Annotated in this window: 216 protein-coding genes, 1 tRNA gene and 1 pseudogene (2 of these 218 cut by a window edge); 104 read left to right on the forward strand and 114 right to left on the reverse strand. The window is 63.8% G+C overall.

The window, feature by feature from the left end:
- Positions 1–382, reverse strand: the 5' portion of a protein-coding gene (locus F3W81_RS13325; protein WP_193079629.1) for a hypothetical protein. 314 nt of this gene lie to the left of the window's left edge; 382 of the gene's 696 nt are visible here — the first part of the coding sequence; its start codon is at positions 380–382; the stop codon falls past the left edge of the window.
- Positions 369–2126: a dihydroxy-acid dehydratase gene (ilvD, locus tag F3W81_RS13330; protein WP_193079630.1), complete on the reverse strand. Its 1758-nt coding sequence runs from the start codon at positions 2124–2126 to the stop codon at positions 369–371. Before ilvD ends, F3W81_RS13325 begins: the two co-directional genes overlap by 14 nt.
- A 103-nt stretch (positions 2127–2229) precedes the next feature.
- Here ilvD and F3W81_RS13335 point away from each other — a divergent pair, with 103 nt between their 5' ends.
- From F3W81_RS13335 to F3W81_RS13350, 4 genes are all read left to right on the forward strand, one after another.
- Positions 2230–3099, forward strand: a complete 870-nt coding sequence (locus tag F3W81_RS13335) for a CPBP family intramembrane glutamic endopeptidase (protein ID WP_193079631.1) — start codon at positions 2230–2232, stop codon at positions 3097–3099.
- Entirely contained in the window at positions 3096–4010 is a 915-nt protein-coding gene (locus F3W81_RS13340) for a CPBP family intramembrane glutamic endopeptidase (protein ID WP_193079632.1), read from the forward strand. Before F3W81_RS13335 ends, F3W81_RS13340 begins: the two co-directional genes overlap by 4 nt.
- Before the next feature lie 63 nt (positions 4011–4073).
- A complete protein-coding gene (accD, locus tag F3W81_RS13345) occupies positions 4074–5084 on the forward strand; it encodes an acetyl-CoA carboxylase, carboxyltransferase subunit beta (RefSeq protein WP_193083865.1) in 1011 nt (336 codons plus the stop codon).
- Positions 5081–6355 (forward strand): bifunctional folylpolyglutamate synthase/dihydrofolate synthase, encoded by a 1275-nt coding sequence (locus F3W81_RS13350; protein ID WP_226941679.1) that lies wholly within the window; start codon positions 5081–5083, stop codon positions 6353–6355. Before accD ends, F3W81_RS13350 begins: the two co-directional genes overlap by 4 nt.
- A 345-nt stretch (positions 6356–6700) precedes the next feature.
- Here the strand turns inward: F3W81_RS13350 and zapE are convergent, their stop codons facing one another.
- Positions 6701–7762 carry a cell division protein ZapE gene (gene zapE, locus F3W81_RS13355; protein ID WP_193079633.1) on the reverse strand — a complete coding sequence of 354 codons (1062 nt, stop codon included), beginning with the start codon at positions 7760–7762 and terminating at the stop codon, positions 6701–6703.
- Positions 7763–7901: 139 nt separating this feature from the next.
- On the opposite strand from zapE, the gene F3W81_RS13360 reads away from it, so the two are divergent.
- Positions 7902–9146, forward strand: coding sequence for an MFS transporter (locus F3W81_RS13360; RefSeq protein WP_193079634.1), 1245 nt, complete (start codon positions 7902–7904; stop codon positions 9144–9146).
- A 48-nt stretch (positions 9147–9194) separates the two neighbouring features.
- Here F3W81_RS13360 and F3W81_RS13365 read toward each other — a convergent pair whose 3' ends face one another.
- Both F3W81_RS13365 and F3W81_RS13370 read right to left on the reverse strand, forming a co-directional pair.
- Complete coding sequence (locus F3W81_RS13365) at positions 9195–9824, reverse strand: HAD family hydrolase (RefSeq protein WP_193079635.1); 630 nt, start codon at positions 9822–9824, stop codon at positions 9195–9197.
- Positions 9825–9857: 33 nt separating this feature from the next.
- Entirely contained in the window at positions 9858–10322 is a 465-nt protein-coding gene (locus F3W81_RS13370; RefSeq protein ID WP_193079636.1) for a YaiI/YqxD family protein, read from the reverse strand.
- A gap of 280 nt (positions 10323–10602) precedes the next feature.
- Between F3W81_RS13370 and F3W81_RS13375 the strand changes: the two genes are divergently transcribed.
- Together F3W81_RS13375 and F3W81_RS13380 are read left to right on the forward strand one after the other, a co-directional pair.
- Positions 10603–11229: a TetR/AcrR family transcriptional regulator gene (locus tag F3W81_RS13375; protein WP_193079637.1), complete on the forward strand. Its 627-nt coding sequence runs from the start codon at positions 10603–10605 to the stop codon at positions 11227–11229.
- 99 nt (positions 11230–11328) lie between these two features.
- Positions 11329–11634, forward strand: a complete 306-nt coding sequence (locus F3W81_RS13380) for an I78 family peptidase inhibitor (protein ID WP_193079638.1) — start codon at positions 11329–11331, stop codon at positions 11632–11634.
- A 68-nt stretch (positions 11635–11702) separates the two neighbouring features.
- Here the strand turns inward: F3W81_RS13380 and F3W81_RS13385 are convergent, their stop codons facing one another.
- Positions 11703–12140 carry a c-type cytochrome gene (locus F3W81_RS13385; protein WP_193079639.1) on the reverse strand — a complete coding sequence of 146 codons (438 nt, stop codon included), beginning with the start codon at positions 12138–12140 and terminating at the stop codon, positions 11703–11705.
- Between the two features lie 346 nt (positions 12141–12486).
- On the opposite strand from F3W81_RS13385, the gene F3W81_RS13390 reads away from it, so the two are divergent.
- Positions 12487–12864: a DUF2794 domain-containing protein gene (locus tag F3W81_RS13390; RefSeq protein ID WP_193079640.1), complete on the forward strand. Its 378-nt coding sequence runs from the start codon at positions 12487–12489 to the stop codon at positions 12862–12864.
- Here the strand turns inward: F3W81_RS13390 and F3W81_RS13395 are convergent.
- From F3W81_RS13395 to F3W81_RS13405, 3 genes are all read right to left on the reverse strand, one after another.
- Positions 12833–13672 (reverse strand): C40 family peptidase, encoded by an 840-nt coding sequence (locus F3W81_RS13395; RefSeq protein WP_193079641.1) that lies wholly within the window; start codon positions 13670–13672, stop codon positions 12833–12835. The genes F3W81_RS13390 and F3W81_RS13395 overlap by 32 nt on opposite strands.
- 2 nt (positions 13673–13674) lie before the next feature.
- Positions 13675–15090: a leucyl aminopeptidase family protein gene (locus F3W81_RS13400; protein WP_193079642.1), complete on the reverse strand. Its 1416-nt coding sequence runs from the start codon at positions 15088–15090 to the stop codon at positions 13675–13677.
- Positions 15091–15162: 72 nt separating this feature from the next.
- The gene (locus F3W81_RS13405) at positions 15163–15543 is read right to left on the reverse strand and encodes a hypothetical protein (protein WP_193079643.1); all 381 of its coding nucleotides are present in this window, start codon (positions 15541–15543) and stop codon (positions 15163–15165) included.
- Positions 15544–15750: 207 nt separating this feature from the next.
- On the opposite strand from F3W81_RS13405, the gene F3W81_RS13410 reads away from it, so the two are divergent.
- Positions 15751–16401 carry a carbonic anhydrase gene (locus F3W81_RS13410; protein ID WP_193079644.1) on the forward strand — a complete coding sequence of 217 codons (651 nt, stop codon included), beginning with the start codon at positions 15751–15753 and terminating at the stop codon, positions 16399–16401.
- A 128-nt stretch (positions 16402–16529) separates the two neighbouring features.
- Here F3W81_RS13410 and F3W81_RS13415 read toward each other — a convergent pair whose 3' ends face one another.
- The 9 genes from F3W81_RS13415 to F3W81_RS13455 form a co-directional block, all read right to left on the reverse strand.
- Positions 16530–18167 (reverse strand): DUF4139 domain-containing protein, encoded by a 1638-nt coding sequence (locus F3W81_RS13415; protein ID WP_193079645.1) that lies wholly within the window; start codon positions 18165–18167, stop codon positions 16530–16532.
- A gap of 169 nt (positions 18168–18336) precedes the next feature.
- Positions 18337–19359 carry an aspartate-semialdehyde dehydrogenase gene (locus F3W81_RS13420; protein ID WP_193079646.1) on the reverse strand — a complete coding sequence of 341 codons (1023 nt, stop codon included), beginning with the start codon at positions 19357–19359 and terminating at the stop codon, positions 18337–18339.
- Between the two features lie 157 nt (positions 19360–19516).
- Entirely contained in the window at positions 19517–20257 is a 741-nt protein-coding gene (locus F3W81_RS13425; RefSeq protein ID WP_193079647.1) for an SDR family oxidoreductase, read from the reverse strand.
- 27 nt (positions 20258–20284) lie between these two features.
- Positions 20285–21736 (reverse strand): aldehyde dehydrogenase family protein, encoded by a 1452-nt coding sequence (locus tag F3W81_RS13430; RefSeq protein ID WP_193079648.1) that lies wholly within the window; start codon positions 21734–21736, stop codon positions 20285–20287.
- 66 nt (positions 21737–21802) lie between these two features.
- On the reverse strand, positions 21803–23389 hold the full coding sequence (locus F3W81_RS13435) for an ABC transporter ATP-binding protein (protein ID WP_193079649.1): 1587 nt from the start codon (positions 23387–23389) through the stop codon (positions 21803–21805).
- An 11-nt stretch (positions 23390–23400) separates the two neighbouring features.
- The gene (locus F3W81_RS13440) at positions 23401–24273 is read right to left on the reverse strand and encodes an ABC transporter permease (RefSeq protein ID WP_193079650.1); all 873 of its coding nucleotides are present in this window, start codon (positions 24271–24273) and stop codon (positions 23401–23403) included.
- Positions 24270–25217: an ABC transporter permease gene (locus tag F3W81_RS13445; protein WP_193079651.1), complete on the reverse strand. Its 948-nt coding sequence runs from the start codon at positions 25215–25217 to the stop codon at positions 24270–24272. The genes F3W81_RS13440 and F3W81_RS13445 overlap by 4 nt, the downstream gene beginning before the upstream one ends.
- A 246-nt stretch (positions 25218–25463) precedes the next feature.
- Entirely contained in the window at positions 25464–26954 is a 1491-nt protein-coding gene (locus F3W81_RS13450) for an ABC transporter substrate-binding protein (RefSeq protein ID WP_193079652.1), read from the reverse strand.
- Between the two features lie 174 nt (positions 26955–27128).
- Positions 27129–28418, reverse strand: coding sequence for an acetylornithine deacetylase/succinyl-diaminopimelate desuccinylase family protein (locus F3W81_RS13455; RefSeq protein WP_193079653.1), 1290 nt, complete (start codon positions 28416–28418; stop codon positions 27129–27131).
- Positions 28419–28482: 64 nt separating this feature from the next.
- Here F3W81_RS13455 and F3W81_RS13460 point away from each other — a divergent pair, with 64 nt between their 5' ends.
- Positions 28483–29025: a PAS and helix-turn-helix domain-containing protein gene (locus F3W81_RS13460; RefSeq protein ID WP_193079654.1), complete on the forward strand. Its 543-nt coding sequence runs from the start codon at positions 28483–28485 to the stop codon at positions 29023–29025.
- A gap of 176 nt (positions 29026–29201) precedes the next feature.
- Complete coding sequence (locus F3W81_RS13465; protein WP_193079655.1) at positions 29202–30338, forward strand: histidine kinase dimerization/phosphoacceptor domain -containing protein; 1137 nt, start codon at positions 29202–29204, stop codon at positions 30336–30338.
- Between the two features lie 36 nt (positions 30339–30374).
- On the opposite strand, the gene rpe is transcribed toward F3W81_RS13465, so the two are convergent.
- The 3 genes from rpe to F3W81_RS13480 all read right to left on the reverse strand — a co-directional run bounded on the left by rpe (position 30375) and on the right by F3W81_RS13480 (position 33638).
- Positions 30375–31064, reverse strand: a complete 690-nt coding sequence (gene rpe, locus F3W81_RS13470) for a ribulose-phosphate 3-epimerase (RefSeq protein WP_193079656.1) — start codon at positions 31062–31064, stop codon at positions 30375–30377.
- Positions 31065–31211: 147 nt separating this feature from the next.
- Positions 31212–32153, reverse strand: a complete 942-nt coding sequence (locus F3W81_RS13475; RefSeq protein WP_193079657.1) for a class 1 fructose-bisphosphatase — start codon at positions 32151–32153, stop codon at positions 31212–31214.
- A gap of 264 nt (positions 32154–32417) precedes the next feature.
- Positions 32418–33638: an acyl-CoA dehydrogenase family protein gene (locus F3W81_RS13480; RefSeq protein WP_193079658.1), complete on the reverse strand. Its 1221-nt coding sequence runs from the start codon at positions 33636–33638 to the stop codon at positions 32418–32420.
- Between the two features lie 156 nt (positions 33639–33794).
- Here F3W81_RS13480 and F3W81_RS13485 point away from each other — a divergent pair, with 156 nt between their 5' ends.
- The 4 genes from F3W81_RS13485 to F3W81_RS13500 all read left to right on the forward strand — a co-directional run bounded on the left by F3W81_RS13485 (position 33795) and on the right by F3W81_RS13500 (position 38705).
- Positions 33795–35330: a class I adenylate-forming enzyme family protein gene (locus F3W81_RS13485; RefSeq protein ID WP_193079659.1), complete on the forward strand. Its 1536-nt coding sequence runs from the start codon at positions 33795–33797 to the stop codon at positions 35328–35330.
- Positions 35327–36100, forward strand: a complete 774-nt coding sequence (locus tag F3W81_RS13490; protein ID WP_193079660.1) for an SDR family NAD(P)-dependent oxidoreductase — start codon at positions 35327–35329, stop codon at positions 36098–36100. Before F3W81_RS13485 ends, F3W81_RS13490 begins: the two co-directional genes overlap by 4 nt.
- Entirely contained in the window at positions 36100–37791 is a 1692-nt protein-coding gene (locus F3W81_RS13495; protein ID WP_193079661.1) for a long-chain-fatty-acid--CoA ligase, read from the forward strand. Before F3W81_RS13490 ends, F3W81_RS13495 begins: the two co-directional genes overlap by 1 nt.
- 95 nt (positions 37792–37886) lie before the next feature.
- A complete protein-coding gene (locus F3W81_RS13500; protein WP_193079662.1) occupies positions 37887–38705 on the forward strand; it encodes an IclR family transcriptional regulator in 819 nt (272 codons plus the stop codon).
- Positions 38706–38886: 181 nt separating this feature from the next.
- Here F3W81_RS13500 and F3W81_RS13505 read toward each other — a convergent pair whose 3' ends face one another.
- On the reverse strand, positions 38887–39855 hold the full coding sequence (locus F3W81_RS13505; RefSeq protein WP_193079663.1) for an NADPH:quinone oxidoreductase family protein: 969 nt from the start codon (positions 39853–39855) through the stop codon (positions 38887–38889).
- A gap of 267 nt (positions 39856–40122) precedes the next feature.
- Here F3W81_RS13505 and F3W81_RS13510 point away from each other — a divergent pair, with 267 nt between their 5' ends.
- Complete coding sequence (locus tag F3W81_RS13510; RefSeq protein ID WP_193079664.1) at positions 40123–41763, forward strand: long-chain fatty acid--CoA ligase; 1641 nt, start codon at positions 40123–40125, stop codon at positions 41761–41763.
- Between the two features lie 87 nt (positions 41764–41850).
- Here F3W81_RS13510 and F3W81_RS13515 read toward each other — a convergent pair whose 3' ends face one another.
- The 6 genes from F3W81_RS13515 to F3W81_RS13540 form a co-directional block, all read right to left on the reverse strand.
- On the reverse strand, positions 41851–42663 hold the full coding sequence (locus tag F3W81_RS13515) for a hypothetical protein (protein ID WP_193079665.1): 813 nt from the start codon (positions 42661–42663) through the stop codon (positions 41851–41853).
- A gap of 246 nt (positions 42664–42909) precedes the next feature.
- On the reverse strand, positions 42910–43632 hold the full coding sequence (locus tag F3W81_RS13520; RefSeq protein WP_226941680.1) for an ABC transporter ATP-binding protein: 723 nt from the start codon (positions 43630–43632) through the stop codon (positions 42910–42912).
- Positions 43629–44396, reverse strand: coding sequence for an ABC transporter ATP-binding protein (locus F3W81_RS13525; protein WP_193079666.1), 768 nt, complete (start codon positions 44394–44396; stop codon positions 43629–43631). Before F3W81_RS13525 ends, F3W81_RS13520 begins: the two co-directional genes overlap by 4 nt.
- Positions 44393–45661 (reverse strand): branched-chain amino acid ABC transporter permease, encoded by a 1269-nt coding sequence (locus F3W81_RS13530; RefSeq protein WP_193079667.1) that lies wholly within the window; start codon positions 45659–45661, stop codon positions 44393–44395. Before F3W81_RS13530 ends, F3W81_RS13525 begins: the two co-directional genes overlap by 4 nt.
- A complete protein-coding gene (locus tag F3W81_RS13535) occupies positions 45658–46590 on the reverse strand; it encodes a branched-chain amino acid ABC transporter permease (RefSeq protein ID WP_193079668.1) in 933 nt (310 codons plus the stop codon). The genes F3W81_RS13530 and F3W81_RS13535 overlap by 4 nt, the downstream gene beginning before the upstream one ends.
- A 99-nt stretch (positions 46591–46689) precedes the next feature.
- Positions 46690–47925 carry a branched-chain amino acid ABC transporter substrate-binding protein gene (locus F3W81_RS13540; protein ID WP_193079669.1) on the reverse strand — a complete coding sequence of 412 codons (1236 nt, stop codon included), beginning with the start codon at positions 47923–47925 and terminating at the stop codon, positions 46690–46692.
- Between the two features lie 142 nt (positions 47926–48067).
- Between F3W81_RS13540 and F3W81_RS13545 the strand changes: the two genes are divergently transcribed.
- From F3W81_RS13545 to F3W81_RS13585, 9 genes and pseudogenes are all read left to right on the forward strand, one after another.
- The gene (locus F3W81_RS13545) at positions 48068–49261 is read left to right on the forward strand and encodes an acyl-CoA dehydrogenase family protein (protein ID WP_193079670.1); all 1194 of its coding nucleotides are present in this window, start codon (positions 48068–48070) and stop codon (positions 49259–49261) included.
- 9 nt (positions 49262–49270) lie between these two features.
- The gene (locus F3W81_RS13550) at positions 49271–50395 is read left to right on the forward strand and encodes an acyl-CoA dehydrogenase family protein (RefSeq protein ID WP_226941681.1); all 1125 of its coding nucleotides are present in this window, start codon (positions 49271–49273) and stop codon (positions 50393–50395) included.
- A gap of 7 nt (positions 50396–50402) precedes the next feature.
- A complete protein-coding gene (locus F3W81_RS13555) occupies positions 50403–51224 on the forward strand; it encodes an SDR family NAD(P)-dependent oxidoreductase (RefSeq protein WP_193083873.1) in 822 nt (273 codons plus the stop codon).
- Positions 51221–51685 carry a MaoC family dehydratase gene (locus F3W81_RS13560; protein WP_193079671.1) on the forward strand — a complete coding sequence of 155 codons (465 nt, stop codon included), beginning with the start codon at positions 51221–51223 and terminating at the stop codon, positions 51683–51685. The genes F3W81_RS13555 and F3W81_RS13560 overlap by 4 nt, the downstream gene beginning before the upstream one ends.
- A pseudogene (locus F3W81_RS13565) lies at positions 51682–52599 on the forward strand (SDR family NAD(P)-dependent oxidoreductase); the annotation flags it as partial. The gene F3W81_RS13560 and the pseudogene F3W81_RS13565, both read left to right, overlap by 4 nt.
- A 39-nt stretch (positions 52600–52638) precedes the next feature.
- Entirely contained in the window at positions 52639–53841 is a 1203-nt protein-coding gene (locus tag F3W81_RS13570) for an acetyl-CoA C-acyltransferase (RefSeq protein ID WP_193083875.1), read from the forward strand.
- 2 nt (positions 53842–53843) lie between these two features.
- Complete coding sequence (locus F3W81_RS13575) at positions 53844–54506, forward strand: histidine phosphatase family protein (RefSeq protein ID WP_193079672.1); 663 nt, start codon at positions 53844–53846, stop codon at positions 54504–54506.
- Between the two features lie 8 nt (positions 54507–54514).
- A complete protein-coding gene (locus tag F3W81_RS13580; RefSeq protein ID WP_193079673.1) occupies positions 54515–55546 on the forward strand; it encodes a phosphotransferase in 1032 nt (343 codons plus the stop codon).
- A gap of 10 nt (positions 55547–55556) precedes the next feature.
- Positions 55557–55988 (forward strand): PaaI family thioesterase, encoded by a 432-nt coding sequence (locus tag F3W81_RS13585; protein WP_193079674.1) that lies wholly within the window; start codon positions 55557–55559, stop codon positions 55986–55988.
- A gap of 169 nt (positions 55989–56157) precedes the next feature.
- On the opposite strand, the gene F3W81_RS13590 is transcribed toward F3W81_RS13585, so the two are convergent.
- Complete coding sequence (locus F3W81_RS13590) at positions 56158–57192, reverse strand: NAD(P)/FAD-dependent oxidoreductase (RefSeq protein WP_193079675.1); 1035 nt, start codon at positions 57190–57192, stop codon at positions 56158–56160.
- A 73-nt stretch (positions 57193–57265) separates the two neighbouring features.
- Between F3W81_RS13590 and mnmD the strand changes: the two genes are divergently transcribed.
- Positions 57266–57931 (forward strand): tRNA (5-methylaminomethyl-2-thiouridine)(34)-methyltransferase MnmD, encoded by a 666-nt coding sequence (gene mnmD / locus F3W81_RS13595; RefSeq protein WP_193079676.1) that lies wholly within the window; start codon positions 57266–57268, stop codon positions 57929–57931.
- Complete coding sequence (locus F3W81_RS13600) at positions 57928–58794, forward strand: DMT family transporter (RefSeq protein ID WP_193079677.1); 867 nt, start codon at positions 57928–57930, stop codon at positions 58792–58794. Before mnmD ends, F3W81_RS13600 begins: the two co-directional genes overlap by 4 nt.
- On the opposite strand, the gene F3W81_RS13605 is transcribed toward F3W81_RS13600, so the two are convergent.
- Positions 58759–60870, reverse strand: a complete 2112-nt coding sequence (locus F3W81_RS13605; protein ID WP_193079678.1) for a lytic transglycosylase domain-containing protein — start codon at positions 60868–60870, stop codon at positions 58759–58761. The genes F3W81_RS13600 and F3W81_RS13605 overlap by 36 nt on opposite strands.
- Positions 60871–61011: 141 nt before the next feature.
- Here F3W81_RS13605 and dapA point away from each other — a divergent pair, with 141 nt between their 5' ends.
- The 4 genes from dapA (at position 61012) to F3W81_RS13625 (ending at position 64682) form a co-directional block, all read left to right on the forward strand.
- The gene (dapA, locus tag F3W81_RS13610; RefSeq protein ID WP_193079679.1) at positions 61012–61887 is read left to right on the forward strand and encodes a 4-hydroxy-tetrahydrodipicolinate synthase; all 876 of its coding nucleotides are present in this window, start codon (positions 61012–61014) and stop codon (positions 61885–61887) included.
- A 113-nt stretch (positions 61888–62000) separates the two neighbouring features.
- Positions 62001–62471: a transferrin-binding protein-like solute binding protein gene (locus F3W81_RS13615; protein ID WP_193079680.1), complete on the forward strand. Its 471-nt coding sequence runs from the start codon at positions 62001–62003 to the stop codon at positions 62469–62471.
- A gap of 77 nt (positions 62472–62548) precedes the next feature.
- Positions 62549–63409, forward strand: coding sequence for a transferrin-binding protein-like solute binding protein (locus tag F3W81_RS13620; RefSeq protein WP_193079681.1), 861 nt, complete (start codon positions 62549–62551; stop codon positions 63407–63409).
- Positions 63396–64682 carry a tetratricopeptide repeat protein gene (locus tag F3W81_RS13625; RefSeq protein ID WP_193079682.1) on the forward strand — a complete coding sequence of 429 codons (1287 nt, stop codon included), beginning with the start codon at positions 63396–63398 and terminating at the stop codon, positions 64680–64682. Before F3W81_RS13620 ends, F3W81_RS13625 begins: the two co-directional genes overlap by 14 nt.
- A 4-nt stretch (positions 64683–64686) precedes the next feature.
- On the opposite strand, the gene mntR is transcribed toward F3W81_RS13625, so the two are convergent.
- A complete protein-coding gene (mntR, locus tag F3W81_RS13630) occupies positions 64687–65115 on the reverse strand; it encodes a manganese-binding transcriptional regulator MntR (RefSeq protein ID WP_193079683.1) in 429 nt (142 codons plus the stop codon).
- A 160-nt stretch (positions 65116–65275) separates the two neighbouring features.
- Here mntR and F3W81_RS13635 point away from each other — a divergent pair, with 160 nt between their 5' ends.
- Positions 65276–66565, forward strand: coding sequence for an Nramp family divalent metal transporter (locus F3W81_RS13635; RefSeq protein ID WP_193079684.1), 1290 nt, complete (start codon positions 65276–65278; stop codon positions 66563–66565).
- Between the two features lie 121 nt (positions 66566–66686).
- On the opposite strand, the gene F3W81_RS13640 is transcribed toward F3W81_RS13635, so the two are convergent.
- The 4 genes from F3W81_RS13640 to smpB all read right to left on the reverse strand — a co-directional run bounded on the left by F3W81_RS13640 (position 66687) and on the right by smpB (position 69965).
- Positions 66687–67274 (reverse strand): VOC family protein, encoded by a 588-nt coding sequence (locus F3W81_RS13640; RefSeq protein WP_193079685.1) that lies wholly within the window; start codon positions 67272–67274, stop codon positions 66687–66689.
- Positions 67275–67376: 102 nt separating this feature from the next.
- Positions 67377–68561 (reverse strand): amino acid aminotransferase, encoded by a 1185-nt coding sequence (locus F3W81_RS13645; RefSeq protein ID WP_193079686.1) that lies wholly within the window; start codon positions 68559–68561, stop codon positions 67377–67379.
- Positions 68562–68568: 7 nt separating this feature from the next.
- Positions 68569–69420 (reverse strand): 3-mercaptopyruvate sulfurtransferase, encoded by an 852-nt coding sequence (gene sseA, locus F3W81_RS13650; RefSeq protein ID WP_193079687.1) that lies wholly within the window; start codon positions 69418–69420, stop codon positions 68569–68571.
- A gap of 71 nt (positions 69421–69491) precedes the next feature.
- Positions 69492–69965 (reverse strand): SsrA-binding protein SmpB, encoded by a 474-nt coding sequence (gene smpB, locus F3W81_RS13655; RefSeq protein ID WP_193079688.1) that lies wholly within the window; start codon positions 69963–69965, stop codon positions 69492–69494.
- A gap of 129 nt (positions 69966–70094) precedes the next feature.
- On the opposite strand from smpB, the gene F3W81_RS13660 reads away from it, so the two are divergent.
- A complete protein-coding gene (locus F3W81_RS13660) occupies positions 70095–71120 on the forward strand; it encodes an NADP-dependent oxidoreductase (protein WP_193079689.1) in 1026 nt (341 codons plus the stop codon).
- Positions 71121–71183: 63 nt separating this feature from the next.
- Here the strand turns inward: F3W81_RS13660 and F3W81_RS13665 are convergent, their stop codons facing one another.
- A complete protein-coding gene (locus F3W81_RS13665) occupies positions 71184–71861 on the reverse strand; it encodes a DsbA family protein (RefSeq protein ID WP_193079690.1) in 678 nt (225 codons plus the stop codon).
- A gap of 17 nt (positions 71862–71878) precedes the next feature.
- Entirely contained in the window at positions 71879–72388 is a 510-nt protein-coding gene (locus F3W81_RS13670; RefSeq protein ID WP_193079691.1) for a DUF721 domain-containing protein, read from the reverse strand.
- Between the two features lie 181 nt (positions 72389–72569).
- On the opposite strand from F3W81_RS13670, the gene F3W81_RS13675 reads away from it, so the two are divergent.
- Complete coding sequence (locus tag F3W81_RS13675; protein ID WP_193083877.1) at positions 72570–73574, forward strand: A/G-specific adenine glycosylase; 1005 nt, start codon at positions 72570–72572, stop codon at positions 73572–73574.
- Between the two features lie 17 nt (positions 73575–73591).
- Positions 73592–74713: an alkane 1-monooxygenase gene (locus tag F3W81_RS13680; protein ID WP_193079692.1), complete on the forward strand. Its 1122-nt coding sequence runs from the start codon at positions 73592–73594 to the stop codon at positions 74711–74713.
- A gap of 229 nt (positions 74714–74942) precedes the next feature.
- Here the strand turns inward: F3W81_RS13680 and F3W81_RS13685 are convergent, their stop codons facing one another.
- The 4 genes from F3W81_RS13685 to ade all read right to left on the reverse strand — a co-directional run bounded on the left by F3W81_RS13685 (position 74943) and on the right by ade (position 81146).
- A complete protein-coding gene (locus F3W81_RS13685; RefSeq protein WP_193079693.1) occupies positions 74943–76004 on the reverse strand; it encodes an acyl-CoA dehydrogenase family protein in 1062 nt (353 codons plus the stop codon).
- A gap of 3 nt (positions 76005–76007) precedes the next feature.
- Entirely contained in the window at positions 76008–77192 is a 1185-nt protein-coding gene (locus F3W81_RS13690) for an acyl-CoA dehydrogenase family protein (protein WP_193079694.1), read from the reverse strand.
- Between the two features lie 4 nt (positions 77193–77196).
- A complete protein-coding gene (locus F3W81_RS13695; RefSeq protein WP_193079695.1) occupies positions 77197–79308 on the reverse strand; it encodes a 3-hydroxyacyl-CoA dehydrogenase NAD-binding domain-containing protein in 2112 nt (703 codons plus the stop codon).
- A gap of 137 nt (positions 79309–79445) precedes the next feature.
- A complete protein-coding gene (ade, locus tag F3W81_RS13700; RefSeq protein WP_193079696.1) occupies positions 79446–81146 on the reverse strand; it encodes an adenine deaminase in 1701 nt (566 codons plus the stop codon).
- A 105-nt stretch (positions 81147–81251) separates the two neighbouring features.
- On the opposite strand from ade, the gene F3W81_RS13705 reads away from it, so the two are divergent.
- The 3 genes from F3W81_RS13705 (at position 81252) to F3W81_RS13715 (ending at position 83035) form a co-directional block, all read left to right on the forward strand.
- Positions 81252–81941 carry a fumarylacetoacetate hydrolase family protein gene (locus F3W81_RS13705; protein WP_193079697.1) on the forward strand — a complete coding sequence of 230 codons (690 nt, stop codon included), beginning with the start codon at positions 81252–81254 and terminating at the stop codon, positions 81939–81941.
- A gap of 141 nt (positions 81942–82082) precedes the next feature.
- Positions 82083–82616 (forward strand): TetR/AcrR family transcriptional regulator, encoded by a 534-nt coding sequence (locus F3W81_RS13710; protein ID WP_193079698.1) that lies wholly within the window; start codon positions 82083–82085, stop codon positions 82614–82616.
- Positions 82613–83035: an META domain-containing protein gene (locus F3W81_RS13715; protein ID WP_193079699.1), complete on the forward strand. Its 423-nt coding sequence runs from the start codon at positions 82613–82615 to the stop codon at positions 83033–83035. The genes F3W81_RS13710 and F3W81_RS13715 overlap by 4 nt, the downstream gene beginning before the upstream one ends.
- On the opposite strand, the gene recO is transcribed toward F3W81_RS13715, so the two are convergent.
- A complete protein-coding gene (gene recO / locus F3W81_RS13720) occupies positions 83010–83744 on the reverse strand; it encodes a DNA repair protein RecO (RefSeq protein WP_193079700.1) in 735 nt (244 codons plus the stop codon). The genes F3W81_RS13715 and recO overlap by 26 nt on opposite strands.
- Before the next feature lie 36 nt (positions 83745–83780).
- Between recO and F3W81_RS13725 the strand changes: the two genes are divergently transcribed.
- A complete protein-coding gene (locus F3W81_RS13725; protein WP_193079701.1) occupies positions 83781–84416 on the forward strand; it encodes a Pr6Pr family membrane protein in 636 nt (211 codons plus the stop codon).
- 5 nt (positions 84417–84421) lie between these two features.
- On the opposite strand, the gene F3W81_RS13730 is transcribed toward F3W81_RS13725, so the two are convergent.
- Positions 84422–84751 (reverse strand): DUF1491 family protein, encoded by a 330-nt coding sequence (locus F3W81_RS13730; protein WP_193079702.1) that lies wholly within the window; start codon positions 84749–84751, stop codon positions 84422–84424.
- 76 nt (positions 84752–84827) lie between these two features.
- Between F3W81_RS13730 and F3W81_RS13735 the strand changes: the two genes are divergently transcribed.
- On the forward strand, positions 84828–84998 hold the full coding sequence (locus tag F3W81_RS13735) for a hypothetical protein (RefSeq protein ID WP_193079703.1): 171 nt from the start codon (positions 84828–84830) through the stop codon (positions 84996–84998).
- A gap of 6 nt (positions 84999–85004) precedes the next feature.
- Here F3W81_RS13735 and era read toward each other — a convergent pair whose 3' ends face one another.
- From era to folK, 10 genes are all read right to left on the reverse strand, one after another.
- Complete coding sequence (era, locus tag F3W81_RS13740; protein ID WP_193079704.1) at positions 85005–85910, reverse strand: GTPase Era; 906 nt, start codon at positions 85908–85910, stop codon at positions 85005–85007.
- A gap of 75 nt (positions 85911–85985) precedes the next feature.
- Positions 85986–86864 carry a DMT family transporter gene (locus F3W81_RS13745; protein WP_226941683.1) on the reverse strand — a complete coding sequence of 293 codons (879 nt, stop codon included), beginning with the start codon at positions 86862–86864 and terminating at the stop codon, positions 85986–85988.
- Positions 86861–87553 (reverse strand): ribonuclease III, encoded by a 693-nt coding sequence (rnc, locus tag F3W81_RS13750; protein WP_193079705.1) that lies wholly within the window; start codon positions 87551–87553, stop codon positions 86861–86863. Before rnc ends, F3W81_RS13745 begins: the two co-directional genes overlap by 4 nt.
- Before the next feature lie 91 nt (positions 87554–87644).
- Entirely contained in the window at positions 87645–88493 is an 849-nt protein-coding gene (gene lepB / locus F3W81_RS13755; RefSeq protein ID WP_193079706.1) for a signal peptidase I, read from the reverse strand.
- Positions 88494–88636: 143 nt separating this feature from the next.
- Positions 88637–89089 (reverse strand): holo-ACP synthase, encoded by a 453-nt coding sequence (gene acpS / locus F3W81_RS13760; protein WP_193079707.1) that lies wholly within the window; start codon positions 89087–89089, stop codon positions 88637–88639.
- Between the two features lie 48 nt (positions 89090–89137).
- Positions 89138–89890, reverse strand: a complete 753-nt coding sequence (locus F3W81_RS13765) for a pyridoxine 5'-phosphate synthase (RefSeq protein ID WP_193079708.1) — start codon at positions 89888–89890, stop codon at positions 89138–89140.
- A 144-nt stretch (positions 89891–90034) separates the two neighbouring features.
- On the reverse strand, positions 90035–90730 hold the full coding sequence (locus F3W81_RS13770) for a DUF2062 domain-containing protein (RefSeq protein WP_193079709.1): 696 nt from the start codon (positions 90728–90730) through the stop codon (positions 90035–90037).
- Positions 90720–92885, reverse strand: a complete 2166-nt coding sequence (locus tag F3W81_RS13775) for a RelA/SpoT family protein (protein WP_193083881.1) — start codon at positions 92883–92885, stop codon at positions 90720–90722. Before F3W81_RS13775 ends, F3W81_RS13770 begins: the two co-directional genes overlap by 11 nt.
- Positions 92886–93037: 152 nt before the next feature.
- A complete protein-coding gene (gene rpoZ, locus F3W81_RS13780) occupies positions 93038–93394 on the reverse strand; it encodes a DNA-directed RNA polymerase subunit omega (protein ID WP_193079710.1) in 357 nt (118 codons plus the stop codon).
- A 65-nt stretch (positions 93395–93459) separates the two neighbouring features.
- On the reverse strand, positions 93460–94050 hold the full coding sequence (gene folK / locus F3W81_RS13785; RefSeq protein WP_226941684.1) for a 2-amino-4-hydroxy-6-hydroxymethyldihydropteridine diphosphokinase: 591 nt from the start codon (positions 94048–94050) through the stop codon (positions 93460–93462).
- Between the two features lie 127 nt (positions 94051–94177).
- On the opposite strand from folK, the gene F3W81_RS13790 reads away from it, so the two are divergent.
- From F3W81_RS13790 to cydB, 6 genes are all read left to right on the forward strand, one after another.
- Positions 94178–94750, forward strand: a complete 573-nt coding sequence (locus F3W81_RS13790) for a LabA-like NYN domain-containing protein (RefSeq protein WP_193079711.1) — start codon at positions 94178–94180, stop codon at positions 94748–94750.
- Between the two features lie 133 nt (positions 94751–94883).
- Positions 94884–95834 carry a 4-hydroxy-3-methylbut-2-enyl diphosphate reductase gene (ispH, locus tag F3W81_RS13795; RefSeq protein ID WP_193079712.1) on the forward strand — a complete coding sequence of 317 codons (951 nt, stop codon included), beginning with the start codon at positions 94884–94886 and terminating at the stop codon, positions 95832–95834.
- A gap of 249 nt (positions 95835–96083) precedes the next feature.
- Positions 96084–97325 carry an aminopeptidase gene (locus F3W81_RS13800; protein WP_193079713.1) on the forward strand — a complete coding sequence of 414 codons (1242 nt, stop codon included), beginning with the start codon at positions 96084–96086 and terminating at the stop codon, positions 97323–97325.
- 90 nt (positions 97326–97415) lie between these two features.
- Positions 97416–97865 carry a ribonuclease HI gene (gene rnhA, locus F3W81_RS13805; RefSeq protein ID WP_193079714.1) on the forward strand — a complete coding sequence of 150 codons (450 nt, stop codon included), beginning with the start codon at positions 97416–97418 and terminating at the stop codon, positions 97863–97865.
- A 215-nt stretch (positions 97866–98080) separates the two neighbouring features.
- Positions 98081–99517 (forward strand): cytochrome ubiquinol oxidase subunit I, encoded by a 1437-nt coding sequence (locus F3W81_RS13810; RefSeq protein WP_193079715.1) that lies wholly within the window; start codon positions 98081–98083, stop codon positions 99515–99517.
- Positions 99518–99522: 5 nt separating this feature from the next.
- Positions 99523–100536 (forward strand): cytochrome d ubiquinol oxidase subunit II, encoded by a 1014-nt coding sequence (gene cydB / locus F3W81_RS13815; protein ID WP_193083883.1) that lies wholly within the window; start codon positions 99523–99525, stop codon positions 100534–100536.
- A gap of 126 nt (positions 100537–100662) precedes the next feature.
- Here cydB and fmt read toward each other — a convergent pair whose 3' ends face one another.
- The 4 genes from fmt to def (F3W81_RS13835) are packed head-to-tail and all read right to left on the reverse strand — an operon-like array spanning position 100663 to position 103160.
- Positions 100663–101571: a methionyl-tRNA formyltransferase gene (fmt, locus tag F3W81_RS13820; RefSeq protein WP_193079716.1), complete on the reverse strand. Its 909-nt coding sequence runs from the start codon at positions 101569–101571 to the stop codon at positions 100663–100665.
- 59 nt (positions 101572–101630) lie between these two features.
- Positions 101631–102125, reverse strand: coding sequence for a peptide deformylase (def, locus tag F3W81_RS13825; RefSeq protein WP_193079717.1), 495 nt, complete (start codon positions 102123–102125; stop codon positions 101631–101633).
- Positions 102122–102619: a peptide deformylase gene (def, locus tag F3W81_RS13830; RefSeq protein WP_193079718.1), complete on the reverse strand. Its 498-nt coding sequence runs from the start codon at positions 102617–102619 to the stop codon at positions 102122–102124. The genes def (F3W81_RS13825) and def (F3W81_RS13830) overlap by 4 nt, the downstream gene beginning before the upstream one ends.
- Before the next feature lie 22 nt (positions 102620–102641).
- Positions 102642–103160 carry a peptide deformylase gene (gene def / locus F3W81_RS13835; protein ID WP_193083885.1) on the reverse strand — a complete coding sequence of 173 codons (519 nt, stop codon included), beginning with the start codon at positions 103158–103160 and terminating at the stop codon, positions 102642–102644.
- A 122-nt stretch (positions 103161–103282) separates the two neighbouring features.
- On the opposite strand from def (F3W81_RS13835), the gene F3W81_RS13840 reads away from it, so the two are divergent.
- Together F3W81_RS13840 and F3W81_RS13845 are read left to right on the forward strand one after the other, a co-directional pair.
- On the forward strand, positions 103283–104455 hold the full coding sequence (locus F3W81_RS13840; RefSeq protein WP_193079719.1) for a MalY/PatB family protein: 1173 nt from the start codon (positions 103283–103285) through the stop codon (positions 104453–104455).
- Positions 104456–104618: 163 nt separating this feature from the next.
- Positions 104619–105248 carry a VOC family protein gene (locus F3W81_RS13845; protein WP_193079720.1) on the forward strand — a complete coding sequence of 210 codons (630 nt, stop codon included), beginning with the start codon at positions 104619–104621 and terminating at the stop codon, positions 105246–105248.
- 57 nt (positions 105249–105305) lie between these two features.
- Here the strand turns inward: F3W81_RS13845 and F3W81_RS13850 are convergent, their stop codons facing one another.
- The 5 genes from F3W81_RS13850 to F3W81_RS13870 all read right to left on the reverse strand — a co-directional run bounded on the left by F3W81_RS13850 (position 105306) and on the right by F3W81_RS13870 (position 110746).
- A complete protein-coding gene (locus F3W81_RS13850) occupies positions 105306–105782 on the reverse strand; it encodes an Hsp20 family protein (protein ID WP_193079721.1) in 477 nt (158 codons plus the stop codon).
- 138 nt (positions 105783–105920) lie between these two features.
- A complete protein-coding gene (locus F3W81_RS13855; protein WP_193079722.1) occupies positions 105921–106718 on the reverse strand; it encodes a trypsin-like serine peptidase in 798 nt (265 codons plus the stop codon).
- A gap of 63 nt (positions 106719–106781) precedes the next feature.
- On the reverse strand, positions 106782–108110 hold the full coding sequence (gene glcF / locus F3W81_RS13860; protein WP_193079723.1) for a glycolate oxidase subunit GlcF: 1329 nt from the start codon (positions 108108–108110) through the stop codon (positions 106782–106784).
- 36 nt (positions 108111–108146) lie between these two features.
- Positions 108147–109319 (reverse strand): glycolate oxidase subunit GlcE, encoded by a 1173-nt coding sequence (gene glcE / locus F3W81_RS13865; protein ID WP_193079724.1) that lies wholly within the window; start codon positions 109317–109319, stop codon positions 108147–108149.
- Positions 109316–110746, reverse strand: coding sequence for an FAD-linked oxidase C-terminal domain-containing protein (locus tag F3W81_RS13870; RefSeq protein ID WP_193079725.1), 1431 nt, complete (start codon positions 110744–110746; stop codon positions 109316–109318). Before F3W81_RS13870 ends, glcE begins: the two co-directional genes overlap by 4 nt.
- Before the next feature lie 112 nt (positions 110747–110858).
- Between F3W81_RS13870 and F3W81_RS13875 the strand changes: the two genes are divergently transcribed.
- Positions 110859–111572 (forward strand): DUF599 domain-containing protein, encoded by a 714-nt coding sequence (locus F3W81_RS13875; protein WP_193079726.1) that lies wholly within the window; start codon positions 110859–110861, stop codon positions 111570–111572.
- Positions 111573–111632: 60 nt separating this feature from the next.
- On the opposite strand, the gene F3W81_RS13880 is transcribed toward F3W81_RS13875, so the two are convergent.
- From F3W81_RS13880 to F3W81_RS13895, 4 genes are read right to left on the reverse strand one after another with little or no spacing between them, the layout of a single operon-like run.
- Positions 111633–113684, reverse strand: a complete 2052-nt coding sequence (locus F3W81_RS13880; RefSeq protein ID WP_193079727.1) for a hypothetical protein — start codon at positions 113682–113684, stop codon at positions 111633–111635.
- Complete coding sequence (locus F3W81_RS13885) at positions 113684–116473, reverse strand: DUF4159 domain-containing protein (RefSeq protein ID WP_193079728.1); 2790 nt, start codon at positions 116471–116473, stop codon at positions 113684–113686. Before F3W81_RS13885 ends, F3W81_RS13880 begins: the two co-directional genes overlap by 1 nt.
- A complete protein-coding gene (locus F3W81_RS13890; protein WP_193079729.1) occupies positions 116473–117348 on the reverse strand; it encodes a DUF58 domain-containing protein in 876 nt (291 codons plus the stop codon). Before F3W81_RS13890 ends, F3W81_RS13885 begins: the two co-directional genes overlap by 1 nt.
- Positions 117345–118352 (reverse strand): AAA family ATPase, encoded by a 1008-nt coding sequence (locus tag F3W81_RS13895; RefSeq protein WP_193079730.1) that lies wholly within the window; start codon positions 118350–118352, stop codon positions 117345–117347. The genes F3W81_RS13890 and F3W81_RS13895 overlap by 4 nt, the downstream gene beginning before the upstream one ends.
- Positions 118353–118422: 70 nt before the next feature.
- Here F3W81_RS13895 and F3W81_RS13900 point away from each other — a divergent pair, with 70 nt between their 5' ends.
- The 4 genes from F3W81_RS13900 to F3W81_RS13915 all read left to right on the forward strand — a co-directional run bounded on the left by F3W81_RS13900 (position 118423) and on the right by F3W81_RS13915 (position 121098).
- Positions 118423–119016, forward strand: coding sequence for a DUF1285 domain-containing protein (locus tag F3W81_RS13900; protein WP_193079731.1), 594 nt, complete (start codon positions 118423–118425; stop codon positions 119014–119016).
- A 40-nt stretch (positions 119017–119056) separates the two neighbouring features.
- Positions 119057–119845: a hydroxypyruvate isomerase family protein gene (locus tag F3W81_RS13905; protein ID WP_193079732.1), complete on the forward strand. Its 789-nt coding sequence runs from the start codon at positions 119057–119059 to the stop codon at positions 119843–119845.
- A gap of 78 nt (positions 119846–119923) precedes the next feature.
- Positions 119924–120295: a VOC family protein gene (locus F3W81_RS13910; RefSeq protein ID WP_193079733.1), complete on the forward strand. Its 372-nt coding sequence runs from the start codon at positions 119924–119926 to the stop codon at positions 120293–120295.
- The gene (locus tag F3W81_RS13915) at positions 120295–121098 is read left to right on the forward strand and encodes a helix-turn-helix transcriptional regulator (protein WP_193079734.1); all 804 of its coding nucleotides are present in this window, start codon (positions 120295–120297) and stop codon (positions 121096–121098) included. The genes F3W81_RS13910 and F3W81_RS13915 overlap by 1 nt, the downstream gene beginning before the upstream one ends.
- A gap of 34 nt (positions 121099–121132) precedes the next feature.
- Here F3W81_RS13915 and F3W81_RS13920 read toward each other — a convergent pair whose 3' ends face one another.
- A complete protein-coding gene (locus tag F3W81_RS13920; RefSeq protein WP_193079735.1) occupies positions 121133–122071 on the reverse strand; it encodes a cation diffusion facilitator family transporter in 939 nt (312 codons plus the stop codon).
- Positions 122072–122164: 93 nt separating this feature from the next.
- On the opposite strand from F3W81_RS13920, the gene F3W81_RS13925 reads away from it, so the two are divergent.
- Both F3W81_RS13925 and F3W81_RS13930 read left to right on the forward strand, forming a co-directional pair.
- Complete coding sequence (locus F3W81_RS13925) at positions 122165–122575, forward strand: MerR family transcriptional regulator (protein WP_193079736.1); 411 nt, start codon at positions 122165–122167, stop codon at positions 122573–122575.
- A gap of 69 nt (positions 122576–122644) precedes the next feature.
- Positions 122645–123904 carry a SulP family inorganic anion transporter gene (locus F3W81_RS13930; protein WP_193079737.1) on the forward strand — a complete coding sequence of 420 codons (1260 nt, stop codon included), beginning with the start codon at positions 122645–122647 and terminating at the stop codon, positions 123902–123904.
- Positions 123905–123906: 2 nt separating this feature from the next.
- Here the strand turns inward: F3W81_RS13930 and polA are convergent, their stop codons facing one another.
- Positions 123907–126711 carry a DNA polymerase I gene (gene polA, locus F3W81_RS13935; protein WP_193079738.1) on the reverse strand — a complete coding sequence of 935 codons (2805 nt, stop codon included), beginning with the start codon at positions 126709–126711 and terminating at the stop codon, positions 123907–123909.
- Positions 126712–126861: 150 nt separating this feature from the next.
- Between polA and F3W81_RS13940 the strand changes: the two genes are divergently transcribed.
- Positions 126862–127632: an SDR family NAD(P)-dependent oxidoreductase gene (locus F3W81_RS13940; RefSeq protein WP_193079739.1), complete on the forward strand. Its 771-nt coding sequence runs from the start codon at positions 126862–126864 to the stop codon at positions 127630–127632.
- 95 nt (positions 127633–127727) lie between these two features.
- Here the strand turns inward: F3W81_RS13940 and F3W81_RS13945 are convergent, their stop codons facing one another.
- The 3 genes from F3W81_RS13945 to F3W81_RS13955 form a co-directional block, all read right to left on the reverse strand.
- Positions 127728–127919 (reverse strand): zinc-finger domain-containing protein, encoded by a 192-nt coding sequence (locus F3W81_RS13945; protein WP_193079740.1) that lies wholly within the window; start codon positions 127917–127919, stop codon positions 127728–127730.
- Positions 127920–128001: 82 nt separating this feature from the next.
- On the reverse strand, positions 128002–128376 hold the full coding sequence (locus F3W81_RS13950) for an HIT domain-containing protein (RefSeq protein ID WP_193079741.1): 375 nt from the start codon (positions 128374–128376) through the stop codon (positions 128002–128004).
- Between the two features lie 27 nt (positions 128377–128403).
- Positions 128404–129981 (reverse strand): DUF5928 domain-containing protein, encoded by a 1578-nt coding sequence (locus F3W81_RS13955; protein ID WP_193079742.1) that lies wholly within the window; start codon positions 129979–129981, stop codon positions 128404–128406.
- 143 nt (positions 129982–130124) lie between these two features.
- Between F3W81_RS13955 and F3W81_RS13960 the strand changes: the two genes are divergently transcribed.
- Entirely contained in the window at positions 130125–130943 is an 819-nt protein-coding gene (locus F3W81_RS13960; RefSeq protein ID WP_193079743.1) for a sulfotransferase family protein, read from the forward strand.
- Between the two features lie 22 nt (positions 130944–130965).
- Here the strand turns inward: F3W81_RS13960 and F3W81_RS13965 are convergent, their stop codons facing one another.
- The 4 genes from F3W81_RS13965 to F3W81_RS13980 form a co-directional block, all read right to left on the reverse strand.
- The gene (locus tag F3W81_RS13965) at positions 130966–131463 is read right to left on the reverse strand and encodes a GNAT family N-acetyltransferase (protein ID WP_193079744.1); all 498 of its coding nucleotides are present in this window, start codon (positions 131461–131463) and stop codon (positions 130966–130968) included.
- Positions 131464–131679: 216 nt separating this feature from the next.
- The gene (locus F3W81_RS13970; protein ID WP_407692447.1) at positions 131680–132777 is read right to left on the reverse strand and encodes a site-specific DNA-methyltransferase; all 1098 of its coding nucleotides are present in this window, start codon (positions 132775–132777) and stop codon (positions 131680–131682) included.
- 108 nt (positions 132778–132885) lie between these two features.
- Positions 132886–133515: a ribonuclease HII gene (locus F3W81_RS13975; RefSeq protein WP_193079746.1), complete on the reverse strand. Its 630-nt coding sequence runs from the start codon at positions 133513–133515 to the stop codon at positions 132886–132888.
- A gap of 226 nt (positions 133516–133741) precedes the next feature.
- Positions 133742–134323, reverse strand: a complete 582-nt coding sequence (locus tag F3W81_RS13980; RefSeq protein ID WP_193079747.1) for a hypothetical protein — start codon at positions 134321–134323, stop codon at positions 133742–133744.
- Positions 134324–134542: 219 nt separating this feature from the next.
- On the opposite strand from F3W81_RS13980, the gene F3W81_RS13985 reads away from it, so the two are divergent.
- From F3W81_RS13985 to F3W81_RS13995, 3 genes are read left to right on the forward strand one after another with little or no spacing between them, the layout of a single operon-like run.
- Positions 134543–134857 (forward strand): hypothetical protein, encoded by a 315-nt coding sequence (locus F3W81_RS13985; RefSeq protein ID WP_193079748.1) that lies wholly within the window; start codon positions 134543–134545, stop codon positions 134855–134857.
- Positions 134829–135530 (forward strand): hypothetical protein, encoded by a 702-nt coding sequence (locus F3W81_RS13990; RefSeq protein WP_193079749.1) that lies wholly within the window; start codon positions 134829–134831, stop codon positions 135528–135530. Before F3W81_RS13985 ends, F3W81_RS13990 begins: the two co-directional genes overlap by 29 nt.
- Positions 135531–135554: 24 nt before the next feature.
- Positions 135555–136313, forward strand: coding sequence for a LamB/YcsF family protein (locus F3W81_RS13995; protein ID WP_193079750.1), 759 nt, complete (start codon positions 135555–135557; stop codon positions 136311–136313).
- Positions 136314–136426: 113 nt separating this feature from the next.
- Here the strand turns inward: F3W81_RS13995 and F3W81_RS14000 are convergent, their stop codons facing one another.
- The 4 genes from F3W81_RS14000 to F3W81_RS14015 all read right to left on the reverse strand — a co-directional run bounded on the left by F3W81_RS14000 (position 136427) and on the right by F3W81_RS14015 (position 141744).
- Positions 136427–137605: an ABC transporter permease gene (locus F3W81_RS14000; RefSeq protein WP_193079751.1), complete on the reverse strand. Its 1179-nt coding sequence runs from the start codon at positions 137603–137605 to the stop codon at positions 136427–136429.
- 4 nt (positions 137606–137609) lie between these two features.
- Positions 137610–139319 (reverse strand): ABC transporter permease, encoded by a 1710-nt coding sequence (locus tag F3W81_RS14005; protein ID WP_407692448.1) that lies wholly within the window; start codon positions 139317–139319, stop codon positions 137610–137612.
- Between the two features lie 115 nt (positions 139320–139434).
- The gene (locus tag F3W81_RS14010) at positions 139435–140529 is read right to left on the reverse strand and encodes an extracellular solute-binding protein (RefSeq protein WP_193079752.1); all 1095 of its coding nucleotides are present in this window, start codon (positions 140527–140529) and stop codon (positions 139435–139437) included.
- Positions 140530–140643: 114 nt separating this feature from the next.
- Positions 140644–141744: an ABC transporter ATP-binding protein gene (locus F3W81_RS14015; protein ID WP_193079753.1), complete on the reverse strand. Its 1101-nt coding sequence runs from the start codon at positions 141742–141744 to the stop codon at positions 140644–140646.
- A 415-nt stretch (positions 141745–142159) separates the two neighbouring features.
- On the opposite strand from F3W81_RS14015, the gene F3W81_RS14020 reads away from it, so the two are divergent.
- Entirely contained in the window at positions 142160–142837 is a 678-nt protein-coding gene (locus tag F3W81_RS14020) for a TetR/AcrR family transcriptional regulator (RefSeq protein ID WP_193079754.1), read from the forward strand.
- Positions 142838–142889: 52 nt separating this feature from the next.
- Here the strand turns inward: F3W81_RS14020 and F3W81_RS14025 are convergent, their stop codons facing one another.
- On the reverse strand, positions 142890–144194 hold the full coding sequence (locus tag F3W81_RS14025; protein ID WP_193079755.1) for an NAD(P)/FAD-dependent oxidoreductase: 1305 nt from the start codon (positions 144192–144194) through the stop codon (positions 142890–142892).
- Between the two features lie 57 nt (positions 144195–144251).
- The gene (locus tag F3W81_RS14030; RefSeq protein ID WP_193079756.1) at positions 144252–145049 is read right to left on the reverse strand and encodes an IclR family transcriptional regulator; all 798 of its coding nucleotides are present in this window, start codon (positions 145047–145049) and stop codon (positions 144252–144254) included.
- Between the two features lie 254 nt (positions 145050–145303).
- Here F3W81_RS14030 and F3W81_RS14035 point away from each other — a divergent pair, with 254 nt between their 5' ends.
- From F3W81_RS14035 to F3W81_RS14045, 3 genes are all read left to right on the forward strand, one after another.
- Positions 145304–146320: a taurine ABC transporter substrate-binding protein gene (locus F3W81_RS14035; RefSeq protein WP_193079757.1), complete on the forward strand. Its 1017-nt coding sequence runs from the start codon at positions 145304–145306 to the stop codon at positions 146318–146320.
- An 82-nt stretch (positions 146321–146402) separates the two neighbouring features.
- On the forward strand, positions 146403–147209 hold the full coding sequence (locus F3W81_RS14040; protein ID WP_193079758.1) for a taurine ABC transporter ATP-binding protein: 807 nt from the start codon (positions 146403–146405) through the stop codon (positions 147207–147209).
- Complete coding sequence (locus F3W81_RS14045) at positions 147206–148474, forward strand: ABC transporter permease (protein WP_193079759.1); 1269 nt, start codon at positions 147206–147208, stop codon at positions 148472–148474. The genes F3W81_RS14040 and F3W81_RS14045 overlap by 4 nt, the downstream gene beginning before the upstream one ends.
- Positions 148475–148662: 188 nt before the next feature.
- Here the strand turns inward: F3W81_RS14045 and F3W81_RS14050 are convergent, their stop codons facing one another.
- Complete coding sequence (locus tag F3W81_RS14050; RefSeq protein WP_193079760.1) at positions 148663–149982, reverse strand: GH1 family beta-glucosidase; 1320 nt, start codon at positions 149980–149982, stop codon at positions 148663–148665.
- Positions 149982–151013: a LacI family DNA-binding transcriptional regulator gene (locus tag F3W81_RS14055; RefSeq protein ID WP_193079761.1), complete on the reverse strand. Its 1032-nt coding sequence runs from the start codon at positions 151011–151013 to the stop codon at positions 149982–149984. Before F3W81_RS14055 ends, F3W81_RS14050 begins: the two co-directional genes overlap by 1 nt.
- A 242-nt stretch (positions 151014–151255) precedes the next feature.
- On the opposite strand from F3W81_RS14055, the gene F3W81_RS14060 reads away from it, so the two are divergent.
- The 5 genes from F3W81_RS14060 (at position 151256) to F3W81_RS14080 (ending at position 157575) form a co-directional block, all read left to right on the forward strand.
- Positions 151256–152527, forward strand: a complete 1272-nt coding sequence (locus tag F3W81_RS14060; RefSeq protein ID WP_193079762.1) for an ABC transporter substrate-binding protein — start codon at positions 151256–151258, stop codon at positions 152525–152527.
- 114 nt (positions 152528–152641) lie between these two features.
- A complete protein-coding gene (locus tag F3W81_RS14065; protein WP_193079763.1) occupies positions 152642–153649 on the forward strand; it encodes a carbohydrate ABC transporter permease in 1008 nt (335 codons plus the stop codon).
- A 9-nt stretch (positions 153650–153658) separates the two neighbouring features.
- The gene (locus F3W81_RS14070) at positions 153659–154819 is read left to right on the forward strand and encodes a carbohydrate ABC transporter permease (protein ID WP_193079764.1); all 1161 of its coding nucleotides are present in this window, start codon (positions 153659–153661) and stop codon (positions 154817–154819) included.
- An 8-nt stretch (positions 154820–154827) separates the two neighbouring features.
- The gene (locus tag F3W81_RS14075; RefSeq protein ID WP_193079765.1) at positions 154828–156486 is read left to right on the forward strand and encodes an alpha-glucosidase; all 1659 of its coding nucleotides are present in this window, start codon (positions 154828–154830) and stop codon (positions 156484–156486) included.
- 3 nt (positions 156487–156489) lie between these two features.
- Entirely contained in the window at positions 156490–157575 is a 1086-nt protein-coding gene (locus F3W81_RS14080; RefSeq protein WP_193079766.1) for an ABC transporter ATP-binding protein, read from the forward strand.
- A gap of 18 nt (positions 157576–157593) precedes the next feature.
- On the opposite strand, the gene F3W81_RS14085 is transcribed toward F3W81_RS14080, so the two are convergent.
- Positions 157594–158439: an SDR family NAD(P)-dependent oxidoreductase gene (locus tag F3W81_RS14085; RefSeq protein ID WP_193079767.1), complete on the reverse strand. Its 846-nt coding sequence runs from the start codon at positions 158437–158439 to the stop codon at positions 157594–157596.
- Between the two features lie 259 nt (positions 158440–158698).
- On the opposite strand from F3W81_RS14085, the gene F3W81_RS14090 reads away from it, so the two are divergent.
- Entirely contained in the window at positions 158699–159796 is a 1098-nt protein-coding gene (locus F3W81_RS14090; protein WP_193079768.1) for a DUF475 domain-containing protein, read from the forward strand.
- A 267-nt stretch (positions 159797–160063) separates the two neighbouring features.
- On the opposite strand, the gene F3W81_RS14095 is transcribed toward F3W81_RS14090, so the two are convergent.
- A tRNA-Lys gene (locus tag F3W81_RS14095) sits at positions 160064–160139 on the reverse strand.
- Positions 160140–160277: 138 nt separating this feature from the next.
- On the opposite strand from F3W81_RS14095, the gene dapF reads away from it, so the two are divergent.
- From dapF to F3W81_RS14115, 4 genes are all read left to right on the forward strand, one after another.
- Positions 160278–161105 (forward strand): diaminopimelate epimerase, encoded by an 828-nt coding sequence (gene dapF / locus F3W81_RS14100; RefSeq protein WP_193079769.1) that lies wholly within the window; start codon positions 160278–160280, stop codon positions 161103–161105.
- A gap of 3 nt (positions 161106–161108) precedes the next feature.
- Positions 161109–162365 carry a tRNA (N(6)-L-threonylcarbamoyladenosine(37)-C(2))-methylthiotransferase MtaB gene (mtaB, locus tag F3W81_RS14105; protein ID WP_193079770.1) on the forward strand — a complete coding sequence of 419 codons (1257 nt, stop codon included), beginning with the start codon at positions 161109–161111 and terminating at the stop codon, positions 162363–162365.
- A 264-nt stretch (positions 162366–162629) separates the two neighbouring features.
- Positions 162630–163256 (forward strand): FMN-binding negative transcriptional regulator, encoded by a 627-nt coding sequence (locus F3W81_RS14110; protein ID WP_193079771.1) that lies wholly within the window; start codon positions 162630–162632, stop codon positions 163254–163256.
- Positions 163257–163345: 89 nt separating this feature from the next.
- Positions 163346–163948, forward strand: coding sequence for a glutathione S-transferase family protein (locus F3W81_RS14115; RefSeq protein ID WP_193083888.1), 603 nt, complete (start codon positions 163346–163348; stop codon positions 163946–163948).
- A gap of 79 nt (positions 163949–164027) precedes the next feature.
- On the opposite strand, the gene F3W81_RS14120 is transcribed toward F3W81_RS14115, so the two are convergent.
- Positions 164028–164717, reverse strand: coding sequence for an outer membrane protein (locus tag F3W81_RS14120; RefSeq protein WP_226941685.1), 690 nt, complete (start codon positions 164715–164717; stop codon positions 164028–164030).
- A gap of 220 nt (positions 164718–164937) precedes the next feature.
- Here F3W81_RS14120 and petA point away from each other — a divergent pair, with 220 nt between their 5' ends.
- The 3 genes from petA to F3W81_RS14135 are packed head-to-tail and all read left to right on the forward strand — an operon-like array spanning position 164938 to position 167665.
- Positions 164938–165519, forward strand: coding sequence for a ubiquinol-cytochrome c reductase iron-sulfur subunit (gene petA / locus F3W81_RS14125; RefSeq protein ID WP_193079772.1), 582 nt, complete (start codon positions 164938–164940; stop codon positions 165517–165519).
- Positions 165520–165530: 11 nt separating this feature from the next.
- Complete coding sequence (gene petB, locus F3W81_RS14130) at positions 165531–166853, forward strand: cytochrome b (RefSeq protein ID WP_193079773.1); 1323 nt, start codon at positions 165531–165533, stop codon at positions 166851–166853.
- Between the two features lie 17 nt (positions 166854–166870).
- Positions 166871–167665: a cytochrome c1 gene (locus tag F3W81_RS14135; protein WP_193079774.1), complete on the forward strand. Its 795-nt coding sequence runs from the start codon at positions 166871–166873 to the stop codon at positions 167663–167665.
- A 209-nt stretch (positions 167666–167874) separates the two neighbouring features.
- On the opposite strand, the gene pbpC is transcribed toward F3W81_RS14135, so the two are convergent.
- Both pbpC and F3W81_RS14145 read right to left on the reverse strand, forming a co-directional pair.
- Positions 167875–169917, reverse strand: coding sequence for a penicillin-binding protein 1C (gene pbpC, locus F3W81_RS14140; RefSeq protein ID WP_226941686.1), 2043 nt, complete (start codon positions 169915–169917; stop codon positions 167875–167877).
- Positions 169914–175358 (reverse strand): alpha-2-macroglobulin family protein, encoded by a 5445-nt coding sequence (locus F3W81_RS14145; RefSeq protein WP_193083893.1) that lies wholly within the window; start codon positions 175356–175358, stop codon positions 169914–169916. The genes pbpC and F3W81_RS14145 overlap by 4 nt, the downstream gene beginning before the upstream one ends.
- A 165-nt stretch (positions 175359–175523) precedes the next feature.
- Between F3W81_RS14145 and F3W81_RS14150 the strand changes: the two genes are divergently transcribed.
- Positions 175524–177941 carry a response regulator gene (locus F3W81_RS14150; protein ID WP_193079775.1) on the forward strand — a complete coding sequence of 806 codons (2418 nt, stop codon included), beginning with the start codon at positions 175524–175526 and terminating at the stop codon, positions 177939–177941.
- 12 nt (positions 177942–177953) lie between these two features.
- Here the strand turns inward: F3W81_RS14150 and yaaA are convergent, their stop codons facing one another.
- The 3 genes from yaaA to F3W81_RS14165 all read right to left on the reverse strand — a co-directional run bounded on the left by yaaA (position 177954) and on the right by F3W81_RS14165 (position 181225).
- Positions 177954–178727 carry a peroxide stress protein YaaA gene (gene yaaA / locus F3W81_RS14155; RefSeq protein WP_193079776.1) on the reverse strand — a complete coding sequence of 258 codons (774 nt, stop codon included), beginning with the start codon at positions 178725–178727 and terminating at the stop codon, positions 177954–177956.
- A gap of 51 nt (positions 178728–178778) precedes the next feature.
- Positions 178779–180824 carry a DNA helicase RecQ gene (gene recQ, locus F3W81_RS14160; protein WP_193079777.1) on the reverse strand — a complete coding sequence of 682 codons (2046 nt, stop codon included), beginning with the start codon at positions 180822–180824 and terminating at the stop codon, positions 178779–178781.
- A 113-nt stretch (positions 180825–180937) separates the two neighbouring features.
- Positions 180938–181225 carry a YggT family protein gene (locus F3W81_RS14165; protein ID WP_193079778.1) on the reverse strand — a complete coding sequence of 96 codons (288 nt, stop codon included), beginning with the start codon at positions 181223–181225 and terminating at the stop codon, positions 180938–180940.
- A 127-nt stretch (positions 181226–181352) separates the two neighbouring features.
- Here F3W81_RS14165 and F3W81_RS14170 point away from each other — a divergent pair, with 127 nt between their 5' ends.
- From F3W81_RS14170 to F3W81_RS14200, 7 genes are all read left to right on the forward strand, one after another.
- Complete coding sequence (locus F3W81_RS14170; protein WP_193079779.1) at positions 181353–181886, forward strand: acyl-CoA thioesterase; 534 nt, start codon at positions 181353–181355, stop codon at positions 181884–181886.
- Between the two features lie 77 nt (positions 181887–181963).
- Positions 181964–183286: an MFS transporter gene (locus tag F3W81_RS14175; RefSeq protein WP_193079780.1), complete on the forward strand. Its 1323-nt coding sequence runs from the start codon at positions 181964–181966 to the stop codon at positions 183284–183286.
- Complete coding sequence (gene mepA, locus F3W81_RS14180; protein ID WP_193079781.1) at positions 183286–184212, forward strand: penicillin-insensitive murein endopeptidase; 927 nt, start codon at positions 183286–183288, stop codon at positions 184210–184212. The genes F3W81_RS14175 and mepA overlap by 1 nt, the downstream gene beginning before the upstream one ends.
- 137 nt (positions 184213–184349) lie before the next feature.
- Positions 184350–185090 carry an esterase-like activity of phytase family protein gene (locus F3W81_RS14185; RefSeq protein ID WP_193079782.1) on the forward strand — a complete coding sequence of 247 codons (741 nt, stop codon included), beginning with the start codon at positions 184350–184352 and terminating at the stop codon, positions 185088–185090.
- A gap of 63 nt (positions 185091–185153) precedes the next feature.
- Positions 185154–185798, forward strand: a complete 645-nt coding sequence (locus F3W81_RS14190) for a queuosine precursor transporter (protein WP_193079783.1) — start codon at positions 185154–185156, stop codon at positions 185796–185798.
- A gap of 489 nt (positions 185799–186287) precedes the next feature.
- Positions 186288–186701, forward strand: a complete 414-nt coding sequence (gene arfB / locus F3W81_RS14195; RefSeq protein ID WP_193079784.1) for an alternative ribosome rescue aminoacyl-tRNA hydrolase ArfB — start codon at positions 186288–186290, stop codon at positions 186699–186701.
- A 611-nt stretch (positions 186702–187312) separates the two neighbouring features.
- Positions 187313–188041, forward strand: a complete 729-nt coding sequence (locus F3W81_RS14200) for a hypothetical protein (RefSeq protein WP_193079785.1) — start codon at positions 187313–187315, stop codon at positions 188039–188041.
- Here the strand turns inward: F3W81_RS14200 and pncB are convergent.
- Together pncB and pncA are read right to left on the reverse strand one after the other, a co-directional pair.
- Positions 188038–189330: a nicotinate phosphoribosyltransferase gene (gene pncB / locus F3W81_RS14205; protein WP_193079786.1), complete on the reverse strand. Its 1293-nt coding sequence runs from the start codon at positions 189328–189330 to the stop codon at positions 188038–188040. The genes F3W81_RS14200 and pncB overlap by 4 nt on opposite strands.
- Before the next feature lie 245 nt (positions 189331–189575).
- Positions 189576–190169 (reverse strand): bifunctional nicotinamidase/pyrazinamidase, encoded by a 594-nt coding sequence (pncA, locus tag F3W81_RS14210; protein WP_193079787.1) that lies wholly within the window; start codon positions 190167–190169, stop codon positions 189576–189578.
- Positions 190170–190319: 150 nt separating this feature from the next.
- Between pncA and F3W81_RS14215 the strand changes: the two genes are divergently transcribed.
- Positions 190320–190871, forward strand: coding sequence for an NADPH-dependent FMN reductase (locus tag F3W81_RS14215; protein ID WP_193079788.1), 552 nt, complete (start codon positions 190320–190322; stop codon positions 190869–190871).
- Positions 190872–190924: 53 nt separating this feature from the next.
- The gene (gene trhO, locus F3W81_RS14220; protein WP_193079789.1) at positions 190925–191839 is read left to right on the forward strand and encodes an oxygen-dependent tRNA uridine(34) hydroxylase TrhO; all 915 of its coding nucleotides are present in this window, start codon (positions 190925–190927) and stop codon (positions 191837–191839) included.
- A 109-nt stretch (positions 191840–191948) separates the two neighbouring features.
- Here the strand turns inward: trhO and fliP are convergent, their stop codons facing one another.
- Genes fliP through fliF form a run of 4 tightly spaced genes read right to left on the reverse strand, consistent with a single transcriptional unit; the run spans position 191949 to position 195103 of the window.
- Complete coding sequence (fliP, locus tag F3W81_RS14225; protein ID WP_407692481.1) at positions 191949–192635, reverse strand: flagellar type III secretion system pore protein FliP; 687 nt, start codon at positions 192633–192635, stop codon at positions 191949–191951.
- A 59-nt stretch (positions 192636–192694) separates the two neighbouring features.
- On the reverse strand, positions 192695–192982 hold the full coding sequence (locus tag F3W81_RS14230) for a FliM/FliN family flagellar motor switch protein (protein ID WP_193079790.1): 288 nt from the start codon (positions 192980–192982) through the stop codon (positions 192695–192697).
- Positions 192975–193571, reverse strand: a complete 597-nt coding sequence (locus F3W81_RS14235) for a FliH/SctL family protein (RefSeq protein ID WP_193079791.1) — start codon at positions 193569–193571, stop codon at positions 192975–192977. Before F3W81_RS14235 ends, F3W81_RS14230 begins: the two co-directional genes overlap by 8 nt.
- Positions 193568–195103 carry a flagellar basal-body MS-ring/collar protein FliF gene (fliF, locus tag F3W81_RS14240; RefSeq protein ID WP_264298871.1) on the reverse strand — a complete coding sequence of 512 codons (1536 nt, stop codon included), beginning with the start codon at positions 195101–195103 and terminating at the stop codon, positions 193568–193570. The genes F3W81_RS14235 and fliF overlap by 4 nt, the downstream gene beginning before the upstream one ends.
- Before the next feature lie 176 nt (positions 195104–195279).
- Here fliF and F3W81_RS14245 point away from each other — a divergent pair, with 176 nt between their 5' ends.
- From F3W81_RS14245 to F3W81_RS14285, 9 genes are all read left to right on the forward strand, one after another.
- Positions 195280–195774 carry a flagellar basal body-associated FliL family protein gene (locus F3W81_RS14245; protein WP_193079792.1) on the forward strand — a complete coding sequence of 165 codons (495 nt, stop codon included), beginning with the start codon at positions 195280–195282 and terminating at the stop codon, positions 195772–195774.
- Positions 195775–195784: 10 nt separating this feature from the next.
- Positions 195785–196207: a hypothetical protein gene (locus F3W81_RS14250; RefSeq protein ID WP_226941689.1), complete on the forward strand. Its 423-nt coding sequence runs from the start codon at positions 195785–195787 to the stop codon at positions 196205–196207.
- 100 nt (positions 196208–196307) lie between these two features.
- Positions 196308–196871 (forward strand): MotE family protein, encoded by a 564-nt coding sequence (locus F3W81_RS14255; protein ID WP_226941690.1) that lies wholly within the window; start codon positions 196308–196310, stop codon positions 196869–196871.
- A gap of 49 nt (positions 196872–196920) precedes the next feature.
- Positions 196921–197790, forward strand: a complete 870-nt coding sequence (motA, locus tag F3W81_RS14260) for a flagellar motor stator protein MotA (RefSeq protein ID WP_193079793.1) — start codon at positions 196921–196923, stop codon at positions 197788–197790.
- The gene (locus tag F3W81_RS14265; RefSeq protein WP_226941691.1) at positions 197787–200069 is read left to right on the forward strand and encodes a hypothetical protein; all 2283 of its coding nucleotides are present in this window, start codon (positions 197787–197789) and stop codon (positions 200067–200069) included. Before motA ends, F3W81_RS14265 begins: the two co-directional genes overlap by 4 nt.
- Before the next feature lie 126 nt (positions 200070–200195).
- Positions 200196–202286 (forward strand): flagellar biosynthesis protein FlhA, encoded by a 2091-nt coding sequence (gene flhA, locus F3W81_RS14270; protein ID WP_193079795.1) that lies wholly within the window; start codon positions 200196–200198, stop codon positions 202284–202286.
- Positions 202279–203046, forward strand: coding sequence for a flagellar biosynthetic protein FliR (locus F3W81_RS14275; protein WP_193079796.1), 768 nt, complete (start codon positions 202279–202281; stop codon positions 203044–203046). The genes flhA and F3W81_RS14275 overlap by 8 nt, the downstream gene beginning before the upstream one ends.
- Before the next feature lie 10 nt (positions 203047–203056).
- Positions 203057–204145 (forward strand): EscU/YscU/HrcU family type III secretion system export apparatus switch protein, encoded by a 1089-nt coding sequence (locus F3W81_RS14280; protein WP_193079797.1) that lies wholly within the window; start codon positions 203057–203059, stop codon positions 204143–204145.
- Positions 204142–204591 (forward strand): hypothetical protein, encoded by a 450-nt coding sequence (locus F3W81_RS14285; RefSeq protein ID WP_193079798.1) that lies wholly within the window; start codon positions 204142–204144, stop codon positions 204589–204591. Before F3W81_RS14280 ends, F3W81_RS14285 begins: the two co-directional genes overlap by 4 nt.
- Before the next feature lie 4 nt (positions 204592–204595).
- On the opposite strand, the gene F3W81_RS14290 is transcribed toward F3W81_RS14285, so the two are convergent.
- From F3W81_RS14290 to F3W81_RS14330, 9 genes are all read right to left on the reverse strand, one after another.
- Positions 204596–205102 carry a flagellar basal body-associated FliL family protein gene (locus F3W81_RS14290; RefSeq protein WP_193079799.1) on the reverse strand — a complete coding sequence of 169 codons (507 nt, stop codon included), beginning with the start codon at positions 205100–205102 and terminating at the stop codon, positions 204596–204598.
- 9 nt (positions 205103–205111) lie between these two features.
- Positions 205112–205849 carry a flagellar basal body L-ring protein FlgH gene (flgH, locus tag F3W81_RS14295; protein ID WP_193079800.1) on the reverse strand — a complete coding sequence of 246 codons (738 nt, stop codon included), beginning with the start codon at positions 205847–205849 and terminating at the stop codon, positions 205112–205114.
- The gene (gene flgA / locus F3W81_RS14300) at positions 205846–206265 is read right to left on the reverse strand and encodes a flagellar basal body P-ring formation chaperone FlgA (RefSeq protein WP_193079801.1); all 420 of its coding nucleotides are present in this window, start codon (positions 206263–206265) and stop codon (positions 205846–205848) included. Before flgA ends, flgH begins: the two co-directional genes overlap by 4 nt.
- A complete protein-coding gene (gene flgG / locus F3W81_RS14305; protein WP_193079802.1) occupies positions 206265–207050 on the reverse strand; it encodes a flagellar basal-body rod protein FlgG in 786 nt (261 codons plus the stop codon). Before flgG ends, flgA begins: the two co-directional genes overlap by 1 nt.
- A 9-nt stretch (positions 207051–207059) precedes the next feature.
- Positions 207060–207773, reverse strand: coding sequence for a flagellar hook-basal body complex protein (locus F3W81_RS14310; RefSeq protein WP_193079803.1), 714 nt, complete (start codon positions 207771–207773; stop codon positions 207060–207062).
- Between the two features lie 2 nt (positions 207774–207775).
- On the reverse strand, positions 207776–208042 hold the full coding sequence (locus F3W81_RS14315; RefSeq protein ID WP_193079804.1) for a flagellar biosynthetic protein FliQ: 267 nt from the start codon (positions 208040–208042) through the stop codon (positions 207776–207778).
- A 64-nt stretch (positions 208043–208106) separates the two neighbouring features.
- Entirely contained in the window at positions 208107–208400 is a 294-nt protein-coding gene (gene fliE / locus F3W81_RS14320) for a flagellar hook-basal body complex protein FliE (RefSeq protein ID WP_119397468.1), read from the reverse strand.
- A gap of 12 nt (positions 208401–208412) precedes the next feature.
- Positions 208413–208805, reverse strand: a complete 393-nt coding sequence (gene flgC, locus F3W81_RS14325; protein WP_193079805.1) for a flagellar basal body rod protein FlgC — start codon at positions 208803–208805, stop codon at positions 208413–208415.
- A gap of 28 nt (positions 208806–208833) precedes the next feature.
- Positions 208834–209226 carry a FlgB family protein gene (locus F3W81_RS14330; protein ID WP_193079806.1) on the reverse strand — a complete coding sequence of 131 codons (393 nt, stop codon included), beginning with the start codon at positions 209224–209226 and terminating at the stop codon, positions 208834–208836.
- An 85-nt stretch (positions 209227–209311) separates the two neighbouring features.
- Between F3W81_RS14330 and F3W81_RS14335 the strand changes: the two genes are divergently transcribed.
- Positions 209312–210745, forward strand: a complete 1434-nt coding sequence (locus F3W81_RS14335) for a FliI/YscN family ATPase (protein ID WP_193079807.1) — start codon at positions 209312–209314, stop codon at positions 210743–210745.
- Between the two features lie 204 nt (positions 210746–210949).
- Here F3W81_RS14335 and flbT read toward each other — a convergent pair whose 3' ends face one another.
- From flbT to F3W81_RS14360, 5 genes are all read right to left on the reverse strand, one after another.
- Positions 210950–211354, reverse strand: coding sequence for a flagellar biosynthesis repressor FlbT (gene flbT / locus F3W81_RS14340; RefSeq protein ID WP_193079808.1), 405 nt, complete (start codon positions 211352–211354; stop codon positions 210950–210952).
- Positions 211351–211731 (reverse strand): flagellar biosynthesis regulator FlaF, encoded by a 381-nt coding sequence (gene flaF / locus F3W81_RS14345; RefSeq protein WP_193079809.1) that lies wholly within the window; start codon positions 211729–211731, stop codon positions 211351–211353. Before flaF ends, flbT begins: the two co-directional genes overlap by 4 nt.
- A gap of 83 nt (positions 211732–211814) precedes the next feature.
- Positions 211815–213092 carry a flagellin gene (locus F3W81_RS14350; RefSeq protein WP_193079810.1) on the reverse strand — a complete coding sequence of 426 codons (1278 nt, stop codon included), beginning with the start codon at positions 213090–213092 and terminating at the stop codon, positions 211815–211817.
- Positions 213093–213306: 214 nt separating this feature from the next.
- Positions 213307–213666 carry a flagellar export chaperone FlgN gene (locus tag F3W81_RS14355; RefSeq protein WP_193079811.1) on the reverse strand — a complete coding sequence of 120 codons (360 nt, stop codon included), beginning with the start codon at positions 213664–213666 and terminating at the stop codon, positions 213307–213309.
- Entirely contained in the window at positions 213663–214019 is a 357-nt protein-coding gene (locus F3W81_RS14360) for a rod-binding protein (RefSeq protein ID WP_407692449.1), read from the reverse strand. Before F3W81_RS14360 ends, F3W81_RS14355 begins: the two co-directional genes overlap by 4 nt.
- 36 nt (positions 214020–214055) lie before the next feature.
- On the opposite strand from F3W81_RS14360, the gene F3W81_RS14365 reads away from it, so the two are divergent.
- From F3W81_RS14365 to F3W81_RS14375, 3 genes are all read left to right on the forward strand, one after another.
- A complete protein-coding gene (locus F3W81_RS14365; RefSeq protein WP_193079812.1) occupies positions 214056–216119 on the forward strand; it encodes a flagellar hook-length control protein FliK in 2064 nt (687 codons plus the stop codon).
- Between the two features lie 18 nt (positions 216120–216137).
- A complete protein-coding gene (locus F3W81_RS14370; protein ID WP_193079813.1) occupies positions 216138–216815 on the forward strand; it encodes a flagellar hook capping FlgD N-terminal domain-containing protein in 678 nt (225 codons plus the stop codon).
- Positions 216816–216877: 62 nt separating this feature from the next.
- On the forward strand, positions 216878–217750 hold the full coding sequence (locus F3W81_RS14375; RefSeq protein WP_193079814.1) for a phosphotransferase: 873 nt from the start codon (positions 216878–216880) through the stop codon (positions 217748–217750).
- Here F3W81_RS14375 and ubiB read toward each other — a convergent pair whose 3' ends face one another.
- Together ubiB and ubiE are read right to left on the reverse strand one after the other, a co-directional pair.
- Positions 217751–219280, reverse strand: coding sequence for a 2-polyprenylphenol 6-hydroxylase (ubiB, locus tag F3W81_RS14380; protein WP_193079815.1), 1530 nt, complete (start codon positions 219278–219280; stop codon positions 217751–217753).
- A 3-nt stretch (positions 219281–219283) separates the two neighbouring features.
- On the reverse strand, positions 219284–220027 hold the full coding sequence (gene ubiE, locus F3W81_RS14385) for a bifunctional demethylmenaquinone methyltransferase/2-methoxy-6-polyprenyl-1,4-benzoquinol methylase UbiE (RefSeq protein WP_193079816.1): 744 nt from the start codon (positions 220025–220027) through the stop codon (positions 219284–219286).
- Between the two features lie 217 nt (positions 220028–220244).
- Here ubiE and mutM point away from each other — a divergent pair, with 217 nt between their 5' ends.
- Both mutM and F3W81_RS14395 read left to right on the forward strand, forming a co-directional pair.
- Positions 220245–221096, forward strand: coding sequence for a bifunctional DNA-formamidopyrimidine glycosylase/DNA-(apurinic or apyrimidinic site) lyase (gene mutM, locus F3W81_RS14390; RefSeq protein ID WP_193079817.1), 852 nt, complete (start codon positions 220245–220247; stop codon positions 221094–221096).
- An 87-nt stretch (positions 221097–221183) separates the two neighbouring features.
- Positions 221184–221960 (forward strand): enoyl-CoA hydratase, encoded by a 777-nt coding sequence (locus F3W81_RS14395; protein ID WP_193079818.1) that lies wholly within the window; start codon positions 221184–221186, stop codon positions 221958–221960.
- A gap of 4 nt (positions 221961–221964) precedes the next feature.
- Here the strand turns inward: F3W81_RS14395 and F3W81_RS14400 are convergent, their stop codons facing one another.
- Entirely contained in the window at positions 221965–223098 is a 1134-nt protein-coding gene (locus tag F3W81_RS14400; RefSeq protein ID WP_193079819.1) for an NAD(P)/FAD-dependent oxidoreductase, read from the reverse strand.
- Between the two features lie 365 nt (positions 223099–223463).
- On the opposite strand from F3W81_RS14400, the gene rpsT reads away from it, so the two are divergent.
- Positions 223464–223733 carry a 30S ribosomal protein S20 gene (gene rpsT / locus F3W81_RS14405; RefSeq protein ID WP_193083900.1) on the forward strand — a complete coding sequence of 90 codons (270 nt, stop codon included), beginning with the start codon at positions 223464–223466 and terminating at the stop codon, positions 223731–223733.
- 495 nt (positions 223734–224228) lie between these two features.
- Positions 224229–225416, forward strand: partial view of a chromosomal replication initiator protein DnaA gene (gene dnaA / locus F3W81_RS14410; RefSeq protein ID WP_193079820.1) — the 5' portion only. The gene runs 252 nt beyond the window's last position; 1188 of the gene's 1440 nt are visible here — the first part of the coding sequence; it begins with the start codon at positions 224229–224231; the stop codon falls past the right edge of the window.

Here is a 225416-nt window from a genome sequence, read left to right on the forward strand (position 1 = left end):
CGCCGGGGCCCTCAAAGGGGGTGACAGTCACGGTCATCAGAGCCAGCGCGACAGGCGTGCCGATCTGACCACCGCTGAGGATATCGCAGCGCGCCAGCAGGGCAAAGCCGTAGCGGCTGCGTTTCTTGAGGCTGCGTCCTTCGATGCAATAGCCCGCCGGACCATGGATCGCGACATCGCCGCCCGCCACTTCGGCGCTGCCGAGCACGGAGCCGGAGTTGCGGTTCACACTGGACAGAAAGCCGAGCGCCTGACCGTTGTCTTCGCGCGCAATCGCACCGGAGGTGCCGGGGGCTTCGCAGCCCGCCAGCAGCGCCAGCGTCATCAGCAGAGCGGCCGGGCGAAAGATTCGCCCGGCGTTTATCCGATCAAAGATCGGCATAGATATGTTTCTCGGCCTTGCCACCGGGGTGCGTCACGGCCCCAAGGTAGGTGCTGCCGACCAGCTGAGCGTATTTCCACAGCGCGCCCGAGGCATAGATCGTCTCGCGCGGGCCAGCCCATTCGGCTTTGCGCTTGGCGAACTCTTCGTCCGACAGGTCAACGTCGATGGTGCCCTTGATGGCGTCCAGCGTGATCATGTCGCCGTCTTTCAGCAGGGCGATGGGGCCGCAATGTGCCGCCTCAGGGCCGACGTGACCGACGCAGAAACCGCGTGTTGCGCCCGAGAAGCGGCCGTCGGTGATCAGCGCGACCTTCTTGCCCATGCCCTGACCGGACAGCGCCGCCGTGGTCGCCAGCATTTCCCGCATCCCCGGACCGCCCGAGGGGCCCTCGTTGCGGATGACGATGACGTCGCCGACCGCGTAGGAGCGGTTCTGCACGGCTTCAAAGGCGTCTTCTTCGCATTCGAACACGCGCGCCGGGCCGGTGAAGACCTGCTCTTCGGGGGTCATGCCCGCGACCTTCACGATGGCGCCTTCGGGGGCGATGTTGCCCTTGAGGCCGACAACGCCGCCGGTCTTGGTGATCGGGGTCGCGATGGAGTGGATGACCTTGCCGTCGGCTTCGCGGGTGACCTTGTCGATCTCCTCGCCGATGGAATAACCCGAGGCGGTCATGCAATCGCGGTAGATCAGGCCAGCTTTGTCGAGCTCTTTCAGCACGACGGGCACGCCGCCGGCCTCGTAGAGGTCTTTTGCCACGTAATCGCCACCCGGTTTCAGGTTCACGAAATAGGGGGTGTCGCGGAAGATGTCGCAGACGTCGGTCAGGTCGAAATCGATCCCGGCCTCATGCGCGATGGCGGGCAGGTGCAGACCGCCGTTGGTCGACCCGCCGGTGCAGGCGACGACGCGGGCGGCGTTGATCAGCGATTCCTTGGTGACGATGTCACGGGCGCGGATGTTCAGCTCAAGCAGGCGCATGACGGCACGGCCCGAGGCCTCGCCGTACTGATCGCGGCTCTCATAGGGGGCGGGCATGCCGGAGGAGTTGAACAGCGCGAGGCCGATCGCCTCAGAGACACACGCCATGGTGTTGGCGGTGAACTGGCCACCGCAGGCGCCCGACGACGGGCAGGCGACGCGTTCCAGCATGTCGAGCGCGGCCGAAGAGAGCTCGTGGTTCTGGTGGCGACCGACGGCTTCGAACATGTCCTGCACGGTCAGATCGCGCGAGCGGAAGTCGGCGGGGATCTCTTCGACCTGCGGCGCTTTGCCGGGCAGGATCGAGCCACCATAGATGAAGACGGACGGCACGTTCAGACGCACCATGGCCATCATCATGCCCGGCAGCGATTTGTCGCAGCCCGCAAGGCCGACGATGGCGTCATAGCAGTGGCCGCGCATCGTCAGCTCGACCGTGTCGGCGATGGCTTCGCGCGAGGCGAGCGAGGAGCGCATGCCCTCGTGGCCCATGGCGATGCCGTCGGTGACGGTGATGGTGGTGAATTCGCGGGGCGTGCCCTCGGCGGCCTTCACACCCAGTTTCACCGCCTGAGCCTGACGGCTGAGCGCGATATTGCAGGGCGCGGCTTCGTTCCAGCAGGTGGCGACGCCAACCAGGGGCTGGTGAATCTCTTCTTCCGAAATCCCCATCGCGTAGAGATACGAACGGTGCGGCGCACGGGCCGGACCTTCGGTCACGTGGCGGCTGGGCAATTTGGATTTATCAAACTTTGTCATGGACGCGGCTCCCCCGGAAACTTGGCTGGCTTGGGGATAAATGACCACCGCCGTGCGCACAAGGGCGATTGCGGGCACGAAATCGTGGCGATAGTTTCGCGCCATGAGCAGAAATGGACAGCGGCACGCACCGCAATGGCAGGATGACCCGGTGGCGCTGTGGCGCACGGTGGCCGGATTCGGGATGTTCGCGGTGCTCTATGCGGTGCTGCTGACGCTGTGGTTTGTCGGGGCGGCGTCGCTGTTTGGCATGGCCGATCCGGCCCGGCTGGAGCAGGGCACGAGCGCGGGGGCGACGCTGCTGTTCCTGGGGTCGTTCACCGCGGCGGTGGTCGCGCTGGTGCTGATGCTGCAGGTGCTGCATGGGCGGGGATTGGCCGGTCTGATCGGGCCATGGCCCATGGCTGGCGTGCAGTTTTTCCGTGTCGCGGGGCATGTGGCGCTGTTGCAGGCCATCGTCTGGATCCTGCCGATGCCCGCCGATCTGCGCCCCGAACGCTACCTTGGCTTCGGGCCCTGGCTGAGCCTGCTGCCCGTCGCCCTGCCCGCCATCTTCATCCAGATCGCCGCAGAGGAGCTGCTGTTTCGTGGCTATCTGCAATCGCGTCTGTCAGCACGGTTTTCCCATCCGATGATCTGGATGGGGCTGCCCTCAGTCCTGTTCGGGCTGCTGCATTATCAGGGCGCGGCGGGCAGTAACGGGCTGTGGTTCGTGGCGAGTGCGACGCTGTTTGCGCTGGCGGCGGCGGATCTAACGGCGCGTTCGGGCACGCTGGGGCCGGCGCTGGCGCTGCATTTCATCAACAACGTCCTCGCCATTTTGGTCGTCGGCTTCGGGGATGAGCTGGGCGGGCTGGCGCTGTATCATCTGCCGGTGACGGCGGCGGACCCGGCGCTGACACCGCTGATGCCGCTGGACCTTGCGACGACGGTGGTGCTGTGGCTGGCGGCGCGTCTGGCGCTGCGCCGATGACGCGTGTGCCTGTGGCCTATGCGCCGCATGCCGCCTTTGCCGCGCCTGCGCGCGCTTCGGCGCAGCTGGGGCGGGTCGTGCTGGGGCTGGTGCTGGTCGAGCTGCTGTTCGACGCCGGGATCTGGGCCTTTGACGGGCTGCTGGGGCGGCTTGCCCCCGATCTGGCGGAGGCGCTGTTTTTCGGCGACACGGCGCTGGGGCTGGTGGTGCAGCTGGCCTCTTACGGGTTGCTGGCGGCGGCGGTCTGGCTGGTCGCGTGGCGACTGCATGATCGCGGCTTTGCCAGCCTGATCGGCCCTGTCGGCGATGTGCGTCGGATGCTGCCTGCCGCCTTCGCGGCCTCGGGGGCGGTGTTCATGGCGATCCAGCTGTTGCCACCGTGGCTCGACTTTCGCGCGGCCGAGAGCGCCCGCGACATGGGCGGCTGGCTGGTGGCGCTGCCCTTCGCGCTGGCGGCGCTGCTGGTGCAGACCGGGGCCGAGGAGGTGCTCTATCGCGGCTATGTCCAGCAACAGCTGGCGGCGCGATTCCGCGCGCCCCTCGTCTGGATGGTGGTGCCGAACCTGTTGTTTGCCGCTGTGCACTGGCAAGACGGTGCGCTGCCCATCGACAACTGGCAGTATGTCATCTGGGCCTTCTGCTTTGGTCTGGCGGCGTCCGATCTGACGGCGCGCAGTGGCAACCTCGGGCCGGCGATCGGGTTTCACCTGGCCAATAATGCCTATGCTTTTCTGTGCTTTGGCGAGGCGGGCGGCCCCGATTCAGGGCTGGCACTGTTTCTGTTTCCAGCCTCCTCGGGGCTGCCCGATCCGATCGTGACCGACGCCCCGCTGATCAGTCTGCAACTGGGGATCGAGCTGGCGACCATCGGTCTTGCATGGCTGGCGGTACGCATTGCCATAAGGCGTTGATTGCAATCTGTCGCCGAGCCGCTTATTTCAGGCTCGACTGGCAACCCCGGGGGCAAATCGCCGATGAACTGGATCAACAACTACGTCCGGCCGCGCATCAACTCTATCTTTTCGCGGCGGGAAACGCCCGAGAACCTTTGGACGAAATGCGACAGCTGCGGCACGATGCTGTTCCACAGAGAGTTGAGCGACAATCTGAATGTCTGCACCTCCTGTGGGCATCACATGGCGATTTCGCCGCGCGACCGTTTCAAGGCGCTGTTCGACGGTGGCATCTTCACCGAAGTCGACGTGCCCGAGCCGGTCAGTGACCCGCTGCACTTTCGCGACCAGAAGAAATACCCCGACCGTATGCGTGAGGCCCGCCGCAAGACCGGCGAGGACGAAGCGATGCTGGTCGCTCAGGGCGAGATCGGGCGCACGCCCATCGTCGCCACCGCGCAGGACTTTTCCTTCATGGGCGGGTCGATGGGCATGTATGTCGGCAACTCGATCGTTGCCGCCGCCGAACGCGCGGTACAGCGTAAATGCCCGCTGGTACTGTTTTCCGCCGCCGGCGGCGCGCGCATGCAGGAAGGCATCCTGAGCCTGATGCAGATGCCGCGCACCACGGTTGCGGTGCAGATGCTGAAAGAGGCGGGGCTGCCCTATATCGTCGTGCTGACCCACCCGACCACGGGCGGCGTCACGGCCAGCTACGCGATGCTGGGCGATGTGCATATTGCCGAGCCGAACGCGCTGATCTGCTTTGCCGGGCCGCGCGTGATCGAACAGACGATCCGCGAAAAGCTGCCCGAAGGCTTCCAGCGCGCCGAATATCTGCTGGACCACGGCATGCTGGACCGCGTCACCCCGCGCACCGAGATGCGTGAAGAGCTGATCCAGATCACCCGGATGCTGATGGGCCTGCCGCCCGCCGTGCGCGGTGAGCTCCCCGCGCCGGACCAGACCGAGGCGCTGCCCGAGCCTGTCGCCGCGGCCCCTGCCCCGGCACCGGCCAAGGAGGCCGCACCGGCGAAAGCCCCGGCACCTGCCAAGGATGCCCCGAAGGACAAGGCGAAAGACAAGAAGTGAGCGCCCCTTCTTCGGACGCCCTGCTGGAACGGATGATGCGGCTGCACCCCAAGGTCATCGACCTTGTGCTGGACCGCGTCTGGCGCCTGCTGGCCGCACTGGATCATCCTGAACAAAAGCTGCCGCCCGTCATTCATCTGGCGGGCACCAACGGCAAGGGCTCGACCCAGGCGATGCTGCGCGCCGGGTTCGAGGGGGCGGGGCAATCGGTGCATGCCTATACCTCGCCGCATCTGGTGCGGTTCCACGAACGCATCCGCCTCAACGGTACGCTGATTTCCGAAGCGGCGCTGAGTGCGCTGCTGGATGAATGTCTGGCCGCCAATGGCCCCGATCCGATCACCTATTTCGAGATCACCACCTGCGCCGCCATGCTGGGCTTTGCCCGCGCCCCGGCGGACTGGTGCCTGCTGGAAACCGGGCTCGGCGGGCGTCTGGATGCCACCAATGTGGTGGAGCGTCCGGCGATGACGGTGCTGACCCCGATCTCGATGGATCATGAGAGCTTTCTGGGCGACACGATCGAGAAGATCGCCGGCGAGAAGGCCGGTATCCTCAAGCGCGGTGTGCCCTGTGTCGTCGCGCCCCAGACCGAGGCCGCGCTGGAGGTCATCGAGGCCCGCGCCGCGCGTCTTGGCGTGCCGCTGTTCGTGCATGGCCAGCACTGGCATGTCTGGGAAGAACGCGGACGGCTGGTGTTTCAGGACGAGACCGGGCTGCTCGATCTGCCGCTGCCGCGCCTGCTGGGCGCGCATCAGGTGGCCAACGCCGGGGCCGCCATCGCCGTGCTGCGCCAGCTGGGACAGACCGAGGCCGCCTGCGAAGCCGCCGTGCTGAACGCCGAATGGCCCGCGCGCCTGCAACGGCTTCGCAAGGGCCCCCTGGCCGAGATCGCGCCGTTGGCGGAGATCTGGCTGGACGGTGGCCACAATCCCGCTGCGGGCGAGGCACTGGCCCTGCATCTGAGCGGGCTGGCCAAACGTCCGACGCATATGATCTGCGGCATGCTGAACACCAAGGACGTGCGCGGCTATCTGCGCCCGCTGGCGCCGCATGTCGAAACGATGACCGCCGTGTCGATCCCCGGTGAGGCCAACACGCTGAGCGCCGAGGACACCGCCACCGCCGCGCGCGACAGCGGCCTTGAGGCCTTTACCGCCGAAAGCGTCGAGAGCGCGATGCGCCGCATCACCGCGACCTGCCCCGATGCGCGAGTTCTGATCGGTGGATCGCTGTATCTGGCGGGAAGGGTGCTGCAAACCAACGCCTGACACAGGGCGCCTTGCACCCGTTCCGACAATTGCGATCTTTTTTTGACATGAGCTGCTGCGGCTAAGCGCCTGTTCCGACTCGGTATTGACGAATCACCCCGGTGAACTGTGGCGAAACTGCGTCGAAATCGATTCGTGCGCTCTTGACCGATTCGCGAAATATCGCCTAATGTCCCTTTAGATACAGGCATTCTCAGACATCTTACCCATCGCATCGGCAGCCTATCACCGCGATTCGCAAGATGTCACTCAGGCTTGGGACCAACGGGCAAAAACAGGGGGTCGGTTCAACGACCCCCGCTCCGTTTCCCGGCCCCGCCTATCGGTTCGCAGAGAGTGGCAAACCTACTTCCCTTCACCCCAGCGCTTGTCCTGCATTTCGCGCAGACGGCTGGCGGTGCGTTCAAATTCAAACACCCCCTCGCCTTCGAGATAGAGCGTTTCCGGCTCTGACGCGGCAGAACAGATCAGGCGCACATGGGCCTCGTACAGCGCGTCGATCAGGGTGACGAAGCGCTTGGCTTCGTTGAAGTTGGAGCGTGACAGCGAGGGAATATTCTCAAGGATCAGCACCTTGACCGCATCCGCCACGGCGAGGTAATCGCCCGGCCCCAGCATCGCCCCGCAGAGATCATGAAACCGTGCGCGCCCGACGCCGTTGCGATAGGCGGGGATCACGACCTCGCGGCCCTTGACCTTGAGCACCAGCGGTTTCGCATCGCCCCCCGTCAGATCCTGCCAGATCGCCTCGATCGCGGCGCGGGCCTCGGCATTCACCGGCGTGAAATAGACCGGCGAGCCGGAGAGACGGTTCTGGCGATAATCGTTCGGGCTGGCGAGTTCGTGGACCACCAGCCGGTCCTTGATCTGGGCGATGAAGGGCAGGAAGAGCTGACGGTTCAGGCCGTTTTTATACAGATCATCGGGCACCCGGTTGGAGGTGGTGACGATGACGACTCCGGCGGCGAACAGCGCCTCGAACAGGCGTCCGACGATCATCGCATCGGTGATATCGGTGATCTGCATCTCGTCAAAGGCCAGCACCTTGACCTCGGCGGCAACCTTGGCGGCGACGGGGGCGAGGGAGTCTTCGGTATTGGCCTGACGCGCGGCATGCAGGCCTTCGTGGATTTCCTGCATGAAGGCGTGGAAGTGTACCCGGCGGACCGGCACATCGAGGGTTTCGACAAACAGGTCCATCAGCATGGATTTGCCACGCCCGACCCCGCCCCAGAGATAGAGGCCCTTCGGCGGCTCAGGCTCTTTCGCGCGACGAAAGAAGCCGCGCTTCTGCGGTTCGGCCTGCAGGCCTTCGCAGATGCGGTCGAATTCGGGCAGCACGGCCTGCTGGGCATCATCAGGCTTGATGGTGCCATCGGCCACGCGGGCGGCGTAAAGTTCGGACATAAAGACGCTCATACCTCGGGTGATACCCCGGCCCGCGCGGCGGGGAAAGGTCACGATTGCGAATGGTGCAGGCCACAAACGCTGAATTGACGGTTTCGTGAGGACGGCTAATGTCGCGCGGTCTGACCGGAGGACCGACATGCCCGTTTCCGCCCGCCTTTTCACCCCTGTCCTGATCGCCGGGTGCTGCATTATCGTGGTGAACTTCGCCATTCGCGCGTCCTTCGGGGTGTTCCAGATCCCCATCGCGTCCGAATTCGGCTGGCTGCGCGCCGACTTCTCGCTGGCCATTGCGATCCAGAACCTGGCCTGGGGGATCGGGCAGCCGATCTTTGGCGCGCTGGCCGAACGCATGGGCGACCGGCTGGCCGTGGTGCTGGGGGCGCTGACCTATGCGGCGGGGCTGGTGCTGTCGTCCTTTGCCGTGACGCCCGAGGCGCATTGGGCGATGGAGGTGCTGGTGGGCTTTGGCATCGCCGGCACCGGCTTTGGCGTGATCCTGGCCGTCGTGGGGCGCACCGCAGCGCCCGAGAACCGGTCGATGGCGCTGGCAGTCGTCACGGCGGCGGGCAGCGCGGGGCAGGTCTTTGGCGCGCCCGTGGCCGAATGGCTGCTCGGGCTGATGCCATGGCAGTCGGTCTTCTTGGTCTTTGCCGGCGCGATCCTGTGCACGCTGGTGCTGCTGCCCTTCCTGAAGTCCGAAGCCTCGCCCGCGACAAAGGCCGAGCTGGAGGAGAGCCTTGGCCATATCCTGACACGCGCCGCGAAGGATCCGAGCTTCACCCTGATTTTCCTCGGCTTTTTCTCCTGCGGGTATCAGCTGGCGTTCATCACGGCGCACTTTCCGGCCTTCGTGACCGAGCTGTGCGGGCCGATTGCGACGGGAGGCATTCTGGCGGGGCTGGGGATCACGACGACCTCGGCGCTCGGAGCGATCTCGATCTCGCTGATTGGCGTGATGAATATCGTCGGCACACTGTTCGCGGGCTGGCTGGGCAAGCGGTATCAGCGGAAATACCTGCTGGCGGGGATCTATACGCTGCGCACCATCGTGGCAGGGACGTTCATCCTGATGCCGATCACCCCGGCTTCGGTGCTGCTGTTTTCGGCGCTGATGGGGGGGCTGTGGCTGGCGACGGTGCCGCTGACCAGCGGGCTGATCGCGCATCTTTACGGGATGCGCTACATGGGCACGCTCTACGGGATCGTGTTCCTGAGCCACCAGATCGGTGGCTTCATGGGCGTCTGGCTGGGCGGCCGGATGTACGATATCTACGGCAATTACACGCTGGTCTGGTGGATCGGCGTCGGCGTCGGGGCGTTCAGCGCATTGGTGCATCTGCCGATCAGAGAGCGGCGTGCCGCCCCCGCCCTCCCCGCCTGAGAACCGGGGGCGAGGCCGCCGTGGCCTCGCCCAGCTCAGCAAAGGGGCCTAGGCCGCTTCCTCGGCCGTCAGATAGCCATCTGCGACAAGGCGCTCGGCCCAGCCCTCAGGCCCGGTGAAAGTATGCGTCTGCCAGCCACGGGCGGCCGCGGCCTCGATATTGTTGGTACGATCGTCAGTGAAGATCAGCTCGGCACCGGAGAGGCCCGAGTCCTCCTCAAGCATCTGATAAATCTGGGCATCGGGCTTGATCACCTGCATGTGCCCCGAGACATACTTGCGGTCGAATTCGGTCAGCACCGGATAGGCCTGACAGGCAATGTCAAAGGTGCCGATGCCGAAGTTGCTCAGGGCAAAGACGGGGATGCCCTTGGCGCGCAGCGCGCGCAGCAGACGCGCCGAATGCGGGATCGCAGGTGCCGCCATCTTGAGCCAGTCGCTGTGCCACATCAGGATCTCGTCGCGCCACTGCGGCGTCGCCTCGGCCAGCTCTGATGTCAGCGCGGCCATGTCGCCGCCAAGATCGACCTGATCGTTCATGGCGTGCAGATCAACCTCGGCAAACAGCGCCTTGCGCCGGTCCGCGCCGATCACCGCGTCATAGTGCTGCTCAGGGTTCCATCCAATCAGCACGTTGCCGATGTCGAAGACGACGGCCTTGGCCAGTTCTGTCTGCATATTCTCTGCCTATGTCCTGTTCTGGAGGGCGGCCTATTCCTTGGGTGGCCGGCTTTTCGCTGTGCGCAGGGCCCGCTCAAGCGCATCCAGAAAACGGGAGCGGTCGGCCTTTGTAAAGCCCTTGCCGCCGCCCTGACGAAAAGGATCGGCGGCGCGCAGATCGGTCATCAGATCGCGCATCGCCAGCTGCTGGCCGATGTTGGCAGCGGTAAAGCGGTCGCCGTTGTGACGCAGGGTTTCAGCCCCTGCCGCGACGCATTTCGCCGCCAGAGGGATATCCCCGGTGATCACAACATCCTGCGGGCCGCAGCGGTCGGCAATCCACATGTCAGCCTCATCCGGGCCGGCAGAGACGATGACATGTTCGACATAGGGGTTGGGCGAGGGGCGCAAGCCGCCGTTCGACACCATGATGACGGGCAGTTTGTGCCGCGTCGCCACCTTTTCCGCCTCGTCCTTGACGGGGCAGGCATCGGCGTCGACGTAGATCGTGGTCATGGGCTGTTCCTGTCTGTGGGGTCGGCTGGTCTGGCAGAGCGCGGATCCTGCCCTGTGCGGATCATCGCAGAGTGGCGGGGGCCGTCAACCGGGGGGGTGCCGTGCAGTTAGCGGCCCCTGTTGCCAATTGGCGTCTGGACATTGCCGCCTTAGGGCAGTTTGTTTGGGCCGCGCCTGCGGGTCAGGAGACACAGGCGCATGCTGGGGTAGGGAGAACCACGGGATCACTGCGCAATGTCGGCACATTCCGGCAGCGCGATCCTATCGGGACGGGCAAAACATGAATGATTTGACGCCAAAAGTGCGCAAGGGACGCAAGTATGACCAGGTTCTGGAGGGCGCGCGTCAGGCGTTTCTGCAGGACGGGTTCGACGGGGCCGGTGTCGACGACATCGCCCGGAATGCTGGTGTGTCGAAGGCGACCCTCTATAGCTATTTTCCCGACAAGCGCCTGCTTTTCATCGAGATTGCCCGGCTGGAATGCCATCGTCAGGCCGATGAGGCCGAACGCATCATGCCGCAGGACCTGCCGGTGCGCGATATGCTGAGCTTTATTGCGACGCGGATGGTGACCTTCTTCAACTCTTCGCTGTCGCTGTCGATCTTCCGTCTGTGCGTCGCCGAGGCCGAGCGGTTTCCCGATCTGGCCGAGGAATTCTATCGAAATGGCCCGTTGCTGGCGCAGACCAAGATGAGCGCCTATCTGCGCGAGGCCAACGAAAACGGCGAGCTGGACGTTGCGCATCCCGAATTGGCCGCGAACCAGTTTGCCGAGCTCTGCAAGGCGGGGATTTTCGCACGGCTGGTCTTCGGCATCGAGAAACGCATCCCGCAGGAAGAGCTGAATTTCGTGGCCAGCGAAGCAGTTGAGATGTTTTTGGCCCGCTATGGTGTCAAGCAGGTCTGATTGGTTTGCGATAGTGCGAAGGGGTGTATTGAAACCGCGCCGCCCGTGCTTAGGTTCGCGGAAACGAGCGCTCCGGTGCTCCTCAACCGGAGATGCGTCATGCCCCGTCACGCCCTGTTTACCCTGATCTCTGTCGCGGCGCTGAGCGCCTCATCCGCGCTGGCCGGGGGTGCCCCCGAGCCGGAGAAGACGCGGCCCCTGCCGCCTGTGACAGACACCGCCTGTGGCGCAGAGACCCATCAATCGCTGATCGGAAAGATCTGGTCCTCGGATCTGCTGGCCGGATTCGAGGGCAAGGTCCGCGTGCTGGAGAAGGATTCCGTGGCGACGATGGATTACCTGTTCAACCGGCTGAACGTCCTGCTGGACGAGGACGGCCGTGTCGAGGCGCTGACCTGCGGCTGAGGGCGGATCACCGGCGGCGCGGGTCAAAGGGCTGACGCGCCGCCGGATTTATCAACGTTGGCAGCGCCTTACTTGGTGCGATACGCCTGATGGCAGCCACCGCAGGACGCACCGATCGGGCCAACACCGGCCTTGATCGTGTCGAGCGAGGACGGGTCGAGCGCGTCTGCCGCACCTTCCAGCGCCGTGGCGTGGATGACGAAATCATCCCAGTTGTCCCAGATCGCCGGCAGCGCCTTGGACTCGGGGTCCATCTCGTTCGGCTCAAAAGCGGCGGGGATCTTTGCCGCAGCCTCGACCAGAGTCGCCTGCGCCGCAGAAGCCTTTTCGGCGTCGAAATCGACCTTGCCCTGCGCCATGCCGCCAAGGGTCGCGAAACTGCCGCGAATCGTGTCCATCAGCTCCATACGGTCTTTCACCACCGGATTGCTGACCTCGGCGTGGGCGAAAGCCACGCCCGCAAGGCTCAGAGCGCCGATCGTCGTCGTCAGGATGAAATGCTTCATCGTCTTCTCCCAATTGTCATTGCGACCACATTACCTGCATCCTTGCCTGCGCCAAGATGCCGCGAGTCATGATCACGAAAAGGTCAGAGGGATGAAAATTTCGTGAACCCGAGGAGGCTTAACCGCCCAGCAAATCGCCACACGCCGCGCATGGTTAACATGGGTCGGGGCGCAAAACGGCATGTCGGTATCTGGTCGGTATCTGAACGGTATCCGGGCGGTGGCGCTGGCGCAAAAAACAACAGGTTAACGCAGCCTGCACAGCCAGACTGCAAACGGCGGAACTGCACACAATGTGATGCGAATGCCGCTTGATTTTGACGGCAGGCGGGCGCAGGATTCGGGGATGACGCTTCAAGGCCCTCCCCCCGTTCCGGCACATGCGCCCCCTCAGGTGGCCTTTCAGAGGAGCGAGATGAACGTGATCCTGTCGCTGTATGGCAGAATGGTCGCAGCGGGTGAGTGGCGCGATTACGGCATCTCGAACCTGAGCGAGGTCGCGGTCTTCTCGATCTTTCGCCGCACCGCCGAAAACCCGCTCTACCGGATCGAGAAGCGCCCCAAGCTGCGCGCCAAGCAGGGGATGTACACCGTGCATGGCATGGACGGTCAGGTTCTGCGGCGCGGCCACGATCTGAAGACCGTGCTGCGGGTGCTGGAGCGTAAGCTGATCCGCGCCGTAGATTGCCCCCTTACAGATAGGGCAGACGCCGCCGCGCGATGATCGGACCATCGCCTGCAGTGGAAATGCGGGCAATCGCGCCCTGCAGATCCTCGAAAGCGGTGCTCATCGAGCCGGCATTGGCGTGCAGGATGCGGGTGGCGTCCGCCACCCAGGCCACGTGGCCCTTCCAGAACAGCAGATCGCCGCGTTGCAGGGGCGCGTCCTCGCTCAGCGGATCGCCAAGCTCGGCCGCCTGCATGTCGCTGTCGCCGGGGCAGTCGTGGCCAAGCATCTGCAGCGGCCCTTGCACGAGGCCCGAACAATCAATGCCAAAGCCCGAATTGCCGCCCCAGAGATAGGGCGTGCCGAGCAGGCCTTCGGCCAGCGTCACCGGATCGCGCGCGACGGCCCCGAGCGGCGTGACATGCTGCGAGGGGACGAAGCCATGGGCGGTTTCGGCAAAGCCGTTGTGAACCCTCGTGACGGTGAGGCGGCTGCCGATCGACAGCGCCATGAGGTCAGGGGTTTTCAGGTTCGCCGCCTGGTAGGCCTGCGTGAAGCGGTTGGTGACGATATGCGTCGCGGGCGTCACGGGGCCGAGCGCGTCGGCCACGACATAGCCGGTGTAGCCATCGGCCTGCGCCTCGACAAAGGACCAGCCGTCGCGGGTATCAAAAACGGTGACCTCGGCCCCCAGCAGCAGCTGGCGGTCGCGCGCGCCGCCGGGGCTGGCGCAGAGGTTGGCGACGGGCGTGACCAGCTGCGCCGGGGTGCCGTCGCTGTAGGTTTCGGCCTGCGCGCGGTCGCGCAGGCGGGTGGCGGCGACATGGGCGTTGGCGGGCCAGCGGCGGCGGTCAGGGGTGCTCATCCTCACAACCCCAGCAGCAGCGGCAGGGCCGAGAACAGCGCCCGAGCGCCCTGCCCCGTGCCGCCCTTGGTCCGGGCGGGCGCGGCGGCGGGGTTCCAGCCGTATATGTCGAAGTGGGTGTAGCGGCTGTCGGTCCCGGCAAAGCGGCGCAAGAACAGCGCCGCGGTGATCGAGCCTGCGAACCCGCCCGAGGGGGCGTTGTCGAGGTCGGCGATGCCGGGCTCGATCATGCTCTCGTAGGGCTCCCAGAAGGGCATGCGCCAGACCGGGTCGGCGACGACACCGCCGGTGTTCTGAAGGGCGGTCGCGATCTCGGAATCGTCGGTGAAGAAGGGGGCGAGGTCGGGGCCGACGGCGACCCGCGCGGCGCCGGTCAGCGTCGCCATGGAGATCATAAGGTCGGGGTTTTCCTCGGCCCCGAGGGCCAGCGCGTCGGCCAGCACGAGGCGGCCTTCGGCGTCGGTATTGTTGATCTCGACCGTCAGGCCGTTGCGCGCGGTCAGGATGTCCTGCGGGCGGAAGGCATCGCCGGAAATGGCGTTTTCCACCGCCGGGATCAGCACGCGCAGCCGCACCGGCAGGTCGCGCGCCATGATCATATGGGCGAGGCCGAGCACGGTGGCCGCGCCGCCCATGTCCTTTTTCATCAGGCCCATGGAAGACCCGGGCTTGATGTTCAGCCCGCCGGTGTCAAAGCAGACGCCCTTGCCAACCAGCGTCAGCGTCGGGCCATTGCCGCCCCAGCGGATGTCGATCAGGCGCGGCGCGCGGTGTGGTGCGGCGGCGCGGCCAACCGCGTGGATCATCGGAAAGTTCTGCGCCAGCAGGTCGTCGCCGGTGATGACGGTGGTCTCGGCCCCGAAACGATCCGCGAGGGTGCGCGCGGCGGCCTCAAGCTCGGCCGGGCCCATGTCGGAGGCGGGAGTGTTGATGAGGTCGCGGGTCAGCGCCTCGCCCGCGGCAATCGCTTCAAGCCGGGCGATGTGCAGGCCCTCGGGAGCGACGAGGCGCGCAAGGAGAGGCGATTGCGCTTTGTAGCGGTCAAAGCGGTAACCGGCGAACAGCCAGCCAAGCGCCTCGACCTCGGCGGTGTCGTCGTGCAGGCCGGAGGCGATGCGATAGGTGGCTTTGGGCAGTTTCTCGGCGGCGGCGGCCAGCCAGAAGCGGCCACGGGCGCGGGTGGCGGCACTGCCATAGCCCGCCAGCGCCATGACCGGCGCGCCATCGGTCCCGGGCACAACGCAGGCCTGACGCAGCGCGCCGGTGAAGCCGGAGGCGGCGACCCAGGTGCCGACGTTTTCCGGCTGATCGGCGAGGAAGGCCGCAAGCGCGGCGCTTTCCACGATGTGCAGCGGCAGCGCATCCGGCGTGTCAGGGGCGAAGGTCAGGGCGTTTGGTTGGGCGTTAGTCTCGGGCATGGGGGCATTCCTGCTGTGGTCTGACCCATAGGGTAGACCTGTGCCGCCCAGCCGCAAGCCCCGGAGTGGAGCCTATACGGTCACATCCTGTAAATCCCACACGGCGGTGAGAGAGCGTTCGCCGACGCGCAGCAGCCGCGCCAGCGTCGCGGCCAGCGCCACCGGGTCGCCCGTGTCGATGCAGCGCGTCACATCCCCCGAAACCCGCGCCAGAGCGTTCATGCCGATCTGATCGGCAATCGCCACCAGTGAGCGCGCCGATTTGCGCATGTCGCCCATCCGGTCCTGCCGGTAGAGGCGTTCAGTATGGCTGAGACGCACGGCGACCTCCTCCATCGCGCGACAGACCACGTCTTCGGCCCCGGACTCGCCCAGTTGCAGATACAGCGCTTCAAGCCGGTCAGGGTCCAGACGGACGACCTCTTGCTGCGCCAGAACCAATACATGTTCCACGATACACTCACCCTTGTTTCATAGCCCCCACGGCCAACAGAGAAGATGCACCCTCGACCTTCCCAAATCCTTGCGGAAACAGCGGAACAGCGCGGCAAACTAATGTGTATTTGCAAAGGTTTTTCAGGCAATTCGCTGTTAATACGTTTCACCAACCGCGACACAGGCCTATAAGACCTTGAGCCTGACGCATCCGAGGAGCCTTCAATGGACAGAGCCAAGCCACTCCCCTCCCTTCTGGTGCAACGCTATCACGGGTGGAAGGCCACGGCCTTTGCCGAAAACCGAGCGTGGTACAAACGCCTTGCCGACGAGGGCCAGCGCCCCAAGACGATGGTCATTTCCTGCTGTGACAGCCGCGTGCATGTCACCGGCATCTTCGGAGCCGATCAGGGTGAATTCTTCATTCACCGCAATATCGCCAACCTGATTCCGCCCTATCTGCCCGACGGCCAGCAGCACGGCACATCCGCCGCGCTGGAATATGCCGTGACCGCGCTGAAGGTCGCCCATGTCGTCATCATGGGGCATTCGGGCTGCGGCGGCGTGCAGGGGTGTCTGGACATGTGTTCGGGACGCGCGCCCGAGCTGGAGGAAAAGTCCAGCTTTGTCGGCCGCTGGATGGATCTGCTGCGCCCCGGCTATGACCGGATCAAGGATCTGGACGGCTATGACGCACAGCGCAACGCGCTGGAGCGTGAGGCCGTGCTGGTGTCGCTGGAAAATCTGATGACCTTCCCCTTTGTCGAGGAACGCGTCGCCTCGGGGGATCTGTCGGTGCACGGTCTCTGGCACGACATCGGCAATGGCACGGTCGAACAGTACCTGCCGTCGTCGAAGGTATTCGAGCCGATCTGAGGGTCTGGTCCGAAGGCAAGAGCCGACCCATAAAAAAAGCCAGCCCCGGCCAATGGCACGGGGCTGGCGGACTGAGACGGGGGCGCGGCGGGGATGTCCGGCACCCGGCTCAGATCACTCAAATATGATCAGTTGAGGAATTTTCCCTCGGGCCAGGTGATCTTGTGGTCGAGTGCCACCTCGCGGCTTTCACCGGCGGCCAGCGGCAGGCGCCATTCCAGAATGCCGCGTTTGCCATCGACATCGGTGACTTCGGGCATCGGCTCGGCACTCCATTCGATCTTGAGGTCTTCCTGTTCGGAATAGGGCACGCGGTCGGTCAGACGCACATCCCAATCGCGCGAGGTCAGGTTGTCGAGCGTGATCGTGACCGCTTCGCTGCGTTCGTTGGTGCGCGAGATGATGCCACGGTCGCCCTCGATCCGGTCATTGACCCGGCGCTCAAGGCGCAGGCCGTCGATGGGACCGAAGGCATATTCGGCCTCCTCGCCATCGGGCAGCAGGGCGATGCTGCGGCGGCCAACAAAGGTGCCGTCCAGGAACAGCTGCACAGCGTCGGTCGGCAGCAGCATTTCGCCCGTATCATTGGTGAAGCTGGCGACGAGGTAGGCAGTCGGGTCCAGCATCGGCACGGCGCGCGCGAACACCTGCGGTTTGACGTCCAGCGTGCCGAGGTCGAGCTTGACCGCCTCGGCGGCGCTGGCGACCGAGACCTTGCGCGGATAGTCATAGGTGAAGGTGACACCGTTCAGCGTGCCGGTGCTGGCGGTGATCGGCGCAGGCGCATCCATCAGCATCGCACCTTCCATATCCGTCTCGATCTTGGCGCTGCTGAGGCCACGGGCCATCGGCATCGGGCGCGGCGCTTCGTCGAGCATCTGGCGGAAGTCGGGCCAGAGATCGCTGGGCTGCACCTGCCCCGAGGGGCGCGCAGTCGACAGCGTCAGCGCCACATCGGTCCAGTTTTCGCCGGTCGACTGGTGGATATAGGCGGCACGCTCAACGCTGAGCGCAGGCGCGTCGCCGGTGGTGGTCAGCGACATGTCGTAGGCGGGCTGCCAGCCGGCGTCGTAGCTGGTGTAGGTCAGATCCAGCGTGCCGGTGGCCGCGGCGTCGGATTCAACCTCGATCGTCAGGTAGCTGCGCTGCTTGTTCTCGTTCTGCACGGATTTCAGCGCCGCTTCGGCGAGGTCGAGGTCATCGTTCAGCGGCTTGGCCTGCTTGCGGATCTCGGCGGCGCGGTCCATCGCGGCGGCGGCATCCTTGCGGGCCTGCAGGCCTTCGGTGCCGACCAGCGCCAGCAGATCGCGCAGACGCGCAGGATCGGAGGCGCCGGTGCCGTCGGAGCGGCCCAGCTGCACGAGGAAGTCGATGCGGGCATTGGCGGCATCGGCCTCAAGCTCGGCGTCGCGGGCGCGGCGCTCAACTTCGGCGATCTGCTCCTTGATGGAGTCGATGCGCGCCTTGGCGGCCTCGATCGCGGCGGTCTCGGCATCCGAGCGGGGCGGCACGAAATCATCGCGATAGGCGACGGCCCCGATGCTGGCCGCCGAGGTCGACAGGCGCAGGCTGGAGGGGTCGACGAAGGGCATGTCGGTCAGAATCAGGCGGTGCGATCCGGCGGGGATGGCGTAGCTGGCACTGCGGTGCACCGAAGCCCCGTCGGGAAACACGGTGACATCGCTGACAGCACTGGAAACAACAACGTCCTCGGCCAGAAGCGCATTCGGCGCGAGCAGGCAGAGGGCGATAAAAGCGGAGCGCATGGGAAACCTCGTCTGAACAATTTCCCCATGATGCTCATGTCGGCAGGGCGGGGCCAAGAGGCGACGCAAAACCGCACCGCAATCGGCGGGTTTCGGCAGTTCGCAGCGCCGAAAATGCAAAACGGGCGCCCCCTGAGGGACGCCCGCTTGTCGCTTAACCGACTGAAGATCAGCCTTTTTTCAGAACCTTCTGGCCCAGGACTTCGGCGATCTGAACGGCGTTCAGGGCCGCGCCTTTGCGCAGGTTGTCAGACACGACCCAGATGTTCAGGCCGTTGTCGATGGTGCTGTCCTGGCGGATGCGGCTGATGAAGGTCGCATAGTCGCCGACGCATTCGATCGGGGTGACGTAGCCACCGTCTTCGCGCTTGTCGATGACCATGCAGCCGGGCGCTTCGCGCAGGATGTCACGGGCTTCGTCTTCATCGAGGAAATCCTCGAATTCGATGTTGATCGCTTCGGAGTGGCCGACGAACACAGGCACGCGCACGCAGGTCGCGGTGACCTTGATCTTGGGGTCGATGATCTTTTTCGTCTCGGCGACCATCTTCCATTCTTCCTTGGTCGAGCCGTCTTCCATGAAGACGTCGATATGCGGAATCACGTTGAAAGCGATCTGCTTGGGATAGGTTTCGGACGAATAGTTGTCGGTCGGGTTGTAGATCGCCTTGGTCTCGTCCCAGAGCGTGTCGATGCCCGCCTTGCCCGAGCCGGACACCGACTGGTAGGTCGAGACGACAACGCGCTTGATGCGGGCGCGGTCATGCAGCGGCTTCAGCGCCACGACCATCTGCGCGGTCGAGCAGTTGGGGTTCGCGATGATGTTCTTCTTGTGATAGCCGAGGACCGCGTCCGCGTTCACTTCCGGCACCACCAGCGGCACATCCGGGTCGTAGCGGTAGAGCGAGGAGTTATCGATCACGATACAGCCCGTTGCAGCCGCTTTCGGCGCATATTCCTTGGTCGCGGTCGAGCCGACGGCGAACAGGGCGATATCCCAGCCGGTGAAATCGAAGGTGTCGAGGTCCTTGGTCTTCAGGGTCTTGTCGCCAAAGCTGATCTCGGTTCCCAGCGACTTGCGCGATGCCAGTGCGGCGATCTCGTCAATCGGGAACTCGCGTTCAGCCAGAATGTTCAGCATTTCGCGGCCCACGTTACCTGTGGCACCTACGACGACGACTTTGTAACCCATAGTGGAAGACTCCTATCAATCGGGACGTGGGTGCATACCCTATGTCCGGTCCGGTTGAAAGGGGGTGTGCTGTGATGCCCCATATCAACCAAAATCATGGAACAGCGGCTGGAGGCGTCCCGGCGGGGTCGCCGGAACGCGGATCCTGACGTGCAGATCAGATGCAGCGGCCGCCGTCGACGGTCATGCACAGGCCCGTGACCATCCCCGCCTCGTCCGAGCAGAGATAGAGCGCGGCATCGGCGATGTCTTTCGGCGTGGTGAACCGGCCCATCGGGATCGAGGATAGGAACTTGGCGCGCACCTCGGGGGTATCCTCGCCCATGAAGCTTTGCAGCAGGGGGGTTTCACCCGCGACGGGGTTCACCGCGTTGACGCGGATGCCGAAGGGGGCAAGCTCAACCGCCATGGAGCGTGTCGCCGTGTTCACCCAGCCTTTCGAGGCATTGTACCACGTCAGGTTCGGACGCGGGCTGATCCCGGCGGTGGACGAGATGTTGAGGATCGCGCCGCTGCCCTGCTGCTTCATGCGCGGCACAAGGATCTTGGCGGCGCGGTAGATGGCCTTGACGTTGACGGCATAGATCAGGTCGAAGTCTTCCTCCGAAACGTCCTCCATCCGCTGCGGCAGATGGGTGACGCCCGCGTTGTTGACGAGGATGTCGATCGGCCCAAGCTCGGCTTCGGCGCGGTCGAACATGGTCAGCAGGCTGTCGGGATCGGTGATGTCGATGCCATGCCCGAGGCCGCCGATCTCAGACGCGACGTTATGCGCCAGCTCGCCCTTGAGGTCGGCGACCATGACGTGCGCGCCCTCTTCGGCAAAGCGGCGTGCGATGCCTTCGCCAAAACCCTGTGCGGCGCCGGTGACGATGGCGGTCTTGCCCTGAAGTCTCATGTGGTATTCTCCGATAATATCAGCGTGTCAGCCGTGAAAGGCCGCGACGGTCTTGAGCGTGGTAAAGCCATAGAGGGCCTCGAAGCCCTTTTCGCGGCCATGACCGGATTTGCCAATACCGCCAAAGGGCAGTTCGACCCCGCCACCGGCACCGTAGTTGTTCAGGAACACCTGACCGGCGCGGATTGCCTTGGCCAGACGCATCTGACGTGCGCCGCTGTCGGTCCAGACAGAGGCGACAAGGCCGTAGTCGGTGCCGTTGGCGATGGCGATGGCCTCGGCCTCGTCCTCGAACGGGATGACGACCTGCACGGGGCCAAAGACCTCGTTCTGGGCCAGCGTGTGATCGGGCGAAACCCCGGCGAAGAGGGTCGGCGGCACGTAATAGCCGCCCGAGGGCAGATCGCCCAAGGTCGCCTGGCCTGCCAGTTGCAGGTCATGCCCCTGTTCGATGAAGCCCGAGACCAGCCCCTTTTGCTTGGCCGAGATCAGCGGCCCGACGTCGAGGTCATCGACCGCAGGGCCGACCCGCAGCGCGCCGTAACGGGCGGCCATCTTCTCGACCACCTCATCGTAGCGGGCGCGCTGCACAAGGATGCGCGAGGAGGCAGAGCAGGTCTGGCCCGCGTTCTGAATGCCCGCGTTGACCAGAAACGGCAGCGCCGCGTCGAGGTCGGCATCGTCAAACACCACCTGAGGGCTCTTGCCGCCAAGCTCCAGCGTGACCGGGATGACATTGGCCCCAGCGGCGATCTGCACCGCAGCGCCCGTCGCCACCGAGCCGGTGAACGAGATGTGGTGCAAGCCGGGATGGGCGGTCAGTGCGGCACCGGCTTCGGCGCCGAGGCCCGGCACCACGTTCAGCACGCCATCGGGCAGACCGGCCTGCTTGGCGAGGTCGGCAAAGGCCAGCGCAGTCAGGCAGGCATCCTCGGCCGGTTTCAGCACGCAGGCATTGCCCGCCGCCAGAGCCGCGCCGACAGAGCGCCCGATGATCTGCATCGGATAGTTCCAGGGCACGATATGGCCCGTCACGCCATGCGGTTCGCGCAGGGTGTAGACGGTGTAGCCATCCATATAGGGAATGGTCTGGCCCAGCAGCTTGTCCGCCGCGCCGCCGTAGAATTCCATGTAGCGGGCAAGGGCCACGGCATCGGCGCGGGCCTGCTTGTAGGGCTTGCCGACATCGCGGGCCTCGATCATCGCCAGCGCCTCGACACGCTCCAGCACCAGCTGGCCGAGACGGGTCAGGATGCGGCCACGCTCGACTGCCGGGGTGCGGTGCCAGACGCCGTGAAAGGCCTCGGTCGCGGCCGTGACGGCGGCGTCGATTTCGGTCGCGCCCCCACGGGCGATGGCGCCGATTTCGGCCCCGGTCGAGGGATCATAGAGCGGCAGCGTGCCGGCGGCGGCTTTCACCCATTCGCCGGCAATCAGGCAACGGGACGGGTCGAACCAGAGTTCGGGGATCGCGGTCATCATATTCCTCCGGGCCCCAGCGGGGGCCTCTCTTTCTCAGACGTATTCTCTTAGGGCGTTTTCGGCTCAGACGTTCTCGGGCAGGCGCGGCGCGGCTGCAACAAGTTGCTGTGTATAGGGATGCTGCGGCGCATCAAGCACCTGTTCGGTCTGCCCCTGCTCGACAATCTCGCCCAGCTTCATCACCAGCACCCGGTCGGTGATCGAGCGCACGACCGACAGATCGTGGCTGATGAACAGATAGGTCAGCCCGAAACGTTCCGACAGATCCGCCAGCAGGTCGAGGATCTGGGCCCGCACCTGCACGTCGAGGGCACTGACGGCCTCGTCCAGAATAATCAGATCGGGCCGGGTGATCAGGGCGCGGGCAATGGCGATCCGCTGCCGCTGGCCACCGCTGAATTCGTGGATGTACTTGTGCTGATCCTCGGGGCTCAGACCCACGGCGGTCAGCGCCTCGGCAATCGCGGCGGCGCGGGCGGCGCCTTGGGGCGGGTTTTCCGACAGATGGAACGGCTCGGTCACAAGGCGCGCGACCCGGTGGCGGGGGTTGAAGCTGCCATAGGGGTCCTGGAAGACCACCTGAAGGCGGCGGCGCACCTCGGGGTTGGGCCTGTGGCCGGTAAAGACCGGCTGGCCGCCCAAAGTGATCTCGCCCGACTGGACCTTTTCCAGCCCCAGAATGGCGCGGGTCAGGGTGGATTTGCCACAGCCGGACTCCCCCACCAGCCCGAGGCTTTCGCCGCGCCGGATCTGGAATGACACGCCGCGCACCGCCTGAATGACACGCGGCGCGCCGAACAGCGATTTGCGCGGCAGGGTATAGCTGCGCACCACATCCTGCACGACCAGCAGAGCGTCGTCGTTGATGCCGGGCGTGCGGTCGGGCGCATGGGTCGAAGCCGCCAGCAGCGCGCGCGAATAGGGGTGCTGCATGGTCTGGAACAGGGTCTTGGCAGGGCCACGTTCGACCACGCGGCCGCGTTGCATGATCGCGATCTCATCCGCCATATCGGCCACAACGGCGAGGTCGTGGCTGATGATCAGCAGGCCCATGCCATCCTCACGCACCAGCCGCGTCAGCAGCTTGAGGATCTGCGCCTGCGTGGTCACATCCAGCGCCGTCGTCGGCTCATCCGCGATCAGCAGCGCCGGGCGCAGGGCGATGGCCATGGCGATGACGACCCGCTGGCGCTGGCCGCCCGACAGCTCATGCGGATAGCGCGTCATGGGAAAGCGGTCTTCGGGCAACTCAGCGCGGGCAAGGGCGTCGCGGGCCCGGGTCATAGCGTCGCGACGGGAGATCTTCTCGTGCATGAGGATCGTCTCGGCCACCTGATCGCCGATGGTCTTCAGCGGGTTCAGCGCCGTCATAGGCTCCTGAAACACCATGCCGACGGCCTTGCCGCGCAGACCACACATCTGCGCCTCCGTGAGGCTCAGCACCTCATGCCCGGCGAGAGAGATGCGCCCGGTGCAACGCGCACCCTCGGGCAGCAACTGCATCGAGGCGAAGGCCGTCATCGACTTGCCCGAGCCGCTTTCGCCAATGACACCAAGGATTTGCCCCGGCGCGACGCTGAGCGAGACATCATGCAGGATCGCCGTGCCGTGGATCGACAGCGACAGGTTCTCGATGGTCAGCAAGCTCATGTCTGTTTCCGTCATGTCCGGCCCCTGCGCAGTTTGGGATCAAAGAGGTCGCGCAGGCCGTCGCCCATCAGGTTCAGCCCCAGCACGGTCAGCAGGATGGCAAGGCCGGGAAACAGCGCCATATGCGGCGCGAAGGAGATGAAAGTCTGACTGTCCGCCAGCATCCGCCCCCAGCTGGCCGTGGGCGGCTGCGCGCCCAGACCGACATAGCTCAGCCCCGCCTCGGCCAGAATGCCGAGCGAGAACTGGATGGTGCCCTGCACGATCATCATGTTGGTGATATTGGGCAGGATATGTTCCCAGCTGATCCGCGCCGCGCCCTTGCCCGCCACCCGCGCCGCCAGAATATAGTCGCGCTGCCACAGGCTCAGCGCGCTTGAGCGGGTCAGCCGGGCAAAGACGGGGATGTTGAAGATGCCGATGGCAATGATCGCATTGGTCGCGGAAGGGCCAAAGGCCGAGGTGATCATCACCGCAATGAGCAGCGACGGAAAGGCGAAGACCAGATCGTTGGTCCGCATGATGACCTCGTCCAGCAGGCTGCCCCGCCGCGCGGCCGCCCAAAGGCCCAGAGGCACGCCGATCAGCATCCCGATGCCGACCGCCAGCACCGCCACGGCGATCGAGGTGCGCGCACCCTGCATGATCATCGACAGGATATCGCGGCCATAGTGATCGGTGCCGAGCCAATGCAGCGCGCTCGGCCCCTTGATCTTGTTGGCAATATCCAAGGTCGTGATGTCATAGGGCACCCAGACAAAGCTGATCAGCGCGGCGGCGACAAAGGTCAGCGTCAGCACCAGCCCGAGGATCAGACTGCGCGAGCGCAGGGCAATCCAAAGGGTCGATGACGCTTGCACAGGGGACAGGGATTGGTCGCTCATCTGCGCACCCTCAGTCTGGGGTCAACGAAGGCATAGGCCAGCTCGACCATGAAATTGACCATGACGACGGCAAAGACCAGCAGCATGACGACGCTCTCCACCACGATCAGATCGCGGGCCGAGATCGCCTGAAAGATCAGCCGGCCAAGACCGGGCAGATAGAAGACGTTCTCGATGATGATGCCGCCTGCCAGCAGAAAGGAAAACTGCATGCCGATGATGGTCAGCACCGGGATCATCGCATTGCGCAACGCATGCCGCCACAGCGCCTGCCGCCGTGTCAGCCCCTTGGCACGGGCTGTGCGGATGAAGTCCTCAGACAACGTGTCCAGCAAGGCCGAGCGCATGACTCGCGCCAGGATCGACGCCTGCGGCAGTGCCAGCGCAATCGCCGGCAGTGTCAGAGACTTGATCGCCAGCAGAGGCCCCTCGCCCCAGCCAGTAAAGCCCCCGGCGGAAAACCACTGCAGATTGATGGCAAAGACCAGCACCATCAGCATGGCAAACCAGAAGTTCGGAATAGCGACGCCCAGCTGCGTCAGCCCCATGACAGAGACATCCGCAAAAGACCCCCTCCGAGATGCCGCCCAGATCCCGACCGGAAACGCGATCAGCACCGTCAGCGCCAGCGCATAAAGCGCCAGCGGCAGAGAGACCTGCAAACGATCCACGATCATCTGCGCGACAGGTGTACGATAGGTATAGGAGACCCCGAAATCCCCATGCACCATGCCCGAAACCCAGGTCAGGTAGCGCTCGACCGGCGCCTGATCCAGCCCCAGTTCGGTGCGCAGCGCCGCCAGCGTGTCTTCCTGAGCGTTCACCCCCAGCATGACCGAGGCCGGATCGCCCGGCAGCACCTCGATCGCGGCAAAGATCACGACCGAGGCCGCCACCAGGCTGAGGATCAGCGATGTCAGTCGTGTCAGTGTGTAACGAATCATAAATGTCTGTCCTGACCCAGTGTCATCTCGATCTCAGCGCCCTCTGGCACCTTCGGAAGGGGGCTCTGCCCCCGCCGCGCGTGCCGCGCGACTCCCCCGGGATATTTCCAACAGGGAAACGAATTGGGGCGCCGCTCTTTGTCATCTTGCCAAAAATACTTCCGCCGGAGGCACCCGGACGCGCCAGAAGCACGCCCCCTGACAAGCGAAGCCCGCCGGAGCCATTCGCTCCGGCAGGCGGTGGTTTTAGTCGACCCAGTGCACTGCCGTCAGATCGGCGGCCTGTGTCGGCTGGTTGACCCAGAGGCCTTCGATCTTGGCGTTGGCCACCGTCTGCATCGGCAGCTCGAACATGAACCCGCTGACATAGTCCTCAGCAAGGATAGTCTGGGCCTGTTTCAGCATCTCCGAACGCTTTGCTGCATCCGTGGTCAGGTTGAGGTCGGCCATCAGCTTCTGGAAGTCGGGGTTGTTGTACTGAAAGTAGTACTCCGGGTTGGCGTAGATGCCGATGTCCATCGGTTCGGTATGCGAGATGATGGTCAGGTCATAGTCGTGGGCGCCCTTGAACGTCGTCTCAAGCCACTGCGACCATTCGACGTTTTCGATCTGGGCCTCGATGCCGACGGCGCGCAGTTCGGCCGCGACAATCTCGCCGCCGCGACGGGCGTAGGAGGGTGGCGGCAGGGTCATTTTGACGCGCAATGGCAGGGTGACGCCAGCTTCTTCCAGCAGGGCCTTGGCTTTCTCGGGGTCGTACTCCGACAGGCCGGTCAGATCGACATAGTCGGGGTTGTGCGGCGCGAAGAAGGTGCCGATCGGCGTGCCGTAGCCGAACATTGCGCCGTCGATGATTTCCTGGCGGTTGATGGCATGGGCGACAGCTTCGCGCACCAGCTTGTTGTCGAAGGGTGGGCGGCCGTTGTTCATTGCCAGGATCGTCTCGCCCTCGGTCGAGCCGATCAGCACCTTGAAGCGGGGATCGGCCTCGAACTGCGGCAGGTTTTCCGGCGCGGGGAAGGCACCAAAGGCGTCGACGTCCCCGGCCATCACCGCCGCGAAAGCGGCCGTCGGATCGGAGATGAACTTGATCGTCGCACTGTCGAGCTCGGCCGGCGTGCCCCAGTAGTCGGGGTTCTTCACCATGGTGACCGAATCGCCCTGCACCCATTTGGAGAACTTGAAGGCACCGGTGCCGACGGGGGTGTTGGCGATGCCGTCGATGCTTTCAGGCGCCACGATCACCGCATCGCCCCAGGCCATCTTGAACGGGAAGGCGCCATCGGGCGCGGAGAGCGTCACCTTGACGGTCGCCGGGTCCACCACATCGACCGACGCGATCCCGGCGAACAGCGGTTTCTGCGCATTGGTGCTGTCGTCGGCGCGGGCACGGTCGAGCGAGAACTTGACGTCCGTTGCCTCGAAATCCGTGCCGTCGTGGAACTTGGCGCCCTCGACCAGGTGGAAGGTGTAGGTCAGACCATCGTCCGAGATGTCCCAGCTTTTCGCCAGACCCGGATTGATCGATCCATCGGGGCCAAAGCGGGTCAGGCCCTCGAAGATGTTGGAATAGACCACCTGATCGATCGCCCCGGCGGCCGAGGAGGTAGGGTCGAGGTTTGGCGGCTCAAGCTGCAGGCCGAGGGTCAGGTCCGTCTTTTGCGCAAAGGCCGCCCCGGTGGTCAGCGTCAGTGCCAGCACTGAGGCCAGACCGGCGGCAGAAATCTTGGCAATCATGTCGTTCTCCCTGTTTTTGCCCACGTTGGGGCTATTGCCGGTGCGGTACATCGGGCCGTGGCCCGCCGCAAAGCCGGGATCATCATCACTGGAAACTCCGCGCCCGTCCAGATGTCGCACGCGCAGCATACCGGGACAGTTGGCCCCCATATCGCAGGGGGCGCAAGGGCGGCCTCAGCGATCCACCAGCAGTTCCGCCAGCGACAGCGCCATGACTTCGGCGGACTGCATCATTTCCTCGACCCCGACGTATTCGTCGGGCTTGTGGGCAAGGTCCAGAATGCCGGGGCCATAGGCGATACAGTTCTTCAGCTTGCCGATCCGGTCGATGTGCTTCTGGTCATAAGTGCCGGGCGAGACAACATATTGCGGATCGCGGCCCAGCGTATCGCTGATGGCGCGCGATACGGTCTGCACCACGGGCGAATTCTGGTCGGTCATGCTGGGCAGCACGCGCATCATCTCGCGCATGTCGTAGCTGAAGGTCGGGCGGCGGGCCGAGACGCGGTCGAGCACGCCTTGGATCTCGCCCATGACCTCTTCGATGCTTTCCTCGATCAGGAAGCGGCGGTCGAGCACCATGCGGGCGCTGTCGGGCACGCAGGGGCTGGGCAGGCCGGTTTCGGCGCGCGAAATCTCAGCCTGACCGCCGTGCAGCGAGTTGATGTTCAGCGTCGACTGCTTGGCGCCTTCGGGCACCACGGGCATGGCGGTGTGTTTCAGCGCCAGCGCCGGGAACAGCGTCTCTTCCATCTCGTGCATCACGGCGCCCATGTGGCGCACGGCGCAGTCGCCGAGGAAGGGCATGGAGCCATGGGCGATTTCGCCGTGAGTCTCGATCTCGGCCCACCAGACGCCGCGGTGACCGAGGCAGATGCGGTCTACGTTCAGCGGTTCGGGGATGATGACGTGGTGCACATTGGCGAAATGGCCCTTTTCGGCGAGGTAGGCCACGCCCCCAAAGCCGCCCGACTCCTCGTCCGCGGTGCCGGAAATCTCGATCGCGCCGGCCCAGTCGGGCACCACGGCGAGGAAGGCTTCGGCGGCGATGATGCTGGCGGCGAGGCCACCTTTCATGTCGCAGGCCCCCCGGCCATAGATCTTGCCGTCCTTCAGCTCTCCGCCGAAGGGGTCCGTCGTCCAGCCTTTGCCGACATCGACCACGTCGATATGGCTGTTGAAGTGGACGCATTCACCGGTGCGCGCCCCGTCACGCCGCGCGACGATGTTCCAGCGCGGGTACTTGTCGCTGTCGCCCGGCGCGCCAAACGCCCGGATCAGCTGCGTGTCAAACCCTGAGGCCGACAGACGCCGGTCGAGGTAGTCGCAGATCTCACGGTAGTTGTCGCCCGGCGGGTTCAGCGTCGGGATACGGATCAGATCCTGGGTCAGCGCGATCAGGTCATCGCGCCGATCGGCAATGGCGGCGTGCAGCGAAACGTGCAGGGGGGTGCGTTCTTTCATCCTTTTATGCTGCGCGCGTCGGCACTACGGTGCCAATACCGTATGATTACGGTATGAGGGGCCGATGGACAATATGGAACAGATCGCCTGGGATCAGGCACCGGTGGGACTTGTCCTTTCAGAACAAAGGGTTATCCGCGCCTGCAACGCCACATTCGCCACTATGGTGGGGCGGGTGCGCGAGACGATGATCGGGCAGTCTTTCCGCGTGCTCTATGCCAGCGATCAGGAATTCGACACTTTGCGCGACGTCGGCATGACCGCGCTGCGCGACCACGGCGTCTATAGCGACGAACGGATGATGCACCGGGCGGGCGGCGGCACCTTCTGGGTCCGCTTTCGCGCCCGCACCCTGACGCCCGAGGCGCCGCTGGCACGTGTGGTGATGAGCTACGCCCCGCTGGGGCGCGCCGAAACCAGCCGCCTGACGCCGCGGGAACGCGATGTCGTCGCGGGGCTGGCGCGCGGTCTGACCAGCAAGGAAATCGCCCGCTCGCTCGGCCTGTCGCCCCGCAGCATCGAGGACGTCCGCGCCCGCCTGCTGCGCAAACATCAGGTGCGCAATGCGGCCGAGCTGATCCGCAGACTGGCCGGCCCGGGTCTTTGACTCTGCGGTTAATTAACTTGCTGAATTTTAAAGATTTTGACTCAAGTTAACCATACTTTCGAAAGATGGCGCGGGCCGCCTGTTCGTATTTGCAACGGCAGGTTTGCATGTCTATACCCCTGCCATTGCATCGCCGGCCTGCCCTGCGACCTCCGTCTCTTCTCGAAAGCACGATCATGAAAGCGCCCCAGCACCCTGACGAGGCCAAACGTCTGGCCGAACTGAACTCCTTCGAGGTGCTCGACACCGACCCCGAGGAACCGTTTGACGATGTGGTCAAGCTGGCCTCAGCGCTCTGCGGCATGCCGATTTCGCTGATCTCTCTGGTCGACGGCGACCGCCAGTGGTTCAAGGCCAAGACCGGGCTTGAGAATGCGCAGACCTCGCTTGAGGAATCCATCTGCGCCCATGCGATTCTGGCGGAAGAGGGCTTTCTTGAGGTGACCGATGCCTCCATAGACCCGAGAACAAAGGACAATCCCCTCGTCACCGGTGAGATGAACCTGCGCTATTACGCCGGGGCCGTGCTGAAAACCGAGGATGGCTTTCCCATTGGCTCGCTCTGCGTGCTCGACACCCAGCCCAACAAGCTGACGCCGCTGCAGCGCGATGCGCTGAAGGTGCTGGCCAAGCAGATCATCGTCCAGATGGAGCTGAAACGCGCCCTGCGTCAGGCCGAGCTGATGCGCCGCGAAGTCGATCACCGGGTGAAGAATTCGCTGCAGTCGGTCTCCGCTCTGACCCGGATGCAGGCCCGCGACGTCAAGGGAGAGGAGGCCCGCGCCGCCCTCGAACACGTCCGGCGGCGAATCGAGACTGTGGCTGCCCTGCACGAACAGCTCTACCGCGCGGAACAGAGCGAAACGATCAATCTGAATCACTTTGGAACCAGCGTTTGCCGTCTGATCGGTGGCTCTGCGCCCCATAACGTGCGCATCGAATCAAGCTGGCCGGTGGTCGATGTCGATGCAAATGTCGCGGCGGCCCTCGGGGTGATCCTGAACGAATTCGCCGCCAATGCCTTCAAGCACGCTTTCCCCGACGGCCGCGATGGCGTCGTCAGCTGCCTCGTACAGACCGAGGTCAATGGTCGCTGTGAATTGCAGCTCTCGGACAATGGCGTCGGCCTGCCGGGCGGCGTGACGGCGCAGCAGGGCCTCGGCATGCAGGTGATCGAAGCCTCAGCGCGTCAGCTCGGCGGCGCCTTCTCGCTGGAATCGGGGCCCTCGGGCACCCGGATCACGCTGGATTTCCCGCTGCAGGACGCCGACTACGACGGCCCGGACGAAAACGGCGCCCTCGCCCGCATGTAAGCGCGCGGCGCGCGGTACCCCGCGCGCCAAAAGCCTTCAGACCAACGTATCGCAGGCCGTGCGAAGGGCGCGGATATTCTCGCCATAGGGCGCGGGCGTGCTGACACTCCCGCCCTTGAACACGGCCGAGCCCGCCACCAGCACATCCGCCCCCGCCGCGCGCACCAGAGGCGCGGTTTCCGGCGTCACGCCACCATCAATCTCGATATGGATAGGCCGGTCGCCGATCATCGCGCGCAGGCGTTTCACCTTGTCGATCTGGCTGTGAATGAACTTCTGCCCGCCGAAACCGGGGTTCACCGTCATCACGCAGACCAGATCCACCATATCCAGCAGAGTGTCCACCGCCTCGACCGGCGTGCCGGGGTTCAGCGCCACGCCGGCCTTGCAGCCCGCAGCGCGAATCGCCTGCATGGTGCGATGGCTGTGCGGCCCCGCCTCGACATGCGCGGTCAGGATATCCGCCCCCGCCGCCGCATAGGCCTCGATATAGGCATCGACGGGCGAGATCATCAGATGCACATCCATCACCGTCTTGATGTGCTTGCGGATCCCGGCACAGAGCGGCGGCCCGAAGGTCAGGTTGGGCACGAAATGCCCATCCATCACATCGACATGGACCCAGTCCGCGCCCTGCGCCTCGATGGCCTCGATCTCGGCACCGAAATTGGCAAAATCCGCCGACAGGATCGACGGAGCTATCTTCAGCTCACGGGAAAACGACATGATGCAGACTCCTCAAGGATCACTTGCCCGCCGATATAGGCGCAGGCGCGGCGCAGCAAAAGCACGCAGTTCACCGCACCCGCCTTCTTCTTGCCCCATATTCCCGCCGGAGGCTCCCCCGGCCCCCAGACAGAGGGCCGCGCGCCCCTAGCCGTGCAACGCCGCAATCCGCGCCACTTCCTCGGCCGAGCCGAACACCAGCGGGCAGCGCTCATGCAGCGCGCCGGCCTGCAACGACAGGATCGGCGTCTTGCCATCCGTCGCCTGACCGCCGGCCTGCTCGACCAGGAACGCCATCGGCGCAACCTCGTAGACCATCCGCAACCGGCCCTTCTCATAGCCCTTGCGCGCATCCGAAGGGTAAAGGAACGTCCCGCCCCGCGTCAGGATCCGGTGCGTCTCCGCCACCAGCGACCCGACCCAGCGAAAGTTCATGGTCTTGCCCTTGGCGCCGGTCTCTCCCGCCTCGCATTCCTCGACATAGGCCAGCACGGGGGCCGTCCAGTGCCGCCGGTTCGAGGCATTGATCGAGTATTCCTTGGCCGCGACAGGCAGCACCATCGCCTCGCTCGCCAGCACAAAACGCCCGGTTTCCGGATCCAGCACATACAGCAGGGTCCCGGCACCAAAGGTCACGGCCAGCAGGGTCTGAGGACCATAGGCAATATAGCCAGCGGCAATCTGCTCTGACGCCGGGCGCAGGAAACTCGCCGTCGGATCTGCAACAGCGTCAAAGATCGAAAAGATTGTACCGATGGTGACATTGACGTCGATATTCGACGACCCGTCCAACGGATCAATCGCCAGCGCATAGGGCCCGGCCGCGTCCAGAGTCAGCACGACCTCCTGCTCTTCCGAGGCGTAATGGCGCACACCAGCAGGCTTCAGCGCCGCTTCGAACATCTCGTCAGCCATGACATCCAGCGCCTTCTGCTGGTCGCCATCAGAGTTCTCGCCCACGCCTGCACCAAGCGATTGCCCCAAAGGCCCCCGCGCGATCACAGCCGAAAGCTGCGCGCCCGTGGCACAGAGCGCGTCGATGACAGGAAAAAGGTCTGCGGGAATGAGATCGGGATCAATGGCGGGCATGAAATACTCCTGAGGTTTGATCCGAGTTATTCCACAGTCCGCGTCACAGCAAAACGCCTTTCGGCGGTCCCGTGACATTGTGAGCGTTAACACCCCCGGAGATCCCCGAATGGGGCGCTGCCCCCGTCTCCCTGCGGGAGCCTCCCCCGGAGTATAAAAGCAAGAAGAAGCCCGATGACCTCGACCGCCAGCTCTTTCATCTTGCCAGAAATACTTCGGGGGAGTCGGCGCCAGCCGACGGGGGCAGAGCCCCCGCCTGGTGCCTCAGTTGCGATATTGCTTCAGTTCCAGTTTCGCGATGGTTTCGCGGTGCACCTCATCGGGGCCGTCCACCAGACGCATGGTGCGGGCATTGGCGAAGGCCGCGGCGAGGAAGGTGTCCTGACTGACACCCTGCGCCCCATGGAACTGGATCGCGCGATCGACGACGCGCTGCACCATGTTGGCGCCCACGACCTTGATCATCGCAATCTCCTTGCGGGCCGCCTTGTTGCCCACGGTGTCCATCATGTAGGCGGCATGCATCGTCAGCAGGCGGGCCTGTTCGATCTCGCAGCGGCTTTCGGCGATCCAGTGTTTGTTCACGCCCATCTCGGCAATCGGCTGACCGAAGGCGGTGCGTTGCAGCCCGCGTTCGCACATGGATTGCAGGGCACGCTCCGCCTGACCAATGGAGCGCATGCAGTGGTGGATGCGGCCAGGCCCCAGGCGGCCTTGGGCGATTTCAAATCCACGGCCTTCGCCGAGCAGGATGTTGGAGGCCGGCACGCGCACATTGTCATAGCGGATCTCGGCATGGCCGTGCGGCGCGTGGTCATAGCCGATCACATGCAGCGGGCGCACGATGGTGACGCCCGGAGTGTCCAGCGGCACCAGAATCATGCTCTGCTGGCGGTGTTTTTCCGCGGTCTTGTCGGTCTTGCCCATGACGATCGCGATCTTGCAGGCCTTGTCCATCGCGCCCGAGGACCACCATTTTACGCCGTTGATCACGTAGTCATCGCCGTCGCGGCGAATCTCTGTCTGGATGTTGGTCGCATCGGACGAGGCCACATCGGGCTCGGTCATCGAAAAGCACGACCGGATCTCGCCATCCATCAGGGGGCGCAGCCATTTGGCGCGCTGATCGGCATCCCCATAGAGAAACAGCGTCTCCATGTTGCCGGTGTCGGGGGCGGAGCAGTTGAACGGCTCGGACCCGATGAAGGATTTGCCCATCTGTTCGCAGAGCATGCCATATTCGACGTTGCTCAGCCCCATGCCCTCGTAGCCCTCTTTCGAGTGCGGCAGGAACATGTTCCACAGGCCGGCCTCGCGCGCCTTGACCTTCAGCTCTTCCATGATCGGCGGATGGGTCCAGCGGTCACCCGCAGCGTGCTGTTCGGCAAAGACTTTCTCGTTCGGAAAGATATTCTCTTCCATGAACGCGATCAGCTTTGAGCGCAGCTCCCGCGCCCGGTCCGATATCGGGAAATGGTCGTACATTGGCATCCTCCTCATCATCCTCCCCCACTTGATGCCCGGCGAAAGCCGAACGGTCAATAGTGTGGAAGACTTTTCCGTTAAGCGGAATATTGACGAGGCCTTCCGCTTCGTGGCAGGCTATTCCGCAAGTACACCCCTTTGGGAGGAGGGTCAGCCATGGCGAAAAACGAGCTTCGCCTGCGCGCGCCGCAGGTGGAAGATGAACAGTTCAATGATTTCGGGCAGATGATCCGGGAGGTGGCACAGCGCACCCCCGACAGCACCGCCGTCATCGACGAGCACGGCAGCCTCAGCTGGCGCGACTTTGCCGCCCTCGTGGCGTGCATTGCCGGGCGGCTGGCCGAACGCGGCATCGGCCCCGGCGCGCGCGTCATGTCGCTGTCGGAAAACTCGGCGGCGCATCTCGCGCTTTATGCCGGGGTGCTGAGTAGCGGGGCCTGCATGGTGCCCCTGCCCTGGTCCGCCAGCCCCGAGGCGCTGGTCAAGATGCGCGCCGATTGTGGTGCCGAGCTGCTGTTTGCCAGCAAGACCCACCGCGCCGTCGCCGATACGCTGGGGGCCGAGGTCATTGCGCTGGAAGACCTCGATGCCTTCGCGGAAGGCCCTGAGGGCGCGCCTGTCAGCGTCAGCCCGGATGATTTCTTCGACATCATCTATTCGTCGGGCACCACCGGCACGCCCAAGGGAATCGTGCACGAACACCGCTTCCGCTCGCGTCAGTTTGGCCGCTTCGGCGATCTGGGGCTTGATGGCGACGCGGTACAGATCATGTCGACGCCGCTCTATTCCAACACCACGCTGGTCGCGGTGCTGTCGGGGCTGGCGGGCGGCGGCTGCATCGTCAGCATGGCCAAGTTCAACACCATCGGCTTTCTCGACCTGTCGCAGCGCCACCGTGCCACCCATGCCATGCTGGTGCCGGTGCAATACATGCGCCTGATGGCCGAGCCGACGTTCGATGACTACGACCTGTCGTCCTACGCGTGCAAATTCTCCACCTCCGCGCCGCTGCCCGGGCCGCTGATCGCCAAGATCATGGACCGCTGGCCCGGCAATCTGGTGGAGTTCTACGGCATGACCGAGGGGGGCGTTTCCACCGTGCTGAACTGCGCCGCCAACCCGACAAAATGGGACACCGCCGGCAGTATCTCCGAAGGCAGTGAGGTCAAGATCATCGGCGAGGACGGTCAGGAGCTGCCCCCCGGCAGCTATGGCGAGATCGCCGGGCGCTCCGGCTCGATGATGCCGGGCTACCTCAACGCCCCCGACAAGACGGCCGAGGCGATGTGGCGCGACGCCAACGGGAATGACTTCATCCGCACCGGCGACATGGGGCGGCTGGACGAGGACGGCTTTCTGCATCTGCTCGACCGCAAGAAGGACATGATCATCACCGGCGGCTTCAACGTCTATGCCGCTGATCTTGAGGCCGTGTTGCGCGCCCATCCCGCCGTCGCCGACGTCGCCGTCATCGCCGTGCCCAGCGCCGACTGGGGCGAGACTCCTCTGGCGCTGGTGGTCCCGCAAACCCCGACCGAAGCCGAAGAGCTCCGCCTCTGGGCCAACGAACGTCTGGGCAAATTGCAACGCCTCAGCGCGGTGGAATTCCGCGAAGACCTGCCACGCAGCGAGATCGGCAAGATCCTGAAACGAGAGCTGCGCGCCCCCTACTGGAACAAGGAAACGGCATGAAACGCTATGATGGAAAGGTCGCCGTGGTCACCGGCGCCGCCAGCGGCATTGGCCGCGCCACGGCGCATCGCCTCGCAGCCGAGGGCGCGCGCGTCTGCCTGATCGACCTGAACGAAGACGCCCTGCGCGCCGCCGCGCCTGCGGGCGATCACATGATCCACCCCTGCGATATCGCGGACGAGGCGCAGGTCGAGGCCGCCGTCGCCGCCGTTGTCGCCCGCTTCGGTCGCATCGACGCGCTGGCCAACAATGCCGGCGTGATCTGCGACAAGGAACCGATCACCAACAATTCCATCGAGATGTGGCACAAGGTGCTGGGCGTCAACCTGATCGGCCTGGCGATGATGCTCAAGCACACCGCCCGCGTCATGGTCGGGCAAGGCAGCGGCGCCATCGTCAACACCGCCTCGGTTGCGGGCATCCGCTCCGGTGCCGGGGGCAATGCCTATTCCGCCTCCAAGGCCGGGGTCATCAACCTGACGATGACGGCGGCCTGTGACCTTGGCGGGCATGGCGTGCGCGTCAACGCCGTCTGCCCAGGGCTGATCGAAACCGGCATGACCAAGTTCGTCTTTGACTACGCCCGCGAGGCCGGGAAAGAGGCAAAGCTCGGTTCGCGCTGCGAGCTGCGCCGCTATGGCCGCCCCGAAGAGATCGCCGCCGCCATCGCCTTCCTCGCCTCTGACGATGCCAGCTATATCACCGGGCAGGCCCTGCCGGTGGATGGCGGCAACACCGCCTCGCTGAACCTGCCGGGGATGAAGGTCTGATGCCCAACACACCCAACCACATGCTGCACATGAAATACTGGCCTCCGGGCCTGCCGACCGACCTGCACCTGCCGACGCACTCCGTCGCGCAGAACCTGATCGACAGCGCCACCCGCGTCCCCGATCAGATCGCCATCCGCTTTCACGGGGTCACCCTGACCTATGCCGAGATGCTGTCTCAGGTCGAACGCCTTGCCGGGTGGCTGCAGGCGCGCGGCGTGGTGCGCGGTGACCGGGTGCTGCTCTACATGCAGAACGCGCCGCAGTGCATGATCGCCTACTACGCCATCCTGCGCGCCGATGCCGCCGTCATCCCCGTCAACCCGATGAACCGCCACGCCGAGCTGGAGCACCTTGCCCGCGACACCGGCGCCCGCATCGTGATGTGCGGCACCGAGCTGGTCGAGCATCTGACCCCGCTGGTCACCGAAGGCCTGCTCGACCACATCGTCGCTGCCGCCTATGCCGACATGACCGACCCCGCCTATGACATCCCCCTGTTTGAAGCCCTGCAAGGCCAGAGCGATGTGCTCTGCGATGGTCCCGGTGTCACGCCGTTCCGCGCCGCGCTGGCCGAGGGGCACACCCCCGGTCCGATCACCGCAGGGGCCGAGGATCTGGCCGTCATCCCCTACAGCTCCGGTACCACAGGCAATCCCAAAGGCTGCGTGCACACCCATGCCAGCGTGCAGGCCACGATCCACGGCGGCGCCGCCTGGAACCCCTCGGGGGAGCCGAACGCCGTGCACCTCGTCTCGCTGCCGCTGTTTCACGTCACGGGCATGCAAAGCTCCATGTCGATCCCGATCCTGCTGGGGCAGGAGATGGTGATCCTGACCCGCTGGAACCGCGAAACCGCCTGCCAGCTGATCGAGCGCCACCGCGTCACCCGCTGGCGCAATATCGCGACCATGGCGATCGACCTGCTGAACACCCCGGGGATCGAGGGCTACGACCTCTCCAGCCTGCGCGGCATCGGCGGCGGTGGCGCTGCCATGCCCGAAGCGGTGGCCGACCGCCTGCACACCCTCACCGGCCTCGACTATATCGAAGGCTACGGGCTGTCCGAGACCATGGGCGGCAGCCACATCAACCCGGTGCACCGCCCCAAGCGGCAATGCCTCGGCATCCCCGTGATCAACGTCGACTCGCGCATCCTCGACCTGCAAACGGGCGCCGAGCTTGGGCCCAACCAGCCCGGCGAAGTCATCATCCACGCCCCGCAGGTGTTTCGCGGCTACTGGCAGCGCCCCGAGGAGACGGCCGAGGCCTTCGTGCAGATCGACGGCAAGGCGTTCTTTCGCACCGGCGACATCGCGCAGTATGACGAAGATGGCTATTTCTTCATGGTCGACCGGGTCAAGCGCATGATCAACGCCTCCGGCTTCAAGGTCTGGCCGGCCGAGGTCGAAGCCCTGATGCACCGCCACCCCGAGCTGACCGAGGTCTGCATCATCGGCACCTCCGACCCCCGCCGCGGCGAGAGCGTCAAGGCCATCGCCGTGCGCCGCGCCGGATCGCAGGTGACCGAGGCCGAGGTGATCGAGTGGTGCAAATCCGAAATGGCCGCCTACAAATGCCCGAAAGAGGTCGAGTTCACCGACAGCCTGCCGAAATCCGGTGCCGGCAAGGTGATGTGGCGGGCGCTGGCGGAAAATGAGGCGAAGCGCACCCGCGCCGAGACCGTGTGACAGGAGGGGCCGGCCACAAGCTTGACCGGCCCCTCCCCAATAGGTAGCTGCGCGGAAACCAGACGCCCGCAAGGCGCGGAATAAGGAATAAACATTTGCGCAAAAGAGCAAGCGAACCAGCGACAGACCTCGACCGGGGCGACAGCGACCGCCAGTTCGTCACAGCGCTGCACCGGGGCCTTGAAATCCTGCGCGCCTTCCGCCCCTCCGACAAGGCGGGCCTCGGCAATTCCGAACTGGCCGAGCGAACCGGCCTGCCCAATTCCACCGTCTCCCGCCTCACCTTCACGCTGCTGAAATCGGGCTACCTCGTCTATGACGACGGCACCGGACGCTACCGTATGGGCGTGCCGGTCCTGTCGCTCGGCTATGCCTGCCTCGCCGGCATGCAGGTGCGCGAAACAGCGCAAGTCTACATGCAGAAACTGGCCGATGACTGCGGCGACGGCGTGCTTGTGGCCTTGGGCGGGCGCGACGACATGGCGATCACCTATATCGCGGCCGCCCGCTCCGAAGGGGTGATCTCGCTGCAACTCAACGTCGGCTCACGCATCTCGCTGGCCCGCTCGGCCATGGGCCGCGCCTATATCGCCGGCACGACCGAGACCGAACGCGCCGAAATCATCGAGCGCATCCGCGACCGCTACCCGGCTGAGCGCGTCAACGAAGTGCTCGAAGGCATCCACGACGCCCAGGAACAGATCGCGGCCAAGGGCTTTTACGCCAATATCGGCGGCTGGCAGAAAGACGTCCACGCCGTGGCAGTCCCCTACGCCAGTCAACAGCCCAACACCCCGATGCTGGCCTTCAACCTCGGTGGCTACGCATTTTCGCTGACGAAAGAACGTATGGAAAATGAACTCGGCCCCAAACTGGTCGAGCTTGCCCGTATGGTCAGCCGCGTCGGCTACTAAGCCGGGCTTCTTCTTGCCCTGAATACTCCGGGGGAATTGAGGCCGCAGGCCTCAAGGGGGCAGCGCCCCACTGCGACCTCACCCACCCTTGAGAGGTCAGAGGGGGGCTGTCTGCCCCCCACCGCGCGTGCCGCGCGCCTCCCCCCGAGAATATGTCAGCAAGAAGAAGGCGTAGCCCGACTTAGGGCACCAGGGCGATCTTGCCGGTTGCGCCGCGTCCCAGAACCCGGCTCAGAACTTCGGCGGCTTTCCCCAGTCCGTAGCGGCCTTCGATGTAGGGGCGGACCGCGCCGGACTGATGCCAGGCGAACAGCTCTTTCATGTTCTCCTGGTAGGCGTCCGGTTCGTGCCGGGTCCAGTTGCCCCAGAAGACGCCAACGACCGAGTATTCCTTGACCAGTGTCAGGTTCACCGACAACTTCGGGATCTCGCCACTGGCAAAACCGATCACCAGCAGGCGCCCGTTGCGCGCCATGAAGCGCGAGGCCGCCGCGAAGGCGTCGCCGCCGACGCTGTCATAGACCACATCCGCGCCATGGCCTTCGGTCAGCCGCTTGATATCGTCCTTCAGCGTGTCGTAGCCGATGGCGTGATCCGCACCGTTTTCCAAGGCAATGGCGCGCTTTTCCTCGGTCGAGCAGACGGCGATCACCTTGGCGCCCATCGTCTTGCCGATCTGGATCGCGGCGATTCCGGTGGCGCCCGCCGCGCCGAAGATCACCAGCCACTCGCCTGCTTTCAACGCCGCGCGTTGCTTGAGCGCATGGTGCGAGGTGCCATAGGCGACCAGCAGCGCACAGGCTTCGGCCGCGTCCATCCCCTCCGGCAGGGCGAAACAGCGCTCGGCGGCGCAGATCGCCAGCTCCGCGTAGCCGCCGCCCGAGACCGCCGCCAGCACCCGGTCGCCGATGGCAAAGCGCGTCACGCCCGCGCCGAGCGCCACGATCTCGCCCGCGACTTCATTGCCCGGCGTAAAGGGCCGGTCGGGTTTCGCCTGGTAGAGCCCCTGGACCAGCAGGCCGTCGGGATAATTCACCCCTGCGGCCTGCATGCGGATCAGGACTTCGCCGTCGGCGGGGGTGGGATCGGGCAGATCCTCCAGTGACAAATCCTCCAACGGGCCGAATTCATGGCAGACAATGGCTTTCACCTGGGGCTCCTCCTCATCGATTCGCGGGGCGATTTTGCCGCGCGTGCTTGGTCCTGCCCAGACTAGGGAAAATGCGCATTTACGCTAGGGAAATCAGTCTGTTAAGCCCATTTCCGCCACTCATTTAAACGCCGCAGCGCAGCATCTCCCGACGCCTTCCGACCTGCGGAATTTCAACGGAAAAATATTCCGCAGATCAGCGGATTCCCTTGGGTCCGCGCGCAATCGGGACTATCTTTCGAACAGGAGAATTTGGGAGGAGACGACATGGACGGCATGATGATGCACCGGCCATTGCTGGTGAAGGAAATCCTAGAATACGGCATTGGCGCCCACCGCCGCAGCGAGATCATCTCGCAGCGCACCGAGGGCGACATTCACCGCTACACCTACCCCGAAGCGGGCAAGCGAATCGCGCAGCTGGCCCATGCGCTGACCGCCCACGGCGTCGAGATGGGCGACCGCGTCGCGACTCTGGCCTGGAACGGCTATCGCCACTTTGAGCTGTATTACGCGATTTCCTGCATGGGTGCGGTCTGCCACACGATCAACCCGCGTCTGGCCGCCGAGCAGCTGATCTATATCGTCAACCATGCCGAGGATAAGCTGATCTTCCTCGACACCACCTTCGTGCCGGTGATCGCCGCCGTGCAGGACCAGCTGCCCGCCGATGTGACCTATGTGATCATGACCGATCGCGCGCATATGCCCGAAACCCCCTTTCCCGCGCTCTGCTATGAAGAGCTGATCGAGGGTCAGCCGGAGCAGTTCGCCTGGCCGGACTTCCACGAAGATACCGCCTGCAGCCTCTGCTACACCTCCGGCACCACGGGCAATCCCAAGGGCACGCTCTATTCGCACCGCTCGACCGTGCTGCATGCGATGATCAGCGCGCTGATGCTGAACGGCAGCTTTGGCGAGGGCAAGAAAGTGCTGCCGGTCGTACCTTTGTTCCACGTCAACGCCTGGGGCCTGCCCTATTCGGCGTTGCTGGCGGGCGTGTCGCTGGTGATGCCGGGTGCCGCGCTCGACGGGCCCAGCCTGTTCCGCCTGATGGACGCCGAAGCGGTGCATTCCGCTTGGGGTGTGCCGACCGTCTGGATGGGTCTGCTGGCCGAAATCCGCGCCCAGGGCCGCAAGCCTGAAGGCTTTGTCGAGGTGGTCATCGGCGGCTCTGCCGCGCCGAAGTCCATGATCGAGGCGTTTGAGCGTATGGGCACCACCGTCAGCCACGCCTGGGGCATGACCGAGATGTCGCCCGTTGGCACCCATGGCGCGCTGCCCTTCTGGATGAACACCCTGCCGTTCGAGGACAAGCTGGCGCAAAAAGCCAAGCAGGGCCGTCGCTGCTTTGGCGTCGACCTCAAGATCGTGGACGAGGCCGGCGCCCGCCTGCCCCATGATGGCAAGGCCGTGGGCGAGCTGTTCGTGCGCGGCAATACCGTCGCCGCCGGTTACTTCCGCAACGAGGAGGCCAGCGCCAAGGCTCTCGACGCTGAGGGCTGGTTCGGCACCGGCGATGTGGCCAGCATCTGCCCCGAAGGCTTTCTGACCGTGCAGGACCGCGCCAAGGATCTGATCAAGTCGGGCGGCGAATGGATCTCCTCCATCGACCTTGAAAACGCCTGCCTGTCGCATCCCGGCATCGCCAATTGCGCCGCCATCGGTGTGGCGCATCCGCGCTGGGATGAACGCCCGGTGCTGGTCGCCGTCGCCTCGGGCGAGGCGCGGCCCTCGCTGGACGAGATCAACGCCCATATCGCCGAGCATTTTGCCAAATGGCAATTGCCCGACGACGTGATCTGGGTCGATGCGCTGCCGATGACCGCCACCGGCAAGGTGTCGAAGCTGAAGCTGCGCCAGCAACTGGGCGAGTATAAGCACCCCGAGCTGCGCGAAGCCGTCTGACACGACTCGGGGCGCTGGATCGGCGCCCCGACCGCCACGTCTCCTCGTGCTTTGTCAAGCATCCAGAGCCGTCCAAAGGCGGCACTGTCACCGGATGTGGATCTGCTGGGACTCCTCGCGCACCTCCAATGGATCGCCAAGGCAGTGCCCGCTGAGGTCGGTCGCGACATAAAGTGTGCCAAGCGCCGATTGCAGAACATGCTGGCGCTGCAAGGTTCCCAACAGCTCTGGCCTCTCCTTGTATTGCGACAGCAGATACAGTTGCACCGGCGCATCGCGCTCATTGATCAGGGTAACCTCGGCCTCAGCGCCATACCCCGGCTCATAGTCTGTCAAATCAGGGCAATCGGCCGCAAGGCTCGGCACCGGAGACGGCGCGGGGTCGGGCATTCGGCCCGATGCCCCCTCACAGAGCGCAACCATCTTCATCGCCGCGACGGACTGGTGCAGCGAAAACGCCCCGGTCTGCGCCTGCGGGGCAAAGCTGATATAGCTGCCCTCGGTCTGCAGCGCCTCTGTCACGCTGGCGTCCGCAGCAAATTGCGGCAAACCCTGGTCCTGCGCAAAGCGCACCACCTGCTGGAGTCCGTTCAGCACAATCGCATGCGACCCGGACACCCCGAACAGCGCATCCGTGCCCAACCGCCACCCGCCGTCCTGCACCGACAGATAGAGCGAGACACCCCATTCCTGACGCACCGCCGTGCAGCCCGGCGGATCATGCCCGGGGTTTCGCGCATAGACGAACCAGTCGCCGACCGTGGCCGCGAAATCCGCACGATAGCCGGTCGCTTCGCGATCCTCCTCCGCCAGACCCGCGCGCACCTCGCCAATCTCTGCCACGGCTGGCGCACAGATCAGCAAAAGTCCGAACACCCCTGAGAGGAGTCTGAAAAGCATCGCAGCTGTACCCCGGTTCCGGTCAGGCACCAAACCTGACCGCTGACTGAGGCGCAGCCTATCGCGGCGCGCGTTAACAACCGGTTCCCGGGCAAAAGGCGCACCGTTCAGATACCGACCGGATACCGGCGCAATACCGACAGGCCGTTTCGGGCCGTTTCGGCGATTAACCTTTCGCGCCCGGCAGACATGCAAACCCCGCCCGGATGTCTCACCGGACGGGGGCATGCGGGCCGAAAGAGGCGTTCAGACCTCCAGCCACTCCTTGCGGATGTCGTCACGGGTGGCGAAATCCTCGGGCGTGCCGCCATAGACAATCTCGCCGTGGCCCATCACGTAGACCCGGTCGGCAATCCTCAGCGCGATCGACAGCTTCTGTTCCACCAACAGGATCGAGACCCCGGCCTTGGCGATTTCCGCAATCATATCACCGACTTGCTGGACGATCAGCGGGGCGAGGCCCTCGGTCGGCTCGTCGATGATGATGAGGTCGGGGTCGCCCATCAGCGTCCGGCACATCGTCAGCATCTGCTTTTCGCCGCCCGACAGCACCCCCGCCGGGTTGTCCGCACGCCGCGCCAGGTTGGGGAACATGTCGAGCATTTGCTGAATGGTCCACTTGCCCGGCCGCCGCATGTCCTTGATCCCCAGCAGCAGGTTCTGGCGCACCGTCATCGCCGGGAAAATATCCCTGCTTTCAGGCACATAGCCCAGACCCAGCCGCGCGATCTTGTGGTTGGGCATGCCGGAAATCTCTTGCCCCTTGAACCGGATCGAGCCGACTGGCGCGACCTCGCCCATGATCGCCTTGGCGGTGGTCGAGCGTCCGACCCCGTTGCGCCCGAGCAGCGCAATCACCTCACCCGGCATGATCTCCATGTTTACACCGTTGAGAACATGGGACTTTCCGTAGTAGGCGTGCAAGTCCTTGATCGCCAGCATCGGCTCGATCGTCGTCGCCATGTTCATGCCGGAACTCCCTCTTCGACTTCTTCACCCAGATAGGCTTCACGCACCTTCGGATCGCCGCGAATTTCCTCCGGCGTGCCGGTCGCGATGATCTCGCCATAGACCAGAACACTGATCCGGTCGGCGAGGTTGAAGACCACGCCCATGTCATGTTCGACAATCAGCAAGGTCTTGCCATGGCTGGCTTTTTCGATCAGCGCCACGGCGCGATCCGTCTCCGAATGGCTCATGCCCGCGGTCGGTTCATCCAGCAGGATAACCTCTGCCCCACCCGCGATGGTGATCGCGATTTCCAGCGTGCGCTGGTCGGCATAGGGCAGCAGCGTCGCGGGCAAATGCGCCTTGTCGATCAGCCCGACGTCCTCAAGAATTGCGGCTGTCTTTTCAGACACTTCGCGCAGGTTGCCGATATTGCGCCAGAAGGAATAGCCGTAGCCCATCGAATAGAGCACACCACACCGCACGTTCTCGCGCACCGTCATATTGGTGAAGATGTTGGAGACCTGAAAGCTGCGCGACAGTCCCATACGGTTGATCTCGAACGGTTTTTTCCCCGAGATCTTGTCGCCATTCAGCCAGATTTCCCCCGAGGTCGGCAGGAACCGCCCCGAGATCAGGTTGAACAGCGTCGACTTGCCCGCGCCATTCGGCCCGATGATCGCGTGGCGTTCGCCTTTTTCGATCTGCAGATTAACGCCCTGAATGATCTTGGCAGGCCCGAAAGACTTTTTCAGATCAATCAGTTGCAGTGCTTCCCCGGTCATGTCGTCACCTCGTTTTCTGCCCGTGCCGCCTGGCGCAGCAACAGCGCGCCAAGGGCAAAGGGCACCACAACCACGATCCATGTCAGCAGCGAGCCGTGATGCAACGCCAGCCCGAACGGTTCAAACACCTCGCCGTAGCCATCCGACCAGCGGAAGGCGACTTCGACCAGCGTGATGGTTGAGACGGCCATCAGCGCCAGCCCCAGCAGACGGATTGCCCAACTGCCTGCAACTTCACGGAATTTTCCGCCACTGATGATGTCCCAGGTGCCATAGACCACACCCGCGATGCCATCCGGCACAAACATCACCACACCAACGAACATCAGGCCGAGGTACAGCAGCCAGCCCGCCGTATAGTCGCTGAGGTTGCTGCCCATGTAGGTCATCACTATGGCCCCCATGATCGGCCCGGTGAAGTAGCGGATGCCGCCCACGTAAGCCGCGATCAGGATCGCACCTGAAGGCACCAGCGACAGGTTCTCCGGCGTGAAGATCTCGTCCTGCACGGCGGACATGCCCCCAGCAAGGCCCGCGAAAGCCCCGGCGAAGATGAACACCAGATAGCGCACACGCTGCGGATTATAGCCAACGAACTCAACACGTTCGGGATTGTCACGCGTCGCCTCGCTCAGCTTTCCCAGTGGTGTGCGGGTGAAGGCGTACATGCCGACGACGCCGACAAAGGTCCAGAAGGCGATGTACCAATAGACGTCCTCCAACGGGCCCAGCGTCAGGCCCAGGAACTCATGTCCGCCCATGCGGTCGGCCGAGATCCCCATTTCGCCGCCGAACAGGCTGTCGAACATGAAGCCCGCCGCCGCCACCAGCTCGGCCACGCCGAGCGAGATCATTGCAAACGGTGTCCCCGCCCGGCGGCACGACGGCCAGCCGATGACGGCCCCCGCCAGCGCACCAGCCGCAAAGCCGAAGGCGGGCATCGAGAAGACAGGCACCGCGCCCCAGATCCCCGACCCGGCGGCGATCCAGTTCATCACGTGCACACAGAAGTAGCCGCCAAGCCCAAGGTAGACCGCATGCCCAAAGGACAGCATCCCCGCGCGCCCCAGCAACATGTTGAACGACAAGGCGAAAACAATGTTGATGCCCATGTGGTTCATCAGCGTCAGCGTCGTGCGCGACGGCCCGAACAGCGGGATCACCGCCAGCGCCAGCGCGAACAGGATCATCGGCAGAACGCGCTGACGGAATTTCTCGGCCCGGCTGGGCGCGAGGTTGACGTAAGTTGTTGTCATGTCGGTCATACCTCACGGTCTCCCATCAATCCGGTCGGTCGCACCATCAGCACCAGCACCAGCAACAGGAATGGCAGCATCGGCGCCATTGAGGCGATGGTGATTCCACCAACCTCGGATGTGCCTGCGAGCCCCAGAAAGCCGAAGATATCCGCCAGAGAGGCGTTGATCGACACGGCCGAGGTCTGCAGCAGGCCAATCAGCATCGCGGCGATAAAGGCGCCCTCAAGGCTGCCAAGCCCGCCGACGACCACGACCACGAAGACAATCGGCCCCATCTGCACCGCCATCGCCGGATCGGTGATGAAGTAGTTGCCCCCGATAACCCCCGCGAGTCCCGCCAGCGCACAACCGGCGCCAAAGACCATCATGAAGATCATCGGCACGTTATGCCCCAGGTGTCCGACCATATGCGGATGCGTCAGCGCCGCCTGAATGATCAGCCCGGCGCGGGTGCGACGCAGCAGATACCACAGCGCCACCAGCATCAGGATGGCCACCAGCAGGATAAAGATCCGATACGCCGGATATTGCGCACCGTAGAGGGTGAACAGCGGAAAATCCAGCAATTCCGGCACCTTGTAGTTCACGGCAGTGCGGCCCCAGAAGATCTTGACGACTTCGTCGATCAGATAGGCCAGCCCGAAGGTGAACAGCAGCTCGGCGACATGGCCACGGGCGTGGACCTTGCGCAGCCCATACCGCTCGACCACCATGCCCGCCAGTCCGACAAGAACCGGGGCAATGAACAGCGCGATCCAGAAGTTGGACCCCTCCATGAGCGTATAGGCGAAATAGGCGCCCAGCATGTAAAAACTGGCATGGGCGAAGTTCAGAACCCCCATCATCGAAAAGATGAGCGTCAGCCCACTGGACAGCATGAAGAGCAGAAGCCCGTAAATCACACCATTCAGCAAGGCAAAGACAACCGTTTCCATGGTGTCCCCCCTGGTCTGAGCCGCCCCGATCAGGGGACGGAGGGCGTCACACCCCGAAAGGAGTGACGCCCGGATTGCGGTGAAGAGAGGAGCCCGAGGTTACTCGGGCCGTTCCATTTTGCAGGTCGTCGGCGTCGAGGCGGCCTCGGCGGAAATCGCGCCGCCATCCACCAGGCGCCAGCCCAGATCGGTGTTGTCCACACCATATTTCTGGTCTTTCGCGACCGTGGTCACGAACAGGTTCTGCTGCAGCTGGTGATCTTCTGCACGCATGGTCGCAGGACCATAGGCGGCCTGAACTTCAAGGCCTTCCATGGCTTTTGCCACGGCGATCGGCTCGACGCTGCCGGCTTTTTCGGCTGCGGCATCGAACATTTCCAGCGTCGTGAAGGCGCGGTCGTAGTAATAGTCGTACTGCGGGAACCGCTGCTTGTACTCTTCGATCATCGCGTACTGCTCGGGCGAGGCGTCGAGGTTCGTGACCCCTTCGCTGACCTGATACAGCGTGTCGATGGCCCCTTCACCCAGCGCGGCAACCGCGCCGTTCGAGCCGCCGTAGAAAGTCAGGTATGGAATCTTCTGCCCGGCGTCTGCTGCGGCTTTCACCAGCAGCGTCATGTCCTGACCCCAGTTGCCGGTGATCACGGCATCGGCCCCGGACGAGATGATCTTCTGCACGTAGGGGGTGAAATCCTTCACCTTGGCCAGCGGGTGCAGCTCGTTCCCGACGATCTCGATGTCGGGGCGTTTTTCCTTCAGCTGCGCCACGGCGGCGGCAGCAACGGCCTCGCCATGCACATAGTCCTGGCCGATGATGTAGACCTTCTTGATGTCATCCCGCTTGGCAACCCAGTCGGTGATGGCATTCATTTTCATGTCCGTATGGGCATCAAAACGGAAGTGCCAGAAGGAACAGGCTTCGTTCGTGAAAGCGGGTGTAACGGCGGCATAGTTGAAGAAAAGGACTTCTTCGCCGGGGTTACGGGCGTTGTGCTTGCTGACCGCCTCGATGATGGCCGAGGCCACGGACGACCCGTTGCCCTGCAGGATGTAGCGCGCGCCGCTGTCGATCGCCTTCTGCAACTGGACCAGCGATTCTTTCGGGCTGACCTTGTTGTCGTAGGGCACGATTTCGATGTCGTCGCCATTCACGCCGCCGTTGGCATTGATATGCTCGGCTGCCAGCATGAAGGATTGCAGGGCGGGTTCGCCCGATGACGCCATCGCACCCGAAAGCGGGTCGATGAAGGCCATCTTGATCGTATCCGCATGCGCCGCCGTTACGGCAATCGCAGAAACGGCAGCCGCGAGAACGGCAGTCCTAGTTGATCGCATCGTTGTCTCCTCCCAAAGATGGAAAACAGGGTATGCTGTTCCCGTCCTCCTGCCTAGATGAAAAGGTTTCCGTCGCGGGTTGTCAAGCAAACTGTGAAATTCTATTCTGCAATGCAAAACATCAACCGTAGGGGAGGACGGGATGCTTGACTTTTCTGAGGAACCGGAGCGTTTCCGCGCAGGAATCACAGCCTGGATCGAGGCGCATTGCGCCGCTGAGCTGCGCAACCCCGCATCTGGCGAGGCTGAAATCTGCTGGGGCGGCAAGCGCTGGACCTTTTCCAGCGACGCACAGCGCGACTGGATGCAGGCCGCCGCCGCTGAAGGGATGACCGCCCCGCGCTGGCCGGTCGAGTATGGCGGCGCCGGTCTGACCCGCGCCCAGGACAAAATCTACCGCGAGGAGCTTGCCCGCCTGAACGCCCCGACCCCGCTGGAGAGCTTCGGCCTCTGGATGCTCGGCCCCGCTCTGCTGGCCTTCGGCACCCACGCGCAAAAACTCCACTACCTGCCCCAGATCACCCGAGGAGAGATTCGCTGGTGTCAGGGCTATTCCGAACCCGGCGCTGGCAGTGACCTCGCCTCCGTCCAGACGCGGGCCGAGGACAAGGGCGATCACTGGGTTGTCACCGGCTCCAAGATCTGGACCTCCTACGCCGACCGCGCCGACTGGATTTTCGCCCTCGTGCGCACCGACCGCGACGCGCCCAAGCACAAGGGCATCTCCTTCATGCTGATCGACATGGAGGCGGCGGGCGTCACGACCCGCCCCATCCGTCTGATCTCCGGTGCCTCGCCCTTCTGCGAGACCTTCTTTGACGGTGTGATCGTCCCCAAGGTGGATGAAAACGGCAATTCCCGCATCGTGGGAGAGCTCAATCGCGGCTGGGATGTCGCCAAACACCTGCTGACGCACGAGCGTGAGATGATCGGCGGCGGTGCGCGTGGCCTGCTCGGCGGGCGCTCCCTCGGGGCGTTTCTTGAGTCGCAGGAGCCCGGCATCATGGCCGATCCGATCCTGCGGGCCGAGGCGATGACGCTGGAAATCGACAGCCTCGCCACTGCCATGACGCTGGAACGCTACGGCGATATGGCCAAGCAGGGCGGCGTCGGTGATGCCAGCGCCATGCTGAAATACGCCGGAACCGAGCTGAACAAGCGCCGGTACGAATTGCTGATGTCGATCACAGGCAGCGATGGCGTCGCATGGGACGGCCCTCAGGGGGCGCTGGCCCCCGACTGGCTGCGCACCAAGGCGAACTCGATCGAGGGCGGCACCAGCGAGGTGATGCTCGACATCCTGTCCAAGCGCGTCCTGCAACTGCCGACTCAATAGGAATTTCCCATGACGCAAAGTCTGATCCCCACGCCGGACGAAGTGATGCTGCGCGACGCGGCCCGGGGCTTTCTGGCCGACGCCAGCCCCGTCTCTGCCCTGCGCGCCAACCGCGCCGCGGGTCGCCCCTATGACCCCGGCCTCTGGCGCGACATGGCGCAGATGGGCTGGGCCGGTGTGCTGGTGCCTGAGGAGGCAGGCGGCTCCGATATGGGTCACCGCGCCGCCGGCATCCTGGCCGAGGAAATGGGCGAAGTCCTCGCCGCCTCGCCCTATCTCTCCACCGCCGTGATTGCCGCCACCGCCCTGCGCGCCGCCGCGCACGCGCGCCTGTCCGACATTGCGGGCGGCGATGTCACCTATGCTCTGGCGGTCGATGAGGGCACCAAGCACGCCCCCGAAGCCACCGCCCTGCGCGCCGAGGCCAGCGGCAACGGCTTTCGCCTGACCGGCCAGAAACGCTTTGTTGCCGATGGCGCCAGCGCGACCCGCCTGCTGGTCCTCGCCCGCACCTCTGGCAATCCGGGTGATGCGCAGGGCCTGACCCTGTTCGACCTCGGGGCCGAGCGCGACGGCCTGACCCGCACCGCCCGCGCCACCATCGACAGCCGCGACCACGCGCATCTTGACCTGCACGATGTCGCCGCCACCGGCGCGGATGTGGTGGGCGAGGTCGACGATGCCATGACCATCCTGCGCCCCGCCCTCAACGCAGGGCAAGCAGCTCTGGCGGGCGAGATGCTCGGCCTTTCGGCAGGCGCGTTCGGCATGACCGCCGCCTACCTGAAAGAGCGCAAGCAGTTCGGCCGCACCATCGGCAGCTTTCAGGCCCTGCAACATCGCGCCGCCCACCTGTGGAGCGAGATCGAGATCACCGCCAGCGCCATCGCCAACGCAGGCCGCGTGCTGGACGAGACCCCGAGCGAGGCCGCGCTTGCCGTCTCCGTCGCCAAGGCCCGTGCCACGGCGACCGCGAAACTGGCGGTCAGCGAAGGCGTACAGATGCATGGCGGCATCGGCATGACCGATGATTTCGACATGGGATTTTTCATGAAACGCGCCCGCGTCGGCGCGGAATGGCTGGGCGATTACGGCTATCACGCCGCCCGCGTCGCAGCCGCAAGGGGCTTTTGATATGCAGATGACACCACAGACCCTCAACGACCTCTCGGGCAAGGTCGCCCTTGTCACCGGCGGGGCCACCGGCATCGGGCGCATGGCCGCCGAGGGCCTCGTCGCCGCTGGCGCCCGCGTCCTGATCGCCTCGCGCAAGGGCGAAGCCTGTGAGGCCGTGGCCGACGAGCTCAACGCCCTCGGCCTGCCCGGCACCGCCGAAGGATTCGGCGCCGATGTCGGCACAGAGGACGGCATCAAAGCCCTCTCCGAGGCCCTGCGTGCCCGCACCGACAAGCTGCACATCCTGATGAACAACGCAGGCCGCACCTGGGGCGCGCCGATGGGGAATTTCCCTTACGAGGCATGGGGTAAGGTCCTCGGCCTCAACGTCACGGGAATGTTCCACGTGACACAAACCCTGCTCGACCTGCTGCGTGCTGCGGCCACCGATGACGATCCGGCGCGCATCGTCAACGTAGGCTCGGTCATGGGCGAAATCCCGAAAGGCCAAGGTGCCTATTCCTACGCCGTATCGAAAAGCGCCGTGCACCACATGACCCGCGTGCTGGCCAATGAACTGGCCGCCGACCGCATCACCGTCAACGCCATCGCACCGGGGCCGTTCATGTCCAAGATGATGGCCTTTGCGATCGGTCATGAGGAAGGGCGTCGCAAGACCGCCGCCTCGGTCCCGCTGGGCCGGGTCGGGCGCGAAGAGGACATCGCCGGCACCCTGCAATTCCTCTGCGGGCGCGGCGGCAGCTATATCACCGGCGCAATCATCCCGCTCTCGGGCGGCATGCAGGTCGCCACCGCGCAGGCAGCTTTTCTGGAGGACGACGCATGACCACCCTGACCCGCGAAGAATATCAGGCCAAGCTCGGTCAGCCCATCGGCACCAGCCGCTGGTACGAGATCACGCAGGACCGCATCGACCAGTTCGCCGGTTGCACCGAGGATCACCAGTATATCCACATTGATCCCGCGCGTGCGGCGGACAGCCCCTTTGGCGGCACCATTGCGCATGGCTTCCTGACCCTCTCGATGCTCTCGGCGATGGTCTATGAAATGCCCAGCATCGAGGGCGTCGTGATGGGCGTGAACTATGGCCTGAACAAGGTGCGCTTCATCAGCCCGGTGCGTTCCGGCGCGCGCATCCGGGGGCATTTCACCCTGACCCAGATCGACGACATCCGCCCGACCGAAATCCAGACCACGATGACCGTCACGGTCGAAATCGAGGGACAGGAAAAACCGGCCCTTGTCGCCGAATGGCTGGGACGGCGCTATTTTGGAGAGACTGCATGACGATCAGATTTGACGGCCGCGTGGCCATTGTCACCGGCGCAGGCGTTGGCCTTGGCCGCAGCCATGCCCTCGGCCTTGCCGCGCGTGGGGCAAAGGTCGTGGTCAACGACCTCGGTGTCGCCACCGACGGCACCGGCACCTCCTCCGCTCAGGCCGACGCGGTGGTTGAGGAGATCCGCGCCGCAGGTGGCGAGGCCATCGCCCATGGCGCCAACGTGACCGACGCCGGGCAGGTGCAGGACATGGTCGACACCGCCATCGCCACATGGGGAAAGGTCGACATCCTCGTCTGCAACGCCGGTATCCTGCGCGACAAGACCTTCGCCAAGATGGAGCTGTCGGACTTCGCCAAGGTCGTCGATGTGCACCTCATGGGCTCGGTCGTGCCGACCAAGGCGCTCTGGGATCATTTCCGCGAAAACCAATACGGGCGCATCGTCTACACCACCTCCGCCTCCGGGCTCTACGGCAACTTCGGCCAGTCGAACTATGGCGCGGCCAAGGCCTCGCTGCTCGGGCTGATGAACGTGCTGTCTCAGGAAGGCGCCAAGTTCAACATCCGCGCCAACCTGCTGGCCCCCACCGCCGCGACCCGGATGACCGAAGGCCTGCTGCCCGAACAGGTGCTGGCGCTGCTGCGCCCGGAAACCATCACCCCCGGCCTGCTGGCCCTGCTGCATGAGGACGCGCCGAGCCGCATGATCCTCGGTGCAGGTGGCGGCTGCTTTGCCGAGACCCGCGTCTATGAAACCGAAGGCGTCGCCTTCGCGGACGCTAACCTCGACCCCGACACGATCTTCGCCGCGATGGAGCAGATCCGCGCGACAGACGGCCAGCAGATCATGCCCGGCGCCTTCGCCCAGACCCGCAAATACGCCCAGATGGCCGCCAAAAAGCGCGGCATCGACCTGCCTGAATCCCGATTTTCCCGAACATTACCAAGGAATACCCCCATGCGTGACGCAGTCATCGTCTCCACCGCCCGCACCCCCATCGGCAAGGCCTTTCGCGGCGCTTTCAACAACACTCAGGCGCAGGAACTGATCGGCCATGCCGTGAAACACGCCGTCAGCCGCGCCGGTCTCGACGGCTCTGAAATTCAGGACTGCCTGATCGGCGCCGCCCTGCAACAGGGCTCGACCGGCGGCAATATCGGGCGGCAGGCGGTGATCCGCGCCGGGCTTCCCAACACCATCGCGGGCATGTCGATGGACCGCCAGTGCGCCTCGGGCATGATGGCCATCGCCACGGCGGCGAAACAGGTGATCCACGACGGCATGCAGATCGCCATTGGCGGCGGCGTCGAATCGATCTCGCTCGTGCAGAACCAGAACATGCGCACCGACCGCGCCCGCGATCCTTGGATCAACGAACACATGCCCTCGCTCTACATGTCGATGCTCGAAACGGCCGAGATCGTGGCCGAGCGGTACAACGTCAGCCGTGACGATCAGGACGCCTACGCCCTGCGCAGCCAGCAACGCACCGCCGCCGCACAAGAGGCCGGCAAGTTCGATGACGAGATCGTGCCCCTGACCACCACCATGGGCGTGATGGACAAGGAAACCAAAGAGATCTCCTTCAAGGAAGTCACGCTGAGCAAGGACGAAGGCAACCGCCCCTCCACCACGCTGGAAAGCCTGCAAAGCCTCGCGCCCGTGTTCAAGGACGGCCAGCAGGTCGCCCAGGGCAAGTTCATCACCGCAGGCAACGCCAGCCAGCTCTCTGATGGGGCCTCGGCCTGTGTCATCATGGAGGGCAAAGAGGCCGAAAAACGCGGCCTCGCGCCGCTGGGCCGCTACATCGGCGTCATGGCTGCGGGTCTGAACCCGGACGAAATGGGCATCGGCCCGATCTATGCGGTTCCGAAACTGCTGGAGGCACACGGCCTGAAGGTCGACGACATCGGCCTCTGGGAACTGAACGAGGCCTTCGCCTGCCAGGTCCTGCAATCGGCCCGCGTCCTCGGCATCCCGGACGAGATCCTCAACGTCAACGGCGGCGCCATCTCGGTCGGCCACCCCTATGGCATGTCCGGCGCCCGCATGGTCGGCCACGCCCTGATCGAGGGCAAGCGGCGCGGCGCGAAATACGTCGTCTGCACCATGTGCGTCGGCGGCGGCATGGGCGCGGCTGGCCTGTTCGAGGTGCTCTGAGGTTGGGCATTCTCTACCTTATCCGTCACGGCCAGGCCTCTTTTGGCGCTGCGGACTATGACGTGCTCTCCGACATCGGGCACGAACAGTCCCAAGCCCTCGGGGCCTGGTTCGCGGCGCAAGGCGTGCGGCCCGATCGCACCGTCCACGGCGGGCTGCGCCGGCAGCGCGAAACGCTGGAGGGCATCCTGCGCGGCATGGGGCAAAGCGCCGAGCCCGAAATCCACCCCGGCCTGTCGGAGTTCGACTTCAAGGCCCTGCTCGACGCCCGTTTTGCGGGCGGCGACGCGCCAGAAGGCCTGCACGACGACCGCAAGAGCCACTTTCGCACCCTGCGCGACACCGTCGACCTCTGGCAGCGGGGCGAGATCGCCGACGCCCCCGAACCCTGGCCGGATTTCGTGGCAAGGGTCGAGGCCGCCCGCGCCCACCTGATGCGCGACGACGCGACGGTCTTCGCCGTCTCCTCGGGCGGGGCGATTGGCCAGATGACCGCCGCCGTCCTCGGCGCGCCGCCCCAGACCCAGACGGCGCTGCAACTGCAAACCAAGAACTGCGCTGTCACCCGCTTTGTCTTCTCGCCGCGCCGCTGCGCCCTGCACGGCTTCAACGACACCCCCTTCATCACGGCGGCCAACGCAGACCGCCTGCTGACCTACAGCTAGAGGCCGCCATGACCCAAGATGCCAACCAGCTGGACCTGCCCGCCGTCGAACGCTGGCTGAGCGAGCATTTGCCCGGCTTCCAGGGTCCGGTCCGGGCCGAAAAGTTCGATGTCGGCCAGTCCAACCCGACCTACCGGCTGACCACACCGACGCACCGCTACGTGCTGCGCCGCAAACCGCCGGGCGTGCTGCTGAAGTCCGCCCACGCGGTCGAGCGTGAATTTCGCGTGCAAAAGGCGCTCGCCGGCACCGACGTGCCGGTCGCGAAGATGCATGTGCTCTGCGAGGATGACAGCGTCATCGGCTCGCCCTTCTACATCATGGACGAGGTGCCGGGCCGCCACTTCAACCTGCCCGACCTGCCCGAACTGGCAATCGAGGACCGTCGCCCCATCCACCTCGAAATGGCCCGCGTCCTCGCCGCCATCCATGGCGCCGACCTCGACGCGACGGGCCTTTCGGACTACGGCCCCACCGGCAACTACTACCGTCGCCAGATCGACCGCTGGATCAAGCAATACCGCGCGTCCGAGACCGACCGCATCGACGCGATGGAGGAGCTGATCCCCTGGCTCGACACCAACATCCCCGCCGATGACGGCCGCCGTACGCTGGCGCATGGCGACTACCGCATCGACAACATGCTGTTCGAAAAAGAGCGCCCCCGCATCGCCGCCGTGCTGGATTGGGAGCTCTCGACCATCGGCCACCCCTTCGCCGATGTCGCCGCCGTCATCATGCAATGGAACATGCCTGCAGGCCCCGACGGGCGCGGCCTCGCCGGTCTGGACCGCGACGCGCAAGGCCTGATGAGCGACGCCGAGTTCATCGAGACCTACTGCCGCCACGCCGATATTCCCGGCATCGAAGGCTTCGGCTTCTATCAGGCCTTCACCCTGTTCCGCATGGCGGGCATCATCCAGGGCGTTTACAAACGCGCGCTCGACGGCAACGCCTCGAACCCGGAACGTGCCCTGAAAATGGGCGAGCTCGTCCCCCGCTTCGCCAAAGCCGGCCTCGATGCCGCACGCACCGTCTGAAAGAGGCCCCATGACGAACTCAAAGATCGACCCCGCCCAAAAGATCGACCCAGACCTGATCGAAAGCCCCTACCCGCTGCAAAAGCACATCGGCTTCTACATCACCGACTGGCGCGAGGGCTACGCCCGCTTCGAACTGCCGATGGAGCACTTCCTGATGAACCGCTACGGCATCCTGCATGGCGGCGTGCACTCCCTGATGTGCGACACCGCCATGGGCTACGCCGGCGCCTATACGGGCGATCCGCAGAACCGCAACCTCGCCATGACCCTGAACCTCAGCGTCAACTTCATCGGCCAGATGAAGGGCAAGACCCTGATCGCGGAAGGCCGGCGCACCGGGGGCGGCGCCAAGACCTTCTTCGCCGAAGCGACGATCACCGATGACCTCGCCACCCTCTCCGCCCGCGCCACCGGCGTCTTCCGCCTGCGCGCCAGCTGATCAAGGACCGCTCTCTCATCTTGCCGGAAATACTTCGGGGGAATTGAGGCCGCCAGGCCTCAAGGGGGCAGAGCCCCTTGCTGTCGGGGGCATGGGGGCGCTGCCCCCGTCAGGCTATGCCTGCCTCCCCCGAAGTATTTATCGCAAGATGACAGGGAGGCGGGACGCCTCATAACAAGGTTTCGGCGCGAAATCCGTCGGGGATGGTATCGTGATCCTCAAGCACCAGCTCGGCCATGACCTCGGCGATTTTCGGAGCCATGCCGAAGCCGATCTTGAAGCCGCCGTTGGCGATGAAATGGCCTGCGCGCCCCGGCCATATGCCCAGCATTGGCGCGCGGCTTTTGGTGCGGGGGCGCAGGCCTGCCCAGCGGGCGATGATTTTTGCGTCGCCCAAGGCTGGCATCGCCGCGCGCGCCGCGGCGATCACCTCGTCGAGCTGCGCGTCCGTCTCGAGGCCTTCGAAGTCACGTTCGCTGGTGGAGCCGATGGCCGTGGTCCCGTCGGCATGCGGGACAATATGCACGCCGCCCGCAAAGACCTGAGGCGAGGCGCGGAAATCAAAGGCCAGCAGCGCAGCCTGGCCTTTGACGGGGACGCCGACCATATGGCCTGCGATGCGGCTCATCTCCTCCAGCCCGGCAGCACCTGTCGCCCAGATCACGGCGCCTTCGTCGGGGGCGTCGCCGGTGATCTCTCCCCCCTTCGCGCGGATCGCGGCGGCGAGCGAGGCGCAAGCCTGTTGTGGGTGCATACGGCCTGTCAGCGTGTCGCGGATCAGCAGGCCCGTGGGGGAGATCGGCTCCCACGCGGCGCCGGTCGCCTCGATGACGCGCCATTCAGCCCGCCCCTGCCAAAGCTCGGCCGCCGTCGTCTCGCGCCCACGGGCCAGTTCAACCGCGCGGTCGTCGAGGAGGGGTTGCAGCCGGCCGGTGCGGCCATAGCCGGAGGACATCCCAGAGGTGGCATCGACGTCGGCCCAGAAGGCCTCGGCCATCAGCAGGCTCTCCAGCTGGAAGGCCTTCTTGTCGTTCCAGTTCTCCGGCACATGCGGCGCAAGCGCGCCGACGATCCCGCCTGAGGCTCCTGCCCCAACGCCGAACGGGTCGACCACGCGCACGCGCGCGCCCCTTTGCAGGCACGCCCAGGCGCAGCTGAGGCCGAAGATCCCCGCGCCCCGCACTGTCACGTCCATTCTTGCCATTCCGCGCCCTCCGCTGCATGGTCGCCGCGTCCGCGCGACCACCTTCCAGACCCCGTACCTAAAGGATCCCCCCATGCAGGGCCAGCCACCTGACCTTGAGTGGAAAGACGGCGATGTCCCCGTCGCCACCCGCTTTGACGACCCCTATTTCAGCCTCGGCAACGGGCTGTCGGAAACCGCGCATGTCTTTCTGGCGGGCAATGGCCTGCCCGAGAGGTTCCGCGATGGCTTTCACATTGCGGAACTCGGCTTTGGCACCGGGCTGAACCTGCTGGCCGCGCTGAAGCTCTGGCGCGACACAAACCAGACCGGCACACTGCATTTCACCACTTTCGAGGCCTATCCCATGGCCCCCGCCGACATGGCCCGCGCTCAGGCTGCCTTCCCCGAGATCGCCACGCTGGCCGAGGAGATGGCGCCGCACCTTGGCAAGACCGCCTTTTCGCTGCCGGGGCTGGCGTTCCAGATGCAACAGGGCGATGCGCGCCAGACCCTTGCCGCCTGGGACGCACAGGCCAACGCCTGGTTCCTCGACGGCTTTTCCCCCGCCAAGAACCCCGAGATGTGGGAGGAGGCGTTGATGCAGGCCGTCTTTGACCATACCGCGCCGCAGGGCACCGCCGCGACCTATACCGCCGCAGGGCACGTGCGCGCCAAGCTGGCGAGTGCGGGGTTCACCGTGACCCGCGCCCCGGGCTTCGGGCGCAAGCGGCACATGACGCAGGCGCAAAGGCCATGACCGAGCAGAACACCAGGCTCGGGATCTGGCTGATGATCCTGACGACCTTCATCTTTGCCATTCAGGACGGGCTGTCGCGTCACCTCGCGGGCGAATACAACGTCCTGATGGTGGTGATGATCCGCTACTGGTTCTTTGCCGCCTTCGTCATCACCGTCGCGACGCGCAAGGCCGGGGGCATCCGCGCCGCCGCCAAGACCTCCCAGCCGATCCTGCAGGCCACGCGCGGCGTGCTGCTGGCGCTGGAGATCTGCGTCATGGTGCTGGGCTTCACCTACCTCGGGCTGATCGAGAGTCAGGCCGTCTTCATCGCCTATCCGCTGATCATCGCCGCCCTCTCTGGCCCGATCCTTGGCGAAAGCGTCGGCTGGCGACGCTGGAGCGCCATCGGCGTCGGCTTTGTCGGCGTCATGATCATCCTTGAGCCGGGCTTTGGCGTCTTTGCGCCCGCCGCCATCCTGCCGCTGATCTCGGCCTTCATGTTCGCCATCTACGGCCTGCTGAACCGCTATGTCTCGCGCAAGGATACCGCCGCCACGTCGTTCTTCTGGACCGGCTGGACCGGGGCCGTCGTCATGACCGCCCTCGGCGTCTGGTTCTGGGAACCGATGAGCGGCCCTGACTGGGCGCTGATGAGCACCCTCTGTGTCACCGGCGCCATCGGGCACTACATCCTGATCCGCGTCTATGAACTGGCCGAGGCCAGCGCGGTGCAGCCCTTCGCCTATTTCCAGCTCGGCTTCGGCTCGCTGGTCGGGATCTTTGCATTCGGCGAGAGCATCCGCACCAATGTCGCCATCGGTGCGGGTCTGATCATCGCGGCGGGCCTATTCACTCTCTGGCGCGAGCGGCAAAAGCGTTGAGCCTTTCAGCTCGGCGCTGAAGGGCACCGGCAGCGGATCACGCCCCAGCCGCGCGCGATAGATCGGCAGGCTTTCGGCGACCCGCTGCACGTAGTTGCGGGTTTCGCTATAGGGAATTCCCTCGACCCAATCGACGATATCGACAGTGGGGTCGCGCGGATCGCCGAACTGGTCGATCCACTGCCCGGCGCGCCCGGGCCCCGCGTTATAGCCGATCGACATCAACACCACATTGCCCGAAAACCGCTGCGCCAGCTGTGCCAGGTAAGCCGAGCCGAGCGTCGCATTGTGCTGCCAGTCGCCCAGCAGCTTTTCCTGATCGTGGTCGTCGATGCCGAGCTTTTGCGCCACTTCCTTCGCCGTCGCGGGCATCAGCTGCATCAGACCGCCCGCCCCCACGCCCGAGCTGACGCCGGCGGCAAACTCGCTCTCGCGCCGGGCAATCGACAGCGCCAGTTCCGGCGGCACCGGCAGCGGCAACTGCGCCATGGGGTGCAGAGGATAATAATGGCGCGGCAGCACGATGCCCCGGCTGGCGGCGCGCTTGCCCAGCATGACCTGCATATGCGCGTCGCCCTTGGCCTCCAGCATCGCGCCGACCCGGTTCAGCACCTCCGGGCTTTCGACATCCGCCATCTGCATCAGGAACATGTCCGCCTGCGCCGGTTGCCCCGACGCCATCAGCAGCGCGCTCGCCTGGCGCAGCAGCGAATCCGTGACCTCGGGCACCCGCCAGTCCACCGGATCGCCCTGCCCGCCAAGGCTCGCATCGAACGGCACGCCGCCGCGCTCTGCCGCCAGCAGGCCGTAATAGCTGCTCTGATAGCGGCCGCCCTCGGTATAGGCGGCGGTGGCGTGATCGGCCTCGCCCAGCGCCTCATAGGCGCGGCCCATCCAGTAATAGGCACGACCGAGCGAGATCGGGGTCTCCACCCCATCGGCCAGCTTCAGGAAATGGTTCAGCGCCACGCGCGGCTGATCCAGCTTGCGCAGCGCAATGAACCCCGCCAGCCACTCCAGATCGGCGAAGGCGCTGCCCTCGCTCAGCTGGTGGTGCGCGGCAAGGTCATAGGCCAGCTTGAGATCGCCCCGGCGCAGCTCCTCACGGACATAATTGCGTCGCTCGCCCGCCCAGGCCTCGGGGTTGCCGAGGCCCTCGGGAATGCGACTTTGCACACGCATCAGCAGGCGCGCCTGTTCGGTCTTGCCCACCGCCACCAGCGCCTTGAAGCGGCCATAGACCAGCGCGCCGTCCTTGCGATCGGCCACCGGCATCGCGGCAATCGCCTCCGCCGTGCCGGGCGCGCCGACCCGCGCCAGCCGTCGCGCCTGCGTCAGCGCCCAGTCGCGGTCACTGACGCGCGGGCGCATCCGGTCCAGATCCTCCTGCTCGCCTTCCCAGAACAGCATCTCCATCCGGTCGCGGTTGAAGATCCTCAGCAGATCGCCCTGTTCGTCATAGAGCGTGGTTTCGTCGCGTTCCGTCAGCGGCATGGTCTGCCAGGCCTGAACGATGATCCCATCCGCCTGCGTTGCCGCCCCCCGTGCCCGTAAAGCTGCGGCGAGCGAGATCACCCCCGTCCCGGTCTGCGGCATCTCTCCGTCGTAAAAGGCGATGATCTCATCGGGTGAGGCATTCGCCATCGACGCCTCGTTGCGCAGTCGCAACAGCGCCAGCCCCGGCCAATCGGGATGGGCGGACAGAAACGCCTGCACTTCCTGCGGCGTGCCGAGGCCATCACGCAGCCGCATCCACTCGATCAGCACCACCGCAGCGGGGCCGTCGCGCGGCGCAATTTCCGCCGCCAGCGCCCAGTTGCCCGCTTGCCCCGCCTGCATCGCCCACGTCAGCGGACGGGGCGGCATCCGGCGCAGCGCGCCCTCCGGATCGACCACGACAGTGCCCAGATCCCCGACAACCGAAGGTCTCTCGCCCGTGCCCTCCTCAGGTGCACCCGTCGCGTCAGACGGCTGCCTCTTTTCGCCCTGCCGCGTCAGCGCAACCAGCCCCAGGGCAAGGGCCGCGCAGAGCGCTATGGAAAGGGCGAAATGCGCCGAATAACGCGGTAGTGTCACTTGTTTTACCCCAATCTTCTGGTTAGACGCTGCAAGGATAACCTCCCGCAGCCTGCCCTCAACACACTTTACCGGCAGCGCGGTTTCCCCCTCGGGGCGCACGCGGATGTCCGCCGCCCTTCGTACGATAAGGAGCGTGTCATGTTCAAAGGGTCAATTCCCGCCCTGGTCACGCCGTTCAAGGACGGCGAGCTGGATCTTGCCACGCTGAAGACGCTCGTCGACTGGCATATCGAGCAGGGCTCGACCGGGATCGTTCCCGTCGGCACCACCGGCGAATCCCCCACGCTCAGTTTGCGCGAACACGAGATCGTCGTCGAGGAAGTCGTGAAATACGTCGCAGGTCGCGTGCCCGTCATCGCCGGTGCCGGGGCCAACAACACGGCCGAGGGCATCCGCCTGATCACCCACGCGGCCGAGGTCGGCGCCGATGCCGCGCTTGTCGTCACCCCCTACTACAACAAGCCGACGCAGCGCGGGTTGATCGCGCATTACACCGCGATGCACGACTCCTGCGATCTGCCGATCATCATCTACAACATCCCGGGCCGCTCCGTCGTCGACATGACCCCCGCCACCATGGGCGCGCTGGCCAAGCTGCCGCGCATCGTCGGCGTCAAGGATGCCACCGCCAAGCTGGAGCGTGTGCCCCTGACCCGCATGGCCTGTGGTCCTGACTTCATCCAGCTCTCGGGCGAGGACGCCACCGCCGTCGGCTTCAACGCCATGGGCGGCACTGGCTGCATCTCGGTCACCGCCAACGTCGCCCCCGCGCTCTGCGCCCAGATGCAGGCCGCGACGCTGGCTGGCGACTACAAGCTGGCGCTGGAATATCAGGACCGCCTGATGCCCCTGCACGAAGCGATCTTCATCGAGCCGGGCCTGTGCGGCGCGAAATTCGCCATGTCCGAGCTCGGCCTCTGCTCGGCTGAGGTGCGCCTGCCCCTGACCGCGTTGGAAGACAGCACGAAAGAGCGTATCCGCCACGGTATGCGCCACGCCGGTCTGATCAACTAAGACCGCGCACCACACCTCCAGACAGTTCAGAAGGCCGTCCTCCGGGGCGGCCTTCCTGCATAGATATGCAACGCCCGGCACATGCCCCGCCCCTTGGAACTCTGGTTAGATCAATGACATACAAGCTGTATCCAGCGCTCGCGCTGTGTGTGCTGGCAGGCGGTGGCGGCATGACGACAGCGCCATGGGACGGCGAAACCGGCTCTGGCCAGGAACAGCCCGCCACCTTCGTGCTGACCAACGCCGCCGGCAAGGGCGTCGCATCCGGCCTGATGACCTCGAACGCCGGTGTCCCTTCGGCCATAAGCTCGAAAATCTACGTCCACACCGACTTCAGCACCTTGACGCTGGAAAGCTACGACACCATCCTCGCCGTTCCCGAAACCGGCAACATCGCCGCAACGCCGGGGCTGAACTTCAAAGGCAGCGTCAGCGGCACAGCATTCTCGGTGCCGCTGGACGGTAACATCCTGCACGGCTCAGCCAGCGGTGCCTTCTACGGCCCCAAGGCCGAGGAGCCGGGCGGCACCTTCCAGACCAGTGGCAGCGGCTACGACGATATCGGAGCCTTTGGCGCGGACTGACTGACACGACACCAGCACATATCCCCATCCGCGCCGCAAACCCTGCTGCGCGGCATTTCCCATTAAAGGCCCTGCACATGAAAAAATTACTCTGCCCGACCCTTGCCCTGACCCTGCTGGCGGCCTGTGGCGGCGGCGGTTCCGGCACATCGGGCACGCCCGGTTTTCGGGGCTTCAGCTCGGCACCTGCGAACGGCAATTTTGCCATCAACGGTCAGGCCGTGACCGCAAACTATGCCTCTGACGCTTCGGGCCGCGTGGTGACCTCGGCGCTCTCCGGGCCCAAGGGCGCGACGGTCAGCGTGGCGAATTCCAATGGCGACACCTACGCCGAACGCATCGACACCTCCGGCGGCGGTGCTGCCTTTGACCTCAGACAGGGCGGCAGGGTCAACAGAACGGCCGCGTTCGACGCGATCACCTCCGCCGATGGCAAGACGCTTGTCGTCCAGTCGAACCCGGCAGGCGCCGGCTACGAATACCAGACCTTCGGCGCATGGCTGACGGGCTATGGCACCGGCTCGGGCACCCTTGGCGCTGGCAGCTTCGGCGCCAGAACCCCCGCCTCTGCCCTGCCAAGAGGCGCGCGGGCGGCCTATTCCGGGCAAACCGCAGGTCTCGCCAAAGATCCCTACGGCAACCCCAATGTGACCTCGTCGAATGCCTATGTCGAGACCGACTTCAACACCGCCTATGTCGAGACGACCCGTACCGTTATGGCCGATCTGAACACCGGTTACACCCGCTCCGCCCCCGAGCTCGACTTTGCCGGCAGCGGTCCGGTGTCGGGCGCGGACTTCTCCGCCAATGTCTCCGGCACGGCGGTTTCGGGCGTGGCCAATGGCACCTTCTACGGCCCGCAGGCACAAGAAGCCGGCGGCACCTTCCGCACCAGTGGCAACGGCTACACATATGCAGGCGCCTTTGGCACAAATTAAGCTCAGCCGCGGCCGTCGCGTCCTCAGGGGTCTCCTGTTCGCCAGCTTGCTGGCGGCAGCACCTGCCCTGTCGACGGCCGCAGATGCCCCCGCACCCAATCCTGTCTCGGACCCTGCCGCGATCAACGCCCGGTTCGAGGGCGCCCTGTCCGCCCTCGGGCAGGGCGACGCCCGCGCGGCCATCGTCCAGCTGACGCAGATCCTTGCGCGCGATCCCGACCTCGTGCGCGTCCGGCTTGAGCTGGCCCGCGCGCTGTTCCTCGCAGGCGATCTGCGGCAATCCAAGCAGCAGTTCCTGCGCGCCCTCTCGGCGCGGGATCTGCCCGCCCCGGTGCGCGCCACGGTGCTGGGCTTCATCCGTCAGATCGACGACCAGCGCGGCTATTCCAGCGCCTTCCGTCTGGCCCTGACACAGCCCGAGGGCGCCGGGCGCAACTACAAGACCGACACGCTCTATTTCGACCCCTTCGGCACCGGCACCGCCCTGCCCTTCACCCTGACCCGCCCCGACTCCCCCGGCATCGCGCTGGAGGTCGAGGGCGATCTGCGTCAGCTCTGGTCCCTTGGCAGCTTTGGCGACACGGCCCGCCTCTCGGCCTATCTGCGCGGCCACCTGCGCCTGCTTGAGGCGCGCGGTGACGACTACGACGAGGGCCGCCTCGACTTCGCCCCCGGCGTGCAGCTGTCCTGGCCCCTGTCGACCCTGGCGCTTGAGGTCCGCACAAGCGCGCTCTCCGCCGCTGCCGACCTCACCCAGACCCGCGCGGGCCTCGGTGTGACCTACCAGTCGCGCAACACCCGCGGCCTGTCCTGGAGCGGTGATCTGGCAGTCAGCCACCTTGCCAGCCGCATCGACGACCGCGCCAGCGGCACCCTGACCGAGGCGACGGCCACCCTGCAGCAAAGCTTTCGCGGCAACGGCTATCTCGCGGCCTCGCTGCGCGGCGAGACCCTGCAAGCCCATGCCGGCAGCGCCAGCTACACCCGCACCGCCCTGCGCCTGACCCGGGCTCTGGATGTGCGCGGCGGTCTCTCGCTCCGGGCCTCGGCCTTTGCCGAAACCACCCGCCAGCAGGACGCCTCACCGGGGTTTCAGCGCCGCCGCATTGACCACGACCTCGGGGTCGAGATGACGGTGCAGAAGAACGACCTGATCCTGTTCAACCGATTCACGCCCTTCGTGACCCTCGGCAAAACCCGCCACGACAGCTCCATCGCTGCCTTCTCCTATGCGGAGTATCGCCTGCAACTGGGGGTCGAGAGCCTGTTCTGATCGCCTAGCCGCGCTTGGCCAGAAACGTCTCAAAAGCTTTAAGCGTGCGGTCCGAGACGTGGTGCTCGATCCCCTCGGCGTCCATTTCGGCGACGTCGCGGGGCACACCCGTCGCGATCAGCAACGCCACCACCGTGCGATGGCGCGCGCGCACCCGTTCGGCCAGCGCCGCGCCCTCCTCGGTCAGGAACACCCCGCGATAGGGCCGCGCCGTCGCCAGCCCGGCCCGCTTCAACCGAGAGATCGTCTTCGTCGCCGTCGGTTGCGCCACGCCCATACGCTCGGCAATATCGGCCACACGCGCCTCGCCCATCTCCTCCAGAAGATCGCCGATCAGCTCGACATAATCCTCCAGCAGCGCCACGGACTGCACTTCACGGGCGCGGCCAAACCGGTCGGCCTGCACTTGGGTCTTGGGGGTCGCCTCGGGCATCGCGTCCGCTTTCGCTTATCTGTTGAGCAAACTCTATAGCCAAGGCTTAACCATGTCACAATCCAGAGATCCCGGCCACAAGCACCGGCAAATATAATTCGCCTGTTGTAAGTCGTATAGCACTGGCTATAAATCTGCGCTGAACACGACAGAGGCGCATATGGTGGACCTGACCCTCAAGACCAAAGCGGGCATTGCCAAGGTCCTGAACGGACAACGCGGCGGGCTGCGTGGCTTTGTGCTGTTCGCCGGGCCCGCGATCATCGCCTCCGTCGCCTATATGGACCCCGGCAACTACGCGACCAACATTCAGGCGGGCGCGGGCTATGGCTATACGCTGCTCTGGGTCGTGGTGCTGGCCAACCTGATCGCGATGCTGTTTCAGGCGCTCTCGGCCCGCCTCGGCATTGTCACCGGCAAGAACCTGGCCGAGCTGTCGCGCGACCATTTCCCGCGCCGCGTCGTCTGGGTGATGTGGGTGGTCAGTGAAATCGCCGCCATGGCCACCGACCTTGCCGAGTTTCTCGGCGGTGCCATTGGCCTGTCGCTGCTCTTCGGCCTGCCGCTGATGGCCGGGATGATCATCACCGCGATCATCACCTATGCCATCCTGATTTTCGAGCGCTACGGCTTTCGCCCAATGGAGCTGATCATCGGCGCGCTCGTCGGCCTGATCGGCCTCTGCTACTTCGCCGAACTGCTGGTCGCCCCGGTTGACTGGAGCGCGACGCTGATGGGCATGACCACCCCCGGTCTGCCCGACAACGCCGCCCTGATGATCGCCGTCGGCATCATCGGCGCCACGGTCATGCCACATGCGATCTACCTGCACTCCGGCCTGATGCAGGGCCGCGCCGAAGTGCACAGCGACAAGGACCGCCGCAAGGTCCTGAAGTATTCCAATATCGAGGTGGTGATCGCCCTCGCCATCGCCGGGATGGTCAATATGGCGATGGTGATGATGGCCGCCAGCGCCTTTCACCAAGGCCACTCCGAGGTGGCCGAGATCGAGACCGCCTATCACACCCTGACGCCCCTGCTCGGCGCGGCAGCGGCGGGGATGTTCCTGACCTCGCTGATCGCCTCGGGCATCTCAAGCTCGGTCGTCGGCACCATGGCGGGGCAGATGATTATGCAGGGCTTCCTGCGCTTTCACGTCCCGATCTGGGTGCGCCGTCTTGTCACCATGGTGCCCGCCTTTGCCGTGGTCGCCGCCGGGGTGAACACGACGCAGGCGCTGGTCGCCAGTCAGGTGGTGCTGTCGATTGCGTTGCCGGTGCCGATGATCGCGCTGATCATCTTCTCGGCGCGGCGCGACATCATGGGTGCCTTCACGGTCGGGCCAGTGCTGCGCATCCTCGCCGCCCTCGCGGCGACAATGGTTCTGGGGCTGAACTTCGTGCTGCTCGCCGGAGTCTTCGGCCTCAGCGTGCCGTTTCTGGGCGGCTGATCCGGGCAAATTCGCACCGTTCAGTTACCGTTCAGATACCGACGCAATACCGACATCCCGATTCCGGCGATTTGAGCGGTTCAGAGGCGGTCGGCACCGCCGTCACGGTGCCGACAATCGTTTACGCAGGATAGGGGTTCGCAGGGGCCCGGCTGTCCGACAGCGTCTGGGTCGAGCGTTCGATGATCCGCTGGATGGCATCGGCCAGATGCTCCTCAGCGATGTTGTAATCGCCGCGTTCCACCCGGATCTTGTGGGCTTCCAGCAGGACGGCAGCATGGCTCGATCCTTCGGGCGGGAAGAACTTGTAGCTTGCCAGTTCGATCAGCAACCCCAAGGGATCCTTGAAGTAAATCGAGTCCATGAAGCCCCGGTCCTTGACGCCGGAGTGCTTGATCCCGCGTTCATCCAGCCGCGTCACGACCTGTTTGAAGCTGGCCGCGCTGACGTTGAAGGCAATGTGGTGCACACAACCCGGGTCCATCGGAGTCCGGTCGTGCATCGGTTTGCGCTTTTCGTTGGTGAAGATGGTGATCAGACGGCCATCGCCGGGGTCAAAGTACAGGTGCCCCTCATCCGGATTGTCCAGATTGGGCTGGTCGAAAACGAAAGGCATGCCCAGCACACCTTCCCAAAAGTCTATACTTAACTGGCGGTTAGCACCGGTGATGGTGATGTGGTGCACGCCCTGGACCTGAAGCTTACGCATGATGTGACCTCCGTTTGCGTTGAGGTCAATCTGTGCTCACCCGGTCATTGGGTCAACTGTGGCGGGCGCACAGCCATGGTGCGCCCGCTGGTCTTTGGGGCCTCAGACGCCCGCGTCGATGATCGCTTTTGCAAGGATCGGAACGGTGGTCGAGTTCAGCCCGGCGATGTTCATCCGGCTGTCACCGACCATGTAAATGCCGCTCTCAGCACGCATTTTTTCCACCAGCTCCGGCGTGGTGCCGAGGCGGGAGAACATGCCACGGTGCTGACCAAGGAAGGCAAAGCGGTCCGACCCGGACAGCTTCTGCAGCTCATCCGCAAGTTGTTTGCGCAGACCCAGCATCGACAGACGCACATCCTCCAGCTCGCCCGCCCAATCCGCGCGCAGCGCCGGATCGTTCAGAATCGTCGCGACAATCCGCGCGCCATGGTCCGGCGGGAAGGAATAGTTCTGACGGTTCAGGTAGGCCAGAGTGCCTTGGGTCAGCTTGGTCTTGCCGGCATCCGCGCTGACAGCCATCAGCAGACCAGTCCGCTCACGGTAGATCCCGAAGTTCTTCGAGCAGCTCGCCGCGATCAGCAATTCCGGAACGTTTTCAGCAACGTAGCGGGTGCCTGCCGCGTCTTCGTCCAGCCCGTCGCCAAAGCCCTGATAGGCGATGTCGATCATCGGCAGCGCGCCCTTGTCGTTGAGGATCGAGACAACCTCTTTCCACTGCGTCATGTTCAGGTTGGCGCCGGTCGGGTTGTGGCAGCAGCCGTGCAGCAGCACGACGTCGCCCGCTTTCAGGCCCTTCAGATCCTCGAGCATGCCATCAAAAGCGACGCCGCCGGTCTCGCTGTCGAAATAGCGATAGGGCACGACGTCCATGCCGAGGTATTTCAGGATCGACAGGTGGTTCGGCCATGTCGGATCAGAGACGAAGACCCGCGCTTCCGGGTTACCCATCTTAATCATTTCAAAGGCTTGACGCACGGCGCCGGTGCCGCCGGGGGTGGCAACAGCGGCCACCTGTTCGCGTGCGACAGCGTCGCCCAGCACAAGGTTGATCAGCGCATCAGCATAGTCAGGATCACCCGCGAGGCCAGTGTAGGCCTTGGTGACCTGCTCTTCCCAGATCTTCTGCTCGGCGGCTTTGACCGCGCGCATGACCGGGGTTACGCCTTCGGCGTTCTTGTAGACGCCGACGCCAAGATCGATCTTGTCGTCCCGCGGATCGGCTTTGAACATGCCCATCAGCGCCAGAATTTTGTCGGCCGGTTGCTCTTTCAGGTTCTCGAACATTTTTCTCTTATTCTCCCACGGCGACGGGCAGGGTGGGGAACGCGCCCCATTCCGCCCAGGAGCCGTCATACAAGGCATGGTCGGTCTTGCCGATCCGCTCTAGGGCGAGGCAGACAACAGCGGCGGTCACACCCGACCCGCAGCTGGTAATGGCAGGTTTGTCCAGATCGACTCCGGCGGCCTTGAAGGTGGCGCGGAGGTCGTCGGGGGTCTTGAGGGTTCCCTTGGCGCTCAGCAGATCCGTGAAGGGTACGTTCTTCGAGCCGGGGATATGGCCTTTGCGCAGACCCGCGCGAGGTTCATCCACCTCGCCGCGAAAGCGTGGGCCGCCACGGGCGTCGATGATCTCGTAATCGCCGAGCTTGCTGGCAGCGCTGACCTGCGTGACGTCCTTCACCATCTGGTTCTGGCGGCGCACGGTCATGTGGCGGTCGCGGATCACCGGCTCCAGATCCTCGATCTCGCGGCCCTCGACTTGCCACTTCGGCAAACCACCGTCGAGCACGGCGATATCGAACTGCCCCATCAGGCGGAACAGCCACCAGACGCGAGCAGCAGAAAAGATGCCGGTGGAGTCGTAGACCACGACCTGATGCCCGTCACCGACCCCCATGGCGCGCAAGCGCGACATGAATTTCTCGATCGGCGGTGCCATATGCGGCAGTTCGGAGCGGTGGTCGCTGATCTCGTCGATGTCAAAGAATCGGGCGCCGGGGATATGGGCCTGCGCGTATTCGACCTTCGCGTCACGCCCGGAACCGGGCATGAACCAGCTTGCATCAAGCAAGCGCAGGTCGGGGTCTTTCAGATGTTGGGCCAACCAGTCAGTTGACACGAGAACCTTGGGATCATCCTGCACGGGATTGCGCCTTTCGCATGGAAACCGCTGATTCCCTAGCCTTCCCCACCCGTTTTCGCAAGGGTCAGGGGCTAGTGATGCTCTTTCAGCAGCCGCTGTTTCTGACGACCCCAGTCCCGTTTGGCCTCGGTCGCGCGTTTGTCGTGGTTCTTCTTGCCCTTGGCGATGCCGATCTTGATCTTGGCCATGCCGCGGTGGTTGAAGTACATCACCAGCGGCACAAGTGTCATGCCCTCGCGCTGCGTCGACTTCCACAGGTTTGCCATTTCCTTCTTGGAAACCAGCAGCTTACGTCGCGCACGCGGCTCGTGGCCGAACATCGCGCGGTCATAGGGCGCGATGTAGGAGTTCACCAGCCACAGCTCACCTTCCTCGACCGCGGCATAGCTTTCCGCGATATTGGACTGGCCGATCCGCATGGATTTCACCTCGGACCCGGTCAGCATGATGCCGCACTCGAGGTCATCCTCGATTGCATAGTCGAAACGCGCGCGGCGGTTTTCGGCGATAACCTTGTAGTTCGGATCTGATTTTTTCTGTGCCATGGTCGCGCCTCTTTACGTCACCCGGGGCAGGTCTGTCCATTGCAGACAACCTGCGGAATTTATTTCCACAATTCAGCTTGGAAAATACCCCGGAAGGCGTAACTTGTGGGCAAAGGAAAGGATTTCAAGATGACCGACACGATGCAACGGATCGTTCTGGCGCGGCGGCCGCAGGGGTTCCCTGTGGATGCCGATTTCCGACTTGAAGATATCGACATGCCGACCCCGGCCGAGGGCGAGGTTCTGGTGCGCCTGTCGCATATGTCGCTGGACCCCTACATGCGCGGCCGGATGGACTATGTCAAAAGCTACACCGCCCCGCAGGAGCTGGATCAGACCATGGGCGCCGGTGGCGTGGGTGAGGTGATTGCCTCCAAGGACGCGGGCTTTGCCGTCGGCGACAAGGTCTTCGGCATGTTCGGCTGGGCCAGCCACGGCTGCGTGCCCGCCAGCCAGCTGCGCAAGCTCGACCCTGACCTGCCGCCTTCGACCGCGCTTGGCGTGTTGGGGATGCCGGGCTTCACCGCCTGGTCCGGGCTGGACGCCTACGGCAAGATGAAGGCAGGCGAGACTCTGGTGGTCGCCGCCGCCACAGGCCCAGTGGGGTCGATGGTCGGTCAGCTGGCGAAAAAGGCCGGTCTGCGCGTTGTCGGCGTCGCCGGTGGCGCTGAAAAATGCAAGATGGCGGTCGAGACCTTCGGCTTTGATGCCTGCGTCGATCACCGCGCCTACAAGAACTCGATCGAGATGATGGAGGCGCTGCATGCCGAGTGCCCCGATGGCATCGACGTCTATTTCGAGAACGTCGGCGGTCAGGTGCTGGGCGGCGTGCTGCCGATCATGAATACCTACGGGCGGATCATCGTCTGCGGCATGATCGCGTGGTATTCCGGCGAAAGCGATGACACCGGCAAGATGCCTCTGCAAAAGCTCTGGCGCATGGCGCTGGTCAAACGTCTGACCATTCAGGGCCTGTTGCAGACCGACCATGTCGACCGCTTTGGCGAGTTCCTGAAGGACGTCGCTCCCGGTGTGAAATCCGGTGAGATTGCCTATGTCGAGGATGTCGCCGAAGGGCTGGAGAACGCCCCCAAAGCCTTCTTCTCGATGCTTAAGGGCGGCAATACCGGCAAGCAGGTCGTCAAGATTTCCTGACCTCTCATAAAAAAATGGGGCGGTCGGATCTCTCCGCCGCCCCTTTTCGATCTCGGTCAGACCTTACGCGAGCTCTTTGTCGAGGATCTTCTTCAGCTCGGCATAGCTCATGTTGGAGTATTTCTCGCCATTGATGATCAGCGTCGGCGTGCCGCTCACATCATCAGCCGTGGCGTTCTTCTGATACCAGGCCGCCAGCGTGCGCGCCTTGTCCTCATCCGCCAGGCAGGCTTCGATGGTGTCACTGCTCAGGCCCGCGACCTTGCCCAGCTTGCGCAGGTTGTCGGCGATATCGGCCTCGGACTTGGCGTTGCGCAGCCACTGGTCCTGCTGTTCGTACAGCATGTCGGCAATGCCGAAGAAACGCATCCCGCCATCGCAACGGGCGATCAGCGAGGCCCAGAGGCCGTAGCGGTCGAAATACACATCGCGGTAGATGAACTTCACCTTGCCGGTGTCGATGTAGTCGGTCTTCAGCTGGTTGAAGACATTGTTGTGAAAATCACGGCAATGCGGGCAGGTGAAGGAGGCATATTCCATCATCGTCACCGGCGCATCGGCCGAGCCCAGCACCATTTCCGTGATCGACGAGGTGTCGACATCCGCCACAGCCGACGCATCGCCGGCATTGATGGCGGTTTGCGCCTCGGCGGCGTTCCGGGTGTTGTACATATAGCCACCGGCAGCCACGATGACAGCCGCGCCTGCGATACCGCCTCCGATGAGGGTCCTGCGATCCATCCGTTGTGATCCTTTCTTCAAAGCTTTGATTTTCCTAGTACATTGCGGGCCAGCATCTCAAGCGCAGCTTTCAGCCCGTCGTCTTGCACCCCGTCCGCCACAGCCGATGCCCGCGCCACGACCTGCGGGTCGGGGGCCACCGGGGCGGCAGGGGGTTTGCGCATCTCGAAGGCCACCTGCCCCTCGGCAAAGCCGGTGCTGGCGGTCTGGGTGATGCGGACCCGCGCAATGGCGTTGTAGCCATAGACGCCATTGACCCGTTCGCGCAGGATTTCCTTCTGCATCTCCAGCACGGGCGCATGGGCCCCGGTGGTCAGCAGAACCAGCGTCCCGCCCAGATTGCCGCGTGGGTATTTCACCTCGACCGGCCGGGCAATGGCGGCGATATCGGCCCCCGCGATCTCCTCCCAATGGGTCAGAAGCCGCGAAATGGCGAAGCCGCGCGTTTCACCAGCCTTGCGGATCCTGCTTTCCAGCAGGCCGTAAGTCCGGGCAAAACCGTAGGTTGAGGTCTGTCGACGCGGCACGGGTTGCATCCTTTCGATTGGCGCTATTCTAGTGGGTGTCACCGGCCACACCAGAGGAAAGCCGGTGCAAAGACAGGCGGAGGCATAAAGATTGCGTGAGACGGCAGTAGCAAAAGCAGCGGAGGACGCCCTGGCACGGTCACAGGATCTGCTGGACTGGTACGACGTACATGCGCGCGCCATGCCCTGGCGGACCAGCCCCGCGGATCGCGCCCGTGGCATCCTGCCGGACCCATACCACATCTGGATGTCCGAGGTCATGCTGCAACAGACCACCGTTGCAGCGGTGCGCGATTATTTCCTGCGCTTTACCGCCCGCTGGCCGACGGTCGCCGACCTTGCTGCTGCCGAGGATGGCGACGTCATGGGCGAATGGGCTGGCCTTGGGTATTACGCCCGCGCCCGCAACCTGCTGAAATGCGCCCGCGCTGTCGTCAGTGATCACGGTGGCCAGTTTCCCGACACCCTCGCCGGCCTGCTGAGCCTGCCCGGTGTCGGCCCTTATACCGCGGCTGCAATCTCCTCCATCGCCTTTGATCGCGCCGAAACCGTGGTGGATGGCAATGTCGAACGGGTCATGGCGCGCCTTTTCGACGTGCACACCCCGCTGCCCGCCGCCAAGCCCGAACTGACCGCGCTCGCCGCCGAACTGACACCTGCCAAGCGCCCTGGGGATTACGCTCAGGCGGTGATGGACCTCGGCGCCACCATCTGCACACCCCGCAATCCCGCCTGCGGCATCTGCCCCTGGCGCACGCCCTGCGCCGCACGCCGCCTCGGCACCGCGACCGAGCTGCCGAAGAAGACACCGAAGAAACCCAAACCGACCCGCACCGGCATCGCCTATATCGCGCGGCGTTCCGACGGCGCCTGGCTGCTGGAACGCCGCCCGGATCGCGGCCTTCTCGGCGGCATGCTTGGCTGGCCCGGCTCTGACTGGGCCGAGGAGGTGCCGCCTCACGATGCCCCCCTCGGCGCCAACTGGCAGCCGCTGCCCGACCTGGCCCTGCACACCTTCACCCATTTCCACCTGCGCCTGACGGTGATGGTCGCGCAGGCCCCGGAGGGCAGCAATCCGCAGATCGGCATGTTCCTCCCCCCCGAGACCTTTCGCGCCTCGGATCTGCCAACCGTGATGCGAAAGGCATTTGACCTGGCACATGCGCACTTCATAGAGTTGGGCTGAACCGGCAGGAGACAGCCATGCCCAGACCAGACTTCGCCGATGCGCTCCCCTTCTGGCTCTCTCTCGTGATGGTCCCTCTTGTGGTCATCGGCGCGCTGCATGGCGGGTGGAGCGTGCTCCTCGTGCCGCTTTATGGCTATGGGGTTTTCTCGGTGCTCGACCATCTGCTGGGCCCGAGCACCAAAGACCGCGACATCCAGACCGAAGACAGCGCCCTGTTCTGGCATCGCGCAATCACACTGATCTGGCCAGCAGTCCAATTCCTGACGTTGTTCTGGGCGATCTGGTACGTCAGCCATGCGCCGCATCTGGGCTTTTGGGAGGCGCTGATCCTGTTCTACGGCGTCGGCACGATGACCGGAGCGATCGGAATCGTTTACAGCCATGAGCTCATGCACCAACGCAACGACACCGAGCGTTGGCTGGGCGACATCCTGCTCTCGATGGTCCTCTACAGCCATTTCCGCACCGAGCATCTGCTGGTGCACCACACGCATGTCGCCACCCCACGGGACGCGGTCACGGCGCGCTACAACGAAAGCTTTCCGCGTTATTTCCTGCGTGTCCTGCGCGAATGCCCCCGATCTGCCTGGACGGCCGAGGCCGCGCGACTGAAAAAACGGGGCCGTTCGGTCTTTGATCGCAGCAACCCGTTCTGGCGCTACGCGGCTCTCCAAGGGGCGATGCTGCTTCTCGCACTGCTCCTCGGCGGCGCGACAGGCCTGATCCTGTTCCTGCTCCAGGCCTTCATCGCCATCTGGCTGCTGGAGCTGACAGACTACATCGAACACTACGGTCTGACGCGCAAATACCTCGGGAACGGCAAGTTCGAACACGTCAAACCGCATCACAGCTGGAACGCGACCCATACCGCGACCAATTGGCTCCTGATCAATCTGCAGAGACATGCAGATCATCATACCCGCCCGGATCGGCGGTTCCCGTTGCTGCAGGCCGGCAACAAGGAGCACGCCCCGCAACTTCCCTACGGCTATCCGCTAATGGCGATGATGGCGATGGTACCGCCGCTATGGCGGCGCAAGATGAACCCGCGCGTGCGAACATGGCGCGCCATGTTCTATCCGGAAATTTCGAACTGGAATGCTTATAAAATCGGACGGCACCAAACTCCGACCTGAAAAGCGGGGCTTTGCCCCCGCCGCTCTGCGAGCGTCTCCCCCAAAGTATTTAGAGCAAGATGACTGGGAGCAGAGGCATTTACCAATCGAGTGTGGTTTTTATCTTCTTCATCTTGCCAAAAATACTTTGGGGGTGAAGGGAGCCGCAGGCTCACGAGGGGGCAAAGCCCCCTCAAGGCGCACGCAGTGCAAGAGAGAGTGCGGCCCCCTCCGGGGCCGCTCCCTTCGACTAGGCAGCAATCACGCGTGAGAGATGGAAATCCGTGTCGCCCAACTGGTGATCGATCATGATCAGACGCTTGGCGTAGTGGCTGCCGGGATATTCCCAGGTCATCGCGATGCCGCCGTGCATCTGGATCGATTCTTCGGCAATCAGGCGCCCTGCGCGGCCGATGAGGTTCTTGGCCATAGAGGCGAAGCGGGTGGCGTCGGGGCCGCCCAGCTCTGATGCGGCCTTGATGGTGATCGAACGCGCCTGCTCGATCTCCGTCAGCATGTCAACGGCGCGGTGTTGCAGGGCCTGAAAGCTGCCGATGGGGCGTCCGAACTGCTTGCGCGTGCCCAAGTATTCGACCGTCATGGTCTGCAGCACGTCCATCGCTCCGACGGCTTCGGAGCAAAGGGCAACGATACCTGCATTCACGGCATCCTGCAGGGCAGACGCGGCATCCCCGATCAGCAGCTTAGCCGGTACGTCCTCCAGCACCACCTCGGCCGCACCGCCGCCGTCCATCATCGCGTAGCCGGTGACAGAGGCCTTGTCTGCAGACACTTCGAATACCGCCAGCTTGTCCTCCAGCTTCGCCGCGATCAGAAAGATGTCGGCGACCTGGCCGCCGTAGACCGCGGACTTGCGTCCGTTCAGGACGTAGGCATCACCCGACGGCCTGGCTTGGGTTTCGATCAGGTCCAGCGCATAGGGGGCTTCCAGCTCGCCCAGCCCGACGGCGTATTTCGTGGTTCCGGCCAGCAAGGCTTCCTGGTCGGCGCCTGCGGCACTCAGCAGACGGCTGGCCAGCAGCGCGCCCAGAACAGGCTCGGGGCAGAGCGCGCGGCCCATGGCTTCGAACACGACGGAGATGTCGAAGCCACTGCCGCCAAAACCGCCCGCCTCCTCGGGCGCCAGAGCGAACATGGCGCCAAGCTCCGACAGTTCGGCCCAGCGGTCGGGCGCGTGATAGGGCGCGGCATAGGCCACCTTGTTGCGCGCCTCAAAGGGGTATTTGTCCTTCAGATAGCGTGTCAGGGAATCCGACAGCATCTGGCGGTCTTCGGTCAGATCGAAATCCATGCCTTACAGCTCCAGCATTGTCTTGGTCAGAATATTGCGCTGGATCTCGTTGGATCCACCGAAGATCGAGGTCTTGCGATTGTTGAAATACCGCGCCGCGTCATTGGCGTGATCGGCCGGTGCCAGCGACAGGTTGCCTTCCAGACTGCCCGGAAAGGGTGCAGCCGATGGCCCGAGCGCGCGGCGCGCGAGGTCCTTCAGTTCCTGCCCGATGACCGTTCCCTTGATCTTGAGGATCGAGGTTTCCGGCCCCGGAGCGCCCTGTTTCTGCGCCTTGTAGAGCATCCGCAGGTTGGTGATCTTCATCGCCTCCAGATCGATCTCGACCTGAGCAATCCGGGCGGCAAACAGCGGGTCCTCGCTCAAAGGCTTGCCGTTGCGTTTGACCACGCGGGCCAGTGCCTTGACCTCCTCCAGCGATTGCATCGAGAAGCCGACACCGGCGATATTGGTGCGCTCATGCGTCAGCAGGAACTTGGCAATGGTCCAGCCCATGTTCTCTTCGCCGACCAGATTGGCGGCGGGCACGCGGACGTCGGTGAAAAACACCTCGTTCACCTCATGGCCGCCCTCGATCAGGCGGATCGGGCGCATCTCGATCCCCGGCGTATCGAGGTCGACGAGGATGAAGGAAATCCCCTGCTGCTGCTTCACGTCCGGGTCGGTGCGCACGAGGCAGAAGATCATGTTGGCGTGCTGGCCCAGCGTCGTCCAGGTCTTCTGACCGTTGATCACATAGTCATCGCCGTCCCGCACCGCGCGGGTTTTCAGGCTGGCAAGGTCCGACCCGGCACCGGGTTCGGAATAGCCCTGACACCACCAATCCTCGCCCGACAGGATGCGCGGCAGATAGTGATCCTGCTGCTCCTTGCTGCCGAACTGTTGCAGCACCGGCCCCAGCATGGCGAGGCCGAAGGGCACGATGCGCGGCGCATAGGCGCGGCAGGCCTCTTCCTCGAAAATATGACGCTGCACCGGGCTCCAACCCGGGCCGCCGAACTCTGGCGCCCAGGTCGTCGCCAACCAGCCCTTGGCGTTCAGGATCGCATGGTAGCGGTCCATCATCTCCTTGGTCATTTCGCTGCCCGAACGGACAACATCGCTCATTTCACTCGGCAGGTTTTCGGCGAAGAAATCGCGCACCTCCTGGCGAAAGGCCTGCTCTTCGGCACTGAAAGACAGATCCATGCGCTTATCCTTCCTTGTTGAGATCGGCGAAAGTGCTGCCATCAGCGGCCATCTTTCGCAAAATATCCGGCACCTGCCAGTAATGGGCATCCTCGGCGGCATAGGCTTCGATCCGGGCCACCAGAGCAGCCGCGCCAATGGTGTCCGCGTAGTGCAGCGGGCCACCACGGAAGCGCGGAAAGCCGTAGCCGAACAGAAACACCATATCGACGTCGACGGGCCGCTTGGCGGTGCCATCCTCGACCACGCGCGCCGCCTCGACGATCATCGCGGTCATGTAACGATCCACGATGTCGTCGTCGGTGAAGTCCTGCGGAGTGATCCCCTTGTCGGCGCGCACCGCGTCAATGATCTCGGCCACCTCGGGGTTGGGCACCGGCGCGCCGCTGTCATAGCCGCTGTCATAGAGGTAATAGCCCTGCCCGGTCTTGCGCCCGAACCAGCCGTTTTCGCAGATCCGGTCGGCGATATCGCCCGCATAGCGCTGTGCAGGGTCGCGCGTCTCGGCCTTGCGCTTGCGCGTCATCCACCCGATGTCGAGGCCCGCCAGATCGCCGACCTTGTGCGGCCCCATGGCAAAGCCAAAATCCTCCAGCGCGCGATCCACCTGCTGGGGCGAGGCGCCGTCCAGCACCAGATACGCCGCGCAGAGACCATAATGCGCCAGGATGCGGTTGCCGATGAAGCCGTCGCAAACCTGCGCCAGCACGCCGACCTTCTTCAGCCGCTTGGCCAGCGCAAAGCCGGTCGCCAGAACATCCGCCGCCGTCTGTTTACCCTGCACGATCTCAAGCAGGCGCATCACATGGGCGGGGCTGAAAAAGTGCAGACCCAGCACATCGCCGGGGCGGCTGGTGCTGGCCGCGATCTCGTCCACATCGAGGTAGGAGGTATTGGAGGCAAGGATCGCACCGGGTTTGCAAATCGTATCCAGCTTGCCGAAGATCTCTTTCTTCACGTCCATCTGTTCGAACACCGCCTCGATCACCAGATCGACGTCCGACAGGCTCTCCATCTGCAGCGACGGCTCCAGCATGGCCATGGCCGCATCGCGCTTGTCGCTGCTCAGCTTGCCACGGCTGACCGCGCCGTCGAGGTTCTTGGTGATCGTAGCAATACCACGCTGCAAGCCCTCAGATGCGACTTCGATCAGCCGCACAGGAATCCCTGCGATCAGGCAGGAGGTCGCGATGCCCGATCCCATGGTACCGCCGCCGATAACGCCGATCTTGGCGATGTCGCGGGTCGGCCCCTTGGCCTCGGCAATATTCGACACGGCGCGCTCACCGAAAAAGGCATGGATCAGGCCGGCGCGCTGCGGCGTCTCCATGCAGTCGAGGAAGGCCTGCCGTTCGACCTTCAGCCCCTCGGTGATCGGCAGGTTGCAGGCGGCGACGGCCTCGACACATTTGATGGGGCTGAACAGATGTGGCGTCTTTTGGCGCACGCCAGCAAGCGTGGCGTCCAGCACGGCGCGGTCATACTCGGCCTCGATCAGATCGGTGCGCCGCGTCGCCAGCGTGCCGTCGATCACCTGTTGTGCAGCCGCCAGCGCCACGTCCCGCGGCGCGCCCTCAACCAAGCGATCGACAGCGCCTTTGTCCAGCGCCTCAGCCACCGGCACCTGACGGCCCGAGAGGATCACGTCCAGCGCGAAGGACAGACCGGTCAGGCGCGGCAGGCGTTGTGTGCCGCCAGCACCGGGCAGCAGGCCCAGCAGAACTTCCGGAAGGCCGACTTTGGCCCCCTTGATCGCGACGCGCGCATGGGTCGCCAGCGCGATCTCGAACCCGCCACCGAGGGCCGTGCCGTGGATCACCGAGACCACGGGAATGGCGCTCTGCTCGATCTGGTTCAGCACATCCGGCAGGGAGGGCTGGCGCGGCGGCTTGCCAAACTCGCGGATGTCCGCCCCGGCCGTGAACGTGCGACCGGCGCAATACAGCGCGATCACCTTGACCTCGGCGGTCGCGTTCAGATCGGCAAAGGCCTGCGACAGCCCTTCGCGCACCGCAAGGCCGGTCGCGTTTACCGGCGGGTTATCAATACAAATCAGTGCAATCTCGCCCAACACCTCGGTCGAGATCACATCATTCACCTGCGCTCCGTCAGCCATGTCGCTGTCCCCCATCGCAATAGTCCAAGGGCCGGATGCGCCGACAGACAGAGCATCCAGCCCGTTGGACAGCAGACTAGGCCGTGCGGGGGGCGCGGGTCAAGTGTGTGGAATTAGATTTTGCATTGCGAAATAGGTCAGGAGATGATCTCGAATTTGACCACATCCACCATGCCACGATCGGTGATCTTCAGCGCAGGGATCACCGGCAGCGCCAGAAAGGCCAGTTGCAGGAAAGGCTCCTCCAGCGTGACATCCAGCGATTTCGCCGCCGCACGCAGCACGATCAGGGCGTCATGCACCACCTCGAAGGGCTCCGTGCTCATCAACCCTGCGACGGGCAGCGCCAGCTCAGCCAGGACCTTGCCATTCTCGACAACGACAAAGCCGCCCTCAATCTGCCCCAGCCGGTTCGCCGCCAGCGCCATGTCGTCGTAATCCACCCCGACGCAGGCGATATTGTGGTGATCATGGCAGACGGTGGAGGCGATGGCCCCCCGTTTCAGCCCGAACCCCTTGACGAAACCGCTGGCGATATTGCCGTTGATGCCGTGACGCTCGATCACCGCGATCTTGACCAGATCGCGCGCGGGGTCCGGCTTCTTGTCGCCATCCTCGATCGCAATCACCTCTTTCAGGTGCTCGGTGATGATCTTGCCTTCCATGATACCGATGACGTCGGTCTCCTCACGGTTGGCCGAGGTGCGGAAGCTTTCAGCCGTCACGACCGGCGCCTTCACCGAATTGCGCCCCACCGGCGGAGTGATGGTCCGCGCCGCAAAGGCCGCTTCCGTGAACTGCACACCGCCGGAAAAGACCCTCTCCGCCCGGCAAGTCGCAAGGTCGTCGATCACCACGATGTCGGCACGCTTGCCCGGCGTGATCGAGCCGCGATCCTTCAGGCCGAACGCCTCTGCCGCCGACAGGCTGGCGGCGCGGTAGACGGCCAGCGGCGGGCAGCCCATGCGGATCAGCTCCCGGATCATGAAATCGAGGTGGCCATGCTCGCCAATATCCAGCGGGTTCCGGTCGTCGGTGCACAGGCACATGTAGGCGCTGGTGATGTCGCTCAGCAGCGGCTGCAAGGCGACCATATCCTTGGAGACGGAGCCTTCGCGGATCAGCACCCGCATGCCCTTTTGCAGCTTTTCGCGAGCCTCCTCAGCGGTCGTCGCCTCATGCTCCGTCCGGATCCCGGCGCTAACATAGGCGTTCAGATCCTTGCCCAGCAGCTGCGGGCAATGGCCGTCGATGTGCTGACCGCGAAACAGCTCCAACTTGGCCATGCAGCCGGGGTCCTGAAAGATCACGCCGGGATAGTTCATGAACTCGGCCAGCCCGATGACCTGCGGATGATCCATCAGGGGCGCCAGATCGTCGGCCTCGATCCGCGCGCCGGCGGTCTCCATATGGCTGGAGGGCACGCAGGAGGACAGGTTGACGCGGATGTCCATCACCGTCTCGGTGGCGCAGGACAGGAAATACTCGATCCCCGGCACGCCGATCACATTGGCGATCTCATGCGGGTCGCAGATCGCCGTGGTCACGCCACGCGGGCCGACACAGCGGTCAAACTCATGCGGCGTGACCATGCTGCTCTCGATATGCAAGTGGGTGTCGATGAAGCCGGGCACCAAAATCTTGCCGGAAACGTCGATCTCCTCAACGCCGTCGTACTGCGCCATGATGCCGACGATCCGCTCGCCGCAGATCGCCACGTCGCCCTCCAGCAGCGCGCCGGTGACCACGTCGAGCACCTTGCCGCCCTTCAGCACCAGATCAGCCGGGACATCGCCCTTTCCCTGAGCAATCATGTCGGACAAAGGTTTCAAAGTCATCGCGGCCTCCTGAAAATGCTGATGTCCAAAAGCCCCATAGCAGCTGCCTTGTCCAGCGCCGGGCCGCAGCGTAAGCAGGAAACGACCCGCAAAAGGACCCCGCGCATGAGCCTGTTCGACCTTCCCCTTATCCCCGATGTCCCCGTCCATGGCGAGGCTGAGGGCTATCCCGTTCGCCGTATCTTCTGTGTCGGGCGCAATTATGCCGCCCATGCGGCAGAGTTCGGCAATGAGGTGCCCGATTCCCCTTTCTATTTCACTAAATCCCCCGCCTCGATGATCCTGTCCGGCGGCACGGCCCCCTATCCGCCCGGCACCAGCAACTATCACTTCGAGATGGAGCTGGCCGTCGCTATCGGCGCACCGGTCTTCAACTGCAAAGCCGAGGATGCGATGGCTGCCGTCTATGGCTATGCCTGTGCGCTCGACATGACCCGCCGCGACCTGCAGATCGCCGAGCGCAACAAACAGCGCCCCTGGGATCTGGGCAAGGACGTGGAAAACTCTGCTGTCATCGGGCCGATCACCAAAGCGGCTGACTTTGGCGCAGTGGCAAAACAGACCATCGCCCTGACGCTGGATGGCGCCACCAAGCAAAGCTCGACGCTGGACCTGATGATCCACAACGTCGCCGCGATCATCAGCCACCTGTCGAGCTTCTATCACCTGCAACCGGGCGATCTGATCCTGACCGGCACGCCCGAAGGCGTCGGCCCCGTTGCGCCCGGCAATGCGATCGAGGGCACGATCGAGGGGCTGTCCCCGGTGACCCTGACGATCGGCGCGCCCGCCTGACCGCCGCCAAATCCCCCGCGCGCAGGCACCTTGCGCACGGGGGCCATTGGTGCTGCTGTGAAAACACGCGTCGCTCCGCCGATGTGATGCCGACACGCGTCTGTCATTGCTGCGACGCAGCGATTCGGATACTCTGCAACCATGAGTCGTAAGAACCGCCTTTCCCCGGATGATTGGCTGCGTGCCGGTCTGAATGCTCTCTCGGCCTCTGGTCCCGAGGCGCTGAAGGCCGAGCCGTTGGCCCGTGCGCTGGACACCACGAAGGGCTCTTTCTACTGGCATTTCCCCGATGTCCCCGCCTTCCGGCAGGCGCTGCTGGACTTCTGGGGGCAGGATTCCCTCGCCTCGCCCGAAACGCCCGGTGACAAACGCGAAGCCGTTGCCCAGCTGCATGCCCTTGTCCGCGATGGCTTTTCCGCCGATCCGCTGGCCGAGGCCGCGATGCGCGCCTGGGCCCGCACCGACGCCACCGCGAAAGCCACGCTGGAAGACATCGACGCCCGCCGTCTGGCCCATCTGGAAGGGGTGCTGAAACAGATCGGCGTCACCAATCCAGACATCGCCCGGATGCTCTACGCTGCGCGCATCGGGATGGGCCAGCTGGGCGACTCCAATGAGAAACGCAACAACGAGGCGCTTGATACCCTCGTAGATCTGGTCCTCGCCCTGAGATGAGTCACATTTTCCAAACCCGCCACATCGCCCGCCTCGCCATTCTTGTCGCCCTCACTGCTCTGGCCGGTTGCCGCGACGAGGCGAGCCTTGTCGCCGAGCAGACCACCTGGCAGCTCAGCGCATTCAACGACCGGCCTGTCGCCGAGGCAGATCGCGCCACGCTGCGCATTCCCGCGCGCGGTCAGCTTGATGGTCAGGCCGCCTGCAATCGCTATTCCGGCAGCTGGGTCGGGGTTGAGGATGACTTTCGCACCGAAAGCATCACCAGCACGCGCATGGCCTGCCCCGCGCTGGCCGCCGAGCAGAGCTATCTGGCGGCGCTGCAGCGCGTGACCTCGGCAGAGGTCACGGACGACAGTCTGACCCTGACCGGCCCCGGCCTGACGCTCAGCTTCACCCCGCTGCTACGCGCCGGGTGATCGCGTCGATCAGGCGCTGACGCGCGTCGGGCAAGGGCTTGCTGCCCAGCTCCGGCGCCAGCCGGTTGTGCAGGAAATGCCCTGTCAGCTTCAGCGCCTCGGCCACCTCGGCGTCCGGCGCATCGCCCTGCCCCGTCAGGCAGGGCACCAGCGGCAGCAAGCGGTCCGCATACTCCCCCGCGCCGACCCGCGTCACCGCCCGGCCCGTGCGCGGCGAGACATAGGCCAGCCCCTCGGTCGCCCCCGTCACCGCGCATACACTCAGGTCGAGGCCATACCCCATGTCCTCCAGCAGCGACAATTCCCACTGCAGATAGGCCAGCGGCCAGACCTCGGGCGCGTCGAGCAGATCCAGCAGCTGTTCGGTCTGGCGGTACAGGCGCGGATGCGCCTCGCGCTCGGGCAGGCAGAACACCAGCAGCCCCGTCACCGCGTTCAGCCCCGCCAACGCCAAGCGCTCGCCCAGGCTCACCGCCGCACGCGAGCGTATGGGTTCGACCGCGAAATACCCCAGATGTTCCTCGAGTCGGGCGCGCCAGGCGATGTCCAATTGAGCACCCGGCTGCAGCATCGGCGCAATCTTGCGCGAGGCTCCGCCACGCACGATTCCGGCGTGGCGACCATGTGAAGGCGTAAACACCTCAATGATCGCTGCACTCTCGCCATGGCGCCTGACCGCCAGCAGAATTCCGTCTTCGCGCCATTCCATGTGATCATCATCCATCGACTTGCAGACGGCGGCAAGATGGCTCAGCTTACCGCCATGGATTTTCGCTCTGACGCCCTTTCCCCGACCGCCCGTGCTCTGGCGCTGCTCATCGTGATCAGCGCCGCCGTGTCTCTTTCGTTCGAGTACATGAGCAGCCAGCTCGACCACCCGGACGAACAGGCCCTGCAGGTGCTATGGCGTCTGGCGCGCTATTTTACCATCCTGACCAATACTCTGGTGCTGATCAGCTTTTTCGCCGTCGTCACCCTGCGGCGCAAGCTGGGGGCCTTGTGGATGGGCGGACTTGCCGTCTGGATCACCGTGACCGGAGCGGTCTATCACCTGCTGCTCGCCAGCCTTCATCAGGGGATCTCGTTTTACGCCGACTTCGGCCTGCATACGCTGACGCCGGTTCTGGCCATGCTCTGGTGGCTGGTCTTTGCCCAGAAGTCCGGCCTTGGCCTTGGTGCGGCGATCCTGTGGCTGTTCTGGCCCGGCCTCTACATCCTCTATGCCCTCTGGCGGGGATCGCTGGACGGCACCTACCCGTATTTCTTCCTCGACCCGGCACAGGTCGGCTGGGACGGCGTCGCGATCTGGTCGGCGATGCTAGGCCTCGGGTTTCTCGTGCTCGGGCTGATCTATGGCTGGATCGGGCGCGTCCTGCGCTGAGGGTGTCAGTCCGACAGCCCCTCCTCGTCCAGCAGATGCCGCCCGTTGCGGTCCTCGACCTCGATCACCCAGAGGTCGGGGTCAAAGCTGCGCTGGCGAGCAACGGCCTCGTCCACCTCACGCTCCGCGCCCTCGGACAGGGTGACCCAGGTGCGCGCGCCGCTCATGATGTCGAAACTGCGCTGGAACAACCGCGCCTGACCGTTGAGCGTGTTCAGTTTGACCAGAACCGCGCCGCCGGTGTCATCGCCATGGGCCACGACGAAGACCGGGATATTCGCCAGCCGCAGCCGGGTCAGATAGGCCGAGACCCAGATTTCCGCTTTCAGACGCATCGCAGTCTCCTCGGCGCTATGCGCCAGCACCCATTGCCGCTAGGCTGGCCTGACCAATGAACAGGATCCGAGTCCGATGCCCCTGACCGCCGCCATCCTTCTGATCGCCGGGATTGTCCTGAACGTGATCTACATCCTGTTCAGCCTGCCCGCCGCCTATGGTGTCGCGCTGAACGTCGCGGGCATCGTCAGCATTCTGGTCGGGCTGATCTTGTGGCAGATCGCCCGCAAAAGCGGGCGAAGCTGAGGGCCCTCAGTTGCCGTCTTTGAAATCCAGACCCATTTCCGAGTAACGCTCGGATTCCTCAAGCCAGTTCTCACGCACCTTGACCTGCAGGAACAGGTGCACACGACGGCCCAGGAATTCCTCCATCTCGGTGCGCGCGGCGGTCGAGACGCCCTTGATCGTCTCGCCCTTCTTGCCCAGCAGGATGCCCTTGTGGCCATCGCGCACGACATAGACGATCTGGTCGATCCGGGCGCTGCCATCGGGGCGCTCTTCCCAGTTTTCGGTCTCGACCGTCAGCTGGTAGGGCAGTTCCTGATGCAGACGCAGGGTCAGCTTTTCTCGGGTCATCTCGGCCGCAATCATGCGCATCGGCAGATCGGCGATCTGATCCTCGGGGTAGAGCCAGGGCTCCTCCGGCATCTGACCCGCCAGCCAGGTCCGCAGAGCTTGCACGCCATGGCCCTTTTCAGCCGAGATCATGAAGGTCTCGACGAAGGGGAAGGCATCGTTCATCTTCTTGGTCAGGGCCAGCAGCACCGGCGCCTCGACCCGGTCGATCTTGTTGATCGCCAGCGCAATCCTGCGGCCCTCGGACATGTCCTTCAGCGTGGTCAGGATCGCCTCGACGCCCTCGGTGACGCCGCGATGCGCCTCGATCAGCAGCACGACGACATCGGCATCCGCAGCACCGCCCCAGGCGGCTGCGACCATGGCACGGTCGAGACGGCGGCGCGGCTTGAACAGGCCGGGCGTGTCGACAAAGACGATCTGGCTCTCCCCCTCGATCGCGACACCGCGAATCCGGGCGCGGGTCGTCTGCACCTTGTGGGTGACAATACTGACCTTGGCGCCAACCATCCGGTTCAGCAGCGTTGACTTGCCCGCATTGGGTTCGCCGATCAGGGCCGTAAAGCCGGCGCGTGTGCTCATGAGATCATCCGTTGATGTGAAGAGGGCCTTCTAAGCCAGTTTAACCCACCACGCCAGCCCTGTCTGCAGGCGCGTTCAAACACTGGGCACAGCCGCTTTGCGCCCCGAGCGCAGCAGCGTGTAGATCCCGCTGCCGACAATCAGCACGCCCCCTGCCAGCGTCCACAGATCCGGGCGCTCGCCAAAGACGAAAAACGCGATGACCAGCGCCACCAGCAAGCGGCTATAGCGGAAGGGGGCAACCACACTGATTTCGCCGGTGCGCATCGCCAGCGTCAGCGCGGTATAGGCGCTGACCCCGAAGACCGCCGTGATGCCCAGCATCACCATATCACGCAGCGGCGGCAGCTGCGGCGCGTCGCCCGCGACGACCATCAGGATCACCCCGGCACTCAGCACCACGAAAAACCCCAGCGTGCCCAGCTGATAGCGCGACACACTCGGCGGCGCGGCGCGCGTCGCCAGATCCCGCCCGGCAAAGCCGATCATCCCCGCGACCGCCAGCAGCGCATCAACGCGAAAGGCCTCGGGTGTCGGACGCAGGATCAGCAGCACACCGCAAAAGCCGACCGCCATCGCGCTCCAGCGCCGCGCCCCGACCTTTTCACCCAGCACCAGCGCCGCACCAAGCGTCACCACCAGCGGCGTCGCCTGCAAGATGGCCGAGGTCGTCGACAGCGGCGTGAACGCCAGCGCCAGCGCAAAGAACACCCGCCCCGTCAGCTCAAACCCCGAGCGGATCAGAAGCCGGGGCCGCACCATCTCGGGGTTCAGCACCGCCTCGCCCGCGTTCAGCGACAGCGCCACAAAGGCCACCATGCCAAGCGCGCCAAATATCGCCAGCGCAAAGCCCGGCGCGATATCGGCCGTGACCGTCTTGAAAAACGCATCCTCCCCGGCAAAGCACATCATGGCCAGAACCATGAACATGCTGCCGCGCAGGTTGTCGCTCACGCTTCGTCGACTTTCATCACCCGATCGAGCAGTGCCTTGGCCGCCGCCTGTTCGGCCATCCGCTTGGACGCCGCCTTGGCCGTGGCTTCCTCGCCCGTCTCAAGCCGTGCGCAAATAGTGAAAATCGGCGCATGATCCGGCCCCGAACGCGCCGTCTCGATATAGGCGGGCGGCGGCAAACGCCGCGCCTGCGCCCATTCCTGAAGCGAGGTCTTGGCGTCGCGGGCGTCTTCCTCGACCGTGGCGATCCGCGGCCCCCAGAGACGCAGGATCATCGCCTTCGCGGCCTCGAACCCACCGTCGAGGTAAACGGCGGCAATCACCGCCTCCATCGCATCGCCCAGCAGCGCCAGCTTGCGCCGCCCGCCACTGATCTGCTCAGACCGGCCCAGCTTCAGCACCGCGCCCACGTCAATCTGACGCGCAACATCGGCGCAGGTTTCCTTGCGCACCAGCGCATTGAAGCGGGGCGCCAGCATGCCCTCACTCGCCCCACGATCGCCGGACAGCAGCGCCTCGGCCATCACCAGCCCCAGCACCCGGTCGCCCAGAAACTCCAGCCGCTGGTTGTCGTCGCGGGTCGGTGTGGCGACCGAGGAATGGGTGACAGCGCGCAACAACAGCTCAGGCCGGGCAAATTCATGGCCCAGCCTGTCCTGAAACAGCTTCATATCTTGCGATAACTTCATGCGTGGATCCGGTTGCCTGATGGTTTCGCCGTAAAAACACCCATCCGGCGCCCGGCGCAAGGCCGGGTCGACCGCACATGTTGCCGCAGGATCAGTCTACCTTGCGGAAGAACCGGTCCTTGCGCCAATCCCAGAAGAACAACAGCGACCGTCCGGCGGAGGAAAAGATGATCCGATCCGCACGCCCGATCAGGTTTGCAGCGGGCACGAAGCCGACGCCCCGCGCCGATTGCGCAAAGCGCGAGTCGGTCGAGTTGTCGCGGTTGTCACCCATGAAGAAGTAATGCCCGGCGGGCACCCGGTAGACGCCCGTGTCATCCGCCTGGCTCTGATAGCGGATGTCCAGAATGTCGTGGGTCACGCCATTGGGCAGCGTCTCGATGATGCGGGTCTTCTTGCATTCCCCGCCCATGCCGACCGGCGCATTGGAACACAGCGGCGCACGCCCCTGCGGGCCCTGAGGCTCATACGTCTCAGTAAAGATGCCACCATCCTGCTGCTTCACCGGCTCGCCGTTGATGTAGAGCAGCGAATCACGCACCTGGATCTCGTCGCCCGGCATGCCGATCAGACGTTTGATGTAATCCTCGCCGGTGACCGGATGGCGGAACACCACGACATCGCCACGCTCGGGCCCATGCCCCAGAATGCGGCCACCGCCCTCGCCATCGTCACTGCCCAGAAAGCCACAGATGTCCTTGGCGTCCAGATCGAGGCCTGCCACCTTGATCGACGGGCAGGAGGCATAGGAATAGCCATAGGCCATCTTGTTGACGAACAGGAAATCCCCGATCAGCAGCGTATCCTTCATCGACCCGGAAGGGATCCAGAACGGCTGAAAGAAGAGGGTCCGGAAAAGCCCTGCAATCAGCAGCGCCCAAAAGATCGTCTTCACGGTTTCCCAGATGAAATTGCCGCTTTCCTTGGGCTTGTCGGCCATGCTCTGCCGGTCCTTCCGATAGATGTTTCGCGCATCGGGCCCAGCGGCCCCTCAAGCCCGCGTTACATGCGGGGCAGCCGGGGTCAAGTCAAGCCGCACCCGGATCAAACCAGCGCGACCCGGCCTCGCGCCTTCTTCTTGCCTCATATTCCGGGGGAGTCGCCTCTGGCGACGGGGGCAGCGCCCCCCTGCCCGGGCGCAATCGGGCGCGCCTCTATCACCACGAAGGCCTGCGCCCAGGGGTGATCATCGGTCAGCGTCACATGAATGATCGCCTCGTGCCCGGCAGGTGTCATCTCCGCCAGCCGCTCCGCCGCCCAGCCCTGCACCTGCATCACCGGCTGACCGGTGGCGAGGTTGCTCACCGCCATGTCGCGCCACGAAATCCCCATGCGCAGCCCGGTGCCAAGCGCCTTGGAGCAGGCCTCCTTCGCCGCCCAGCGTTTGGCATAGGTGCCCGCAACATCCTTGCGCCGCTCGGCCTTGGCCTGTTCGGTTTCGGTGAAAACGCGATTGCGGAACCGGTCGCCAAAACGCTCCAGCGTCGCGGCAATCCGTTCGATATTCGCAAGATCGGTGCCGATACCCAGAATCATCAGATGCCCTCTTCCTGTCCCGGACGCCGCAGCCCGGGACATCTGTGCCTATGAGACGCGCGCGGCGTCCATCAGACGGCGCATCTCGGCAATCGCGGGACCAAGGCCCAGAAAAATCGCCTCGCCGATCAGGAAATGGCCGATATTCAGCTCCCGCACCTCGGGAAAGGCGGCAACCGGCTGCACTGTGTCATAGGTCAGCCCGTGGCCCGCGTGCACCTCCAGCCCCAACGAGGCGGCAAAGGCCGACATCTCGCGCAGGCGCTCAAGTTCCGCGTCGCGCGCGTCAAAGTGCGCCTCGGCATGGGCATCGCAATAGGCGCCGGTGTGCAGCTCGATCACCTCGGCACCAATACGATGTGCTGCCTCGATCTGGCGGCGATCCGCGGCGATGAAGATCGACACCCGGCAGCCCGCCTCGCGCAGCGGCGCGATGAAATGCGCCAGCCGGTTTTCCTCACGCGCCACTTCCAGCCCGCCCTCGGTGGTGCGTTCCTCGCGCTTTTCGGGCACCAGACAGACCGCATGCGGCTTGTGGCGCAGCGCAATCGCCTGCATTTCATCCGTCGCGGCCATCTCGAAGTTCAGCGGCACGCTCAGGGTTGCGACCAGCCCTTCGATATCGGCATCCGAGATATGGCGGCGGTCTTCGCGCAGATGCGCGGTAATGCCATCGGCGCCGGCCTCTTCGGCCAGTTTCGCCGCGCGCAGCGGATCGGGATAGATCCCGCCACGGGCATTGCGCACGGTGGCAACGTGATCGATGTTCACGCCAAGGCGCAGTCTTGCAAGCTCGCTCATACAGGCACTCCTGTCAGGGGCCGCGCAGGGCGGCAATCCCGTTCCCATCGGGGCATAGCACCCCGAGACGCCCAATGAATGCCGGATCACCGCGCCGAGGGCCAGAGCCAATCCCGCGCAAACGCCGCAAAGCCGCCTGTCGCGTCAGAGGCCTTTGCCCTTCTCGCCGCTCGATTTCGACTTGCCCTTGCCGACCGTGGCCTTCGCCGCCGCTGATTTGGACCGGATCGCGGCCAGTTTGGCCTTCAGCACACCGCGCCGACGCGCCTGATACGCCCGGATCAGGGGCACCGAGATATAATAGCTGACCAGCCCCGCGACGATGCCGGGAATGATGCAACCGATCATGTAGGGGAAAAAGATCTCGTGATAAAACACGCTCAGCCCATGCCAATTGGCATCGGTATCGGTGAACAGCGCCAGCAGGTTGTTCTTCAGATCATCCGCTGCATCGACGAACTTGCCCCCGAACGAGCGATGCTCTTCGCCACCGCCGCGCATGTGCATCCCCAAAATCCAGTAGCCGGTCTGGATCGAGATCGCGCCAATCGGCACATAGGTCAGAGGATTGCCGAGGAAGGTGCCCAGCAGGGCCGCGATGATATTGCCACGCACCAGCAGGGCGATCAGCGCCGAGACGACGAAATGCATCCCGAAGAAGGGTGTAAAAACCGTAAAGACCCCGGCAAAAATGCCCCGGGCGATCTTTTCAGGGGTATCAGGCAGGCGGCGCAACCGATGCTTGGTGTAGTGGAATGCCCGCGCCCAGCCCCCCTTGGGCCAGAAGAAGTCAGCAATGATCTTCCAGTATGGCCGTCTGTCTCTTCGTTTAAAGACCAACGGGCTCTCCCTGCGGGGTCAGAGGCGGCGCCACCGGCGGCTCCTCGGGGTTGCGGTGGCGCGAAACCGAAGCCACATCCCCCTCGGCCTCGATGGCCGAAATAACCGTGTGCAAATGCTCGGCGTCGCGCAATTCGATATCTACCAGCAACCGGAAAAAATCTGGTTTACGGTCCTTGAACTCAAGGTTGGAGATATTGACCTTCTGCTCACCAATCAATGTGCAAATCCGACCAAGGACGCCCGGATCGTTCGCAAGCGTCAATTCCAGCGTCACCGCGTAAATTGCGGCGTGACGCCCGGCCTGCCAGTGAAGATCGACCCAACGGTCCAGCTGATCCTCATAGGCCGACAGCGATTCGCAGTCGATCGCATGCACGGCCAGAGGCCGCCCGCGCCAGGTGATGCCGACGATCCGCTCGCCCGGCAGCGGCTGACAGCAGCGCGCCCGCTTGAAGCTCTGACCCTCTTCCAGACCCACAAGCGCACGGTCGCGCTTGACCGCATCGACGTCATCTTTCGGAGACAGCTCAGGGTACAGCACCGCCACAACCCGCGCCACGCGCAGCTCCGCCCGGCCCAGTTGCGCCAGCAGCTCGTCCCGGCCATCCAGCCGCAGCTTGCTGGCGGCGGTTTCCAGCACCTTGTCGGTCGCCTTCTTGCCGATATGCTCGAACCCCGAGCGCGCCAGCTCACGGCCCAGCTTGATATACCGCTCGCGGTCGACCTCACGCAGCGCGCGCCGGATCGCAGCCTTGGCGCGGCCCGTCGTCGCAATCTCTAGCCAGGTCGCCTGCGGCTCCTGCCCCTCGGCGGTGATGATCTCGACCGACTGGCCGTTCTTGATCCGGGTCCACAGCGGCACCCGCATCCCGTCGATCTTGGCCCCGACGCAGGCCGAGCCGATGCGCGTGTGGATCGCATAGGCAAAGTCGATCGGGGTCGCCCCGCGCGGCAGCTTGACCACCTCGCCCTTGGGCGTGAAGCAGAACACCTTGTCGGAATACATCTCAAGCTTGACGGCCTCGAGAAAATCTTCGTGGTCTTCCTCGGCCCCCATCTGCTCGGTCAGGGCGCTGATCCACTTGGTCGGATCGACCGCAAAGGGGTTTTCGGCCTTCACACCGTCCTTGTAGGACCAGTGCGCAGCAACCCCGGCCTCGGCGACTTCATGCATCTGACGGGTGCGGATCTGCACCTCCACCCGCTTGCCATCGCGCCCTGACACCGTGGTGTGGATCGAGCGATAGCCGTTCGATTTCGGCTGGCTGACGTAATCCTTGAAGCGCCCCGGAATCGATTTCCAGCGCCGGTGAATCACCCCCAGCGTACGGTAACAGTCGTCCTCGGTCTCGGTGATGATACGAAAGCCGTAGATGTCGGAGAGCCGTGAGAAGCTCTGATTCTTCTCCTGCATCTTGCGCCAGATCGAATAGGGCTTTTTCGCGCGACCCATGACCTCGGCTGGCACCTTGTGGCCCGCCAGTTCACGCCGCATGTCGCCGGTGATGCGTTCGATCACGTCGCCTGTTTCGTTCTGCAGGCTGACGAAGCGGCGGATGATGCTGTTGCGCCCCTCGGGGTTGAGCACGCGAAACGCCAGATCCTCCAGCTCTTCGCGCATCCACTGCATCCCCATGCGCCCGGCCAGCGGGGCGAAGATGTCCATGGTCTCGCGGGCCTTCTGGACCTGCTTTTCCGGCTTCATCGCCTTGATGGTGCGCATATTGTGCAGACGGTCGGCCAGCTTGACCAGAATCACCCGCATGTCCTTGGACATCGCCATGAACAGCTTGCGAAAGTTCTCGGCCTGCTTGGTCTCAGTGCTGGACAGCTGCAGATTGGTCAGCTTGGTGACGCCATCGACCAGATCCGCGACCTCTTCGCTGAACCGCTCGGCGATCTGCATATAGCTCGCCTTGGTGTCTTCGATGGTGTCGTGCAGCAGAGCGGTGATGATCGTCGCATCGTCCAGCTTCTGCTCGGCCAGGATGCTGGCAACAGCGATGGGGTGGCAGAAGTACGGCTCACCCGAGCGGCGCATCTGGCCCTCATGCATCTCGCGGCCAAACTCGTAGGCGGCGCGGATACGTTTTTCGTTTGTCTTGGGGTTATAGGCACGGACGAGCGCAATCAGATCGTCCGCAGGGATCAGATCCCCGGCAGCACTTCTTTCCCCATCGGACTTGCTGTCCCGCACAGTTCGGCCCTTGCTATGTTGGCCTGCAGCGACCTGGCCGATGATCTGCGTTTAGATCAGGGCCGCGCGAATACCCCTAGGGGCAGCCCGCGCAGGCCCGGTCAGGATCAGCCCTGACGTTGCGCTTCGACCAGCGCGCGCAGCAGTTTTTCTTCGCTCATGTCGTCTTCGACAGGCTTGTCGGCAGGCTCGGAGCCCATCAACAGCGCCATGCTGTCTTCTTCGGGTTCGTCGACTTCGATCTGCGATTGGTTCGACGAGATCAGACGCTCGCGCAGATCATCTGCCGATTGCGTTTCTTCGGCGATCTCACGCAGGCTGACAACGGGGTTCTTGTCGTTGTCACGATCCACGGTAATCGCGCCGCCGGCACTGATCTCACGGGCCCGGTGGGCCGCCAGCATGACCAGTTCGAAGCGGTTCGGAACCTTGTCGACGCAATCTTCTACGGTAACGCGGGCCATCGGGGCACTCCTCAAAACTTGGATGCGGATTGATGTAGAGAGAGTGGTTTTATGCCTGCCGCCCCTTATTGACAAGCGGATTCTGGAAGTGCGACCACGCAATCCCGGTCAGACTGTGGTAAATTTTCGCACATTTGCGCGACTGTCAGCCCTAAAAGCGGATGCATCCACTGCGGCGCAACGTCGCAAAGCGGGACCAGAACAAAGGCCCTGTCCTGCACACGCGGGTGCGGCAGGATCAACCTATCCGGGATATCGATACTCTGCCGCTCTGTTGGCAAAGCCCGCCATTGCGCCTGTGTTGCAACGTCGGGCAGTACCAGATCATCGCCCGCCACAAGATCCAGATCCAGTGACCGGGGCCCCCAGCGCGTCGCTCGGACACGGCCAAACGATTGTTCTATATCATGCAGCCGCGCCATCAGCTGCTCCGGTGCCTCGTCACTGCTCAGCTCCAGCGCTGCGTTGACGAAATCCGGTCCGGCTCCGGCGGGAAAGGCCGGCGTCCTGAAAAACCGGCTGACCCGCCCCAGCGCCCCCGGCCCCTGTCGCAGCTTTTCCACCGCAGATTGCACCATTTCGGCAGGTGACATTGCGTCAGAATTCAAATTTCCGCCTATTGCTATCAAATATGATCTTGTCACAAACGTCTCCAACCTATCATTTAGACTCACGCGTTCACTTGATGCATTGTTATTTTGCTATATTTTGAAGAGTTAGTTCCACCCTCGCACACCACTCACACACACAGGCCGGGGCGGATAACCAGAAGGGTTTTTTTTTATGTTCTATAAAGACGAACGGCTCGCGCTGTTCATCGACGGATCGAATTTGTATGCTGCAGCAAAATCTCTTGGGTTTGACATAGATTACAAGCTTCTGCGGCAGGAATTCATGCGCCGTGGAAAGTTGTTGCGTGCCTTTTACTATACAGCCCTGCTGGAAAACGATGAATATTCGCCAATCCGCCCGCTGGTGGACTGGCTGCACTATAACGGCTTCACCATGGTGACGAAACCCGCCAAGGAGTTCACCGACAGCCAGGGCCGACGCAAGGTCAAGGGCAACATGGATATCGAGCTGGCCGTCGACGCGATGGAGCTTGCACCGCGCGTCGATCACATCGTCCTGTTCAGCGGCGACGGCGACTTCCGCCCGCTGGTCGAAAGCCTGCAGCGTCAGGGTGTGCGCGTCTCCGTGGTGTCGACCATCCGCAGTCAGCCGCCGATGATCGCGGACGAGCTGCGGCGTCAGGCCGACAACTTCATTGAGCTGGACGAGCTCAAGGATGTCATCGGCCGCCCTCCGCGCGACAACACCGACGACCCGCGCCCCCGCGCGACCGTCACCAGCTGATCAGCACCCGACTCCGGCAGCCCCCGCCCTGCACCCTTGACGCGGGCGGTGCTGCCGGTGACGGACAGCGCCCCTTTGAAGGTTCCGTTGCGACCCGCTACACTGGCGGCGCCTCCAGTCAAAGAGACCTGCCATGACCAAGCCGCCCCTGACCCTCTACCTCGCCGCCCCGCGCGGCTTCTGCGCGGGCGTCGACCGCGCCATCAAGATCGTCGAGATGGCGCTGCAGAAATGGGGCGCGCCGGTCTACGTGCGCCATGAAATCGTGCACAACAAGTTCGTCGTCGACAGCCTGCGCGACCTCGGTGCGGTCTTCGTCGAGGAACTCGACGAATGCCCGCCTGACCGCCCGGTGATCTTCTCCGCCCATGGCGTGCCCAAGGCTGTCCCGGCCGAGGCCGCGCGCCGCGAGATGATCTATGTCGATGCCACCTGCCCGCTGGTCTCCAAGGTGCATATCGAAGCCGAGCGGCACGCCGAGGCTGGCCTGCAGATCATCATGATCGGCCATACCGGCCACCCCGAAACCATCGGCACCATGGGGCAACTGCCGGAAGGCGAAGTCCTGCTGGTCGAAACCGAGGCCGATGTCGCCACCCTCGCAGTGCGCGACCCGGCCCGCCTCGCCTTCGTCACCCAGACCACGCTCTCGGTCGATGACACCGCCGGCATCGTCGCCGCCCTGCAGGCCCGCTTCCCCACCATCACCGGCCCACACAAAGAAGACATCTGCTACGCCACGACCAATCGCCAGGAGGCCGTCAAGGCCATGGCAGGCCGCATCGACGCCATGCTGGTCGTCGGCGCGCCGAACAGCTCGAACTCCCGCCGTCTGGTCGAGGTTGCCGCGCGTCAGGGCTGCCCCTACGCCCAGCTCGTGCAGCGCGCGACGGATATCGACTGGCGCGCCCTCACCGGCATCCGCTCCATCGGCATCACCGCCGGCGCCTCCGCCCCCGAAGTGCTGGTGGACGAGGTCATCGCGGCCCTGCATGCCCGCTTCGAGGTGACCGAGGAACTGGTCGAAACCGCCAAGGAAAACGTCGAGTTCAAGGTCCCCCGCGTCCTGCGCCAACCCGCCTGAGCCTCGCCGCATTCCGGCCCAGCCACGACGTCCTCCAACACCCCCTGCGCCCGGCCAGCCGCCCCACCAGGCGGAACCCCTGCCCAGCCCGAACCACGCCCCCCTGTCATCTTGCCCGAAATACTTCGGGGGGCCGCAGTCGGGGGCAGAGCCCCCTCTATCCTCTCCCCCCCGTGGACCCACCCCGCGAATATGCTAAGTCTGCCTGCAAGGGGCCCAAACGGCCCACCCCATTCGCAGGAGACCCGCATGAGCAAAGATCCCATCGATCCCGCCGCCCTCGACCGCCTGGCCGAGGTGGCCGTCAAGGTCGGCCTCAACCTTCAACCGGGTCAGGACCTCATCCTGACCGCTCCCACCACCGCCCTGCCGCTGGTGCGTCGCATCGCCGCCGCCGCCTACCGCGCCGGGGCCGGCGTCGTCACGCCGATCCTGTCGGACGCCGAAGTCACCCTCGCCCGCTACCAGCACGGCCATGAAGAGACCTTCGACACCGCCCCGAACTGGCTCTACAACGGCATGGCCGAGGCCTATGGCAACAACGCCGCCCGCATGGCCATCGTCGGCGACGACCCGATGCTGCTGGCCGAGGTCGACGCCGCCAAGGTCGCTCGCGCAGGCAAGGCCAACTCCATCGCCTACAAACCCGCGCTGTCGAAGATCTCCAACTTCGACATCAACTGGACCATCGTCAGCTACCCCGGCACCGAGTGGGCGCAGCGCATGTTCCCCGACCTCTCGGCCGAGGACGCCACTGCCAAGCTTGCCGACGCGATCTTCGCCGCCTCGCGCGTCACCGGCACCGATGCCGTGGCCGAATGGACCACTCACAATGCCGCCCTGCGCACCCGCACCCAATGGCTGAACGCACAGCGCTTCGACGCCCTGCACTACACCGGCCCCGGCACCGACCTGACCATCGGCCTTGCCGACGACCACGAATGGCACGGCGGCGCGTCCGAGGCGAAGAACGGCGTCATGTGCAATCCCAACATGCCGACCGAAGAGGTCTTCACCACCCCCCACGCCCACCGCGTCAACGGCACCGTGCGCGCCACAAAACCGCTCGCCCACCAAGGCAACCTGATCGAGCATATCGAGATGACCTTCAAGGATGGCCGCGCCGTCTCGGCCACGGCGTCCAGCGGCGAGGCCAACCTGATCAAGCTGATCGACACCGACGAGGGCGCGCGCCGTCTGGGCGAAGTCGCCCTCGTGCCCCACTCCTCGCCGATCTCCGCGTCAGGCCTGCTGTTCTACAACACCCTGTTTGACGAAAATGCCTCCTGCCACATCGCGCTTGGCCAGTGCTACTCCAAGTGCTTCCTCGACGGCGCGACCCTGACCGAGGCCGAGATTTCGGAAAAGGGCGGCAATTCCAGCATGATCCACGTCGACTGGATGATCGGCAGCGACGAGATCGACATCGACGGCATCAAGCCAGATGGCACCCGCGTCCCCGTTTTCCGCAAGGGCGAATGGGCGCAATAAAACCCCTCCGGCGGGGGCACATCAGCCCCCGCCCACTTGACCTTGGCCGCCGCCCATGGTGTCACCGCCTCCAGCCATAGGACGAAGACCATGCCAGATCTCTACGCCTTCACCGACGGAGCCTGCTCCGGCAATCCCGGCCCCGGCGGCTGGGGCACCCTGCTGCAAGCCCGCGAAGGCACCACGGTCGTCAAAGAGCGTGAGCTGAAGGGTGGCGAGGCCAATACCACCAACAACCGCATGGAACTGCTGGCCGCGATCAACGCGCTTGAGGCGCTGGAGCGCCCGACCAAGCTGACCATCTTCACCGACAGCCAGTACGTCAAGAACGGCGTCACCAGCTGGATTCACGGCTGGAAGCGCAACGGCTGGAAGACTGCCGCCAAGCAGCCCGTCAAGAACGCCGACCTCTGGCAACAGCTCGACGCGGCGCAAAAGCGCCACACCGTGACCTGGGAATGGGTCAAGGGCCACGCCGGCCACCCCGAGAACGAGCGCGCCGACGAACTCGCCCGCGCTGGAATGGCGCCCTTCAAGTAAGCCCGGCCGCCCCGCACAAGGCATTCTCTCCCCCCCTGCACGCGCAGGGGCTAAAACGTTGTCGCGCTGTGATCTTTTTCTGCTAAGCTGAACACGAAACCGCGGGCGCAACCCCTGCGGGAGATCCGGCCATAACGTCGCGCGGCACAAACGCCGCATGGGCCTCCCGGTCCGGTAACGTCATAAACGACAGCGACAAATCCAGTGAGGCGCACATGCAAGACTTCCTCGGTCTGGACGCCGTGACACTCGCCCGCATTCAGTTCGGGTTCACCGTGTCCTTCCACTTCATCTTCCCGTCCTTCACCATCGGGCTGGCCAGCTACCTTGCCGTGCTCAACGCGCTGTGGCTGAAGACCCGCGACGAAACCTACCTCAGGCTGTTCCGCTACTGGGTCAAGATCTTCGCGATCGTCTTTGCCATGGGCGTCGTGTCGGGCATCGTCATGTCCTACCAGTTCGGCACCAACTGGTCGGTCTTTTCCGACAAGGCCGGCCCGGTGATCGGCCCGCTCATGGCCTACGAAGTGCTTACGGCGTTCTTTCTTGAGGCAGGCTTCCTCGGGATCATGCTGTTCGGTCGCTCGAAGGTCGGTGAGGGGCTGCATATGTTCGCCACCGCCATGGTCGCGGTCGGCACGGCCATCTCGGCCACCTGGATCCTGTCGGTGAATTCCTGGATGCAGACGCCGCAGGGCTTTATCATGGGCGAAAACGGCCAGTACCTGCCCGCTGACTGGCTGGAAATCATCTTCAACCCGTCCTTCCCCTACCGGCTGGCCCATGCGCTGACGGCCTCCTACCTGACCACGGCGCTGGTCGTGGGCGGGGTCGGTGCCTGGCACCTGCTGCGCGGGCGCAGCCGCAACACCGGCGTGCGGATCATGTTCTCCATGGCGATGTGGATGGCGGCTGTTGTCGCGCCGCTGCAGATCGTCCTCGGTGATGCCCATGGGCTGAACACGCTGGAGCATCAGCCGATGAAGGTCGCCGCAATGGAGGGCCACTTCCAGAGCCACCCCGACGGCGCGCCGCTGATCCTGTTCGGCCTGCCCGATCAGGACACGCAGACGGTGAAGTACAAGATCGAGATCCCCAAGCTGTCGTCGCTGATCCTCACCCATTCGTGGAACGGTGCACTCAGCGGGCTCGACACGATACCGCGCGATCAGCAGCCCCCGGTTGCCATCGTCTTCTGGTCCTTCCGCGTCATGGTGGGCCTTGGCTTCCTGATGATGGGCGTCGGGCTCTGGTCGCTCTGGGCGCGCTGGCGCGGGCAGCTCTATGACGCCCGCTGGCTGCACCGCCTCGCTGTCGTCATGGGGCCCTCGGGTTTCGTCGCCGTCATCGCCGGCTGGATCACGACCGAAGTCGGCCGCCAGCCATGGGTGATCTACGGCCACCTCGCCACCGCCGATTCGCACTCGCCCCTCGATGCGGCGGCTGTCGGCACCTCGCTGATCGCCTTCGTCGTCGTCTACTTCCTGCTGTTCGGCTCGGGCGTGGCCTATATCCTGCGCCTGATGTCCAAACCACCCGAGCCACGCGAGGCGAGGATCAAGGATGGCGCCGGACCGATGCACGCCGCGGGCCTTGGCGCGGTCCATGGTGAGACTTACGACAGCGCGTCCGACAGGGGGACAGCACAATGATCGACATGCTCACAGACCTGACCGTCATCTGGGCGCTGCTGCTGGCGCTGTCCGTGTTCATCTACGTGGCGCTGGACGGCTTTGACCTTGGCATCGGCATCCTCTACCCGCTGTTTCCACAGAAAAAGGACCGCGATCTGCTGATGAACGCTGTCGCCCCGGTCTGGGACGGCAACGAGACCTGGCTGGTCCTTGGCGGGGGCGGCCTGATGGCGGCCTTTCCGCTGGCCTACGCGGTGCTGCTGCCCGCGCTCTACCCGCCGATCATCATCATGTTGCTGGCGCTGGTGTTTCGCGGCGTCGCGTTTGAGTTCCGCTGGCGCTCAGGCTCCCGCTTCACCCGCCGTGCCTGGGACGCCTCCTTCTTCTGGGGCTCGCTGCTCGCCTCCTTCATGCAGGGCATCACCCTTGGCGCTCTGCTGCAGGGCATCAAGGTCGAGGGCCGCGCCTATGCTGGCGGCTGGTGGGACTGGCTGACCCCCTTCACCCTGCTGACCGGCGTCGCCGTGGTCTGCGGCTATACGCTGCTCGGTACCTGCTATCTGAACTGGAAGCTGGAGGGCGCGATTCAGACCCGCGTGCGCCACATGGCCCGCCGCCTCGGACTGGCCACGCTGATCTTCATCGTCGCGGTCAGCCTCGCCACACCCTTCCTGACGGGCGAGTATTACCTGCGCTGGTTCACATGGCCCTCGATGCTGGTGGCGGCGCCTGTGCCGATTCTGCTGGCGCTCATCGCGCTCAGCTTTGCCCGCTCGCTGTTTGCCAAGCGGCGCGACTGGGCCCCCTTTGCGCTGGCGCTGGCGATGTTCGCGCTCTGCTTCATGGGGTTGGGCCTGTCGATGTGGCCGAACGTGATCCCGCCGTCGATCACCATCTGGGACGCCGCCTCGCCGCGCTCCAGCCAGGTGTTCATGCTCTGGGGGGCGGCAATCATGCTGCCGATCATCCTCAGCTACACGGGCTATGCCTACTACGTCTTCCGCGGCAAGCTTGACCCGGACGAGGGGTATCACTGATGCGCCGTGTCCTGTGGTTTGCGGGCCTCTACATCATCGGCCTCGGCGGGATCACCGCCGTCGCCCTGCTGATCCGCGCCGCCCTGCCTTACTGACGCCAAAGCCCTGCCCCCAAGGGGGCGGGGCTCACCCCAGCCGCGCGCCCTTGCCAATCGGCACGCCGCGCAAAAAGACATCCGCCGTCTGCGGCCCCTTGCCCGCCCGCTGCAGTTTCAGCAGCTGCACAGCGCCCGCGCCACAGGCCACGCTCAGCGCATCATCCAGCACCTCACCCGGAGCACCCTCGCCACGGACCACCCGCGAGCCGAGCAGCTTCACCCGCTGCCCGTCATGTTCGACCCAAGCCCCGGGAAACGGCGACAGCCCCCGGATCAGCCGGTCGACCTCCTCCGCAGGCAGCGCGAAATCCACCCGAGCCTCGGCCTTGTCGATCTTTTTCGCATAGGTCACGCCGTCTTCGGGCTGCGCCTCAGGCATCAGATCATCGACCTGCGCCAAAGCCTCAACGATCAGCGCCGCGCCCATCTGCGACAGCCGGTCATGCAGCTCCGCCGTGGTTTCCTCAGCCCCAATCGCCGTTGCGCGGCGTAGCAACACCGGCCCGGTGTCCAGCCCCGCCTCCATCTGCATAATGCAGATGCCGGTCTCGGCGTCCCCGGCCATGATCGCGCGGTGGATCGGCGCGGCCCCACGCCAGCGCGGCAACAGGCTCGCATGGATGTTCAGACAGCCCTTCGCGGGCGCGTCCAGCACCGCCTGCGGCAGGATCAGCCCATAGGCGACCACCACGGCGATGTCAGCGTTCAGCGCGGCAAACTCGGCCTGCGCCGCCTCGCCCTTCAGCGACACCGGATGGCGGACCTCCAGCCCCAGCTCCTCAGCCCGCGCATGCACCGGAGTCGGTCGGTCCTTCTTGCCCCGGCCCGCAGGCCGTGGCGGCTGGCAATAGACGCAGGCAATCTCATGCCCCGCCGCGACCAGCGCCTCAAGCACCGGCACCGAAAACTCCGGCGTTCCCATGAAGATCACACGCATATCATCTCTCCCTGCCACAGCCACAGCACGTAGGGCGGGGGGCACCCCGCCACCCGGCCTCAGCCCGCCTTCTTGGCCCGACGCAACAGCATGTCGCGCTTCACCTTGCTCAGGTGGTCGAAATACATCTTTCCCGCCAGATGGTCGATCTGATGCTGCACGGAGGTTGCCCAGAGACCAACAAAGTCCTTGTCCTCGACCTCACCCGCCTCGTTGAGAAACCGCACCGTCACGGCACGGGGCCGCTCAATTTTGGCCGAAACACCGGGCAGGTTCGGGCTGGCTTCCTCATGTGGGCGCAGCTGGATGCTGGCGTGCAGCACCTCGGGGTTGGCCATGCGCACGACCTTGCCGCGCTCCTCGCTGGCATCAACAACGGCGAGGCGCAGCATCACACCGATCTGCGGCGCGGCGAGGCCGACTCCCGGCATTTCCTCCATCGTGTCGATCATGTCCCGCCAGATCGCGCGGATCTCGTCGGTGATCTCCTCGACATCGATGGCAGGGGTGCGCAGGCGCTTGTCGGGCCAGGGGATGCAACGGCGGGATGTCATTTCAGAACCTCGTAAGCTGTCATCAGGTCGCGCAAGGCGCCGGGAGCGAGGTAATTGAGATAGACCCGCCCCTCGAGATGATCGAATTCATGTTGGGCACAGACCGCCTCGAACCCGCTCAGCCGCTCTTCATGCACCGCCCAGTCGAGGTCGTGCCAGCGCAGGATCACCTCGGCCGGGCGCGGCACGTCGGCACTCACTCCGGGGATCGAAAGACAGCCCTCGGTGTGCACCGCCATCGCGTCAGAACGCCAGAGGATCTCGGGGTTGAGACAGGCGCGCGGGCTCGGCGTGCCCTCTTTCCAGGTGCAGTCCATCACAAACACGCGGGCCAGCACACCGACCTGACTGGCGGCCAGCCCCCGGCCCGGCGCGGCATACATCGTGTCGAACATATCGGCGACGAAGCCGCGGACATCTTCGCCCGGCGTGATCGGATCACAGACCGCCTTCAGGCTGGGGTCGGGCCAGCGCAGGATGTCCAGCACCGCCATGGCTCAGCAGACCCCCAAAGGTTCAGTCACGGGCCATTTCGCGCTTCAGCTTCTGCATCTTGCGGGTGATCATCTGGCGCTTGATCGGCGTCAGGTAGTCGATGAACAGCTTGCCATCGAGGTGGTCGATCTCGTGCTGCACGCAGACCGCCCAAAGGCCCTCGAAGGTCTCTTCCTGCTCGGCACCGTTGCGATCCATCCAGCGGGCCGTGACCTCGGCGGGGCGGGTCACAGCGGCATATTGATCCGGGATCGACAGACAGCCTTCTTCATAGGACTGCATGTCATCACTGGCGGCGATGATCTCGGGGTTGAACATGACCAGCGGGCGCGGCGCCTCGCCTTCTTCCTTGACACAGTCGAGCACGACGAGGCGCTGCAGAACACCGATCTGCGGCGCGGCCAGACCGATGCCCGGCGCGTCATACATGGTTTCCAGCATGTCATCGGACAGCTTGCGCAGCGCATCCGAGATATCGGACAGCGGCTCGGCCAGCTTCTTCAGGCGCGGGTCGGGGTGGATCAGGATCTGGCGTTTCATCTGCCCCATGTAGGACAAGCTTTGCCCTTGCGCAATATTGCCCGCACCAGCGCGCCAGAGGCCACGCACCCTTGCGCCGGGCGTGCAAATCAATAGCCTCATCCCCAACCACAGGAGAGACCATGAATTTCGACGAGATCATCGAACGGCGCGGCACCCATTCCTCGAAATGGGACGGTATGGAGAGCTATTGTGGCGTGTCCCCCGAGGACGGTCTGCCGATGTGGGTCGCGGATATGGATTTCCGCCCGCCTGCCTGTGTGCAAACGGCGCTGCAGGCGTACCTCGACACCGGGATCTATGGCTATTTCGGCGACGACAGTGCCTATCTGGCTGCGATCTGCTGGTGGATGGACAATCGCCACGGCTGGACGCTGGACCCCAAGGCGATCTTCTCGACCCATGGTCTGGTCAATGGCACCGGCCTCTGCATTCAGGCCTATACCCAGCCCGGCGACGGCGTGGTGCTGTTCACCCCGGTCTATCACGCCTTCGCCCGCGTCATCAAAGCTGCAGGGCGCGCGGTCGTCGAGTGTGAACTGGCCCTGAACGATGGCCGCTACGAGATGGACTTCGAGGCCTACGATGCCCAGATGACGGGCAAGGAATCGATGGTCATCCTGTGTTCCCCGCACAACCCAGGTGGCCGCGTCTGGACCCGGGAGGAGCTGCAGGGAGTCGCCGACTTTGCCAAGCGTCATGATCTGGTGCTGGTGTCCGATGAGATCCACCATGATCTGGTGATGCCCGGCCAGACGCATCTGCCCATGGCGCTGGTCGACGAGAGCATCGAGGACCGTCTGGTGATGATGACCTCCAGCACCAAGACGTTCAATCTGGCGGGTGGCCATGTCGGCAATGTGATCATCCACAACAAGGCGCTGCGCGCCCGGTTTGCGGCGGTGATGGGCGCGCTCGGCATCTCGCCGAACTCTTTCGCGATGCACATGGCGACGGCGGCCTATTCGCCGGAAGGCGCGGCCTGGGTCGATGCGCTCTGTGACTATCTCGACGGCAACTGCCGCCTGTTCGATGCCGGGATCGACGCCATCCCCGGACTGAAGGCAATGCGGCTGGAGGGGACCTACCTCGCCTGGGTCGATTTTTCCGGCACCGGGATGGCGCCTGCCGAAGTGCAGCGGCGCATTCTGGAGGATGCGAAGATCGCGGTGAACTTCGGCGAGGTCTTCGGGGCGGGCGGCGAAGGCTTCCAGCGGTTCAACCTCGGCACCCAGAGGGTGCGGGTGGAAGAGGCGATCAAGCGGATGGAGGCGGCGTTTTCCGATCTGCAATAGGGCGGGAGGTCTGGCCGGGGCGGGGGGCCAGCCCCCCGTGCCCCCCGGGATATTTCCGACAGGGAAACCGTGTCAGAGGCGCCAGATTGCACCGTTCAGATACCGCCCGGATACCGACGGGATGCCGACATGAAGATTTCTGATTTCAGAGGGGTTATGGGATATGTCCGTGCGCGCAGAACTGGACCACATCGTCATTGGAGCCGAGACGCTGGCCGAAGGGCTTGGCTATGCAGAAGCGGTGTTGGGCGTGGTGATCCCGAAGGGCGGTGCGCATCCTCTGATGGGCACCCATAACCATCTGCTGCGACTGGGAGAAACATCGTTTCTCGAGGTCATTGCGCCTGATCCCGAGGCTGTCGCACCGGGGCGCCCTCGCTGGTTCGGGCTGGATCAGCCACCACAGTCGCCGCGGCTGATGCACTGGGTGTTGCGGATGCCGGGCCTGGCGGGGTCCCTTGATATCCTGCCTGCAGAGGTCGGCGAGCTGATCGAGCAGCGGCGGGGTGATCTGACATGGCAGATTACAGTGCCGAAGGATGGGACGCTGCATTTTGGTGGCGCTTTTCCCAGTCTGATTGATTGGGGAATGCGCGAGGTCTTGCCGCCGAGCGCCATGAAAGGTGCGGGATTTTCGCTGTCGAAACTGGAGGTTGCCCATCCTGACGCGGAGCGGATTGCGGAACTTATGGCACCGATCCTGAAGGATGAGCGGGTCAGTTTCGTTCCCCGTCCCGAAATCGCCCTCACCGCCTGGCTCATAGGGCCAAAGGGGGAAGTGATCCTGCGCTGACATGTGAAAGCGCGGCCCCGGGGGGACCGCGCCATTTCACCGCTCAACCGAGGTAAGTCAGGCTTCTGCGGTATCTTGTGTGGTCTCGATCGCCTTGGCGTTCACAGTGTTGCCACGTGCGATGTCGATCCGGCGGGGCTTGAGCGCCTCGGGGATCTCGCGGACCAGATCGATGTGCAGCATACCATCGGCATGGGTCGCACCGGAGACGCGAACATGATCCGCCAGCGCGAAGCGACGCTCAAACGCGCGGGTCGCAATACCACGGTGCAGGTAGGTGCGCGGGCTGTCATCAGCCGGTTTGCTGGCCGAGACGACGAGCGACCGGTCCTTCACCTCGACACCGAGATCGGTGTCGGAGAAACCGGCAACCGCAATCGAGATGCGATAGGCGTCTTCGGCCGTTTTCTCAATGTTATAGGGAGGATAGGTCGAGGTTCCGACGTCGGTCGTCAGGGCGCGATCCATCATTTCGGCCAATTGGTCAAAGCCGACAGTGGCGCGGTACAGGGGGGCGAGGTCAAAATTACGCATGAGTTTGTCATCCTTCATCAAGCGATAACGTGTTGAGTCTTGGCCCTCCTCTCAGGGGACGGGCCGGTCTGCGCAGGACCCGTCGTCTGGCGTCCTGCAAGAGAATATCTGGGAAGGGATCGTTGCGCTTTCAAGAGATCATTTCGCAGGCGGGCTGAAAAACGCTGCGCCTGTCTGCGACCGGGTCTGGCGGTCCAGCGTCAGCTGATCCGCTTCGGGCAGGGTCGCCGTGCCAAAGCCCTTGCCCGCCGCGAGCGCCGCCTTGAGCTGAATGAGGGGCTGGCCAAGCTGCGTACCCAAGGCGACATGCTGGCCCGCCATATCCGCCTTGGCCGCAACGATCGAAACAATCCTGGGCTGACCGCCGACCATACTGAAGATCGGCGCCCCGGAGGACCCGAAGTCAACGGTGCAGGAGGTGACGAGAACGCCTTCCTGCTGCGTAATCACCGCGCAGCTCTGTTGCAGAGGCGGGGCTTCGGCGCGATCAAAGGCATAGGCAACGATGTTGAGCATCGCCCCCCGTGGCGGACGCAGATCGGTGGAAAAGGGGGTCGCGGCCTGAGCCTCAATGGGGTGCGACAGCTCAAGAAGAGCGACATCGTTGCGCAGGCGGCTGGCGGAAGGGCTTGCGCTGTAGACATAATCCGGATCGACCACGGCGCGCCTGACCTGACGTGTGGCGCGCGCCTGGCCGTTGATCAACCCGGCGCGGAAGGCAATTGTGGTGGGTTCGATCTGCTGGCCCGTGGTTGCGTCAAACATGCAATGCGCTGCCGTCAGCACCAGATTGTCCGCAACCAGCGCCCCCGTGCAGAACCCTTTGCCCGCGATATCTAGCCGCCCGACAGCCTGCCATGGCGCCGGTTCGCTGTCATGCGCCAGAACGGGCGGGGCAAGGACGAGCAGCAGGAAAAGGACAAGGCGTGGCAGCATCGGCGCTCCGACTAAAACCGGTTTCAGCGTGGATGCTCTGCGCGACCTGGCCACCCCGACAGATCAACGCAGGATTGGCACCCTCTGGTGTGCCGGGTCCCGCGTCATCGCCGGTGGCTTTGGGCCACCCGTCACCCAATCCAGCAGCTCGACCGTGTGCACCACAGGCACCCCAGTGGCCGAGCCGATCTGCATCATGCAGCCAATATTCCCCGCCGCGATCACTTGCGGCTTCAGCGCCTCCAGCGTGTCGACCTTGCGGGTCTTCAGCTTGGCGGAAATCTCGGGCTGCATCAGATTGTAGGTGCCGGCCGAACCGCAACACAGATGTGCATCCGCCGGCAACATCACCTGAAAACCCGCCGCCGCCAATAGCTTCTTGGGGGGATCGGTAATCTTCTGGCCGTGCTGTAGCGAACAGGCCGCGTGGTAGGCGACCCTGAGGCCCTGCGCCTCCGGACGTATCGGGTCCGGAAGCGTCAGAGAGGCAAGGACTTCTGTAATATCCTTAGCGATTCCAGAGACTTTTGCAGCCTCCTGCGCCAGAGCATCATCGCGGAACATATGGCCGTAGTCCTTGATCGTCGTGCCACAGCCAGAGGTGTTTATGACGATGGCATCCAGACCTTCGCCGTTCATTTCAGCGCTCCATGCACGGATATTGGCCGCCGCCGCGCGGTGGCTGTCCGCCTCGCGCCCCATGTGGTGGGTCAGTGCGCCACAGCACCCCGCGCCCTTGGCCACGACGACTTCGACCCCCAGCCGGGTCAGCAGGCGAATCGTCGCGTCGTTGATATCGGTGTTCAGCGCCTTCTGCGCGCAGCCCGTCATCAGCGCCACCCGCATCCGGCGCGGCCCCGTTGCCGCAAAGCTTTGCGGGTCATCGTTGCGCGACACCGGAGGGATGTGCCTGGGCGCCATATCGAGCATGGCGCGCAACCGCGGATCGGGCAAGAACCGGCGCAGAGGCCGTGCCATCTTTGCCCCCAGAAGCGCGACACGAAACCGTTTCGGATAGGGCAGGATCGTCGCCAACAGGGACCTGAGCGCGCGGTCGTGCCAGGGCCGACGATAGGTCTTTTCGATATAGGCGCGGGCATGATCCACCAGATGCATGTAATGCACGCCCGAGGGGCAGGTCGTCATGCAGGCCAGACAGGACAGGCATCGGTCGATATGCTTAACCGTCTTTTCGTCCGGAACCCGTTCGTTTTCCAGCATGTCCTTGATCAGGTAGATGCGCCCGCGCGGACTGTCGAGTTCATCGCCAAGCACTTGATAGGTCGGGCAAGTGGCGGTGCAAAAGCCGCAATGCACGCAGGAACGCAGGATCTGGTTCGCCCGCTTGGTCCCCGGATCGACCAATTGCGCTTCGGTGAAAGTCGTCTGCATGTCAGTGCGCAGCTCCTGCTGAAATTCGGGGGGCGATCATGCGGCAGGCTCCGCAATCGCCGCGACGCCCATCAGGCCGGGGTTGAGGATACCCCTTGGATCGAAACGCGCCCGCAGACCGGCTGCAATACGCTCCAACGGGGCAGCCTGGGGGTGGAACATCACCACGGCCTCGCGCTGCGCGATAGGCGCGCGCACCAGTGTCGCATGACCACCAAGCGCCGAGACCTCGGCCCGCACCACACCAGCGCGCGCGCTGGCGCCCTCGACCATCAGCCAGACCAGCCCACCACCCCAGTCGCAAATCGTCTTGTGCGCCACCCCTGCCCGCCCAAGTGCCGCGAGCAACAGCGGCGCATCCGTCGGCTTGACCGAGATCCGCCAGAGCGGAGCCTCCTGCCCGGCGAACGGCGTAACATCCCGAACTTGCTGCCAAAGCGCAGCGCTCTCGGCCCCTTCTACGATGCTGTGATCGCCGGGCAGGGTCTCGGCAAGACGCTGGATGCGATAGGCGACACTGCCGCGCAGCCCTTCGACACGGATACGCCTTTCGGGGGCATCCCCCGCGACTCCCGGGCCGATCCAGACCGCGCCACTCACGTCATAGGGCGTGCCCAGAGCACTGCACATATCCGCGACACAGGCATCGGCACCCTGCCCCCGCAGCACCAAAGTAGCCTCGGCCTGAGGGATCGCGAGGACCTTGAGGCTGACTTCGCTCAGCACCCCCAGCGTGCCCCAGCTGCCCGCCATCAGCTTCACCAGATCATAGCCGGTGACGTTCTTCATCACCCGTCCACCGTTGCGTATGATATGCCCCTCGCCGTCGACAAAGCGCACACCCAGAAGGAAATCCCGTGCCGCACCGACCTGGACGCGACGCGGCCCCGACACGTTCGCTGCCACAACGCCGCCGATCGTCGGCGTGCCGGTGGTGCCCAGCAGAGTGCGATGGTCCATCGGCTCAAACGCAAGACGCTGGTTTTTCTCTGACAGCAGCGCCTCGATCTCGGCAACCGGAGTTCCGGCCCGGGCCACCAGCGTCAGCGCCGCCGGTTCGTACAGGGTGACACCGCTGAGCCCGCCGGTCTCCAGCACGGCGCCCCCCGCTGGAAAGAACGCGCCGCGCGTCCCCCCGCCACGGATCTGCAGGGCCGTCTCGGTGTGTCTGATCAGCTCGGAAAGCTCGGCTTCGCTTTCAGGTCTCATCCGCGTCGCCCCGCGCTAACCGCCAGAGGAAAGACCTTGGCCGGGTTCAGCAGCCATCTGGGATCGAATACGTCCTTCACCCGCATCTGCGCCTCCAGATCGCCCACGTCGTATTGCACCAGCATCAGATCCCGCTTTTCGATGCCCACGCCGTGCTCTCCGGTCAGGCAGCCTCCGACCTCAACGCAGAGCTTCAGGATTTCGGCCCCCAGAGCCTCGCACAGCTCAAGCTGGCCGGACTGATTGGCGTTGAACAGGATCAGCGGATGCATGTTGCCGTCGCCCGCATGAAACACATTCGCCACGTCGAGGCCGAATTCGCGGCTGAGATCGGCAATACGCCCCAGTACGAAAGGCAGCGTGTTCACCGGGATCGTGCCATCCAGACACATGTAGTCGTTGATCTGACCCATTGCCCCGAAGGCACTTTTGCGGCCCAGCCAGATCTTGGCGCTTTCCTCGGCCGAGCGGCTTTCGCGCAGCTCTACCGGGTTGTGACGTCGTGCAATGGCGGTGATGATCGCCAGTTGCTCCTGAATTTCGGCTTCGCTGCCCTCGACCTCTATGATCAGCAGCGCCTCGCAATCGGGATAGCCCGCGCCGGAAAAGGCATCTGTGGCACGGATGCAGGGCAGGTCCATGAACTCGATCGCGACGGGCAGGATCCCGGATTCGATGATGTCACTGACACAGCGTCCGGCCACCTCGTTGCTGTCGTAGCCGACAAGCACAGGGCGCGCCCCCTCGGGCTTGGGCAGGATGCGCAGGGTCGCCTCTGTGACCACGCCGAGCTGGCCTTCGCTGCCGCAGATCACGCCCAGCAGATCCAGCCCGCCTGCATCCAGATGCGCACCGCCGATCTCGACGACTTCGCCATCCATCATGACCAGCGTCACGCCCAGCAGGTTGTTGGTCGTGACGCCGTACTTGAGGCAATGCGCCCCACCTGAGTTCATCGCGATATTGCCGGCAATGGCACATGCCAGCTGACTGGACGGATCGGGCGCGTAAAAAAAGCCATCCGCCTCGACCGCTCCCGAAACGGAGAGGTTGGTGCGCCCGGTCTGCACGCGGATAAACCGATTGGCATAGTCCGTCTCGATCACCGCGTTCATACGTGCCACGCCCAGGATCACGCTGTCCGCCGTCGGCAGCGCCCCGCCCGCCAAGGACGTCCCCGAGCCGCGCGGGACCACCGGCACGCCCAGCTCATGACAAATAGCCAGCACCTGCGAAACCTCGTGCGTCGAGCTAGGCAAGACCGCGCAGAGCGGAGCGCATCGGTAGGCCGTGAGAGCGTCGCATTCATAGGCGCGCGTCTCTGCCGGATCATCGATCACCGCCTCAGCGGGCAACACCCGACGCAAGCGCGCCACAAGTTCCGGCTTTCGCGAGATGACCTGCGCATCAGGGACGGGCATTTCCATTTGGCTGATCCCTTGTTTGTCTGGCGATCGACGCTGATGTCAGAATTGGTAATTTTTTATAACCAATAATTCCGATAGGCAAGATACTTGCAGTCAGAGTAACACGGAGGCCATGACATCGCTGGATTTTTTCACTCTCTTCTCCGCCTATGACATGCTCGCCGTGGTCTTCATCCTGGCGGCATGGGTCAGTATCGACTGGCGAATCGAACACCCTTCAAAGCGGCGCCCCTCCGTTTCGACCTTGATGGCGGGCTACCGGCGAGAATGGATGCGCCAGATGGTGACCCGCCAGCCGAGGATATTTGACAGCCACATTCTGTCGACTCTGCGGCAGGGTCCGTCATTTTTCGGATCTGCAACGCTGATTGCCATCGGCGGTGTTCTGGCGCTGATCGGCAACTCCGAGCCTCTTGACGGGCTGGCCGAGCAGTTGGGGGCCGATGATACTCCGCTGGTCTTCTGGGAAATGAAGCTGATTCTGGTGCTTTTTTTCCTGACGAACGCATTCCTCAAATTCGTCTGGTCGCACCGCCTCTTCGGTTATTGCGCGGTGATGATGGGATCCGTTCCGAACGAGATCGAAGACCACCGAGCTCTGACCCGCGCCCTCAAGGCCGCCGAGGTGAATATCAGCGCTGCACGTGGCTTCAACCGGGGTCTTCGCTCTGTCTATTTCGCGATGGCCGCGACCGCCTGGGCCTTGGGACCAGCCGGTCTGCTGATCGCCACCTGCGTCACCTGCCTGATCCTCTGGCGGCGCGAGTTTGCCTCGCTTTCTCGCGCGGTGCTGCTGTCCGGCAATGACCGCGAAAAAGGCATGTGAGGACGTTCCTGTAGCCGTCGCGCGGGCAGGATGCTGGCGGGCAGAGAACGCCCGCCGGTTTTAGCGCCGTCCTTCGCGCAGCCAGCCCGCCAGGATCAGGAACGCGCTCAGCAGCAGGACCAGCCAAGGCGGCAGAAGCGGAGTCTGCGTGACATTGCGTGTCTCATAGGCATCGCGTGGCGTCAGACCGATCCAGCCACGCCCGGCCGCGGGCCGCCCGGCGCGCACATCACGCAGCGTCGGCAGCCCGTCGGACAGACGACGCACGCCGCCGCGCGTTTCCTCCACCAACGGTTCCAAAGCTTGGCCATCGGCAATCGTCTGCTCGAACTCACGTGGGGCTGCCGGCCCAAGGCCAATGACATTGGTCAAATCGCCAGAGGTCAGACGGTAAAGCCCAATATCGGCGCCCGTGAACTCCGCCTCGAAATGCCCCGGAGAGGTCTCGCTCAGCGTGACGTCCGTTTCGGACCCATCCGGAGATGTTACAGTGACCGGCCCAGTCGTTTCCGACAGCGTCCGCCGCACGATCGTCATGGTCTGACCCACCGCTTCGGCAGTCAGCGCCTCTTCCTCCAGATCCGGCTCTTTCATCATCCAATGCGCCAGGCGCCGCAGCAGCTCAAGCTGGGGACCGCCGCCCTCGAAACCACGATTCCACAGCCAGGCATGATCGGAGGCCAGAAGGGCAACGCGCCCTTCGCCAACCCGGTCCAGAATCAGCAGCGGGCGATCTTCCACTCCCGACATGACAACCTGACCACGCTCTGGTGTGACATCTATCTGTCGCATCCAGCGGCCCCAATCGCCCTCCCACATCTGCTCAAGCCCTGCCGTCACCGGATGGCGCTTGCCCAGATCGGTGACTTTCGGACGATACCCCTCGTCGAAAACGCGCGCTGTGGGGCGGGCGGGCAGAACCTCGGCCAGGGGGGACCGATAGAGCGAATCTGCCGAGGCGAAATCAGGCCCGGCTGCGATCAGGACAGCGCCACCTTTGGTCACATAGTCGCGCACATTGTCGATATAGAGGGTCGGCAGGATACCCCGGCGCTTGTAGCGGTCGAAGATGATGAGGTCGAAATCCTCGATCTTTTCCAGAAACAGCTCACGCGTGGGAAAGGCGATCAGGGACAGCTCGGACACCGGAACACCGTCCTGCTTGGAGGGCGGACGCAGGATCGTGAAATGCACCAGATCGACAGAGCTGTCCGATTTCAGAAGGTTACGCCAGGTCCGCCCGCCGGGGTGCGGCTCTCCCGAGACCAGCAGAACACGCAGCCGGTCGCGCACGCCGTTCATCTGGACTATCGCAGAATTATTGCGCTCGGTAAGCTCCCCGGCCTGCGCGGGCGTCGAAAACTGGATGACGTTGCGCCCACCGTGCGCCAGCATTACCGGCAGTTCGAAATCGCGACCGGTCTCGGCGGTGACCTGAATTGGCTCGCCTCCGTCGAGCGATATGGCCACTTCGGCTTGACCTTGCAGACCCTCCGGAACAGCGCCGTTATCCTCAATCCGCAAGGTCAGAGTGACCTCTTCCCCCAAAATCCCGAAGGCGGGCGCGTTCTTGACGATCAGACGACGATCCCAATCCTGCGGCGTGCCGCTGAGCAGAAGATGCAGCGGCGCAGGCAGGCCCGGCGCCTGATCGAGGTCATGCAGGCGGCCGTCAGAGAGCAGGATCACCCCAGCGATGCGCGCGCGCGGTTCCTCGGCCAGCGCCTCGGAGACAGCGGTCATGAGCAGAGTACCGGAATCGCCGGCGCCATCGCCCACGGTGATCCGGCGCAACTCGGTATTGGGGCGTGCAGCGATACGATCTGCCAGCGTGTTCGCGGCCTCCTCGGTCTGCGCGGCACGATCAGCAAGGCGTTGCGAGGCGGAGCGATCTTCGACCAGCAGAACAATGTCGGTCAGAGGCGTCCGATCTTCCTGCCGCAGTGAGGGACCGCTGAGTGCAGCAAGAATCACGATACCAGCCATGCCGCGCCAGGCCCAGCCCGCGAGGCCGCGCCAAACGGCCAGCACGGTGCCGAGCAGGACGAGCCCCGCGAAAATGGCCAGAACCACCCAAGGCAGCAGCGGATCGAAGATGATATTTCCGGTCATCATTGGCCCAATCTGTCCAGCAGTGCAGGCACATGCACCTGGTCGGATTTATAATTGCCTGTCAGCACATGCATGATCAGGTTCACACCGAAGCGCATCGCAATTTCGCGCTGCCGCTCGCCCGCAAAGCCACTGCCGACGGGGACCAGAGGGTTACCGTTGCCATCCACAGCCCAGGCCGAGGCCCAGTCATTGCCGCCGATCACCACAGGCGTCACACCATCGTTGAGGTTACGGAACGGCATCCCCTCAATCAGTTCAGCATCTGCGGGGGCGGCTTCGACCCATATGGTGCCTTGTGCAAACCGGCCAGGAAAGTCCTGCAGCAGGTAGAATGTGCGCGTCAGCACGTGATCCTTCGGGATCTGCTCCAGCGCCGGGATATCCAGAGGGCGGGCAATTTCCTGCAGGCGGCGCCCTTCGGGACTGGCGGCACCAAATCCCGCAATATCGGCGTCGCGCGTATCGAACAGGATCATCCCGCCGGTGCGAAGGTAGCGGTTGAGCTTGGTATAGGCCTCATCGGAGGGGATCGGCTGCGAGGCGCTGATCGGCCAGTAGAGGAAGGGAAACAGCGACAACTCATCCGTTTCGATATTCACCGCCATGGGTGCAGCAGGCTCGACCGAGGTGCGAAAGAACAGTGTGTCCGACAAACCCTGAAGCCCGGCCTGCGCAAGATCGTCGAGTTGTTTGTTGCCCGTGACGACGTGCGCCAGAACCACCTCGGAAGTGGCGGCAATCGCGAAATCATCCGCGCTCATTGCGTCTTGTGCACGGGCCTGCGGCGCGGGCATCAGCAGCACGAAAATGGCAAGGGCTGCGGCCGTGGGCCGTGCACCGCGCAGCCGGCCGGACAGGGAAAGCGAGGCCAGAATATCCGCCAGAAGGGCTAAAAGGGCCAAGGCGAGCAGAAGGCCGCCAAGCGGCGTCTCCTCAGTCCGGGCGAGGCCTTCGACACTGACATCGGCGGGCCAGCGCGTGGGGGTCAGCGTGCTCTCGGCGCTCAGGACGTTGCGGGCGATGCTGCGATCCTCGCTCTGATAGAGACCCGGGTGCAAATCGGGGCCAAGTGGCGCGCCGAGCAGCAGGGCCCCATCGACACCGGACAGCGTGCCTGCATTGGAAATTGTCCCGAAGGCATCCACGATCCGCTGCGGCTGCCAGATCGAACCTTCCAGATCGCCGGGGTCAGGCGTGGCGGTGGCGGAACTCACCGAAAGCCGCTCCATCATCTGAACGAACAAACCGGAGAGCGGCAGGTTCGACCATTCGGTATTGGCGGTCACGTGGAACAGCACCACCTGCCCCTGCTCGATGCGTTTGCGCGTCACCAGAGGCGTGCCGTCGGTGAGCCGCGCGATGACGCGCGATGACAGAGTCGGATCGGGCTGCGCCATCACTTGCGAGGACACGGTAACATCGTCGGGAATATCGAGACCGGAAAAGGGGCTGTCCTCGTCAAAGGCCGCCAAGGTCTTGGGTTCGCCCCAGCTCATCGCGCCGCCGACATTGCGCCCACCTTCGCGCAGACGCACGGGCATGAGGGCATCTTCGGTGTCGCGGCTGACCTCACTCGCAGCCAGGCGGGGGCCCGCGAAACGCAACAGCATCCCACCCTGCGCCACCCAGTCCAGCAGCATCTTTTCTTCGCCATCCGACAGAGTGGCGACATCGGCGAGCACGATCACATCGGGGTTGGCGGGAAGGATGTCGGTCAGTGCGCCGTGCAGCAGATCCGCACTCGGCTCCAGCGCCTTTTCGAGGTAGTGCAGCGGTGACAGCAGCTCCAGCCCCTCGCGGTCATCGCGCCCGGCGATCAGCGCAACTTCGCGGCGGCGCAGCCCGTCATCCGTCAGCGATACCGCCCCGGCAGAGCGTTCGCCCGCAATCGCGAAATGCGTCAGGCGCGCCCGCAACTCCGGCGGCAGGGCAAGGTCTTTTTCGGCAACGGCACTGCCGGCGGCGAAGGTCATCTCGGTCGTGTCCAGCACCCGCATCGTGCCGGCTGGATCGCGCCCATGTGCCTGAACGGAAATCACCTGCGGCGTCTCCAGATCATGCGACGCGCGGATCGCCGTGAGCTTTACTATACCGTCGGCAAAGCCGCTCGGGCGGAGCGCGATAACATCCTGTCCGGTCTCCAGTACGCGAACCGGGCCTTTGTTACTGACGGCTGCCAGCACCTCGGCACGCCCCGGACGGTCCAGCCCGTCAGAGACCCAGACCGTCTCAAAACCACGCTCCAGTCCCTTCAGATCCCCGATCAGCCGGGTCATTTCAGGTGCATCGGAGGCCGCCGGTTCCCAGGCCTGAGGCGCGAGGCCAGGCAGGCGCGTTAGCCATGTTTCTGCACTCTGGAACATCGGCGCGTCCGGCGTGGTCAGGCGCACGACAGCGGCGGGACGGCCTTCGCGCATGGCCTCGTTGAGCAGCGTTGCAACCGCGGTTTCCTTGCGCGGCCATTCGCTGGCCGAGGCCCAGCTGCCATCAAGCAGGATCAACAGCGGCCCGGAGGCCTTTTGCGCTTCCTGCTTGGGGTTCAGCACAGGCCCCGCAAGCCCGATGATCACGGCCGCAACAGCCAACATCCGCAGCAGCAGCAACCACCAGGGCGTGCGGTCACTGACGCTTTCGTCGTCCTTCAGGCCCAGCAGCAACGCCACCCCGGGAAACCGGCGACGCACCGGCGCTGGCGGCACCGCGCGCAGCAGAACCCACAGAATGGGCAGGCCCGCGAGGGCGATCAGCAACCAGGGCGCGGCAAAACCAATCGGACCAAGAATCACTACGACGTCCCCCTGTCGAGCGCCTGCCAGATCCAGAGCAGCGCGGATTGCGCGGAGCCCTCGGTATGGTGCGTGTTGAATTGCCAGCCCGTCGCACGGCAGAGCGCCGTCAGCTCGTCCTTCCGCTCGGCCAGCCGTGTCAGATAGCGGTCGCGCAGATCGTTGGCTTTCAGCGTCTCATGGGCAACAGAGCCGCCGACGCTTTCAAATATGGTGCGCCCCTGGAACGGAAAGGCCTCTTCGATCGGGTCGAGCACCTGCAGCAACACACCACGAATCCCGCGATCCGCAGCCTTGGTCAGTGCCAGCGTCAATTGGTCCATCGGCCCGAGGAAATCGGACACGAACAGCGCCCGGGTATTCGGAATCATCGAGCGATGCTCAGGCACGCCGTAGTCCTGCTCAGCGGGCAGCGAAAAGAACTCCGCCAGCCGCAGGATCTGGTCATTGCCCCGGCGTGGCGGCAGCGTGGTGCCGGTCAGGCCGACACGCTCACCGCCGCGCACCAGCAAAATAGCAGTCGCCAGCGCCAGATTGCGGGCGCGGTCACCCTTTTGCGGCAGGTTCCTGGATGAGGTAAACTGCATCGACGAGGATTGATCGACCCAGAGCATGACGCTCTGCGCGATCTGCCATTCGCGTTCGCGCACGAACCGCTCATCCGAGCGTGCCGAGCGCCGCCAGTCGATCATACGGCGCGGATCGCCCGGCTGCACGGGGCGGTACTGCCAGAAATCATCCCCCAGACCAGCGCGCCGCCGTCCGTGATCGCCCAGCAGGACGGTCCCGGCCAGCTGTTCAGCGCGGGCCAGCAGAGGTGGAAACTTCGCGGCTTCCTCCTCAGCCCGGTGACGAAGGGCGGCGGGTGTTCTCACGCGGCGGCCTCGATCCCCGAAACGCTGGCGGCAACATCAGAAATCAACGTGCGCAGGTCATCCCCGCGCGCCCGGGCCGCAAAGTTGAGCCCCATGCGATGCGATAGCACCGGTTGCGCCATGGCCAGAACATCTTCGGGCGAGGGCGCGAGGCGCCCCTGCAGCATGGCCCGCGCACGTACCGTCAGCATCAACGCCTGTGCCGCACGCGGACCCGGGCCCCAGGACACCGTTTCGCGCACCCTTTGCGAGGCCGAAGAATCATCCGGTCGGCAGGCGCGCACCAGATCGAGGATCATCTCGACGATACTGTCACCAACCGGCATCCGCCGCAGCAGCATCTGGGCGTCCAGCAGCTCAGAATCGGTAAACACCGCATGGGCCTGCGTTTCGGTCGCCCCGGTGGTGGAGAGGAGAATCGCCCGTTCCGTATCGCGGTCCGGATAGTCGACGTCGATCTTGACGAGGAACCGGTCAAGCTGCGCTTCGGGCAGCGGATAGGTGCCTTCCTGCTCGATCGGGTTCTGCGTGGCAAGGACGTGGAACGGCTTGCCGAGGGGGCGATCTTCTCCCGCGACTGTGACCATTTTCTCCTGCATCGCCTGCAGCAGTGCCGACTGGGTGCGCGGCGAGGCGCGGTTGATTTCATCCGCCATCAACAGCTGACAGAACACCGGCCCAGAGAGAAACCGAAAGCTGCGCGACCCGTCTGCGGCCGTCTCAAGTACCTCGGAACCAAGGATATCTGCGGGCATCAGGTCCGGGGTGAACTGGATGCGACTGCCGTCCAGCCCCATCACCGTCGACAGCGTCTCGACCAGCCGCGTCTTGCCGAGGCCGGGCAGGCCGATCAGCAGGGCGTGCCCACCACACAGCAAGGCCGACAGCGTCAGGTCGACAACCGTCTCCTGCCCGACAAATCGCTGGGTGATGGAGGCCTTGGCGCGGGCCAGCTTTTCCTCGACCGCTTCGATGGCTGTCACGAGGTCATCTGCATCCGTCATGGCAAAAACTCCTGTTCGACCTATATCTTGTTTAACGAACTGTACTCACGAGATGGTTAACGGCCAATTCATGCTCACACAAAATACCGTGAAAGTGACAGCAGAGAGTATCCTTGCCTCTGCAAAAGCAGCCAAAGGCCGCGGACTTCCGCCTGTTCACAAGTGGAACCCGGACTTCTGCGGCAATCTGGACATGCGTATCGCACGCGACGGGACGTGGTTCTACCTCGGAACGCCGATCGGGCGGCCCGAACTGGTGCGCCTGTTCTCCACGATTCTGCGCAAGGATGGGGATGATTACTTTCTGATCACCCCTGTCGAAAAAGTCGGCATCACGGTGGAGGACGCACCCTTCGTCGCCGTTGATTTCGAGGTTGAGGGCACCGGCCCCGAACAGGTTCTGACCTTCCTGACAAACGTGGCAGATCAAGCAGTTGCGGGTCCCGATCACCCCATTCGCGTCGTGCGCGACCCCGACACCGGAGAGCCGTCGCCTTATGTCCTGGTGCGAGACCGGCTGGAGGCTCTGATCGACCGCAAGAGCTTTTACCGGCTGGTCGATCTGGGAGAGACCGCCGAAGTGGATGGCACAGCCTGGTTCGGTGTTCGCTCATCGGGGGCATTTTTCCCGATTATCCCTGCCGACGAGTTGACCGCACCCTAGGCCAGACGCATCGTGCTTGCGGAACGAGTGGGGTGCACAGATGCCAAGGTTTGCTGCCAATCTGACGACGTTGTTTACCGAGTTTCCGATGCAGGAACGGGTTCTGGCCGCCGCCGAGGCTGGCTTCCAAGCCGTTGAAATCCAATACCCTTACGACACGCCGGCGCAGGATATCCGTAATGCGCTCGGCCTGGCGAACATGCCTCTGGTGCTGATCAATGCGCCGCCGCCAAACTATACCGGCGGCACCCCTGGCTTTGCCGCAACTCCGGGAGGGCAGGAGCGCTTTCGTCATGATTTCCGCCGGGCCCTGCGCTATGCGCAAGCACTGAAATCGCAGCATATTCACGTCATGTCGGGGGCGGCTTTTGGCGACAGGGCGCTGGAGACTATGGTCGATAATCTGCAATGGGCCTGCGCCTTCGCACCCGAGCAGAGCCTGACGATCGAACCGATGAATGCCCATGATCTGCCGGGCTATTTCATGTGCGATTTCGAGCTTGCCGCGCAGGTGATCGGGGCCGTCGACGCGGCCAATCTGGGGCTGCAGTTCGACACCTACCACGCCCATGTGATCACAGGCAATATACTGGAAACGTGGGATAAATATGGCCACCTGTGCCACCACGTCCAGATTGCCGGTGCCCCGGCACAGGACGAACCTGATCACGACCCCATCGACTTTCACGGCCTCTTCGCGCGTTTGGATGCGGCGGGCTATGAGGGGTGGGTTGGCGCGGATTATCGCCCGCGCGGCAGAACGCAGGACGGGCTTGGTTGGCTGGAGGAGGGGAAGGCGGGCCATGACGCCTTCAAAAAACCCGCATGAGGGGGCAGACTGCTGACAGAATGCTGTCAGGAGGGCTATGTCATACCATCTGCATCACCAACCCGAAGGAGATGTGATATGACACAGCAACCCATTGTTGTCTGGGCAGAAATTCCGGTCTCGGACCTGCCGAAAGCTGTCGATTTCTACAACGCCGTCTTTGACTGGCAGATGACAATTTCGAAGATGGGGCCTGAGGAGGTCGCGGTACTTGGCAGCGCGGGGTCCGACATGGGCGTTTCCGGCAATCTGGTGCAGGGCGACTCGGGCAACGGCAAGGGCTCGGTGATCTACATCGCCGTAGCCAATCTCGCCTCCGCCACCGACCGCGCCAAGGTCGCCGGAGCGCCGATTCAGGCAGGCCCGGTCGAGATCCCCGCGGGGCGTTATGTGACCATCGAGGACCCGGACGGCAACCGCATCGGCCTGTTTGAACCAAAGGCCGCCTGATGCGCCGCGCTGACCGTCTTTTCCAGATTGTTCAATACCTTAGGGGCGGGCGTCTGGTGACGGCAGCGCAGCTGGCGGAGCGGCTGGAAGTGTCGCTCCGCACTATTTATCGCGACGTCGCGGACCTGATCGGATCGGGCGTTCCGATCGAGGGCGAAGCCGGTGTCGGCTATGTCATGCGGGCCGGATATGAGATGCCGCCGCTGATGTTTACCCAGAGCGAAATCGTCGCTCTGGTGGCGGGGGCGCGGATGTTGCGGGCCTGGGGCGGGCTGGCGATGGCCGCCGCCGCCGAAGAGGCCTTGGTGAAGATCGAAACCGTCCTGCCGCCCGCCGCCCGCGACAGGGCGAATTCGGTGCAGATTCATGCCAGACCGATGCAGTCGATGCCAGTGGAATTGCGCGAGCGGGTCGACCGGATCGAGACGGCGGTGCATGACAGAACGCGCCTGCACCTCAGCTATGGCGACGAAAAGGCCGAGAAAACTCAAAGGGTTGTGCGGCCTCTGGGGCTGTTCTTCTGGGGCAAGGTCTGGACACTGGTCGGCTGGTGCGAGCTGCGCTGCGACTTTCGCATGTTCCGTCTGGACCGCATCACCGAGATGAAGGCTGGCGCCCCCTTCCCCGTCGAGCGCGACAAATCCCTGACTGTTTTCTACACACAAATGCGGCGCGGCGATGGCTGCGAAATCGGGGGCGACTCCGGCCCCCGTCGCAGCGCCCCGGAAGCTGAAAACGGAATGTCGGTATCTGGTCGGTATCTGAACGGTATCCGGGCGGTGCGAAAACCGCCCGGAGGTTAACAGAGTGTGACGTTTTCGGCGGCGGCGCCGCCCCTCAGTGGCCGATCAGGGGCGCGCCGTGGCAGGCGTTCTCGGGCTCCTCAAGCTCGATCGTGACGTGGTGCAGACCGAAGGCCTCGTCCAGACAATCCTTGATCGCGGCGCGGGTGTCGTTGCGGCCCGTCGGCGTCGCGCAGGCCTCGGGCGTCAGGACGACATGGGCCTCAAGCGCGACCTCTTTTTCCTGCATCTGCCACAGGTGCAGGTGGTGGACCGAGGCGACGCCGCGCACCTGGCGCAGCTGGGCGGTCACCTCGCTGACGGTCGGGCTTTCGGGGCTGCCGAGCATCAGCAGGCGGATCACTGGCGTGATCTCGCTGCCCGCGTGCCAGAGGATATAGAGCGAGATGCCGATGGTGACGATGGGATCGACCAGCGTCCAGTCAAACAGCAGGATCACCGTCCCCGCCACGATCACCGCGACCGAGCCGAGGGCGTCGGCCACGTTGTGCAGGAAGGCGGCGCGCATGTTGACGCTGTCTTTCGACAGCTTCAGCACCAGCAGCGCCGTCACCGTGTCGATCACCAGCGCCACGGCGGCGACGATGACGACGGCCCAGCCCGCAACCTCGCGCGGGTCAAAGAAGCGCTGCACGCCCTCCGCCATCAGGAACAGGGCGATGACGATCAGCGTGGTGTAGTTGATGAGGGCGGCGACAACCTCGGCCCGGCCATAGCCGAAGGTCATCTCGGCATCCGCAGGGCGGCGGGCGATGCGGCGGGCGAGGAAGGCGATCACCAGCGACAGCGCGTCGGACAGGTTGTGGATGGCGTCGGCGATCAGGGCGAGCGAGCCGGAGAAGATGCCGGCGATGATCTGCACCACCGTCAGCAGGATATTGACCCCAACCGCCCAGGCGACGCGGCGGTCCCCGACAAGGTCCGGATCGGCGTGTGTATGGCCATGATGGCCGTGAGAATGATCATGCGGCATGGGGCGTCTTTCGTCTGGCTTGGCGGGGCTGGTCCCCGCGTTGCCTTTAACATAGGATCTCTAGTGACTAGAGCTTCAAGAGGTTTTTTCACAATGTTTTCCATCGGAGATCTGTCCAGGCGCACGGGCGTCAAGGTGCCCACGATCCGCTATTACGAACAGGCCGGGCTGCTGCCCGAGGGTGAGCGGACGGCGGGCAATCAGCGCCGCTACGCGCGCGCCGGGCTGGATCGGCTGCATTTCATTCGCCACGCCCGCGACCTCGGCCTGCCGCTGGAGGCGATCCGGCATCTGCTGGAGCTGTCGGACAAGGGCCGCGATTGCCACGGCGCCCATGACATCGCGCGCAACCATCTGGAGGACGTGCGCTCGCGCATCACCCGGCTGAAACGGCTGGAGGTCGAGCTGGAGCGCCTTTCGGCCGCCTGTGATCACGCGCCGGGCGAACCTTGCGGGCTGATCGAGGCGCTTGGCGATCACGGCCAGTGCGCCGGGGCGCATTAGCCGCATCGGATTGCCCTTGCGTCAGGGGTCCGCGGGGGCGTCTATGGGGCGAATGCGAGGGAATTTCCCATGAAACCAAAGATCCTGTCCACATTGCCCGGCTACAGCCTGTCCGCCTTTCGCGCCGATGCGATTGCGGGCGTCAGCGTCGCCATGGTCGCCCTGCCGCTGAGCCTTGCGATTGCCATTGCCAGCGGCGCGGACCCGGCCAAGGGGCTGGTGACGGCGATTGTCGCGGGCTTCATGATTTCGCTGCTGGGCGGCAGTCGGGTGCAGATCGGCGGGCCGACGGGGGCGTTTATCGTTGTGGTCTATGGGGTTATCGCAGCCCACGGCTATGACGGGCTGGTGCTGGCGACGCTGATGGCGGGGGTCATTCTGGTCATCGCGGGGCTGCTGCGTGCGGGCAACCTTGTGGCCTATGTGCCCGAGCCGGTGATCAACGGCTTCACCATCGGCATCGGGGTGATCATCGCCACCTCGCAGCTGAAAGACCTGTTCGGGCTGCGGATGGAGAGCGTTCCGGCGGATTTCTTTCCCAAGATCGCCGCGATGTGGGCGGCGCGGGGCACGGTGAGCCTTGCCGCTGTGGCGATTGGGCTGGCGGCGATGGTGGGGATCGTCCTGCTGCGCCGGATCTGGCCGAAGTTTCCAGGGCTGATCGTGGCGGTCGGGCTCGCCTCGGCCGTGGTGGCGCTGGTGGGCTTGCCGGTCGAGACGATCTTTTCGCGCTTCGGCAATCTGCCGGATCATCTGCCGATGCCGGGGCTGCCCGACATCAGCTGGGCGCGGGTGGCAGAGCTGCTGCCCTCGGCCTTCGTCATTGCGTTTCTGGCGGGGGTCGAGTCGCTGCTGTCGGCGATGGTCGCGGACCGGATGATCGGCGACAAGCACCGCTCCAACGCCGAAGTCATGGCGCAGGGGGCGGCGAATATCGCCTCGGCGCTGTTCGGCGGGCTGCCAGCCACGGGGGCGATTGCGCGGACGGCGACGAATGTGCGCGCCGGGGGGCGGACTCCGGTGGCGGGGCTGGTGCATGCGGTGGCGATTCTGGCGGTGATGATGCTGGCGGCGCCGCTGGCGGGCTACCTCGCGATGCCCGCGCTGGCCGGGCTGCTGATCCTGACCGCCTGGAATATGAGCGAGCCTGCGAAATGGCGCAGTTACCTCTCCGAGCCGCGCGCCGACCAGCTGCTGCTGGTGCTGACGCTGGTGCTGACGGTACTGGCCGATCTGACGGTGGCCATTGGGGTTGGCGTCGCGCTCGGGCTGGCGTTGCGGTTGCGCCGCCGGGGTGACCCGGCGGAGTGGAGTGAACCGAAGCGCTAGATCTAGTGGGCTTCGGCCCAGTTCATACCTTTGCCTGCGTCCACGACCAGCGGCACGTCGATGTGCACGGCCGGGTCGGCGGCGTTTTCCATGATGCGGCGGGCGACCTCGGCGACCTCGTCCGCGGCGCTTTCCTCAACCTCGAAGACCAGTTCATCGTGGACCTGCAGCAGCATCTTGGCGGGCAGGTTGGCGATGGCCTCGGGCATCCGGATCATGGCGCGGCGGATGATGTCGGCGGCGGTGCCTTGGATCGGCGCGTTGATCGCGGCGCGCTTGGCGAAACCGGCGCGGGGACCGGAGGCGGCGATTTCCGGCGTGTGGATGCGGCGGCCGAACAGCGTCTCGACGTAGAGGTTTTCCTTCGCGAAGGCGGTCGTTTCATCCATGTATTCGCGGATGCCGGGGAACCGCTCGAAGTAGCGGTCGATGAAGCCCTGCGCCTCGGCCCGCGGAATGCGCAGATTGCGGGCGAGGCCGAAGCCCGAGATGCCGTAAATCACACCGAAGTTGATCGCCTTGGCCTGACGCCGCACGTCTGGGGTCATCTCGTCCAAGGGCACGCCGAACATCTCGGAGGCGGTGGCGGCGTGAATGTCCTGGCCCTCATGAAAGGCCTGTTTCAGGGCGTCGATGCCCGCGGTATGGGCGAGGATGCGCAGCTCAATCTGGGAATAGTCGAGCGATAGCAGCACCTTGCCCTCGGGGGCGACGAAGGCTTCGCGGATGCGGCGGCCTTCCTCGCTGCGCACAGGGATGTTCTGCAGGTTCGGATCGGAGGAGGACAGACGCCCGGTGTTGGCGCCGGTCTGCATGTAGGAGGTGTGGACGCGCCCGGTCTCGGGGTTGATGTGTTCCTGCAGCGCGTCGGTATAGGTCGACTTCAGCTTGGAGAGCTGGCGCCAGTCGAGGATGCGGCCCGGCAGGTCATGCTCGGTCGCGAGGTCTTCGAGGATGTCGGCACCAGTGGCATAGGCGCCGGTCTTGCCCTTCTTGCCGCCGGGCAGGGACATCTTTTCAAACAGGATCTCGCCCAGCTGCTTGGGCGAGCCGACGTTGAACGTCTCGCCCGCGAGTTCGTGAATTTCAGCCTCAAGCGCGGCCATTTTCTGGGAAAAGGCGTTCGACATGCGCGACAGGGTGTTGCGGTCGACCTGAATGCCGTTGACCTCCATCTGCGCCAGAACGGGCGAGAGGGGGCGTTCCAGCGTCTCGTAAATGGTCGCGAGGCGTTCGCGGTGCAGGCGGGGTTTCAGCAGCTGCCAGAGGCGCAGGGTGACATCGGCGTCCTCGGCTGCGTATTTGGCGGCCTTGTCGATGGCGACACGGTCGAAGGTGATCTGGGACTTGCCGGAGCCAATCAGCTCCTTGATCGGGATCGGGGTGTGGCCCAGGTACCGCTCGGACAGGGCGTCCATGCCGTGATTGTGCAGACCGGCGTTCAGGGCGTAGCTGATCAGCATCGTGTCGTCATAGGGGGCGACGGTGACGCCGTAGCGGCGCAGGATCTTGGCGTCGTATTTCATGTTCTGGCCGATCTTGAGGATCGAGTCGTCCTCAAGCAGCGGCTTCAGCATGTCGAGCGCGGTTTGCAGGGGCATCTGCCCCTCGGCCAGCGTGTCGGAGGCAAAGAGGCCCTCGCCGCCGTCCTCGGCCTTGTGACCAACGGGGACATAGCAGGCGTGACCGGCGTCGATGCACAGGCAAAAGCCCACCAGATCGGCGGTCATGTCATCAAGGCCAGTGGTTTCGGTGTCGAGCGCGAGGTGGCCCCGCGCATAGGCACGGTCGATCCAGGTTTGCAGAGCGGCGGCGTCGGTGACGATCTCATAGGCGCTGTCGTCGATGGCGGGCGCTTCGGGGGCGTCGCTGACGGCGGCGGCGGGGCTCGGCTCGGTGATTTCGGGGGCGTCCTTGCCCATCTGTTCGGCGACACGGCGCGACAGGGTGCGGAACTCCATCTCAGCCAGGAAGGGCAGCAGGACATCGGGATCGGGGTCGCGCACTTCGAGATCGTCGAGGGTGAATTCCAGCGGCGTGTTGCAATCGAGCTGGACGAGCTTCTTGGACAGCTCGATCTGGGCGCGGTTGTCGATCAGGCTCTGACGGCGCTTGGGCTGCTTGATTTCCTCGGCGCGGTCGAGAAGTTCTTCGAGCGAGCCGTATTCGTTGATCAGCAGAGCGGCGGTCTTGATGCCGATGCCGGGCGCACCGGGGACGTTATCGACAGCGTCGCCCGCCAGCGCCTGCACGTCGACGACACGGTCGGGTTTGACGCCGAACTTGGCCTCGACCCCTTCGACATCGATGCGCAGGTTCTTCATGGCGTCGAGCATTTCGACCCCGCCGCCGACCAGCTGCATCAGGTCCTTGTCCGAGGAAATGATGGTGACGCGGCCACCGGCCTCACGCGCTTGGACTGCGAGGGTGGCGATGATGTCATCGGCCTCATAGCCCGCGATTTCCTTGCAGGCGATGTTGAACGCCTCGGTCGCGCGACGGGTCAGGGGCATCTGCGGGCGCAGATCCTCGGGCATAGCGTCGCGGTTGGCCTTGTAGAGATCGTAGAGGTCATTGCGGAAGGTGTGGCTGCCCTTGTCGAAGATTACGGCGACATGGGTGGGCGCGTCGGGGCCGGTGTTGCCCTCAACATAGCGGTGCAGCATGTTGCAAAAGCCGGCGACGGCGCCGATGGGCACGCCATCGGATTTGCGCGTCAGCGGCGGCAGGGCGTGGTAGGCGCGAAAGATGAAGGCGGAGCCGTCAATCAGGTGAAGATGGCAGCCGGTGCCGAATTGCGTGGTCATGTTGCGCCTCCGAAATGTCAGAGCCCCCGTAATGCCATGAACGGTTCCGCGCCGCCAGCGCACATGCGGCACTGGCGGCGGGGCCCCCATGGTAATCGGCGCGATCGTTCTTAGGTAGTGTCAGGACATAATTGCGAAAGGAGACTTCCGATGACTGGACAATCCTATGCAGGCAAGACCGTCCTGATCACCGGCGCCAATGGCGCGATCGGCACGGCAACAGCGAAGATGATGGCGGACCGGGGGGCAGAAATCTTTGCCGTCGATATTCCCGGCACCGACTGGAAGGCCTTCCGTCAGGCGGTGGGGCACGGCGACCGCGTCGACACCACGGAGGCGGATGTGACCCGTGAGACGGATGTGAAGGACTATGTGATCAAGGCCAAGACGCGCTTTGGCAAGATCGACGTGTTCTTCAACAACGCCGGGATCGAGGGGAAATACCAAGAGCTCCCCGATCTGGATATCGAGAACCTGGAGAGCGTCTTCAACGTCAACGTGAAGGGCGTGGTGATGGGGCTGAAGTACGTGCTGCCGCTGATGTATGCCGCCGGCAAAGGCGCGGTGGTGAATGCGTCTTCGGTTGCGGGCTTGGGCGGATCGCCGGGGCTGACCCCTTATATCATGTCCAAACATGCCATTCTGGGGGTGACCCGGACGGCCGCGCTGGAAGCCGCTGCCAAGGGGGTGCGGGTGAATTGCGTCAATCCGGGGCCGATTGATGGGCGGATGATGGATTCGATCAACGACGGTCAGGGCGGCCAGCAGAAGATGCATGACGCCACGGCGGCGGCGATCCCGATGCAACGGTTCGGCACGCCGGAGGAAGTCGCCGGGTTGGTGGCGTTCCTCGGATCGGACGACGCGGGGTATTGCAACGGTGGGTTTTATACCGTGGACGGGGCGATGACGGCAGCCTGAGAAGAGGGGGCTCTGCCCCCGCCTTCGGCGCCCCCGAAGTATTTACGGCAAGATGAGAGAGCGCGCCTGTGCGGAACGGGCGCGCTTTTTCGTGTTTAGTGGCTTGCGGCGTCGGGGGTCCCGTGGCCCTTGAGCACGTATTTCGCGTCGCAGTAGCCGCATTCGACGAACCCGGTGTCGTCGGGAATGGTCAGCCAGACGCGCGGGTGGCCGAGCGCCCCTTCGCCGCCATCGCAGGCGATCTTGTGGCTTTCGACGATCCTGGTTTCCGGTGCTTCGATCGGCATGGGCTGTCCCTTTGCATATGGCTGTGCTGGTTCGGAATTACCGCGAAACCGCCTTGACTGGCAAGCGGTGAGGCGGGGGTGCTCAGGCTTCTGGGGCGACCATGCGGCCCATGGTGCGTCCGGCGAGGATATGCAGGTGGAAATGCGGCACCTCCTGGACACCATGGGGACCGGCGTTGGAGATATAGCGCGCGCCATTGTCCTGGGTGATGCCGGCCCCGGCGCAGATTTTCGCCACGGTGCGGGTGAAATCGAGAATCTCGGCGTCCGAGGCCTCAGCCGCGAAATGCTCGTAGGTCACGTAAGCGCCCTTGGGGATCACCAGCACATGGGTCGGGGCCTGTGGGTGGATATCGGCGAAGGCCAGCGTGTGGTCGGTTTCGATCACGGTGTTGTTGGGGATTTCGCCGCGCAGGATTTTGGCGAAGATATTCTGGTCGTCGTAGGAATAGGGCAAGGTTTACCTCAGCTTGGCAAGAGAGACTCAGTCGGTGAACAGATGGTCGAGGGCGACGATATCATGGGCGGCGCTGTCTGACACGCCAAGGAAACGGGCAACCGCGGGGGCATTTTCCGCCGGTGTCTGGTGCTGGCGGATGCGATAGAGGTTCTCGAAGTCGCTGTCGCGGATCTGGTCGGCCTCAAACGTCATATCGTGGCGGATGGTCGGCAACAGCCGCTCCAGCACCTCGGGCGGGGTGCGATCCCCGGCGAGGCCGACGCGCCGGGCATGGCCGCTGAGGTAGTCGTCGGTAAAGTCACACTCGATCTCGAGCAGGCGGGTCTGGGCGCGGTCACTGCAGAAGTCGTGCAGCAGGTCGAGGCCGGAGGGGTCCATGCAGACCACCATGCGGTCGGTCTTGTGGTAGTCGAACAGCATCCGCATCAGGGCGCGGCGGTGGCGGGTGCGCTTTTCCAGGTTGGTCTGGATGCCGCCGAGGTCAGGCAGCGGTGTGTGGCCTTCGTGAAACAGGTAGTCGACGCAGTGGAGGCCGGTGATCTGGCGGATCTGTTCGACCAGCCGCTTGGCGACGTGCCACTTCTTGCAGATGACGATCATCAGCTCGCGTTCGCGCCCGAGCGAGCTTTCGGTTTCCCAGAAGCGGGTGACAAAGCGGCGACCCACCCGGCCGCGCCCGGAGAGGAACTGGAACAGCGAGCGCCCCTCGTTCGAGATCTGGAAGCTGACGCCGCGCGCCGCGTAGAGCTGGCCCAGACGGCGCTTCATCTCATGCGCCTCAAGGCTGATCTTGCGCGCAAAGAGGTAATCCTGGCTGAGCAGCAGGTCGTAGTGATCGTTGTAGAAGGTCACCGGCATGCCGTAATCGGTGAACAGCAGGAAGGTCAGAGAGCGGGCGCTGATCTCGGTTTCCGGCACGAGGTGGCGCACGAGGGTCTGGAAGAAGGTCTCGTCCGGGATCCAGGTGGTGCGGAAAAAGCGCATCACGTCGCGGCGGCTGTCGCAGAAGCCGAGGATCGCCTCGATCGTGCGGCGGCGCAGGCACCACCACTGAGAGCCGATCTGGATCTGCAGATCCTGCGGAATGGCGCGGGTCAGCCCGAAGCGCCTCTGCAGGTCGATGGATTTGTAGAACAGCCGCTTGTTCTGGCGTTCGTTGAAGAGGTGGCGATAGATCAGCCGCTCCTCCCGGATGCCGGTCTTGATCCAGCCAGAGCTGTGGAAATCGAAGCTCTCGATATAATCCACCTCGTCGCGGTCGAGGAAATCATGGGCGTATTCGGCGGATTTGATCGCCATGCAGTCGCCCGAAAGCATGTAGAAATGCGTCGCGCGCGGAAAGTCCGCGACAGCCGCCTGCACCGCGTAGAGCGTCGCCTGCACCAGGCTCCATTCCCCCCAGCCGCATTTGGCGCGCTTGTGGGAAAACGTGACGCGGGGGTTGTCACGCAGGGCTTCACGGATGCGCTGGTAGTCGGCGGGGCGGGCGCGGGCGTCGAAATGGATCGCCATGTAATCGCCGACAGCCGTCAGTCTTTGCGCCTGCTCGATGATCCCCTCAGGATCCTTGTGGCACAGCAATATGAATGCAATGGTCGCCATTGGCGAAACGTTAAGCCTTTCGGATGCATCAGTGTTGCTTAGGTTATGCGGCAACATGTCTTGATAAAACAGGCTTTGTTTGGCTTTTGCTGCACTATCGTCAGAGGCGCCAGTTCAGGCAGAGGGATCGGAGACCGGACAGGATGGGATTTCCCGGAACGTGGATGACGGAAAGCGAAAGCGTGGTCTATCGGGTGGTGCCGAAATGCGCCTGCTCGACCATCGGTCAGATTCTGTATTACTCGGATCACGGGCAGTTCTTTGACGGAGATATCCACGATGCCAAGGCCGGTCTGCACAAGTGGTCGCTGGAGGCCAGTCAGCCGCTGATCGAGGCCAATGCGAAGGCCCACAAGAGCTATGCCTTCACCTGCGTGCGCAATCCCTACACCCGCATCCTGTCGTCATTTTTCGACAAGATCTGCGGCATTCAGCGCAATGGCAGCCGCTATCGCGGCAATCTGGTGCCGATGCTGATCCAGAAGTACGGGATCGAGGTTGGCGGCGCCGATGGCACCGAAGAGTTCGACCAGATCGCCAGTTTCCGCCGCTTTCTGCTATTTGCCCGCGACAGCATCCGCTGGCGTCGCCCAATGGAGCCGGACATCCACTGGTCGGCCATGTCGGGGCATGTCTCGACCTATATCGTCAATGGCGGGCGCTATGACGCGATCTTCTGGACCGAGGCGTTCAACGACGGGCTGGGCAAGGTGCTGACGCAGATCGAGACGCCACATCCCGTCGATCTGGCGACGATCCCGCGGTTCAACGAGAGCGAAGGGCACGGGCCGAAGCGGTTGCATCCCGTTGAGGATTACTTCGACGATCTGTCGATGCACCTGGTCTACGAGATCTACAAACGCGATTTCGACATGTTCAAATACGATGCCCGCGACCCGTCCAACAAGATGCCGGTGGGCGAGATTGATCTGAACGAAGTGCACGCGAAACTGGGGGAATAGTCTCCCTTTGTTGTCGGCGCCTCTATAGACGCAAAATGTAGAAGAAATCGTCCGTCGGCTGGCCGTTGATCCGCACGCTGTCCGGGTGGGTCGCGATGCGCTCGAAGCCCTGTCGTTCATAGAAGGCGATGGCGCGGGCGTTTTCTGTATCGACGTAGAGCTCCAGCCGGACGAGGCCGTCTGACCTAGCCTGTGCAATCACCCCAGCCATCAGGATCTGTGCGGCGCCAGAGCCTTGGGCGCGGGCGGTGACGAAGAATGGCCCGATCTCGGCCCGGTGGCGGGTCCGCGCAAACGGGTTCCTGTGATAGCCGCAAAAGCCGATCAACACATCATCGGCGAAAACGCCGCGATAGCTCTGCCCGGCCAGCCTTGCCCGGAGCCACTCTGGCGTGGCAGCCGCCGCTTCCTCGGGCGTCACCAGAAAGCCCTTCGGGAAATCGCGCGCGCCCTCCATCCGCAGGGCCTGCCACGGTTCCGCATGGTCAGGCGTCAGCATCTTGTAGATGAAATCAGGCATCGGCGTCCCCTCAGCTGGTCCATGGTGGCAGCCTACATATCCCCGACCCGGACGCCAGTGGGTCTGATTGCAGACCGCTGGGCCGCAAAAAAAGCCCTACCGCAAGCGGCAGGGCTCAGGTGCGCACCCTGCGAAACGCAGTGGTACAGGCGGCTCTTGTTTGGGGGGTGCCCTGCGCGGGACGAGTCGGGCGCAGGGCAAATCTCAGGGGGTGGCTCAGATCATCTCGGCGCGGATCTGCTGGCGCAGCAGGTCGATCGGGATGGTCTGGCCATCTTTCTTGAAGCACCAGTAGGTCCAGCCATTGCACGACGGCGCGCCCTCAAGCGCGGCACCGACCTGGTGGATCGAACCCTTGATGTCATCGCCGATCAGCGTGCCATCGGCGCGGACCTTGGCCTTGTGACGGCCATTCATGCTCCACAGTTCTTCGCCGGGGCGCAGCATCCCGCGTTCGACCAACTGGCCGAAGGGCACGCGCGGCTCGGAGCGCTTGGAGGTCGAGACCTCAAGCGTTTCGCGGTCGAACTTGCGAATCCGCGACAGGCGCTTCTCGGCGACCTTGCGATAGGCTTCCTCACGCTCGATACCGATGAAATCGCGGCCCAGCATCTTGGCGACAGCGCCGGTGGTGCCGGTGCCAAAGAACGGGTCCAGCACGACATCGCCGGGGTTGGTCGAGCCGACGAGGATGCGGTGCAGCAGCGATTGCGGCTTCTGAGTCGGGTGAGCCTTGTCGCCGTTCTCGTCCTTCTCGCGCTCGCCGCCATTGCAGATCGGCAGCACCCAGTCAGAGCGCATCTGCACGCCCTCGTTCAGCGATTTCAGCGCCTCGTAGTTGAAGGTGTACTTGGCACCTTCGGATTTCGACGCCCAGATCATCGTCTCATGCGCATTGGTGAAGCGCTTGCCACGGAAGTTCGGCATCGGGTTCGACTTGCGCCAGACCACGTCGTTCAGGATCCAGTAGCCTTCGTTCTGCAGCGCAGCGCCGACTCGGAAGATGTTGTGGTAGGAGCCGATCACCCAGATCGCACCATTCGGCTTGAGAATCCGGCGCGCCGCCTTCAGCCAGTCGCGGGTGAAGCGATCATAGGTTTCAAAGCTGGCGAACTGGTCCCAGGCGTCGTCAACCGCGTCGACCTTGGAGTTGTCCGGCCGGTGCAAATCGCCCCGCAACTGAAGATTATAAGGGGGATCTGCAAAAATCAGGTCGACGGAATTCTCCGGAAGGCTGTTCATCACCTCCACGCAGTCACCGCCCAGAATCGAGTTCAGTGGGAGCATTTGGCCCCCCTTTACCTTGTTTTTCATCATTGCTCTGCCTCGTTACGGCACGATTTTCGCGCTCGTTATTATGCCCAAATGATGAGTCAAAGCGGAATCAGGGTCAATTTGTTTATTTGATTCAGGGGGTTAGTTTTAGTCTCGACACAAGATATTGCGCACAGGGGCGAAGCTGCGCCTATGATGTGGGGTCACCCCCAAATCCTGTAGGGCCGCCCTGTGCTGTTTCGTCGGGTAGCCTGCGTTGCGCTCCCAGCCGTAGCCGGGAAAGTGTTGCGCCAAATCCCACATGATCTGATCGCGCGCTATTTTCGCCATGATCGAGGCCGCAGCGATGGAAAGAGAGCGGGCATCGCCCTTCACCAGAGCCGTCGCAGGCAGGTTCAGACCGGCGGGAATCCGGTTGCCGTCGATCAGCACATGATCGGGGCGCATCTCAAGCCCCTGCACCGCGCGGCGCATCGCCAGATGACTGGCCTGCAGGATATTGATCTCGTCGATCTCCTCGACCGAGGCATGGGCGACGGAGACAATCGCGCAGTCCTGCAGCAGCGCAAAGACATCCTGCCGCCGCTTCAGGCTGAGCTGTTTGGAATCGTTGATACCGGCCGGGATGCGGGTGGGATCGAGGATCACCGCGGCGGCCGTCACCGGCCCGGCAAGCGGGCCCCGCCCGACCTCATCCACCCCCGCGACATGCAGCGCACCGGTGCGCAGCGCCAGGGTTTCGTAGTGGTAATCGGGTATGGGTTTCAGGGGCGTCATGGGCTTCGGTTTGATCAGAGGCCGCAGAGGCACGCAAGATGTAGTATAGCTGACGTTGGCGAAGACCATGCCGATCGTGCAAAAATGGGGAGGCGTGGCGGCGCCTCCCCATCGTCATTCCGGCAAGGTCTCGGCCCTGAGACGCATGGCGTCTGCGAAGGACCCAAGCCGGAATGGTCCCGCGCGCTGGAAGGGGGTCTTCTGCCTGCGCACGGAATTCTGGACCTCAGGACCCCTGCCAGCCGTTTTGCTGCATGCAGACCTGACGGTAGATGTAGCGCGGGCCCTGACGGCTGGAGGTCTCCTGGAGGCAGGATTGCGGCAGACGTGTCGGGATCGAGGCATAGTCACGGGCACAGGCCGCCGAATAGCCCTTGGCGCGGTAGCCATCGACATAGGTGGTGACCAGGCAATGCCCCGGCACGACCATCACAGGCTGCGGCTGATAGCGCGGCGGCGTCGGGCGCGTCTGGTAGGCCTGACCGGGACGATAGTCGTCGCGGCGATAGTCGTCACGGCGGTGATCGCGGCCCCGGTCATACTCGCGGTCGCGGTCATGGCGGCGATCATTGCGCCAGTCGGGCTGCGGCTGGGGTTGCGGGCGGAACGGCTCATGCCGGGAGGCCTGCTGCTGGGCGCGCTGGTTCTCGTTGATCGCATTGCCGATGATGAACAGCGCGGTCGCACCGACGAACAGCTTGGCCAGATCCTCGTTCTTGGCCTGCACGGGGGTGGCGGTCAGGGTGGTCAGCGCCAGAGCAGCGGCGGCGAGGGTGGCAGTGATCTTGCGGGTGTGGCTCAGGAACATCGTTCAGGTCCTTTCGAGGGGGCGGCGATCGAAACAGAATCACCGGGGGATGGGGGCCGGGCACAGGCTCCGGTCTTGTGCCCCGACACTGCCCCCAGGCCCGTCCGCCGCACAATAACGGGCGCCGGTTATCCAATAACACGCCGCCCCTGCGGCCTGCAGGCATGGGGCCATCGCTCTGTTATTGAATGGCAGGCGCAGATCCCCCAAGGTCTGGCCATGACACGCACACACCCCCTCCTGCTGATTCCCGCTCTGCTGGCCCTCGGCCTGTCGCTGGTCACAGCCTCTGCCCCACCGGCGCTGGCCGCCGGTGCCTGCTACGCCGACTACAAGGCCAAGCGGGACAAACCCTATGAACTCCACTACGGGGTCATGGAGGTGTCGTCCTGCGACCGGCAGCAGGCCGCAGAGGACGCCCGTGGCAGACTTGCGCGCAACGGCTGGACATTGCTGAATATCGTCTCAGTTTTCGACGAAAGCGGATTGGCAGGCAGGAAGAGTGATGCAGGACCCTATTATCTTCGCTTCTGACCTCAGACGCAGCGGCACCCGTGCCGTCGTCATCGGGTTGGGCGCGGTCGTCGCGGTGCTGCTGCTGGCGGCCGTGTTCCTGTTTCTGAACCTGCCCGACGCCAATGCCTTCAACACGAGGGTTGAGCGGATCTTCGTCGAGAATGACCTCACCACCCAGGCCGAGGTCAAGCTGCTGAACATCCTCGCCCTGTCGGGCACGGCGTTTTCCGAAACGCTGGCGAGCTACCGCATGGTGATCTTCGTGCTGCTGGTCTTTGCCACGGCGCTGCTGCTGGCGGCCCTCGGATTCCTCATCATGCTGATCGCGATGAACCGCCGCATGGCCCAGATCGAACGCGCCGGGATCGAGGTGAACTCGCTGATGATCAGCCGCGAGGAAAAGATGGTCTACCTCAACAATCTCGGCTTCAAGCTCACCGACGCGGCGATCGAGACGCTGTCGGTGCTGGCCGAGGCGCGGATGGACGACGATGTCCTCTCGGGCGTGCAGATCGAGGCGATGATTAGCGGCAAGGCGGAGGTCGATTGTGACGAGGCTGCCGGTGCCACCCGCATCAAGCGGCTGCGCGACACCCTCGGCAACCAGATCGTCAGCGAGCTGCTGATCAAGAACATCGCCCGCCGCGGCTATGTGCTTTCCGTCGGCAAGGATGTTATCCGGGTGATCTGAGCGACACCCAAGCGAGGCAAGAGCATGACCCATATCGACCTGAACTCCGACCTGGGCGAGGCCTATGGCCCCTGGAGCATGGGCGACGACGCCGCCATGCTCGACATCGTCAACAGCGCCAATATCGCCTGCGGCGGCCATGCCAGCGACCCCGAAACGATGTTCCGCTCTCTGACACTGTGCAAGGAAAAGGGCGTCCAGATCGGCGCCCACCCCGGCTACGCCGACCCCCTCGGCTTCGGGCGCCGCGTCATCCCGATGACCCCGCCCGAGATCGAGCGTATGGTCGCCGCCCAGATCGGCACCCTCCAAGGCATCGCCGCGCTCGCTGGCGCAACCGTCACCTACGTCAAACCCCACGGCGCGCTGAACAACTTCGCCGCCGCCAACCGCGAGGCCGCTGACGCCATCGCCCGCGCCGTCAAGGCGATGCCCGGCAGCCTCGCCCTGCTGGCCGTCTCCGGTACTGAACTGGAAACGGCCGCCCGCGCCGCCGGCCTCACCACCGTCTCGGAGATCTTTGCCGACCGCGGCTACCAGCCCAACGGCCAGCTCGCCCCCCGCGGCACCCCCGGCGCCATGATCCACGACCCCGATCAGGCCGCCGAGCGCCTGCTGCACTTCCTCGCCACCGGCCTGATGCCCACCGTCAACGGCGATCCGATCCCGCTGGAGGCCGCCTCGATCTGCGTGCACGGCGACAGCCCCGGCGCCGTCGCCATGGCCCGCCACCTCAGCGCCCGCCTGCAGGCCGAAGGCGTGACCCTCAAAGCCTTCACCTGAAACCGTTTCCCTGTTGAAAATATCCTCGGGGGGATGAATTGCGGCCCCCTAGGACGCAAGAAGGGGGGCCGACAGCCCCCCTTCCCTCGCAAATATCGCGAAACCCTGAAAGGTCAGCTCTGCGAAATGCCCCGCATCCGCTCCGAGCGGCGGCGCAGCATCTCCACCGTGGTCAGCAGTGCAATCGACACCACCACAAGGATCGTCGCCACCGCCAGAATGGTCGGCGAAATCTGCTCGCGCAGGCCGATGAACATCTGCCACGGCAGGGTCTTCTGACCGGCCGAGCCGACGAACAGCACCACGACCACCTCATCGAACGAGGTGATGAAGGCGAACAGCGCGCCGGAGATCACGCCCGGCAGGATCAGCGGCATCTGGATGCGGAAGAACGTGGTCAGCGGGTTCGCCCCCATGTTCGCCGCCGCCCGCACCAGCGATCGGTCAAACCCGACCAGCGTCGCCGTCACGGTGATGATGACAAAGGGAATGCCAAGCGCCGCATGCGCCAGAACCACCCCCAGATAAGTGCCTTGCAGACCGATCCGCGAATAGAAGAAGTACATCCCCGCCGCCGAGATGATCAGCGGCACGATCATCGGCGAAATCAGGATCGCCATGATGGTCTGACGGAACGGCACATGCGGCTGGCTCAGGCCAATCGCGGCGAGGGTGCCGAAACTGACCGACAGAAGTGTCGCCACCGGCGCGATACGCACCGAATTCCACAGCGCCTGCTGCCAGTCGCTATTGGTGAAGAAATCGCGGTAATGGCGCAGCGAATAGCCTGCGGGATCGAAGTTCAGCATCTCCGGCGTGAAGGTGAAGAAGTTCTCGGCGTTGAAGCTCAGCGGCATGACCACGAGGATCGGCGTGATCAGGAACACCAGGATCGCGCCCGCAATGGTGCGGAAGGCATAGTGCCAGAGCACCTGCCCTGGCGTGGCATAGGGCGGCACCGACATGCGGTAGCGCCCGGAGGCCAGCCAGAAGGTGATATGGCCGAAGAAATAGCCCATCAACGCGCCCATCACCCCACCGGGAATACCGCTCAGCAGGTAGCCGACGGCGATGAACAGCACGAAAAAGCCCCATTTCGCGAGCTTTTCCTGATCGCGCAGGAAGGTGACGGCGGCAAAGGCCAACGCCCCCATCAGGATCGCGCCGCCAAGGATGCCGATCAGGCCAGAGCCCTGCGACGTGCCGATGAACAGGCCGAAGAAGGCGCCAAAGGCGGCCACCACACCGGCGGCAAAGGAGACGGGTTTGGGTTGAGATACAGTCAGTGTCATGTGTTCACCCCAGCTTCACGTTGTCGATGCCGACGATACGGTCGTAGGCCCAGTAGAGAATGAGGACACAGGCCAGCAGGATTGCCCCAAGTGCCGCGCCCAGACCCCAGTTGAGAGAGCTGGAAATGTGATAGGCGATGCGGTTCGAGATGAACGTCCCCGTGGTGCCGCCGACGATTTCCGGCGTGATGTAATAGCCGATCGACAGAATGAAGACGAGGATCGAGCCTGCGCCGATGCCGGGTATCGACTGAGGGAAGTAGACCCTCCAGAACGCCGTCCAGTTGGTCGCGCCCAGCGATTTGGCGGCGCGCAGATAGGTCGGCGGGATGGTCTGCATCACCGAATAGAGCGGCAGGATCATGAAGGGCAGCAGGATATGCGTCATCGCCACGATCGTGCCGAACTGGTTGTTGATCATCACCAGCCGGTCGCCGTCTGACACCAGCCCCAGCCAGACCAGCACATCGTTGATCACGCCTTGCTGCTGCAACATCACCTTCCAGGCCGAGGTCCGCACCAGAAGCGAGGTCCAGAACGGCAGCAACACCAGGATCATCAGCAGGTTGGCGCTTTTGGAGGGCAGGTTGGCCAGCAACCAGGCCACCGGATAGCCCAGCAGAATGCACGAGCCCATGATCATCATCGACATGAACAGCGTCCGCTTGAACAGCATGATGTAGATTTGCTCGTTCTCGGGGCGCATCTGGATCCCGTCGGGGGTCAGCTGCATGTCGATGGCGTTCAGGAAGTAGCCAGAGGTATATTTCGGGCTGTAGGTCTGGATAGTAGCCCAGACCGAAGGGTCGACCCAATCCTTGTCCTCGCTCTGAAAGAACGACTGGAGCGAGACCTGCTTGATCTCCGGCAGCGCCGCCTTGACGGCCTTCAGGGCGTCGGCCTCGGGACCGGTATAGCCCGACACATCGGCCTTGTTCAGATCGAGGATCAGACCGACATAGACGGATTCCCATGGGTCGCGCTTGGCCACGTCCTTGCCATCGACCAATGCGGTGTAGACCGCGAAATCGGAATAGGCGCGCACGGTGGTCGGCAGCAGCGTCGCAATCGCGTTCGAGGGCGCAAAGCCGACATCGCCGGTCAGCACGTCGCCACTCATCCGGGTCAGCACCTTGCGGCGGGCCTTGACGACTTCGGGGGCCGGTGTGCCTGTCCCGCTCATCAGGGCGTACCAGAAAGCGCCGTCGCCCCAGCGTTTGTCGATCACTTCCAGCTGGTCGAGGTAGTCATCGCCGATATCGTCCAGCCCGCGCCCGGTGGAGCGGAACATCGACGACACGCCGGTTTTTTCATAGTTCAGGCGGGTGCCGAGCTTGGTGTGCTCCTTGGCCTCAGACGCCAGAAACAGATCGAAATAGAAATCCTCGAAGACGGCCTCGGAAGGGGCCTCTCCGGTGGTGTGATCCCAGCCTTCCAGCGCTTCGGTGGTTGAAGGCAAGGTATTGGAAACAATGTCATTTTCAACCGAGCGGAACAGCATGTCCGCAATCGGGGCAATGAAGGTGAGCAGCACGAAGATCAGCAGCGGCGCGATCAGCGCCAGCGCCCTTAACTTCTGGCGCCTCAGGGCACGGTTCAGGCTGCGCTTGAGAGGCCGTCCATCCGCTGCCAGCATCGGGCCGGGCTTGTCACCCTTGCCATTGCCTGCGGAGGAGCCCATGTCGATCGGTCCGGTCTGGGTCGTATCGCTCATGTCGTCCCTGTCGTTTTTTTGTGGGCCGGCCCATTCTGATCAGCTGATCGGGGCCGCTTTGGGGTGGGACGGGCCAGACAGGCCCATCCCGGTATCAGATCAGGTCAAAACCCGATTATTGTGCCAGCCAGGACTGGAATTTCGCGTCGATGTCGTCGCGATAGTCGGCCCAGAACTCGTAGTTATAGAGGAACGTGTTCGTGGCGTTGGCCGGATCGGTCGGCATGTGCTCTTTCATGTCTTCCGGAACCATCGGAGCCGAAGATTTGCGGGCCGGACCGTAGGAGATGTATTTCGCCTGATCAGCAAGACGCTTGGTGTCGGTGGCGAACAGCACGAAATCCTTGACGCGCGCGAGGTGCGCTTCGTCCAGACCTTCGGGGATGATCCAGCCGTCAAGGTCATAGACCTGTGCGTCCCACATCATCGCAACCGGCTGTTTCTGCTCAACAATAACCGAATACAGACGACCGTTGTAGGTCGAACCCATGAAGACTTCGCCATCGGCCAGCAGTTGCGGCGTATCGGCGCCAGCGGACCACCAGATCACGTCATCCTTGATGGTGCCGAGCTTGGCCAGAGCGCGTTCCTGACCTTCCGGGGTGCCCAGAACGTCATAAACTTCGTCCTTGGCCACGCCATCGCAGAGCAGCGCCCATTCCATGTTGTTGATCGGGCGTTTTTCCAGCGCGCGCTTGCCGGGGTATTTCTGCAGGTCGAAGACGTCGCAGATGTTGCTCGGCGCGTCGACGCCCTCGGGCACCATGTCCGTGCGATAGCCGAAGGTGGTCGAATAGACGATCTGCGGGATGTAGCAATCCGACACGATCAGGTCGCCAAAGTCATCCGACGCCGAAGACCCGTCATCGCCCTTGGCGAGCAGTTCGTCGGGATCGTATTCCATCGCCAGACCTTCATCGCACAGACGGATGGCGTCAGCTGCAACAACGTCGACGAGATCCCAGGTGATATTGCCGGCTTCGTTCATGGCGCGCAGTTTCGCGACGGCCTCGTTGGAGCTTTCGTCCCAGGTCACGGTGACCTCGGGGTGCTCTGCCATATAGGGTTCGACGTAGGCTTTCAGCTGCGACGATTGGTAGGCACCGCCCCAGGACACGATGGTCATGTCGTTGGCCATATCCTGAGCAGATGCAACACCAGCCGACATGGCCAGAGCCGTACCGGCGAGGAGGGTTTTCGTGAGTTTCATGTATAACTCCCAGTTATCCCCGTTGTTGATTTACGGATCCAGCGCTACGGGCGGAGCGACGGGATCTCGATAGGCCGCAGCAGCCCGAAGGCGCCGCGGAAACTTGCGAAGGTGTCAGGCTTCCAGAGCCCGGCAATCTTCGGGCAGCCAGCCGATTTCGATCGTCTCGCCACGTTTGAGGCGGACCTGATCGGGCGCGTTCCGGGTCTTGACGACAAAGTCATCGCGCCCCGCGACACGCAGACGCGTGCGGAAGATGTCGCCCATGTAGATGAACTCAAGCACTTCGGCCTTGAGCAGGTGGACGCCCTCTTGCAGGCGCTCCTTGTTCATCTCGACACGCTCGGGGCGGATCGACACACGGGTACGATCGCCGGGCTTCGTGACGTTGATCGGACGCGCTGAAATCAGCTCTCCACCATCCAGCTGGACGGTGCAGGTGTTGCCGGAGATTTCCTTGACGGTCCCCTCCAGTGTGTTGTTTTCACCGATGAATTGCGCGACGAAGCTGTTTTCCGGCTCCTCGTACAGGACATCTGGCGGGGCCAGCTGCTGGATGCGGCCATCGTTGAAGACGGCGACGCGATCCGACATGGTCAGCGCTTCGGTCTGGTCGTGGGTCACGTAGACGGTGGTGATCCCCAGCTCATGCGCCAGACGGGTGATTTCAAATTGCATGTGCTCGCGCAGCTGCTTGTCGAGCGCGCCGAGCGGTTCGTCCATCAGCACCAGTTCCGGTTCAAACACCAGCGCGCGGGCCAGAGCGATCCGTTGTTGCTGACCACCGGAGAGTTGCGCGGGGCGGCGGTTGGCGAAATCGCCCATCTGCACCATGTCGAGGGCGCGCATCACCTTCTTTTCCCGCTCGGACTTGCCGATCTTGCGGACTTCCAGCGGAAACGACAGGTTTTCACCGACGGTCATATGCGGGAACAGGGCGTAGTTCTGGAACACCATGCCGATGCCGCGCTTGTGCGGTGGGATGTTGTTGATCGATGTGCCGTCCAGCAGGATTTCTCCGTGGGTGGCGGTTTCGAACCCGGCCAGCATCATCAGGCAAGTGGTCTTGCCGGACCCCGATGGCCCGAGCATCGTCAGAAACTCGCCCTTCGGCATGCTGAGGTTCAAATCTTTTACGACGAGCGTCTCGCCGTCGTAGCTCTTCTGCACGCGTTCGAACGCAACGAACGCTTCGCTGTCAGATGTTGATGCCAAATCCGGCTCCCCGTTCAGTTTTTTCTTCGCAGACGCTTGTGCTCCGCGTTAGGCTGTAGGCGACATGCCGCTTGCGAATGACCCATGGACCTGTCGAGCGAGAGTAGCCTTTCGGTCCGAGCCTTCCGATAATCTCCCCAAAACATGGACTGATTATCGATAATGTCACCCCTGAATGTCGTTCAGGTGCAATTATTAATCATTTTTGACCAGAATTCACATCCCGTTTTGTGCAATTTTTCTGGTTTAATCGCTGTTTTTGTCTATTTTTACCCTTAGGTGCCGGTTTGCACGGCATTTGTGCACATCTGTCCGGGGATCGCATTTGCCGAGACCCTCAGCCCCCTCGCGGACATCATTCACTTGCGAGGCCCCTCAAGCTTGAATATCGTTCACTTTCATGAGGGCGATTTGAATGGCTGAGATCACGGGTGAAAACCTGAAAGAAGGTCGCGTTGCGCGGCGACAAAGACGCAATCGCGAGGCGCTGATTCGCGCCGCGAGCGATGTGATGTCCGAAAAAGGCATCGATGCGGCGACCATGCTGGAGATTGCGGACCGTGCCGATGTCGGGGCGGGCACCGTCTACAACTATTTCCGCTCAAAAGATGACCTTGCCGTCGCCGTGCTGGAGGAGATCATGCAGGATCTCGCGCTGCGCGTCGAAACGGCCACAGGTGACTTTGCCGACCCTGCGCATGTCTATGCGGTGGCGCTGCTGACCGTCCTTGAAACCGCCACGAATGACGAACGCTGGCGGCAATTGCTGAACCGCTCGGGCATTGTGGCGGACGTCATGTTCCGCAGAATTGGCCCGTTTGCCATAGACTTGCTGAAACAGGGCGCGGGCTCCGGGCGGTTGTCGCCGGGGGATGCGGCGCTGACCTGGCGGCTGACCACCCATGCCATCGTCGGCATCGGGCTGTCGGTCAGCCATGGCGATCTGCCCGCCTCGGCGATGTCGGATGCGGCGGTGCGGCTGCTCTGCATGGTCGGGCTGAGCGCCGAGGTCGCGCAGGATCTGGCCGCGCGCCCCCTGCCGACCCTGCCGCCCGAAGACGGGCTGAACAGCATCGCCGTGAACGCGGGCTGAGGCCCGCATTCGACCGCTGCGGTCCTTGCGAAACCGCAGCGCCGGTCACGGTTCAGCGCATTTCGATATGATCCATCAGCTTCATCAGCCGCACCGCGGCGCGAAGCCCCATGCGCTTGGTGCGCCCGAAGGGAAAGCTGCGGGCCTGCGTGACCGGAAACGCCAGTGAGTCGGGCGCAGCGCCCAGAATGCGTTCCGCCAGCACCCGCCCCATGACATGCGACAGCGCAACGCCGCGCCCGTTATAGCCCATGCCGACCAGCATGCCCGGACGCGGTTCGTGCAGATGCGGCAGGTGATCGTCGGTCACAGCGACGCGCCCACCCCAGCGATAGCGCCAGCGCACGCCCTTGAGCTGCGGAAACACCCGCTCGGCATCCTGCATCAGCCACTCGAACCCGCCGAAGTCACCGCCTTTCGCGGGCGTGCCGACGCCGCCATAGACCATGCGATTGTCAGCCTCGCGGCGGGCGTACATGATGACACGGCGGCTGTCCGAGATGGTGTGTCCTTCCGGCAGGATCGCGTCGATCAGCCCCTCCGGCAGCGGGCCGGTGGCGATCTGGATCGGCGTCAGTGGCAGCACGCTGGCGGCAAGGTCGGGCAGCAGCGCCCCGCTATAGCCATTCGTCGCCACCACAACCCAGTCGGAGGTCACCGCCCCTTCGGGGGTGCTGGCCGTCCAGACCGCGCCGTCCTTGCGCAGCGCCGTCACCGGGCTTTGCCCGTGGATCATCACACCGCGCGATTTTGCCGCAGCCGCCACACCGCGCGCCAGCATCAGCGGCTGCACTGCTCCGCCCCGCGGCGTGACCACCCCCGAGGGATAGCGATCGGTGCCCGCGATGCGCAGCAGCTCGGCACCCTCGACATGATACATGCCCGCACCGAAGGTATTCCACGCCGCGACCCCGGCCTCGGACTTGCGCCGCGCGGCGTCGTTGTGGTTCACCCGCAGCCAGCCCGCCTGACGCGGCCTGCAGTTGATGCCGTACTGACGGATCATCGCAAACAGCTCATCCGCCGAGGTGAGGGAGGCCTGGGTCAGCCGCTCAAAATACGTCGGCCCGAGGATTTTTTGCAGCATTTCCGGCGTGTTATGCGGCAGCATCGGGTTGACCTGCCCGCCATTGCGCCCCGAAGCCCCCCAGCCGACATCGCCTGTGTCCAGCACCACGACGCGACAGCCCGCCTCGGCCAGCGTCAGCGCACAGCGCAGGCCGGTGAAGCCCGCGCCGATCACCGTCACATCCGCCTGAAGATCGCCTTGCAAGGCTGGGTTGAGCTCCTGCGCCCCCGCAGTCGCCTTCCAGAGAGAGTTGGGCCAAGTGGGACAGGGCACCGGACGGTCAGACATACAACTCTCGCTTTAGGGAATTTGCCCCCTCACTATTCGGAACAATCGCAAGGGGCGTCAAGGGAGGGACCCGGGCGCAGGCGGCGGATGGCTTGCCTGCCATCCAAGCTGGCGCGAAACCTGGCGCGTGGCGGCAATGAGGCGCTGCGCCTGCCCCTCGACCTCGGCCGCAGAGGCAAGGTCGATCATCGTCCAGACGTTCAGGCAGGCGGTCACCTGATCCTGTGCGTTCCAGATCGGCGCAGCCAGACCGATGACCGGCAGATACTCCTCCTGCACCGCGCGGCCATAGCCGGTGCGCAGGATGGCGGGGAATTCGGCGGCGACATCTTCGGCGCTCACCTTGGTAAACTCGGTGAGCCGCTCATAGGGCATCGCGGCCATCAGCGCGTCGCGGCGCGCGGCAGGCAGATGGGCCAGAAAGACCTTGCCCGCCGCCGTGCAATGCAGCGGCGCGTGGTCGCCGGGATGGGCGGCATAGCGGACGGGCATCTGATCGACGGTGCGCAGATACAGGATGGTGTCGCCGTCCAGCACCGACAGCGCCACGTTCATGCCGGTCTCGTCACTGAGGCGCAGCATGATGTCGCTGGCGATCTGCTGCAGATCAATCCGCCGCCAGGCCGAACGCGCCCAATCGTGCAGCCTTGCGCCGGTTTTATAGGTGCGCGAGGCCTTGTCGTAGTCGATCAGCTCTTCGCCCTGCAGCACCGCAAGGATACGATGACAGGAGCTTTTGACAAAGCCGGTCTGCGCCACGATCTCGGAAAACCCCATTGGCCCGCGCGAGTGCGACAGCACATCCATGATCTGCGCGCATTTGGTGACGATCGAACTCTCGCTGGAACGGGCCATCCTCGGCCTCCGTGCTCTACTACATTGCAGGACGCGCGCCCGGGCTGCGGAAAGGCGAGGCATTCGGGCAAAAGGCACCGCCCCGGGACGCAGGTTAAGGTTGACTGAGGCTGACCCGCCCCTCAGGTTTTATCATACAGAACCAAAGTTCCGCAATGCGATAGACACATCCCCCATCCCCGGATCGGCCCTGCGCGCATCCGCACAAGACGCAAGCCATCCGGCGGACGACATGCACCCAACAGGAGCACACCATGAAGAGACCCCTCGCGACATTGCTTTCGGGCACCGCCCTCGCCCTGTCCGCCCTGACCCTCAACGCCCCGGCCACGCTGGCGCAGGGGCTGGACCAGATCACCGTCGGCTATTTCCTGGAATGGCCGCTACCGATGATGGAGCCGAAGGCGCTTGGCACCTATGACGACGTCCTCGGCCTCAAGGTCAACTGGGTCAGCTTTGAAACCGGCACCGCGATGAGCGCGGCCATGGCCTCGGGCGATGTGCAGATCGCGGTCAGTCAGGGCGTGCCGCCCTTCGTCGTCGCGGCCTCGGCCGGGCAGGATCTGGCGGCGCTGGATGTCGCCGTGTCCTATTCCGACAATGACAACTGCGTCGTCTCCAGCAAACTGGAAATCGACAAGACCAACGCGGGCGATCTGGCGGGCAAGAAGGTCGCCGTACCGCTGGGAACCGCTGCGCACTATGGCTTTCTGCGCCAGATGGATCACTTCGGCATCGACCTCTCCAGCCTCAGCATTGTCGACATGGCGCCGCCCGAAGGCGCTGTCGCCCTGTCGCAGGGCGCGGTTGATTTCGCCTGCGGCTACGGCGGCGGTCTGGCGCGGATGAAAGAGCATGGCAACGTCCTGCTGACCGGCAAGGAAAAGGAAGACCTCGGCATTCTGGTGTTCGACGTGACCTCGGCCCCTGCGGGTTTTGTCGCGGAATACCCTGATCTTGTGGCGAAATTCCTTGGCGTGACCGCAGATGCCAACACCCGCTGGAACGCCGGTGACGAAGGTGACGCGATGCTGAAAGTCATCGCCGATGACTCCGGTATGGATCTTGAGGCCGCCCGCTCGGCCATCGCCACCATGGAATTCCCCAGCATCCAAGAGCAGCTGAGCGCCAAGTGGTTCGACGGCGGTGTGCAGACCTTCATGAAGGGCGTCGCGGATGTCTTTGTCGAAGCGGGCAGCATCTCTGGCGCGCGCGACAGCTACGCCGGCAACGTCAATATCGAGCCGCTGAAAATGGCCGCGACCGAGTGATCCGATCGCGGGCCCGCTCCGGCGGGTCCGCACCTTGCGGCCCCATCAGGCCACGCCCCCAAACGTCCCCCGGAGGCCGGATATGACCGGATTGTCGATTGACCGAATTTCCATGCGCTTCGAGCTGCCCAACGGCACGGCGGTTCAGGCGCTCAAGGATGTCTCCCTGAAGATTGCGCAGGGCGAAATCCTGACCGTGCTCGGCCCCTCGGGCTGCGGCAAGAGCACGCTTTTGAACATCGTGGCGGGCTTTCTGGCCCCGACCTCGGGCAAGATCACCCTGAACGACACGCCGGTGCATGGCCCCAGCCGCGAACGTGGCATGGTGTTCCAGAAGGGCGCGCTGTTTGAATGGATGAACGTGCGCGACAACGTCAGCTTCGGGCCCCGCATGAAGGGGCAAAAGCCCAAGGACTACGCTGAAGAGGTCGACCACCTGCTGAACGTCGTCGGCCTGCGCGACTTCAAGGAAAAGGCGATATACGAGCTGTCGGGCGGCATGCAGCAGCGCGTCGCCCTCGCCCGTTGCCTTGCCAACCATCCCGACGTGATCCTGATGGACGAACCGCTGGGCGCGCTGGACGCGCTGACGCGCGAAAAGATGCAGAGCCTCGTGCTCAAGCTCTGGAAAGAAACCGGCAAGACCATCATCCTGATCACCCACTCGGTCGAGGAAGCGCTGCTGCTGGGCGAACGCCTGCTGGTCATGGCGCCGCGCCCCGGGCGCATCCATTCCGAATATCGCCTGCCCTTCGCCGACATGGGCGTCGCGATGGACCTGCGCGAGGTCAAGAAACACCCCGATTTCGCCCCCAAACGCGAAGAGATCCTGTCACTGATCTGGGACATGGAAGAAGAAATCATGGGCAACGCGGAGGCCGCAGTATGATCCCCCTCCTGCTCTATGTCGGGTTTTTCCTGCTGACCCTCGGCATCGTCAAACTGCTGACCGGCAATATGACGAAAACCGGCTTCATCGCCCGCAAGACGGTGACCTTTGGCGATGAAAGCGCGGTTGTCGCGGACCGGAGGGCGTCATTCTTTTCGATCTTCGCCATCTTCCTGCTCTGGGCCAGCTTCACCGGCTCGGTCATGCTGCCGGACTTTCTGCATATGCCGGGGCCGTTCACCGGCACGGGAACCTTTACCTATACAACCGAGGCCCCGGACGGGCAGCGCGACGACGGCGAGGTCAGCGTCACCGTGCTGCCCAATGCCGAGGACAAGGATGCCATCGCGGTCGATCCGGGCGAAGGCTTCGCAAAGAACGACAGCATGGCGATTGCCACCTACCGCAGCTCGCTGATCCGCGTCGATGAGAACGACGAGGTGACGCGCGAAGGCGGCGCCAAGGTCGTCGCCGTCAACGGCCAGCCGCTGGAGCCCGGCGGCGAGGTCAAGACCGACTTCGCCCGCATCGGCATGTCGCAGCGTGGCACCCTCAACGTCGAGCCGAACCCCGGCTGGCAGATGGAGCCGATCTGGCTGCCCGCCCCCGAGGCCGTGTTCAAACGTTTCGTCGAGATCGCCTCGACCGGGTTTCGCAACTACACCCTGCTGGAGCACCTCGGGTCTTCGCTGTTCCGGGTTGTGTCGGGCTTTCTGCTGGGGGCGGTGATCGGCATTCCGCTGGGCTATGCCATGGGCCTATCGAACTGGTTTCGCGGCTGGTTCGACCCGATTGTCGAATTCATGCGCCCCGTGCCGCCGCTGGCCCTGATCCCGCTGGTCATCATCTGGGCGGGCATCGGAGAGGGCGGCAAGATCATCCTGCTGTTCCTCGCCGCGCTCTGGATCATGGCGATTGCGGCGCGGGCCGGGGTCTCGGGCGTCGATATCGCCAAGGTGCACGCGGCCTATTCATTGGGCGCGTCCAAGGCGCAGATCATGCGCTATGTGATTGTGCCAAATTCGCTGCCAGAGATCTTCACCGGCGCGCGTGTCGCCATGGGCGTCTGCTGGGGCACCGTCGTCGCAGCCGAGCTGGTGGCGGCCGAGAAGGGTGCGGGCATGATGATCATGGTCGCGTCCAAGTTCCAGAACACCGATATCGTGCTGATGGGCATCATCCTGATCGGCATCATCGGCTTTGGCATCGATATCCTGATGCGCTGGTGCGAGCGGGTTCTGGTGCCTTGGAAAGGACGCTCTTGAACGTCCTGAAAAAACAAAAGGTCTAAGGACGTTCCTGAACGTCCTGACGAAACAAAAAGTCCAACGACGTTCCTGAGCGTTTTGACGAAGCAAGAAAAAGGACGAGACTGAGCGACCCGACACGACAAACAAAGGGGCCATGCAAATGCCGCACGGCCCCTTTGCTCAATCCCATGACGTATCAGAGATTATGTCAGCGCCTCCTGCATCGCGTAGTAGGAGGCCTTCGGTGTCCGCTCCATCGTGTCGAAATCGACATGGACCAGACCGAAGCGCTTTTCATACCCAAGCGACCACTCGTAATTGTCCATCAGCGACCACACGAAGTAGCCGTTGACGGGCACACCATCCTCAACCGCGCGTTTGACCTGCGCGATGTGCTTGTTCAGGTAATCGATCCGCTCGGGATCGCTGACCGCACCGTTGAGGATCTCATCCCCATTCGCCATGCCATTTTCCGTGACGTAAAGCGGCAGATCGCCGGTATACTCATCCGCCGTCCGCTTGAGGAAATGATACAGGCCCTCCGGGTAGATCTCCCACCCCATCTGGGTTTTCGGCAGCGGGCCCTCAACCTCGTGATGGTGCGGCCACGGGCCGTTATCGGGGCCGATCAGCTTGCGGGTGTAATAATTCACCCCGCACCAGTCGAGCGGCGCCGCAATTGTGTCGAAATCGTCCTGCCAGCCCTCGGGCATGTGCGGGGCAAAGCCCTCCATCACTTCCGCCGGATATTCCTTCTTGAAGACCCCGCCGAGGAAGAACCGGTTGTAATAGGCGTCATAGAGGGTCGCCGCCTTTTGCGCCTCAGGCGTGTCGGTGGCCGGATCGGCCCATTCCATGTTGAACACCGCGCCGAGGTTGTTCATCCCCAGCCCGCGCATCGTCTCGATCGCGCGGCCATGGGCAAGCAGCACGTGGTGCATGGCGCGGGCCGTGGCGCGAATGTCGCGCAGACCCGGCGCATGATGGCCGAGGAAGTGGCTCAGCCAGCCGACGCACCAGGGCTCGTTGATCGGGGCGACGTTGTGCATCCGGTCGCCGATGCGGCCCATGATGACTTCGGTGAAATCGCCAAACCAGCTGGCCACGTCGCGGTTGCGCCAGCCGCCAAGGTCGGCGAGGGGCGAAGGCAGCTCCCAGTGGTACAGCGTCGCGCAGGGCTTGATGTTGCGCTCCAGCATTGCATCGGTCAGGCGGTCGTAGAAATCGAGGCCCTCGGCGTTCACCTGTCCGCGGCCCTCGGGCATGACCCGCGCCCAGCTGGTGGAAAAGCGGTAGCTGTCGAAACCGGCGGCGGCGACCAGATCCAGATCGGCCTCATAACGCAGGTAATGCTCGCAGCCGCGATCCCCGTTTTCGGCCCGCACGACGTTGCCGGGGGTGGCGGCGAAATCATCCCAATGGGTGCGCCCTGCCCCGCCGAAGGCATGGCCTTCGATCTGATAGGACGAGGTCGCGGTTCCGAACATGAATCCGTCGGGGAAATCCTTGCGGGTGAAATTCATCAGGTCCTCCTAGGGGCCGGTCCGGTGGAGGCACCGACAACCAGCTCTGCCTCAAGCATGTGTTGAATGGGGGCGTGGTCCGGCTCGGCGATCAGAGAGATCAGCTGTTCGGCCAGAATGGCGCCCGCCGCGCGGACAGAAGACCGCGTGGCCGTGAAAATCGGGATGTCCTCGCCGTTGCGCAGATAGGACAGGTCGTCGTCATGGGTGATCACCGAGACATCGCGCCCCATGACCAGCCCGCAGTCCTGAATGGCGCGGCGAATGCCGATGGCCGACAGCATTGAGGCCGACAGGATCGCCGTCGGCGGATTATCCAGCGCCAGCATGCGCCGCGTCTCGCGGTAGCCATAGCCCTCGGTCATATCGGCGCTGCACAGCAGGGCGGGGTCTTCGGCCACGCCCACAGCCTCCAGCGCCTCGCAGTAGCCCTGTCGACGGCGGTGGGCAAAGTCCATATATTCCAAGCCGTTGATCAGCCCGATGCGGCGATGGCCAAGGTCCGTCAGAAACTGCGTCGCCCGCCGGAACGAGCGGCGGTTGTTGACGTCGACCCAACTGTAGGGCGCAGTCATCCCGGTCGAGCGGCCATGCACGATATAGGGCATGCCGATGTCGTTCAGCAGCGGGATACGCGCATCCTCGACCGACGGGCCCTGCAGGATCACCCCGTCGACCGCGCCGCGCGCGTGCAGCTCGCGGTAGATCTTGTCCTGATCGTCCTCCAGCACCCGGGTGATCATCATGTCATAGCCGAACCGCGCCAGCGCTTCGGTTGCGCCGCCGACGAAATCGCCGAAGATCGGGTTCACCATCTCATGCTCGGAGGAGCCGGGCACGATCTGCGCCACCACCATCGAGCGCCCGGTTGCCAGCCCCTTGGCACGGCTGTTGGGCCGGTAGTTGAACCGGACAGCGGCATCCTGCACGCGCTGGCGCGTGGCTTCGCTGACCTCGGGATAGCCGTTCAGGGCGCGGCTGACCGTGGTTTGCGACAGCCCCAGGTTTTCAGCCAGGGTCTTGAGGTTCATCGTCTCTCCAAAGCGGTTTGGAAAATTGGCGTAGAATCCTCTTTGAAGCGAAACGGTCAGCAGGTCAATCCCGTTGATGTCTCAAGATAATACTTCCAGAATATGTTGAAAATCAAAGAAATCGCTGCAACATGTTGACATCACGCGCCGGTGTAGACATTAAAATGTGATATTCAAAGCGCTTTGAAGCTTGAGTCGTGATCGGCAGAATGACACGCTCAATGCAACCGGGAGGAGAAACAATGAAAAATACGTTGATGACCGCCACCGCAGCCCTCGCCCTGATGGCCGGCGCGGCCCATGCCGAGAAGGTGACCGTGTTCGGCCCATGGCTCGGGCCGGATCAGGAAAACGTCGAAGCGGTGCTGGCGGGTTTCGCCAAGGCCTCGGGGCATGAGGTGTCCTATGTCGGCTCCGACAGCTTCGAACAGCAGATCCGCATCGATGCCGAGGCAGGCTCGGCCCCCAATATCGCGATCTTCCCGCAGCCCGGTCTGGCCAAGGATATGGCGCGCGACGGCTTCCTGACGCCGCTGCCCGATGGCACCGCTGATTGGGTCAAGGAAAACTACGCCGCGGGTCAGTCCTGGGTCGATCTGGGCACCTACCCCGGCCCCGATGGCGCCGACTCGCTCTATGGCTTCTTCTACAAGGTCGATGTGAAATCGCTGGTCTGGTACGTGCCTGAGAACTTCGAGGACGCGGGCTACGAAGTGCCCAAAACCATGGAAGAGCTGAAGGCCCTGACCGAAAAGATGGTCGCTGACGGCGAAACCCCGTGGTGCATCGGTCTGGGTTCGGGCGGCGCAACCGGCTGGCCGGCGACCGACTGGGTCGAGGACATCATGCTGCGCAACAACCCGCCCGAGGTCTACGACGGCTGGGTCAGCAACGAGATCCCCTTCAACGACCCCCGCGTCGTGCAGGCGATCGAGGATTTCGGCTGGTTCGCGCGTGACGATGCCAAGGTCTCCGGTGGCGCGGGCACAGTGGCTTCGACCGACTTCCGCGACAGCCCCAAGGGCCTCTTCGCGGCGCCGCCGCAGTGCTACATGCACCATCAGGCGTCGTTCATCCCCAGCTTCTTCCCCGAAGGCACGCTGGTTGGCGAAGACGCTGATTTCTTCTACTTCCCGGCCTATGCCGACAAGGATCTGGGCCAGCCAGTTCTGGGCGCAGGCACCCTCTGGGCGATCACCGACGACAGCCAGGGCGCACGCGATCTGATCGCCTACCTTGAGACCCCGGAAGCGCATGAAATCTGGATGGCCCTCGACGGCTTCCTGACCCCGCTCAAGACAGTCGACACCTCGGTCTTCTCGGACCCGACGCTGAAAAAGATGAACGACATCCTGCTGGAGGCCACGACCTTCCGCTTTGACGCCTCGGATCTGATGCCGGGCGCCGTGGGCGCGGGGTCTTTCTGGACCGGCATGATCGATTACACCGGCGGCAAGCCTGCACAGCAGGTCGCGGATGAAATCCAGTCCTCCTGGGACGCCATCAAGCAGTAATCCACCACAAGCGAGGGGCAATGCGTGACAAGCGCGTTGCCCTTTTGCGCATAAAGAACAAGACTTCGGTAACCCGGGGCAGACTCGGGACCGCGAGCAAGGGGGAAGGGCAAGATGAACTCCGCACTACAGGCTCTGATTACGATCCTTGTCGGCCTGGGGGGATGTATCAGCTACTTTTACCTCTCCAACCTGCTGCTGGACAAGGTGATCTGCCGCCCAACCGGCCCGAACGCAGGGCGCAACATCAACCGCGCCAACCTGATCCGGCCCTGGCTGTTCCTGTTTCCCGCGATTTTCGCGCTGAGCATTTACCTCGCCTATCCCGTGTTCGAGACGCTGCGCCTGTCGCTGACCAACCGCGTGCCGGGCGGCGGCTATACCTGGGCGGGGTTGAGCAACTACCAACAGATGTTCAACGAACCGAAGTTCTGGGAGGCGATGCGCAACAACATGCTGTGGCTGATCGTGGTGCCTGCTGCCTCGACCGCCTTCGGCCTGCTGGCCGCGCAGCTGACCGACCGCATCCGCTGGGGCGGCATCGCCAAGTCGCTGATCTTCATGCCGATGGCGATTTCCTTTGTCGGCGCCGCGGTGATCTGGAAGCTGATCTACGACGCACGGCCCATCGATCAGGATCAGATCGGCGTGCTGAACGCGATCTACATCTATTTCGGCGGCGACCAACCGCAGACCTGGCTGACGGTTCCGTTCTGGAACAACTTCTTCCTGATGATGGTGCTGGTCTGGATCCAGACGGGCTTTGCCATGGTAATCCTGTCGGCCGCCCTGCGCGGCATCCCTGAAGAGACCATCGAGGCCGCCATCGTCGACGGCGCGAACCCCTTCCAGATCTTCTTCAAGATCAAGGTGCCGCAGATCATGACGACCATCCTTGTGGTCTGGACGACGATCACCATCATCGTGCTCAAGGTCTTCGACATCGTCTACGCCATGACCAACGGCCAGTGGGAAACGCAGGTGCTGGCGAACTACATGTTCGACAAGCTGTTCCGCGCCAATGACTGGGGGGTGGGCTCGGCCTCGGCGATGATCATCATGCTGCTGGTGTCACCCATCCTGATCTGGAACGTCCGCAACGCGCGGAAAGAAATGCGCTGAGGGACAGACATGGACAATATCGCCGGAACCAAATCTTCGCTGACATGGGTCGTGCACATCTCGGTCGCGCTGCTCGTGGCCCTGTGGCTGTTTCCCACCGTGGGGCTGTTCATCTCCTCCTTCCGCACGGCGGATCAGATCGCCACCAACGGCTGGTGGAACGCCCTGTTCCCCTCCGAGCAGAACCTGACGCTGCGCACCGATGCGCCTGACACTCAGGTGCAGCAGGGCACGCAGTATGTCATCGACGGCAACCTCTTCGTCACCGATGGCCGCCCCGCGGATGAGGCAACGATTTCCGCCTGGGGCACGTCTTCGCGCGATATCGGCGCCTACAAGCCCGGTGACGTGGCCGAGATCGACGACGGCGCCACGCTGACCGTCGACAAGACCGGCAACTACCACATGGAAGGCCCTGCCGCATTCACCGGCAGCCGGGGCGAGCGTGTCTTCGTCGTTGCCACCACCCCGCCCGAGCTGACGTTCGAGAACTACAAGAACCTGCTGTTCAGCGGGCGCAACACCGACGGCATGGTCAAGGCTTTCTTCAACACCATGACGGTGACGATCCCGGCGACGGTGATTCCGATCCTGATTGCCGCCTTCGCCGCCTATGCTCTGGCCTGGATGGACTTCAAGGGCCGCGCTCTGCTGATCGCGCTGGTCGTCGGGCTGCTGGTGGTGCCGCTGCAACTGGCACTGATCCCGCTGCTCAAGCTGCATCTGGCGATCGGCATCGGCAAGGGCTACCTCGGCGTCTGGCTGGCCCATACCGGGTTTGGCCTGCCGATGGCGATCTACCTGTTGCGCAACTACATGGCCGGGCTGCCCCGCGATATCATCGAAAATGCCCGCGTCGACGGCGCGACCGAGTTCCAGATCTTCCTCAAGATCATCCTGCCGCTGTCGTTTCCCGCCCTTGCCAGCTTTGCGATTTTCCAGTTCCTGTGGACGTGGAATGACCTACTGGTCGCCAAGGTCTTCCTGATCGACGCCACCGGGCAGACAACGGTGATGACGGCGCAGATCGTCGACCTGCTGGGCACCCGAGGCGGCAACTGGGAAATCCTGGCAACCGCGGCCTTCGTGTCGATTGCCGTGCCGCTCTTTGTCTTCTTTGCCATGCAGAAATATCTGGTCCGCGGCCTGTTGGCCGGATCCGTGAAATAGGACACTCCATGACGACTCAACTCGCCTCAACGACCGAAATCACAGCGGCTGGTGCCAACGAATGGTGGCGCGGCGGTGTGATCTACCAGATCTATCCGCGCAGCTTTCAAGACAGCAACGGCGATGGCATCGGCGATCTTGCCGGCATCACCGACCGCCTGCCCTATGTCGCCTCGCTGGGCGTCGATGCGATCTGGATCTCGCCGTTCTTCACCTCTCCGATGAAAGACTTCGGCTACGACGTTTCGGATTACTGCGACATTGACCCGATGTTCGGCGCTCTGGCCGATTTCGACGCGATGCTGGCACGCGCCCACAGCCTTGGCCTGCGCGTGATGATCGACCTCGTGCTGTCGCATACCTCGGACCAGCACCCCTGGTTCGCCGAAAGCCGCAATGGCCGCGATAACGACAAGTCCAACTGGTACGTCTGGGGCGATGCGAAACCCGATGGCACGCCGCCCAACAACTGGCTGTCGATCTTCGGCGGCTCGGCCTGGCAGTGGGATTCGCGCCGCCAGCAGTACTACCTGCACAACTTCCTGACCTCGCAACCCGACCTGAACTTCCATTCGCCCGCCGTGCAGCAGGCGCTTCTGGACGTGGCGCGGTTCTGGCTGGACCGGGGCGTCGATGGCTTCCGCCTCGACACCATCAACTTCTACACCCACGACGCCGAGCTGCGCGACAACCCCGCCATTGCACCCGAACAGCGCACCGCCAAGACCGCGCCCGCCGTGAACCCCTATAACTGGCAGGAACACCTCTACGACAAGTCGCGCCCCGAAAACCTCGCGTTTCTGCGCCGCCTGCGCGCGGTGATGAAGCCCTATGGCGCCGCCGCCGTGGGCGAGGTCGGGGACGAACAGCTGGGTCTGGAGATCCTCGGCCAGTACACCGCCGGCGATGATCTGATGAACATGTGCTACGCGTTCGAGCTGCTGTCGGGCGATACGCCCACGGCCTCCTTCGTCAAGGACACCATGGATCACGTCGCCCGCGTCGCCGCCGACGGCTGGGCCTGCTGGGCGTTTTCCAACCACGACGTCGTGCGCCATCCGTCGCGCTGGCTGCTGACCGACGCCGCCACCAAGACCTTCAACACGCTGCTGATGTGCCTGCGCGGCTCCGCCTGCATCTATCAGGGCGAAGAGCTGGGCCTGCCCGAGGCGGACGTGCCCTACGAATCGCTGCAAGACCCCTATGGCATTGAATTCTGGCCTGAATTCAAGGGCCGCGACGGCTGCCGCACCCCGATGGTCTGGGAGGCGAACTCCGATCATGTCGGCTTTACCTCTGCCACGCCGTGGCTGCCGATCAGCTCGTCTCAGGCCGTGCTGGCGGTCGATCAGCAGGAGGTCCGCAAGGACTCGATGCTGAACCACTATCGCCGCAGCATCCAGATGCGGCACGACAGCCACGCCCTGTTGCGCGGCGCCCAGTCCGAGATGGAGGCGACCGGCGATCTGCTGACCTTCCTGCGCACCGACGGCGCCGAGACGGTGTTCTGCGCCTTCAATCTGGGCCGCGACGCCACCACGCTCAGCCTCCCCGAGGGCGAGTGGGAGAATATGGCGAAGGATATCATCGGCGCGACCGAGGCGACCTCGGGCCGCGTGGATCTGCCCGGTTGGGGCTTTCTGGTCGCACGAAAAAGGGCGGTGTAAACCATGTCCCACGTCACACTCACCAATGTCGAAAAGACCTACGGGGGCGCCGTGCGCGTCCTCAAGGACATCAACCTCGAGATCGAGCCGGGCGAGCTGATCGTCTTTGTCGGCCCCTCCGGTTGTGGCAAGTCGACCCTGCTGCGGATGATCGCCGGGCTTGAGAAGATCTCCGGCGGCGACCTGATGATCGACGGCCAGCGGATGAACGACATCCCGCCGGCGCAGCGCGGCATCGCCATGGTGTTCCAGAGCTATGCGCTCTACCCGCACATGACCGTGCGCGAAAACATGGCCTTTGCGCTGAGACTGGCGAAGAAATCGAAGGCCGAGATCGATAAGGCCATCTCCGAAGCCGCCCGCGTGCTGCAGTTGGAGGATTACCTCGACCGCCTGCCCAAGGCCCTCTCGGGTGGTCAGCGTCAGCGCGTGGCGATTGGCCGTTCCATCGTGCGCGACCCCAAGATCTATCTCTTTGACGAGCCGCTCTCGAACCTTGATGCGGCCCTGCGCGTCGCCACCCGGATCGAGATCGCCCGCCTGAAAGAGGCGATGCCAGACCGCACCATGATCTACGTGACCCACGATCAGGTCGAGGCGATGACCCTCGCCAGCCGCATCGTCATGCTGGCCGACAAGGGCATCGCGCAGGTCGGCACGCCGATGGACCTCTATTGCCATCCCGCCAACGAAAAGGTCGCGCTGTTCATCGGCTCACCCGCGATGAACCTGCTGCCCGGGCGCATCACGGCCACCGGCGCGCAGACGCAAGTGCAGCTGGAGCATGGCGAATTCGTCGTCTCGGACATCCCCACGACCGACGCCGACATGGGCAAGACCGTCAACATCGGCGTCCGCCCCGAGCATCTGGACGTCACCGAGGGCGAGGCGCTGTTCCGCGGCCGCATCGACTTTACCGAATCCCTGGGCGAGGTCACCCTGCTCTACTTCGAGACCGTCGGCACCGATCCCGCGCTGATCGCCAAACTGCCCGGTGTGCACCCTGGCCTGCGCGGTCAGACCATGGGCCTGTCCGCAGACCCTAAAAACGTCCACCTGTTCCACGAAGGGCAATCGATGCGCCCCTGAACACGACCTGGCAGAGGGTCAGTCGCCCTCTGCCATATAGGCCTTGAAGGCCTCGGCGCAATCGGGATGCCAGCGCGACAGCGCGGGCCGGTTTTCCGCCACATCGCCCGCCGCCCAGAGCATCCGCTTGCGATCCGTCGCCGTGTCGACCTCATTGTCCGGACACAAGATGTAGAAATCCCCCTCGGCCAGACGCTCCATCATGTGGTCGACGACCTGTTCGGCGCTCCAGGCCGCATCGGGTTTCTCGCTGACCCCCTTGGCACGGGTCAGCCCGGTGAAGGTAAAGCCCGGGATCAGCAGATGCGCCGAAACCCGGCCCCCCGTCTGCTGCACCAGATCATGCGACAGCGACTCGGTCAGTGCCTTCAGCGCCGCCTTGCTGACGTTATAGGCCGTGTCGCCGGGCGGCAGGGTGATCCCCTGTTTCGAGCCGGTGCAGATCATCGCGCCGGGCGCATCGCCCGCGATCATGTCCGGCACAAAGACCTGCGCACAGTGGATCGCGCCCCAGAGGTTGGTCTCCAAAGTCTTGCGCCAGACCGCCTCGCCCGCGAACAGACCGCCACCGCCTTCGCGGCCAGCGTTGCTCATCACGATGCTGATCGGCCCGATCGCTTCGGCAGCGCGCTTCAGCGCCTCAATATCGGCGCGTGAGGAGACATCCGTCGGCTGGGCGAACACCTGATGCCCATCGGCACTCAGCGTCTCCTGTGCCGCTTGCAGGGCCTCTCCGGGCAGGTCTGCGATGACCACGCTCATGCCCGCAGCTCCAAAGCGGCGCGCGGCGGCCAGACCGATGCCACTGGCACCGCCGGTCACGACGGCCACGGTGCCGGGGACGATGGCGGGATGATAGGTCATGGAAAGCCTCCTTTGGTGCCTCGGGCCAAAGCGCGGCCCCTCCCGGCAACTATAGGGCCAGGCCCGCTTGGGGAAAGCCCGCGCGCCAACAGCCGCCGCCGCCCGCGAAACCCGATTTACGTTTCACCCGAATATGCGTAGACTCAACCGCAACAGGCCGTGCGCGACCTGTGCAGCGACCGGGCCCCTCTGGCGAAAGTGGCGGTGCTTTCGTGATGTCGGCACTGCGTTCGGATCCAGCCGCCTGGACCTTTCCAGCATGACACACGGGACGACGCCTTCACGCGGTCCGAAACGGCAAACGCCGGGTTCGGGCGGTTTTTTCCATTATTTCTTCTGGGCCCTTGTGGTCACGGCCCTCGGGCTGGCGCTGGCGGCCTTTCTCGGCTGGCAGACCACCGGCACCCTGCAGGGCACGCTGACCGTCTTCATGATCTGTGCGATTCTGGCGGTGCTGGAAATCAGCCTGTCCTTCGACAATGCCATCGTGAACGCCAACAAGCTGAAAGAGATGACGCCGCTCTGGCAGAAGCGCTTTCTGACATGGGGCATCATCATCGCGGTGTTCGGGATGCGAATCCTGTTCCCGCTGATCATCGTGGTCGTCGCTGCCGGCATCAGCCCGTGGATGGCGCTGAAACTGGCCGCCACCCGCCCCGAAGACTATGCCGAGATCATGCACCACGCCCATCTGCCGATTGCGGCCTTCGGCGGCACCTTCCTGATGATGGTCGGGCTGCATTTCTTTTTCGACACCGAAAAGGACGTGCACTGGCTGAACTGGCTGGAATGCCGCATGTCCCGCATCGCCTCGATCCGCAGTGTCGAGGTCACCCTTGTGTTGCTGATCATCCTTGGCTTCTCCACGCTGCTGCCGCGCCATTCCAGCCAGCTGTTCCTCTGGGCCGCCGTCTGGGGCCTCGTGACCTTTCTGCTGGTCGAGATTCTGGGCCGCGCGCTGGACCACCAAAGCTCCGGCCTCAGCGCCACCGCGCGCGGCGGTCTGGGCGCCTTCCTCTATCTTGAGGTGCTGGACGCCTCGTTTTCCTTTGACGGGGTGATCGGGGCCTTCGCGCTCAGCCAGAACCTGTTCGTGATTGCGATCGGTCTGGGGATCGGCGCGATGTATGTGCGGTCGATGACGGTGCTGCTGGTCGAAAAGGGCACCCTGACCGAATACCGCTATCTGGAGCACGGGGCCTTCTACGCCATCATCGCCCTCTCGGTGGTGATGTTCGCACAGGCTCTGGTCGAGATCCCGGAGGCCGTGACGGGTCTGGGCGGCGCCGTGGTGATCGGGGCCTCGCTCTGGTCCTCGATCCGCTGGAACAGGCGCTGCACCGGCTCCGCCCCCTGAAGCGGGCGGGGAGAGAGAGCGGGGGGAGAGCGCCTAAAAGCGCGCCAGACGCACCGCCCGGTTACCGTCGGGATACCGACGCAATACCGACATGCCGATCTGGAGGCCTCTCCTCCTCCCCAACAGAGGAGCCCTGACCCGTCCGAACCTGGGACAACGCGGGCTGTCGCGCACAAGGCGCGGCGGCGGCGGGTCGGCTGATGTCAGGGGGGAGTGTCGACCGGGCTGGGCCCAAGTCTTTGATATCGTGCTGGAAGTAGAGGTGAGTGGTGAGCCGTACAGGGTTCGAACCTGTGACCTACTGATTAAAAGTCAGCCGCTCTACCAGCTGAGCTAACGGCCCACTCGATGCGCCGTTTAGGGGTGCCAGCAGGTGGGGTCAAGCAGAAATCCACAAAAAATTCACAGAAATATTCTCGCCCCTCCCCCCCCCACCCTTCCCCGCCTTTTCAATAAGGCCCGGAGGGTCTATATCGCCGCAATGCAGATCAAGGATATTTCCCATGGCCTGCCGTTCATGAAGATGCACGGGCTGGGCAACGACTTCGTGGTGATCGACTCGCGTGGCCGCGAGGCGGTGACGACGCCCGCGCTTGCACGCACCGTGGGCAGCCGTCATTTCGGCGTCGGCTTTGACCAGCTGGCCGAAATCCGCGATGGCGAGGGCTCGGATATTACCCTCGACTTCTGGAACAGCGACGGCACCCGCGCACAGGCCTGTGGCAACGCCACACGCTGCGTTGCGGCCTATGTCCTTGGTACGGATGGCGAAAGCATCACGATCCGCACTGTACGCGGCCTTTTGCAGGCCCGCCGCGATGGCGATCTGATCAGCGTCAACATGGGCCAGCCGCAACTGGACTGGCGCGACGTGCCTCTGGCCCGCGCAGTCGATGTGGAGCATCTGCCGCTTGAAGGCGATCCCGTCGCCGTCGGCATGGGCAATCCGCACTGCGTGTTCTTCGTCGACGATGCCGAGGCCGTCGCGCTGACCGTCACCGGGCCGAGAATCGAACATAACCCACTGTTTCCCGAACAGGTGAACGTCGAGTTCGCCGAGGTTCGCAGCCGCGACGAGATTCGCATGAGGGTCTGGGAACGCGGCACCGGTGTGACGCTCGCCTGCGGTTCAGGCGCTTGCGCCACCGCAGTGGCAGCCGTGCTGCGTGGCCTGACGGACCGTCGGGTGCGCATGGAACTTGACGGCGGATGGCTGACACTGGACTGGCGCGATGATGGCGTCTGGATGACCGGCCCCACGGCACATGTGTTCGACGGCCTCCTTCCCCCGACGGTACTGGAGGCATAAGCCATGGATAGTACGCTGAAATTCACCACTCTTGGCTGTCGGCTCAACGCCTATGAAACCGAAGCCATGAAGGCTCTCGCAGCCGAGGCGGGGGTCGAAAATGCGGTGATCGTCAACACCTGCGCCGTCACCTCCGAGGCGGTGCGCAAGGCCCGTCAGGACATCCGCCGCCTGCGCCGCGAAAATCCGGACGCGACCCTGATCGTCACCGGCTGCGCCGCCCAGACCGAGCCCGAGACCTTCGCCGCGATGCAGGAAGTCGACCTGATCATCGGCAACACAGAAAAGATGCAACCCGCCACCTGGGCGAACCTCTCGCCAGATTTCATCGGCGAGTCCGAGCGCGTGCGTGTCGACGACATCATGTCGGTCACCGAGACCGCCGGGCATCTGATCGACGGCTTCGGCACGCGCTCCCGCGCCTATGTGCAGGTGCAGAACGGCTGTGACCACCGCTGCACCTTCTGCATCATTCCCTTTGGCCGTGGCAACTCGCGATCGGTCGCGGCAGGCGTCGTGGTCGAGCAAATCAAACGGCTGGTTGATCAGGGATATCAAGAGGTTGTCCTGACCGGCGTCGACCTGACGTCCTGGGGCGCAGACCTGCCGGCAACGCCACGCCTTGGCGATCTTGTACTGCGCATCCTCAAACTGGTGCCAGACTTGGCGCGCCTGCGCATCAGCTCAATCGATTCGATAGAAGCCGATGACGCCCTCATGCAGGCTATCGCGAGCGAACCCCGCCTGATGCCGCATCTGCATCTTAGCCTGCAGGCGGGCGACGACATGATCCTGAAACGCATGAAGCGCCGCCACATGCGTGATGACGCTATCCGCTTTTGCGAAGAGGCCCGCACGTTGCGCCCGGACATGACCTTCGGCGCAGACATCATCGCCGGTTTCCCGACAGAAACAGACGCTATGTTCGCCAACTCTTTGAGACTGGTTGAGGAATGTGACCTGACATGGCTCCACGTCTTTCCGTACTCCCCCCGTCCCGGCACCCCGGCCGCGCGCATGCCGCAGGTCAACGGAGGAGCAATCAAAGCCCGAGCGGCCCAATTGCGAACAGCGGGCACGCAGCAGGTAACGCGTCACCTTGCCGCGCAAATTGGCAAATCCCACAAAATCCTCATGGAAAGCCCAGTTATGGGACGTACAGAACAATTTACCGAGGTGCATCTCAGCTCCGAGCACCCCGAAGGCAAGATCATACACGCTGTGATATCGGGCCACGCTGACGGGCATCTTGTGGCCTGACGCTGATATGCAGGGCAGCGGCAAAGTCGGGCTCTGTACGATTTCAAATCGATACGCGACGACAAGCCCGAACGCCTCCGGCGGAAGTATTTTCAGCAAGATGATACAGAGCCCTGCCCCCATTGTTTCCCTGTTACAAATATCCCCGGGGAGTCAGCGCAGCTGACGGGGGCAGAGCCCCCCTTGGCCTGAGTCGATTGATTGCGATTGCCCCCGAGAGGCCGCGCGATCAGGATGGTGGCGAAGAGCCGCAAGGAACCGATCATGCACCCCAATCCGATTTATCGCACTGCGACGCGCGCAGAAAATCTCAGCTTTGCTTCTGATGTCGGTTTTGGCCTTTTCTGCCTGTCAGCCGGCGCCTTGGCCCCCTTGGTGGCGCAGGCACCCTTTTTGATCGAGGGTGACTCACTGATCCTGCATCTGGTTCGCTCAAATCCAGTGGCGCGGGCGTTGCGCACCGGCGGGATGCCCGCGCGATTGGTGGTGATGGGGCCGCATGGGTATGTCTCACCCGATTGGTACGGCGTCGAGGATCAGGTCCCAACGTGGAATTATGTCTCTGTGGAAGTGACAGGCGTGATGGAGATGCTGCCCGAGGCCGAGATGCGTCCTGTGCTGAATCGTCTCTCAGAGACGTTTGAAGCGCGGCTGGCACCAAAGCCGGTCTGGCGCACCGAGAAGATGAGTGATGAGGCTCTGGAGCGAATGATGCGGGCGATTGTGCCGCTCAGGATGCAGGTGGAGACAGTAGAGGGCACATGGAAGCTGTCGCAGAACAAACCTGACGCCGTGCGCCACGGTGCAGCTACGGGGATGCAGCAGGCTGGCTTTGGCTCTGACCTTCCGCCTCTAGTGGCCATGATGCGTAGGGCTGGCGAAACTGAGTGATCTGGCCGGGAAAATGCGAGCAATGGACAGGATGCTGTGCCAGGCCTAGGGTCGCGGCGAAGCAATGAGGAGCTCCGTCCATGTCCGGCCTGAAAGCCATCGTATCGCCGCTGTCGCCCTTTGCCCGCAAGGTCCGGGTCACCCTTCTGGAAACCGGTCTTTCGGACCGTGTCGCGCTGGAGAATGTCTCGACATCGGCGCTTGAGTCGAATCCTGTTCTGGTCGCCGCCAACCCGCTGGGCAAGCTGCCTGCCCTGCTGCGCGAGGATGGCCCGATGATCTGCGACAGCCGTGTGATCTGCCGCTACCTTGATTCGCTGTCAGGCGGCCGTCTGTATCCCGAGGCGCGGATCTGGGAGGTTCTGACGCTGGAGGCGCTGGCCGACGGTGTGATGGAGGCCGCCGTGCTGATGGCCTATGAGCATCGCCTGCGCCCCGAGGAAAAGGTCTTTCCCGAGTGGGTCGAAGCACAGTGGGCCAAGGCCGCACGCACGCTCAGCGTCATTGATGCGCGCTGGATGAGCCATCTGGCCGGACCGCTGGACGCCGCGCAGATCGCGCTTGGCTGTGCACTTGGCTATATCGACCTGCGTCATGGTGCGCGCAACTGGCGTGAAGGCAATGTCGATCTTGCGGCCTGGTACGAGGCGTTCTCCGCCCGACCGGCGATGCAGGCGACCGTTCCGGCCTGAGGAGAGAGATCGGCGAAAAGTCAAAAGGCCCACCAGAGTCGGTGGGCCTTTTTATTTGGTCACACGGTGGAAAGACGCCTCAGAAGCGGAAGCCGACACCGACGTTCAGCGCATTGGTGAAGATGCGCGTGTCTAGGTTGCCGCCCCCAACGAGGTCGGTTTCGTTTTTCGATGCGGTGAATTGATATTCACCAAACAGCGACCACTGATCGCTGATCGGATAGCTGGCACCGGCCGTCAGGCGCATGGCCGGGCCGCCGAACTGGTATTCAAAGGTTTTCGGGCCACCGATCGCCGTGACTTCGACGTGGGGAATCGAGAAACCAACACCACCGCTGACGTAGGGCGTGATACTGCCCCACTGATTCTTCCAGCGGCGCGACGCGTTGACGGTGACGATGTTCAGACCATCGGTGAATTCGAGATGCGAAAAACCCGCCGCCTTCATGTCGTCCTGATCCGAGTAGACCTTGTCATGCGTGAACTCGAGTCCGAAGCCCCAGTTGTCATCCTGCCACCAGGTTGCGCGCACGCCGTAGTAGGGGGGCATGTCGAAGCTCTTGCCCTCCCAGCCGATCAAGGCATTGAAATCACCGGTGGTCGGCGAGGTGCCCTTGATGCGGCTGTGCGGGGCTGTCTGGTAGCCGGTGTAGAGGTTCAACTCAATCTCAGCGCGTGCGGGCGCGCTGGAGAAGCCGGTCAGCAGGGCGGCTGCGGCAAGCGTGGCGGCGGTGCTGCGAAGGGCACAACGGGAAGGTTTTTGCATCATGGGAGGGGTCCTAGCGAGATCTGGCTTTGCAACAGACTTACACGCGCGGCACAAGGGTCTCAAGCGCGACACATGCGCGCCCCTTTTCGCAATCGGCGATTGTATGCTGGACCTGTGGAATGAGGCCCGTTAAACAACCGCTTGGAACGGCTGTGCAGTTTGCGCGGCCCCGAACCCGTATGTGGCCGCCGTCGTCCGGCCGAAGAATGGAGCTAAGTTCGTGTCCCACGCAGAAGATCACGAAGGCACCCGGAGGGACTTCCTCTATTACGCCACAGCCGGCGCAGGTGCCGTCGCCGCCGGTGCCGCCGTCTGGCCACTGGTCAATCAAATGAACCCCTCGGCAGATGTTCAGGCCCTGTCTTCGATCCGGGTTGATGTCTCTGGTGTCCAAACCGGAACACAACTCACGGTAAAATGGCGCGGCAAGCCGGTGTTTATCCGCCGCCGCACCCAGGAAGAGGTCGACATGGCCAAAGAGGTCGATACAGCGACCTTGCCTGATTCGAATGCCCGCAACGCCAACCTTGGCGACACCGCGATGGCGACCGACCAAAACCGCGCCACGGCCCCCGAGGGTGCCGAAGGTCTGGCCGCCGAAGAATGGCTGGTCATGATGGGCGTCTGTACGCACCTGGGTTGTGTGCCTTTGGGCGAATCCGGTGACTTTGGCGGCTGGTTCTGCCCTTGCCACGGGTCGCACTACGACACCGCAGGGCGGATCCGCAAAGGTCCGGCACCTGAGAACCTGCCTATTCCGCTGGCCGCCTTCGATGGCGAGTCCGAAATTATTCTGGGCTGAGGGAGGACATCATGGCCGGAATTCCGCACGACCATTACGAACCCAAGAGCGGACCTGAAAAGTGGGTGCATTCGCGCCTGCCGATTATCGGTCTTCTCTACGACACCATCATGATCCCCACGCCCAAGAACCTGAACTGGATGTGGATCTGGGGCATCATCCTGACCTTCTGCCTGGCGATGCAGATCGTCACCGGCATCGTGCTGGTCATGCATTACACGCCGCATGTCGACATGGCCTTTGCCAGCGTCGAACACATCATGCGCGACGTGAATGGCGGCTTCATGCTGCGCTATCTGCATGCCAACGGCGCCTCACTGTTCTTCCTCGCCGTCTATCTGCATATCTTCCGCGGCCTCTACTACGGCTCCTACAAGGCCCCGCGTGAGATCACTTGGATCGTCGGCATGATCATCTATCTGCTGATGATGGCGACCGGCTTCATGGGCTATGTTCTGCCTTGGGGTCAGATGTCCTTCTGGGGCGCGACCGTGATCACCGGCCTGTTCGGGGCGATCCCGTGGATCGGTGAATCGCTGCAGACTTGGCTGCTGGGCGGACCGGCTGTCGACAATGCCACGCTGAACCGCTTCTTCAGCCTGCACTACCTGCTGCCCTTTGTGATTGCCGGCCTTGTCGCCGTGCACATCTGGGCCTTCCACTCGACCGGCAACAACAACCCCACCGGTGTCGAGGTGCGTCGCACCAGCAAGGAAGACGCGGCCAAGGACACTCTGCCCTTCTGGCCCTACTTCGTGCTGAAGGATCTGTTCGCGCTGGCGGTCATCCTCGCGGTGTTCTTTGCCATCGTCGGCTTCATGCCGAACTACCTCGGCCACCCCGACAACTACATCGAGGCGAACCCGCTCGCGACCCCCGCACATATTGTGCCGGAATGGTACTTCCTGCCGTTCTACGCGATCCTGCGCGCCTTCACCGCCGATGTCTGGCTGGTTCAGTTCCTGCATTGGTTGACCGGTGGGATCGTCGACGCCAAGTTCTTCGGCGTCCTGGCGATGTTCGGCGCCATCGCAGTCATGGCCTTGGTGCCTTGGCTCGATACCAGCCGCACCCGCTCGGGCCGTTACCGCCCGATGTTCAAGTGGTGGTTCGCCCTGCTGGCACTGGATTTCGTCATCCTGATGTGGGTCGGCGCGCAAACTCCGACCAACCTGACCGGCTGGATCTCACTGATCGCGGCAGCCTACTGGTTCGGCTATTTCCTGGTGATCCTGCCCCTGCTCGGCGTGATCGAAAAACCGACCACCCCGCCCGCGACCATCGAAGACGACTTCGAGGCGCATTACGGCGGCAAGAGCCACCCGGCTGAATAAGGAAAGGACAGAGACACATGTTCAGGACACTCTCCCTCTCTGCCCTTGCAGCCCTGGCCTTCACGGCCGGTGCCGCCACCGCGCAGGAGCATGAAACAGCAGCGATCCACGACGTGGATTTCTCATTCGAAGGGCCGTTTGGTGCCTTTGACGAGAACCAGCTGCAGCGCGGCCTCAAGGTCTACACCGAGGTCTGCTCGGCCTGCCACGGCCTGCGTTATGTGCCGATCCGCACGCTGGGCGACGATGGTGGCCCGGGTCTTCCCGAAGATCAGGTACGCGCATTCTCTGGCCGTTTCGAAGTCTTCGACGCGGCGCTGGATGACATGCGTCAGGCAACGCCGAACGACCACTTCCCCGGCTCCGCCCTCTCGAACGCGCCTGACCTCAGCCTGATGGCCAAATCCCGCGCGGCCTTCCACGGCCCCGCGGGCACGGGCATCAACCAGTTGCTGAAGGGCATCGGCGGGCCGGAATATATCACCGCTATTCTGACCAGCTACACGGGTGAAACCCGTGAGCAGGCCGGTGTGACCTATTACGAAAACACCGCCTTCTCGACCGGCTGGATCGCCATGCCCCCGCCGCTGGCCGGTGAAGATCTGGAATTCGATGATGGTCATTCCAACGAGCTGCACCATGAAGCCGAGGACGTCGCCGCCTTCCTGATGTGGGCCGCGGAGCCAAAAATGATGGCGCGCAAACATGCTGGCCTTGTCGCCGTAATTTTCCTCGTGCTGCTGTCGGTGCTGTTGTACCTCACGAACAAGCGGATCTGGAAACCAGTCAAATACAAGACCAAGTCGGTCTGATTTGAGATCCACAAAATAATTTCCACCCCCGACAGATCACTCTGCCGGGGGTTTTCTTTTGGCTGGGACAGAGGGGGCGCTGCCCCCGCCAGCTTTGCTGTCTCCCCCGAAGTATTTTTGGCAAGATGAAAGAGCGCCCTGCTCCCCGTCATCTTGCTCAAAATACTTCGGGGGAGCCGCAGGCGGGGGCAGCGCCCCCACTCTCACCGTTAGTCGAGGCGTACGACGACCCGGGCCGAGCGGCCCTTTGAATCGATCACCGTTATGTCCGAAAAACCTTTTCCAAGGCCGGGCAACAGGGCATCGCTACGGCGCGTACCGGAAAGCAATGGCGTTCCGTTGACAAGCCAGGTGAAGGGCGGCTGGCCTTGGCGAACACGCACCGGCAGCCCCTCGACCGTCATGTCGAGCTCAGCGCCATCTGGCGGGAAGGCCATTTCCGGTGCATCCCGATCTGGCGCGAGGCCCTGGCTGCGTCGGGTGAAGTGGCGCAGCGGCTGCGGAAGTGTCGAGGCATCGGCGAGCAAGGTTTCGGGTGGTGGGGATGATTGCGGTGCCAGGATGGGTTTCAAACGCTGGAAGGCCTCGAACAAAACGGGCGCGGCTGTATCGCCGCCAAAGGCGCCCGGCACCGGAGTGCCATCGGGCCGGCCGACCCAGACGCCGATGACATGCGCACCGTCAAAGCCGATCGCCCATGCATCACGATGGCCATAGGAGGTGCCAGTCTTATACGCTAGGCGGTTTAGCGGCGCACCCGGCGGCGGCGCGAGGCCCGAGAGGATATGTCCCACTTGCCAAGCTGCGGCAGGTGCCGTGATGTGACTGCCCCTGGGGACTGCTTCAGGCCGCCAGTGCAGGGGTTGCGCACGCCCTCCATTGGCAAGACCTGCATAAAGCTGCACCAGATCCTGCAGCGTCATGCCCAGACCACCAAGGGCGATGGCAAGCCCGGCGTGGCCTCCAGGTAAAGCCGGGGTCACCCCTGACCGTCTGAGGGCAGCCATGACTTTGGCGGGGCCGAGGGCTTCGGTCAGCAGGACAGCGGGGAGGTTCAGGGACATTTGCAGCGCATCCGTCACCCGTACGGGTCCGCGGAATATGCCGTCGAAGTTGCCCGGCTGATAGCCGTTGAAATCCGTCGGCCTGTCGTCGATCAGGGTTTCCGGGTGTGCCAGCCCTTGGTCGAAAGCCAGTGCATAGATCAGCGGCTTGAGGGTTGAACCGGGTGAGCGGAGGGCCTGGGTCATGTCGACAAACCCTTCGCCCGCTTCAGAAAATCCGCGTGAGCCGACGGATGCGAGGATGCGGCCGTCGCGGTGATCGGCCACCAGAATGGCCAGAGACAGTTCTGATCGCTGGCCGCGTAGGGCGGTTGCGGCGAGGGATTCGAGCGAGGCTTGCAGCGGCACCTCAATCGTCAGGTTCTGGCGGGCAAGGTCGGGACGCTCGGCGAGGGCACGGTCTGTAAGGTGCGGTGCGAGCGCCGGGAAGGGGCGGCGGCGTGTCGGTATCGCGTCGGTTTTTGCAGCCCTCGCAGTGTCGCTCGTGATCACGCCGTCCTGCGCCATGCGGTCGAGCACTCGGTTGCGGGCGGCCTCGGCGGCCAACGGGGCTCGGTCGGGGCGGCGGAGTTCCGGGGATTGCGGCAAGGCCACAAGCAACGCCGCTTCGGCGGGGGTGAGCCGTGTCGGCTCCTTGCCGAAATAGGCCAGCGTGGCGGCGCGCAGACCTTCGATATTGCCGCCCATCGGCGCGAGGGTCAGGTAGAGGTCGAGGATCTGCGCCTTGGAGAGCTGACGCTCCAGCGCCAGCGCGACGCGGGTCTGACGTAGTTTGCCGGACCAGCGGCCGGTGCTGCCCCCCTCCAGCAGGCGCGCGACCTGCATCGTCAGGGTCGAGCCGCCGGAGACGACGCGGCCTTTGGTGACGATCTGCCAGAGGGCGCGACCCACGGCGCGGGGGTCGACTCCGGCGTGGGTGGCAAAGCGGCGGTCCTCATAATCGACCAGCATCGCGAGGTAGAGCGGATCGGCGGGGCCGGGCATCGCCAGCCGCCAGCGCCCGTCATCGACCATGTAAGCGCGCAGCAGGCTGCCATCGGCGGCGCGCATTTCAACCGCCGTTGCGGGGTGCAACGGCGGCAGCTCTGTCGCGTCGATCCATCTGTCGGCTGCATCGCGCCCTGCGGCCAGCGCCAGAAGGGCGGCGACCGACAGGGCGAGCAATGCGCCGCGCCGGTCGCGAGTCACTTAGTGACCGTGACGCGGCCCTCGAAAGTGCGGGCGCGGTAGCGGGGGCGGTACATATCTTCGACCGAGGCCGCCGGGTGCAGGTAGTCGCCCGGCGTCACCGCGCGCACCACATAGGCCAGCGTGAAGGGGTCGGCCGAGCGCCAGTCGAGCGCGGCGAGGAAGCGGTCGCTGCGGAACTCGCTCATCTCAGGTGTGGTGGTTTTCAGCCAGTCAAAGGCGGCGATGTCGCCGGAGGAGAGCAGGCGCGGGTTGTCGATCTCAAACCCCGCGGGCAGCGGATCGCTGACCATCAGGCGTGCGCCGGTCTCGGCAAAGGGCCTGACCTTGATGACCGTCACAAGGCGGTCGCCGGAGTGCAGGCCGGAGGGGTCGGCCTCCTCCCCTTCAAGCGTGTAGTAGCTGCGAGTGATGGAATAGCCCTCGCCGCCCGACATGACCGGACCGTCGGGGATGCCGAGGGTGGTCAGGGTCAGGTCAGTCGCCGTAGTGCTGGTGTTGGTGACCGTCACGGGCTGCATCGCGTCCCCCTGCAAGACGCGGACCATGGGACCTTGCGACGGCGCGCCGTTGACCGAGAGGCCCGCGACGGAGGCGTCCGAGACCAGCGATTTCGCGGCGAGCAGGGTCCAGGCGCTTTCCTGGGTGGAGCGGGGAGTGTCGACCGCCTCAATCTGAGAGATCAGGGTGGCGCGGTCGAGCGCGTTGCTGCCCGCCTCTGCCGCCAGAGTGAGGACGGCAGCGGCGTCGCGCAGGTGGGTGCCGAAGTCGGCGCGCAGGGTCTGCGGTTCGGGGCCGCTGAGGTCCGTCCGCAGCAGAGTGCCCGCGCGGGTGAACATGGCGTCGGCGCGGGTCGGATCGCCGTAGGCGGCCAGCGCGGCGCCGATCTGGGCCATCGCCAGAGGGGTGGCGAAATCGCCGCCCTTGGTGTCGGCGTAATAGCGCAGGTCGCCCATCTGGGCCTCGCCTTCGCGGGCCAGCACGAGCAGTTGATAGGCCAGCGCCTCGCCCCCGTCATTCTCGTCACGGGTGAAATCGGGGGCGTAGTTCACTTGGTTGCGCAGGTTGTTCAGGGCGCGGCGGAAGGCGAGGTCCGGCACGGGGATGCCGCCCGCGCGGGCGCGCGACAGGAAATCGGTGACATAGGCGTCGAGCCAGCCGCCGCCCGTCGTGTCGGACCAGAGGTTGAACGCCCCGTTGCTCTGCTGGCGGGCGAGGATCTGGTCCACGGCCTGTGACAGGCGCTGATCGACCTGCGCCTGTGGGACAAGGCCCATCACATCGGCGATGGAGGAGAGGTAGAGCAGCGGCATCGCCTGAGAGGTCACCTGTTCGGTACAACCATAGGGATAGCGGCTGAGCTGGGCCAGCAGGCCGGGCACGTCGAGCTGGGCAAGTGGCCCGGCAGAGAGCGTGGCCGAGGCGGTGTCGACGTGGAAGCCGTCAAAGGCGTCGGCGTTCAGGGTGATGGTCGCACCGGGGGCCAGCGGGAAGCGCCGGGTCTGGGCGATCTGCGGCGTGTTGCGGCGCACCGGCAGGGTCAGCGTCTGGCTGAGGGTGCGGCCATCGGGCGTGGTCAGCGTGATCTGCAGGGTGTCATCACCCGCCTCTTGGGCAAGGATCGGCACCGAGAGGGTGACTTTTTGCTGGGCGTCCAGAGTTACCTCGGTCGGGACATCCCCCAGACCGAGGCCATCGGCACTGACCTTGAGGCCCATCACGCCGGTCGGACCGGTGGCATGGGTGATCTCAAGCAGCATCCGCGACTGGTCGCCGGGGGCGAGGTAGCGCGGCAATGAGGCGGTGACGACGACGGGATCGCGCACCAGCACGTCGGCTTGGGCCGAGCCAACGCCGGTCTCGCTCCACCCCAGGGCCATCAGGCGGACGGTGCCGTTGAAGGCGGGGATGTCAAAGCTGGTCTGCGCCGTGCCATCCGCGCCGACAGTGACGGGGCCGGAGAAGAAGGCAACGAGATCCTGATCGGGCGGCGGGCTGTCCATGGCGGCGCGGTTGCTGACATCACCGCCAGAGCGGACGCGGCCCATTTCGCCCTGCAACCCGTCGATCAGGCGACCGTAGACATCGCGCAGCTCGACCCCGAGGCGGCGCTGACCGAAGTAATAGGCCTGCGGGTCGGGGGTCTCGAATCCGGTGAGGTTGAGGATGCCGAGGTCGACAGCGGCAAGGGTGACGTATCCGGTATCGCCCGCGCTGAGGCCGTCGAGATGCACCGTCGCGGCAAGCGGGCCGCGCGGGTCGGAGGCCTCGGGCGCGTCGATTTTCACCGACAGAGCCTTGGCGCCGGGATCAACGGGCGCGTAGTCGAGGCCGAGGGCGCGCGCGGGGTTGTGGCCGGCGGCGATGTCCATCGGGCGCAGGACCGTGGCGGTGACATAGGCGCCCGCGCCCCAGGCGTCGGTCACGGGCAGGTCGACGAGGTTTTCACCCTCCGACACCTCGACAATCTTCATGTCGATCAAGTGGTTGGAGAGGACCGAGATCAGCGCCGTGCCCGCGTAGCGCGGCACCAGGCGCAGCGTCGCCGTGTCCCCGATGGCGAAGCGATCGGCGGTCAGCGACACGTCGAGCATGTCGGGTGTCGTTGTCGCGTCGGCGGGCACGTACCAGCCCGCGTAGACCTCCATGCTGGCGGTCGAGCGGGGACTGTCCGCGCTCTCCACCACGATCTCGTAGCGGCCCCAATCTACGGGGGCCGAGACGGTGACAGGATCGGTGCCGAGGGTAACGTCGCCTTCGGTGACGGGGCTGCGGGTGGTAAAGCTCTCCCACTTCCAGTCACCGTACTGGCGATACCATTGGTAGCGCGTGGTGACGCGGTTGATGGTGTAGTGGACGGGCATTGCCGTGCGGGTCAGCGTGGCGTCCAGCGCGATGAGGTCGAAGCTGGCCTCGCCACCCTGCGGGACAACGCCATCCGCAACCGACCGGACTGCGATCATCGGATCGGCGGGGGTCATGACGCGGGCGATGCGACGCTCAACCGGGCGACCGGAGCCTTCCTGCACGCGCAGGGTGGCCGTCATCTCGACCGGAGCGGCGACGTCGGGGTCGTAGCTGGTAAAGGAGAGGGTGGTCGCGGTCTTGCCCTCGGCATCCGTCGCGTCGAGCGAAAAATAGTCGCGCGTGGTATCGCCTTGGGCGTCATAGAGACCGAAGTGATAGCCGGGGAATCCCTCCAGCGTATCAAGCGGACGCAGGGCGTAGTCACCTGAGGCCGAGAGGTCGGCTGCGGGGGCGCCGAAGAGATAGCGCGCCTCGATCGCGAGGGTCTGGGGGCTGGCAAGGGGCAGCGGGGCGTCTGGCAGGCTCAGGCTGAAATCCAGACGCTCGGGCAGGAAATCCTCGACCAGGACGGTGTCGGAGGCCAGAGCGGGGGCGTCGAGGTCGGACTTCACTTCGATCCGCCAGGTCCCGCGCGGGACGCTGGGCCCGACAGGGAAGGCGAAGACATGGCCACCGGCCTGACCCTTGGCCGAGGTCTGGCGGGCGTATTCCACACCATCGGGCCGCGACAGGATCACGGTGACGGGCAGGCCCCTGATCGCCATCGCCTGTGAATCGCGGCTGAGGGCGGTGATATGGATCACCTCGCCCGCGCGATAGGCCCCGCGGTCAGTCGCGAGGAAAACATCGATGGCCGAGGACGGCGCGCGCCCCTCGACACCGCGATCAGACAGGTCGAAGGCCGGGTCGGTCAGCGACAGAAAGGACAGGTCATCGCCCCTTTGTGCAAGGATCGCCGCCGGAGCCGCGCCGCCCTTGCCGCGCAGCAAGCCTGGGGCAAAGCTGGCAAGGCCGGTGTCGTCTGTGGTGGCGGTGGCCAGCACCTCGTTGGCATTCGACAGCAGGCTGAGCGTCACACCGGGGCGGGCACCGGCATCGGAGAGACCGCGCACCACCGCCGTAAGACCATCGGTGCCCTGCATGGTGCTGAGGCCCAGATCGGTCAACACGAACCACTGGGTTGCGGCAGGCGTATCATAGGGATCGGCGCCGGGAACACTGGCGCGCAGGGTGTAGACGCCGGGCGCCTGCCCCGCCAGAGCCTCGCCCATCGGCAGTCGAGAGGTGATGGTCTGGTTGCGCTCTGAGCGGACCTCGGCAGTGCCGGACCAGATTTTTTCGGCAATCTGGGTATCGAAATCCTCGACCTCGTAGGCCGAGATATCGCGGCCGAAATAGCTGTTCTGCACGGCGCGCACGATATTGCGGTCGGACACCCGCGACAGGGTCAGATCCAGCGCGGCGACGTTGACGGTATCGATCGGCAGGGCGGCATCCGTGGCCCGCGGCAGCACATAGCCCCGCCCGGGAAAGCGCGCCGAGGGATCGCGGTCGGGGATATAAAATCGCAGGTCGACGTCTTTTTGCAGCACCTCACCGCTGCGCGCGGGCAGGCCCTGACGGAAGGTCGCGTTGTAGGTCTCGCCATGTGTGCCGCCAATCAGGCAGATCTGGTTGCCGTCGGCTTCAACCGCCATGGCTGGGTCGGGCAGGCGCACGAAAGGGGCATAATCGACACCGGCCAGCGCGAGGGGTTCCGAGAACTCGGCGCAGATGCGTGGCTGGGCGAGGTTGCTCTCGACCGTGTTGTCAGTGATGCGAAAGCCATAGAGGCCGATGGCCTGATCAAGGTGCGTCTCAATGGCGGGTGTCGGGGTCAGGGTTTGGGCAAGGCGCAGCGCCGGAATGGCGTCGCGGCCCCGATCCAGTGCGGCAAGCGCATCGGCCATCAGCACCAGTGCGTCGGCAGAGGTCGCGTCCTCCGGGCTGCGCAGATAGCCATTGATCGCGGCGGAGAGTGCCTTTGCTGGCAGATCTCCACGGTTGCCAGTGTCTTTGTTGTAAAGCGCGAGCGTATAGGCGGCGAGGCGCGTCCAGTGCGGCGAGGCGTCGGATTTTCCGGTCGCCGCAGCGATGGCGGCCTGTGCCCCAGCCAGATCACCGTCGCGGGCGCGGGCTGCTGAATCTGCGGCAAGATCATCTGCGGAGGCGCTGCTGGGGTGGCTCCAGGGCAAGTCGCGGGCAAAGCTGCGCGCCGCGCCGAGAGTGTCCTCGCCAAGGAAGGAAAGCCGGCGCCCTGCGTCTTCGCTGCGGGCCTTCACCGCCGGATCGACCGTGATGACCTCAGCCGAGAGCGCCCCGTCAAAGGGTGTCATCCCCGTGACGCTGCCTTTGGGAAAGCAGGAGTTGTTGCGTGCATTGAAGGTCAGCGCGACGCATTGATCGGTGCTGAGGCAGGCGGCCCGGCAGGCCTCAAGCGAGCTGTCGAAGATCTGCTGCAGGTCCGTGCCGGAGAAATCCGTGTTGGCGCTGACGACAAAGCGTTTGTCGGCCAGCAGCGGCGCATCTGCCTCCTGCGCGGTTGCGAAAGGGGCGCACAGGGTGAGCACCGCGACCAGCGCGGCACCAAGCATTCGGGGCATCTGACGTCTCCTGCCTTGACTGCGCACAGGGTCGCACGCGGCCGAAGCCACAGCAAGTTTTCCTTCTTGCGCCGGGATTTCCTAAACGGATTTTTCATTCAAAACCGAGAGGCTCTGCCTCAGGTCCGCGACAGGGCTGTTACGGAGAAACCCCGGATGACCTTGGCAAGCAAACTGGCAGAGGAGCGGCGCGCGCGCCTCGCTGCAGAGCGCTTGCTTGAGCAGAAACAGGCCGAATTGCAGGCCGCCAACCGCAAACTGGGACGCCACGCCAAACATCTGTCCGAGCAGATCCACGAGAAACGGGCCGAGGTTGAAACCGTGCTGAGCGAGCATGAGCGGGTGAAATCCGACCTCAGCGCCGCCAATCAGCGAATCGAAGTGGCCGAGCGGCGGCTCTGGCTGTCGATCGAGACGATCCGGGACGGCTTTGCCTTCTGGGATGCCGAAGGCCGGATGATCGCGGCGAACAATGCCTGGATGACGATCTTTGACGGGCTGACAGAGGTCAGCCCCGGCGTCAGCTACATTCGGATGCTGCAGCTCGCGACCGAGGAAGGCGTCGTCGACATCGGCGAGGATCCGCCGCAGATCTGGCGGCAGGGCATGCTGGCGCGCTGGCATACGCCGAATCCCGATCCTCGGGTGATCCGGCTGTGGAACGGGCAATACGTCAAACTTCTGGACCAGAAGGGCCACGACGGCGACGTGGTGACCCTGGCGCTGAACATCACAGGCACGGTGCGATACGAACGTCGCCTGCGCCAGGCCCGGCAGAGGGCAGAGGCCGCGAACCGGGCAAAGTCGACCTTCCTTGCCAATATGAGCCATGAGATCCGCACGCCGATGAACGGTGTCGTCGGCATGGCCGATCTGCTGGGCGATACAGGGCTGACCGATGAACAGCGCATCTATGTCGATACCATCCGCAGCTCGGGCGAGGCGCTGCTGGAGATCATCAATGACGTGCTGGATTACTCCAAGATCGAGGCCGAGAAACTTGTCCTCCACGCCCGTCCGTTTGATCTGGAGCGCTGTATCCACGAGGTTTTGCTGCTGCTGCAGCCGGGTGCGCGCGAAAAAGGGCTGAGCCTGCTGATCGATTACGATCTGTTCACTCCGACCAGTTTTATCGGTGATCCGGGGCGAATCCGCCAGGTGCTGACCAACCTGATCGGCAATGCGGTGAAATTCACCTCCCGTGGGCATGTGCTGATCCGGGTACTTGCCCTACCCTGCACGAACAGCACGGATGCCAACCTGACAGTCACGGTCGAAGACACTGGGATCGGGATAGCGCCAGGTAAGGCAGGCATGATCTTTGGCGAATTCGCCCAGATCGACAGCGAAAGCACGCGCCAGTTCGAGGGCACAGGCCTTGGGCTGGCGATCTCGCAGAGACTGATCCGGCTGATGGGCGGCACAATCTGGGTGGACAGCGAACTTGGCGCAGGCTCGGCCTTCGGGTTTCGGATTTCGCTGCCCGTGGCCGGGGATACGCGGGCTGAGCCCGAGCCGGTGCCGAACCTCGGCAGGGTGTTGATTGTGGACAGTAACCCGTTGCACATCTCGATCCTGGAAAAGCAACTGGAGTTGCTCGGGGCCGAAACCCTGTCCTGTCAATCTGCAGGCAAGGCGCTGGCGCTACTGGATGACAGCATCACGCTGGTGCTGACGGATCACAACATGGAGGCGATGGACGGGCTGGAGCTGGCAGAAGCCATCCGGGAGAGCGGCAGCGACGTACCGATCATCCTGCTGAGCCCGGCAGTGCATTTCGCCGAGATGGACCCTGCACGCCGCCATTTGCACGCCATCCTGCAACGCCCGACCCTGCGCGACGACCTGTTCCGCGTCCTGCGGACACTCGGTGCAGGCCCGGTTGTCAGGCCGCCCCGGACCGCTGAAGCGAAACCGCCGCGGCCGTCCACGGGCGGGCGTCGCTGCCGGGTGCTCGCGGCGGAGGACAACAAGACCAACAGGCTGGTGTTTGAGAAGATCCTGGCCAGCGCGGATGTCGACCTGCGCTTTGCGAAAAACGGTCTTGAAGCTGTACAGGCCCATGTCGAGTTCGCGCCGGATGTGATTTTCATGGATATTTCGATGCCGCTGATGGACGGCAAGGAGGCAACGCAACGCATTCGCGCGGCAGAGGCTGCCAGCGGAAAACGGGTGCCGATCGTCGCCATGACCGCTTATGCAATGGAGGACGACGAGGAAAAGGTGATTGCCGCCGGGCTGGACCACTACCTGCCAAAGCCTTTGCGAAAGGCGGATGTGCTCGACAAGCTCGCCTCATTGACCCCCGCTGGACTGCGGCCGCCGTTTCACATGAAACCGGAAGTCGCGCCTGCGGGCGCTGCCCCTTCGGGGGCGGGCGGCGTGTCCGACGCGGGAGCGGAGGCGCATTCCCAACCGGAGGCTGCCGCGAAGCCCAAGCGTGCAGAGACGGCTGATACGGATAGCAGCCTGCCTGAACCTCTGGGAGGTGACGAGAGCTTTGCTGCCGCTATCGAGGAAGCCTCCTCGCCTCCGCCTGTTTTCATGCGCAGGAGGGGCAAAAGTGGCACATGACGTGCGACGCCTTCAACTGTCTTGGGGCGCACGCAGGAAAATCATCTCGTCCGCTGAAGATCGATCCGGCTGGTAAATATAGCCGCCCGTATCGAAATCCTGCAGGCCCTCCGGCGTGGTCAGACGGTGCGTGATGATATAGCGGGCCATCGCCCCACGGGCGCGCTTGGCGTTGAAACTGATGACCTTTTCCTGACCCTTCGAGACGTCCAGGAAGACCGGCGTGATCAACCGCAACCCAAGCGCCTTCAAATCCACAGCGCCGAAGTATTCCTGGCTGGCGCAGTTCACCAAGACATCAGTGCCGACCGCGTCAGCCTGCCCCTTCAGCAACTTTGCCGGGGCAGCCCCCCAGTATTGATAGAGGTTTGTGCCGCGTCGGGTCTTCAGGCGGGTGCCCATTTCCAGCCTGTAGGGCTGGATCGCGTCGAGCGGGCGCAGCACGCCGTAGAGACCGGACAGGATGCGCAGGTGCTCTTGCGCGAAGGCCAGCTCCTCCGCATCCAAGCTGGAGGCATCGAGGCCCTGGTAGGTGTCCCCGGCAAAGGCCAGCGCCGCGGGGCGCAGGGCTTCGGACGCAGGATCATCCTGAAAGTCGCGAAACCGGTCGCGGTTCAGACGGGCGAGGTCCTCAGAGAGATGCATCAGATCGCGCAGATCCTTGATCGACTTCTGACGCATCGTTGCGGCGAGACTGCGGCTTTCTTCGGCAAACACCGGCGTCGTCATCTGCTGGTCGCGCGTCGCCCAGTCGAGGCGTTTTGCAGGGGAGATCACGGTCAGCATGGGGCGTCCTTTGGGCTGTGTCGGTCGGTGTGCAGGGGGCTTCGCGCGGCGTCACACACCGTCGCGCAGCACCTCTAGGAAGGCGTCGCCGAAGCGCTCGGCGCGACGCTCGTCGAGGATCCGGCCAAGCGCGGCGGCGTCTTTCGGGCGGGACTCGGCGATCTTGGCGATCAGGGAGTGCGAGCAGGTCAATGGCTTGTCGATACCATCTGGGCCACGCGCGAGGTCGTTCTGTACTTCCATGAGGCGATCATAGAGGGTGCCTGCCGCGCGGCCCGCCAGTTTGCGCCGCTGGGGGTGCAGCGTCTCGACCTCTCCGGCGATGACCGACAGGAATGTGGCGCCGTAGGCCTCAAGCTTTTTCGCACCGATGCCGGAGATCCCGGCCATTTCATCAAGGTTTTGAGGGCGGGTTTCGGCCATCTCGATCAGGGTCTTGTCGTTGAAGACGACATAAGCAGGCACGCGCTGCTCCTCGGCCAGGGCGCGGCGCTTGGCCTTGAGGGCTGAGAGCAGCGGCTCGTCTTCTTCCGACACCAGTGTGCGCACGGCGGGGCGGCGGTCCTTGCCAGCGGCGGCGAGGCTATCCTTGCGTAGCAGGATCTGGTCTTCGCCGCGCAGAATGGGACGGGCGGCCTCGGTCATGAACAACGCGCCGTGACGTTCACCGTTGGGGCGGATCAGGTCGAGGCCCATCATCTGACGGAAAATCGCCTGCCATTCGGTCTTTTTGTACTCCTTGCCGACGCCGTAGGTCGGCAATTCGTCGTGTTTGCGTTCACGGATCTTGTCGGTTTCGGTGCCCGTCAGAATGTCGATCAGGTGGCCCGCACCGAACCATTCGCCGGTGCGCAGGATCGCCGAGAGGCCCTTGCGCACCGCCTCGGTCGCATCAAAGGTCGCGGGCGGGTTGTCGCAGAGGTCGCAGTTGCCGCAGCTTTTGCAATCTTCTCCGAAGTATTTCAGCAGCGTGGCGCGGCGGCAGGTCAGCGCCTCGGCCAGCCCCAGAAGCGCATTCAGGCGGGCGTGATCGGCGGCGCGGCGTTCGGGCGGGGCCATGCCCTCATCAATCTGGGTGCGGCGCAGGCGGATGTCGTCGGGGCCGAACAGGGTCAGGGTTTCGGCGGGGGCGCCGTCACGTCCGGCGCGGCCGATCTCCTGATAATAGGCCTCGATCGACTTGGGCAGATCGGAGTGGGCGACCCAACGGATATCAGGCTTGTCGACGCCCATCCCAAAAGCGACCGTGGCGACAACAATCAAGCCGTCGTCCTGCTGGAACTTCAGCTCGGCCTCGCGGCGGTCGTCAGCCTGCATGCCACCGTGATAGTGGATCGCCGCCATGCCGGCATCGCGCAACCCTTGGGCAATGCTTTCGGTGCGCGCGCGGGTGCCGCAATAGACGATGCCGGACTGGCCCTTGCGGGCGGCGGCGAAGGTCAGGATCTGCTTGCGGGGGGAGTTCTTGGCGGAAAAGGCGAGGTGGATGTTGGGCCGGTCAAAACCGCGCAGGAAGGTCGTGGGCTGGACGCCGTTGAACAGGCGGGTGACGATCTCGGCCCGGGTTTCTTCGTCCGCTGTGGCGGTGAAGGCGGCGACGGGGACATCGAGCATCTCGCGCAGTTCGCCGATGCGCAGGTAGTCGGGGCGGAAATCATGGCCCCACTGCGACACGCAATGCGCCTCATCAACTGCGATCAGCGAGACGTTGATGCGCCGCAGCATCTGCATCGCGCCCCCGGAGGCGAGGCGTTCAGGCGCGAGGTAGAGCAGTTTCAGCGTACCCGCCTCAAGCGATTGCCAGACGGCCTCGGTCTCCTCGTCGGTGTTGCCAGAGGTCAGCGCACCGGCATCGACGCCCGCCGCACGCAGGGCACGCACCTGATCGCGCATCAGGGCGATCAGCGGCGAGATCACCACCGTCACGCCGTGGCGCAGCAGCGCAGGCAATTGGAAACACAGGGACTTGCCGCCCCCGGTGGGCATGATGGCTAGGGTGTTCTGGCCTGCGGCGACCGCCTCGACGATCTCGCCCTGACCGGGGCGGAAGGCGTCGAAACCAAATACTTCGCGCAGCAGCGCCTCTGCCTCTGCCATGGTGCGTCCGTCATCCTGTGGCTGTTGCGGTGCCGATGCGCACCAGAGCGTCCACTGTCCCATACTCCGCCGGGGCGGACAAGATCAGCCGCCCCTAGATGCGGGGGAATACTTCAGTACATATACCCGATGTTGTTGGAAATCACGATACGAAGCGCCATGATCGCCAGCAGCACCAGCAGCGGCGCCAGATCAAAGCCGCCCATCGGGGGCAGGATGCGGCGGATCGGGTCGTAGATCGGTTGCAGGATGCGGTTCAGCCCGTACCAGATCTGCGCCACGAACTGCTGGCGGGTATTCAGGACCTGAAAGGAAATCAGCCAGCTCATGATCACATGGGCGATGACGAAGAACCAGACGACGTTGAGGACGAGGTTGACGATCATCAACAGTGATTGCATGGGCGCTTTCTCCGATTTTAACAGCAGACCTCAGGTAAGCAGTCAAAGCCAAATGCGCAAGTCGGACGCAGGGTTCTGGTTGACGTTGTGTTTGCACCGCCCCAGCAACGCCGCAAAGGAGAGCCGAATGTACCCCTATCTGCGCTTTGCACTGGCATTGCTGAAGGTCCGCAAAGCCCCGCCTCTGACCATTCACGACACGCATATTTCACACCTGCGGATCTGGCCCGGCGACATTGATCCCTGGATGGAGCTGAACAACGGCCGCACGCTCACGCTCTATGATCTTGGGCGCATTCCTTTTGCCGTGCGTTGTGGCTTTACCCGGGTGCTGCGACAAAAGGGCTGGGGACTGACTGTCGCGGGCAGCGTGGTGCGCTATCGCAAGCGTCTGACCCTGTTCACGAAAGTCGAGATGCAGACAAGGATGCTCGGCTGGGACGACAAGTTCATCTATATCGAGCAGAGCATGTGGACCGAGGACGGCACCTGCGCCAACCACGGCGTGCTGCGCACCGGGATCATTCGCAACCGCAAGCTGGTGCCAACCGTTGAGGTCATCGAGGCACTTGGCGGCACCGACAGCGTCCTTTCGCTGCCCGACTGGGCGCGCGAGATGTTCGAGGCTGAAAACGCGCGTGACTGGCCGCCGGTGAACTGACGCGGCCGCACAGGATTGCCTTGCCCGGCGCTGCCAATCCACGTCATATCCACGCAAACGAGTGTCGGGGATAGGCTATGCGCAAACGCATCTGGGGATGGTTCTTTTTCGACTGGGCCAGCCAACCGTACAACACCCTTCTGCTGACCTTCATCTTCGCGCCCTATGTCAAGGAACTGATCGGCGACGGAGCTGCAGCGCAATCGGCCTGGGGGTTCGGCATCGGTGCGGCGGGGGTCTGCATTGCGGTTCTTGCGCCCGTGCTGGGCGCGATCAGCGATGTCTCGGGGCAGCGGCTGCGCTGGATATGGTTCTTCTCGGCGCTCTATGTGGTCGGAGCCGCGATGTTATGGATGGCGGCTCCGGGGCACTTCAACCTCAACCTGACGCTGTTCTTCTTTGCCATCGGTCTGATCGGGATGGAGTTCGCCACGATCTTTACCAACGCCATGCTGCCCGACCTCGGCACCCGTGAGGAAATCGGCAGGATCAGTGGCAACGGCTGGGCGTTCGGCTATGTCGGAGGGCTGATCGCGCTGATCATCATGCTGACGCTGCTGGCCGAAAATGCCAATACCGGCAAGACCTTGATCGGCATCGACCCGATCTTTGGCCTGGATGCAGAGACCCGCGAGGGCACTCGCGCCGTCGGCCCGCTGACGGCGATCTGGTACGTGATCTTCATGGTGCCGTTCTTTGCCTTCGTGAAGGAGGATAAACGGCGCAAAGCCCCGAAAGGCGCGGTTGCAGCGGCTCTGCGCAACCTTGGCACCACCTTGAAAAGCCTGCCGAAAACGCCGTCTCTGTTCGCCTATCTCGGCTCGTCCATGCTGTATCGCGACGCGCTGAACGGGATGTATTTCTTTGGCGGCATCTACGCTTCGGGTGTGCTGGGGTGGAGCGTGACGCATATCGGGATCTTCGGGATCATTTCGATCATCTCGGGGGCGCTGTTCGCCTGGCTCGGCGGCTATGCCGATGCAATCTGGGGACCAAAGGCGGTGATCCGCGTCTGCATCCTTATCCTGACGCTCGTTGCGATCGTCACCGTCACCATCTCGCCCACGCATGTGCTGTGGTTCACGGTCCCCGAGGGGTCCACCCTGCCCGATATCACCTTCTTTGTCATCGGGGCGGCCATTGGCGCGGCAGGCGGCGTGCTTCAGTCGGCCAGTCGCACGATGATGGTGCGTCAGGCCCGCCCGGACCGCATGACAGAGGCCTTCGGGCTCTACGCGCTGGCGGGCAAGGCGACCTCGTTCATCGCGCCGACGCTGATCGGGATCGTCACCGTGATAAGCGGGTCTCAGCAGATCGGGATCACACCGTTGGTTTTCCTTTTCCTCCTTGGTTGGGTCCTGTTAGCTTGGGTGAAACCCGATGGAGATACCCTGACCTGATGCGCCCTATCAAACTGATCGCCTTGGCGACGATGCTTTTGACCACGCTGGCCGGATGTATGGCCAACGATGGTGCCGATCCTGTCACCCGGCAGGCAATACCGGCAGAACTGGCCGGCAAGGAAGCACGCAGCCTGTTTGGCGCGATGTCCTTTTCCTCGGATCAACCGACGCAACCCTTTGGCAGCTATGCGAAAGGCTGTATCTCAGGTGCAGTGCAACTGCCCGAGAGCGGCCCGGGTTGGCAAGCCATGCGCCTGTCGCGCAACCGCAACTGGGGCCACCCGGAGCTGGTCAATTATCTCGAGGATCTCGCAGGCAAGGCCGCACGTATTCCCGGCTGGAACGGGATTTATGTCGGCGACATGTCACAACCGCGCGGCGGGCCGATGGCCTCTGGCCATGCCTCGCACCAGATGGGTCTGGACGTCGACATCTGGATGCTGCCCGGCGGCAACATGAGCCTGAGCCGCGCCGACCGTGAGCGGATTTCGACCATTTCGGTCGCGCGCAATCGCAACACGGCCGTCAATGCCAGCTGGACCCCGCAATATACGGCGCTGCTGAAAGCCGCCGCCAGTGACCCCCGGGTCGAGCGGATTTTCCTGTTTCCCGGCGGCAAGGTCGAGATGTGCCGCACGGCCACGGGTGACCGCTCCTGGCTGCGCAAGATCCGGCCCTGGTATGGCCACGACGATCACTTTCACATTCGCCTGTCCTGCCCCAAAGGCAGCATTGGCTGCGCCCCTCAGGACGCGCCTCCCCCCGGTGATGGCTGCGCAGAGGCGCAAACTTGGGTGAACAACATCCTGAACCCGCCGCCGCCCAAGCCACGCGACCCCAACGCACCGCCGCCAGCCCCGAAACGCCAACTGACACTGGCTGATTTGCCAGCGCAATGCGTCTCCGTTCTACAGTCGCGCTGATCGCGGTCACCGGCGCCGTTCTGGCCGGAGTGTCTTGCGGCAACATCCTGACTGCATCCGAGACCAGCGCAATTGCTGCGCCGGTCTCGGTCCAGTCCGCTCTGCCAAGGATCGGCGGTCTCTCCGGAATTGAGGTTGTGGCCGGTGGAGACCAGTTTATCGGGCTGAGCGACCGCGGCTTCCTGGTATTCGGCCGTCTGATCCGACAGAACGGCCGACTGACAGAGGCGCATGTTGACAGCCGTCTGGACTTTCCTGCGCCGGATGGCAGCACAGACCCGATGGGCGCGGGCGACAGCGAAGGGCTGGCGCGCGACAAGGATGGCAGGCTGAGAATCTCGCTGGAGCAGAATAATGCGGTGTGGCGTATCGAGGATGACGGGCTCACCACACAGCTGCCCGATCCACCCGAAACCGGCCAGTTGATAGCCAATGGTAAATATGAGGCGCTGGCTGTCGATGACAGTGGTGCACTCTATACGCTGCCCGAAACGGTGATTGAGAAGCGCCGGTTCGTTCCCCTTTGGCGGCTTGACGGTGAGGCCTGGAGCAAGGTGCGTGACGTTCCCCTGATCGACAACTTCCACCCCGTCGGTGCCGATTTCGGGCCAGACGGGGCCTTCTATCTGCTCGAACGGGCCTTTGGTCTCGGCTTTTCCAACCAGATCAGGCGGTTTGATCTGAGCGATCCGTCCGATCCCGGCAGGGTGATCTGGCGCACCGACGAACATCTTCGGGCAAACTTCGAAGGCCTGTCGGTCTGGCAGGATGCAACGGGCCGCACTATGCTGACGATGGTCTCCGACGATAATTTCTTGCCTCTGCTCGAGTCGGCCATTCTCGAGATTTCCCTTGATTCACTGGGGCCGAGCCGCTAAACGCCGCCAATTCCCCGCTCTGGGGACAAGTCTCCGCGACCTTGTCTAAAAAACGGATCAAACATGCAACGTCTTCATATTCCTGGCATCCTTGCCATGGCCGCGATTGTCGTGGCCTCCAACATCCTGGTTCAGTTCCTGATCCTTGACGGGCTCCTGACCTGGGGCGCCTTTACATATCCTTTCGCTTTTCTTGTCACGGACGTGATGAACCGGGTCTATGGTCCCGGTGCGGCGCGGCGGGTGATCCTTGCTGGCTTCCTGACGGGGATCCTCTGCTCGCTGATCGGCACGCAGATCATGCTGCAAGGCGACGGCTATACCTATGCGGCCGTGTCGCTGCGGATTGCGGTCGGTTCGGCCTTTGCCTTCCTGATTGCGCAGATGGTTGATGTGGCGGTCTTCGACAGGCTGCGCAAAGGCAGCTGGTGGCGCGCGCCTCTGATCAGCTCGATCATCGGTTCGGCGCTCGACACGGCAATCTTCTTCACCATCGGCTTCGCGCAATTCATTGCTTTCTTTGGTGAAAATGCCGATGCCGAGATCAACTGGGCCTGGGGCCACGCGCCCTTGCTGAACGCCGGGCCCGACGTCCCGCTCTGGGTGTCGCTCGCCCTGGCGGACTGGATGGTCAAGATGACGCTGGCGCTCATCGCGTTGCTGCCTTTCCGGGCAATCATCGCGAAAAAGCTGACCCCGGCTGCGTGATTTTCTTTGACTTTTAACACGTTCATGCGAACCTGAAGTCATTGGAAACAGTTAGAAAGGAGGTGCTCTAGTGTCTAATGAGGTATTGGAGAGGGGATTCGGAACAGCTTGGAGGGATAGTCGCTGAGGCAGCCCTTGGCTGAATATCCTGATGGGTTGGTTTGAGCCTAACCGAACCACCTCCTAATCTCGTGAAGGGCCGTCCTGGTATCAGGGCGGCCCTTTCTGCATGCCACTGCCGCCGCCCCTCTGTGGTGCCGGACCCGGCGCGAAAATCGCCAGAAAAGCCCGATTTTGACTATCGGTATCGCGTCGGTATCCTGTCGGTAACTGAACGGTGCAAATTCGGGCGGGTCACGGCCTCCCCCATCGGGCAGGAACGGCACTCCGGGCAGGGTGGCGATCCCCCTGCCCTACGGAACCTTGCGCGCCGGGGCGCATTGGGGACATGAAGGCGACAGGCCCGGCGCACGGGCAACGGAGAGGCAGATGCTGAGGATCAACGACCGGATCGCGATCGAGGAATGGGAGCTGGTGGAGCAATTCATCCGCAGCTCGGGCCCCGGCGGTCAGAATGTGAACAAGGTCAGCAGCGCGGTCGAGTTGCGGTTCGAGGCCGAACGCTCGCCCAGCCTGCCCGATCCGGTGAAGCGCCGCTTGCAACGTCTGGCGGGTCGGCGCTGGACGAAAGAGGGCGCGGTGGTGATCCAGGTGCAGGAGGAACGCAGCCAGGCCCGCAACCGGGAGATCGCGCGCGAGCGGCTGGCGGCGCTGGTGCTGCAGGCGACGCTGGTGCCAAAGCGGCGGGTGCCAACGAAGGTATCGCAGAACCAGAAGCGCAAACGGGTCGATGCGAAGAAGGCGCGTTCGGAGGTGAAGGAGACGCGGGGGTGGGAGAGGTAGGGGGGCACTGAGCGTTTGCGGGGTGTTGACCCACCTTGGGCGGAGATGGTGGGGTGGCACATACCGTACTGACTTCATTATTTTTAGATATCGAATTCATCGGCAAGTCAGATGCAAAAGAGTTCTCAAGAACACATAAATATCTAATGCGGGTTTAGGTGGGAAAATTTGTTGACTCACATGTGCTTTGAGAAACTAGATAATAAGCCAACAAATGTGGTCTAAATATGATCGAAGCTCAATCCTCGCCGAACAGCTTTCAAACCCTTGAAGTTGACTTTGACGTTCAGGCTCATGAAATTTCTTTGAGGACTTTTATCGATGTTTGCAACAGCCTAGAAAATTTCCTAAGCGCAACAAACGAAGAGCTTTTGGGAAGCAGCGCGCGATTTCGGATCCTTATAGAACCGCCAACTCCGGGCTCCTTTAAATCAAAATTTAAATGAATTCTATTAGGAGGAGGCGGAGCGATTTTTGCATTTCTTGAAAGTGACATTGGGCAGGAATACATTCGCGGCCTGACCGGCCTCAAGCCCGCTGAAATTTCATTTTTATTCGGCGAAAAAACAAAGTCCTTAATTGACGAAATTCGTCCAAACGCAGCGACTGAGATGAACACGCCGCTTAGAGAGGATGCTTTTCACGTAGATAGAATCTCTGCACCGCTTTCAAAGTCACCTTTATCCCAAGAGATGAAACTGGATGCAGCATGCGAACTCTTGAATCTTGGGATGACTCAGTTCTTAACACTTTCAAACAAAGACTTAAGAAAGGAGGACATAAACCCCTCGCTCGCGCCAAAATCCTTTACTGCAAAAAGTGACATCTTCAGTTCGTGCGAAAAAAATGCAAGAGTTTCAGGCCTTAGATTTAACAGCAAAGCCCCGTACATCCCTAGATCGGAGTTTTCTCGACGCCAGTCATCATCCTTCTCTCAACCGGACCCTAACGACCCTTGGCACTTTGAGAAAATTGACTGCATTGCTACCTCACCCAATTGGGACAGACTTGACGGAATTAGAAAATGGAAAGGCAGAAACAAGAAAAAGGGCACTACAATCTACTTTGAGATCGACGACCCAAAATTTTGGAAACTAGTGCGGGAAGAAAAAATCAAAGCGTCCAGCCACGATCGAATCTTATCTCAAGCGGCGTTTAAATTGAGCGGCGGCAATCGGACTCGAATCATCTTTTTGCGGGTCCTAAAATACAATGACTTAAAAGTCTCTTCAGCTGCGACTTTGGAGGAGCTCACATCCGACCTCTATAAACGGTTTGGAGACGTATCGACCTCCTCAGCAAGTAAGTTGCCCTTGTTCCCTGATCAAGCAAGTATCTAAACCACAACCGCCATCCGCTCCTGCTCCCCGACGCCGAACACCCGCTTGTAGCGCGCGATCTCGGAGGCGGGGCCCATGGCTTTCTCGGGGTTGTCGGAGAGTTTGACCGTCGGACGGCCCTCGGCCGAGACGGCCTTGCAGACCAGTGAGAAAGGCGCCAACGCGTCGTCCTTGACCAGCCCGCGGAAATCGTTGGTCAGCAGGGTGCCCCAGCCGAAGGACACGCGGACGCGGCCCGAGAACTGGCGGTGCAGCTCTTCTATCTTTGCCACGTCCAGACCGTCGGAGAAGATCACCAGCTTTTCGGTCGGGTCCTCGCCACGGGATTTCCACCAGTTGATGGCGTTTTCCGCGCCGGTCGCGGGGTCTCCGGAATCGATGCGGATGCCGGTCCAGCCGGCCAGCCAGTCGGGCGCATTGGCGAGGAACCCCGCCGTGCCGTAGGTGTCGGGCAGGATGATGCGCAGGTTGCCCGAGTGCTCCTCCTGCCAGTCAGCGAGCACGTCGTAGGGCGCGCGGCGCAGGGCTTCGTCGCCCTCCGCCAGAGCGGAGTAGACCATGGGCAGCTCGTGGGCGTTGGTGCCGACGGCCTCAAGATCGTCGCGCATGGCGATGAGGCAGTTCGAGGTGCCTATGAACTTATCCCCCAAACCCTCGCTCATCGCCTGTACGCACCAGTCCTGCCAGAGGTAGGAATGGCGGCGACGGGTGCCGAAATCAGCGATCTTGAGGCCCTCAAGCTCCCGCAAACGCGAGATCTTTTCCCAGAGCTTGGTCATGGCGCGGGCGTAGAGGATCTGCATCTCGAAGCGGCCCATGCGGTTAAGGACGGCGCGGCCGCGCAGCTCCATCAGGATCGAGAGGGCGGGGATTTCCCAGAGCATGACCTCGGGCCAGGAACCTTCGAACGTCAGCTCGTACTGGTCGCCCTTTCGCTCAAGATGGTAGGCGGGCAGGCGCAGGTTCTCGAACCACTCCATGAAGTCGGGGCGGAACATCTGGCGTTTGCCGTAGAACATGTTGCCGCGCATCCAGGTGGATTCGCCACGGGTCAGCGAGAGCGAGCGCACATGGTCGAGCTGTTCGCGCAGTTCGCCTTCGTCGATCATCTTCGCCAAAGGCACCGAGGTGGAGCGGTTGATCAGCGAAAAGGTGACATGGGTGTCGCGCTTGTTGCGAAACACCGACTGACACATCAGCAGCTTGTAAAAGTCGGTGTCGATCAGCGAGCGGACGATCGGATCGATCTTCCACTTATGATTGTGCACTCGGGTGGCGATATCGACCATGGACAGGCTCCTCACATTGCCTGCGATAAAGCCGGGATAGCGCGGGGATTGCAAGGGTTTGGCTGGTCTTTGACCAGAGCCTAGCCCGCTGAGCGCGCGAGACAGGTCTCGCAGGTGAGGCGATGGCGTGCGTGACCCTGCCCGAAGATGCGGCTTCAGGGGCCGTTTCCCAGCCCGCTACCGGTGCCAAACCTGCCGAGGTTGCATGATCCGGTCCGCCCCGGATGGCGCAGTGGGCGCCGCGGCTACAGCGTCACGCCGACATCAGCCATACCCGCCAGAGCGCGCACCTTCGAGCCGTCGAAATCGATAGCGCGGCACAGATCGGGACGAACGGTGACGCTAAAGCCCAGCTGTGCGGCGTCTACCGCGCTGTAATTGACGCAGAAATCCAGCGCGAGGCCGACCATCGTCAGCTGGGTGATCCCTCGGGATTTAAGGTAGCCTTCCAGCCCGGTCGGGGTGGTGTGGTCATTCTCGAAAAACGCCGAATAGCTGTCGATCGCCGGGTTGTAACCCTTGCGGATGATCAGATCGGCGCGATCCACGGCGAGGTCGGGGTGGAAATTGGCGCCGTCCGAGCCTTGGATACAGTGATCGGGCCAGAGCACCTGCGGACCATAGGGCATGTCGATCAGGCTCATCGGGGCGGCGCCGGGATGCGAGGAGGCGAAGGAGGAGTGGCCCGCCGGATGCCAGTCCTGAGTCAGGATCACGGCGTCGAATTGGGTCATCAGGGCATTGACCTCGGGCACGATCAGATCGCCTTCGGGAACCGCCAAAGCGCCGCCGGGGCAGAAGTCTTTCTGGATGTCGATGACGATGAGGGCAGTGCTCATGTTCAGGCCTTTTCCACTGGTGTGCGGCGACTTTGGCCGAGGCGGCGGCAAGGGTCAATCGGCGGCGGCAGTTTCGGGCCTTGGCGCTGTGCAACGGCCCGAAATGCGCTAAGCTCTGGGCGAAACGGGACAAATTGCGGGAGCTGTCGCATGGAAACGATCAAGGTTGTGGCGCTGAGCGGGTCTTTGCGGGCCGGCTCCATGACCACGCAGATGCGCAATACCCTACCGGAGCTTGCGCCCGAGGGGATGGTGATCGAGATCATCGAAATCCACGATATCCCTCTGTTCAACGAGGATCTGCGGGTCGATGGCGTCTCGCCCGAGCCGGTGCGGCGGATCTGTGGCGCGATTGGCGCGGCGGACGGGCTGGTGATCTGCTCACCAGAATACAACCGCTCGGTCCCCGGCGTGCTGAAGATGGTGACGGACTGGGCCAGCACCGAACCGGGCGCGCCGCTGTCGCGCAAGCCGGTGTCGATCCTGACCCAAAGTTCGGGCACACGGGGCGGGAACCTGTCGCATTATGCCTGGCGACAGATCCTGTCGGTGATCAACGCCGATGCGGTGCTGGGTCCGGATGTGTCAATCGGCACGATGCAGGACAAGCTGGAGGGCGGTCGCGTGGTCGACGAAGCGACGCGCAAGCTGATCGCGCGGCAGTTGGGGCTGCTCAGCGACAAGATCCGCGAACGCGGCTAGGCTGCGGCCTCTCGTCGCTTGCCTGTAAGGTTGGAAGGGCTTAGATCGCCGCCATGTTCACCGTTGCCGCACTCTATCATTTCACCCGGTTCGAGGACCCCGCCGCCGTGCAGGGCCCGTTGCGTGATCTATGCGAAGCCGAAGGGATCAGTGGCACCCTGCTGTTGGCGCCCGAGGGGATCAACGGCACGATTGCCGGGTCGAAACACGGGATCGAGGCCGTGCTGGCGCATATCCGCACCCTGCCCGGTTGCGCGGCTCTGGAGTGGAAACTCTCGACCGCGGCGGAGCGGCCTTTTGCCCGCATGAAGGTGCGGCTGAAGAAAGAGATCGTGACGATGGGCCAGCCGGATGTCGATCCGCGCGCCCGCGTCGGTCACTATGTGGAAGCCGCGGAGTGGAACGATCTGATCCGCAGCCCCGATGTGGCCGTGATCGACACGCGCAACGATTACGAGGTCGCCATCGGCACATTTGAGGGCGCGGTCGATCCTGAAACAGCCTCTTTTCGTGACTTTCCTGCCTGGTGGGACAAGAACAAGGCGCGCTTTCACAACAAGCGCATCGCCATGTTCTGCACGGGTGGTATCCGCTGCGAGAAGAGCACGAATTTCCTGCTGGGTCAGGGGGTTGAGGATGTTTATCACCTCAAGGGTGGCATCCTGAAGTATCTCGAAGACGTGCCCGCCGAGGACAGTTCCTGGCAGGGCGAGTGCTTTGTCTTTGATCGCCGCGTCTCTGTCGGGCACGGGCTGGTCGAGGGTCCGCATGAGCTGTGTCACGCCTGCCGTCGCCCGATCCTGCCCGAAGATCGCGCCCATCCGGGTTTCGAGGAGGGCGTGTCCTGTCATCACTGCATCGATGAGACCAGCGAAAGCGACAAGACCCGGTTTCGCGAACGCCAGAAACAGATCGCTCTGGCCCGCACCCGCGGTGAGCGTCACCTGGGCGATTTCGACGGCATCTGACGTGCGCCGCTGATCGCGGGCTCTGCGCCTGCGGCGGGCGGGAGCCTAGCGGTACGGTTGCCCGGTCCGCGCGGAGCCGATGGCCCCGCTCAGGCGAGATTAACCATGTTCAGAAATAGCTGCGCACGAGGCTGCTGGTCACCAGAGTCCAGCCATCCGCGATGACGAAAAAGCTGAGTTTGAACGGGAGAGAGACGATGGCCGGTGGCACCATCATCATACCCATGGACATCAGAACGGCTGCGACCACCAAATCTATGATCAGGAAGGGCAGAAACAGCAGAAATCCGACCTGAAAGGCCCGCGCGATTTCCGAGAGCATGAAGCTGGGAATGAGAACCGAGAGCGGCGCATCAGGGCCGGTTTCGATCTGCGCCGCATCGGGGCGCAGGGCAGCCATGGCCTCGAACGTGTCGGGGTCCATGCGATTGGCCATGAAATCGCGGAACGGGGCGATGGCGAGGGGCAAAGCCTCTTCGATCTCGATCCGCTCCTCGACAAGGGGTTGTATCCCGGCCTGCCAAGCCTGCTGAAACACCGGCTCCATGATGTAGTAGGTCAGGAACATCGCCAGGCTGATCAGCAACATGTTCGGCGGCGATTGCTGCAATCCGATCGCCTGGCGCAGGATCGACAGCACCGTGACGAGGAACGGAAAGCAGGTGATCATGATCAGGATGCCGGGCGCCAGACTGAGCACCGTCAGCAGCAGGATCATCTGGATGCCACGCGCCGTGAGCGAGCCGTTTTCAGCGATGTTGACCGAGATATCCTGCGCCAGCACAGGCCGCGACATCACCAATGCCGTCATCACAAGGACCACGATCAGGAGAATTCTTCCCCGGTTTGGCACTGTCAGAGCTCTCCCGAGAGGTCACTGACTTCGGTCAGCCGCACGGCGAGCTGCCCGGCCTGATCGCCCTCCAGCTCCTCAAGCTCACCCCGCGCGATCAGGCGGTCGCCGACGTAGAGCTCGACCGGATCATCGACGCGGCGGTCCAGCGGCAGCACGCTGTCGCGGGTCAGCTTGAGCAGATCGCGGATCAGCGGGCGCGCCTTGCCGACGGAGATCGTGATCTCGATCGGGACAATGGTGAAGGGGTTGCCACGCGGGGCAGCGCCCTCGCCGGGTTGATCATCCATTCTGAATTTTCCTTTCCTGTTCCGTGAAGAAGCCGTCGACCGCCTGGCGTATGCCCTCGGTCACCGCGTTCAGATCAATCTCGGTCTCTTCATCGTCGAACCGCAGAAACACCTGCCCCTCGGAGAGGGTGTCATCGGCGACGACGGCCAGAGGGAAGCCGAAGTCCTGCGCCATCAGCCCCTCGGTCGTGACGAGGTTTTCCGGCGAGACGAGAATTTCCACGCGTTGCGAGGCCTTGCGCTTGGCGAGCTGTTCCAACTCGTCCTTGATGCGCAGGCCGAGGGTTTCGCGAGCCAGCTCGGGCACGACCTTGTCGATGATGTCGCCCATCAGCGGGCGGATCGCGGCCAGCACGGCGGAATGCGCCTCGGTATAGGTGAAGGAGAGGTCCTGGAGGTTGCGGGCGAGGTCGCTGGTGATATGGGATTGCTCCTCTCTCAGCGCCTTCGCGGCATCGTCCCAACCGGCCTTGTAGCCATTCTCGAAAGCCTCGAGGCGAATGGTTTCAAGCTCCTCGTCACTCATCGCCGGGGCAGTGGGCATATGCGGGGTGCCGAAATCCTCAAGGATGCGGGCGATCTGTTTCATGCGGTTTCCTTGCTTTCTTCAAGCCAGCTGCGCAGGATTTCGAGCGTCTCGTCCTTGCGCTCCTCGATCAGGGACTGCAGCTTGACAACGGGGTCGTCGCTGCTGCTGCTGTCGCCGAAATCCCCCATCATCGGAAAGCCGCCGTCATCGCCGCCAAAGCCGCCCATCGACAGATCCGGCAGGCTGAAATCGTCGTCCTCGATCTCTCCGTTCAGCACGGGGCCATTGCCGCCCTCCAGCAAGGGGACATCGGCCGCGCCAGCGCGGCCCGTCAGAACCGGGCGAATGACGAACAGACCAAGAATCAGCGCGACGACAGCCAGAACCGCCATCTGCACCAGAGACATGACATCGAGGTTCATCCCGGCGATGAAGCCCTGATCGCTGCTGGTGCCGAGCTGCGAAAGGGGCTCGAACTGCATCGACTTGAGCGTGATGACATCGCCGCGCGCCGCGTCATAGCCGACGGCGGATTCGACAAGCTCGCGCAGCTCTCCCAGCTCGGCCTCGGTGCGCGCGACCGGGTCGGCGTCGCCGACAGCGGCGATGCCGTTGACCAGCACGGCAACAGTCAGGCGGCGAATCGCCCCGGCGGCACGCACCACCTCCCGGCTGGTCTCGGAGACCTCGTAGTTCACCCGCTCGCGCGTTTCACTGTTCTGATTCGAGGAGGTGCCGCGGCCACCAGCGTCGCCGCCCGGCAGGTTTGAGGCCACGGTGACATCGCCGCCCTCGGAGTTTTTCGAGCTGTTGCTGCGTTCCTCGGTATCCGTGCTGATGGCGACCCGCCCCTCGGGGTCAAACCGCCGCTCGACGATGGATTCGCTTTCGTTGTTGGTGTCGACGCTGACCTCAACCACGGCATTGCCAAGGCCGACGCGGGCCTCGAGGAGGCGCTGCACCTTCTCCTTGAGCTCCTGCGCGCGGTCCTGCCCGGCGGTGGTGCCGGAGTCTTCGGTGGCGCCGACCAGTTCGCCGGCATCATCGATCACGGCAACGTCATCGGGCGACAACCCGGCGACGGCGGAGGACACGAGATAGCGCAGCGCCTTGGCCTGAGCTGCGCTGATATCACCGCTGGTCGAGAGCGAAATCGACGCGGTGGGGCGCAAATCACGTTGAAACGGGTTGGCCCCCTGATGCGCGATATGAACGCGGGCCGATTCGATTTGCGGACTGGAGGCGATCGTGCGCGCCAGCTCGCCCTCTTTGGCACGCCAGTAGGCAGCATCGAACATCTGCGATGTGGTGCCGAAACCTGACAGGGAATCAAGCAGCTCGTAGCCCTGGCTGGAGTTGCGCGGCAGGCCTTCGCTGGCCAGGGTCATGCGCAGTTCGTCCCGCGATCCACCTTCGACATAGATACTGCCGCCGCGCACCTCATAGACAACGCCGCGCTGTTCCAGAGCACTGACGATTTCGCCCGCCTGACCGTTTTCCAGGCCCGAATACAGCAGGCTCATCGAGGGTTGAGACGCCATACGCGCCAGCCCCAGAACCGCCGCGAACATCGCGACTGTGGCAAGAATCATGAGGATCCGACGCCGTGTTTCAAGGCTGTTCCACAGGGTCATGAACTGTTGCAAACCGCATCTCCCGTCCGGCCGGCATTCTACCGGCGACTACCCCTTAATTGGCCGAACGGGCTTAATAATCGGTTAGTTCATGACGGTTAAAACGGACCCATCAGAGAGAATTTGGTTGGGCCATGTCAGAAGAGACTAAGGACACAGAGGAAGCACCGAAAAAGCGTTCCAAGCTGCCGCTGATCCTAGGGATCGTGCTGGCACTGGTGGGCGGCGGCGGCAGTTTCTTCGCAATTTACAGCGGCATGATTCTGGGTGGCGATGCCCCCCATGCCGAAGCCGAGGCGGAAGTACCGACCGAGAAATTTGTCGCCTCCGACGTCGCCTTTGTGACCCTGGAGCCGATGGTGATTTCCTTCGGCCCTGCCTCGGAAAACCGCCACCTGCGCTTTACCGCGAGCCTTGAGGTGCCATCGGGGCAGCAAAGCGCCGTCGAGACGGTGCGTCCGCGCGTCATGGACGTGCTGAACAATTACCTCCGCGCACTGCGGATGGCCGATTTTGAGGATCCCGCCGCGCTGGTACGCATTCGCGCCCAGATGCTGCGGCGTATCCAGGTGATCACTGGGCCGGACGCTGTGCGCGACCTGCTGATTGTCGAATTCGTGATGAGTTGAGGGGAAGAACATGGAAATGATTTCAGACATCTTGCTGGTCGCAGGCGCCTTGGGCGCTGCCTTCTATTGCTTCATCCTTGCCCGACGGCTGGCACGGTTCAACGATCTGGAAAACGGCGTCGGCGGTGCAGTCGCAGTGCTGTCCGCGCAGGTCGATGACCTGACCCGGACGCTGAAATCCGCACAAAGCGCAGCGGGAGAGGCCAATGCGTCGCTTGGTCAGCTGACAGAGAGAGCAGAGGGTGTGGCAAAGCGGCTGGAACTGCTGGTCGCCTCCATGCATGACCTGCCAGAGCCCGCGCCGCACTACGGGCACGGCATGGATCAGCCGCCGATGCGCTATGCCACCCCTGCACCAGCACCTCAGCCTATCGCAGAGCCACCCGCCCGCAATGACCAACCGGTCTTTGCGCGCCGGTCGGCGTCGAACTGAGGCGCGGCAAATGGCAAAAATCGCAACCAAACCGGCAGGCAAGACCACGCCGAAGGGCAAGCCCGCACCCCGGCGCAGGCGCGCCCGTCGGGGAACGCTGATGCTGATCGCAGGCCTTCTGGTGACGTCGGCGATTCTGCGCGTGGGGACACAGACCGGGACCGTGCTGGCTCTGGAAAAGCTGACTGGCGATCACCCGGTCGAAGAGATGACGGCCCATGAGGATGCGCCCCAAACCGCAGAAGTGGCCGCCCCCCCTGATATTGAGGCAATGCTTGGTGCCTTCAAAGCGCGCGAAGCCCGGCTGGATCAACGCGAAATGCAGATTCGCGACCGAATGAACGCCCTGGCGATCGCGGATGAAGAAATCGAGAAGAAACTGGCGCAGCTCGAGGCCGCCGAGGCTGCTCTGAAGCAGACACTTGCACTGGCCGATAGCGCTGCCGAAAACGACCTTTCGCGCCTGACCGCGGTTTACGAAAACATGAAGCCCAAGGATTCTGCCGCTTTGTTTGAGCAGATGGATCCTGATTTTGCTGCAGGGTTCCTCGGCCGGATGCAGCCGGCGGCCGCCGCTGCGCTGATGGCCGGGCTGACACCAGAGCGTGCCTATACGATCAGCGTCGTGCTGGCAGGGCGAAATTCATCTGTTCCAAAGAAATGAACTCTAGCGTGGACAGCAACGTACAGGCACTGGATTCGAGGCGGCGGACATGATTGGTTTTATCGGCATTGCGGTCATCTTCATCATGGTCTTCGGCGGCTATATTCTGGCCGGCGGCAAGATGGGGATCATCATGAAGGCTCTGCCGTTCGAGTTGATGATGATCGGTGGCGCTGCGCTCGGGGCCTTTCTGCTGTCCAATGACATGGCGGGCGTCAAACATACCGCCAAAGACATCGGCAAGGTCTTCAAGGGACCCAAGTGGAAGCACCATGACTACCGCGATCTTCTGTGCCTCCTGTTCGAGTTGATCCGCCTTGCCCGGCAGAACCCCGTCGCCATCGAGGAGCATATTGAAGCCCCTGCAGAATCGACGATCTTCAGCAAATACCCGAAGATTTTGGCCGACAAGGAGGCGATCAACCTGATTTGTGACACCATGCGTTCGGCCTCGATGAACTACGACGACCCGCATCAGGTCGAGGAGGTTCTGGAAAAGCGTATGGATGCGAACTTGCATCACGCGCTGCATTCCAGCCACGCTTTGCAGCAGGTGGCGGATGGCCTGCCCGCCCTTGGGATTGTGGCTGCCGTGCTTGGTGTGATCAAGACCATGGCCTCGATCGACCAACCTCCAGAAGTGCTTGGCAAGATGATCGGTGGCGCCCTCGTCGGCACGTTTCTTGGTGTTTTCCTTGCATATGGTCTGGTCGGGCCCTTCTCGGGCAAGGTGAAATCCGTGGTTGAGGAAGACGGTCACTTTTACCAGCTGATCCGCGAAGTTCTGGTCGCGAATCTGCACAATCACGCCACCAATATCTGCATCGAGGTCGGTCGCCAAAACACACCGTCCCATTGCCGCCCCAGCTTCTCCGAGCTGGAAGAGGCCCTCAAAGATGTGAAAAGCGGGGCAGCATGATGACGAGATGGCTTGCCCTGGTGCTGATACTCTTGCCCTGTGCCGTTACGGCGCAGGTTTCAACGGTTCGCTCGGGTGATCATCGCGATTTTTCCCGCCTTACCGTGGCTCTGCCCCCAGGCACGGACTGGTCGATGCAACAGGAAATGGGTCGCCTGCGCATCTCGTTTTCGGGCGATATGGAAAGACCCGACCTCAGTCAGATTTTCCGCCGCATTTCGCGTGATCGCATCGAAGACGTTCAGCCGCTTCCGGGTAATGGCCTGGATATTCGCCTGACCTGCGACTGCCCAACAGTGGCGAGGCTGTCGGCGGATAACCTGCTGATCATCGATGTCGGAGACGGTCCGCCATTGCCAGATCTGCCCCCCTCCATTTCTGCCGACGCGGCGCCCACTGCAAGCGACCGCCCTCTTGGCCCGGAAATGACCGAACCTGCCGCCAGCAGCCTGATGCCTGTTCAGGACCTCGTGACTGCAACACCGCAGGATCACTCCCACGCTAAAAATGCTGAGAAGTTTGCTCTCAGACGGGTGACCACCCTCCCCGATGTACCAGCCCCCGTTGAAACCAATCCTGATCTGACCAATGAGCTCGAAACGTCTCTGCTGCAGGCCATCGGCCGCGCCGCGACAGAAGGCTTGCTGGATGCAGACGCGGCCAATGCTGCCCTCATCCCCAAGGATCTGCGTCAGGTCAGCGGAACACATGACAGTGCCCCTCACGCCGCCCCCGGCATCATGGCAACGCCTGGAACCCTCGACGCCGCAAAACCTGGCGAAAACAGCCGCTTCATGCTCTCTGGTGACACCTGCGAACAGCAAATGCCGGCCACCATCGACGCGGCGACTGAGGCGGATTTTTCAACGCGCCTCGGCGCGTTGCGTACCGGGCTGACGGCAGAGTTCGACCGCGACAACGTTACTGGGTACCAGGATCTAGCGCGCTTTTATCTGTTGCACGGTTTCGGAGCCGAGGCTTTGCGCCTGCTCGAGTCCGTTCCCCAAAACCCTGCCCTGACCGCAGAAATGATAAGTGTCGCCAATATTCTGGAATATGGTCACGATGCCTCCGACGGCCCTTTCGCGGGCAAGATTGCCTGTGACACTGAGGCTGCTATGTGGGCAGCTCTGACCGGTGCGACGCTGGCCCCGGGGCAGGATTTCAACGGCTCTGCCATTTTACGCGCCGTGACCGCGCTGCCCGTTCCCCTTAAGTCTTATCTCGGCCCGGTCCTTGCCGAAAGGTTCAGTGCTGCTCAGGAAAACGAGCTCGCCAAGGATCTGCTGCGCATCGTCGACCGCGATGTCAGCGAACCCACCGCCATGCGCAATTTTGCTGCAGCGCGCATAACCACTCAGGAGGAGGGCCAGCCGGATCATGCCGCGTATCAAGATCTGATCGCTCAGAACGACAGTGTTTCGCCCGAGGCGCTGCTGCACTATGCCACCGAATCTCTCGACAACGGCGGCAGCATTGACCCCGAAACAATCGGCCTGCTGGAGAGTTACCGCACACAGTATCGGGATGACCCGATTTCGGGCAAGCTGGTGCGCACCGAAATTATCGCGCACGCTTCGGCTGGAAATTTTCCCGCCGCCTACGATCTGTTCGCCAGCCAGTCCGCATTGCTTGATGACGCGACGCGCGCAACCGTTGCCGATGGGCTGACACGCAACTTGGCCAGTCATGCCGCTGATGCCGTCTTCACCCGTCAGTTTTTCGGCCATGAGGCTATCATCCGGGAAGGGGCGCGTGCGGAAACGATGAACGCTGTGGCGCAACGCCTGCTCGACCTCGGCTTTCTGGAGCAGGCCGAGCAGCTGATCGCGATTGGCGCGGATGGCGAGGCGGGTCGCCAACGACGCGTCCTGCGGGCCAAGATTGCCTTGGCCAGTAATCTGCCGCGCCGCGCCGAGGCCGAGCTTTTTGGCCTGACGGGAGAGGATATCGATCTGCTGCGGGCTCAGGCCTCGCTTGACACGTCCGATTATGAGCAGGCGCAAAACTTATTCAACGCCGCTGGAGACACGCAGGAGGCCGGCACAGCTGCTTGGCTGGCCCGCGACTGGGGTACTGTCAAAACACTTGAAAACACGCAAAAGGCGCGCCTCGCTGACCTGGTGACGCAGCAACAGGCTGCGCCCATCACCCTGCCTGTTGTCGGGCCGCCGACACTGGCGGTCAGCCGCGATGTGCTGAGCCAGAGCACCGATACACGAAACGCCCTGCGCGAGCTGCTCTCGACTGTGCAGGTTGAGACGGCGCTGGATCAATAACCCGAACCACACGGCTCGATATTTGCGAGTCCTCAACCATTTCCCGAAATAGTCAGCCCTAGACGACGCGCCAGAATGGCACCGGCAGCCCAAGGCTGCCGCCCGCAGACCTCAAGTGGGACCCTGATGACAGATTCCGAATCCAGACCGCTGTTTCAGCCGACGATCCTGCTGGCGCTAGCGCTTATGTCGATCATCGTGATGATGATTCTGCCCGTGCCGGCCTTTGTGCTGGATGTAGGCCTGGCTGCCAGTTTTGCCCTGGCCATACTGATATTCACCGTCACGCTTTTCATTGAAAAACCGCTGGATTTCTCGGCTTTTCCGACAGTGCTTCTGGCGTCTTTGATGCTGCGTCTGTCGCTGAACGTGTCCTCCACCAAGCTGATTATCGGCGAAGGACACACCGGCACCCGCGCTGCAGGCGACGTTATTCGTGGCTTTGCCGATTTCGTCATGGGCGGCTCGGTCTTCCTGGGGCTTGTCGTCTTTGGCGTGCTGCTGATCGTCAATTTCATGGTCATCACTAAGGGGGCCGCCCGTATGGCCGAGGTCGGTGCGCGGTTCGCCCTTGACGGGATGCCGGGCAAACAACTGGCGATCGACAGCGACATGTCCGCCGGTGCCATCAACCATGTCCAAGCCAAAGAGCGGCGCGAGCGCGAGCAGTTGGAGACGACGTTTTTCGGCTCACTCGACGGGGCCTCCAAATTCGTCAAGGGCGATGCAGTTGCCGGGCTGCTAATCACTATCCTGAACCTCGTCGTGGGGCTGATGATGGGGGTGATCGTGCACGGCATGGCTCTGGGCGATGCCTTTGAAACTTATGCCATTCTGACCGTCGGCGACGGATTGGTGACACAGATTCCTGCCGTCATCATCTCGATCGCCTCAGCGCTGTTGCTGGCACGGGGCGGTGCGACAGGGGCGACAGATCTGGCACTTGTCGGCCAATTGGGCCGCCATCCTGCAGCGCTGACCACTGTGTCTATCCTGATGATGTTGTTTGCTTTTGTGCCAGGCCTGCCCTTCATACCGTTTGTGATCGGTGGGCTGGTGCTGGGTGGTTCTGCCTACGCCGTGCATCGCAAGGCGAGACTGGCGGCCAGCGATGCCTCCGCCGCGAAGACCGACATGCCCACCCTCAAGGCCAAGTCGCTGGGCGACACGCTGGATCTGGACGATGTGCATGTCGAATTCGCGCCCGACCTCGTCAACATGGTGCTGGATCCCGGCACCGGCCTGGATGCCAGGATCGAAAACATGCGCCTGCATGTCGCTGAAAGTTACGGCTTAATCCTGCCAGAGATCCGGCTGACCGACGACCCCTCACTGCCCTCGGGCAGCTATGTCATCCGCATTCAGGGCGTCGAACAGGCCCGCGCGACGTTGCGCCCCGATCACATTCTGGCACTGATTCAAGGTGGGGGCGATGGCGTGCCCTCAGGTGAGGACGTCAAGGAACCGGTCTACGGCGCGCCCGCCCGCTGGATCGACGGCGCCACTCAGGACAGTGTCGCCCTGTCGGGCACGACGCTGGTCACCCCGACCGAAGTGCTGGCGACTCATCTTCTGGAAACGATCAAACGCAACTTCCCCCGCCTGCTGACCCTGAAATCCATGCGTCGCGTGTTGGAGGAAATGACCAATCTGACGGACGAACGCCGCGCCGAGGCGAACCGGAAACTGCTGGATGAACTGGTGCCCGACAAGGTGCCGCTGGATCTGCTGCATCAGGTGTTGCGGCTGCTCGTCGGGGAGCAGGTGTCGATCCGAAATATGCCCCTGATCCTGGAATCCGTGGCCGAGATCCGCCCCCACACCCCCCAGCCAGAGGCGATTTGCGAACATGTTCGCCATCGACTGGGCTTTCAGCTGATCGCCGACCTGCGCCGCGCCGATGGTACCACTCCGCTGATCCAGCTCGCACCCGGGTGGGAGGATATCTTTGCCACCTACCAGCTGGACCGCGAACGCGGCAGCATCGACATTGCCCTGCCCCCCGACATTTACAACCGGTTGGTCGGCAATGTGTCCTCCGCGCTCAGCGACGCCAGTGACAAGGGGATTTATCCGGCGGTTGTCACCTCGACCCAGCGCCGCCGTTTTCTGCGCATGGCACTGAGCGCGCGCGGCATCACCAATCCGGTCCTGTCGTTCGAGGAGATCGGCGTCGATGCCCGCCCGGCGCTGATCGCCATGGTGCCCGATGAATGACCTCGGCGCCGAAGCCCTTACGTTGCTGCGTCTGCATGGTTGGACGGCAGCGCTGATTTTCCTGCGGGTCGGGGCCTTTACCTCCTTCCTGCCGGGCTTCGGCGAACAGTCGGTGCCCACTCGCGTCAAGCTGGGTGTCGCGATCAGCCTGACGGTGATCGTCATGGTCGCCGGGCCGTCATTGCCGGCGGTGCCCGCGCCGGACCTGCCGGTTTTCCTGCGATTTCTGGCGACTGAGACGCTGATCGGCGTGACGCTCGGCGTCGGCTTGCGTCTCTTCGTGGTCGGCTTGCAAACGGCGGGCTCCATGATCGCCCAAGCGACCTCGCTGTCGCAGATCCTCGGCAACGCCGGGGTGGAGCCGATGCCCGCCATCGGCCATGTGCTCGTCATCGCCGCGCTGGCGCTGGCAATGACGCTGGGACTGCACATTCACGCGGTGCTGTATCTGCTGATGTCCTACGAGGTGATGCCCCCCGGCCAATGGCCCGAAGCCCGCGATATCACGCAATGGGGCATCAAGCTGACCGCGCAGAGCTTTCAGCTGGCCTTCAGTCTCGCCGCGCCCTTCATCATCATTTCCCTGATTTACAACCTGACCCTCGGCGTCATCAACCGGGCGATGCCCCAGCTGATGGTCGCCTTTGTCGGCGCGCCGGTGATCACGTTTGGCGGTCTGTCGCTGTTGCTGATCCTGTCGGTTCAGATCCTGACAACCTGGTCCGAGCGGTTGATGGCCTTCCTCGTGGCACCGTTCTGAGGGCGCGGGAATGGCAGAAGAAGACAGTGGCGGCGAGAAACCGCATGAACCAACACAACGAAAACTGCAAAAAGCGCGCGAAAAGGGCGAGGTTCCCCGCTCAAACGATCTGTCGACGGCGGCGGCCTATGGCGGGCTGTGCATCGCCGGGGTCGCGGTCGGAGGCCCGGCGCTGACCCGCCTTGGCGGCACCTTGCAGACCCTGATCGACCAGCCGGACTCACTGGCTCCACTGTTTTTCGATGGCGCGAGCGGCACCCCGACAGGCGGACTGATCAGCAGCGTCAGCCTCGCCGTGCTGCCATTCTTTCTGGTTCCGGCGGTGGCGGCGCTGATCGCAGTGATCGCGCAACAGGCCTTCGTCGTCTCAGGCGACAAGATCCGCCCGAAACTGTCGCGCATCTCGGTTCTCTCCAACGCCAAGAACAAGTTCGGGCGCGGCGGATTGTTTGAATTCTTCAAAAGCTTCGCGAAATTGCTGATCTACTCGGCCTGTCTGTACTTTTTTGTCTCCGCCAAATTGCCCGAAATGATCAATACGCTCTACCTCGGCCCCGGCATCGCAACGGCCACTCTGCTGCAGCTTTGCACTCAATTCCTGTTCATCGTCTTCCTGATTTCCCTCGCTATCGGCGGCGTCGACTTCCTGTGGCAGTGGGCCGAGCATATGCGCAAAAATCGTATGTCCGACAAGGACATGCGTGACGAGTTCAAGGACTCTGAGGGCGATCCGCATATGAAACAGCAGCGTCGTCAGCGCGGGCAGGAGATTGCCAACTCCCAGATGATGGCCGATCTGCCCAAGGCCGATGTGGTGATCGTCAACCCGACCCACTATGCTGTGGCGCTGAAGTGGGATCGCACGCGCGGTTCTGCCCCCGTCTGCCTGGCCAAAGGTGTCGACGAGGTCGCGGCGGTCATGCGCCGGATCGCCACTGAGAATAATGTGCCGATCCACAGCGATCCGCCGACCGCCCGCAAGCTGCATGCCACGGTCGAGATCGGCGACCAGATCGACCCCGACGACTACCGCGCGGTTGCGGCCGCCATCCGCTTCGCCGACCAGATGCGCAGCAAAGCCAAAGGCCGGATCAGATGAGCCTTCCCGACAGTCAGCGCCTCGCCCCTCTCGCCACGATCACCGAGATGGCGCATGAGGCCGCCCTGATGCGCCTGCGCCGGATCACAGCGCGCGAACAGGCATTGCGCGACAGCCTGACCGATCTGGATGAACGCGCAGCTAACGGATTTCTGCGCTCCCTGTCAGGCGGCGACGAGAACCTCGGGTTCATTGGTGGGCAGGAGCGGAACTGGCGCGACTGGATCTCGATGCGGCGCGGCGCGCTCCAGGTCGATCTGGCCAGGGTGCTGGGCGAAAAGGCTGAGCACATGGCACGTCTGACGCTGACGCTTGGGCGCAAGGATGTCGCCGCAAAGATGCTGAGTGCTCAGCAGGCCAGTGACAGGCGCGACCGGCAGCGCAAGCAAATGGCTGCGCTGCAAGAGCTTTCGCTGATGCTGCACAGCCATCGAAACAGGGAATGACGCTTCAGGAGTCCTGGCGCGCGATATCGGTGATCAGCACATCCGAGACAAGCGGGCCGAGGGACTTTGACGCCACCCGGTACAGCGCGGCGCGTAGCACATCGAGGTTGTTCGAGCTGGTGAAGGATCCCTCGAACCCGCCCATATTGGCATGATCGAACATCACCTGCAGGAAGGCGTCGCGCAGCTTCGGCTCGCGCCCATAAACGACATCGCTGCGACCCGGCTCTATTTCGAGGCTGATCGACACGACCACCAGTGCGCCGACCCGTTCCTGCGTCACGACGGGCACGATGAACTGATCGTGCATCTTGATGTATTCCTTGGTGGCCGGATCGGCCTCCACTTCTTCTTGGTGTTCCGGCGCGGCATGGCTGTCAGCGGCCATCTCCGTGTCGCCGCAAGGGTTGATCGCGGCGACCTCTTGCGGGGCGGGCTTCAGCATCAGGCCCGCGCCACCGCCGGCACCAATGCCAAGCAGAATCAATAGGATAGGGAGGAGTTTTTTCATCTGAGGTCCTCAGAACGGCAGGATGTGGTCGATGATCTGCTGACCGACACGGGGTTGCTGCATGTCCGTGATCTGGCCACGCCCCCCGTAGGAAATGCGGGCCGAGGCGATCTTGTCGTAGGTGATCTCGTTCTGACGCGAGATATCCTCCGGGCGCACATACCCAGAAACCAGCAGCTCGCGCAGTTCGTAGTTCACCCGCACCTCCTGGTTGCCGGTGATCGAGAGCACGCCGTTGGGCAGCACATCGACGATCGTCGCGGCGACCCGCAAAGTCAGCTTTTCCTTGCGGCTGACCGTGCCGTCGCCATTGGCGCTGGACGCCGACGAAATCGACACCGCATCAGCAGCGCTCGCGCCGGCGGGCAGTTCAGTGTCAAGCCGCTGCGGCAGGCCAAAAAGCTGCGGAATCCCAAGGCTTTCCGAGCCGTCGCGCGAGCGGGAAGTGGAGTTGGAAATCTCGGCCTTGTCGTCGATCTCGATCACCACTGTCATGATGTCGCCCTGTTTCATCGCCCGCCGGTCGCCCAGTAGCGATCCTCGATCCCCGGTCCAGAGCGAGGCTTCCTGCAACAGGCCCCGGCTGCGCGCCGTGGTTTGCGGCAGGCCCGGAGACAGCATTGCGTAATGTTCACGGGTGTTCATGTCGTCCGAAAAATCCGGAGTCTTGCCGATGTGATGATCGCCACACCCCGCGACCATCAGACAGCAGAGACCGGCAATCAGGGTGTAACCATCAAATTTCATTGCACTTTCACCGTTCCATCAGGTTGCACGACGCCGTTCACTGTCTGGCGGGAGGACAGGTTCATCACCCGGATGACCTCGCCTTCCCCGGCTCGGGCCAGAGAGCGCGCCTCGGCCACGATGACCAGACCGCCCCGGTCGTAGATCAGGCTGACAATCGCATTGCGTTCGATCAGCGCCGGCGGTCCAAGGTCGCCGGGGCGCAGTGGACGTCCGGCATAGATCGCGACGCGGGTTTCCTGGCCGATCAGCCCCTCGAGTCCGGTCAGCGCGCCAGGCATGTCGCCGTCGTGCAGCACCAGATCGCCCGGGCCGATCAGGGTCTGGGCTGGCAGAGTGCGCGCCGCGACGACCGTTTCGGCCTGCGCGGCGGCCCCAGGCAGGCTCAGCAAGACGCAGGCGATCATGGCGCGCATCAACGCACCTGCGCCGTGGCGGCCAGCATCTGATCAGCGGCGGTGATCACCTTGGCGTTCAGCTCATATCCGCGCTGCGCCTCGATCAGTTCGGTCACCTCGCGCACCGGATCGACCGAGCTGTCCTCAAGATACCCCTGCCGCACGGTGCCCAGACCGTTCAGCCCGGGCGTCGTCACCGTGGCGGGGCCAGAGGCTTCGGTTTCGGAAAACAGGTTGCTGCCGATGGCCTCCAACCCCTTGGGATTGCTGAAACCGGCGATGCTGATCTGGCCCAGCTGCTGCGCCCCGGTCTGATCCGCGAAATAGGCGTAAACCTCGCCCGCGGCATTGATCGAGATGGACAGTGCATCCTCGGGGATGACGATCTCGGGCGAAACGGGAAAGCCATCCGAGGTGACGATCAGCCCCTCGCCCGTGCGCTTCAGCGCGCCGTCACGGGTATAGGCGGGCTGACCGTTGGGCAGCGTCACCTCCAGATAGCCGCGCCCCTCGATCGCCAGGTCCAGATCGCCTCCGGTGTTGGACAGAGAGCCCTGCGCCAGTTGCATCGACACTGCAGCAGGGCGCACGCCGAGGCCAAGCTGAATGCCCGTCGGCAGGATTGTCCCATCGGCCGAATTCACCGTGCCCGCCCGTGCGTATTGCTGGTAGTGCAGGTCGGCAAATTCGGCGCGCCGGGCGTTGTAGCCGGTGGTCGACATATTCGCGAGGTTGTTCGAGATTGTCTCGACCCGCATCTGCTGAGCGGCCATCCCGGTGGCCGCGATCTTGAGAGCTCTCATAACGCGTTCCTATTTCATCAATGTTTTCATAGTGGTGCGGATCCGTTCATCTTCCTTGTCCATAAAGGACTGGCCCAGTTCATAGGCGCGCTGCACGGTGATCATCCGCGCAATCTGGCCAATGGGATCGACGTTGGAGGATTCGATGAAGCCCTGCATGGCGCGCGGTGCCTCGACCGGAACAAAGCCTTCGTCGGCCCGAAACATCACCCCGCCCTCGCGTTGCAGGCGCAGCGGGTCGAGAGGGGCGACGATGCCGATCTGCCCGATGGGGCGGCCAGCGGTGCTCAGCGTGCCGTCCGCAGCCATGCCCAGATCCGTCGCATCGGGCGGAATGAAGATCGGCGCGCCCCCCGGATCCAGCACCGGATAGCCGTCGTTGGTCACCAGATCCCCGGCAGGCGACAGCGCAAAGCTGCCTGCCCGCGTCAGACGCTGGCCACCGGGCGCCTGCACCAGAAAGAACCCCTCGCCCTCGATCGCGAAATCCAGATCGCCGCCGGTCTTGGTCAGAGTGCCCTGGCTGTAATCGACGCTGCGAATATTCGCCGTGGCCATGGACAGCGACGGGCCGACCTCGGTTCCCTTGACGTATTCGGAAAAGATCAGCCCCTCCTGCCGGAACCCGGAGGTGGCGCTGTTGGCAATATTGTTGGCGATCACGCTCATCTCGCGCATCAGGCCAGATTGCCGGGTCAGGGTCGTGTAACCAGCATTATCCATGCTCAGCCTCCGATGATGAGGGGGATCAGTTGGTCCTGAAAGAAGGACACGAGGGTTTGCGTCATGAAGCCCATCGACAGCCAGAAGACGACGACGATGGCCATCAGCTTGGGCACGAAGGTCAGCGTCATTTCCTGGATTGAGGTCAGCGCCTGGAACAGGCCGACGGTGACCCCGGCGACCAGTGCAACCGCCAGGATCGGGCTTGATGTGATGACCGCAATCCAGAGGCCATGGCGCAGGCTGTCGAACAGGATGGCTTCGTTCATGCTGGACGTGCCTTTTCAGGGGGGCGCCGGGTCATCAGGCAATGCGTTTGCCGGCTGACGGGTGTCAGACCGGCATCCGCAGGATTTCCTGATAGGCCTCGACGACCTTGTCGCGCACCGTCACGGCCGCTTCGACAGCCAGTTCGGTTTGCGACAACGCCTGCACCAGCGAGTGTGGATCGGCCTGACCGATCATCGCGGCTTTCGCCGTCTCTTCGCCTTCGCGGAAGGTCTCGGCGAAGTTTTTCGCAACTTCGCCGAGGGCTTGGCCAAGACCTGTTCCCGTTCCGGGAACAGGTTCCGTGGCCGGACGCGCTGCCGCATATTTTTGGGCAGCATTCAATGCACGAATGTCCATTCTGGACCTCCTTTATCGACGTAAAAGTTCAAGCAGGCTGGCCGACATCTGCCGGGCCTGATCGAACATCTTGAGGTTCGCCTCGTAACTGCGCTGCGCTTCGCGCGCGTCAGCAATTTCGACCACCAGATCGACATTCGATCCATCATGGTAGCCACTTCCATCGGCGAGGGGATGTGACGGGTCATAGACCCGCGGCAGTGTGCTCCGATCGAGTTTCACCCGACTTGTGCGAACCTCACCCACGCCGTCATCGGGCCCCGCCACGCTTTCAAACGAGACAGTTTTGCGCCGATATCCGGGTGTGTCCGCGTTGGCGATGTTTTCAGACGTATGCTGAAGCCGCTCGGCCTGCGCACGCAGACCGGTCGCCGAAACGGACATGGAGTTCAGGAATTCTCCCATTCTGGGGGCTCCTTTTGTGGTTAACGTCTTATCTGCGGCCGATGGAGGTCCGCATGATCGACAGGGCACTGCGATAGATCGACAGCGCCTGACTGTGTTGTTGCTGGACCTCGACGGATTTCAGCACCTGCTGCTCAAGCGAGACGGAGTTGCCGTTGGGCGAGGTCCACATGTTACGGTCCTGAAACGGCTCATATCCGCCCTGATCCTGCACGCTGCCATTGAGGTGGCTGGCACGGGTGGCACGGGCGCCATAGCTGGAGGCAGAGCCGTCGTAGGCGTCGGGAAAAGGGATGATGTCGCGGGCCTTGAAACCGGGCGTATCCGCATTCGCCATATTCTCGGCAATGACGGTCTGCCGCTGACTCGCGTGGCGGGCCATGGACTCCGACATGCGGAAAATTTGCAGGTTTTCAAACACCGGGGCTTCTCCCTCGATTGGCTTCAATCAAGGCTTAACCCCGATTCCTTTAGAAATGGTTGGTGTCTTATGAAGGAGACGACCGATGCCACAGAATGTGCTGCAAGGGGTCCGGGCTGAAATCGAAATGCTCTCGGCGATCCGCCATGTTGGCCGGATCGAGGCGGTGGATGCCGAGGTGCTGAAGGTCACCGGGCTGGGGCGCTATGCCCGGCTGGGCGACATCCTGAAGGTGTCGCGCGCGGATGGCTCGGATCTGCACGGCGAGATCGTGAAACTTGACCGCAATGCCGTGACCGTGATGCCCGACGCCCCGGCCGAGGGCGTGTCCCTGGGCGACCGGGTGTTGTTGCGTGGCCCCCTGCGCATCGCCCCCGACGATTCCTGGGTGGGCAGGGTCATCGACCCGCATGGTCAGCCCTTGGATGGGCGCCCGATCCTGCCCGGAAGCACATGGAAAGCCTTGCGAAATGATCCCCCCGCCCCGGCCGACCGGCGCAGCCTTGGCGGGCGGCTCGACACCGGGATGACGGTGCTCAACACGCTTCTGCCCATCGTCGAGGGGCAGCGTGTCGGGCTGTTCGCGGGCTCTGGCGTTGGCAAGTCCAGCCTGATGGCGCATCTGGCGCGCAACATGCAGGCCGATGTTGCTGTGATCGCGCTGGTCGGTGAACGCGGCCGCGAGCTGCGTGAATTCATCGACAAGGTGTTGGGGCCGGAGGGCATGAAGCGCGCGGTTGTCATCGCCGCAACCTCGGATCGTTCCGCTCTGGTGCGCCGGCGTTGTGCCTGGGCCGCGATGACCGTTGCTGAGCATTTTCGCCAGCAGGGCCAGCACGTCCTGTTCCTGGCCGATTCGATCACCCGCTTTGCCGAAGCGCACCGCGAAGTTGCCGTTGCTGCGGGTGAATTGCCGGCGCTGCGCGGCTATCCCCCCTCCACCGCGCATCAGATCATGCAGTTGTGTGAACGCGCAGGGCCCGGGGCAGGCGACGAGGGGACGATCACGGCCGTCCTTAGTGTGCTGGTGGCCGGCTCCGACATGGATGAACCTATCGCCGATATTCTGCGTGGCGTGTTGGACGGCCATATCGTCATGGACCGTGTCATTGCCGAACGCGGGCGCTATCCGGCGATTGACCTGTTGCGCTCGGTCTCGCGCAGCCTGCCCGATGCCGCTTCGGAGGATGAAAACCGGGTGATCGCCGAGGCGCGCCATCTTCTGAGCGCCTATGCACGATCGGAGCTGATGGTGCAGGCGGGGCTATATGTGCATGGCAGCGATGCGACGCTCGATCAGGCTATCCGCGCATGGCCAGATCTCGACCGCTTTCTGGCGGAATCGGAACATCAGGGAATCGGCGCCTCTTTCGACAAACTGCGGCTGATCTTGCGGCGCTCGGCCTCGGCTGGGCCGGGACGGCCAAGCGCAGCGGGCAAACCCAGACCACAACCGGCCCGAAAAGAGGCGGATCGTATGCGTCAGGTGCCGATGTCATTGCCCGGTCATTCCGGCTGACGCCACAATCACTTCCGGCCGGCGCAAAAGGTATGTGCCGGTGCCCGCAGATACGAGGGCACCGGCACACGGATCATATCAATCGCCCGTGCCAACGGCGGCGCACAACAAGTGGTGCGCCAAAAACTGGCAAATTTTCGGAAATTCACAAAGCTCAGGACGTCGCGTGCCCTTGGCTGACGCCGCCGCAAGACAGCAAAGACGTCAGGAGAGCCGTGTGTTCAGCAGACGCTCTTCACGCGGCAGAAGCGCACGCAGGGACTTCAGGCATTGGTAGAACTGGTTGCCGATGACGGCTTCCGTCGCAGCGCTCAGCAGCGCACGGCTGTCCGGGTCTGTCAGGATCTGGCTCAGCTCCTCGATCCGGCGGAGCATCTGATGACGCGTTTCATCAGGGTCCGCGTCTCCCGTCAGGACCAGCTGCGCGGCATAGCAGACGCGCCGCACAGGTGTCGTCGCCTCTTCTGGGTGGATGGCGTCGCGCAGGCGCAGGATCTTGACGTTCGGCGTGACGATCGACAGGCGTGACCGCCGGTCGCCGTTTTCAATCACCGCGCCATTGATCAGCACGCGCTCCTTGGGAGAGAGTTTCAGGACAAGGCCACTCATTTCGGGATCCCCTCACTGCGTAATCCGCGCATGATCGAGGAGTTGATCTCGATGAGGGGCAGCACATTGGCCTCTCCCTTCAGCACCTTACGGCTGTGGGCCTGTGTGAACTCGGCAAGATAGAAAATCTGTGCGCGCAATTGTGCGGGCAGCTGGTTGGCATCGTCCGCCACTTCGCCGGCGAGGAGGGTCCAAAGCTGGCGATTGTCGAAGACGGCGCGGGCGATTTCGGGGAAGGCAGCCTTGCTGCCCTTCTTGGCAGTCGCGATCAGACGGTGCGTGATGCGGGCGAATACATCGTATTCCAAGCCGCGGGCCGTCCGGATGGGTGTCTGCGCCTGCCCGTAGGCGCGCAGAGCTTGAGAGTGAGCTGTCACGTGAAGTCCTTCCAGTGTGCCGTGAGATTTCAGGGAACCTCATCAGGGGCGCGACGCGCGCGCCCCTGACTGTCGCCAATCCGTTAACGGAACAGCGAGAGCAGCGTTTGCGGCGCCTGGTTGGCAATCGACATTGCCTGAACGGCCAGCTGTTGCTGAACCTGCAGAGCCTGCAGACGGGCCGATGCCTCTTCCATATTGGCGTCGACCAGCGTGCCGATACCGGATTTCAGCGAGTCGGTCAGCGTGCCGATAAAGTCGGACTGGGTTTCAATCCGGCTCTGGACCGAACCGAAGGAGGCCGCGGCATCGATCGACGTCTGGATCAGCGTCTCGATCTCGGTCAACGCACTTGCCGCACCGGAGTCGGTGGTGATGTCGATGTCAGTCACCGATGCGAGACCGCCACCGATGGTATTGCCAGCGGCCGCATAGCCGTTGGCCGTCACAGTGAAGTTGTCACCTGTCGTGGTCGAGCCGGTGAAGGTGATCACACCCGCGGTATTCGTCGCCGCAACCGTGCTGACGTTATCGCCCATTGCTTCGGTCGTATAGGCGTTGAACGCCTTGACCAGGCCTTCCGCGACGTCGGTCACTGTGTCACCATCACGCGCAACATACGAAATGTCGTTGACGCTGCCGGTGTTGACGCCTGTCAGGAAGTTCGCCGCACCCGCCGTGATCGCGACCGAGTAGCCAAAGCCGGCTTCGACTGCGGTGATGGTCACGCTGGTTGTCGGCGCGGTGGCCGCACCGGTCAGGGCAGCTGCCGTCGCATCTGCAGCGCCGGTCATGTTGTTCGTCGCAGTCGCAACGGCAGTGCCGGTGATGGCCGATGCGCTGGTGCCAAGATCCTGCTTGCCGACGGCAATCTGGCTGACACCCACGCCGGAGGTAGAACGGTCAAGCGACGACAGGATATTCACTGTCCCGCTGCCCGCCGTCTTTTCGGCGTTCGAGAGCAGGTTCAGACCGTTGAACTGGGCCGCGCCGACCACGGTACCAATCTGGCCACGCAGAGCGTCGACATCCGCCTGGATCTTTTCGCGGTCGACGTTTTCTTCCTGCGAGGCGACGATCTTGCCTTTCATCTGCGTCAGAAGGTCGGTCACCGTTTCCGATGCCTGACGGGCCACAGCGACGGTCGATTCACCCAGTGCGAGGCTTTCCGAGATACCTTTGAAACCCTTGACGTCGGATTCCATGACTTTGGAGATGGCCCAGACAGCCGAGTTGTCCTTCGCGCTGGCAACCTTCATGCCAGTCGAGATCTGGCCCTGGATATTGACCATCCCTTTGTTCACGGATTTGAGAGTCTGCAGCGCGACCATGGCGCTGTTGTTCGTCAGAATACTGGACATGCATTGTTCCTTTGATCGAAGGGCGCTTTACGCCCGAAAATTGGCCCACCCCTAAAGGGGCGGATCGGATGTCATTCTGACGGGTGCAGGATCTGGGCTTTGCCCGAACTTGCGCCATCCGTTGGGATGCAGGGAGGAACATGCGCTACAGGTGCTAATGGATTGCTAAATGCCGGACAGTCAGTGCCCGGCATTTAAAACAATTGTTTTGGGCTCAGGCGCGTTTCTCCAGCTTGTTGTCGTGTTGCTGGACCAGCGCCGTCTTGCGCCCCTTGTCGTCATAGGTTTCCAACGTGCGGCGGATCTTGCGCAGCGTCGAAAACCGGTTCGCCACCGATCGGATGCCACGCAGCGCCCCGTCCAGCAGCGCCTGGTTGCGCAGCACCTTGCCGCGCAGCGGTTGCAGCTGATGCGCCTCGATTCCCTCCATTTCATTGAGCGAATCGATCAGGCGCTCTTTCAGCTCCAGCAGTTCCGGCAGGGCGTCCAGCCTGCCCCCGACAAGCGCTTCTCGCTCTCTTTCCAGAAGTTTATCGAGTTCTTCGATCAGGGTCTGTTGCGGGTCTTTGGTCATTTCTCTTTCTCCAGAAGTGAGTGGTACAGCATTTCGGCCAGACCGATTCCCCCTGCCTCCACCATGGCTTGGGCCTGTTCTTCGCGTAAGAAAGACGCAAACTGGTCCTCTCCGATGCCGCCGCCGAAGGTCTGTGATGTTTCGCCAAGGCCGGCAGATTTCAGCATTTCCGAAAGAAACGCGGCCTCCATCTGCTTTGCAGCGTTCCAGAGCTCTTTCTGGCGCGGCGCGGCGGCTGGCAGGCTGGGCGCAATGGAAACGAGGCTGTCCGTCATCGTGAAAGGCTCCAATTTGATCCAGTTCACGGAAAATGCAGCATCATCGGTAAAGAAGCGGTAACCGTGATTGGCCATAGTACCGGGACGCGGAAGAACTCCCGGAGAGCATTCATGAATTTCTCACAGCTGCCCCAGATGGCCCCGATGTCGGGCAATGCCTCGTCCAAAGCCCCGGTCACGGCGCAGAGTGGCGCAGGGGAGGGGCACAGGCGGACCGCGATCAGGTCCGAGCCTCAGAATACCCCTCAGGGCGAGCCTCGCGCTATCGAAGGCCCCACCGGGGATGACGGCTCTGGCCGCGCGATGCGTCAGAAACCTGCGACGCCCGATGACGCCCCGCTGCCGAGCCTCAGCGGAGCGCGGCGCACGGACGACAAGACCCCCGCCTTCGCCACCGTTTTTTCCACGCTGCTCGCCAAACCTGAAACGGCACCGAACAGGCAGCCGGTTGCCGAGGTCTCTCCTAAATCTGGTAGCACAGAGACCGATGACACCGATATCCGGTTGGCCGAGAGCGATCTCACAGAACCCGAGGCGACCGAGCACCCCGACGGCGACAGCGCCGCAGAGCAGCCCAGCGCGCCACCCCGCCTCGAAAGGCGCCCCGAAGCACCGCTCGTCACGCCTCAGACGCCAGAGGCCCAGCGCGTGCGCCATGACGGGATGGCCATGTCGGGCCTCGCCCAGATGTCACAGCCCAAGCCGCAGGCACAAACCCCGGCCCAGCGCAGCGAGTCCTCTGCGGTGCCGGCAGACCTACGCACCCCGGCGGCAGCAAACCCGCGCTCTGCCATGACGCCCCCGGCGCATTGGCCCGCCGCCCCGCAGCCTCAAGCTGCGACCCGGCAAGAAGCGCATAACGCGCCCGAACAGGCCGCCCCCTCAGATATCCAAGCCCCGGTACATGCTCAGAAAATTGTGCCTCAGGCCCGGCCCGGCACGATGCCCTTGCAGTCTTTGCAGGTCGCTGCGCCCGCCTCACCCGCCCCGACGCCGCAGCAGGGCCAAGCAGAGACCGAAGCGGCCCTGCCCGCACGGCTCAACCCGCGCTCCGACAGCGCAGCGACCTTTCAGGGCACCGCCGTCAGCCCCTCCAGCCCCGCTGAAAGCACGCCTCAGACGCGCCCTGTCCCGATTCGCGCCGACACCCCACATGGCAGCCTGAGCGCGCCCAAGGCCGCAGCGGCCCCGCAGACAGACAGACCCCAGCCCCCCTCGGCCCAGCCCGAGGCGCGCCCTGTCGCAGCCACAGCCGTATCCACGGCCAGCGCCTCTGTCGTTCCCTCTGTCGCGCCCCCGGCCACACCCGTCGCCAGCCCCCCTGCCAGCTCCAACGGTCAGTCCGCGGGCCAGCCGCGCGCGCAGCCTCAAGCGCAAGCCCCCGCGCACGCCCCCGTTCAGGCCCCCGTTCAGGCCCCCGTGACAGATGCCCCCCGCCAAGCGCCCCCCGCAGGGGCAAATCCGCACGCTTCAGGCCCCCTCGCCCCTCCCGAATCGCCAAGAGCAGCGCCGCGCAGAGCGGTGCGGGCCCCGGCCCCCGCTGCGTCATTGCCGCCCCGCACCCCCGCTCAGGCCCGCCCTCAGGCCCCTGCCAAGGCGCTTCCGCCGACCGAGGCTCCACGCTCCGACGCCGCCATGCTCTCCGCCCACGACACCGCCGAGGTCGACCCCGCCTCCCCCCGCGCGGCTGAGCTGTCGGTTCTGCACCAGGACCCGCGCAGTGCCACGCCCCGCGACCTCGCCCGCCATGTCGCGACGCAGATCGCCACCGCCGCCCCCCGTCCGGAGCCGCGCATGACCGAAGTGCGCCTCGATCCCGAAGAGCTGGGCCGCGTCACCCTGCGCCTCAGCGCCGATGATATGGGCGTCACTCTGCATGTCACGGCCGAACGTGCCGACACCATGGACCTGATGCGCCGCCATATTTCTCTGCTGCAGGACAGCTATCGCGCCATGGGTTACCAGCGGGTCGAGATCTCGATCAACGGCCAGCAGACCGGCGGCAGCCATGGCCAATGGTCGGGCGGCGGCGGCAATGCCTCCCGGAACGGCGCAGAAAACGCCGCGACCTCTGCGACGCAGACCCTGCCTGCCGGGCCGGAGACGCCAACCCTCGCCGCGACCCCCGTCAGGATGGGCCTGCGCCAGACCGACAAGATCGACATCAGACTCTAAGCTCAGAAGGAGCCCTTCATGGACGTTGCGCAAACCACCGCCGCGGCGCAGACCAGCGCTGCCACCTCCGCCAAGTCCGTCAACACCGACGCCAAGCCCGGCATCAGTTCGGATTTTGAGACATTTCTGCAGATGCTCTCGACGCAGCTGAAGAATCAGGACCCGCTGAACCCGGTCGAATCTGCCGATTTCGCGGTGCAGCTGGCGACCTTCTCCTCGGTCGAACAACAGGTGCTGACCAACAACCTGCTGGAGGGGTTGGCGGGGCAGTTCGCCTCCGCCGGCATGTCGGACCTTGCCAACTGGGTCGGGATGGACGCCCGCTCCACCGCGCCGGCCAGCTTTACCGGCAGCGCCATCACCCTTGCGCCTGCGCCGCGTGCCGACGCGGACGCCGTGCAGCTGGTGGTGCGCAACAGCAATGGCACCATCGTCTCGACCGGTGCGGTGCCGCTCTCCTCCGATCAGATCGAATGGGATGGCCATACCGCCTCCGGGGCTGCCCTCGCCCACGGCAGCTATACCTTCGAGCTTGAGAATTACGCCAATGGCCAGCTTCTGGGCACCGACGACGTAGAAAGCTACGCCCGCGTCAGCGAGGCGCGGATCGTCGATGGCCAGACCATGCTGGTCACGGCCTCAGGCACCCTGCTGCCCAGTTCGGCGATTTCGGGGCTGCGCAAACCCGGGTCCTGACGCCTTGCTGCGCCGCGCCGCACCTTCTAGACAGGAGGGCAACAGGCAGCAGGGGCAATCGTGTGCAGCAGGCAGAGCAAACGCGCCAACCGTCAGCGCATCTTGCCGCGGACCTTGCCGCCCTTGGCCTGAGCCAGGGGCTGGCCCGCGATCCCGCCCTCTGGCAGAGCCTCACGGGCGGGCGCAGCAACCTCAGCTGGCGGGTGCCGCACCCGGGCGGCGACTGCGTGGTCAAGCTGTTCCGGCCAGAGCGCGCCTGCACCGTCTTCCCCAACGATCCCACCGCCGAGGCCGCGATGCTGCGCCACCTCAGCGGCCAGAGCATTGCGCCCGATCTGCTGCATGCGGGCGACACGCCCCTTGGGCCCTGCATCGTCTATCGCCATATTGCCGGGCCGACATGGGCCGAAGGGCGCAGGGATATCGCCGAAGTGGCGCAGCTCTTGCACCACCTGCACAGCCTGCCCGCCCCCGACGCCCTGCGTCCGGGGCCGAACGGCACCGACTCCCTGCGGGCCGAGATCGCCGCGCAATCCCCCGCTAAGCTGCCCCTGCCACACATCACCTTGCCCGACATCACCTTGCCCGCCGTCGCGCCCCGGCTGCTGCATGGCGATCCGGTGCCCGGCAATATCGTGGTGTCAGATCGGGGCCTGCGCCTGATCGACTGGCAGTGCCCGGCGCTTGGCGACCCCTGCCTTGATCTTGCGACGTTTCTGTCCCCGGCGATGGGGCTGCTCTATCTGGGCACACCCCTCGACGCCGCGGCGCGCGCGCGTTTCCTCGACGCCTACGACGACGCAGAGGTCATCGCGCGCTATCACGCGCTGACGCCGTTCTTTCATGCAAGGATGGCCGCCTATTGCCTCAGCCGCGCCGCCGCAGGCTCTGCCCCGGATCGCCATGCGGCCCGGTTGGAGCTTGCGGCGCTCTGATCAGAGGCTCTCGATCAGCGCCATGATCAGCGCTCCCAGCGCCAGACCACCAGCGCCCCAGAGCACCCGCATCCGCCAGGAATGGCGCGGGCTCGGCGGGGTTTCCGCCATCTGCTGGCTCAGCGCGCGTTCCACCAGACCGGGCAGGCGCGGGCCGAAACGTGCCATGACCTGCGCCGTGCGGCCCAGATCGCGCAGCAGGGCGCGCGGCCCGATGCTCTTGCGGATGTAATCGCCGACCACCGGCTGGGCGACTTCCCAGATGTTGATATTGGGGTTGAGCGAGCGTGAGACGCCCTCGACCACCACCATGGTGCGTTGCAGCAGGATCAGCTCGGTCCGCGTCTCCATCCCGAAACGCTCCGTCACTTCAAAGAGATAGCTCAGCAGGCGACCCATCGAGATGCGCGTGGCATCCATGCCGAAGATCGGCTCACCCACCGCGCGCAGGGCGCGGGCAAATTCATCGACATCCCGGTCATGGGGCACATACCCGGCCTCGAAGTGCACCTCGGCGACGCGCTGATAGTCGCGCTTGATGAAGCCGAACAGGATCTCGGCGTAAACCCGGCGGGTGTATTCGTCGATATACCCCATGATCCCGAAGTCATAGGCGATGATATCCCCGTCGAGCGAGACCTTCAGGTTGCCCTGATGCATGTCGCCGTGGAAAAACCCGTCGCGCAAAGCGTGGTTGAGGAACAGCGTCAGCACCCGTTCGCCCAGCGCGGCACGGTCCAGCCCGGCAGCATCCAGCGCGTCGTTGTCGCCCAGAGGCAGCCCTTCGGCCCAGTCCATCGTCATCACGCGGCGGGTCGAATAGGCCCAGTTGATCGCCGGCAGACGAAAGCCCGGATCGTCCTTGGTGTTGGAGGCGTATTCCGACGCGCTTGCGGCCTCAAGCCGCAGATCCAGCTCGGCGTTCACCACGCCCTCGAAATGCTTGATGACCTCGGAGGGGCGCAGGCGGCGCGAGGACGGCGACAGCCCCTCGATCAGCGAGGCGGCAAGGTAGAAGGCATCGACATCGCGGCGAAACGCCCGCTCGATTCCCGGGCGCAGGATCTTCACCGCCACATCGGCGCCATTCTCGGCCAGCCGGGCATGGTGCACCTGCGCGATCGAGGCCGCGGCCACGGGACCGGAGAATTCGGAATAGACCTGCTCCAGCGGCTGACCCAGCTCCAGCTCGACCGCGTTGCGGGCGGCTTGCTGGCTGAACGGGGGCAGCTTGTCCTGTAGCACGCGCAATTGCAGCGCCAGCTCGGGGCCGACGACATCGGGGCGCGTCGACAGGATCTGGCCGAACTTGATATAGGCCGGGCCCAGCGCGGTCAGCGCGCGCGGCACGGGCGGCATCGCCTCGTCGCCCTTCAGCCCCAGAAACTGGAACGGCCAGCCGAGGATTCGCGCGCCCAGACGCAGCATCGGCGGCGCTTCATAGGCATCGAGGATGACGCCCATAGCGCCGGTACGCTCGAAGGTGGCGCCGGTGCGCACCAGCCGCCAGATGTTGTGCGGTCCGCGCATGCTCTAGATCTTCCATCCCGAATGCAGGGCCGCAACGCCCAGGGTGAGATTGCGATACTTGGCATTCTCGAATCCCGCGTCGCGTACCATCTGCAGGAAGGTCTCCTGATCCGGAAAGCGGCGGATCGATTCGACGAGGTACTGGTAGCTGTCACGGTCATTGGCGATCAGCTGGCCCATCGCCGGGATCATGTTGAAGCTGTAGCGGTCATAGGCCCATTGCAGCGCAGGTGTCGGGATCTGTGAAAATTCCAGCACCATCAGGCGGCCACCGGGGCGCAGCACGCGGTAGGCTTCCTCAAGCGCTTCCTGCGGCCGGGTGACGTTCCGGATGCCGAAGCTGATCGTGTAGACATCAAAACTGTTGTCCTTGAACGGCAGCGCCATGGCGTCGCCCGTCACCCAGTCGAGGCTGTCGGCCATCGCCGTCGCCTCGGCGCGCTTGCGCCCCGCGACCAGCATCGGCTCGGTCAGGTCGAGCACCGTGGCATGGCCGAAGCCGGCGCGCTTGAGGAACCGGAACGAGATATCGCCGGTGCCGCCCGCCACATCCAGCAGCTGCTGGCCGGGCCGGGGCGCCAGCCAGTCCATCATCGCATCCTTCCAGACGCGGTGGATACCGAGGGACATGGCGTCGTTCATGACGTCGTATTTCGAGGCCACCGAATTGAAGACGCCCTGCACACGGCCGGCCTTCTCGTCCTCGGGGACTTCGCTGAATCCGAAATGGGTGGTCTTTTCGTTCATGTCTCTTGCGCTTATCTGACCTCTACACGTCACTTATAGGCTGATGAGGCGTCGCTGCAATGCGTGCCTGTGGCACAGGGGCGGCTCGGCGGAAGTGCGGGACCATCGCGGATGGGAAAGAGCGGGGGGCCAGCCCCCCGCGCCCCCCGGGATATTTGGAACAGGGAAACCTGTTGAAGGAAGAAACTTGAGGCAGGTGCGCTGCCGGGAGCAGATCATGCCGGAACTACCAGAAGTCGAAACCGTGCGCCGGGGGCTGGCACCTGCGATGGAGGGGGCGATGATCACCCGTGCCGCCGTGAACCGCCCCGATCTGCGCTGGCCCTTTCCCGAGCGGATGGCCGACCGGCTGGAGGGGCAGACGGTTTTGCAGCTGCGCCGGCGGTCGAAATATATCCTAGCCGATCTGTCGGGGGGCGAGAGCCTGCTCATTCACCTTGGCATGTCAGGGCGGATGACTGTCTCGGGTGATCCGCTAGGGCAGTTCGTGCATGACCATCCGCTGGCCGAGAAGCATGACCATGTGGTGCTGGACATGGACAACGGCGCGCGGGTGACCTTCAACGATCCGCGCCGCTTTGGCTCGATGGACCTGATGGCGACCAACGGGGCCGAGGCGCACAAACTGCTGGCGGGCTTGGGGCCGGAGCCTTTGGGCAATGCCTTTTCCGGGGACTACCTGGCGCAGGTGCTGAAAGTGCGCCGGACGCCGGTGAAATCGGGGCTGCTGGATCAGCGGGTCGTGGCGGGCCTGGGCAATATATACGTCTGCGAAGCGCTGTTTCGGGCCGGGATCGCGCCCGCGCGTCGCTGTGACCGGATTGCGACACAAAGGTTGGCTGCGCTGGTGCCGGTGATCCGCGATGTGCTGGGCGAGGCGATCGAGGCCGGCGGCTCGTCCTTGCGCGATTTCCGTCAGGCGAGCGGCGAATTGGGCTATTTTCAGCATAGTTTCGACGTTTATGGCCGCGAGGGGCAGACCTGTCGCACCCCCGGTTGCGGCACCCCCATTCAGCGGCTGGTGCAGTCGGGGCGATCCAGCTTCTTTTGCCCGCAGTGCCAGCGGTGACGTGAGGGCGTGCAAAGATAACTTGATCCGAAGTCCTGAAGTGTTAGGGAATCGGGACTAAATCTTAACCAAAGGGATCCTGACCCCATGGCCTATGAGACGATCATCGTCGAAATAGAAGATCACATCGCACTGGTGAAGTTGAACCGCCCGGACGCGATGAATGCGCTCAACGATACCCTGTTGGCGGAACTGGCCGATGTGCTGACGGCCGCACAAAAGAACGACAAGGTGCGCTGCATCGTCGTCGCCGGGACGGAGAAGTATTTCGCCGCCGGCGCCGATATCAAGATGATGTCCGACAAGAGCTTTGTCGATGTCTTCATGGGCGATCTTTTCGGTGCCGAAACCGCCGCGATTGCGCGCGTTCGCAAGCCGATCATCGCCGCTGTTTCTGGCTATGCGCTCGGCGGCGGTTGCGAGCTGGCGATGATGTGCGATTTCATCATCTGCTCGGACACCGCCAAATTCGGCCAGCCCGAGATCAACCTCGGCGTCATTGCCGGGTTGGGGGGCACGCAGCGCCTGACCCGCGCCATTGGCAAGGCCAAGGCGATGGACATGAACCTGACCGGCCGCTTCATGGACGCCGAAGAGGCCGAGCGCGCGGGCCTCGTGTCCCGTGTCGTGCCCGCCAAGAAGCTGATGGAAGAGGCCATGGCCGCCGCTGGCAAGATCGCCGAAAAGAGCATGATCTCGGTCATGGCGGTCAAGGAATCGGTCAACCGGTCCTTCGAGACCACTCTGGCAGAGGGCATGCTGTTTGAGCGTCGCCTGTTCTTCTCCATGTTCTCGACCGAGGATCAGAACGAAGGCATGACCGCCTTCCTCGAAAAACGCGAAGCGCAGTTCCGCGACCGCTGATCCCTCAGACCGGCAGCCGCTCTGGCGCAAGGCAGGCAAGGGGCAGGCCCGGCAGAGCAGCATGGCCCGCCCCGGCACGCACCCGCCCGAGAATCAGATCCGCGGCGATCTGTGACAGGGCGGGCGCGGTCTGCAGCCCCGTGCCGCCCTGCCCCGCCAGCCAGAAGAATCCCGCGGCCTGTGGATCAAAGCCGCAGACCGGGGTTTCATCCACCGCAAAGGTGCGCAGCCCGGCCCATGCGGCATCGGGCTGATCGACCGTCAGATCGAAGGCCGCCGTCAGGCGATCCATCCCCTTTGCAATCTCCAGGGGTGGCGGGCGGGCATCGCAGGGCAGGCAGGGCATGTCCTCGCCTGTTGTCGCCTTGAAGCGACCCTTCTCCGGCATGATGAAAAAGCATTCGTCGATATCCCAGACCATCGGCAGGCTCTGCGCATTGATCCCCGGGGGCGCGGCAACGGCCAGACTGGTGCGCCGCCGGGGGGTCAGCCCGATCGGGCGGGCTGAGGCCATTGCGCCGATCTGCCCGGCCCAGGCCCCGGCAGCATTGACCACAACCGCTGCGCGGAACACCCCCGCCTCACTGGTCACCTGCCAGGTGTCGCCCTGCCGCGCCATCGCTGTCACCTCGCCGCCACAGCACAGGCGCGCGCCATGCGCCTGCAGCCGGGCAAGGTGATGGCTCTGCATCAGGGCGACATCCAGCTCACGCACCTCGGATTCAAGCACACCTGCGGCGCCATAGCCCGGGCGCAGCATCGGGATCCACAGCATGACTTCCTCGGTGTCCAGCCAACGGCAGAGCGCCTGGGGCGAGGCCTCGCGGAAAAAACTGTGCAGCTGATCCAGTTGATCCAGCCGGGCCAGCCGCACCAGAGCGCGCGGCGACATCAGGGTCTGCCCGTCCAGCTCTCGCCCGGCCTCCGTCAGCAGATCCAGCGAGGCCCGCGTCAGCGCCCGGACCGCCGCCGTGCCTTCGTTGAACTGCATCACCGCAGAGGCGCGGCCGGTCGCGTGATAGCCGGGCTGGGGTTCCCGCTCCAGCACCAGCACCCGCGCATCCGGGGCCAATGCGCTGGCCACCGCCAGCCCGCAGATCCCGGCGCCGATCACGATGATGTCGTACAGCTCGCTCATGCGCCCTCCTCCGGGCCGTCTGCTCAGCGCAGTCCCGTCGCGCGGCACCACCCCTCGGCGAAAAATACACCGGTCGATTCCCGGTTTTATACATATTGCTTTTGCGATGCGACAAAACTGCGCCTGCTGACACAAAATACCCCGCCAGCCCGACCTTTGGGCGGCTTTTCAGCGGCCCACACGCCCGGCCATGATCAACGCCGCGGCCCGGGTCCGGGTTTCCCGTGGCATTTATTACCGGTTTGCCCCGGAAAAACACGGCGGGCAGGCAAAGAATACGTGCGCTGGTGTTGACTCAATGCCGAGTCACCTCTAAAGACCCGGCTTCAGAATACACAGAACCCAAAACATGGGACCGTTACCAAATGGCCAATACTTCTCAATCGAAGAAACGCGCCCGTCAGGCCGATGCACGCCTGACCGTGAACAAAGCGCGCCGCTCGCGCATTCGCACCTTCCTTCGCAAGGTTGAAGAAGCGATTGCATCGGGTGACAAATCTGCCGCCGAAACCGCACTGCGTACCGCTCAACCCGAGCTGATGCGTGGCGTGACCAAAGGCGTCTACCACAAGAACACCGTAGCTCGCAAAATGTCGCGCCTGTCTTCGCGCGTCAATTCGATCGCTGCAGCCTAACTCTTTCGGGCTAACTAATTGAAGAAAGGCGCGGCTTCGGCGGCGCCTTTTTTTGTGTCTGGGCACAACCGCAACAGCCGCGCGATTCCTTTCAGCAAGAGTTTGAGTCAAGCGCGTTGTAAGGTTGTAAGCGTCCCGTCACACTTGATAGCTTCGAACCTGCGAGTCACTTCGCCTTTGGGGGGGACATCGCGGTCCATCTGGCACCGCAGGCCGATAAGGGCACGATTACTGGGGTTTTCGTGCGCTGCCACTATCGGCAATGTCCATGCAATGACGACTGGTCATGCATCACGGGTAGCGTCTGTTTGACGCTTTGCCCGGGTGTTCTTCTTTGACCATTTCTGGCCGGTTCACCGGCTTGCCGCCTGTTTCGTCTCGGCAACGGAACGGATCGGTACGTCTTTGTCTTATCTCTTAGGTTGGTGGGCAGTCCCGGCACCGGGCGCGCAAAAGGGCACTGACGTATGATGCATAGGGGCAAAAGAGAAAAAGATGGCGACGATGAGTTGGGGCGAACTGAAGGACAATCTCCGCAAGAAAGTCGGAGAGCATAACTTCACAAACTGGATTGCACCGCTGGAACTGGATTCGCTGAAGGATGGCGTTGCCACCCTCTCCGCACCCTCAACCTACGCGGGCACCTATGTGCAGCGGAACTTCGGGGATGTGATTCTGGGCGAAATGGGCGCGCTGCCCGACAACGTCCGCCGCATCGAATTCTCTGTCGCCCGCCGCAATGCGCCCTCGCAGATGGGTGCGTCGGCCAGTGGCCAGACCGCCACCCTCAACGACAACGGCACCACAGCGCCCGCCCCGACGCCCGCGCCCTCCTATCCGCCGCGCCGCACCGCCGGCCAGGACAGCGACGCCCGCTCGATGCAGGAACGCATGCTGCAACCGGCGCCGCTTGATCCCGGCTGCACCTTCGATTGCTTCATCGTCGGCAAACCGAACGAACTGGCCCATGCCGCCGCGCGCCGCGTTGCCTCGGGTGCCGAGGTCGAATTCAACCCGCTGTTCCTCTATGGCGGCGTTGGCCTTGGCAAAACCCACCTGATGCACGCCATCGCGTGGGAGCTGAAAGCGACCAATCCCGCTCTGAACGTCGTCTACCTCTCGGCCGAGCAGTTCATGTATCGCTTCGTGCAGGCCCTGCGCGACCGCAAGATGATGGATTTCAAATCGCTGTTCCGCAATGTCGACGTTCTCATGGTCGATGACGTCCAGTTCATCGCCGGCAAGGACTCCACGCAGGAAGAATTCTTCCACACCTTCAACGCCTTGATCGAACACAACAAGCAGATCATCCTCTCCGGTGATTGCGCCCCGAACGAGATCAAGAACCTGCCGCCGCGGATTTCCTCGCGCCTCAGCTCCGGTCTCGTCGTCGATCTGCACCCGACCGATTACGAACTCCGCCTCGGCATTCTGCAATCCAAGGTCGACGTCTTCCGCATGAAGCATCCGGGCCTTGTCGTGGCCGACGGCGTGCTGGAATTCCTCGCCCATCGCATCTCGACCAACGTGCGTGTGCTTGAGGGCGCCCTGACCCGCCTCTTCGCCTTCGCCTCGCTGGTGGGTCGTGAAATCACCATGGACCTGACGCAGGATTGCCTGTCCGACGTGCTGCGCTCCTCCGATCGCAAGCTCACGATCGAGGAAATTCAGCGCCGCGTTGCC

The organism is Pseudooceanicola spongiae, from assembly GCF_014899185.1.
Taxonomy (GTDB): domain Bacteria; phylum Pseudomonadota; class Alphaproteobacteria; order Rhodobacterales; family Rhodobacteraceae; genus Pseudooceanicola; species Pseudooceanicola spongiae.

Excerpts from the sequence above, each read along its gene's own strand:
- mnmD (WP_193079676.1), top strand. The coding sequence starts at position 57,266 with ATGCAGGGCCAGCCACCTGACCTTGAGTGGAAAGACGGCGATGTCCCC.
- lepB (WP_193079706.1), bottom strand. The coding sequence starts at position 88,493 with ATGGCCGACAAGCCCAAGGAAAGCGGCAATTTCATCTGGGAAACCGTG.
- F3W81_RS13645 (WP_193079686.1), bottom strand. The coding sequence starts at position 68,561 with ATGTTCGAGAACCTGAAAGAGCAACCGGCCGACAAAATTCTGGCGCTG.
- zapE (WP_193079633.1), bottom strand. The coding sequence starts at position 7,762 with ATGTCCGAACTTTACGCCGCCCGCGTGGCCGATGGCACCATCAAGCCT.
- acpS (WP_193079707.1), bottom strand. The coding sequence starts at position 89,089 with ATGATTCTGGGTATCGGCACCGATCTTGCGAATATCGAACGGATTGCC.
- F3W81_RS13810 (WP_193079715.1), top strand. The coding sequence starts at position 98,081 with ATGCAAGACTTCCTCGGTCTGGACGCCGTGACACTCGCCCGCATTCAG.
- F3W81_RS13715 (WP_193079699.1), top strand. The coding sequence starts at position 82,613 with ATGAGTCACATTTTCCAAACCCGCCACATCGCCCGCCTCGCCATTCTT.
- F3W81_RS13870 (WP_193079725.1), bottom strand. The coding sequence starts at position 110,746 with ATGGAAATGCCCGTCCCTGATGCGCAGGTCATCTCGCGAAAGCCGGAA.
- F3W81_RS14250 (WP_226941689.1), top strand. The coding sequence starts at position 195,785 with ATGGAAATGATTTCAGACATCTTGCTGGTCGCAGGCGCCTTGGGCGCT.
- F3W81_RS13900 (WP_193079731.1), top strand. The coding sequence starts at position 118,423 with ATGCTCACACAAAATACCGTGAAAGTGACAGCAGAGAGTATCCTTGCC.
- F3W81_RS13940 (WP_193079739.1), top strand. The coding sequence starts at position 126,862 with ATGACTGGACAATCCTATGCAGGCAAGACCGTCCTGATCACCGGCGCC.
- F3W81_RS13550 (WP_226941681.1), top strand. The coding sequence starts at position 49,271 with ATGACGCAAAGTCTGATCCCCACGCCGGACGAAGTGATGCTGCGCGAC.
- F3W81_RS14265 (WP_226941691.1), top strand. The coding sequence starts at position 197,787 with ATGATGACGAGATGGCTTGCCCTGGTGCTGATACTCTTGCCCTGTGCC.
- F3W81_RS14245 (WP_193079792.1), top strand. The coding sequence starts at position 195,280 with ATGTCAGAAGAGACTAAGGACACAGAGGAAGCACCGAAAAAGCGTTCC.
- F3W81_RS13620 (WP_193079681.1), top strand. The coding sequence starts at position 62,549 with ATGAAAAAATTACTCTGCCCGACCCTTGCCCTGACCCTGCTGGCGGCC.
- F3W81_RS13970 (WP_407692447.1), bottom strand. The coding sequence starts at position 132,777 with ATGAAAAACAAGGTAAAGGGGGGCCAAATGCTCCCACTGAACTCGATT.
- F3W81_RS14085 (WP_193079767.1), bottom strand. The coding sequence starts at position 158,439 with ATGACCTATCATCCCGCCATCGTCCCCGGCACCGTGGCCGTCGTGACC.
- rpoZ (WP_193079710.1), bottom strand. The coding sequence starts at position 93,394 with ATGGCCCGCGTTACCGTAGAAGATTGCGTCGACAAGGTTCCGAACCGC.
- F3W81_RS13430 (WP_193079648.1), bottom strand. The coding sequence starts at position 21,736 with ATGACCGCGATCCCCGAACTCTGGTTCGACCCGTCCCGTTGCCTGATT.
- F3W81_RS14060 (WP_193079762.1), top strand. The coding sequence starts at position 151,256 with ATGAAAAATACGTTGATGACCGCCACCGCAGCCCTCGCCCTGATGGCC.
- F3W81_RS14055 (WP_193079761.1), bottom strand. The coding sequence starts at position 151,013 with ATGAACCTCAAGACCCTGGCTGAAAACCTGGGGCTGTCGCAAACCACG.
- F3W81_RS13695 (WP_193079695.1), bottom strand. The coding sequence starts at position 79,308 with ATGGCTGACGGAGCGCAGGTGAATGATGTGATCTCGACCGAGGTGTTG.
- F3W81_RS13410 (WP_193079644.1), top strand. The coding sequence starts at position 15,751 with ATGGACAGAGCCAAGCCACTCCCCTCCCTTCTGGTGCAACGCTATCAC.
- F3W81_RS14040 (WP_193079758.1), top strand. The coding sequence starts at position 146,403 with ATGACCGGATTGTCGATTGACCGAATTTCCATGCGCTTCGAGCTGCCC.
- F3W81_RS13635 (WP_193079684.1), top strand. The coding sequence starts at position 65,276 with ATGGTGGACCTGACCCTCAAGACCAAAGCGGGCATTGCCAAGGTCCTG.
- flgA (WP_193079801.1), bottom strand. The coding sequence starts at position 206,265 with ATGCGCGCCATGATCGCCTGCGTCTTGCTGAGCCTGCCTGGGGCCGCC.
- F3W81_RS13840 (WP_193079719.1), top strand. The coding sequence starts at position 103,283 with ATGAATTTCGACGAGATCATCGAACGGCGCGGCACCCATTCCTCGAAA.
- polA (WP_193079738.1), bottom strand. The coding sequence starts at position 126,711 with ATGACCACGCAATTCGGCACCGGCTGCCATCTTCACCTGATTGACGGC.
- F3W81_RS14120 (WP_226941685.1), bottom strand. The coding sequence starts at position 164,717 with ATGATGCAAAAACCTTCCCGTTGTGCCCTTCGCAGCACCGCCGCCACG.
- pncB (WP_193079786.1), bottom strand. The coding sequence starts at position 189,330 with ATGGTCGATATCGCCACCCGAGTGCACAATCATAAGTGGAAGATCGAT.
- F3W81_RS13425 (WP_193079647.1), bottom strand. The coding sequence starts at position 20,257 with ATGAGACTTCAGGGCAAGACCGCCATCGTCACCGGCGCCGCACAGGGT.
- F3W81_RS13705 (WP_193079697.1), top strand. The coding sequence starts at position 81,252 with ATGAGCCTGTTCGACCTTCCCCTTATCCCCGATGTCCCCGTCCATGGC.
- F3W81_RS13660 (WP_193079689.1), top strand. The coding sequence starts at position 70,095 with ATGACCGACACGATGCAACGGATCGTTCTGGCGCGGCGGCCGCAGGGG.
- F3W81_RS13995 (WP_193079750.1), top strand. The coding sequence starts at position 135,555 with ATGACCCATATCGACCTGAACTCCGACCTGGGCGAGGCCTATGGCCCC.
- mutM (WP_193079817.1), top strand. The coding sequence starts at position 220,245 with ATGCCGGAACTACCAGAAGTCGAAACCGTGCGCCGGGGGCTGGCACCT.
- rnc (WP_193079705.1), bottom strand. The coding sequence starts at position 87,553 with ATGAAGTTATCGCAAGATATGAAGCTGTTTCAGGACAGGCTGGGCCAT.
- yaaA (WP_193079776.1), bottom strand. The coding sequence starts at position 178,727 with ATGCTGACCGTGATCTCCCCTGCAAAACGCCTCGACTGGGCGACGCGC.
- F3W81_RS13460 (WP_193079654.1), top strand. The coding sequence starts at position 28,483 with ATGGACAATATGGAACAGATCGCCTGGGATCAGGCACCGGTGGGACTT.
- F3W81_RS13735 (WP_193079703.1), top strand. The coding sequence starts at position 84,828 with ATGCCCCTGACCGCCGCCATCCTTCTGATCGCCGGGATTGTCCTGAAC.
- F3W81_RS13525 (WP_193079666.1), bottom strand. The coding sequence starts at position 44,396 with ATGACCGGGGAAGCACTGCAACTGATTGATCTGAAAAAGTCTTTCGGG.
- F3W81_RS13400 (WP_193079642.1), bottom strand. The coding sequence starts at position 15,090 with ATGCCCGAGACTAACGCCCAACCAAACGCCCTGACCTTCGCCCCTGAC.
- F3W81_RS13365 (WP_193079635.1), bottom strand. The coding sequence starts at position 9,824 with ATGCAGACAGAACTGGCCAAGGCCGTCGTCTTCGACATCGGCAACGTG.
- F3W81_RS13855 (WP_193079722.1), bottom strand. The coding sequence starts at position 106,718 with ATGCTGCCACGCCTTGTCCTTTTCCTGCTGCTCGTCCTTGCCCCGCCC.
- F3W81_RS13880 (WP_193079727.1), bottom strand. The coding sequence starts at position 113,684 with ATGACCGGAAATATCATCTTCGATCCGCTGCTGCCTTGGGTGGTTCTG.
- ispH (WP_193079712.1), top strand. The coding sequence starts at position 94,884 with ATGACCAAGCCGCCCCTGACCCTCTACCTCGCCGCCCCGCGCGGCTTC.
- F3W81_RS13515 (WP_193079665.1), bottom strand. The coding sequence starts at position 42,663 with ATGCTTTTCAGACTCCTCTCAGGGGTGTTCGGACTTTTGCTGATCTGT.
- F3W81_RS14355 (WP_193079811.1), bottom strand. The coding sequence starts at position 213,666 with ATGACCAAAGACCCGCAACAGACCCTGATCGAAGAACTCGATAAACTT.
- flgC (WP_193079805.1), bottom strand. The coding sequence starts at position 208,805 with ATGGGAGAATTCCTGAACTCCATGTCCGTTTCGGCGACCGGTCTGCGT.
- F3W81_RS13915 (WP_193079734.1), top strand. The coding sequence starts at position 120,295 with ATGCGCCGCGCTGACCGTCTTTTCCAGATTGTTCAATACCTTAGGGGC.
- F3W81_RS13420 (WP_193079646.1), bottom strand. The coding sequence starts at position 19,359 with ATGGGTTACAAAGTCGTCGTCGTAGGTGCCACAGGTAACGTGGGCCGC.
- def (WP_193079718.1), bottom strand. The coding sequence starts at position 102,619 with ATGGCGGTGCTGGACATCCTGCGCTGGCCCGACCCCAGCCTGAAGGCG.
- F3W81_RS14365 (WP_193079812.1), top strand. The coding sequence starts at position 214,056 with ATGAATTTCTCACAGCTGCCCCAGATGGCCCCGATGTCGGGCAATGCC.
- F3W81_RS13845 (WP_193079720.1), top strand. The coding sequence starts at position 104,619 with ATGTCCGTGCGCGCAGAACTGGACCACATCGTCATTGGAGCCGAGACG.
- era (WP_193079704.1), bottom strand. The coding sequence starts at position 85,910 with ATGAGCACACGCGCCGGCTTTACGGCCCTGATCGGCGAACCCAATGCG.
- arfB (WP_193079784.1), top strand. The coding sequence starts at position 186,288 with ATGCTGAGGATCAACGACCGGATCGCGATCGAGGAATGGGAGCTGGTG.
- F3W81_RS13445 (WP_193079651.1), bottom strand. The coding sequence starts at position 25,217 with ATGATTCGTTACACACTGACACGACTGACATCGCTGATCCTCAGCCTG.
- def (WP_193083885.1), bottom strand. The coding sequence starts at position 103,160 with ATGAAACGCCAGATCCTGATCCACCCCGACCCGCGCCTGAAGAAGCTG.
- F3W81_RS13690 (WP_193079694.1), bottom strand. The coding sequence starts at position 77,192 with ATGGATCTGTCTTTCAGTGCCGAAGAGCAGGCCTTTCGCCAGGAGGTG.
- F3W81_RS14230 (WP_193079790.1), bottom strand. The coding sequence starts at position 192,982 with ATGGATGATCAACCCGGCGAGGGCGCTGCCCCGCGTGGCAACCCCTTC.
- F3W81_RS13495 (WP_193079661.1), top strand. The coding sequence starts at position 36,100 with ATGCCCAACACACCCAACCACATGCTGCACATGAAATACTGGCCTCCG.
- F3W81_RS13875 (WP_193079726.1), top strand. The coding sequence starts at position 110,859 with ATGACATCGCTGGATTTTTTCACTCTCTTCTCCGCCTATGACATGCTC.
- ade (WP_193079696.1), bottom strand. The coding sequence starts at position 81,146 with ATGACTTTGAAACCTTTGTCCGACATGATTGCTCAGGGAAAGGGCGAT.
- dapA (WP_193079679.1), top strand. The coding sequence starts at position 61,012 with ATGTTCAAAGGGTCAATTCCCGCCCTGGTCACGCCGTTCAAGGACGGC.
- rpsT (WP_193083900.1), top strand. The coding sequence starts at position 223,464 with ATGGCCAATACTTCTCAATCGAAGAAACGCGCCCGTCAGGCCGATGCA.
- F3W81_RS14315 (WP_193079804.1), bottom strand. The coding sequence starts at position 208,042 with ATGAACGAAGCCATCCTGTTCGACAGCCTGCGCCATGGCCTCTGGATT.
- F3W81_RS14170 (WP_193079779.1), top strand. The coding sequence starts at position 181,353 with ATGTACCCCTATCTGCGCTTTGCACTGGCATTGCTGAAGGTCCGCAAA.
- F3W81_RS13590 (WP_193079675.1), bottom strand. The coding sequence starts at position 57,192 with ATGGCAAGAATGGACGTGACAGTGCGGGGCGCGGGGATCTTCGGCCTC.
- F3W81_RS13455 (WP_193079653.1), bottom strand. The coding sequence starts at position 28,418 with ATGAAAGAACGCACCCCCCTGCACGTTTCGCTGCACGCCGCCATTGCC.
- F3W81_RS13380 (WP_193079638.1), top strand. The coding sequence starts at position 11,329 with ATGCCCCGTCACGCCCTGTTTACCCTGATCTCTGTCGCGGCGCTGAGC.
- F3W81_RS13765 (WP_193079708.1), bottom strand. The coding sequence starts at position 89,890 with ATGAGCGAGCTTGCAAGACTGCGCCTTGGCGTGAACATCGATCACGTT.
- fliP (WP_407692481.1), bottom strand. The coding sequence starts at position 192,635 with ATGTCGCGGCCTGTGCTGGCGCAGGATATCTCGGTCAACATCGCTGAA.
- fliE (WP_119397468.1), bottom strand. The coding sequence starts at position 208,400 with ATGGACATTCGTGCATTGAATGCTGCCCAAAAATATGCGGCAGCGCGT.
- F3W81_RS13800 (WP_193079713.1), top strand. The coding sequence starts at position 96,084 with ATGAGCAAAGATCCCATCGATCCCGCCGCCCTCGACCGCCTGGCCGAG.
- F3W81_RS14275 (WP_193079796.1), top strand. The coding sequence starts at position 202,279 with ATGAATGACCTCGGCGCCGAAGCCCTTACGTTGCTGCGTCTGCATGGT.
- F3W81_RS13390 (WP_193079640.1), top strand. The coding sequence starts at position 12,487 with ATGACGCTTCAAGGCCCTCCCCCCGTTCCGGCACATGCGCCCCCTCAG.
- F3W81_RS14135 (WP_193079774.1), top strand. The coding sequence starts at position 166,871 with ATGTTCAGGACACTCTCCCTCTCTGCCCTTGCAGCCCTGGCCTTCACG.
- F3W81_RS14280 (WP_193079797.1), top strand. The coding sequence starts at position 203,057 with ATGGCAGAAGAAGACAGTGGCGGCGAGAAACCGCATGAACCAACACAA.
- F3W81_RS14290 (WP_193079799.1), bottom strand. The coding sequence starts at position 205,102 with ATGAAAAAACTCCTCCCTATCCTATTGATTCTGCTTGGCATTGGTGCC.
- F3W81_RS14350 (WP_193079810.1), bottom strand. The coding sequence starts at position 213,092 with ATGTCCAGTATTCTGACGAACAACAGCGCCATGGTCGCGCTGCAGACT.
- accD (WP_193083865.1), top strand. The coding sequence starts at position 4,074 with ATGAACTGGATCAACAACTACGTCCGGCCGCGCATCAACTCTATCTTT.
- glcF (WP_193079723.1), bottom strand. The coding sequence starts at position 108,110 with ATGCAGACGACTTTCACCGAAGCGCAATTGGTCGATCCGGGGACCAAG.
- F3W81_RS14235 (WP_193079791.1), bottom strand. The coding sequence starts at position 193,571 with ATGAAACAGATCGCCCGCATCCTTGAGGATTTCGGCACCCCGCATATG.
- mepA (WP_193079781.1), top strand. The coding sequence starts at position 183,286 with ATGCGCCCTATCAAACTGATCGCCTTGGCGACGATGCTTTTGACCACG.
- F3W81_RS14395 (WP_193079818.1), top strand. The coding sequence starts at position 221,184 with ATGGCCTATGAGACGATCATCGTCGAAATAGAAGATCACATCGCACTG.
- F3W81_RS14050 (WP_193079760.1), bottom strand. The coding sequence starts at position 149,982 with ATGAATTTCACCCGCAAGGATTTCCCCGACGGATTCATGTTCGGAACC.
- F3W81_RS13520 (WP_226941680.1), bottom strand. The coding sequence starts at position 43,632 with ATGAACATGGCGACGACGATCGAGCCGATGCTGGCGATCAAGGACTTG.
- F3W81_RS14360 (WP_407692449.1), bottom strand. The coding sequence starts at position 214,019 with ATGGCCAATCACGGTTACCGCTTCTTTACCGATGATGCTGCATTTTCC.
- F3W81_RS13475 (WP_193079657.1), bottom strand. The coding sequence starts at position 32,153 with ATGCCCGCCATTGATCCCGATCTCATTCCCGCAGACCTTTTTCCTGTC.
- F3W81_RS13375 (WP_193079637.1), top strand. The coding sequence starts at position 10,603 with ATGAATGATTTGACGCCAAAAGTGCGCAAGGGACGCAAGTATGACCAG.
- F3W81_RS13925 (WP_193079736.1), top strand. The coding sequence starts at position 122,165 with ATGTTTTCCATCGGAGATCTGTCCAGGCGCACGGGCGTCAAGGTGCCC.
- F3W81_RS13450 (WP_193079652.1), bottom strand. The coding sequence starts at position 26,954 with ATGATTGCCAAGATTTCTGCCGCCGGTCTGGCCTCAGTGCTGGCACTG.
- F3W81_RS14045 (WP_193079759.1), top strand. The coding sequence starts at position 147,206 with ATGATCCCCCTCCTGCTCTATGTCGGGTTTTTCCTGCTGACCCTCGGC.
- flbT (WP_193079808.1), bottom strand. The coding sequence starts at position 211,354 with ATGAGTGGCCTTGTCCTGAAACTCTCTCCCAAGGAGCGCGTGCTGATC.
- F3W81_RS13675 (WP_193083877.1), top strand. The coding sequence starts at position 72,570 with ATGCCCTGGCGGACCAGCCCCGCGGATCGCGCCCGTGGCATCCTGCCG.
- F3W81_RS13530 (WP_193079667.1), bottom strand. The coding sequence starts at position 45,661 with ATGACCGACATGACAACAACTTACGTCAACCTCGCGCCCAGCCGGGCC.
- F3W81_RS14070 (WP_193079764.1), top strand. The coding sequence starts at position 153,659 with ATGGACAATATCGCCGGAACCAAATCTTCGCTGACATGGGTCGTGCAC.
- F3W81_RS14400 (WP_193079819.1), bottom strand. The coding sequence starts at position 223,098 with ATGAGCGAGCTGTACGACATCATCGTGATCGGCGCCGGGATCTGCGGG.
- F3W81_RS13490 (WP_193079660.1), top strand. The coding sequence starts at position 35,327 with ATGAAACGCTATGATGGAAAGGTCGCCGTGGTCACCGGCGCCGCCAGC.
- F3W81_RS14005 (WP_407692448.1), bottom strand. The coding sequence starts at position 139,319 with ATGAGCGATACGACCCAGACCGGACCGATCGACATGGGCTCCTCCGCA.
- F3W81_RS14080 (WP_193079766.1), top strand. The coding sequence starts at position 156,490 with ATGTCCCACGTCACACTCACCAATGTCGAAAAGACCTACGGGGGCGCC.
- F3W81_RS14150 (WP_193079775.1), top strand. The coding sequence starts at position 175,524 with ATGACCTTGGCAAGCAAACTGGCAGAGGAGCGGCGCGCGCGCCTCGCT.
- def (WP_193079717.1), bottom strand. The coding sequence starts at position 102,125 with ATGACATCCCGCCGTTGCATCCCCTGGCCCGACAAGCGCCTGCGCACC.
- F3W81_RS13535 (WP_193079668.1), bottom strand. The coding sequence starts at position 46,590 with ATGGAAACGGTTGTCTTTGCCTTGCTGAATGGTGTGATTTACGGGCTT.
- recO (WP_193079700.1), bottom strand. The coding sequence starts at position 83,744 with ATGGAATGGCGCGAAGACGGAATTCTGCTGGCGGTCAGGCGCCATGGC.
- F3W81_RS14285 (WP_193079798.1), top strand. The coding sequence starts at position 204,142 with ATGAGCCTTCCCGACAGTCAGCGCCTCGCCCCTCTCGCCACGATCACC.
- F3W81_RS14175 (WP_193079780.1), top strand. The coding sequence starts at position 181,964 with ATGCGCAAACGCATCTGGGGATGGTTCTTTTTCGACTGGGCCAGCCAA.
- F3W81_RS13730 (WP_193079702.1), bottom strand. The coding sequence starts at position 84,751 with ATGCGTCTGAAAGCGGAAATCTGGGTCTCGGCCTATCTGACCCGGCTG.
- flgG (WP_193079802.1), bottom strand. The coding sequence starts at position 207,050 with ATGAGAGCTCTCAAGATCGCGGCCACCGGGATGGCCGCTCAGCAGATG.
- F3W81_RS13990 (WP_193079749.1), top strand. The coding sequence starts at position 134,829 with ATGCAGGACCCTATTATCTTCGCTTCTGACCTCAGACGCAGCGGCACC.
- cydB (WP_193083883.1), top strand. The coding sequence starts at position 99,523 with ATGCTCACAGACCTGACCGTCATCTGGGCGCTGCTGCTGGCGCTGTCC.
- flgH (WP_193079800.1), bottom strand. The coding sequence starts at position 205,849 with ATGAAATTTGATGGTTACACCCTGATTGCCGGTCTCTGCTGTCTGATG.
- F3W81_RS13540 (WP_193079669.1), bottom strand. The coding sequence starts at position 47,925 with ATGCGATCAACTAGGACTGCCGTTCTCGCGGCTGCCGTTTCTGCGATT.
- F3W81_RS13600 (WP_193079677.1), top strand. The coding sequence starts at position 57,928 with ATGACCGAGCAGAACACCAGGCTCGGGATCTGGCTGATGATCCTGACG.
- F3W81_RS14025 (WP_193079755.1), bottom strand. The coding sequence starts at position 144,194 with ATGTCTGACCGTCCGGTGCCCTGTCCCACTTGGCCCAACTCTCTCTGG.
- dapF (WP_193079769.1), top strand. The coding sequence starts at position 160,278 with ATGCAGATCAAGGATATTTCCCATGGCCTGCCGTTCATGAAGATGCAC.
- ubiE (WP_193079816.1), bottom strand. The coding sequence starts at position 220,027 with ATGAACGAAAAGACCACCCATTTCGGATTCAGCGAAGTCCCCGAGGAC.
- F3W81_RS13725 (WP_193079701.1), top strand. The coding sequence starts at position 83,781 with ATGGCTCAGCTTACCGCCATGGATTTTCGCTCTGACGCCCTTTCCCCG.
- mntR (WP_193079683.1), bottom strand. The coding sequence starts at position 65,115 with ATGCCCGAGGCGACCCCCAAGACCCAAGTGCAGGCCGACCGGTTTGGC.
- F3W81_RS13640 (WP_193079685.1), bottom strand. The coding sequence starts at position 67,274 with ATGCGTAAGCTTCAGGTCCAGGGCGTGCACCACATCACCATCACCGGT.
- F3W81_RS14255 (WP_226941690.1), top strand. The coding sequence starts at position 196,308 with ATGCTGATCGCAGGCCTTCTGGTGACGTCGGCGATTCTGCGCGTGGGG.
- F3W81_RS14200 (WP_193079785.1), top strand. The coding sequence starts at position 187,313 with ATGAACACGCCGCTTAGAGAGGATGCTTTTCACGTAGATAGAATCTCT.
- F3W81_RS13465 (WP_193079655.1), top strand. The coding sequence starts at position 29,202 with ATGAAAGCGCCCCAGCACCCTGACGAGGCCAAACGTCTGGCCGAACTG.
- F3W81_RS13370 (WP_193079636.1), bottom strand. The coding sequence starts at position 10,322 with ATGACCACGATCTACGTCGACGCCGATGCCTGCCCCGTCAAGGACGAG.
- F3W81_RS14310 (WP_193079803.1), bottom strand. The coding sequence starts at position 207,773 with ATGGATAATGCTGGTTACACGACCCTGACCCGGCAATCTGGCCTGATG.
- F3W81_RS13585 (WP_193079674.1), top strand. The coding sequence starts at position 55,557 with ATGACGAACTCAAAGATCGACCCCGCCCAAAAGATCGACCCAGACCTG.
- F3W81_RS13395 (WP_193079641.1), bottom strand. The coding sequence starts at position 13,672 with ATGAGCACCCCTGACCGCCGCCGCTGGCCCGCCAACGCCCATGTCGCC.
- F3W81_RS13975 (WP_193079746.1), bottom strand. The coding sequence starts at position 133,515 with ATGACGCCCCTGAAACCCATACCCGATTACCACTACGAAACCCTGGCG.
- F3W81_RS14065 (WP_193079763.1), top strand. The coding sequence starts at position 152,642 with ATGAACTCCGCACTACAGGCTCTGATTACGATCCTTGTCGGCCTGGGG.
- F3W81_RS13485 (WP_193079659.1), top strand. The coding sequence starts at position 33,795 with ATGGCGAAAAACGAGCTTCGCCTGCGCGCGCCGCAGGTGGAAGATGAA.
- F3W81_RS13965 (WP_193079744.1), bottom strand. The coding sequence starts at position 131,463 with ATGCCTGATTTCATCTACAAGATGCTGACGCCTGACCATGCGGAACCG.
- F3W81_RS13340 (WP_193079632.1), top strand. The coding sequence starts at position 3,096 with ATGACGCGTGTGCCTGTGGCCTATGCGCCGCATGCCGCCTTTGCCGCG.
- F3W81_RS14370 (WP_193079813.1), top strand. The coding sequence starts at position 216,138 with ATGGACGTTGCGCAAACCACCGCCGCGGCGCAGACCAGCGCTGCCACC.
- pncA (WP_193079787.1), bottom strand. The coding sequence starts at position 190,169 with ATGAGCACTGCCCTCATCGTCATCGACATCCAGAAAGACTTCTGCCCC.
- fliF (WP_264298871.1), bottom strand. The coding sequence starts at position 195,103 with ATGATTCTTGCCACAGTCGCGATGTTCGCGGCGGTTCTGGGGCTGGCG.
- F3W81_RS14215 (WP_193079788.1), top strand. The coding sequence starts at position 190,320 with ATGGAAACGATCAAGGTTGTGGCGCTGAGCGGGTCTTTGCGGGCCGGC.
- F3W81_RS13790 (WP_193079711.1), top strand. The coding sequence starts at position 94,178 with ATGTTCTATAAAGACGAACGGCTCGCGCTGTTCATCGACGGATCGAAT.
- F3W81_RS13560 (WP_193079671.1), top strand. The coding sequence starts at position 51,221 with ATGACCACCCTGACCCGCGAAGAATATCAGGCCAAGCTCGGTCAGCCC.
- F3W81_RS13580 (WP_193079673.1), top strand. The coding sequence starts at position 54,515 with ATGACCCAAGATGCCAACCAGCTGGACCTGCCCGCCGTCGAACGCTGG.
- F3W81_RS13710 (WP_193079698.1), top strand. The coding sequence starts at position 82,083 with ATGAGTCGTAAGAACCGCCTTTCCCCGGATGATTGGCTGCGTGCCGGT.
- trhO (WP_193079789.1), top strand. The coding sequence starts at position 190,925 with ATGTTCACCGTTGCCGCACTCTATCATTTCACCCGGTTCGAGGACCCC.
- F3W81_RS14020 (WP_193079754.1), top strand. The coding sequence starts at position 142,160 with ATGGCTGAGATCACGGGTGAAAACCTGAAAGAAGGTCGCGTTGCGCGG.
- rpe (WP_193079656.1), bottom strand. The coding sequence starts at position 31,064 with ATGTCGTTTTCCCGTGAGCTGAAGATAGCTCCGTCGATCCTGTCGGCG.
- F3W81_RS13510 (WP_193079664.1), top strand. The coding sequence starts at position 40,123 with ATGGACGGCATGATGATGCACCGGCCATTGCTGGTGAAGGAAATCCTA.
- F3W81_RS13685 (WP_193079693.1), bottom strand. The coding sequence starts at position 76,004 with ATGGATTTCGATCTGACCGAAGACCGCCAGATGCTGTCGGATTCCCTG.
- F3W81_RS13960 (WP_193079743.1), top strand. The coding sequence starts at position 130,125 with ATGGGATTTCCCGGAACGTGGATGACGGAAAGCGAAAGCGTGGTCTAT.
- F3W81_RS13335 (WP_193079631.1), top strand. The coding sequence starts at position 2,230 with ATGAGCAGAAATGGACAGCGGCACGCACCGCAATGGCAGGATGACCCG.
- F3W81_RS13985 (WP_193079748.1), top strand. The coding sequence starts at position 134,543 with ATGACACGCACACACCCCCTCCTGCTGATTCCCGCTCTGCTGGCCCTC.
- F3W81_RS13615 (WP_193079680.1), top strand. The coding sequence starts at position 62,001 with ATGACATACAAGCTGTATCCAGCGCTCGCGCTGTGTGTGCTGGCAGGC.
- fmt (WP_193079716.1), bottom strand. The coding sequence starts at position 101,571 with ATGCGTGTGATCTTCATGGGAACGCCGGAGTTTTCGGTGCCGGTGCTT.
- F3W81_RS14030 (WP_193079756.1), bottom strand. The coding sequence starts at position 145,049 with ATGGCCCGTTCCAGCGAGAGTTCGATCGTCACCAAATGCGCGCAGATC.
- F3W81_RS13570 (WP_193083875.1), top strand. The coding sequence starts at position 52,639 with ATGCGTGACGCAGTCATCGTCTCCACCGCCCGCACCCCCATCGGCAAG.
- F3W81_RS14035 (WP_193079757.1), top strand. The coding sequence starts at position 145,304 with ATGAAGAGACCCCTCGCGACATTGCTTTCGGGCACCGCCCTCGCCCTG.
- F3W81_RS13415 (WP_193079645.1), bottom strand. The coding sequence starts at position 18,167 with ATGCGCTCCGCTTTTATCGCCCTCTGCCTGCTCGCGCCGAATGCGCTT.
- F3W81_RS13850 (WP_193079721.1), bottom strand. The coding sequence starts at position 105,782 with ATGCGTAATTTTGACCTCGCCCCCCTGTACCGCGCCACTGTCGGCTTT.
- F3W81_RS13385 (WP_193079639.1), bottom strand. The coding sequence starts at position 12,140 with ATGAAGCATTTCATCCTGACGACGACGATCGGCGCTCTGAGCCTTGCG.
- motA (WP_193079793.1), top strand. The coding sequence starts at position 196,921 with ATGATTGGTTTTATCGGCATTGCGGTCATCTTCATCATGGTCTTCGGC.
- F3W81_RS13435 (WP_193079649.1), bottom strand. The coding sequence starts at position 23,389 with ATGAGCTTGCTGACCATCGAGAACCTGTCGCTGTCGATCCACGGCACG.
- F3W81_RS13665 (WP_193079690.1), bottom strand. The coding sequence starts at position 71,861 with ATGGATCGCAGGACCCTCATCGGAGGCGGTATCGCAGGCGCGGCTGTC.
- F3W81_RS14110 (WP_193079771.1), top strand. The coding sequence starts at position 162,630 with ATGCACCCCAATCCGATTTATCGCACTGCGACGCGCGCAGAAAATCTC.
- F3W81_RS13555 (WP_193083873.1), top strand. The coding sequence starts at position 50,403 with ATGACACCACAGACCCTCAACGACCTCTCGGGCAAGGTCGCCCTTGTC.
- rnhA (WP_193079714.1), top strand. The coding sequence starts at position 97,416 with ATGCCAGATCTCTACGCCTTCACCGACGGAGCCTGCTCCGGCAATCCC.
- F3W81_RS13440 (WP_193079650.1), bottom strand. The coding sequence starts at position 24,273 with ATGAGCGACCAATCCCTGTCCCCTGTGCAAGCGTCATCGACCCTTTGG.
- glcE (WP_193079724.1), bottom strand. The coding sequence starts at position 109,319 with ATGAGACCTGAAAGCGAAGCCGAGCTTTCCGAGCTGATCAGACACACC.
- F3W81_RS13480 (WP_193079658.1), bottom strand. The coding sequence starts at position 33,638 with ATGTACGACCATTTCCCGATATCGGACCGGGCGCGGGAGCTGCGCTCA.
- ilvD (WP_193079630.1), bottom strand. The coding sequence starts at position 2,126 with ATGACAAAGTTTGATAAATCCAAATTGCCCAGCCGCCACGTGACCGAA.
- petB (WP_193079773.1), top strand. The coding sequence starts at position 165,531 with ATGGCCGGAATTCCGCACGACCATTACGAACCCAAGAGCGGACCTGAA.
- F3W81_RS14145 (WP_193083893.1), bottom strand. The coding sequence starts at position 175,358 with ATGCTTGGTGCCGCGCTGGTCGCGGTGCTCACCCTGTGCGCCCCTTTC.
- recQ (WP_193079777.1), bottom strand. The coding sequence starts at position 180,824 with ATGGCAGAGGCAGAGGCGCTGCTGCGCGAAGTATTTGGTTTCGACGCC.
- F3W81_RS14000 (WP_193079751.1), bottom strand. The coding sequence starts at position 137,605 with ATGACACTGACTGTATCTCAACCCAAACCCGTCTCCTTTGCCGCCGGT.
- F3W81_RS13955 (WP_193079742.1), bottom strand. The coding sequence starts at position 129,981 with ATGGCGACCATTGCATTCATATTGCTGTGCCACAAGGATCCTGAGGGG.
- F3W81_RS13980 (WP_193079747.1), bottom strand. The coding sequence starts at position 134,323 with ATGTTCCTGAGCCACACCCGCAAGATCACTGCCACCCTCGCCGCCGCT.
- F3W81_RS14165 (WP_193079778.1), bottom strand. The coding sequence starts at position 181,225 with ATGCAATCACTGTTGATGATCGTCAACCTCGTCCTCAACGTCGTCTGG.
- F3W81_RS13680 (WP_193079692.1), top strand. The coding sequence starts at position 73,592 with ATGCCCAGACCAGACTTCGCCGATGCGCTCCCCTTCTGGCTCTCTCTC.
- F3W81_RS13910 (WP_193079733.1), top strand. The coding sequence starts at position 119,924 with ATGACACAGCAACCCATTGTTGTCTGGGCAGAAATTCCGGTCTCGGAC.
- F3W81_RS13895 (WP_193079730.1), bottom strand. The coding sequence starts at position 118,352 with ATGACGGATGCAGATGACCTCGTGACAGCCATCGAAGCGGTCGAGGAA.
- ubiB (WP_193079815.1), bottom strand. The coding sequence starts at position 219,280 with ATGCGCGGACCGCACAACATCTGGCGGCTGGTGCGCACCGGCGCCACC.
- F3W81_RS13545 (WP_193079670.1), top strand. The coding sequence starts at position 48,068 with ATGCTTGACTTTTCTGAGGAACCGGAGCGTTTCCGCGCAGGAATCACA.
- F3W81_RS13905 (WP_193079732.1), top strand. The coding sequence starts at position 119,057 with ATGCCAAGGTTTGCTGCCAATCTGACGACGTTGTTTACCGAGTTTCCG.
- flhA (WP_193079795.1), top strand. The coding sequence starts at position 200,196 with ATGACAGATTCCGAATCCAGACCGCTGTTTCAGCCGACGATCCTGCTG.
- F3W81_RS14335 (WP_193079807.1), top strand. The coding sequence starts at position 209,312 with ATGCCACAGAATGTGCTGCAAGGGGTCCGGGCTGAAATCGAAATGCTC.
- F3W81_RS13920 (WP_193079735.1), bottom strand. The coding sequence starts at position 122,071 with ATGCCGCATGATCATTCTCACGGCCATCATGGCCATACACACGCCGAT.
- F3W81_RS13360 (WP_193079634.1), top strand. The coding sequence starts at position 7,902 with ATGCCCGTTTCCGCCCGCCTTTTCACCCCTGTCCTGATCGCCGGGTGC.
- F3W81_RS14010 (WP_193079752.1), bottom strand. The coding sequence starts at position 140,529 with ATGAAACTCACGAAAACCCTCCTCGCCGGTACGGCTCTGGCCATGTCG.
- mtaB (WP_193079770.1), top strand. The coding sequence starts at position 161,109 with ATGGATAGTACGCTGAAATTCACCACTCTTGGCTGTCGGCTCAACGCC.
- F3W81_RS14190 (WP_193079783.1), top strand. The coding sequence starts at position 185,154 with ATGCAACGTCTTCATATTCCTGGCATCCTTGCCATGGCCGCGATTGTC.
- smpB (WP_193079688.1), bottom strand. The coding sequence starts at position 69,965 with ATGGCACAGAAAAAATCAGATCCGAACTACAAGGTTATCGCCGAAAAC.
- F3W81_RS14090 (WP_193079768.1), top strand. The coding sequence starts at position 158,699 with ATGACACACGGGACGACGCCTTCACGCGGTCCGAAACGGCAAACGCCG.
- F3W81_RS14075 (WP_193079765.1), top strand. The coding sequence starts at position 154,828 with ATGACGACTCAACTCGCCTCAACGACCGAAATCACAGCGGCTGGTGCC.
- F3W81_RS13945 (WP_193079740.1), bottom strand. The coding sequence starts at position 127,919 with ATGCCGATCGAAGCACCGGAAACCAGGATCGTCGAAAGCCACAAGATC.
- F3W81_RS13930 (WP_193079737.1), top strand. The coding sequence starts at position 122,645 with ATGAAACCAAAGATCCTGTCCACATTGCCCGGCTACAGCCTGTCCGCC.